Here is a 230,686-nt window from a genome sequence, read left to right as displayed (position 1 = left end):
TTTGGCCTCGAAGTCGCACATTGAGTTCAGGTGGTTGATATGAAGTTGCCGCATACTGCCTGTGATTACGGCGCGATATAAAAGCCACGCATATGCGTGGCTTTTAATTTTTTATCGTTCTGACACTCAGTTTGCAGGCTGGGTCAGGTCGATTTGATAGATTGCAAAACCATTTTCTGTGGTTTGATTTAAAGGCGTGATATGGGCAAAGCGCGCACTGAATGCTGTTGCCTTATCCGATGGTGAGCTGTAAAACACGACGTTAGCCCCCGCTACCGGAGCAAATGACCAGTTACCATCTGCGCTTGGGTCCATGCCGGTTTCAGGGGTTTTGTTTGACTGCAATGAAATATAATCAGCGACCACCTGACGGTTTTCGTTTGGTGAGTCTACTGCGATTTTTTCACCAGAGATCCCCGGGAAGTTACCACCACCTGAAGCACGATAGTTATTGGTTGCCACCAGGAATACCTGCTCATCGGTTACCGGCTCGCCCTGATAGGTAAGCGCTTTAATACGGTTTCCGTCAGATACCTTGTTGCCCTTAGTGTCATATCTTGCGGGCTCTGTGACATCAATTTGATAGCTCACACCGTCAAGGACATCAAAGTTGTAAGAAGGGAAGTCCGGATTGACCAGCACCTGAACCGTATCCGTGTTAGGTGTGATCTGATTGAACTGACCCGCTGACATTTCCAACCACTGTTTGACTTCAGCACCATTGAGTTTGAGCACTTTCAGCACGTTAGGATAAATATACAGGTCGGCTACATTACGATAAGCAATGTCACCTTTATCAACCGCTGTAAAGTCATCGGCACCACCACGGCCGGCTCTGAAAGGCGCACCCGCTGATAGTACCGGCAGCTCATCCAGCTCAGTTCCTTTTACAATGGCCTGCGTGTACCAAAGTTGTGCGTCGGTAACTATCTGAATAGACGGGTCGTCGTTAACCAGTGCAAAGTAGCTGTTTACCTCGTCAGAGATTTTGGCAAACGGCTCATTAACCCAGGTTTTGGTTTCATCGTGTGCAGCCATTGCCGCGTTTTCGACCTGTGCATCGTTAATGGCTAAAGACGTGACAGTGCGATCTGGGTTGGTGATAGAAATGGGATCCAGCGTCGACTGAGCGTCTTTTACCTGCCAACCTTCAGCACTGTACTCTAAGGTCATGTCGATGATACCCAGGTTATTACCCCAAAAACCAGGCATCACGGCAGCGACGCCATTGATGGTGCCTTTCTCATTGTCGACACCATGTTCTTCAAGGCCTGCATAGCGTGGACCTGGGAAGTTCGCATGGGCATGACCAAACATAATGGCATCAATGCCGTCGACTTTGGACAGGTAGTAACTGGCGTTTTCAGCCAGAGGTTTTTTCTCTGCCGTTTCCAGTCCAGAGTGCGGAATAGCCACTATGATGTCTGCACCGGCTTCTTTCATTTTAGGCACATAGTGTTTGGCCATTTCGACAATGTCTTTGGCTATGACCTGACCTTCCAGGTTGGCTTTGTCCCACTGCATAATTTGCGGCGGTACAAACCCAATGTAACCAATTTTCAGTGTTTGTGTGTCGCCATTTTTATCAACAACCTGTTTGTCTTTAATAATGTAAGGTGTGAACAGTGGCTCATCGTTGCTTGGATCATCGTCGCCATCATCTTTAAACACATTGGCTGAGATATACGGGAACTTGGCATCGTCTATGGCTTCGTCTAAAAACTCCAGGCCAAAGTTAAATTCATGGTTACCAATGTTGGCGACATCGTAGTCCAGTGTATTCATCGCTCCATAAATCGGGTGGACTTCACCGTCTTTAAGGCCTTTAATTTTCGCCATATAGTCGCCAAGCGGGCTTCCCTGGATAAGGTCACCATTATCAACCAGAACCGAGTTGGTAGCTGCCTCACGTGCCTGACGGATTAAGGTGGCGGTTTTGACCAGGCCGACCTTATTGTCTTCTTTATTCGAAAAGTAGTTAAAGTTCATCAGGTTCGCATGCAGGTCAGTGGTTTCCATAATGCGCAACTCAAGCAAAGTGCCTTCGGCAATCTTAGGCTCTTCAGGATCTTTGTCATCATCCTTAGGCTTATCATCGTCTACTGGCTGCTTATCATCGGTCGGTTGTTGGTCGTCTGTAGGTTGTTTGTCTTCATCTGCCAGCTGTTCTTTAACCGGCGGCTTGATCACAACTTTGTTATCGTTATCCGAACAACCAGTGATTAGTGCGGTTGTGCCGCAAAACATTGCGAGTGTTAGTAATTTTAATTTCATAGTCCTGACTCTGTAATTGTTTCAGGGGCAGTACTATAGAAACCAAAAAAGACAAAGAGGCTAAGAATTAATGGCATCTCTGTGCCAGATATATGGCTAAAAAAAGACTTTCATTCTTCTGTTAACATTTTAAGCTGTGGTCGACTAATTAGTTTAAATACATGATATTTATTAGCTAATTTTAGTTTTTGCGAGGTGAATCATGACTCTTTGTGAAATAACATTATTGATAAGAGTAAAGTGCGGCGGTGGTTGATAATTGCGGAGAATGTTTCGCACTCCAGTGCTGGAGCGCAAAGCAGATGCTTTTCACCAGTGTTCTGCCACTATCATTATTGACAATTTCGTATGAGTAGAAAAGCACCCGTTCTGAGCTATTATTTTGCTTTAGGCTGATAGAGTTGCTCTATTCCGGGAATGTTCAGCTCCCAGCGCGGCTTATGCTCGCCGATATAATGCCGTGCCGCGTCCAGAAATAATCGGGTTCTGACGGGTAAATCCCGGTGCGGGTAAACGGCATACACCGCACTGTAATCGGGCAGATTGACATGGGTCAGCAGGGGGACCAGCTGGTCGGTATCTACTCCGTCGGCAAAGAAGAAGGCCGGTGCAGTAAAAAACGCGGTGTGTGATAGTACTTTGCTCATCAGGGCCTCTGCATCATTGGAGCGAAACACTGGCGTAATGGGCTGCTCCTGTGGCTTGCCATCTTCATCTATGTAGCTGATAGCTTCAAAGCGCAGGTGTGAGCTGCTGTATGAGGCTGCGGGCAAGTCTGCCAGATCGGCCATGGTCTTTGGCTCGCCATAGGTGTCGATAAAGCGTTGGGTTGCCAGGATCAGCATTTTATTGCGGGCAATCTTTCGGGCTACCAGAGAGGAGTCGCGGGGTTCTCCAACCCGAAACGCCAGATCATATCCTTCTGAGATCATATCCACCACCCGGTCATCCATACGTATCTCAACACTGACCTGAGGAAAGCGCTTCTGGAAATCGTTGATGACCGGCATCAGGTAATGTTGACCGATATAGCTCGATGCGGTGATGCGCAATAAGCCCCTAGGCTCCTGGTGATAGTTTTCTGCCAGTTGCACTGTATCCTGTAATAGTAAGCGCAAATCTGCGGCCTTTTTTACCATTTCAGCACCGGCTGCGGTCAGGGAAAATGATCGGGTAGTGCGGTTGAGCAGTCGCACGCCCAGTTCTTCTTCAAGCTTGCCTATCTGTTTGGAGATCACTGAACGGTCTATATTTCTTAGTTCAGCTGCCTTAGAAAATGACCCCTGCTCAACAACTTCGAGCAACATAATCAACCGGCTGGTGGTATCCATAATCTGTCCTTTCAACACAAAGAAAAGTTTATTGGTGCCATTCTGGCACTAATGTTTTTAAAAAACTACCATTTTTCTACACGGTAATTCTTCGTACCATCATAGCAACTCATACTGTCGGAGAATGTCATGAATAAAATTAGCTATACACTCAGTGCGGTCGCACTTGCTTTGGTGCTCAGCGGTTGTAGCCAGCCAAATGCACAGGAAGGGCAGCAGCAGCCACCGCCGCTGACCATAGATGTGGCACAGGTCAAAATGGCCCCGGTGCAGTCATGGCATACCTTTACCACGCGTTTGCAAGCGCCGGAGCGGGTGGTGCTTAAGCCTCGCGTATCTGGTCAGGTAGAGCAGATGACATTCAAAGAAGGTGAAAGAATTGAAAAGGGCCAGACGTTGTTCAGACTTGACCCGCGCCCGTTTGAAGTGCAGGTAGAAACCCTGAACGCACAGCTGGTCAGTGCCGATGCGGCTTTAATGCAGGCTAAAAGCGAAGCACGCCGTGCCAAACAGCTGGTGGCTGAAAAAGCCATGTCAACCGAGCTTGCCGAGCAGCGTGCGGCGACATTGCGCCAGGCACAGGCTAACCGCGATGCTATCGCCGCACAGCTGAAAAAAGCGCGTCTGGATCTGGAGTTCAGCCAGGTTGAAGCGCCGATCAGTGGCGTGATTTCGCGTGCTATCGTGACCAAAGGTAATTATGTGAGCGCCGGTGAAACCACGCTGGCAACCATAGTCTCAGATCAGCAGATCTATGCATACTTTGATGTGGACGAGCGCACCTGGAGTGACAAGTTTGCCGGTGTGGATGCCACCGATGCGGTTACCGTGCAATTACAGCGTATCAACGGTGGCGCATCGGTGCCTGGCGTGGTTGATTTTATCGATAACGAAATTAACCCCAATACTGGCACTTTAGGCGTACGCGCAGTGTTTGATGCGCAGCAACACGGCCTGAAACCAGGTGCCTTTGCGCGCATCTCTTTGGGCTCGGCTGATGCTGCAACCATGCCTTTGGTGCCTGAGCGTGCCATTGGAACGGATCTGAAAAACCGCTTTGTACTGACGGTCGATGCCAATAACACGCTGCAATACCGCCTGGTAGAGCTGGGTGAGCGCTACGGTGCATTCCGTGCGATTAAATCGGGTCTGGAAGCAGGTGATAAAGTCGCTGCCAATGGTCCTGCACGTGTTGGTCCGGGCATGCCTATCACCCCAAACATGGTGACGCTGAACCTGGATGATACCCGTCTTGTGATTGCACAGCGCAATACTCAGCTTAGCGCTGCAAACTAAGAGGCAATTATGAACTTTTCTCACTTTTTTATTAGCAGGCCGATTTTTGCGGCCATGCTCTCGCTGGTGTTTGTGATCACCGGCGCTATCTCGCTGTTTCAGTTGCCGGTCAGCGAATACCCGGAAGTTGTCCCACCAACCGTGGTGGTTAACGCCAGCTATCCGGGTGCCAACCCCAAAGTGATTGGTCAGACCGTCGCAACGCCGCTTGAGCAGGAGCTCAATGGCCTGGAAAACATGCTGTACCATTCGTCTCAGGCAACCAGCGATGGCCGTCTTACCCTGACTGTGACCTTTGCTTTGGGCACAGATTTGGACCAGGCACAGGTTCAGGTGCAAAACCGGGTGAACAATGCCTTGCCACGCCTTCCTCAGGAAGTACAACGCTTAGGTGTAACAGCGCAAAAGTCGTCACCTAACCTGGCGCTGGTGGTGCATTTAGTGTCTCCGGATGGTCAGCAGGATACCTCTTACATGGCTAACTATGCCGACATCTATATCAAAGATGAGCTGAAGCGTTTGCCGGAAGTGGGCGATTTGCAACTATTCGGTGGTGCTAAATACTCTATGCGTGTGTGGCTAAATCCCGATGCACTGGCAGCGCGTAACCTCACTGCGGGTGATGTGATCAATGCGTTACGTGCACAAAACCAGCAGGTGGCCGCAGGCTCTTTGGGTGCTCAGCCTTCACCGGATGAGAACCAGTTTCAGGTATTGTTAAATGTAAAAGGGCGCTTAACTCAGATTGATGAATTTGAGCAGGTGATCATCAAAGTGGGCGAGCAGGGCCAGATCACACGTTTGCAGGACATTGCGCGTGTTGAACTGGGTCAGGAAAACTATGCGCTGCGCGCTATGCTGGACAACCAGCCAGCGCTGGCGATGCCGGTATTCCAGCGTCCGGGCTCTAATGCCATTGCCTTGTCTGACAACGTACGTGCGACAATGGCGCGTCTGGCGAAAGACTTCCCAGCGGGCATGACATATGAAATTGCTTATGACCCTACCGTATTCGTACGTGGCTCAATTGACGCCGTTATCCAGACGTTACTGGAAGCCATTTTGCTGGTAGTTGTGGTTGTTGTGGTGTTCCTGCAAACCTGGCGTGCGTCTATCATTCCATTAATTGCCGTGCCTGTGTCATTGATTGGTACTTTTGCCATCATGCAGATGCTGGGTGTGTCGATTAATACGCTGTCTCTGTTTGGTCTGGTGCTGGCCATCGGGATTGTGGTGGACGACGCTATTGTGGTGGTCGAAAACGTTGAGCGTAATATTGCCGACGGTTACAGCCCGTTTGAGGCAACTAAGATTGCCATGACTGAGGTAACCGGGCCGATTATTGCCATCGCCTTTGTATTGTGTGCGGTGTTTATTCCAACGGCCTTTATTACCGGACTGTCGGGCCAGTTTTACAAGCAATTTGCCCTGACGATCACCATTTCAACTTTGATCTCGGCCTTTAACTCGCTGACCTTGTCGCCTGCGCTTTCTGCCTTGCTGTTAAAGTCGCATGATGCGCCTAAAGATGGCCTGACTCGCGTGCTCGACAAACTGTTTGGCACCTGGTTATTCAAACCCTTCAACCGCATGTTCGACAAAGGTGCGCAGGGTTACGAGAAGCTGGTACAAAAACTGATCCGCATGAGTGTGGTCGTGGGTGTGGTGTACTTAGCGCTGGTGGGTTCAACCGTAGGTTTGTTCAACTCAGTGCCGGGTGGCTTTATTCCGCAGCAGGATAAGCAATACCTGGTTGCGGTAGCGCAACTACCGGATGCGGCCAGTCTGGACAGAACCGAAGCCGTGGTCAAACAAATGCAGGCAATTGCGCTGGAAGTACCTGGTGTGGCACATACCGTGGCGTTCCCGGGCTTGTCGGTGAATGGGTTTACCAACAGCACCAACAGCGGCATTGTGTTTACGCCACTGGCTGATTTTTCTGAGCGTCAGGACCCCAGCCTGTCCGCCCATGCGATTGCGATGCAGCTGAACATGCGCTTTGCTGAGATAGATGAGGCTTTTGTTGCGGTGTTCCCGCCGCCGCCAATTCTTGGTCTGGGTACCACAGGTGGCTTTAAATTACAGCTTCAGGACAGAGGAAACAAAGGGTTCGAAGCCTTGTTTGCAGCGCTCCAGAACACCATTGGTCAGGCGCAACAACATCCGGCACTGACGGGTCTGTACTCCAGCTTCCGCATTCAGGTGCCACAAATGGACATTAACGTTGACCGTGAGCAGGCACTATTGCAGGGCATTCCGCTGGATGAAGTGTTCAATGCACTACAGATTTACCTGGGCTCTGTGTATGTGAATGACTTTAACCTGTTTGGCCGTACTTATCAGGTCAAAGCACAGGCTGATGCAGAATTTCGTGCTAAGCAATCGCAGATCAACAACCTGAAAGTGCGTAACGCTGCCGGCAACATGGTACCTCTGGGCTCTGTGGTTACGGTGACACCCACCACAGGTCCGGATCGGGTGATGCACTATAACGGCTATATGACCGCAGAACTGAACGGCAGCCCGGCGCCGGGGTACAGCTCAGATCAGGCCAAAGAAGCGATTGAATCTGTACTGGCCGAGAGTTTACCGGAAGGGATCAGCTATGAATGGACTGAGGTAACGTATCAGCAAATTCTGGCGGGCAATACTATGGTGTATGTGTTCCCTCTGGTGGTAGTACTGGTCTTCATGGTGCTGGCAGCCCAATACGAGAGTCTGCGTTTACCACTGGCCATTATATTGATAGTACCAATGACGATATTCTCTGCGCTGGCGGGTGTGTACATGCTGGGCGGCGACAATAATATCTTCACTCAGATTGCGCTGATAGTACTGGTGGCACTGGCCTCGAAGAATGCGATTCTGATGGTTGAGTTCGCCCGCGATAAGCATAAATCCGGTGCAACGCATCTGGAAGCCATCATGGAAGCGTGTCGTTTACGACTGCGTCCTATCCTGATGACCTCGATTGCGTTCACAGCTGGTGTGGTCCCTCTGGTACTGGCGTCAGGCGCAGGTGCAGAGATGCGTCAGGCAATGGGTAATGCGGTGTTCTTTGGTATGATTGGGGTAACGGTATTTGGCTTGCTATTCACGCCCGTGTTCTATCGCCTGCTTACCTTAAACGACAGGGCAAAGGAAGGTTTGCAAGACAGCGCAAACGAACCTGTGATTGAAAAATAGCCGTTAACAGGATTTAAACACCTGTCACAATATTGAGTTGTTTGACAGAGACCAAGATGGTTTAATAGCAACAATTGCGAAGTTTTGCCCATAATCGGAAAGTTAAAGTTATGGGCAATCCGGCCTCAAAAGGGTCGAAAAGTGGAGAAAACCACCATGTCAGTCGAAAAAACCACCATGCGAGCACTGGAGCTGCGTCAATGTGGCGCTGAGTTTGACTTAGCGATGGCAGAGCACGCTATGCCAGTGCCGGGAGATAACGAGTTACTGGTTGCCATAGATTATGTGGCCCTGAATCACCTGGACGCACGGATGGCGAAAGACGGATTTTGCCAGTGGCAATACCCGCACATTTTGGGACTGGATGCCGTCGGCACTGTGGTCTCAGCTGCTAAAGGGGTATTTCCCCCCAAAGGCAGCCGGGTATTGTTTAATGCCAGTCTGGCAGAGCAGGGGATGCTGAAAGAGTACGCGGTTGTGCCCAGTCACGCGGTGTCGGAAGTACCCGATGGCATGAGTGGCGAAGTGGCGGTGTCATTGCCCAATGCGGGCATGGCGGCACTGCTGGCTTTGGATAAAATGCAGGTGCAGGACGGCGACTCGCTGGCCATCAACAGCGCACAAGGCGCTGTTGCACACTTTGCCGTGCAATACGCCAAGCAGCGCGGTGCTCAGGTGTTCGCCTTTGCACAGAAAGAGCATCACAAAAGACTGAGTAAACTCGGTGCAGACTGGGTGTTCGACTGCGAGTCGGAGTCGGTATGTGAACAGATCAAGCGAGAAATGGGCCCAGGCGGCTTTGACTGTATCCTGAATACACAAGGCGGCGACTCCTTTTTGGATGACCTGCGTCATTTACGGTTTTGCGGCCGCATTGCCTGCCTCAATGGCTTTGGCACTATTCCCGAAGAGCTGCTGTTTGAGAAAGCGCCCAACATCGGCGTGGTCTCGGTCGCCGGCGCCTGGATGGCCAACAGCCTGTGCGCCCAGCAGCACCTGTGTTTTATGGGCCGCCAGTTACTTGATGACGTCAGCAACGGCCGCATCAAAGCCCCCGAGGTGAAACTGCTCGACTTTAGCGTCGATACCGTGCGCGACGCACTAAGCTGCTTGCTTGGGAAAACCTGCCAGCAACGCCCAGTGATCCGCATCACGCACGATTAGACCGACACGATATTTATGAGTTACAAAGCCCGGCTAGGTTAGCCGGGCTTTTATTTTCCCTGACGTTTTCTATTAATTGGCATGAATGCGGCCAAGTCTTCACTGCCAGAGGTAATATTTTTAATCCAGTACAGATAACTTTTCTCTGTTTTGAGGCTGTAGTGTCTTGTCCTAGGCTCATACGGACAGATTCCAAAAAAGTGAATAAGACATCTTCACTCTAGTGCTGTTTATTTATACAGGTGTAAGTGAATGCGGCTAATTACCAAGTCAAATTTCTCGCTTTCTCCGGGCTTGAAGGTCTCGTTTAAGTGAAGCAGCGATTTAAGTTAATCAGATTCAAAAGGTTAGTAGTTTTACATAACGAGACCCCAAGTCTCGCTATGAACAAGGCTCGGTTTCAACAAAGCCGTTTTGGCTTGAGCAATGAAAGCAATGGTGGTAGGTTATTGTAATTATTATAAATAAATTTTATTAGTGGTAGCGTGGTTGGGCTTTGGAGATTGGTTCTAACCGGCATTCACGCTAATAAGCTGTTAGGTTTCTATCGAAAATGAGAGTAGCTATTTTAATTTTGTTAGGTTTAATGATTAGCGGTTGTTCGCTTAGTCGCCCATCAATTACAAAGTTGGAACATTTCACTCCTAGCTCTAATTTTAAAAACCATAAAATTGAGAACTTAGCCAATTTAGTTCTAATAGATCCGCCAACCTTTTATTGGGGGCCCCTAAGGGGAGACTTTAAGAATATTGAGTTTTTAAATAACCTCTATCCTTCGTCAAAGATTAAGTTGTATAAAGCAGACTATGTAACATTTAACCTTTGTCCTGGAGCTTATGATATTCAAGCTCAATTTTATATGGGAGGTCAAAAGACTGGCGATGCTGATAAATGGGGGAGTATTAAAATCGAAAAAGGCATCACGCGATATTTTATTGTTTGGGGTGGCTTAATAGAAATTTCTAAAGCTGAAGCACATTGGTGGCTAGACAAGTTAAACGCTGAGTTAGATGAAATGAGTCACTTAGGCAAAAACGATATATCGGGATATCTCAATATAGATAATCGGTGTATTTGAAACCTAACAAACGCTTAAACCAAAGGACGCAAAACAGCAGGCTTGCGCTCCTTCGTCGCTAATTTTAGCCTGCTACTTTGCGCCGGTTAAGCGAGGCGTTAAGTGAAGAGAGTGCGCACCTTGAACAATACATCCATATTAACCTTGTTATTTTTCCTATGGGCTCCAAATGTATGCTTAGCATTGTCTTGCGCAACAATGAGCGATCGCATCATAGGTGAATGTAATTCGAATGGTTGCAAAGAGATACTTTATATAAATGAGGTTAAGGCGAGTACAGCTTGTTCGCGTCGCCCAACAATCATTACCCCTCCTAGCTGGGCTTTAAAGGTCTTAGAACATGAGGTTTTGAAATATGAATCTATCGAAAGTGGTGTAATATTTGAGCTAACAATTCCAATTAGATACTGGTCTGGAAAAACAACATTTAATAGTTACGACGAGTACTTGTCTTACGTATCAGACGAAGCGAAGCATAGTTATATTGAACCAAAACTGAAAGTTTTAACCGGCAATAGTATGTCTTCCATCGTAGAAGGTTGGGAGGGTGAAGTAAGAGATGCATATTTACGTGATTTAATGTGGCGAACTCTTGATTGGCTAAGCCTAATAGTCTCCTTAGTCTGTCTAGTTGTGTCAGTTATCTGGTTTGGTCGTTGGTTATCTGGTAAAGCAGGTGCTGCAACTTTGGTTTCTGCTCTAACATTTCAGGCCTTAATATTGTATGCAGCGTTTTATAGTATGTCGTCTTGGAGTAACTTTATGGTAGGTTTGGCCGGGGTAGTGGTTCCTGGTATCTGGTTCTATCAGCTAATACAGTGGGTTTTGAAAGTATATGCCAAAAGATCACTTAACAAGTAAAGGCACAGGACACAGCAAAGCTGCGCCTGTGCTTTAGGCGTTAGAAATCACCTGTGAACATTGTACTTAAAATTTTAAAGTGGATATCAATCGGAGTTTTAGCCGTTTTAATTGGTTGGTTTTCTATTAGCTCGATTTTGTACCGTACGAGCTTTTCTGGCCAATTAATTACTACAAGAGGAATTGTTCACTATAAGTTCTTAGAATTGAACTTAAACAACCGGCAGCTATACGAAGAGCTAATGGGAAATAGAGTAGCCAGAATTATTGACCAATCACCTCTATACATTTCGCGGGAAGACCATGCCAAACTCTGGCCCGAAAACCCTCACGATATGCTAAAAAAAGGATATACCTTAGAAGCTGAAATTGTTTCTTACCCTTTATACTTTGGCGGTGTTGGTTATTCGAAGGTTGTATCTACACAAATAGTTAAAGAAAATCCGACATTAAGTAAGTGATGACTAACAAGCCAATGCAGGCAGGGACTTTTAATCGTTGGCTGGGTTCCGCTTCGCTTCACATGATAGCCAACGATTAAAAAAACCTGATTGGGGCGTTAGAAGTTTTAGGAATAAATATGGGACGCAGGAGAAAACTAGGTAGCATTGCAAGCGGTATTATTGGCTCGTTTCGGAGTAGAAACAATGATGTTGAAGGTTATTGGAGTATCGGTAAGCTTTACCTGTCCGTAGACCACCTTCAAAGCAAGTGTGTTTCAATAGACCTTTGCTCCCAACAGATTGTTCCACATTACCCGCACTTTGACCTCATGACTGAACGCTATTCAAAGATGTTTAAAGGGTTGCTTGTAAAACATTCAATTCCGTTTGAATGGGTTCGCTCAGCATACATTTATGTTGAATTTGGAGCAGAATATGAGGATCGTCATCACAATTGGCGGAGTGCATTGGGAAATCCGTGCAATCTCGTTTGTGTAGTCATAGATGACAATGGCAACAGTCATGTCGCTCGTGCGTATACAAACTGTTTCCCACATGACGCGAAAAGGGAAAGTCGGAGCACTAGGTGAGCAAACTTCTAAAGAAAACAAGCGACACCCACCTAAAAATGGCGTACTTTTGTAAAGGTATGTACGCATAGAACACGCTCAAAGGCTCGAGGACAATGGACTATGCCAACAGCAAGGAAAAAGCAGGTTAGCCAACCGATACCAAATATTATTACTGTATTTCCCGTTGTGTTCGTCGCACATCTTTTGCTGTAAATGTTGCTTAACGGATCGCTCATATAAGCAGTGTAACCTCCCCCAACCTAGTACAGCTCAATAGCAGAATTATGCAGCCTCAAGGTAGTCCCTGGCTGTCAGTCGCTTGTAATAATGTGTAATACCTTTTCACTGTTAATTGATTAACCTTTGCTCAGGCCAAATGCCAAAGACAGGGCACATATAAATAACGCGTGGCAAGTGTGGGAAATTTCTTTGCTATCAGATTATTAATGGCCCTGAGCTGTCCATTTAAAAGGAACGTATTTATGTGTACTGATTTCTCAATTAAAGCGCGAACGTTAGATCCAAATAAATTCATCCCCGTTATTGGTCGCTCTATGGAGCTCGGTCCAAACTTAAAGTCTGAACTCTTTTTCAGAGGGAAAGGCTTTTCATACCAGCAGCTGGCGGTGCAAGTAGTGGCTGACTCACTTAAACAACCTGAAAAATGTAAATTGAAAGATGAGGACCCAAAGCCTTTTACTCCTCGTGCCGATTTAAACAGGATTATCCCTAATCTGCTCACTTGGACTGGTAAATTTAACTTTATGGCACTAAATGGTTTTGCCACAGAAATAACTCAGGCCTTGCAGAAAATGACTGAAACAAGCATTGACGATGATTTATACGCAAGTATTGCAACAAATGGCATGAATGACCAAGGACTGACAACGGGCGCGATGGTATTGGCTCAATCGGTGTATCAAGATCCATTTGATGAAGACGCTAAACCGGTCCCTTCAAAAGGTGTCGTGTTTTATCAGAGCATTACAACCTGGATCCTATCCAATTGTGCAACCTGCCAGGATGTGATTGATACACTACAATATGGCTCGCTGATCATAAACGCGAATGGCTCATCGCTGGTTGAGAGTCAGGTTGAGAACAAAGATAAGATCTTGGTTGCTAACCCCTTTGAGCCAGACACAGTGCCCAGTGCAATGAATTTTCATTTTCCCGTACATGATGCACTAGGCAACAGCATTGTACTTGAGTATGTAAAAGGGCAATTGCAGATCACTGATTTGAACCCAATCCGTGCATTGACAAACGATCCCTTGATTGGCTGGCAGCAAGAGAACGTGATCAATAATTATGTGAATGTGGTGCCATTTAACTTTCAGGATGATGAAGGTGTACCCGACACTCCGAGTGTTGAAGTCTATAAGCGAGCAGCCCATAACTTCCAGTGCTTTTCACACGCTCAAGGGACAGGGTTTTCGGGGTTACCGGGCAGTTCTACGCCAGTTGACCGCTTTGTCCGTGCGGCGATGATGGCTAATTTCTCATTTCCGGTCTTCCAATTGTTCACTCAAAAAGAAATTGACGAAGCGAACAAGTTAAAAAGAGGCTGCACATCTTGTGCGCAAATGTACGGGGGGCAAGCGCCGATTGATGCCGATATTGCTGTTGGTAAAGCTGATGCAACCACTTTGGCTTTTCATATCCTCAATACTGTTGATATTCCGCTTGGTACTAGCAGAGATTCAAGAGGAAAGAGTGTCCACGATTATACACAGTGGGTGACAGTATCCGACTTAGTTAATCGCACCTTTGCTGTACGCATGTATCAATCGCCACAAGTGTTTGAGTTTGATTTGAAAAAGATAGACTTTAAAGGGCTTGAATCTTGCCTGTATAAACTTGACGATCGTATTCAATCCGTCAATTTAACTGATGCGGTTAATCAGCTGGCAACTTCGCATAAGCAAATTGAAGCACTTGTTTAGCTTTTAATGATGACAGCAACATTGAACGGTCACTTTTAATTTCAAGCTGCATATGGCACGTTAACAGTCTGAGTTTTAAGTCAATATAAGCCGATAGAGGACAGCCATCAAGAGCTAACGCTTTGTTATTACAACAGTGTTGATAAAGATAAATGGCTGTTCTTGCTCATTCAAATTTAAAAAAGGCTGAGACATGTATACACAAATAGAGAAATCTCATGTGAATAAAGGCGGTACCGTGGCTAATACTGCAACTCAGAAGAAGAGTAGCAAGAAGCAGGGTTTTGGGCTTGTGGATAATCGACCTGAAGCTATCACTCAAAGGAAATCAAAAGAAGCGACAAGCAGTGGCGTTCTCCCCCTACAATTAAGAACGAGTAAAATCGTTGAGACGAGTGCTCGAAAACATTACCACGATGGATGGGGCGCTAAATATAAGATCCAGAATGATACAGCATTAGAAGCCAAGGTACCTGACTCGGTTAAGGGTTCTGGAGAGGTTCCATTGGGTATATACGAGTCTGGACCTAGATGGTTCTATAAGGGAGAGCAATATAAGAAAGGGAAAAAATGTAATATTTTATACAAAGATGTAGAAGAAGGTTGGGGTAAGCATAAGTCAAAAAGCACATCAATATATCATTGTGGACCAACAGGCCCAGCCATCACCAAGAAAGTCTAACAGGATTGAATTCAACTCTGAAGTGCGACACTTTTGCCAAAATTAAGGAGGGTCTTCATAATTTTGCTGAATATCGTATCAGGTTGCTTAACACCCAAACTTTGTTCCGGCTGATTGCTTATCCGTGACATCTTGAATTCGACATAAGCTTCACTTACTTTTCTCAAATCTGTACCGTTTTTTATATTGAACAAACCATGTGCATTATGCATGTCATGGGAGAGTTACAACTACGCCCGGCTAAGCAATGCCGGGCAGCAGCTCAAACTATTTAAAAATACGCCGAATAGGACAGGGATAAGAAATCCAGCCCGGGGTTAGGGCTCTTAAATCCGGCGTTTGAGTAATGCATGTAGCGAATGGCGATATTAGCACCGTCCATCTGATATACCAGCCCGATACGGTCCTCAAACTGATAGTGTGTACTGACATTCTTACCCGCGAATTGTGTGTCATCAAGCAAAGCGAGCCCAATTCCGAACTCCACTGCAATCGGATGATTCTGGTAGGTGGCGAACGGGTATCTGATCACCGGTGATACTGCTAGCACAAAATTACCATCGTGATGATTCTCTTCTCCATAACGCCAAAAGTTGATACTGCTTTCAAAGTGTACATCAAAGTGACGCCAGGCTTGGGGTAAGTCTAGCTCGGGGTGATATTGATAGGCCAGTTTAATGCCGTCGACACTGCCTTCGCCGTGAATGTAGTGGATAGCGTAGCCATGTTGTTGTGCCTGTGCAGGGGCTGTCAGGAAAATAAGACATCCCAGTACGAATAGGGTTGTTCTGATCATAATGAAAACCAATTCAGTATAAGTGAATACAGGTATTGTCGGCATATGTATTGACAATAAACAGCCACTAAATGACAAGATATTGATGCTGAAATGGCACTAAATGGTTAGGTGTTTGATTTTTAATTAAAAAATAATTGGTGCCGTTGTGGCACTAATATGGTGCTAATTTGTGTGTTTTTCATCTGCAAAGTTAGCGTTAAACTTGCTCCATTAACATATACCGGAGCGGATCATGAAAAGACTAATGCAACTTATGCTGGTGGCACTATTGACGTTTAGCAGCTTACACAGCTTTGCTGCGACTGATACACAAAGCAACCCTTATGGCCTGATCAAATCAGTGGGCGATCAGTTGTTTGTAGACATTAGCAAGTTGAATACGCTGGAAGAGGCTCAGAAGAAAGCAGAGCTTAAAAAGTTGGTACGCGCACAACTGATGCCACATATCGACATTAAATACGTGTCTTTTAAATTGCTTGGTAAACATGTCCGTGGGCTCAAGCGTGAGCAGGCAGTGACCTTTATTGATGCGGTAGAGCAGTACCTGGCAAACACTTATGCGAATGCACTGATGAGCTACAAGGGCCAACAGGTTAATTTTATCGAGCCGGTGGTAAGTAGTGACAGCAAATTTGCATCGGTCAAGTCCGAAATCGTTGAACCCAACGCGCCAACTATCGACATCGTGTTTAAGTTCCGTAAAAACAAATCCGGTGAGTGGCAGGTATATGATTTGGTTGCTGAAAGTATTTCTTTACTCAGTGCAAAGCAAAAAGAGATCACAGCGCGGATCAGCGAAGTAGGGATAGATCAGGTAAGCAAAGAGCTGATTGCGAAGAGCTAACTGTTACAGATTTAATTTAAGACACAATTTGCGTCCTTCAGGCGGGTATTCACTCTTACCCATGAGATCCAATCTTCTCCGATTGCCCGCCTTTTTTCTCTCAGCGGTATCCGGTTTATCTAGTATCTTTGGCTTGTCGCTGTCATGTCAGCCATAGTAAGATGGCGACCATTAAACGAATTAGAACAGTGTAATATACGTCGGTCGGTTGCCACCCGTGTACCCAGCTTGCTATATCGATACACTGTCAAAGATTAAGAATGCTTTACTATGCAATTATCACCTTCACTTTCAGCTTTGGTTGAGTCTCTGCGTTGTTTACCTGGCATTGGACCTAAATCGGCTCAGCGAATTGCCTTTCACTTACTCGAAAGAGATCGCAGCGGTGGCACTGCACTTGGGCAGAGTCTGCTGCAGGCGATGGATAAAATTGGCCATTGCGAATCCTGCCGTACGTTTTCAGAAACGCCGGTATGTGATATCTGTAGCAACGTAAAACGTCAGGATACCGGGCTATTGTGTGTGGTCGAGTCTCCAAGTGATGTACTGGCCATTGAGCAAACCGGTCAGTATCAGGGGGTATATTTTGTATTGATGGGCCATTTGTCACCCCTCGATGGTATAGGCCCGAACGAAATCGGTATGGATGTGCTGGAAAGAACCCTGGCCAATGGCAACATTAATGAGGTAATCCTTGCAACGAATCCAACGGTCGAAGGGGAGGCGACAGCACACTTTATTGGTGAGATGTGCCACCAACATAACGTGACCGCTTCGCGGATCGCACATGGAATGCCGGTTGGCGGTGAGCTGGAGCTGGTCGATGGTATGACCCTGATGCATGCCTTTAGTGGCCGAAAGGCGATTTAGTGAAAGCCCGCCAGGGCTTTTTATGTTTTTTGGGTTCGGAAATATACTATCCATAACTTTTTTCATTTCTCCCCCTTGAAAAATTCTTACCCAGCACAATATACCTGAGCATAACGCAAGTTAACTGATTAACTATGTACTACTATTGTGTACCAAATAAGTTAGGGTGTACCAAATGACTACAGAAAATACTAAAGAAAATCATTCATTTAGTGCCAATACGAAGCAGTTGCTTCAACTGATGATCCACAGTTTGTACTCAAACAAAGAGATCTTTTTACGTGAGCTGGTTTCTAATGCGTCGGATGCCGCAGACAAGCTGCGTTTCTTAGCGCTGCAAAACGGCGACCTGTACGAAGGTGACGCTGAGCTGCGCGTACGTATCAGCGCCGACAAAGACGCGAAGACGGTAACCATTTCTGACAATGGTATTGGTATGACTCGTGACGAAGTGATCAGCTCATTAGGGACTATCGCTAAGTCAGGCACAGCAGAATTCTTTAAGAACCTGACAGGTGATGAAGCAAAAGACTCTCAGCTGATTGGTCAGTTTGGGGTAGGTTTTTACTCTGCCTTTATCGTTGCTGACGAGGTAACTGTGCGTACCCGTAAAGCAGGCGAAACTCAGGCGGTTGAGTGGCAGTCAAAAGGCGAAGGCGAATACACACTGGCAGATATTGAAAAAGCAGAGCGTGGTACTGAAATTATTCTTCACTTACGTGAAGAAGAGCTGGAATTTGCCGATGACTTCCGTCTTCGTTCAATCGTGACTAAGTACTCTGATCACATCTCTATCCCGGTAGAAATGTTCAAAGCGCCGGTACCTGAATCAGAAGGTCCGGATGGCGAGAAAATTGAAGCTCAGCCAGGCGAGTGGGAAGGCATCAACCGTGCCACTGCACTGTGGACTCGCGATAAGTCTGAGATCAGCGACGAAGAATATAAAGAGTTCTATAAACATGTGGGCCACGACTGGGAAGAGCCACTGACCTGGGCACACAATAAAGTAGAAGGTAAAACGGAATACACCAGCCTACTGTATATTCCAAAGAAAGCGCCATTCGACATGTGGAACCGTGATCGTCAGACAGGTCTGAAGTTGTACGTACAGCGCGTGTTCATTATGGATGACGCAGAACAGTTTATGCCTAGCTACCTGCGTTTTGTAAAAGGTCTGTTGGATTCAAACGACCTGCCGTTGAACGTATCGCGTGAAATTTTACAAGATAACAAAGTCACTCAGGCGATCCGTAAAGGATGCACGTCTCGTATCCTTAAGATGCTTGATCGCATGGGTAAGAACAAGCCGGAAGACTATCAGACTTTCTGGAACGAGTTTGGTCAGGTTATCAAAGAGGGTCCGGCTGAAGACGCTGCTAATAAAGAAGCGATTGCGAAGTTACTGCGTTTCAGCTCTACCCACACTGACGAGAGCGTCCAAAATGTATCGCTTGAGCAGTATATCGAGCGTATGGCTGAAGGCCAGGACAAGATTTACTACGTGGTTGCTGACAGCTTTGAAGCGGCTAAGAGTTCACCACACCTTGAGATCTTCCGCAAGAAAGGCATCGAAGTACTATTACTGTCAGACCGCGTTGATGAGTGGATGATGAGCCATCTGACAGAATTTGCTGAGAAGCCGTTCCAGTCTATCACCCGTGGTGACCTGGACCTGGGCGATATGGAAGATGAAGAAAGCAAAAAAGCACAGGAAGAGAGCGAGAAGCAGGTTGAAGGTCTGGTAGAGCGCATTAAAGAAGCGCTGGGCGATAAAGTGAAAGAAGTTCGTTTTACGCACCGACTGACGGACTCTCCTGCGTGTGTTGTGGTAGATGACCATGATATGAGTTCACAGATGCAGAAACTGATGGAGTCTATTGGTCAGTCTGCGCCAGAGTCTAAGCCAATTTTTGAGCTGAACCCTGAACATCAGTTGGTTAAACACCTGAATGTTGAACAGGACGAAGACAAATTTGCACAGTGGTCAGAAGTATTACTGGATCAGGCTCTGCTTGCAGAGCGCGGCAGCCTAAAAGACCCAGCCGGCTTTGTGGCTCGTCTGAATAAGCTGATGCTTGATTTGAGCAAATAAGCGAAAAACAGCTCTGTTTAATAACAAGCCCGGTGAGTTATTCAACCGGGCTTTTTTGTTAGATGGCGACCACAGCGCTGTGAGATCATATTATTTATTCCAGACGATTGAGCTTTCGAAGTCGGGGAGTACTTTATATGCTCCTTGTCATCCAAGGGACGGCTTCATCCAAAACAAACCAGAAATGACAGGGACGTGATAATTTTTCAGCTTCTCGATCAGAGTTAAGTATTTGTTTTACAGTATTCAAATGACGCAAAATGTCGAAACTAAAGGGCCCGTCGCGAATTTGTCATACAAATACACTGGACAAACCAATGATGAAAAAGATAAAATGACAGCGTTGTCATTGAGATCTATTATCACCTTGAATACGCTTCTGCCCGAACGTCTATGGAATAATCAGATAGTAAACATCATCCTCATTAGATTAGTTTATTAATTAGGTCCAAATCTTCTACATAACTCATCGCAATCACTGTCAAAAAGCGCATAGCTTGTGATATATTCACCTCGTTTGTAACAAACTATAACCAGATAATTATTTATTCTTTCTATATCAGTGGGTTAGATTTTTGTTGAAAAAATCTTATGTTAGCCACACAAAAAGATGTAGCGAATCTGTAATTTTGGGTGTATGGTTTGTTATTAGATGACAGCGTTGTCATCATCACTGGGCAGAAGTGATTTAAAAACCAACAAAATGATTCAAGGGGAATCCTGTGTTAGCTAATAATTTTAAAAAAAGCTTACTGGCAGCTAAGGTTGGCCTCATCCTGAGTACGGGTGTGACAGGCGTGGCGTATGCTGAAGATAACCAGACTGGCGTTAAAGAAGACGTTGAAGTCATTGAGGTGCGTGGTATCCGCCGCTCATTGGCCGAAGCTGTTAATACTAAACGATTTGCAACCAGCGTTGTGGATGCGGTATCCGCAGAAGATATCGGTAAGTTCCCAGACAGTGATGTGGGTGAAGCCTTAGGTCGTATCCCGGGCGTAGCCGTTAGCCGTCAGTTTGGTCAGGGCCAGCAAGTGTCTATTCGTGGTGCATCGAGTCAGCTAACGTTGACAACTCTGAATGGCCAGAACGTTGCTTCAACAGGTTGGTATACAGAGCAAGCTATTGACCGTAGCTTCAATTACACATTGTTGCCGCCTGAACTTATCTCAGGCATCGATGTATACAAGTCTTCACAAGCAAACATTGTTGAAGGTGGTGTTGGTGGTACTGTTAACGTAAAAACCCGTAAACCACTAGACCTGGATTCCGGAACCGTTTTCGCTTCTGTTAAGAGCGTATATTCAAGCCAGTCTGAGCAGTGGGACCCTGCTTACAGTGGCCTTGCAAGCTACAAAAACGATGACGAAACATTTGGTGTACTTGCAGCTTTGGCTGTACAAGAAACAGATTATGTTCGTCGTGGTAACGAATCATTGGCAGGCTGGAATGGCGCAGTTTCTGCTAACTACTTCCTGCAAGAGCGTGAAAGAACAGCGACTAATGTGGCTTTTCAATACGCGCCAACAGACGAGTTGTCGTTCGATCTGACTTATATGAACCTTGAGCTTGAAGCGAACAACAACAACAGCAGCTTCTGGATCTTCCAGGCCGGTGCCAACTGTTTAGGTGAGAACCCGGATGGCGTATGTATGCTATCTGAAGCTACAGCGGCGACACCAACTGATAATCCGTCTTGGCTACAGGCGTTTGCACGTCGTGCGAAGATGGAGTCTGAAACGGTTGATTTTGGCTTTGAATTCAAACGTGACACGTTTGAAATTTCTGGTCGTATTGGTCGTTCAGAAGCAACTGGTGGTACAGAAGCGCAAACAAACTACGGTGGTTTGATCGGTTCTCATGAAGATCGCTACGGCATGATCGACATGACTGGAAAGCGTATTAAAATCCAGCTAAAAGAAAACGATTATCGCGTTGGTCACTGGAATGAGGGTAGCCCAGGCGTAGCAGCATGGGCTGTACGTAATCAGCCGAATACGGATGAAGAGACGTACGCACAACTTGACACTAAGTTCATGCTTGATCATGACATCATCACTGCCGTTCATGTTGGTGCACGATTCACTAACCACAAGGTTGAAGAAGATAACTTCAAAGGCCTGGCGAACATTCAGCGTGATGCGAATGGCGCGCCGGTACTGAGTGATGAAAATGATCCAACCAGTGTGATTGCTGATATTGCTGATATTGCACCAGCACAACTATATGGCAATGGTGTAAACGAAGCAGGCTTCGAATATATCACTATCCCAGGTCCACACCTGGATGCGATGTTTAACCACACAGCGCAGAACTTCAGCGAATATGTGCGTGACCGCAGTGGTTATGCCGCACTTGAAGAAGAAAACTTTGCGTTTTATGTAATGGCTGATTTCAGTGGTGAAAACTACCGCGGTAACTTTGGTCTGCGTTACATCTCTACAGACGTAAACAGTGACTACTATGGCTCAGACATCACGGTAACAGGTATTACTGATTCGGGTAACTTCTACGGTGGTAATGCACTAAAAGCGAAAACTTTGTCTAACAAAGAAGCGGATTACTCAGATATCCTGCCTAGCTTCAACATCGCATACGACCTGGATGAAGATACTATCCTGAGAGGCTCAATCGCACAGGTTATCAGCCGTCCGAACTATCAGGATGTATTTGCTCGTTCCAGCCTGAGTGGGTATGACAATGAAAACCCGAATGACCAGCAGGAAGTGACCGGTAATCCAGGTCTGGAGCCGTTCAAAGCGACTCAACTTGATGTGTCTTACGAGTATTACTACGGCGACAGTAACTTTGCGAGTGCGACTTTCTTCTACAAAGACATTGAAACTTTCGTGACATCGTCAACAACACCTAATCAGTCAATTGGTATCAAAGATCCTGCGTGTAACTGTGACGTTTGGAACATTGTTAACCGCGTAAATGGCGACGGTGGTGATGTTATTGGTCTTGAGCTTCAACTTCAGCACGCGTTTGACAATGGTTTTGGTGCGATTGTTAACTACACCTATGCAGACAGCTCGTCAGAAGAAACAAACTTCGACGACCGTATCGGCCGCTTCTCAGACAGTTCTGACCATACTGTTAACTTAGTTGGTTACTACGAGAACGATGACTTCGGCGCTCGTCTGGCGTACAACTGGCGTTCTGAATTCATGATCCGTGAAACGGGTTTCTACTCGTCACGTGAGCACATGGACTTCGGTACTTTGGACTTCACAGGTAACTATCAGGTGAACGACAACGTTAGCCTTACGTTTGAAGTTGTAAACATTCTTGAAGAAGACAGCTACCAGATTGGTATCTCAGGTTCTGACGGTCTTCTGAAAGAAGAAACAAAACACAATTTCCCTGCATGGAGCTATGTAGGTGAGCGCAAGATTGCACTGGGTGCAAACTTACGTTTCTAATTTTGTTGTTTGGAAAAGCCCTGCTTAAATAGTGGGGCTTTTTTATGCCTACTTTATGGCAAGATAGCACTGGCATTCGGGTAAAAATAGAAATTGCGTGTTTGTCCAATGTACTCTTTTAAGTGGTTACGGGGTGAGTTGTGCACGGTGAAGAAACCAAGATAAAACACATTGTGATTGTAGGCGGTGGCACGGCGGGTTGGCTGGCTGCGAACCATTTGGCGGTCGATGTAGCTGAAGATGTGACTATTACACTAGTTGAGTCTCCTAACATTCCCACGATCGGTGTGGGTGAAGGGACTGTACCTGTTATAGTCGATAGCCTCAAAAAGTTTGGGATCAGAGAGTCTGATATATTTCGCTTGTGTGATGCTACGTTCAAAAATGGCATTCATTTTGTCGGCTGGAACAAGTCAGTTAATGGGCAGCCCCATCGCTATTTTCATCCTTTTGACGACCCAAATGTCAATGGGGTTAACCTGCTGCCTTACTGGTTGCATCAGTTACCAGAGGCCAGAGCTCGCTTCGATCAAAGCGTTTCTATTCAGACGCATATTGCACTGGAAAATAAAGCACCTAAGTTGATAACCGATGCGGAATATGATCGTATGATCAATTATGCCTTTCACCTCGATGCAGGAAAGTTTTCTGCGTTATTAGCTGAGCATGCGGTCAAAAATCGACGGGTAAATCATATAAAGGACGACGTCGAATCAGTACAGATTGCGCCTGATGGATTTATCTCAGGATTACAACTAAAGCAAGGCGATGTACTTAAAGGCGATCTGTTTATTGATTGCAGTGGCTTCCAGTCGTTATTGCTTGGTAAGGCGCTTAATACGCCGTTTATTGATAAAAGCGACGTGTTATTTGCCAACCACGCTGTGGTTACCCAGGTTCCATATGAACATGCACAAGAAGTTCCTCCTTACACTATTTCAACAGCTCAGCAGGCTGGGTGGATCTGGGATATTGGCTTACAAAGCCGCAAGGGCGTTGGTCATGTCTATAGTGATCAGTTCACAACACATGAGCAGGCTCATCGTGATTTATGTGCTTACCTGGGTAAGTCTGAAAATGCTGTCGAATCTCGGCTTATCAAAATGCAGGTAGGTTTTCGAGCAGAGGCTTGGGTGAAAAATTGTATCGGTATCGGGCTTTCACAAGGCTTTGTTGAACCGCTTGAAGCGACAGGGCTGCTAGTGTTTGATTTAGCGGCCAGAATGTTGTCAAAGCGCCTTCCCACTCAGCGACAGGAAATGCCTGCAATTGCCAAGCAATTTAATCAGCATATGGCGCATGTCTGGCAATCAATAGTCGATTTTATCAAGCTTCATTATTGCATTTCCAATCGTGATGACAGTGAGTTTTGGCGCATGAATCGTGCTGCAGAAACTATCCCCGATTCTCTGCAACAGAAATTAGCATTATGGCGAAATGACATTCCAAACGAGTATGATTTTGTCAGTAGTTTGGACGTATTCAGACTCGAGAATCACCTCTATGTATTATACGGCATGGGCTATCCCAGTCGTTGTAAATATCCTTCGCCACAACAAGTGTCACAACAGGAGGCTATGTTAAAGCTGGTAGCCCAGCGGCAAATTCAGGCTGGGACCATGTTGGATACACATAGCAACCTGGTTGCAAAAGCATCAAGATATGGCTTTCAAAGAATTTAACGACAATATTTCTTTTCTTTTACCTTGAAAAGCTATAGCCTTGGACGCATATAGATAACAACTTTACGATAAAACGGAGCAGTATTATGGCGGAGCAACAAGTGCAGCCTTTACACAACGAAAAACATGCCAACATTAAAGTAAAAAATGGCATTAACGTAGAATTTTTGAAATCTCAGCACTTGATCCCGGTCGTTGCGCACGAGTTTGCACGTGTTGCGACTGAATTCCCGATGGCATTTGTTAAGAACACTGAAAGTGGTCAGTTCCAGGCTGTCGCGCTGTTTGGCCTTGAGCCAGGTGAAAACCTGTTTGTACAAGATGACGAGTGGACTGCGGGTATCGCGCCACTGGCTGCATCTCGTTACCCGTTTGGTCTGGTTAAGCACCCAGAGCAAGACCAATATGGCATCGTGATTGACGAAGCGAGTTCACTGGTTGGTGAAGAAGAAGGTAATGCTTTGTTTGAAGATGGCAAAGAAACAGAATACCTTGAGCGCCGCAAAGAAGCACTGGTTAACTACATTGAGTTTTCTCGTGTTACTGAGGCTTTCACACAGTACCTGGCTGAGAAAGAGCTACTTGTACAACAAACGCTGACAGTTGAAATCGCTGGTGAGAAGAAAGACATCAATGGTATCTACCTGGTAGACGAGCGTAAGCTGAACGAGCTAAGCGATGAAGAGTATCTGGAACTACGTAAGCGTGGTTACCTGGCACCTATCTTCTCTTTCCTGACTTCAACGCATCAGGTTGGCCGTTTGGCACGTCTGAAAGCTAAGCGTCAGGCAAGCTAAGTCACTAGCGACAGCATATTGTAAGAAAGCGCCTTAGGGGCGCTTTTTTTATCGCTTTTTTTTGTATCCGAAATTTAAATCCGGCAACTTGGTTCCACAATAAAATAACAACAGGAACTGTACATGCGCCGTTTACTATTTTCTTCATCCTTATTTGCTGCACTCTGCTTAGCATATCCCACTTGTGCATCTCAACCCGAGACACCCATCGCGATTGCTATCCATGGTGGTGCCGGTACGATTGAAAAATCACGTTTTACACCCGAGCAGGAAAAAGCCTATAGACAGACGCTTAAAGCGGCCATTGAGCAGGGCTATGCCGTGTTAGAGCAAGGTGGTGAAAGCCTGGATGCAATTACTGTGGCAATTAAAATACTGGAAAACTCTCCGTTTTTTAATGCAGGTAAAGGCGCGGTTTATACTTATGAAGGGGCGCATGAGCTGGACGCGTCGATCATGGATGGACGAGACCGTCAGGCCGGCGCGGTTGCCGGTGTTAAACATGTTAAAAATCCCATCGAGCTGGCAAGAGCGGTCATGGAGAAATCGGTGCACGTGATGCTCAGTGGCGAAGGCGCCGAGGAGTTTGCCAAGCGTGAAGGTATGTCGTTTGTTAACAATGACTATTTTGACACGCCGCATCGTTATGAAGCCTGGCAAAAAGCACGCAAGAAACTGGAGCAAGTTGAGCAGAGCAACAAAGACTATCAGGCACAGCATCAACAGTTACCGCAGCAATATAAAATGGGCACAGTGGGCGCCGTTGCGTTGGACAAACAGGGCAACCTGGCCGCAGGCACATCGACCGGCGGTATGACAGCAAAACGATTTGGGCGTGTTGGTGACTCGCCGATTATTGGCGCAGGGACCTTTGCAGACAATGATTCTTGTGCGGTGTCAGCAACTGGGCATGGTGAGTACTTTATTCGCTATAACGTTGCCGCTGATATCTGCGCGCGGGTACAGTATCAGGACAAATCCGTGACGCAAGCCGGGCAGGACGTGATTTTTGGCCCGATGTTACGCGCGGGCGGAACCGGCGGTGTGATTATTTTAGATGCCAAGGGCAACATCAGCATGCCATTTAACACCAAGGGCATGTATCGGGCCAGCAAGTCCAACACTCAGCCTACCTATGTGGGGATTTTTGAGGACAAAGACACCTCTAAATAGTCTGCTTAACGTCTGCAAATTTAGGCAATTTTTGTAACGCCAGCTACTATTTAATATGAAGCTGGTGTTTTCTTAGGGGAATGAAATATGCAATCTGTCAAAGTAGCAGACTATCTTAATCATCGTCCGGTGACCTTTAAAGCGGACATGCGTATTGAGTCGGCAGTAGAAAAATTACTGCAAAGTGGTCAGGCCGGAGGGCCCGTGATCGACGATATGCAGCGTGTAGTGGGCTTTTTATCAGAGCAGGACTGTATCCGAACTATGCTTGAAGCTACTTATCAGAATGAATCTCACAGCATAGTAGCTGACGTGATGAATGCCGAGCCTTTGTGTGTCAGCCCGGACGACAGTATCCTAAAACTGGCAGACAGAATGACCGCCGATAAACCTAAAATCTATCCGGTGTGTGACAGTGACTGCCGACTGGTTGGGGTGATTAGTCGTACCCACGTACTTTATGCCATTGATAAGCACCTCCACGATACCTATGAATCGGGACATCGCTTTGTGTGAGTTCTGATGCACGTTTTCCTGAGGGCATATTTCGATGCCTGATGAAGGTGGTGTCGACGATATTTGGCACCATTCGGTGTGGTAGCTATTCTACAATATCTTTAAGGTAGCAGTCCTTGTCAAAGGGACTGGGCTGACTGCATGCTTTTTGTTAGACTACGCGACGATTTTCTCAGTAACAAGGTGTCGTGTAGTGGATTTGCAGTCGTTGTATTCGAACATAGCGGATTGCCTCAAAAAGGATCAGTTTCTCTTTAAAAAACGTCTTCAGGGCGTCAAAAAAATAAAAGACGAAGCGAAACAACAAAAGGTACTTACTCAGATAACGCGTGACATAGAGCACAGTAAAACGCTTAGAGTGAAGCGCCTGGCTGAACTGCCGGCGGTGCAATATCCTGAGTCGCTGCCGGTTAGCCAGAAAAAAGACGACATTAAAAAAGCCATTGCCGAGAACCAGGTGGTAATAGTCGCGGGTGAAACCGGCTCCGGTAAAACCACTCAGCTACCTAAGATCTGCCTGGAACTGGGCCGTGGTGTTGATGGCTATATTGGTCACACTCAGCCACGACGTCTGGCCGCACGCAGCGTGTCAAACCGGATTGCCGAAGAGCTTAATTGTGAGCTTGGTCAGGAGGTTGGCTTTAAGATCCGTTTTAGCGATCAGGTGTCTGATAAGAGCTATATCAAATTAATGACCGACGGTATCTTGCTGGCAGAGATCCAGCAAGACAGATACCTGAACCAGTACGATACCATCATCATAGATGAAGCCCACGAGCGTAGTCTGAATATCGACTTTATCCTTGGCTATCTTAAAAATTTGTTACCTAAGCGCCCAGATCTCAAAGTGATCATCACCTCAGCGACAATCGATCCGGAACGTTTTTCCAAGCACTTTAATAACGCGCCCATCATTGAGGTATCGGGCCGCACCTATCCGGTAGAAGTGCGCTATCGCCCAGTGATTGATGCCAGTGGGGATGAGAGTGAAGCCGAAAACGACCAGCTACAGGGGATCTTCGATGCCGTAGACGAGCTGTGTGCAGAAGGCCCCGGAGACATCCTGATCTTTATGAATGGCGAGCGGGAAATTCGCGATACGGCGGATGCGCTGAGTAAGCGTAACCTCAAAGGGGTTGAGATCCTGCCTTTGTATGCCCGTTTGTCGAATGCCGAGCAAAATCGCATTTTTGCCGCACACAGCCACCGTCGTATTGTATTGTCAACCAACGTGGCCGAAACCTCACTGACGGTACCTGGGATCCGCTATGTAATTGACCCGGGCACGGCGCGGATCAGCCGCTACAGTTATCGCACTAAGGTGCAGCGATTGCCTATTGAAGCTGTCTCTCAGGCTAGTGCTAACCAGCGTATGGGACGCTGTGGCCGGGTCGCTGCGGGTGTCTGTATCCGCTTGTATTCGGAGGAAGATTTCCTGGGTCGTCCGGAATTTACCGATCCGGAAATTCTGCGTACCAACCTGGCATCGGTTATTTTGCAAATGCTGGCGCTGGGCCTGGGTGATATCAAGCGTTTTCCATTTGTACAAGCTCCCGATAATCGCAATATCACAGATGGTGTCACCTTGCTTGAAGAGCTTGGCGCGGTTAAACCTGCCGCCAGGCGCGAGCAAACGACACTAACCCAGACCGGTCGTAAGCTCAGCCGCTTACCCATAGATCCGCGCCTGGCTCGTATGGTACTGGCCGCAGCGCCTTTGGGGGCATTGCGTGAGGTGATCATTATCGCTGCGGTACTGTCGATTCAGGATCCCAGAGAAAGACCGCAGGAAAAGCGTGGCGCAGCCGACGAAAAGCATGGTCGATTTGAAGATCCGGACTCGGATTTTATGGCGTTTTTAAACCTCTGGCAGTATCTGGAAGAGCAGCAGGAAGCGCTCAGTCGCAGTCAGTTCAGAAAGCAATGTCAGAAAGACTTTTTAGCCTATATGCGGGTCAGAGAGTGGCAGGATATTGTTTATCAGCTCACCACAGTGTGCACCGAAATGGGCCTCAAAGCCTCAGGTAACGACGCCAGCTTCGAAGCCATTCACCAGGCGCTGCTCAGCGGCATGCTGAGCCACATAGGTCAAAAAGACGAGAAAAAATTCTACAAAGGGGCGCGCAACAGCCAGTTCCATATTTTCCCGGGCTCTGGCCTGTTTAAGAAAAGTCCCAAGTGGGTGATGGCGGCCGAACTGGTAGAAACCAGTAAGCTCTATGCCCGCATTAATGCCAGAATTGATGTTAACTGGGTTGCCCCGCTGGCGGAGCATCTGGTTAAGCGCAGCTACAGTGAACCGCATTGGGAAAAGAAGCAGGGCTGTGTCATCGCCTTTGAACAGCAAACCCTGTATGGCCTCATCATAGTTGGCAAAAAGCGTACGGTTTACAGCCAGATTGAACCGGCGCTGTGTCGTGAACTGTTTATTAAAGAAGCGCTGGTTGCCCAGCAACTGGGTCAAAATGAGGCCTTTTTAAAGCATAATCAGGCCCTGATTGAAGATATTCAGGATCTGGAAAACAAAGCGCGTCGCCGGGATATTCTGGTCGATGAGCATATGATGCAGGCGTTTTACGAGCAGCGGATCCCGGCCGATGTCAATAATCGGGCTGCGTTCAACCACTGGTGGAAAGAGAAGAAAAAAACTGACAAACGCTTTTTGCATATGGACAGAGACGCTCTGATGCAGCACGAAGCGTCACACATTACGGCGCTGGATTATCCAGACGTGTGGCAGCAGGGCAATCTGATGTTGCCATTGAGCTATCATTTTGAGCCCGGTCAGCCCGTTGACGGCGTGATGGTGAACATCCCCTTACCACTGCTTAACCAGGTGGCTAATGAGGGGTTTGACTGGCATATTCCGGCACTGCGCCATGAATTGATCTGCTCTTTGATCAAGAGCCTGCCAAAAAGTCTGCGACGCAACTTTGTCCCGGCGCCCAACTATGCCGATGCGGTACTCGCTGCCATAGAGCCGATGCAGGGCGGTTTTCTTGAAGCCCTGGCCAATCGCTTATTACGTATGACGGGCGTTAAAGTTGATGCTGAGGCGTTCGATCTCGGGGCACTGGAATCGCACTTAAAAATGCAGTTTCAGGTACTGGATGAACACAATAAGGTGATTGCGCATGGCTATGACCTGGATGCACTCAAAGCCAAATTACAAGGCAAGGTCACTCAAACGCTATCAAAGGTGGCCGAAGAGGGCATAGAGCAGGACGGGCTGACGCAGTGGTCGTTTGGTGACCTGCCTGAGGAATACACCAAAAAACAGGGCGGTTATGAGATCAAGGCGTTTCCGGCGCTGGTAGACAACAAGCAAAGCACCTCAATCAGTTTATTTGATCATCCGCTCAAGGCACAACAGGCCCACCGCCTCGGTTTACGTCGACTGGTGATGCTGAACGTGCCCTCACCGGTGAAATATTTACAGCAGCATTTGCCGAATAAAGCCAAGCTGGGGCTGTATTTTAATCCGTTTGGTAAAATTAACGACCTGATCGACGATTGTACCGCAGCGGGGATCGATGCCTTACTGGGAGATTACACCGCGATCCGCTCTGAGCAGGATTTTGAAAAAGCCAAAGAATATGTCCGGGCTGAACTGGGAGACAAAGTGGTAGATATTGCGTCGGCGGTTGAGCAGGTGCTAAGTATTGCGCATGGCATTAACAAGCGCATGAAAGGGCGGGTTGATTTAACCATGATCACCGCGCACGGAGATATCAAGTCTCAGTTAGAGAGTCTGATCTTTAAAGGCTTTGTTAGCCAGCATGGTGCACACAAGTTGTCTGATCTATTGCGTTATATGAAAGCGATTGAAAAACGTCTTGAGAAGTTGCCGGTCGATCCAAATCGTGACCGTTTGTGTGTGCTGGAACTCGAAAAAGTAGCAACTGCATACACAGATAAGTGTAATAAGCAGCCAAAAGGGCTGCCAATGCCAGAGGCCCTCGATGAAGTTTTTTGGATGCAGCAGGAACTTCGGGTGTCTTTATTTGCTCAAACACTAGGCACACCTTATCCGATTTCAGCAAAGCGGATCACTAATGCGCTAAATGAGATCGAATAGTGTGTTTTGACTTGCAATTTGCATTAGGGCAATTACCTTATTAAGAGGAAACTATTTTTGGATTGTGAAAAGGAAGCGGCATTGACTATGTCCACACAGGGGAGCAGGATGAAAACGCCGCATGTTTTAGTGGTTGATGATGAGTATTTCAATTTTGAAATGCTCTCTATGGCTTTGTCGGACGCATTTAAATTCAGCTACGCTGAATCTGGTAAGAGCTGTCTGTCTAATGCGATTGCCGATCCACCGGACGTGATATTGCTCGATGTTTGCATGCCTGGGCTGGATGGTTACGATACGTGTCGAATGCTGAAAAACACGCCTGAAACGCGAGACATTCCCGTATTGATGGTATCGGGTTTGGAGTCGGAACAGGAGAAGCAGGCTGGTTTTGATGCGGGCTGCGATGCTTACGTCGTAAAACCCTTTTCAATGCAATCTTTGTCGGAAAAAATAAAGAATATGGTGCAAATTATTCCCAAGTAATTTTTTGCAGGCAAGCAATGATAATAATGAGTGGAGCATGCCATGATACATGAGGATAAACGGCGCTTTATGCGCATGATGGTCAATACCCAGGCACAATTAACTGTCTTGTCTACGGGTCATAAACTGCAAGGTACTTGCCACGACTTGAGTGCTACTGGTTTGTCGGTAATCGTTGAGGAGCCAATTGAAATCAACGAAATGTTAGATGTGTTTATCGATAGTCATGGTGGGTCTATTCCTCCTCTTAATGCCCATGTCAAAGTCATCCGCTGCGGCAGCAACACCGAAGGTGAAGGTTATATGCTTGGTCTCGAGATTGTGCAGTTTAATTAGTTCCCCTGATTTAGTTCAACTATCGGTCCGTGTTGCATGTGACGGACCACTTATACAAAGCAGACGCACAGGCGTGTTCCTGCTTTGGTAAATTTTGTCTCCACTTCCACACTATTTGCACATTGACCTTACATACTGATTAGCATCTGGTCTTACAAGTTTTGAAGTCTGCTCACAGGGGTAATCACACCATGAAATTGACAATACGGCACAAGCTGCTGGCTATTTTGCTGTTGGTCAACACCGTATTGATCATGGCGATTTACTTTGCCAACCAGGCTGCGTTTGAAAGAAGTTTTCGCGACTATATTCAACAAAATAGCCGTGCACGACTGGTTGCGTTGATGCCGACTATTCGAAAAAATTACGACCGTTACGGTGAGGAATGGGTATTTCACCGTCATCCGGCCTGGCATCAGCTGGTACAAGAAGTGCGCGGGAATTCTGTAACCGCGACCTCAGCCAGTGCAACCCCCTCTTATGACAGTTACGACAGCCCTGCTATGCAGCGGCCTCATAGACGACCAGAGCATGCTGACAGAGGCTCGACAGAGGAGAGTATAGGTTTGGAAAGGGGTGATGAGCATCGCCCTCAGACACAGTATCAATCTGACAGACGTCCGCAACCCGGTGCTGAGCGCCCACTAAGAGGGGAGCGAGGGGCGTATCCTCCGAAAAAACGCAGGCCACCCAGAGGGCACGGAGACAATGGTAGTGGCCGTTTGGTATATAAGAATGCGGCCGGTGAGCAGGTAATAGGTTCACTGACGACGACCAGAACGACTTTATGGGTGCCTGTTCATCAGTCCGATTCTCCTTCGTCACCTTTACTTGGGTATGTAGGCCTGGAAGATGGCCTGGTGATGAGTAACCGTTTTGACAGCTTGTTTGCTGAACGACAAAAAAATTGGTTTATGTATATCGCCATCGTGGCACTGATAGCGTCGAGCTTACTGGCGATACCATTTAGTCATTTTCTGGTTGCGCCTGTACTTGCGCTGCGTCGTGCGGCGCAAAGCCTGGCAAGAGGTGACTATCAGAGCAACCTCAATGCTGACAGTAACGACGAATTAGGTATGCTGGCAAGAGACCTCAACACTTTGTCAGAAACCTTGCGAGAAAACCAGCAAGCAAGGCAGCAATGGATTGCCGATATTTCTCACGAGCTGCGTACACCAATTGCTGTGTTTAAAGCTGAACTGGAGGGGATGATTGATGGGGTCATTGAAACTAACCCTGAGCAGCTTCACTCTCTACATGAGGAGATCAGCCGTTTGACTCAGCTGGTTGATGATTTGCATCAGTTATCTATGTCGGACAGAGGATCACTAAGCTATGAGATGTCACCAAATTGTTTGGGTGAAATTGTTGAACAAACATTCGGTAATCATCAGGCTCAGTTGACGAATCAGCACTTTGAGTGGCAGCTGGACGGAGATAAAACTTTGTTGATGGACTGCGATGACAGACGCATGACTCAATTATTCAGTAACTTAATGCAAAATACATTGCGTTACACCGATTCAACGGAACACAGTCCCGGCCAAATCCGGGTGACGATTAAGAAGCTGGGAGATCAAACCGAGATTGTTTGGCAGGACAGCTCGCCGGGAGTAGAACCTGAGTTGTTAGATAAGCTGTTTGACCGTCTCTATCGCGTCAAACAGGCCAGAGATCGTGTTTCTGGTGGCTCGGGCCTTGGGCTGGCGATTTGTACCAGTATAGTTCAGGCTCATAACGGCACTATTTCGGCGCAGCAAAGTCAACTTGGTGGCCTGGCTGTGGTAATGCGCTTTTCCTAAAAGGGTTGTAAATTCAAGCCATTTCACTTAATTTTGGGAAGTAGAAGACCCAAGGTGAAAGTGAACGCTGAAAATGCAAAAAGTATTAATCATTGAAGACGAAATAAAGCTTGCGACCATTTTAGGTAAATATGTCACTCAGGCAGGCTATGAGTTGCAGATGGTTCATGATGGCGCCGAGGCTCTGAACGCCGTTAACACCTTTAACCCAGATATAATTTTACTCGATCTGATGTTACCTAATGTTGATGGTATCGTAATTTGTCGTGAGGTTAGGCGACACTCTATGGTGCCCATTATTATGACGACTGCCAAGGTGGAAGAAATTGACCGGCTACTAGGGTTAGAAGTGGGGGCGGACGATTATGTTTGCAAACCTTACAGCCCTCGTGAAGTGGTGGCGCGGGTAAAAGCTATTTTGCGTCGCGTAGGAGCAACCCCCCTCCAGACAGAGCAACTGGTACTGGATGAAAATACACTCTTTGTCACCTATCAGAACAGCTCTGTAGAACTCACTCAGGTGGAATTTGTTTTACTGAAAACCTTAGTCGCACATCCAGGGCGCATTTACAATCGCTCCAGATTGATGGACTGTATCTATGACGATGATCGGATTGTTAGCGATCGTACGATTGATAGCCATATTAAAAAAATTCGTAAGAAGCTTTCTCAACTTTCACCGGACAGCGAATTCATTCACTCCATATATGGGGCTGGCTATAAGTATGAGCTGAACATCTAGCCCGACCGATATGGCAGAGTCTTTTTTGATGGAACCCTGGCAACGCCAGTTTTGTGAGACGTACAACCTTGATACGCAGTATGTTCAGTTACTTGATCCTGTTACAGCGTGGCTGCAGAAGCAAACGGAGCAAAATTCACCTTTGTGTCTGGGTATAAGCGGCTCACAGGGGAGTGGCAAATCGACACTGGCTGGTTATTTGAAAGCAGCGCTTGTTCAAAAGGGGTTGCGTGTTGATTGTGTGTCACTGGACGATTTCTACCTGAGCCGGGCTGAGCGGGCAAAGCGCGCTCGTGCTATGCACCCATTGTTTCAGACCCGAGGTGTACCGGGTACGCACGATACCACCCTGGCCGCGGAGGTGCTGGCGCGATTTAGGGGTCAGCAGAGTGTGATATTACCTAGATTTGATAAATCTATGGACGAGCCGTTTTCGTCTGCGCAATGGCAACACTGCAATAGCCTGGATGTGCTGATTTTTGAAGGCTGGTGTTTGGGCATAAAAGAGCAGCCGGAACAAAGCCTGACCTGCCCGATTAATCAGTTGGAGCAGGAACAGGATCCTGATGGCAGGTATAGGCATTCAGTGAACCGCTTTCTCAAAGCAGATTACCAGCCCTTGTTTGCACAGCTTGATAAACTCATATTTCTCAATGCCGGGGACTTTTCACATGTTGCTCGCTGGCGCCTTGAGCAAGAACAAAAACTGCGCTTGTCGGGAGCGCAGTCACGGCGTATGTCACAACAGGAAATTACGCATTTTGTACAGTTTTTCCAGCGTCTGACTCAGTGGGGGATCCAGACTTTACCCGCTCAGTGTGACGTTGAACTACGCTTGTCTGCACAGCGTGATATTTTGACGATGACAGGGCTCCACTAATACCAATTTCATTTAATACCTGTTCAATTTGAAGGAGCAAATATGCCGCTAACTGTGTTAGAAATTTATCATTTAGAACAACTAAATAGCAAAATTTCTGCCTTGTTATCGACGATATTTTCTTGCCTCAAAATAGAACACTTAATTAAGCAAATTGGTATAAGTCACATTGTCGTATTAGGATACAAAAAACTTACAAGGATCAACCTATATGCACAGTACCCTTTTTACCTTGCCGGCTTTTTTACTGTTGAGTTTTGCGAGTATCAGTGCAGAAACAGCGCACAGCACCGAGCAGATAAAAGTAGAAACTCTGACAAAACAGCATCAGAGCTGGAACGGCGCAACCCTGCCTGCCTACCCAAAAGGCCAGCCGGAAGTACGGATCATGCGCTTTACCATTCCTGCCGGACAGACTTTGCCTATCCACAAGCACCCTTACATTAATGCTGGTTTGATGATACAAGGTGAGCTAATGGTTGAGACACAAACCGGTGAGACCTTACATATTAAGGCCGGCGACACCATAGTCGAAGTACTCAATACCTGGCACTGGGGCAAAAATATTGGTAAAGAAGCCGCACAGATTGTGGTTTTTTACGCAGGTGTTAAAGATCAGGAAGTCACGCTCAAGCCTGAATAAATTGCTATTTCACCGCGATCAACCTGGATCGCGGTGATCTTTTTTCTAGCTGACACAAATACCATATCTGGGCAGGATATCCAAAATGATGCTCTGACGGTGTTTCTTCGCCGCATCATGAAAATGTTTCCAGTCAGAATTAAGAAAACCTGAATGATACTGGTAACAACGCTCGTCACCTTTTTCCAACGTTGTTCCAAGTGCCAGGTGTTTCCATGAGCCATGACCTTTTGCAATGTAGCTGAGTTGGTGGGCACCCAGACCGAAACGATCGTTTGCAATCGCATCCAGCCACTGTTGATGACGTGTTTCGCCATTATCGCTGACAAACTGGTTAAAACACTGAGCAATCTCTTTGCGTACTTGTGGTGAGAGTCCGGTAATGGGCTTTACCAGATAAGTTTGAAAAACCTTACACAACTCGTCTGCCGCCTGCAAAAAGTCACTGGGGTTGTTGCGCTCAATGCGCTCCCCCAGACCGTTTGTATAAGACCAATGCTGGTGAGGAAGATCTGGGTGAGAGAGCGCCTGACCATGGCCAAGGCTTGGAATATTGTCTTGCAGAATATTGGCGAAATAGTTGGTGACTTTATCAATCAGGCGATGATGTACCTGGCCATTATGATCTGTGATGTCGCGAACATGGTTTACCGGATGATCAACGCCCGCAAAGCCCCTATGTCCCCAGGTATCGATAAACACATGAGCCGTGATCCCCAGTCGGTGTAATGAATATGGGCGGTCTTTATCTGCCAGTACCTCTGCAACCATGTCTTTTGCGACATGTGAATGTGGACGGCACACCAGTTTCTGAATAAAGCTACCGCTCGGGTTTTCGCCTGCCGGTAAGCCGCCGTTGCCCGGCAAAAAATGAAATGGCACCCAGACTTTCATATTTTTGAGGCTATCCAGGTTTCGATACTCAAGCATTTTATGTGCAGTTGCTATCCGCTCATAAGTGGCGCCATTGTCAAACTCAATGTGGCCATAGTTAGTGGCGTCGTCTACATACTGTGCGGCGTGCGCTATGGTGGTGGCCTGAGCTGGAGAGAAGCCAGCATCTCGTGCCACAACCCAGGTCATGGCGTGATGAAGATCAATTTGCATCATTTTTCCTTGCGAAAATCGATTAATGCAGTAAACGGTACACTATTCAACGAATTAATCCTACTGATGATGACGTGAAACGGATATAATGGCGCTCATTTTCAGATAATTGTATTCGGTATTCAGTGGTACCGCAGAGAGTGTGTATGAATAAAGGTTTTATGTTGGTTTGTGATGGCAGTAATGGAGCAGGCAAAACAACCGTGATTCAGGGCATTGCCGATTATCTTGAGCAACAGGGTTTTGACGTTGTACTGACTCGTGAGCCGGGCGGTACGCCAATAGGTGAGAAGATCCGTACTGTTATTTTAGATCCCAGCACGCCCGAAATGGGTTCTGTCACTGAGCTTATGCTGTTTGGTGCGGCACGGGCACAGCATGTCGAAGAAAAGATCCTGCCGGCACTAGCAGCGGGGAAGGTTGTGATCTCCGATCGTTTTGATGCCGCGACATTCAGCTTTCAACATTATGCGCGAGGCATCGACCTTAAGACCATCACGACAATTAATGAATTGGCGCTGGGCGGCTTTAAACCCGATATGAATATCATTTTGGATTTGGACCCAGAACTTGGTTTAACACGCGTGAATCAACGTGGCGAAGGGCTAGATCGTATGGAAGATGAGAAAATGGAGTTTTTGCACCGTGCACGGCAAGGCTATCTGGTCCAGGCACAAGCTGAGCCAGCGCGCTTTAGTGTGATTGATGCATCGCAAGATAAACAGACTGTGCTGAATGCATGTTTAAAAGTCGTTGATTCGTTGGTAGCGGCTAGCCGTCAGCAAGACAACAACAGTTAACTGGTGTGATGATATGTACCCATGGCTAGAACCGGTATTAACTCAACTACAGACGAGCTATCAACAACAGCGATTTCATCATGCTCAGTTGTTTTATGGCATGGTCGGTGTTGGAAAGCTTGAGCTGGCCCAGTCACTTGCAGCAGCGCTGCTGTGCAAACAAGCTGGTACGTCGCTATTTCCTTGTGGACAATGTAAAAGCTGTTTGCTTGTTGAGGCTGACAATCATCCGGACAAACTACTGATAACAGCTGAAACTCAAAGTATTAGTGTTGATGCGATCCGAGGTTTGAATGAGTTTATATTTCACTCGGCTCAGCAAGGAGGAAACAAGGTTGTTGTTATCGACGGCATTGAAAAGCTCACTGAGTCGGCTGCTAATGCGCTATTGAAAACGCTTGAGGAACCCGCCAGTGGGCGCTACCTGTTGCTGCTGTGTAATGACAGTGCACGCGTGGCTGCGACGGTTTTGAGCCGCTGCAACAAGTTGAATGTGGGTGTGTTCGATGGTAACGCGGTAGAAGCGTGGCTTGCACAGCAGGGGATCCTCACCAGTCAATTTCCCTGGGTCAGCAACTTTATGTCGCAGCCGCTATTATTACAAAAGTGGTCACAGACGCAGCAACTCAAGGATATTGATTACTTGTGGCAAACCGCGCAGCGTCTCAGCGAAGGCGTTGATAGCGATACACTGGCAAAAGCACTGCAAACTGACACTAGCCTGGTAAAGGTATTTTGCGGATTTGCTCTGGCGGCCATCAACAATCAGATAGTGGCAAGGCAACTTGATTTTAGCAAAGCGCAGGCAGCCATTGCGATAGTGAGGCGGTTTTCAGTAGACCAGCATACTGTGTTAGGCTTAAACTTGTCCCTGAGTCTGTCACGATTATGCTATCAGTTGCAGCAAACCTTAAGATAGGAGTCAAGGTGCAAGAATTACTAGTCGATTTTGAAGACAACGACGAACTATATCGCAGTTACATGCCATACCAAAAAAGTGGCGGTTTGTTTGTGCAAACCAATAGTCGCTTCGAAATGGGGCAGGCGTTAACGTTACGTATTACTTTGCCCGATGCCCTCGAAGAAGATGTAGTGACCGGTAAGGTTGTTTGGATCACACCACAGGGCGCGCAAAACTCAAACCCGCCGGGAATAGGAGTTGGGTTTGAAGCAGAAGACGAGTTACTGAACGATAAAATAGTAAAAATGCTGGGCACTATGCTGAACTCCGGTAAGCCCACCTACACCATGTAAGAGTAGTTATGATTGTAGATTCTCATTGTCACCTTGACAGACTGGACTTTGATAAACTGGGTAAAGGGTTACCTGAAATCCTCACGGATGCCAGAGCTAAGCAGGTTGAACACTTTTTATGTGTGAGCGTTACCCTGGCTCAATTTCCGGCTATGCTGGAAAAAATTCTCCCCTTTGAGGATGTGTCAGCATCTTGCGGTGTACACCCGTTAAACCAGGACGATGCGCTAGACCCGGCGCTATTGAAAGAGCTTGCTCAGCACCCTAAGGTCGTTGCAATCGGCGAGACAGGGTTGGATTATTATTATTCAAAAGATACGCATCAGGTGCAAAGAGACAGCTTTGCACAGCATATTGATATTGCCAATGAGCTTAACAAGCCACTGATAATTCATACTCGCGATGCCAGACAAGATACCCTGGATATTATGCGTGCACATCAGGCACAGCAATGCGGTGGTGTATTGCACTGCTTTACCGAGAACTGGGATATGGCAAAGCAGGCCATTGATATGGGGTTCTATATTTCGATCTCTGGGATTGTTACTTTTAAAAACGCCACAGAGCTACAAGATGTTGTGAGGCGTTTGCCTTTGGACAGACTGTTAATTGAAACAGACTCTCCTTATCTGGCGCCTGTGCCGCATCGTGGTAAAACCAACCAACCTGCCTATGTGCAGGATGTTGCTTATTTTATCGCAGATTTAAAAGGGATAAGCTACAAGGAGTTAGCTAGCGCCACAACGGAGAATTTCTACCGTTTGTTTGGCCTGGCTCAGCGCGGTAATGCCAGCTAACGATTCTAATTTACCCTATCTATTGCTCGGCCCTATGGTGCGCCGGGCAGAACCTAAACAAATTTGCCTGCAGTTTGTTACCACGGCAACGCCGCAATTCGAGCTCGAAATAGACGGGATTGAGGTGTCAGTTGAGCAAAGCGACATCAGGTTGGGTACCTACTTATATCTGTGCTATTTGCTGATCACCCCGAATCACGGCCATTTTGAATGTGATACCAACCTGAGTTATCGCATCAAAGCGGATGGCAGTTGGCTGGATCTAAGTGCACTCAGCTATACTGATTCACCCAAGATTGTGGTGCCCGAAACCATTCATAGCGTGCTCCACGGTTCGTGCCGCAATCCTCATCATCACAGCCGGGACTCTCTGGCAACTGCGGATGATTATCTGTGTCAGACGTTACATGACAAGGCAAAACGTCCCTCGCTGTTACTGATGTCCGGAGATCAGATTTATGCGGATGATGTGGCGGGTCCGATGCTTATGGCTGCACATAGGTTGATCTCGTTACTCGGCATTTACCCCGAGGACAATGTTTCTCTGACTTTGCCAGAGTCCTTGCAGCAGCAGCTCTATCAGCGCCATCATTGGTTACCGAAAACGCCCTGGCAGGAACGCAGTAAGTGGACGATAGGCCACTGGCTTAAAAAAGATGAGGTACATTTCTCGAGTGTTAAGGCTGGTAATCACCTGATCACGCTTGAGGAGTTTATTGCCTGCTACTTGCTTAACTTTAGTTATCAGGCCTGGCAATTGGTCGATTTATCGCAGCTACATGGACACGATCTTAGCCATGCCCAGGCACTTGAATTTGCCGCGGATAAGCGCGCTTTACAGGGCTTTATTGAAACTTTGCCGGCGGCCCAGCGGCTGTTTGCTAACGTCTCCACATTAATGATGTTTGACGATCATGATGTGACAGACGACTGGAACCTAACTGCGAGATGGGAGCAAAATATTGCCAATTCTCCGGCAAGTAGACGGATCATAGCCAATGGCTTAATTGCATACTGGTTGTTTCAGGGATTAGGTAATGATGCACTGTGCGCGACTGGTAAGTTAATCGATGGGTTTACGCAAAGCCTTACAGCTCACAATAAATGGGCTCTGACCAGCTTTGACAAAGCATTGCACCGGTTTACACAGTGGCATTATTGCCTCGACACTCAACCAAAAGTCGTGGTGTTAGACACGCGTACCCATCGTTGGCGCAATGAGCAGGACTTCAATGAACCCAGTGGTCTGATGGACTGGGAAACCTTGATGGAATTGCAGGAGCAGATGCTGAACCAGGATTCTGTCTTGCTGGTGAGCCCGGCACCGGTATTTGGCGTCAAAGCGATAGAAACAATACAGGCAGTTTTCAACGCATGTGGTCATCCTTTGGTGGTCGATGTTGAAAACTGGATGGCTCATGAGGGCGCAGCGAAAAAACTGATCGATATTTTCAAGCGTGAGGATACACCTTGTGAGACCATTATTCTCTCTGGTGATGTGCACTACTCATTCTGCTTTTCAGTCGCGGCGCGCTTTGGCCGGCACGACAATCGGATCTGGCAGCTTACGTCTTCTGGCATAAAAAATGAATTTCCAAAGCGTCTGTTGCATGTATTGGAAAAACTGGACACCTGGCTTTTTGCTCCCTGGAGTCCGTTTAACCTGTTTACCAAACGCTGGCAATTATCGGTACGAAAGCACCACAGTGATAGTGTTGGTAAACGCTACTTAGTAAGTGCATCTGCAATTAGCCTGGTTGAGTTACAACAAGGCAGACTGAGTCGCTACCGTTTATTACGCGCAGATGGAGAGGTTACAGAATTTGCGTTATCTGAACACGATGACGCGCGCTGTTAACCCAATACTCGACATCTCAGCTGGATTTTAAAGTTTTGCTATAGTTACAACAAAGAGCCTGCGCAAAAGGTGATAGGGTTGTATCAGCAACAACATTTAAAACACACAAAATTAAGCGTGAGTTTCCTGATCCTGATGATGATCTGGTTATATTCAGCTCCTTTAGTGGCCGTGCCCGTATTTTCTGACACGGCGCAGGTGATGCGTCACTATGATTATGAGTCCGGCCTCAGTCAAGTCAGTATAACTGCGATTGAAGAAGATCAACTCGGTTATATCTGGATTGGTACACAAGCGGGCCTCAACCGCTTTGATGGCCATTCATTCAAGCAATTTACGAGTCGCCAGCAGGATCCATTTTCATTGGCGGGGGCCTTTATCACGGCGCTGTGTCATAGCGGCGAGTCATTATGGATAGGTACCAGCACAGGGCTCAGCGTTTATCATACCGTCACGGGCCGTTTCCAGAGCTTTTTAAGTGATTTTAGCCCTTTGATCCCCTCCGATCGGGTTCAGTCTATTGGTTGTCAGGGCAGTGCAATTTCTGTCACTACAGAAGACGGTTTTTACTATGTAATAGATAAAGCAACGCTGTTACCGCAAGAATTGGCACTGAAAGGCGACTTTATTCGATATGTAACGGTATATAAAAATTTGGTTTATTACCTGTCTGATGAGGGGCTGGTGGTTAACAATCGCCAGACAGATATGACGACACTATTGTTGGCGGGTGATTTTAAGTCGCTGATGATCAGCGGAGAGCGGGCATTTTTAATTGGTAAGGATAACAAGCTAACAGTTTATGACACTTTGTTTGAGCGAGCACTGTGGCAAAGTGACATTGCATCGGATTCTAAGCTGGTATTACACTCGGTGTTTGCGTCTGCAGGGGAGTTATTTGTCGCCACGAGCCATGGCGTATATCTGCTTAACATGAAAGGTGAGATTAAAAAGCGCTGGTATAAAAGGGGCAATAATAAGTCAGGGTTACAAGACAGCAGCATCCTCTCGGTTTTCAGAGACAGTAATAGTGACCTGTGGATTGGAACAGAAACCCGAGGTCTGCACTTCATCAGCCAGCTCAGTGAGACTTTTGGTCATGTAGGAGAATATAACTACCCAAATGCACCTCTGGCAAACTCGGATGTTCGTAGCTTTGCTCTGGATGCATCAGATCGCTTGTGGGTTGCGACTTCCAGCGGGGTCTATATTTTCCAACAGCAACAGTTCATTAAGGCAGAGCAGGTCTACCCTCAGCTTGCCACTTTCTCAAATAGCTTTATTACCAAAGTGCAGGTTGTAAATGAGCACGTGTGGTTGACTTCACGCGGTGCAGGTGTGGCCAGGCTAAACCTCTCCAATGGAGAGGTCATGCACTTTACGCCTGATTTCGGTAATGGTCCCGAATTAAGTTTTAACGACATCACCGTGTTTAAGCAGCAAGTTTTATTGAGCTCGCGTACATTAGGATTACTTTATTACGATGAGGCTCAGAAAAAACTTCTGCCATTTTTTGCACCATCGGTTTCAGCACCGAATCATGTGTCGTCAGTTTTGATCGATGGTGATGGCTTTTTCTTTGGCAGTGTGGGTGATGGCCTGTTCCATTATGATGGCCAGACTATTAAATCGCTGACCACAAATAATGGTTTGGCATCAGATATCGTCTTTATGCTTGCACGTGATACACTCGGCGCAGTCTGGGTCGCCAGCGAGTCAGGAGTCAGTATCCTGAACAAACAGTTTGAAGTTGAAAAGGTGTTAAAGATAGCCGACGGGCTCGCCAATGAGGCCATCTGGGCTATGGTATTTGATCAGCAGCAGCACGTCTGGCTTGGTACCAGTGGAGGCCTGAGTCGGGTCAATATACATGACCACAATATTGACAACTTTCTGGTTGTTGACGGCGTGCAGGATAATGAATTCAATTATAATGCCGCCTGGCTGGCACCCGATGGTAGGGTATTTATTGGTGGGGCAAAAGGATTCAATCAATTTTATCCTGAGCAAATCCGCATCGCGTTTGGGATCCGTCCTTTGTTAATCTCAAGTATCGAGTTGCTTGGAGAGGTATTACACCCTGAGGCCAGTAGCGAGCTGACTTTGGCACCAGAACTCACAGAGAAATTATCTCTGAATTATGATCAGGACATCATCTCCTTACACTATTCCAGTCTGGACTATGGCTCTGAGCGCTTAAACTTTTTTTACCGCATCGTTGGGCTGAGCGAGCAGTGGCTAAAGCTGGCTGATGGGGTAAGGCAAATCAATCTGCTAAAACTTGAGCCTGGAAGCTATCAGGTACAAACATACACAGTTAATCGTTTCAATCAAAAGTCGCCTGTTCATAGTTTCACCATACGTATTAAAGCGCCCTGGTGGTGGGACTGGTATTCCAAAACGTTTTATGTTGTTGCACTAACGCTGAGCTTCGCTTTGTGGTTCAGGCAACGGCAGGCGCGCTTCCGCCAGGTGGTGAATGACAACCGAGTGATGAATGAGCTGCAACAGCGTCTTGAGCTGAGCTTGTGGGCCAGTGGTGATGAGTTATGGGACTGGCACCTTGAGGACAAAAAAGTGTATCGCTATTGCGTTAAGCCACGCATCGATTATGGCAGGAATCAGGCAACTATGTCTGTCGAGGACATAGACCAGTTCGTACATCCAAAGGACTGCATTGCCTGGGAGGAGAAAATAGAAGCATGCCTTGAGGGTGAGCAGGACACCTATGAAATTGCGATGCGGGTAAAAACGCTCAAAGACCAGTGGAGCTGGGTATTGGAGCGGGGCAAAGTGGTTAGCCGCGACCATCATGGTAGACCACAACGCATTGTAGGCGCGTTGAAAGACATCGCAGAGTTGAAGGCGCACCAGAATGCATTACAAACGCTCAATGAACAACTGGAAATTAAAGTGGCGATGCGAACAGACGAACTATATAAAAAGAACCAAAAGTTGGAACAGGCTATGATGGAACTTAAGCGTACCCAACAGGAATTGATTGAAAGTGAAAAAATGGCGTCGCTGGGTAATGTGGTAGCTGGGATCGCACATGAGATTAATACCCCGCTGGGCGTGGCAATCACTGCGTTGACTTACAATCAGGAGTGCTTGCATAACATCAATGAAAAGCTTCAACAAAAACAATTACGTCAGGCTGATCTGGAGCGCTCTAATTCAGAACAGGAAGAAGGCTACAGGCTGATCCTGCGTAATCTGGACAGAGCACAAATGTTGATCAGCAACTTTAAACAGGTCGCTGTTGATCAGTCTAGTGAAGTGGAGCGGGATATTAACGTCAAAGATTATATCGAGGATGTTTTTAGCTCTCTTTTACCACTGAGTAAAGGCAAAGAGATCACTTTGTCTATCACGGGAGATGCTGACATGCTGGTCAACACCTATCCGGGCGCCATTTATCAGATAATGACAAACTTATTTAACAACTCCATGATACATGGCTTTGAAGAGCAGAAAAAGGGTAAGGTTGAAGTATCAGTCAGTATGCTTGGTGAGCACTGGTTGATCATATATCGCGATGATGGGGTAGGGATGTCGAAAGCGGGGTTGAAAACCTTGTTCGACCCATTTGTTACAACAAAAAGAAGTCAGGGCGGCTGCGGGCTGGGAATGCATATAGTGTATAACCTAGTAACACAACTGCTTAAAGGTGAAATCGCAGCGAGCTCAACGCCAGGGCAAGGCATTGAAGTCAGCATTAAAGTCCCATACAGCCCCGCCAAAGGCGAAGAAATGGCTGGGTGAGGCGAGACCGAAGCAACGCTTCGCAGCTCGCCGAACGCTTTTCATGGATGAAAAGCCGGGAGCCCTCCATAGGGACATGTGTCCACTCGTACTTTTCTGAGACCGAAGCAACGCTTCGCAGCTCGCCGAACGCTTTTCATGGATGAAAAGCCGGGAGCCCTCCATAGGGACATGTGTCCACTCGTACTTTTCTGAGACCGAAGCAACGCTTCGCAGCTCGCCGAACGCTTTATCGTGTAAAGTCGAGCTTTAGCTCGGTCTTTACGCAAGGTGAAATGAGCCATTTTAGCTGGATATGGCTTGAGCCGCGGCTGCTGATACCGGACCGGGAGCCCTCCATAGGGATATGTATCCACCCGTAATTGTCCCGAGACCGAAGCAACGCTTCGCAGCTCGCCGAACGCTTTATCGTGTAAAGTCGAGCTTTAGCTCGGTCTTTACGCAAGGTGAAATGAGCCATTTTAGCTGGATATGGCTTGAGCCGCGGTTGCTGATACCGGACCGGGAGCCCTCCATAGGGATATGTGTCCACCTGTAATTGTCCCGAGACCGAAGCAACGCTTCGCAGCTCGCCGAACGCTTTATCGTGTAAAGTCGAGCTTCAGCTCGGTCTTTTCGCAAGGTGAACAGTAAAAAGTACACTGGACCAAATTGTTGTACAATGCGCCCGACAAATTGCTAGATCAGGGCTTTGCGGTGCCTTGAGTAATTTCAAACCTTTGTACTATGCGCGCACTCCAACGGAATAAGAAGCGTTGAACGTGCAATGGAATTAAGAACAATAACAATCATCCAGGACAGTTCAAATGAAAGTCTCAGACATAACGAACGACCATTCAGACATTGAGGTCATCGCCAATTGGTATTACCAGCAATGGGACAGTAAAGACCCTCATGCCACAGTACAGAGTGTGGTTGATAAAATATCGTCATCTGATTCGCGTACAGGGTTTGCTGCATATATTGACAATGAGTTGGTTGGTACGGGCGAAATTAAACAGCAAATCGATTCAAATTATTCTGGCAATCTACATTGGCTAGACGGCGTATATGTGCCGACTGAACATCGTGGCAAAGGCATCTCAACGGCTTTGGTTGAGTTTGCGATTGCCAAGGCAACCAAGCTCAAGTTGCCTGCACTGCATCTTCGCTGTGAGGCTCATCTGGTGAAATTATATGAATCTCATGGGTTTAGTGTCGTTGCTATTGGCACACGCATTAACTTAGTGAGTAATCAGGTGAATAGAGGTGGTTAAAGGCCTCCGAGCATTAGTGACGCATATTATACATAGGGAGTCATTGTGGTAATAAGTAGTAACGCGCAATTAATCGAATACATTGCGAAATCAACAAAAACAAACTTTATCTTTTTCTGGGGTCATCAAAAACCTAAGTCAGGCGTCTCTAAGTCCTGTTTCAGTCAATGGTATCCGGCACGTTTTGAGCAGCAAGGGTTAGTATTCAAAACCGCTGAGCATTACATGATGTATCACAAAGCAATGCTGTTTGAGAATGCTGACATAGCTTCACGTATTTTGCACTGTAACCACCCCAGTGAGGTCAAAAAGCTAGGTCGTGAAGTAAGCGGTTTTGATGAAGCCACTTGGAATGCAAAGCGGTTCAACATTGTTATTAGTGCAAATCTGCTGAAGTTTGGTCAAAACCCAGAACTCAAGACGTTCTTGCTCTCAACAAACAAGAGCGTTTTGGTTGAGGCGAGTCCGGTTGATAAGATTTGGGGGATAGGTCTGGCGGAGGACCATGAATTTGCAAGAGTGCCTCAAAAGTGGCAGGGGCTTAATCTGTTGGGATATGCCCTGATGGCAGTACGAGACCAGTTGTTACAGGAGCTGTAAACAGCCGCACCAATAAAAAAACGGGCCTGATGGCCCGTTTGTTCAATCTAGTTTTATAGTAGCACAGATTACATTACACGCATGCCAGGCTGTGAGCCTTCGTCCGGGTTGAGAATGTAAATCTCTTTACCGCCAGGGCCAGCAGCGAGCACCATGCCCTCTGACATACCGAAGCGCATTTTACGAGGCTTCAGGTTGGCGACCATAACGGTTAGTTTGCCGATCAGATCTTCCGGTGCATAGGCTGATTTGATACCAGCAAATACTTGGCGGGTCTCTCCACCTAAGTCCAGCGTCAACTTCAGGAGCTTGTCTGCGCCTTCAACGTGCTCTGCATTGGCAATTTTAGCTACACGCAGGTCTACTTTAGCAAAGTCATCGAACTCGATTTCGTCAGCAATCGGTTCTTTAGCCAGTGGGCTGTCAGCAGCGGGTTTTGCACTCTGGCCGCCAACTTTTTTCTCCAGGCTTTCTTTTGATGCGTCTACCATTGCATTAACTTTGTCCAGCTCAACACGTTGCATCAGGGCTTTAAACTTGTTGATTTCGTGATCAACAAGTGCCGTTTCCAGACCTTCCCAGCTCAATTCAGTGTTCAAGAAGGCTTCTACATTCTTTGCCATGCCAGGCAGGATAGGCTTAAGGTAAGTCAACAACACACGGAACAGGTTCAGACCCATTGAACATACCTGGTGTGCACGTTCCAGTGTGTCTTCATTCTTGGCAAGTACCCAGGGGGCTTCTGCGTCGATGAACTGGTTAGCCTTGTCGGCAAGTGTCATGATCTCACGTACAGCACGGCTGTATTCGCGATTTTCATAGTGACCGGCAATGCTACCTTTGGCTGCCACAAAGCTGCTTAACAGCGCTTCATCCATCACCGTATTGCTTAGCTTACCGCCGAACTTTTTAGTAATGAAGCCCGCACAGCGGCTGGCGATATTGACAACCTTACCGACCAGATCTGAGTTCACTCGCTGCGCGAAATCTTCCAGATTCAGATCCAGGTCTGTTACACCGCTGTTTAGTTTAGCAGCATAGTAGTAACGTAGATATTCTGGGTCTAAATGTTCCAGGTAGGTACGCGCTTTGACGAAAGTCCCCTTAGATTTAGACATTTTCGCGCCGTTTACAGTGACAAAGCCGTGCGCGAATACGTTATTTGGTTTCCTGAAGTTAGCGCCGTCCAGCATGGCTGGCCAGAACAAACTGTGGAAGTAGATGATGTCTTTACCAATGAAATGATACAGCTCGGCATCTGACCCTTCAGCCCAGAACTCGTCAAAGTTCAGACCCTGTTTGTCACAAAGGTTTTTGAAGCTGGCCATGTAACCAATAGGTGCATCCAGCCATACGTAAAAGTATTTCCCGGGGGCGCCTGGGATTTCAAAGCCAAAGTAAGGCGCATCACGGCTGATGTCCCACTGTTGCAGACCATCTGCGAACCACTCATCGAGTTTATTGGCCATCTCAGCTTGCAAACTGCCAGAGTGTAGCCAGGTTTTTAACATGTCTTCAAAAGCAGGCAGATCAAAGAAAAAGTGCTCTGAATCTTTCAGAACAGGTGTTGCTCCCGACATTGCTGATTTTGGTTCAATCAGCTCGGTTGGGCTGTAAGTTGCGCCACAGGCGTCACAGCTGTCTCCGTTTTGCTCTTCGGCCTTACAGTTTGGGCAAGTACCAGTAACGAAACGATCAGGCAGGAAAATACTTTTCTCAGGGTCAAACAGCTGAGAGATAGTACGCTTCTTAATGTGCCCTTTATCGTTCAGGCGAGTATAAATCAACTCACTTAGCTCACGGTTTTCGTCACTGTGAGTGCTGTGATAGTTGTCAAACTCAATATTAAAGTCGGCAAAGTCGCGCTGTCTCTCAATGCTGACTTGCTGAACCATTTCTTCTGGCGTGATGCCCTGCTTTTGGGCGTTCAGCATAATAGGTGTGCCGTGAGCATCATCTGCACAGACATAATAGGCTTCATGTCCTTGCTGCTTCTGGAAACGAGCCCAGATGTCTGTTTGGATGTATTCTAACAGGTGACCAAGGTGAGTCGGTCCGTTGGCATAAGGCAGTGCACTTGTTATGAGAATTTTTCTCTTTGTCATAGTTATTCCGTGAAAATAGAGCGGCTCAGTTTGGCTCTGTAGATTTGGCGCCTGGCATCATGCACGGTGCTTATCGATACAGTGAGCAAAAACTTCGGCCCGGTCAGCCAGTCTGTTGTGATAAAAGACTGACCAGAACGGCTGGGAAAATCCCAGCAGACGCGAATTTGACTGGTTTTAATGAGGTGAATGTTACATAATTCCTGCGCCCATTTCATCACCTCAAGGCGTTTTATTTGTATGTTTGGTATTGAAAAACTATTTACCAGGAAGGACCCCATAAAAGAACAGATTAAAACTCATCTGCAACACTACCGCAGCGCGATTTTTCCTATGGGCATTGATATGCAGTGGATTGCGGATATTTCACCCGATAAAGCAGAGAAAGTGTCCTGGAAAGTTACACTTACATTGCCTTTTGCCGCGTCAGGGCAAGGAGCTGTGCTCTCTACTCACCTGAGTGAGTCTTTGAATGCGGATGTCCGCGTGACATGCCAAAGTGAAATCGCCGGTGTGGCTCAGTTCAAACAAATTAAACACATTGTTTTAGTCGCATCAGGAAAAGGCGGGGTGGGTAAATCGACCACGGCGGTAAATTTGGCTGCCGGACTTGCCTCTCAGGGGGCTCAGGTGGGTATTCTGGATGCCGATATTTATGGTCCCTCTGTCCCTTCTTTATTGGGGCTGAGCGGGCAACAGCCCGAGGCACTGGATGAAAATACGCTAAAACCTTTTGAGAAAGACGGCATAAAAGCCATGTCCATTGGCTTTTTAGTGGCTGAAGACGACGCGACGGTCTGGCGTGGTCCAATGGCATCACAGGCATTAACTCAATTGTTAAATGAAACGGCCTGGGGAGAGTTGGATTATCTGGTTGTCGATATGCCACCTGGCACGGGTGATATCCAACTGACGATGACCCAAAAAGTCCCCGCCAGTGGCGCAATTGTTGTGACAACGCCTCAGGACCTGGCACTGGCTGATGCGCAAAAGGGCATTGCAATGTTCAATAAAGTCAACCTGCCCATTATTGGCCTGATAGAAAACATGAGTTATTTTTCATGCCAGCATTGCGATGGCAAAAACGCCATTTTTGGTAGTGAAGGGGGCGCTAAACTGGCTGCACGTCATGGTGTTCCGCTGCTTGCTGAAATACCATTGGATACCGGGATCCGAGAGAACTCAGAGCTGGGCGCCAATATCACGGCTCAATCACTACCGATTAAAGACCATTATATTTATTGTGCGCAGCTGGTAAGCAGCATGTTGTATTTACAATCACAATCGACTCAAGGGGTCGAAATTCTAATAACGGATGACTAAGTAATGAGACTCTCTGACAGAGATATAAAAGAAGCTATCAAAAACCAACACATTCAAATCGAGCCGGCGCCGGCTGATGAGATGATCTCAGGGGTGACCGTTGATTTACGTCTGGGGAATAAATTTCGTGTGTTTCAGGATCATGCTGCACCCTATGTTGATCTGAGCGGACCTAAAGAGCAGATCAACGCAGCGATGGAATCCATTATGAGTGATGAAATTGTACTCGAAGATGGTCAGGCTTTTTTCCTGCACCCAGGAGAACTGGCTTTGGCTATGACTTATGAATCTGTGACCTTACCTGCTGATCTAGTTGGCTGGCTTGATGGTCGCTCATCTTTAGCTAGACTGGGTTTGATGGTGCACGTAACTGCACATCGTATCGATCCGGGCTGGTCAGGAAACATTGTTCTGGAGTTTTATAACTCTGGTAAATTGCCCCTGGCATTGCGACCTAAGATGAAGATTGGCGCACTGAGTTTTGAAACCCTGAGTAGTCCCGCAGAGGCACCTTACAACATGCGTAAAGATGCCAAATACAAAGGTCAAAATAGCGCGATAGCCAGTCGAATAAGTGACGATAATCGTTGATAACTAAATAGATATTTATCCATATTAGACAGTGTGTGAGTGACTACAGTGCGCGTCACACACTACCTTTCCTGCCTCTATTTGCCGCTTTAGTTGTGTAATTTTTATATTGGCACTGGCAATTCAAACTTCAGCTTCCATACTTAACATTAATGCTACAAGGTAATGTGAAGAGCAGAACGCGCCCGCCGTGGTGATTGCAATTACCTGAAACCAGCTATACTGGGCTTAGCCTTAACAGGCCTGTTTATTGAACGAATTCTGCCACTTGCTCAAGGAGGTTGGGATGTGGTTAAGCGTGATACGCGTAATTGCCGTCTTGCTGACTGCCATAGCTGTTCTGATTTTGGAGAGCGTAGCGCAATCCAATGAACTTTCAGAAGGCCTTCCGGCACAGATGTCAGTTAAAGTATACAATGATGCGACAAATCAACTAGGTCTGGCAGAGATCCGACAAATGAGCGGGAACATGACCTCAGTCGAACAAGCCATTCGGCTTCAGCGAGGTATAGCGACCTGGGTACGTGTTGATATACCTGCAAACCCAAACCATGAACAGGTCATCTATACCCAACCTGTTCAGGGGGTGCTTAAGTTTTACCTGGAGCGCTCAGGTAAGCTTATTCAATATACTTTAATTGCCCCAACAAAAGAGCTGGCATCGTCTGCCCAAGCAGTATTACCGCATGTCAAAGTACCCAGAGGCATTCAGCCCGCACAACTTTATATTCAGGCTCAGGGCGCATACCCACAATGGTTATCACTGGTGGCTGTACACGAAGCCGAGTTTGTTCAGTTGCTTAGTCATAAGGTTTTCTTGTTTGGTGTAGAAACGGGCAGTATCTACTTTGTTGCCTTTTTTCTGACGCTCATGGCAGTGTCTCAATTTCGACCCGGGTTATTGGCCCTGGCGGGGTACGTATTACTGGTCGCGATTATCAGCGGCGCAGAAAGCGGAGTGAATGTACTGTTTTTCCCCAGGCCGCTCAGCGGCGCTATGGCAACTTACAGTAGTCAGCTATTTTTGCTTTCTCTTGCCTGTGTGTTGTGCTTTTTCCATTATTTTGCGGTGGAGAAGCGATTAAATGAACAGCATAGATATTATCTGTGGCGGCTATTATGGAGTTTACTGCTGGTGGTCTGTATCAGTGCGCCATTGCATACAGGTTATCAGCTGCTTTTCCAGGTTATGGCCGGATTGGTTGTCACGGCTTATGTGTCTTACTTACTCTGTATGCAACCCGCTCAGTATCAATATGAAGCGCGCCTGTTGGCTCTCGCTTTTGCACCAGCTCTGACGCTGGTTGTGATATTGATGCTGGGACAACTGGGTGTGATTGAACTTTCTCAATATTTCTTGTTAAATCATGCTCTACTGACCGGACATGTATTGTTGTTGGCGTATTATGTTTATTGGCACGAGCGGCAAAAGAAATTGCTGTTGCTTCAGTATGCAAACCACGACAAAGAAACCGGGCTGCCCAATCGCCACATGCTACAAAAAGCACTCGACGGTCTGCAAAGCACACACCAGCACCACACACTAGTTATGTTTCGACCTAAAGTGCTGAGCGTGATCCGCTTAAACATGGGTTGGGACTATGCTGCTATGCAGTTGAAGTCTTTGTTAAAAAAAGTCCAAACTCAACTCGACACCTATGGCAGAGTAACAGTTGCCGCAGAGCCAAATAGTCGCACTGAGATTTATCGTTTGGATGATTCCCTGTTTGCCATAGTGTTGCGCGGTAAACTGGAATTAAGCCAGGTGGAGCAGTATGCCTGTCTGTTGGCATCAATTTTTGAAGAAGGAATTAGTTTTAAAGGGGAGTTGTTGGTTGACCAGTTAGAAATTGGGGTGGCCAGTAACCCTGTTCATGCACACACAACAGAGGCATTGATGCAACGCGCATTACAGGCGATATCGACACGACCTCTTGGGGCGCAAAAGTGGCAGTTATTTGATCATAACGATTCTTTGTCTCTGGAGCGAAGAATAAAAGTCGCCTCTTCTTTGAAATATGCAGTAGCACAGAACCAGTTTTCACTCTATTTTCAGCCTCAGGTTAAGTTGCAACAGGGAGAAGTGTTTGGCGCTGAGGTCTTGCTGCGTTGGCATCATCCTGAGTTAGGAGTCATTCCGCCAGATGAGTTTATTCCAATCGCTGAATCGTCTGGCATGATCCCCGAAATCACGGACTGGGTTGTTGAGCAGGCGCTATTTGCACAAGCGCAGCTGTGCCGTGTCTATCCGCAGCATGTTCTGTCACTGAATGTTTCCGGGAAAGACATAGGTAGAAAGGAGCTTGCAGTACAATTGATCACGCTGATCAGCCAGCTTAACCTTGCTCCTTCTCAGCTGATGCTCGAAATCACAGAGTCAGTGACCTTGGCGAATGAAGTTGACCTTAACGAAATCATCGATGGTTTCAAAAGGCTGGGAGTTAAAATGGCCATCGACGATTTTGGCACCGGGTATTCATCACTCGCATATTTAAGTCAGCTTGGGGTTGATGAAATCAAAATTGATAAGAGTTTTGTGATGAATATTACCAGCTCGGCAACCAACCAGACGATTTGTAAGGCTACCTGTGATATGGCACATAATCTGGGCTCTCAAGTTGTTGCAGAGGGTGTTGAAAGCGTGCATTGCTATCAAATGTTGCAAGCTTTTGGCTGTGATATAGGTCAGGGGTTTTACATTTCTCGACCACTTCCGTTTGAAGAGTACAGCAGCTGGTTAACTGAATTTATTACATTTGACGATATAACGCAGCACCTAGCATCTGAAAGTAACTAGAAGTGGCACAGCGTGTTTCCGCCGCGATACTTTCGTCTGGAAAGCCACCCTGACGTTCCAGTGCAGAGTCAAGTACGTCGTCTACCAAAAACGCATTGCGGATATGGGCATCGCTGGCGACGACCCATTCGAAAGCACGCGCTGTTAACTCTTGCGGTCTTGCGTAGTACTGAACTCCGCGTGCCTTGTCCAATAACGTGGCATTTTTGAAGTAGTTGCTGGGCTCTAAGCCGCTTTTATCCAGCAGCAGAAGTCGAAACAGGGTATCGAGCTGCTGATTAAGGGGGTGTATCAGGTTCGGCGTCTGAGTAAGCCAAAGTGCTGATGCAAAGTCATGCGCGTGAACTCCTTTGAACATATGCTTGGCAATATAGTGATCAAACGCATGCCACCATTCATGCGCCAGGGCACCGCCGCCTGCATTTTTCGCCAGCGCTAGCGTCCGCTGATTACTATCATAATGCGCCTGAACACCAGCCTGCCCACCGCTTCCAAACGCGAGGTTCAAAGTACCTCGCAGACCGATGGTGACAGGAGGAATTGACAGTATTTGGGTCAAGTCGGCCAACGCATCGTAAAGAAGGTTTGCGGCAATATGTTGTTCTTGTTTATCGACCCAGGCGCCTAACGTAATAGTTTTAAAGCCAAAGGTCGCCTTAATTTCCTCAAAACTGGCTTGATCGCCGAAGCGATAATCTGGGCCATGGCGGTAAAACCGACGTTTCAAACGGTTACGTGAGGTATTCATCGAGCGATTATTCGACCGGTTATTCGTCACGTAAATATCGTTGCTTGACATCAGCTGGCATGAGCCGGGTTTGTTGTTCTATCATCCCAGCCAAAGCGCGATATAAGGGTTCTGGTGAAATTGCTTCATACAGATGCAAGAAATGAGCTGTCGCCTCAAGTGTTGACAGGCTAAACGCTTGCTCGGCTTTGCGAATATGGTACTGATTTTTTGGCAAGTCTGAGAATGAAACATGGGGAAGGCTCATCAGCCAGGGGTTGAGCATCAGCATTTTATGGACTTTTTTCCAGGTTCCATCCAAAACCACCAAGGTTTCTATGGCAGGCTGGTTTACTTCTTCGGACGGAGCTGAGAGGGACATAGCGCTTTCAGAGGGATACAGCAGCGCACATTGAACTGACTGAAGTTGTTCACGCACTTGTGCAAAATCTGTTTCAGTTTCACCTGTAATGACTTCAAGGTTACTAAGCTGCAATGACAATAAGCGAACCGTATTCTTAGCGACTTTGACCTCACTGGGGTGTTGTAACACCAGTATCTTACAGTGATTATTGAGAGGCTTGCCCAGATACGTGCAGACGCAGGTCTGTTCTGGGAAGTGGCAGTGATTGCAAAGTGTTCGTTTCATCGCATTATTTTACTGTTTTTTCTGCTGTAGATCATATCATAGTTTGCAGTTTAGGGCCCTCTTAGCTAGCATTAACCTAAAGAGAGGCTGTTGGTGGGTTTGTTAGCCAGATAGTGAAAGGACTAATATGAATGTAATAATAGATGAAGCTTGCCTGGATACGATGCAGTCCCTGTTAGGTGAGCAATTTTCAGATACTTTAGTGTTTTGCATCAGCGAATTCGAGCGATTAGAGCGCGAAGTCAGAGAGTCATTACCTGTGGATATTGAAGCTGCCACGCGTAACGCGCATAGCTTAAAATCCAATGCAGCACAGTTTGGGGCAATGAGCTTGTCTGACAGTGCCCGAGAGGTAGAAATGCTGCTTTTGCAGGGCGATGTGAACTCGGCTAAAGAGGCGCTTGGGAGTTTGTCACAGCAAGTGATAGGCTCTACTACTAAGCTGCAACAGTGGTTGATGGCCAACGCATAAGCGTAACGGGTATCTGCACCACATAACCTGACGGCTCAGTGGCGTAATTGAGCTGTCTCCTCTTTGTTATTTCCCTTGCACAGTGGTTGCGAACTAGGCCCACAGGTTGTCGGGCTCTCCTTTTAAAACTCTATGTTGAATGTGCTTTTCTTCCAGTGAGCGGGGCGCTATTCTAGTAGCCTGAATGGGGAGAAATAATGATAAAAATTACTAAAAGCAGCAAACTCAACGGGGTATGCTACGACATTCGTGGGCCCGTATTGTCGCAGGCAAAGAAAATGGAAGATGAGGGCACCAAAGTCCTCAAACTTAATATCGGTAATCCGGCTGCATTTGGTTTTGATATGCCTGAAGATATGCACCGTGACATCATTCGCAACCTGTCAGAAGCTCAGGGGTACTGTGATTCAAAAGGGCTGTATTCTGCCCGTGTAGCTGTTTATCAGCACTATCAGCAGAAAAGCTTACCTAATATAAGCGTAGACAACATATTTATCGGTAATGGAGTGAGTGAGCTCATCCAAATGGTGACTCAGGCATTGTTAAACGACGGTGATGAAGTATTGATCCCCGCACCTGATTACCCGTTGTGGACTGCGTCGGTTAAGTTGTCAGGCGGCAAACCCGTGCACTATTTGTGTGACGAGGCTGCCGACTGGTTTCCTGATTTGGCAGATATTCGAGCTAAAATCACACCTAAAACTCGTGCTTTGGTGTTGATCAATCCAAACAACCCAACAGGGGCTGTCTACAGCAAAGCGCTTCTTGAGGGGCTTATTGATATAGCCAGAGAGCACAACCTGTTGCTACTCAGCGATGAAATCTATGAAAAGATCCTTTACGACGGGGCCGTGCACTGGTCAATTGCATCTTTGTGTGATGATTTACCTGTGATCACTTTTAATGGTCTGGCGAAGACATATCGGGCAGCCGGTCTGCGAATGGGCTGGATGGTACTGAGTGGAAAAGTGTCAGCTATGAAGGACTTGATAGATGGTCTTAATATGCTGGCATCGATGCGACTGTGTGCCAATGTGCCCGCGCAATTTGCGATCCAGCAGGCATTGGGTGGGGTACAGTCTATAGACGGATTGATCCAACCCGGCGGACGCCTGTATGAGCAACGTCAGATTGCCTGGCAAGGGTTGAATGATATTCAGGGTGTTTCCTGTGTTAAGCCTATGGGCGCACTGTATGCTTTCGCTAAAATAGACACGCAACATTTCAATGTGAAAAATGATGAAAGAATGATGCTTGATCTGTTACGTGAAGAGAAAATACTGCTGGTACATGGCAGAGCTTTTAACTGGCCTCAGCCAGATCATTTCCGCTTGGTATTCTTACCGCATATGGATGAGCTGGAGCCTGCCATGGCCAGAATGCAGCGATTCTTCGCACATTATCGCCAGCAATAGGGGCGGTGTGGTATAAATTTATTCACAAATGTTGTCGATGTATTGTGTGTACAGCGTCGGCAACATTTCCAAAATAGTGTGTTTGTCTGCAACGTCGTGACTGCGCAGCACTGTTGCCAATGTCTCTACACTTAACGCCTTCATCATACCCGTAGCGCTCAGCCTGTGACTGATATGCCACGGCTCGGCAGCAACGCCACCCTGATAACGCTGATAGGGCCTAAAGAAACCAAATTCAGCCAGATTTTCACTCAGCCAGTCATTAAATTCGGCAAAAGGGCCACCCTGTTCATATTCCCAGGACTCTAACTGCAACTGTTGCTCTGCTGGAAGACAATTGCTGGCATATACATCCAGATCGGTGCCGAAATGGTGGCGGCTGGCACCGGGCAGAGCAGAGTAGAACATAATGGCATGCACACACGCTTGTGGTGTCAACAAAGACAAGTCGACCGGCTCATTTTTACCGTCTAACACTGGTCGCACACCCTCAACCTTGTTGTTCCAGATCAGGCATTGACGGTGAAAGTCGCGGTGAGCCGATGCAATATTGAACGTAAATCCGGCTTGCTTTGCCGCTTCACTCATGGCGCATAGGTCACGACGGATGGCGCTGTGAATGAACACATGGTCATACGAGACCAGATGGCTGGTAGACAGGCCACATGCCTGAGAGGCGAGTGTGCTGAGGTGGATCATGAGAGCAGTTTCTCCAAGATCAACTCATAGATTTCAGCTAGCTGGTCGAGTGATTTTGCATTCACACACTCGTTAACCTGATGAATGGTTGCATTGACTGGACCCAGTTCAATCACCTTGCAGCCGGTTTGTGCGATAAAGCGGCCATCTGAGGTACCACCCGTAGTTTCGGGGTTTGCATCAATGCCTGTCACCGTTTTGATGGCGTCCAGTGTTACATTCAACAGCGGACCGGGTTCGGTTAAAAAGGGCAGGCCATTCAGTGTCCAGTGAAGTTCATAGTCCAGATCATGCTTGTCGAGTATCTCACACACCCGGGCCTTGAGTTGCTCGGCTGTTACTTCGGTACTGAAGCGAAAGTTAAACTGTATGTCCAGGCTGCCGGGGATCACATTACCTGCTCCGGTGCCACCATGAATGTTTGAGATTTGGAAGCTGGTAGCCGGGAAAAACGCATTTCCCTGGTCCCACTGTATTGTGCTGAGCTCGGTTAATGCCGGTGTAGCAAGGTGGATTGGGTTTTTGGCAAGGTGAGGGTAGGCCACATGACCTTGCACGCCCTTGATGGTCAGGTGTCCGGTCAGTGAGCCACGGCGTCCGTTTTTGACTACGTCACCCAGTTGATCTCTGGACGATGGCTCGCCAACCAGACACATGTCTATTTTCTCATTTCTGGCTTCGAGTAAATCAACCACTTTAGTCGTGCCATTAATAAATGGACCTTCCTCATCTGAGGTGATCAAAAAACTGATCGACCCTTTATGATCAGGAAAACGCGCGACAAAACGCTCTGTGGCCACAACCATAGCCGCCAGTGAGCCTTTCATATCGGCGGCACCACGGCCATGTAACATGCCGTCGTGTATCTCTCCTGAAAACGGCGGATAACGCCAGTCTCGCTCATTGCCGACAGGGACAACATCTGTGTGGCCTGCAAAGCAAAAATGTGGCCCCTGTGTGCCTTTGCGTGCCCAGGTATTGAGCGTATCAACAAAAAAGTGCTCTTCAACTTTAAAGCCCAGCCTACTTAAACGTTCATTGAGCATGGCCTGACACCCAGCGTCCTCAGGTGTAACGGAAGGGCGCTGGATTAGGGCTTTCGCAAGCGCGACTACCTCGCTGTGTGTCTCACTCATAGCGAGAAAATATCCTGATATTGTGGTGCTTTAAAGCCAAGGTGATATTGACCTGCGTGGAGTAAAATGGGGCGCTTGATCATAGCAGGTGCTGCCAGCATATGTTTTTGTGCGCTGTCTGCATCAAGGTTTTGTTTATCTTCATCACTCAGGGCACGATAAGTCGTCCCACGTTTGTTGAGTACATTTTCCCAACCTAATGCATCAACAAACTCAGCCAGCATCTGCGCGTCCAGTCCGTCTTTACGATAATCGTGAAAGGTATAGCTGATGTCGTTTTGTTCAAGGAATTTCTTGGCTTTTTTAATGGTATCGCAGTTGCTGATACCGTACATAATAGTGGTCATAAATTACATGCCCTGGCTAATGTGATTAGCGGATCTTTGCCCGCAGTGACTTGATTTAAAGGATAATAACATGGACCCAGCTTGTCTGCATTGAGCAGTATTAAGGTGCCCAGAATGTCGACATCGCTCGGTACATCGAAATAACACAAAATATCGCCCATCGCGACCTGCTTTTTACCATAGCTGTGTTGAATAAGGTGCTCTGTTTTTCGATATTCTGCTGGCAGCAACAGGTGCAGCAATATCAGCAAACCAGACTTTGTCCTAATTACAAACTCACACCCTTGTTGGCTGATTTTTTCAACTTTTGCCGGGCAGGGGGCTAACATCATCGCTGCATTGAGCTTGACACATACGCCAGGACCTAGCATGCCGCTGGCAAACAAAGGCTCGGGATGATGACTGAGTGGATGTACCTTACCGGTAAAGGGGCTGGCAATGTGCATGATCGGATTGGCAATTTGCGCAATCGGCGCGTAATTAATCTGCTGTGATAAGTGCATCAGACAAACAAGTATCCGTCTTTTTTGAGTGCTTTAATGGCATCAGGAAGTTGTGCTTCTTTAACCAAAATGTAGTCGGTGTCATAGGTGGAAATCGAAAAAATTGACACATTCGCTGCGGCCAGCACGCCTGAAATATTGGCCATGATACCGGTTAGGGAAAATCCCAGCGGCCCAATGATTTCCAGTGCACGCCAGTTTGGTTCAGTCGCAAAACTGTCAAATTGGAGTGTACTTGGACAAACTATAGAAAGCTCTTCGGAGGTTTTTGCAATGAAGAATATCTCAGCGGACATCACTTCTGCGGGCACAGCCTGATCACTATCCAGACTATGGATGGTAAAATTGTGCGGCAATACCTGCAATGTTTGCTTCGACATATCCGAGTCCTGACACCTGTGACTCTTTCATAGTATAGCCAAGCATGGCCAAAAGAAACCTTTTTCCGTTGACTGCACACCTTGCCAAGGTGTAATTCGGGAAGCACGTATGCTTCCCGAACAAGGCGATAAATCCAATTGATAGGTTACTGGTCGTTTTGTCCTGCCTGGATAGCTGTAAGTGCGATGGTATAAACAATATCATCAACCAGCGCGCCGCGGCTGAGGTCATTAACAGGCTTACGCATACCTTGTAGCATTGGCCCTATGCTGATCAGGTCAGCACTTCGCTGAACAGCTTTATAGGTAGTATTACCAGTATTGAGGTCCGGAAATACAAATACCGTCGCTTTACCAGCCACTTTGCTGTTTGGCGCTTTCTTACGTGCGACATTTTCCATAATGGCTGCGTCGTACTGCAGTGGCCCGTCAATGTCCAAATCTGGGCGTTTTTGTTGTGCAATACGCGTTGCTTCACGCACTTTGTCGACATCGGCTCCCTGGCCAGATGTGCCGGTACTATAGCTGATCATCGCCACTTTAGGCTCAATGCCAAACGCAGCGGCAGACTCAGCAGATTGAATAGCAATGTCAGCCAGTTGCTCTGCGGTAGGATCCGGGTTAATGGCACAGTCACCATAAACCAGAACCTGATCGGGCAGCAGCATGAAAAACACGGAACTAACCAGGGATGAATCCGGGGCCGTTTTGATTAGCTGAAGTGGTGGCCGAATAGTGTTCGCGGTGGTGTTGACTGCTCCCGATACCAAGCCATCCACTTTGTTTTCTGCCAGCATCATGGTACCCAGCACCACGTTATCCTGCAGTTGCTCTGCCGCTACAACTTCAGTCAGGCCCTTATTTTTGCGTAGCTCAACCATAGGGGCAATGTATTTTTCAACCTCTTCATTGGGGTCGAGAATAGTGACATTATCATTAAGCTCTACCCCTTGCTGCGCGGCAATACGTTCGATTTCTTCTCTGTCACCCAGCAGGACTGTTTTCGCGATGCCTCGTTCACCGCAGATAGCTGCGGCTTTAATAGTGCGAGGCTCGTTGCCCTCTGGTAGTACGATGGTTTTATTCGCTTTACGTGCTGAATCAGTCAACAAGAAGCGAAATGCCGGAGGCGATAATTTTCGGGTTCGAGCCACGCCCTGAGCCAGTGAGTCCAGCCAGTCCGCATCAATATGATCGGCATTATGCTGTTTCACTTTGTCGATACGCTGTTCATCATCAGCAGGGACTTCCATGTTGAAGTTGTGCAATAACAATGAGGTACGCCAGGTATCTGCTGTGGTAGCGAGGATTGGCAGGCCCGTTGCCATAGCCTGCTCGCACAGTTCCATGATCTTGGCTTCGGGTTTGAATCCGCCAGTGAGCAAAATGGCACCCAGCTTGGTGCCGTTCATAGCACTCAAACAGCCCGCAACCAGAATATCTGAGCGGTCACCTGGCGTTACCAACAGGGCGCCAGGCGTAAAGTGATTGAGGATATTTGAGACGGTTCTGGCACAAAACGTAACGCGCCTTAAACGACGGTGCGCCATGTCGCCGGCATTGATCACTTCCGCACCCAGATAATTACTCAGATCAACCACTCGCGGCGCGACCAGATCAAAATCCCATGGGATAGCACCAAGTAACATGAAAGGGTGCTTGCGGAAGATAGGCAAAGAAGCCAGCCTGTTAAGCTCATTTTCTAGTTGCTCCGGCTCGTGCTGGTCAACCAGATCAGCACGTGCTCGGCCGTCTTCATCAAGTGGTGCGTTTACTTTATTGAAGATACAGCCCAATACCCGAGCATGGTCAACGCCACCATAATTACCAGCGGCGATTTCCAGACGGTCTTCGAGTTGGTCATTGCTGTCGTTGCCCGGAGTGAGTACAAATACAATATCTGCACCGAGTGTTTGGGCTATTTCTCGGTTGACACGACCTGCATAAGGCTGGCGGCGTGTTGGCACCATGCCTTCGATAATGGCCACTTCACCTGGGTTAATGGCACTTTCAAAGCGCTCGACTATTTCTTCGAGCAAATCGTCACCTTTGCCGTCGCCTATCATTTGTTCGGCATAGCTCAGCTCAAATGGTTTAGGCGGGGAAATTGATGAACCTTGCTGTACGATTAAAGTTGATTTTTCCGGACCTGTGTCTTCCTTTCGTGGTTGTGCAATGGGCTTAAAAAAATTAACCGCAACGGCTTTTTGTTCCAGCGCGCGCACCAGTCCAACCGACACGGACGTCAAGCCAACACCGGTTGAAATAGGGATCAACATAATACGACGGCTCATGGTTTAATGCTCCTGTGCCAGTTGCGCGGCATCATGGGCAATCACCCACTCTTCATTGGTCGGGATCACCAGTGCTTTGGTAGCAGCACCTGAGCGCGTAATTTCTCCTTGTTTGCCAAAGCGGGCATCCAGGTTTGCCTGCTCATCAATCTGCATACCCAAAAAGCCAAGTTGATCAACTACTTTAGCGCGGATAACATCTGAGTTTTCACCAATACCACCGGTAAAGACCAGCGCATCAACACCACCCAGGGGCACAGCAAAACTGGCAATTTGTTTGGCCAGACGATAACAAAACATTTCCAACGCCAGAGTCGCTTGTCGGTGTCCGTTCGCAGCAGCTTCCTCGATGGTACGGCAGTCATTAGACAATTCACTGATCCCCAGCAGACCACTTTGTTTGTTCAGTAAGGTATCTACCTGTTCAACGCTGTAATCGAGCTGGTTAACCAGGTAGGAGAAAAGCCCTGGGTCTATATCACCGCTGCGAGTGCCCATGATCAGACCCTCCAGAGGTGTCAGCCCCATACTGGTATCCACCGACTTACCGTCTTTTATTGCGCATACAGAGCAGCCATTGCCAAGGTGTGCCGTGATAATGCGAGAACTTTTCTGCTCAAGGCCTAATGCTTTGATGGCTTGAGTCGATACAAAGTAGTGACTAGTTCCATGGAAGCCATAACGACGAATACCATGAGTTTTGTATAGCGCATAGGGTAGTGCGTACAGGTAAGCGGTAGGTGCCATGCTCTGATGGAAAGCTGTGTCGAATACTGCGACCTGGGGCAAGTGGCTAAATGCCTGAGTCGCTGCGTCAATACCTAGCAGGTTAGCCGGGTTATGTAATGGCGCCAGGTCGGCCGTTTTGACAATTGCCTGGAGTACAGTGTCATCTATCAGTGCGGACTGTGTGAAGTGTTCACCACCATGCACAACCCGGTGACCCACGGCAACCAGCTCTTTGTCCAACCCAAGGGACTTGACCAGTTCAACCAGTTTGTCGATAGCAACCTGGTGAGCATCGCCAGCTTTAAGTGCGACAATGTGCTTTTGGCCCTCATGTTTATATTTTATCTGTGGGTCGCTTTCGCCGAGGCGCTCTGCGAGTCCAGAAAGGTGTTCCTGGGCGGTTTTTGGGTCTATGATTGCGAACTTGAGGCTGGAGCTGCCACAATTGAGTACCAGAACATGGGAAGATGACATAATGACTATCCGTTTTGACAATAACTGTTATTGCGTATTAAGCTAAATGAAAAGGCGCATTTAGCTTAATATTAGACTAAGGTATAATTGACGAGTATGAAGTTAATTTTACCCGATTTTTTTAAGAAACGTTAGGCCATCGGTATTGGTTTATCGTGATTTGTTGCTAGTTTTATTGATTGGAAAGTAGACGGCGGTCGATGACAAGTAAGCAAGAGGTTAATCGTGTTGCTGTGCTTCACGAAATTGGCCAAATGTAAGTTGTCAGTTGCCGTTTTAAGTTGATATAACGAGTAAAAATTTGCCCTTGCACCCGGGAGTTATGATGCAGAAAAGTCTTATTTCACAAGTGCAACTTGGACGTCAGTACGCCAAAGAGTGGCCAATGCGCAAGGAATTGACGCTGTTATTCCCGAATTCAGAGTAATTAAGGCGACTGAATTTGCCCTCCAAGTGATGCCGGTGTTGGCGCTTATCTCAGTTTTTATTCAGACTTCGTACCTGGGAATGGCGTATTTACCTCAGGCCATCACGATTGCTCTGTTCTTTTTGTCTTTACCAGTACAGGGTTTGCTGTGGCTTGGTAAGCGGGCAGATACACGCTTGAATCCGGCGTTGAATAGTTGGTACAAAGAGCTTTATCACAAAATGGTGGCCAATGGTTATCAGGCCGATGCCTCTCGGGATCCCAAATACCGGGAGTTGGCTAAACTGCTCAAAGATATGTTTGAGAAAATGGACAAAGCATTTGCAAAAGAAAACCTCTGACAAACCAGAGGTTTTCTTTTATCTTTGATAAGTGCTGCCACCAGCCTGGTCAGGCTTTTTGGTAGCAAGTTACCAAAAAGGAAAAAGTGACCTGGTGATCTGGCGCTTGTTCCAGCGTTTGATAGTGGCTCTCTTTGAACTTCCACGCAAATGGTGTCATCTTGATTAGATGCTTAACAATGTCTGTTGCCACTTGCTGTGTTTGTTCGAGATGAAGCTGTTCGACTTCAACAAATCCTGGCGGACAATCTGGCGCGTCGTGCAGGCGTACGTCATCATAGATATGTTGTTTTAACTCATACAGGTGCTTAGGTCCCGGGCTGACAACCAATAAGTGTCCTTCGGGCTTTAGCAGGCGCGCCATTTCCTCAGCAAACACTGGGGCAAATACACTTAACAACACATCTGCCTGTCCAGCGGTGAATGGCGCATCCTTAATTGAAGCGACACTAAAGTGGACCTGAGGGTAGCGTTTTGCTGCGTACCTGATAGCCGGTTTAGAAATGTCCACGCCAAATACCTGACTGGTCTCAGGTAGCGCGCTGGCAATAGCCTGAGTATAAAAGCCCTCTCCACAGCCCAAGTCTATGACAGATGCGCAGGGCATAGCTGAAATAGTGTGCGCAAGGTGGGTTTGTAAAAACTGATAGTGCTGGGTGGCAAAAAAAGCACGCCGAGCCTGCACCATATCCAGATTATCACCAGGCTGGCGGGAGTTTTTAAACTGGACCGGAAGCAGGTTAACATACCCTTCTTTTGCCACATCAAACTGATGATTGTGATCACAACGAAGCGTTTTGTTTTGCTCTGTCAAAGGTGTTGAGCAAATGGGGCAGCGATAATGCAGCGTCATTTATCTAAGTAGTCCCTATCATAAAAGGTTTTGACCCAGTGTGGTCGGTAGGTGATCAGTAAGGTGATGGCCATTCCGTTAAGCATGGCTTCCGGAAACCACATGATGATCGCGTAAAAAATATAATTGTCGACCAGCACGGGCCAGTCATAAAGTCCGATACTGAGGTAGTAAAGCGCACTTATCGCTATTTTACTGGCAGCTACCAGACCCCCGCACAAAAATGCACAGACAAAGATATATACGAAAAAGTGGCGGCTGAGAAAGTGGTAGCAGAGTAAAAACAGGCTATAGCTCAAATAGACAGGTAGCAGGGCAGTAAACAGCCAAAATGCCCAAAAGTTGTCGATTGGCATAGGGCCAAAGAAGTAACTGAGCAAAGCTGCCAGCGTAGTGCACAGCAGGCCCATATGCCAGCCAAGTGTGAGTGTCGCCGCGGTGATCCCCAAAATATGGATAGACAATTGCGGTAATATACCAGCCTGGATCTGCCACAACAGTGCCATTACCAGCGCACAAGCCAGCACGCCGGTTTGCCGTGCCGGCGTTTGCAACAGTGCCTGATACTGTTTTTTATTAATACTCAGGGCGAATAAGCCCATAGCTACAACAGCGGTGAACATATCAACTATAAATTAAACGTTGCCCATACCGGCGCATGGTCTGAGGGCTTTTCAATGCCTCGCAGTTCATAATCAATGTCGCTTTCGACACATTTTGCCATCAAAGGAGCTGTAGCTAGAACAACGTCGATGCGCAGGCCACGATTGTCATCAAATCCCTTAGAGCGATAGTCAAACCAGGAATATTTATCACAGGCATCCGGTGTTAATTCACGGAAGGTATCTTTGAGACCCCAGTCCAGTAGAGTTTGCAGCCACTCACGCTCAATTGGCTGGAACGAGCATTTGCCGGTTTTCAGCCAGCGCTTGCGATTAGGCTCGCCAATGCCGATATCCAAATCAACAGGGGAAATATTGATATCACCCATGACTATCAGATTTTCGCCGTTATCTGCTGTCGTGTTCAGGTGGGTCATTAAATCAGCATAGAACTGACGTTTGTACGGAAATTTGGTTTCGTGATTAATGTTATCACCCTGCGGGAAGTAACCATTCATCACCGTGACGTCTTCACCATTGTCACTTTCAAAGGTGCCGATGATCATCCGCTTCTGCGACTCTTCGGTATCTGTTGCAAACCCTTTTTGGATCAATTTGGCAGGTTTTTTCGAGAGCAGTGCAACACCATAGTGCGCTTTTTGTCCGTGAAAATAGACATGGTAGCCCATTGCCTCAACATCCGCGACGGGAAAGGCTTCGTCATGTACTTTGATTTCCTGCAGCCCAATTACATCAGGTTGATGTTTGTCGATAAGGGCTTGCAGTTGGTGCAGGCGAGCGCGCAGGCCATTTATATTGAATGAGATAACTTTCATCGTTGTTGTTCTTAATTTGCATATAGTCAGTGACGTTAAGTCTATCATTTTTGTCTGCGTGAATGGAGGGGCAGGTGCGAATTTAGCTGGGTATGTTCGGCCCTTCAGGTGTTCTAAAAATTGGGAATTGCGCCGTCTAAAATTGTTAATGAATGCGAAAATTGTAACGGCTTTAAAGCGCCTGATTAGGGAGATGTGAATAGGCTATTAAATGATCAAGAAAGTTCATTTTTACCATTTACACACTAAAACTTGTATATATAATGCGCACCAATTCGTTCATTTGGGGTAAATTATGTTTAAGTCTCTCTCTCTTGTTACACTGATCTCGATTGCATCTTTTTCTGCTACTGCTGCACCAGTTGTGAGCGGTAACGCATCACCAGAATCTAAAGTATGCGCTATCGCGGCGGAACAAGGTCTGAGTGCTGCACGTGCATATGGAGCGAAGCACGGTGTATTCGTATCACGTTTTTCTAAGACGCTTGAGTGTAACGGTGAAGACATCCGTTCATTTGCCAAACAGGCACAGGCTGAGTCTGCGAATACCGAAGCGAAAGTGAAGCTTGTCGCTAAAAACAGCACGATTGCTACTGAGCTTTGTCTGAAAGCAGCTAAAGAGGGACTTTCCAGTCTGGGTAAACTTCGCCATCAGACACGTAACCTGAAGTGCAATGATGTACCGGTTAAGCAGTTTATTAAAAACATCAATAATACTGCTATCTAAATATCCGCGATAAATGCAATAAAAAGCCCGCAGTGCGGGCTTTTTTGATCTCGCTGTAAATGCATCTTCCAGAGCATCACCGGTCGAGTTTTCATGTAATCTACATGCTAAAATGTAACCTCTGCATTAATTTGTTTCTCTTTTGTATTACATATATGTTCTTAATGTGTTTTTCATATGTTATAAAATGTTTGGTTATTACAAATATAATTAACACTATGGAGAAGAGGAAGAATGAAAAAGGGGATTACACTTACTGCACTGGCGGTCTCAACAGTACTTTCAGGTAGTTTACAGGTTGCCATGGCGGAAGAAGGTGAAGTTGAACGCATTGAGGTGACGGGATCACACATCAAACGCTCTGACATGGAAGGACCTTCACCGGTTCAAACTATTTCAGCATCTGATCTCGCTGCCACAGGGTCAACTGATCTGATTGGTGCTTTACAAAAGCTACCGGTTGCTGGCACGGGTACTTTTAGTACTCAGGGTAACTCCAGTGATGACACCGCTAACGGTGGTTCCAGCGTCGCGTTACGTGGCCTTGGTGCATCATCGACTCTGGTATTGATTAATGGTCGACGGGTGGCTGTAAGCCCATTTGCAAAAGACATAGAAACGTCTTTCGTTGACTTAAATACCATCCCGGTTTCTGCGGTAAAGCGCATTGATGTACTTAAAGATGGCGCATCGGCTACCTATGGATCAGATGCGGTGGCAGGTGTTATTAACATCATCTTACGTAACGACATCGATGGCTTTGAAGTCGCGGCTAAAGTCTCTGATACAGCCGATGGTGGCGGCGAAGAGCAAAACTTTACTTTACTTTGGGGTAACTCTACCAGCAAAGGACATCACAACTTTACGCTTGATTACTTCAAACGTGGTGATGTTTTTTACTCCGATCGGGATTATACAGCAACGGCTGACCAACGTTTTCGTGGCGGTAATAACTCGCTAAGTTCATCTGGTTTCCCTGGTAGCGTAGAAGTGGTTCGTAACATGTTAACGGACGAACAGTGGGCGCGCTTACCCGTTGTACGTGTAGAGGACGATGGCACCCAAGTTCGCCAAACTCTGTTCGCTGATGTATGGGGTAATGATGTCTGTCCTGCGGACATGATTATCGGGGATGTATGTCGTTATGACTATGCGCCGCATATGAGCCTGGTGCCCTCAACCGAGCGAGTGACTTTTAACTACAATGGTGTCCAGGAGATCATGGACGGTATTGAAGGCTTCGCTGAGTTTTCGGCGCAGCATGCCTCGACCTTTATTCAGGGTGCCGGAAGCCCGAGTTTTACTGAACTGACAATGGCGGGTGACAACCCCAACCATCCCCTGGCTGATCAGCCCGATCACTTCCTTCATGGTGTAGACATCTCAATGCGACGCCGGACCGTCGACATTGGCAACCGTAAAAAAGACGTTGACTCGGAATACTATCGTGCTGTGATGGGGATGCGTGGTCAATGGCAGGATTGGGAATGGGAGTTTGCTTACTCAGCTATCCGCTCTAGCGCCGTTGAAAAAGGCTTCGATGGCTTCCCCAATAAATTACGCGCTCAGCAAGCAATAGATACGGGCCTGTGGAACCCGTTTGAGCCAAGTTCAAATACTCAGGCCGGATTGGACTTTTTTGAGACAACGACCACCCGATATGGCTCTTCGACCATGCAATCACTTGATGGCACCATTTCCGGTGAGCTATTTGAATTTGGGGATGGTTATGTCTCTGCGGCGTTCGGTTTTGAGCACCGCTACGAGAAAATTGAAGACAATCCGGATAGTCAGTATATCCGCGGTGAAATTTTTGGCACCGAAGCGACACAAGCCAATGGTGATCGGGACAATACCGCGGTCTTTGCGGAATTTAGCGCGCCATTACTGGATAACCTTGAACTTCAGTTAGCACTGCGCCACGAGGATTACAGTGATTTTGGTAATACCACGGATCCTAAAGTCGCCTTTCGCTGGACACCCATAGATTCTGTTGTGGTGCGCGGCTCCTGGGGCACGGCATTCCGCGCACCTTCGCTCGTTCAGTTGCATCTGGGGCGCACCGACGAATCACCGAGTGTGATTGACAAAGAGCGTTGTAAGCAAACAGGTGCTGATGTGGATTGTTCACCTACCGAATATACCGCCATCGTTGCAGGTAACAAGCAATTGCAACCGGAAGAGTCGGAGAACTTCAACCTGGGCGTGATCTGGCAGGCAACGGACACCTTTAGTATTGGGGTAGACTACTGGAATTATGATCAGGAAGACTTGATCAAGAAAATTGGTGCGCAAAAGCTGGTCGACTGTTGTGGTACCGATCCTAATCTGGTTGTGCGCGCTCCCAGCCAGGGCAGCACTTTAGGCCGTATCCTGACAATCAATGATACCTTCGTGAACATTGGTGGTCGTGAAACGGACGGTCTGGACTTAGACATCGAATATTTGCTTAACACTTCTGAGATGGGTGAATTCCGTTTTAATTACAACCTCACTTATACACTGAACTTTGAAGAGCAATCGTTTGAAAGTGATGATGACGGAAATACTACGACGGTTGTTGAAGACCTCAATGGTGAGTACCAGCACCCTAAATACCGTTGGACAGCCGGGGTTGACTGGTCGATGGATGACTTTGTCGCTAACCTGAGTTTTAACTATGTTGATAAGAACCTGGACCTGGCAGACAGCAACGGGGATAAATATGAAATCGACTCCTGGACGACGGTTGATACCAGCGTAAGCTATGTCGGCTACGAAAAACTAACCGTGACTTTAGGTGCATCAAACCTGTTTAATGAAGAGGCGCCCCTGGCTCCGTCTGAATCTATGGGTATTGATAACAAGACCCACAGCGCTTTGGGTCGCCAGGTATATCTGAAGTTTGGCTATCAGTTTTAATTAACGGTGTAAGAATGCAAAAAGCCAGTGTTATCGAAAGACACACTGGCTTTTTTGTGGTTGTTTAATGTTGAACTTTAGGCGGGAAGTTTGCCAGGATCTCAGCAATGGTTTTATTTATAGATTCGGTACGTTGCTCTGGTGTTTGTTTTGCGCGCAAACGGCTTTCTTTGGCACCGCGCCAGACTAATTGGTTAGAAGTACGGTCGATAATATCGACCACCAGTGTACCCACTTTATATTCTCTTGCTGTGGTGTGATGGTCGACGCCCCAGCCCCAGTAGCTCCAGCGTGCACCATAACTGACCTTGAAGGTATCCACCTCAAGCTTTTTGTCGACGGCAACGTGGTAGTTGATCAATATATCTGCCTGAGCCGGGTCTGCCAATTTGAACCCCTGGCTGGCCATTTGCTCGGTAATGGCGTTACGAATGCGTTTTTCCATTAGTCCGTTGACTTGATAGTTTTGCGGACGTGCTTGCAAGCTGGCTTCAGCTGACCAGGCATAGGTTTTGTAATTGGCAAACTCTACAGACTTGTCGTAGTCCCAATCTGGTGTGGTGCCACAGGCACTGAGCATCAGTAAACTTGCCACAACGGCAAAGGTCCGGGTGCTGACAAGGTGTTTTTTCAGTTGGTTCAGCATGGCTTACTCCTTAAAAACATAAAATCTAACGCGTACCTTAGTATACGACAGTTAAAGTGGGAAGATCATCACAAAAAAGGGCACTCAATTGTGCCCTTTTGATATTAATTGTGTTCGACTTCGATCCAGTCTTTTTCGTCAACCCAGTTCTGGCTGCCCTGATTGACGCTGCGGATTGGCACCAGATAATCACAACTTATTTGCGGTTTAACCGACGCGCACAAAAAAGGGCACTCAATTGTGCCCTTTTGATATTAACTGTGTTCGACTTCGATCCAGTCTTTTTCGTCAACCCAGTTCTGGCTGCCCTGGTTGACGCTGCGGATTGGCACCAGGTAGTCACAACTGATCTGAGGTTTTACTGACGCGAAAATCGGTACGAAACCAAAGCTGAGGGCGGTTTCGATGATCGCCTTCTGGTTTTGCGGGTCGATGTCGGCCGCTTCATCAATGTAAATCGGAATACGATACATCGCTTGTTCCTGATCGGAAAGCAGGTAGCGAATAAACAACATACCACACAACAACTTAATGGTGATCCGTGTACCATTCGAACCGGCAGAGTCAATTTTATCAAAGTGCTCGGTATCGCCTGCGCGATTGACTACCTCAAAGCGGATATCAAACAGATCGGTCAGTGTCAGGCCAGCTTTGTCACTGGCCAATTTGATAATGTGATCTTTCGCCTCGTTAACGGCATTACTGTCGGCTGGCTGTTCGCTTAACAAATCAAAGCTCTCACCTTGCTCATACAAGTCAGAGGTTGCGATAATGGTATCGATACTCTCTACCAGCATTTTTCTTGGGATCACATTGATCTTAAAGGCTTTAAGGTTAGAGATGCGGTGCTGACTAATGCCCTTATTAAAGCTGTTCATTTCCCGACGCAGGCGGTCTAAGTCTTCACGCAGGCCTTTAATGGTCGCCGCAACTTCAGTCAGAGCAACCCGTGCCTGGCGCTCCACCGCATCACGCTCATTGTCTATGTTGTGATAGGCGCTGATCAGCTTGGCGTATTTTGTCGCGTCGTCTGTTTCATTATCGAACTTGGTAATACCGGCATTGTAAATGTGCAAATAAGTATTGCGCACATTGACATCCAGGTTGCGCAGTTCCTGACAGTCTTTGTTGAACTGATGAATCACTTCCGCCAGGTTGTCAAAGTCCAGATTGATCTCAACCGGGTAGGGGGTTTGCTTACCACTATACAAATCCAGCGTGTGGTCGATGCGCTCCGATTTCACTTGCTTAAGGCGATCTGCCTGGCGCAGGACCAAATCTTGTTTGCTCTTGATAATAGAGCGGCGATCGGAAATGGAGCCAGCATTACGCTGAACATCCTGCAGGTAGTCATCGACCTGTTCACGTTCGGCCTGCAGCTGATCCTGCAATGCCTGTTGTGCTTCCGCCGACTGCGCCATGGTCTGGAATTGCTCAAAGCGCTTCAGTGCCGCTTCGGTGGCCATTAGTTCATCGTACAGGGCATCACGCTCTTGCTGTTTTTCGGCCACATTGGCAGACACTTCGCGCTGTTGCTTCAGCTCCAGTAACGATTGCTGTAATGCGTCTAACTTTGCTTGCAACTGGGCTTTGTTTTCGCCGCTTTGCATTTGTACCGGCGCCAGCTTTTTCAGCTTAATGGTGGCGCCGGGCAGTTTAAGTTCGCCGCCTTTGACTGCCGTAGACAGCTGGGCCAGGAAATCACCGAAGGCATCGTCGTCACTGATCTCGACTTCGCCCTTACCTGTGGTAGCAAAAGACAAAATATCCGGGTTCAGAATACGAGAGATCTCTTCGACTTCTTTGAGTGACAGGTCTTCACGCATTCGGGTAAAGAGGTTGAACTCCAGGTTTTTCATCTGCAGTTTCAGGCTCTTAACCTGCTTTTGTGTTTCGCCAATCCGGTAGTCCAGGGTATGCAGACTCTGGCCCTGCGCACTGTTAATCGAGAACGACAGCTGTTCGTACTCTTTTTTCAGTAGCGTCAGGTTGGTTTTCAGCGTGGCATGATTGGTCAGCTCAAATTCGGATTTGAGTGCGTGATAGTCGGTAAACCATTGCTCAATCTGAGTTTGCTTACGTTCAATATCACGAGACTGCTGCACATACAGCTGTTGCTTTTCTTCAAAGTCGCGCTTTTCCTGCTCGATGTTTTCAAGCTGATCATTAAGCTCGCCAATTTGGCTCTGCTGATACTCATCAAACTCCACAATGGCTTTGTCGAGCTTAGGTGCATAAGCGGCAAGCTTGCCCTTGAGCGTTGCTTCGCCTTCGATCATTTGCTCCAGCGCAGCAATAGGTTCTTGCATAGACTCCAGTGCGTTCAGCTCACGGCGAGAGCGGTTTACTTTATCAAACGCACGACGCCAGACTTCATAGAAGTCGACTTTAGAGTTAGACATATGCCGTTCAAACACCTTGAGCATAAAGCGTTTTACGTCGTGGGCGCCTAGTTTGTGCAGGTTCAGGATACGACGGAAGATCTCTTTATATACTGCGGCATCTTGAACATTATTCAGTGGGATCATCTTGAGGTTGATGTCACCATCGTATGGCGTTGCACCGCCAGTCAATAATGCATTCAGCTCCGCGGCCTTTAACTCAACCGGGCTAAAGCCTTTTTCCTGCAAGTGATTGAACAGTTTGGTGTATTTGATGATGCTTTTACCATGGGTAAAGTCATCCAGGTTGAGTTTGCCGTTGTAGCAAAAGAACTGGTGGGCATAGCCGGCAATTTTACCTAAACCCGCAACGCCTATCACCACGTCGCCATGGGGCAGGTTGGCTTCAAGCAAGATATAAGACTGATCGCTCGAAAAGTAGAACTTTCGCGTTTCTTCCAGATCGTGACCATCCCACTCGGTCAGGCGTAAATCATTAATAAGCGGGAATTGAAGCGCATTGATCACCGAACTTTTACCTGTGTTGTTAGGCGCACAGATAGAGGCACTTTTATCGAGTGGGATCACACACTTGGCATAACCGGCGGTGTTGAGCAGGGCCAGTTTACTGAGACCATACAGCTTGTTCATACTTCATCCTCAAGTGTGTCGTAATTGTCTTCGTTTACTTCCATCAGTGCATCGATATAACGATAAACCGGCGCCAGCAGCGAAAAGCCTTGCTCTACTTCACGCGCCAGACCCAGGCGAACCATACGCAGACACACGTCTTTACGCAGATCTGAGCCTGAGAAAATCTCCAGCTGATCAAACAGGTGCTTGTTAAGCTGCACCAGAGTCTGCATCAGCTCCAGGTCTAATACTTCGTCAAACAGGGCGCGCAAAGGATCTTTACCCTGGTTGGCAAAATGCTCGATCAGGATAAATACGGTCAGTGCGATGGCCCGGGAGATCTTACCCATGTTGGGGGTGCTTTCGTCGCTGGCCAGATAATAAAAGCCGCGGCTGTCGTGTTGCAGGTCGTGGCCAAGGGCGCTGAACAGTGCCTGGTAAGATTCGATATGCTGATCCAGCTCCTGCCACTGTGTGGTGTCCTGTTCGCTGATATGGTAGCCACTGACCAATTTCTTATTGATCGCCTGTAACTGGCTGAGTTCGTCTAGATTAATCTGTGTCATGGTGATTACTAATTGTGGTTATCTGGTTGCTTATCCGCTGCACTGAACGGATAAAGTCGAATGCGGGTGTTAGCGATTTGCATCGTTTGCTGTTGCTCATCCTGGGCGATGTCCAGTTCAGGATCGCTGATTAGTTTTTGGTACAGGAACAGCATTTCATCGGCTTCCAGTGCTGGGTATTGCTCGCTCAGGAAGCCAAGCAGGGCGGTGCGCTTTTTGCCCGACCCTTTAAACGATTTACGCACATCCGAATAATCGGGAATGTTGGGGCTCTGATAAGCGGGCACATCCTGTTGATCGGGTAGCTGATATTCTTCGTGTTCAAACTCGCTGAGGCTGGCCATATAAGCCACCATATGGCGCTGCTGGCCGAGGCTGAAACGCTGAATGTCTGAGACAAAATGCGGCTGTACCGGCGCAAGCATACGATCAACGCCATTTTTACGGATCAGGCCCAGCACTTTGGCCGCCTGACGTGTAATAAGCGTGTTGCGTCTGAGCTCTTCACGCAGTGGCATCAACATATCGGCGCTTTTACCTAAACTTTCGCGGCCGATTAAGTGCATATCGAGGATCCGAGTACGCAGTTGCTCAAGCATACGTTTGTCCTGAGCGCCCCGGCCCAGTTGCTCAATTTGCGCAATTTGTTCACTGATCTGATGCTCAATGGTGGTGAAGCAGGCCTGAAAGGGGCCATGAATATCCACCATTTCCAGCATAGGTTCGATGTATTCGTCAAATGCCTCAATCACGGCCCGGTAGCGTTTTTGCAAAGACAAGTTGCCCTGATCGGACTTTGCCTGCTCGACCAGGTTCATGATGGCGCTTTCATTATGATGATAGAGCTTGACGATTTTACGCACCCGCTCATCCATAATGCGACTGAAGCGGCGCAGCTCACTGTGGTCGCCCTCATCACCTGCCTGAGCTAAGCGTTCACCCAGACGTTGCAGATCTTTGACTAATACTGTGATTTCTTCTGCTAGCCCAAGATGCTCTTCTTGTAACAAAAAGCTGGCAAAGTCGGCCACTGCACGGTTAATCTCGAGCTGTGACGATTTGGCCAGAGGAATAATAACTTCCTGGTTGAGCAAGCGATTGGTTTCTTTATAGATACGCTCACTTGACCAGTTGGGATTTTTTAGTTTGATGATGTTTTGCACATCTTTGAGGCTGAAATCGGCCATCTTAAAGCGTTTAAAAAGCAGCTCCAGGACGCCCCAGTGTTCATTCAGCGTATTTAATACTTTTTTGGCTGGGATCATAGCTTTCCAGTGTGTATCAATTTTGTGACGGTATCAGGTAAGAAAATTGTCATAATGTGTAACTACTCGTGGCACAGAATGCGGCTAAGTGATAGACTCCGCGCCGATTACGTTACCCTTCACAATTTTTACTTTTAATTACAGGTTGTTTACGCATATGGTCACGCCCATTATCCTAACCCTGATAGCGGTCGCATTTGTGCTTATCGTTATAGAGGATATTATCCATGTAAACAAGGCCAAAACGACCCTTTTTTTTGGCACTTTATGTTGGATTATCCTATTTATCTCCCCACTTCATGGCGAAAGCTCAGAAACTATACAACATCAACTCGATCACAACATTCTTGAAATCGCCACCTTATGGTTATTCCTGATGGCTGCGATGACCTTTGTTGCCTATCTGAACTCCAAAGGTTTTATTCAAAACATTGTCCATCGGGTGATGCCAACGCAGATCAGTGAACGCAAAATGATGTTTCTGGTGGGTGGCTTCGCTTTCTTGTTTTCTTCGATTTCTGACAATATTACTGCAACACTTATCTCGCTGGCGGTGGTGATGTCGTTGAAACTCGATCCGAAGAAGCTTATCAAGTATGCCACATTGATCATCTTTAGTGTTAACTCGGGCGGCGTGTCTTTGATCACCGGTGATGTGACCACACTGATGATATTCCTCGCTGGTAAGGTAACGATCCCTGACTTGTTATTGCTGGTGGCGCCTTCCATTGTCAGCGTACTCTTGCTGGCAACCATGCTGTCTATGGGAATGAAAGATCAGCTGGTATTCGAAAAGCAAGCACTACGCAGAATAGAGAAAACAGACATCACGATCGCGGTGATCTTTATGACGACCGTACTCACCACGCTGTATCTGAGCGTGCAATATCAGGTCCCGCCGATGCTGACTTTCTTGTGTGGCTTGTCTGTGATGTTTTTGATGGCGCAGTTCTTGATGCGCAAGAAAGACGTCAATAAAAAGATCATCGATTATATTCGTGAAATTGAGTACGACACCTTGCTGTTTTTTGTGGGTGTACTTCTGCTGGTTGGGGCGCTAAAAGAGGTGGGTGTCCTGAATATGTTTACTCAATTATATGAATTCATAGACCCTCAGTACGCTAGCTATCTGGTCGGCCTGATGAGTGCCGCGGTTGATAACGTGCCGCTGACGGCCGCTTTGCTCAAAGCTGACATCGTAATGAGTCCACAGCAATGGCTGACCTTTACCTATGCGACGGGTGTGGGCGGCTCTATGCTGATCATCGGCTCGGCGGCAGGGATCATAGCAATGAGTAAAGTAAAAGCTTTAACCTTTACGAGTTACTTAAGAATGAGCCTGTATTTGTTAATTGCCTACACGGCAGGTTATGCCGGTGCTTTCTTTATGGGACAATTTATTTAATCTTTGATGACAGAGTCAATTTTATACTTGACACCTAGACGTCTAAAAGATACCTTTTTCAAGCCCGCTCAAAATGCGGGCTTTTATTTTGCCTGGATTCAGTTAATTCCCGGCAAGATAAGCAGAAGAGGCGCGATGCTTAGGTAGCTGATGTGAGGTGACGATAACCCGTGACCATCAGTGAGGGAGGTACTCGCCGAGGAAAACCATGCTACGTCGGCATGATTTTTCGGTCCTGGAGGTTGAATCCTCGGGACTGTCACCGTTTTCAGGTGGAGAGCTTCTGGCAGAGGTCATTTCTTTATGGTTAGTCCATCCTATTGCCAAGTTCTCCTTATTGATGTTGATCGCCGCGTGTGATCCCAAGGAGATAAAATGAATTCCCAGTATGTCGTTGCTAAATTTGGCGGCACCAGTGTTGCAAACTTCGAAGCCATGCAGCGATGCGCCGCAATTATCCATGACAACCCCGATGTCCGTGTGGTCGTCGTCAGTGCCAGCGCTGGTGTGACGAATCACCTGGTGACTCTGACGCATCAAAAAGTCGATGCGGCTGAGCGCGAGTCGCTGTTTCAGTCTGTGATGGAGATCCAGCAGGACATACTGGCATGTCTGACACTCGATCCAGATCTGGAAGTGGGTTTTAACGAGACAAAAGACGCTTTTTATGCGCTGGCTCAATTACCCGCACTGGACGCGCAACAATGTGACGAGATGCTGAGCTTCGGAGAGCGATTTTCTTCTTACCTATTCACTCAGGTACTCAGAAATTTAGGCGTTGCCAGTAGCCGTTTTGATGTACGTCAGGTGCTGAAAACCGACCGCCAGTTTGGTAAAGCTGTACCCGATGTGGCTGCAACGCGTGACGCAGCCTCGGCCCATCTGACGCCGCTACTGGCAGAGCAGGTGGTGGTGACTCAGGGCTTTATTGGTAGTGACAATCAGGGCCAAACTACCACATTAGGGCGGGGCGGCTCAGATTATAGTGCGGCGCTACTTGCCGAGGCTATTGCTGCGCAAAGCGTGCATATCTGGACTGATGTTGTGGGTATCTTCAGCACAGATCCGCGTCTTTGCCATAAAGCACGGCCGATTGCCCGGCTGAGTTTCGATGAAGCTGCTGAAATGGCGACCTTTGGTGCTAAAGTGCTGCACCCCGCGACTATCTTGCCAGCCAGTCGCAGTGGTATTTCGGTATTTGTTGGCTCGAGCAGAGATCCCCATGCCGGTGGCACCTGGATTGAAAAGAATAACCGTTCTGAGCCGGGTATTCGCGCGGTAACTCAGCGTAAAAATCAAATCTTACTAACCCTGAAAAGCCCCGAAATGCTGTTAGCCAGTGGTTTTCTGGCACGCATCTTCACTATTTTAAGTGCACACAATATCTCGGTTGACCTGGTTACTACCTCGGAGATCAGCGTTGCGTTGACGCTCGACAATGCACCCAACGCTACTCGTCCGGAATTGGCTCAGGCTTGTCTGGATGAGCTGGGTGAGTTCTGTCAGGTCAGCGTTGAGAACAATCTTACCCTGGTAGCCATGATTGGTTCTGAAATTCAGTTGCGCCATGGTGAAGCGAGCCTGATGCAGGTGCTGGCTGATTTTAATATTCGCTTGATCTGCCATGGGGCGAGTCGCCATAACCTGTGCTTTTTGGTTGAACAAACCGAATCGGACGCGGTGGTTCAGGCTATTCACAGCCGGTTACTTGAAGCCGCATAAATCAGGCGTATGCTAAGTCTGACTGGACACATCATCCGGAGCGGGTAATACTCGCTCTGAAAGCAAAATTACTTACTCACAGGTGTGTCCATGGAATATCAGGAAATTTATCAGTTCTGGTTTGTCGAATGTCAGGAGCAGGACTGGTGGCAAAAATCGGCCCAGTTTGATAACAAAATTACAGCGAGATTTGCACAGTTACACCAGCAGGCCATGGCAGGTGAGTTGGCAGATTGGCGCAAAACTGCGGTCGGGTCGCTGTGCGAGATCATTGTGCTGGATCAGTTTTCCCGCAATATGTTCCGTGATACACCCGCCGCCTTTGCGAGCGACCCACTGGCATTGTGCCTGGCACAACATGCCATTGAAAAAGGCTTTGATCAACAGTTGGAGAAAACCCAGCGTACTTTTATGTATTTACCTTATATGCACAGCGAGAGCCTTAAAGTACATCAGCAGGCGGATGCCTTGTTTAAGTCCTTACCCAATTACGAGTTTGAGCTCGCGCACAAAAAAATCATTGAGCAATTCGGACGCTACCCCCACCGAAACGCCATTTTAGGCAGGGAGTCGAGTCCTGAAGAATTGGCTTTTTTGCAAACGCCTGGTTCGAGTTTTTAAGTCAAGCTCTGAGGTGTTTCCCGGTTCTCTACATCATGTCAGTAAGCACAATACCGTCCTGATTTGAGCGCGCAAATGCTTACCACTTCTGGCTGTTCCGATTTGCTCTAACTGACACTCGCAATTTGTTTACAAGTGCGTATAATCGCCAGTCTACAACAATAATTAACTTGGCATTCGATTATGGCTCAAGTGCGTGAAGGTTTTCAAAGCCGTCTGGGCTTTGTATTAGCGGCAGCCGGTGCGGCAGTCGGACTTGGTAATATTTGGGGATTTCCCACTCAGGCAGCGAACCACGGTGGTGGGGCGTTTTTGCTGGTCTATTTTATCGTTATTTTCTTACTGGCATTACCGGCTTTGTACACCGAGTTGTATTTGGGCCATCAGGCACAGGCCAACCCGGTTAAAGCATTGAAACAAGCCTGGCAGGAAAAGCAGCCTAAAATTGGTACATCTGCGGGTTACATCGGCCTTGCCGGTGCCATTGTGATGCTCAGTTTCTATTCTATTGTAGCCGGCTGGATGTTGGCACATTCGCTCGAGCCGCTTGCACGTTTAGTTGGCTGGGATGAAGCCAGCGCTTTTCTGTCCGGTGATTCGACTTTACGGAACTTTATCTTTACCCCACTGATGCTGCTGTTGACGGCTGGCATTATATTACAGGGGGTGAAGTCGGGAATTGAAACCTGGTCACGTCGACTCATGCCAGTGCTACTTATGCTGTTGATAGCGTTAATCGCTTATATGGGCACGCTGGAAGGCGCAGCAGCTGGGTTTAAAGCTTACCTTGTGCCCGATTTTAGTAAAATTGGCGATCCCGAATTGATCATTGCAGCCATGGGGCAGGCGTTTTTCTCTTTATCTTTGGGGGTTGGCTGTATGATGATTTATGGCTCTTACCTGAGACCAAATGAAAACCTGCCAAAACTGACTTTTAGCGTGGCAATGCTGGATACCGGCGTGGCTTTTCTGGCAGGGCTTTTGATCATTCCGGCTTTGTTTATTGCCCAGAATAATGGTGTGGAAGTTTTCCAAAATGGCAAACTGGTCGGTGAGGGCAGGCTTATCTTTGCCATTTTGCCTGAGCTGTTTGCAACCATGGGCGAAATTGGCCTGTTCGTTGGACTGACTTTCTTTATATTAATGTCGATAGCCTCACTGACATCCACGATTTCTTCAACCGAAATCCCGGTGTCGTTCCTGGTTGAAAATCATGGCTTTAAGCGTGGTCAGGCAACCTGGCTGGTGACCTTTGTGCTGTTGATAAGCTCAGGCGCTATTATCCTCAATTTCGACTGGCTGTTTGGCCTGGTGATCCAGATTTTAACTCATTATCAGTTGCCACTGATGGGCTTGTTCTACTTTATCACGGTAGGCTGGGTATGGCGTCGAGGTAATCAGCTGGCACTGGAATGCAGTGGTAAGATGTACTGGTTTGCTCAGTATGTACGATTTGTCTGCCCGGTGCTGATGACAGCCGTTTTTGCTAATGTGGCTTTCTTTAAGTAACAGCAGTTGTTTGAATACAAAAACGCCTGGCGATGCCAGGCTTTTTTGTAGGTATAAATCAAACCTGATTTTCCAGCGCCTGCCCCGTGCGAATGGCGTTGAGGTTAGTCACTGTGGTGTGGGCGATTTCGGTTAAGGCTTCTTTGGTGAAAAAGCCCTGGTGTCCTGTGATAAGCACGTTCTGAAAGCTTGCCAGACGCATAAAGACATCGTCCTGTATGACCTCATCGCTGCGGTTTTTAAAGAACAGTTCCGATTCTTGTTCATACACGTCCAGGCCAAGGTAGCCGAGCTTTCTTGATTTCAAGGCGCGAATACAGGCCTTGCTGTCTACCAGCGCGCCGCGGCTGGTGTTGATCAGCATCACGCCTTGCTTCATTTTTTCAAATGCCGCGTCGTCAATCATGTGGTGGGTGGCTTCGGTCAGCGGGCAGTGCAGGGTAACGATGTCGCTTTGCTCAAGCAGCATATCCAGAGAAACCTGGGTGTAAGAGCCTTCTCCTATATTCGGGTCGTAAACCAGCACGTGGGCGCCAAAGCCATTGAGAATAGCGACCAGTGCCTGGCCTATTTTTCCGCACCCAATGATACCGACCGTTTTGTTGTGCAGATTAAAACCCAGTAAACCGTTGAGATCAAAGTTATCTTCGCGGACCCGGTTATAGGCTTTATGGGTTTTGCGACTCAATGTCAGCATCAGGGCAATACAATGCTCTGCCACGGCTTCTGGACTATATGCCGGTACACGTACGACTTTAATACCCAAGGCATGGGCCGCTTCGATGTCAACATTATTAAAGCCTGCACAGCGCAGTGCGATGCTCTGGACGCCCAGCTCAGCCAGTTCAGCCAGCACATTGGCATCAACCTGGTCGTTCACAAACACGCAAATGGCATCAAACCCTTGCGCCAGTGCAACGGTTTTATCGTTCAGTGCTTGCTCAAAAAACTCAAACTCAATATCAGGAAACTGGGTAAGTGCATGCTCAAAAAACGGCAGCTCATACTTTTGCGAACTGAATAGGGCGACTCTCATTGGACACTTGACTCTCTATAATCGATTTTAAGGTTTCGGGTTTTGTCCTTGGTGCATAGCGGGACAGTAAAACGCCCTCTGAGTTTACTAAAAACTTAGTAAAATTCCATTTAATCGCGCGGTTTTGCGCTATTCCCCTCGTGTTAACCTTGAGGTAATTAAAGAGCGGGTGGGCATCTGGGCCGTTGACCAGTACTTTTTCCGAAATATGGAAGCTCAGATTAAAATGCGACTGATAAAACTCTCTGAGCATTTCGTTTTCAAGAGGTTCATTGCGGCCAAACTGGTGACAGGGAAAGGCAATGATCTCGAGTCCCATTGGATGGTACTTTTTATAGAGCTTTTCCAGCGCACTGAGTTGGGGGGCAAAGCTGCACTTGCTGGCAATATTGGCAATCAATACTGGTCTGCCTTGTAAGGATCTGAGTGCCAGCGTCTCGCCGTTTAGTAGTTTCACGCTGAAACGATAAATGTTCTCCATCCTGTCAGGCTCCTTGATGTTTTTTCTTTTTAATCAATTGATTCATAGCTGATATTTTTCATTTGCCATGCTTAGATGGCTCAGGTATAACAACTCCATCTTTCTAGCTTAACAGCCAAATAGGACAAATTTATGTCAGTCAAAGTTGCATTCATCGGATTGGGGGTAATGGGATATCCCATGGCCGGTCACTTACAGCAGGCCGGTCATCAGGTCACTGTGTACAACCGTACGACCGCTAAAGCACAGCGCTGGGCCGAGCAGTATGAGGGGGCATTCGCCCCGACACCCAAAGAGGCCGTAGCTGGTGCTGAATTGGTTTTCATGTGTGTGGGTAATGACGACGATCTCAGATCTGTGGTGTACGGTGAAGAGGGGGTTCTAGCGGGGATGGCTGCAAATACTGTATTGATTGACCATACGACTACGTCTGCAAAAGTAGCGCGTGAGGTTGCCGAGCGTGCAGCTGCTCAAAACGTGGCGTTCCTGGATGCGCCTGTATCTGGTGGTCAGGCTGGTGCAGAAAATGGCGTACTGACTGTGATGGTGGGTGGTGAACCAGAAGTCTTTGAACGTGTGCAGCCTGTGATGGGCGCATTTAGCCGTTTTAGCCAGTTATTGGGTGAAGTAGGTTCTGGTCAGCTGTGTAAAATGGTTAACCAAATCTGTATTGCAGGTGTGGTACAGGGGCTCGCTGAAGGCCTGCACTTTGCCAAACAGGCAGGACTTGATGGTGAAAAAGTGGTAGAGACCATTGCCAAAGGAGCTGCAGGGTCATGGCAGATGGAAAACCGCTATAAAACCATGCTCGCTGGTGAGTATGATTTTGGCTTTGCCGTCGACTGGATGCGTAAGGATTTAGGCATTGCGTTGGATGAAGCTCGCAGCAATGGTGCATCACTGTCACTGACCGCGATGGTTGATCAGTATTATGCGGATGTTCAGGCGCTGGGTGGAGGGCGATTTGATACTTCCAGTCTGTTGGCTCGTCTGGATGCAATTCACGACAAAAAATAGTTTATTTATTGGACATTAAAAAAGGCAGGGCGCTCAGGCGACCTGCCTTTTTTGTTTATGTGTTCAGTTAAGCTTTTTTAGACAGCTTTTCCAAATCCATGTTTTCTTCCAGGTCTTTGGCGGCATCGGCGTCGTTAAACACATCAATATCCAGCTCACCTTCGGATTTTGCAACCACACAGGTGACCATACAGTCGCCGGTCACATTCACAGCGGTACGGGTCATATCCAGCAGACGGTCTACGCCCATAATGATGGCAATCCCTTCTACCGGCAGGCCAACCTGGTTCAGAACCATGGCTAACATAATCAGACCTACGCCAGGCACGCCCGCTGTACCAACGGAGGCAAGCGTGGCAGTCAGAATAACCATCAAATAGTCGCTCAGAGTTAGATCAACAGCAAAGACTTGGGCAATAAACACGGTTGCCACACCCTGCATAATGGCAGTGCCATCCATGTTGATAGTTGCGCCCAGTGGGACTGTAAAAGAGGCTACAGAGTTATGTGCACCAAGCTTTTTCGTCGCGGTTTCTAACGTTACTGGCATTGTGGCACTTGAGCTTGAAGTACTGAATGCAAACATACACGCATCTTTCATCTTGGCCAGGAAAGTAAGCGGGCTCAGACCTGTCAGCACTTTAAGCAAAATACTGTAGTTAACAAAGGCGTGGATCAGCAAGGCAGCAACCACCACCAGGAAGTACTTACCGAGTTCTACAATCAGGTCCATTTCAATGGTGGTGAACAACTTGGCCATCAGACAGAATACACCGTAAGGGGCCAGGTTCATCAGCAAGGTAACCAGCTTAAGTACCACAGTATTCAAATCTTCAAACACCTTGGCACAACGTTTACCCGCATCGCCACTGAGCGCCATGGCAATACCAAACAGCAGAGCAAAGACAATCACCTGGAGCATCTTACCGCTGGCCATTGCATTGATGGGGTTAGTCGGGAACATGCTAATAATGACCTGTGCCAGCGTTGGTGCTTGCTGTGCATCGAAGGTCGCCGTAGTCGGAATTGCGACGCCTCCACCCGGGCTAACCAGCAGGGCAAGAGAAATAGCTACAGTAATAGCGATGGCAGTGGTAGAGAGGTAAAGCAAAATGGATTTGCCACCCAGACGACCCAGCTTCTTAGGATCGCTCAGGCTACAGGTACCGACCACCAGAGAAATAAAGACCAAAGGAACAACCAGCATTTTCAAACTGGCAGATAAAAATCTGCCCACCGATGTGGAACAGTCCGTCTACGAAAAAGCCTTTGATTGGCAAATCGAACAGGCCCAGAGGAATCGCAACTTCGGGCTTATCGCCCAGAATGGTTTGTATCAACAGACCCAGAATAACACCCAAAACCATGCCCAGCATGATACGGGTAGTTAGGCTCATTTTTTTGTTTTGTGACATAGCCTTTGACATCGTCCTAACACTTACATTTTACAAAATCGCTATAGCCTAACAGGATAGTTGAATATGAACAGAAAAAATCGATGACAGCCGCTAAAAATTTGTGATTTTACATCCACAATTGGGTTAACATGGTGAAAATAACTCAAAATTATTAGATTGCTAGGGAGAATCGAAAATGTCTCTGATGCGCTGGTTTAGTATTACTTTGCTCAGTTTGCTGATGATCGCCTGTGGTGGCGGTGGTTCGATTGAAAAAGACACCTCGGGAGGTGGCGGTACAAATACAGATTATGAACTGGTACTGAGTACAAGTTCTGCAAGTGGTGGTAGCCTCAGTATCAGTAACCCGATCACAATCACAGCAAAACTCACCAATGATGGGGCACCCGTTGCCAATAATCTGGTTAAATTTACTAATGACGAGTTTTCTGACTTTGCCTCTGTGAGTTCACAACTTACCGACAGCAATGGTGTAGCTAAAGTGACTATTATCGCCAATCGGTTAGGTGGGGCGGGTACCATTTCGGCCACTGCGGACGTGGGTGAAAATACCGTTAGTGGTTCAGTGCCTTATGCCGCAACTGGTGATGGTGGTATTCAAATCGCGATGACGATTACGGGCTCAGATGGTCAGCCGATCAATGCGACTAACCCAATTAGTGGTTCAGAGATTGCGACAGTTACCGCAATACTAACCGACAATGGCACACCTTTGAATGGACAGGTACTTGAGTTTTCTAAAGAGGCCGACAGCGAAGATCTACTTGTTACGAACGGCAACTCAAATGTTCAGACAGACGCCAACGGTGCGGCACGTTTACTTGTCCTGGCAACGGACAAAGTGGGAGCGGGCTATGTTCAGGTCACCTATAACGAAGACATCAACGCCCGTATAGGATTCGAGTCAGCAGGTAACCCCTTTTACGATAAAGAGGTTTATGACCTGAGCGTGCAATTGGTTAACGCCGCAGAGCAAGCTTCCAGTGATCTCTCACTGGCTAATCCACTGACTGCAAAGATTCAGCTCACTTTGAATGAACAGCCTGTAGCAAACGCTGAAATTGCGGTTGCTGTTGAAGCCAGCGCGCGCTTTGCAAAGCCAACCGAGTCAGTCAGAACAGATGCGAATGGCCAGGCAGAGATTCAGATTTTCGCCACAGAGACCGCGACGATTGATCAACAACTTGATGCGTTTACAGCAACTTACTCAGTGTCCGGTGATGAAGCAGCCAGAAGCGTTGCCAGCTACGTTGGCGCGGGAGATGGTGGCTTACAGATGGTTGTTGAAGTCCTAGACAGAGGGCCGGGTAATGAAATAGATGAAAGCAACCCGCTAAGTGCATCCAATAAAGGCAAAATTGTAGTTACACTTACTCGAGATGGCGTTGCCTTCCAGGGACAAGTGGTTTCTGTAAATGATCTGGTACTAGCGGAGTTGGATGACGGAGGTAATGGTAAGGCGTTGACAGACGACAGTGGTCGTGCTTCGTTCGATATAAGGGCCTCAGACAACGGAGGTTTAGGCACATTTAATGTATCGTTACCTGAGATTCCAAGTTTTTCGCCCAAAAATGGTCGCTTCTATTCTGATGGGATCATCGCGGTTGAAAAAGGCATTGCTATTCAAATTATAAGCATTAAGGATAGCGTCGGAAATAACATCGATAAAGATAACCAACTTGACGACAACACCAAAGGCACTGTTATTGCCAGAGTCCTTAAAAATGATAAACCGCTGGAAAAAGTATTAGTTGAATTCACTGTAGAGCCTATTGCGACGCTCAGCCCCAGTGATGGTCGGGCACAAACTAATGAGGATGGCGACGCCGAAATAAGCCTTAATCCCACCAATGAAAAAGGCATCGGTATAATCAAGGCTAAATATACTTCCGAGGCGGGTGAAGTATTTGAAAGTGCAGGTGTTCTGTTCCACTCTGACGGTATCGAGAACGATGAGGGTGAGTATCGAATCAATGCCAGAGTTTTAACCGGCTGTTTACCTGGCTGGGACAGTGAGCGCGATAGCATTGAACTTAACCCGAGTTTGCCGTCGACAAATTGTACTGATACTAACCAGTTAGAGTCATCAGATACGGTTGATGTGTTTATCAAGGTCACAGATAAAGATGAAGAGGATATTGAAAATGACATTATCGAGGTTACCTCTGATATTGGTCAGCTACTACCTGCTCAGGGGCGTGTTTTAACAGACCGTTTTGGCGTCGCTTTGCTTAAATTCCAGCCAGGAGATTCCGGTGGAGCAGGCACTATCACCGCGCAATATAAAGGGGAAGAAGGAAAAGTAAATTTCTCCGTCGGTCTGCAAAGCTTATTTATAGAGTTGTCGGCAACAGCGTCAGAAGAAAATCCATTGAAAGCTGGCGGAAGTATGGTGATTTCCGCAAATGTGTATGTAGATGAGTTTAAATCAGCGCTCTACCTCAATCCTATCGATGTCGAATTTACGTCTAACTGCGTAGATGAAGGACTGGCTACTATTGACCAGTCTGTCAGCTCAGAAGAAGGTCAGGCAAATACGACGTATAGAGCCAATGGTTGTCGCGGTTTAGATACTGTGACTGCAACTGTGGTTTCGGGTGGTGGTGTTAATCAGCCTGCCAACATAACTTTTGCGGTGTCAGAGGCTGAAGCTCAGGCAATTCAGTTTTTGGATGCTAGTCAAAGCTTCATAGGTCTTCCTCCTGGCATCGGAGGGGTGCCTACAACGTCTACAGTCAGATTTAAGCTGATAGATAGTGACAGTCGTCCTCTCAACCAGAAAAGAATTGACTTCAAAATATCGGATCTCACTGGTGACGCATTGCTAACTGCTTATACAGGCAGTACAGATAATGAAGGTGTTGCGCAAACTACGATCCGATCGGGTATTGTTCCGGGAGACATCGTCGTAGAAGCGTGTTACATCTCCAATGAGGAATTAGCAAGCTTACCTGATGGAGAGGACTACACCTGTTGGCAATCGCGTATTGATGTATGTACTGCGGATCCAACGAAAGAACAATGTCCAGATGGCAAGACACTTCGTTTACTGTCAGCTGATAAGCAGATCAATGCTGTTTCGTCGGGCATCGTCTTGTCTTCTGGTGTACCAGATCAGAATAGTTTCGATGCCGGTGCTGCCACCTATTATATGAATGCACTCAATACATTGGGTTTTACCAATGACATTAGCATCTTTTTTGGTGATCAGTTCAACCAGCTAACTGGTGACAATATCGTTGCAAATGTGCAGGTAGAGGCGGGAATTGTCGGTAATATAGATGGTGCTGGTGGTACAAACACTTATGAGTGCTCGGCTGTGGACGGACGGTGCACCGTTCAGTGGCGTAGTCAGGGAGAAATGCCGTTTACAGATCCTAAGTGGGGTAATACGTTAGACCGCGTTTGTGATCTGTATAATGGCCAGCCTGCGCCATGTCGTACCTGGCCGGAAACAAATAAAGATGGAAACATACTGATCCGAGGCGGTAGAATATCCGTTCTGGTGACTGCGAAAGGACAAGAAACGTTTATTGACCGGCCCAGTACCCTTGATGATGATGGTAATGTATTAATAGAGCGACGTAATGGTCGTTTTGATCAGGGAGAATTTTACAGCGCCTTCGACTTACCAGAAGCCTTTGTAGACCATAACGAAGACGGTAAATTTTTATGTGACGTCGATGGTAATAACTGTGGAGAGCCCATAGTGTGTGATGGTGATGCCTGTGAACCAAATAACACCAGAGGTGGCCACAACGAAACATTCAATGACGCCAATAATAATGGCATCTATGATAACGGGGATGGCATCTATAACGGTCTACTTTGCTCTGAAGAAGCGATGAACGCTGAAGGTGGCCCCTATTGTTCGCGTGAGCTGGTTGAGGTGAGAAAACAGTTTGAAATCATCGCTTCTGGTAGTACTCCTTATGTGAGGTTTACGGTGAGCAGATCTGATGTGACTTATCAATTCAGAACCGGGGAGAACTGTAAATTTTTCAGAGGGATGCCGACATTGGATGGTGATGGCAATATCTTGTTAGATGACGCTAATTGCCCCACTTTTCCGACGCAAGACACAGTACTTGGCGTAGAGAACTTGGGTAAAGAGTGTTTGCTTAATACAGGAGCACCAACCATGGTGACAGACGCGGGTGGCGACTACCTTGCGTTGGATAGCAATAATTGCCCAACATTTGTGTCGGAGATCGCCTTTGAAGTATCGAGTTGTGAAAACGCAAAAGATACAAACGGGCGCGATATACCAAGATTAGGTGTGACGGGTTTAGAGGTATCAGATGATGACGCATATTGTGATTTTACTGGCATTGATTTAACTGACCCCACTTTGCCAAGCGAAGATGGTGTTCCTATCCAGATTTTATTCTCAGATATTTATGGTAATTCCCTGCCAGAAGGTACTGAAATACAGGTTAGTGCTGACAACGGTGTTGCAACCGTTAGTGGTCTGCAAAGCACTATCTCGAATGCTTCAGCCGATGGGGTTCAGAGCGCATGGGTTACAGTATCCAGAGAGCAAGCAGCGAACAGTCTTAAGTTTGGTAATCTAACCATTCAATTCACTATTCCAAGTGGTTTAGGCAATGGTGAAACTGTTATCACTACCGCCGAGGTGAGCGTAAAAGATTCCGGCTAAAGACGATATTATTGCAGACCAAAGCTTAGCTTTGGTCTGCAAACGAACGCTTGGTTGTCAGAAAACATGATTTTGTATAAATCTCTTATTTACTTATCACTTTTCCTTTAACCCTTGAAATTCCTTTCATATCCGCTATATTCGCCCTTTCCATCAAGCAATCTATACGCCTGGGTAAATTAGCAACAACAATTGTTCATAAAATCACTGCTTGGCGAAAAGATCGAACGAAAAGCTTGTAACAATAGGTATTTGTGGATATACCTATATTTAATCGCGCCCAATGAAGGGCAACAACCAGACAGAAGTCAAATAGGCAGCTATGGGCAAATCGCTAGTAATCGTAGAGTCTCCCGCAAAGGCAAAAACTATTAATAAGTACCTGGGTAAAGACTACATTGTGAAATCCAGTGTTGGTCATATCCGTGATCTTCCTACCTCAGGCGCAGGTAAAACTAAAGGCCTGGCAACGAAATCTCCCGCAGAAGTGAGAAAGATGTCGCCAGAGGAAAAGGCTGAGTATAGAAAGAAGAAAGATTACGCGAACCTGGTTGCCCGGATGGGAATAGACCCGGAAAAAGGCTGGGAGCCGCACTATGAAGTGCTACCTGGCAAAGAAAAAGTCGTACAAGAACTGGCTAAGCTCGCAGAAAATGCAGATACCATCTATCTCGCAACCGATTTGGATAGAGAGGGAGAGGCAATCGCGTGGCACCTTGAAGAAGTGATAGGTGCTGATGCAAGTAAATACAAACGTGTTGTATTTAACGAAATCACCAAAAATGCCATCACACAGGCGTTTGAGGCACCTGGACAGTTAAACACCGACATGGTGTATGCGCAACAGGCACGACGTTTCCTCGACCGCGTTGTCGGTTTTATGGTATCTCCTTTGTTGTGGCAAAAAGTCGCGCGTGGATTATCAGCCGGTCGTGTTCAGTCTGTGGCCGTTCGCTTACTGGTAGAACGTGAGCGTGAAATTAAAGCGTTTATTCCGGAAGAGTTTTGGGATATTCATGCGGACACAGCGTTAGCTGAACAAGACGTCCGCTTTGCCGTGACTAAGTATCAGGGTGAAGCTTTTAAACCACTGAACGAAACGCAAGCTAACAAAGCCGTTGCAGAGTTGCAAAAAGCACAGTATCAGGTTGTTAAGGTTGAAGAGAAACCAAGTAAGAGCCGCCCGAGTGCACCTTTTATTACTTCAACCATGCAGCAGGCGGCGAGCACCCGTCTGGGTTACGGTGTCAAAAAGACCATGATGCTGGCACAACGTTTGTACGAAGCGGGTTACATTACCTATATGCGTACAGACTCAACCAACCTGTCCAATGATGCCGTTGAAATGGCCCGTGGTTATATTTTGGATAACTTTGGTGATAAGTACTTGCCGGGTGCTCCCATTAAATACAGTGCAAAAGACAATGCTCAGGAAGCGCACGAGGCAATCCGTCCTTCTGATGTAAAAATCCTTTCCGGGCATGTTGAAGGCGTTGATGCCGATGCCAAGAAGCTCTATGAGCTTATCTGGCGTCAGTTTGTCGCTTGTCAGATGACACCAGCAGAATACGACCTGACTAATATCACTGTAGGTGCAGGCGATTACACGCTTAAAGCACGCGGCCGTGTGTTGCGTTTTGACGGTTGGACACGTGTGCAGCCAGCAGTACGTAAGAAAAACGAAGAGGAACAGGCACTGCCAGCCGTTGCGGTAGGAGACACCGTACAGTTGCAGGCGCTGGATCCAAAGCAACACTTTACTAAACCGCCGGCACGCTTTAGTGAGGCGAGCTTGGTTAAAGAACTTGAAAAACGAGGCATTGGCCGACCATCTACTTATGCGTCAATTATCTCGACCATTCAGGATCGTGGTTACGTGCGAGTGGAAAACCGCCGTTTCTATGCTGAGAAAATGGGTGAAATTGTCACCGACCGGTTGATCGAAAACTTCGATGAGCTGATGGATTTTGATTTTACCGCCAAAATGGAAAATCGCCTGGACGAAATCGCCGAAGGTGATCGTGTCTGGACTCAGGTACTGGACAAATTTTACGCCGATTTCTCTAACCAGCTTGAACTGGCTGGTAAAGATGAAGCCGAAGGCGGCATGCGTCAGAATGTTATGGTTGAGACCGATATCGATTGTCCAACCTGTGGTCGTAAGATGGGGATCCGCACTGCTTCTACCGGGGTATTCCTGGGTTGTACTGGCTACAACTTACCGCCAAAAGAGCGCTGTACGACGACCATGAACCTGATCCCTGGTGATGAAGCGGTTGATGCCGATGTGGAAGACGCAGAAACCGAAAGCCTGAGACAGATGAAGCGTTGCCCTAAGTGTGAAACCGCGATGGACTCTTATCTGATTGACGAAAAGCGTAAGCTACACGTCTGTGGTAATAACCCGGGTTGTAGTGGCTATGTGATTGAGGAAGGCAGCTTCAAGATTAAAGGCTATGACGGGCCGGTCATTGAGTGCGACAAGTGTGGTTCAGACATGCAGCTTAAGTCTGGTCGTTTCGGTAAGTACTTTGACTGTACCAGTGAAGACTGCAAGAACACGCGTAAGCTGCTGAAAAGCGGTGAGCCCGCGCCACCTAAAGAAGATCCGGTACACTTGCCTGAGCTACCGTGTGAGAAGTCCGATGCCTATTTTGTGCTACGTGACGGCGCGTCTGGTATTTTCCTGGCAGCGCATACTTTCCCTAAATCCAGGGAAACACGTGCACCTAAGGTTGCCGAACTTAAACGCTTCAGAGATCGCATTTCGCCTAAGTTCTATTATCTGGCAGATGCACCAGAGCAGGATGGCGATGGCAACCTGGCAGTAGTAAGGTACTCTCGTAAAACCAAATCGCAATATGTGATGACGGAAGTCGAAGGAAAAGCTACTGGCTGGAAAGCAACCTACGAAAACGGTAAGTGGGTTGAGGAAGAGAAAAAGCGTAAGAGCGCGAAGTCCTAGGTAATCAGTCAGATTAGACTATGAGAGAAAACAAAAAGGCCAGCAAAAACTGGCCTTTTTTGATCTTTGAGTATTAGATATCGACTTCTGTCACGGCTACATAACCGCTGGCAGATAGCTCCTCGTTAACACACTGCAAAACGTACTGACGTAGTGCATCGGTTGCAACTTCGTCATCCTGAGCCCATTCAACACACATTTGTGTCAGCTCAGCAACTAGGCTAGCTGGTGCACTTTGTAGTTGCGAGTCATCTGCGGCAACTGAGGTTGAAGTTAAAGTAGCGGCTAAAACGCAGCTCGCCAGGGCTGAAAATAGTTTCATTGATGTTTCCTTTTGTATTTAGTGTAACGTTTCGTCACAGTGAATTTTTAAACTAAAACACAAAAAAAGAACAACGAAATAAATCACTCTTAAAGATAAGTGAATGTGATTAGGGGATTAATTGAATGTTTTTGATTAGGGAACTGTCAACATAACAATGATATACTCGAGCCAATCTGACTTATAGACGACCCGCCCGGGCACTGAAAAGGACGGTATAATGAAAAATAAGAGCGGACGGTTGCGCACACTATTCAGACATAGCTTGGTTGCTGTTGGCCTGCTCAGTGGCACAGTCAGCCATGCTACATCAGCTGATGTAACGAGCCTCACTTCTTGCTATGCTAAAGGGCTTGCCGATCAACTGTTGTGTGGCAGTGTAGAGCAGCCCTTGTCGGCAAGTAGCAGTGAAAAAATCAGCATACATTATGCGGTTATCCCAGCCATCAAACAGGTCCATCCAACAGAAGCCATTTTGGCATTCGCTGGCGGACCGGGACAATCAGCCATTGATGTTGCGGCCGTATTTGCACGTGTCTTGCGTTATGCCCGCGAAGAGCGGGATATCATTTTGGTTGATCAACGCGGAACTGGTAAATCTAGTTTACTTCAGTGTGATATGGACCCTCTTGAGGCGCAGTTTGCCTTTAATGACGATGCGCTGCCCATTTTTGAATACAGTCGCGAAGAGACTCAAAAGTGTAAAACCAAGCTTAATACTGATCTCAGCCACTTTACCACGGCTGCGGCAGTCAAGGATTTTGAAGCGGTTCGCCTGGAGCTGGGATACAAAAAGCTTCATCTCTTTGGGGCGTCTTATGGTACGCGTATCGCACAAGAGTATATGCGTCGCTATCCTGATGCTGTGGCGAGTGCGACACTCGATGGGGTGGTACCTATGCAGCAAAGTCTGATTGCGATAGGCGAGGCCATAGATGATTCGTTACAGGCAATATTCTCAGAATGTACAGATAGTGCTGAATGTAACCGTCAGTATCCACAACTGGCACAACAGTATCAGACGCTGCTTGACACACTGATAGCGCAACCCGTGACGGTACAGGTGCCACACCCCAGAATGCACAACCTCATTACGCTGGTGTTGACACAAAATAAGGTACGTTCAGCCATTCGGATGGCGCTGTATAGTCATACAACACGTGCCTTGGTGCCGCTGGCTATCAGTGAGGCGGTAAAAGGTAACTATTTACCTTTAGTTGGTTTGATGGGCAGTGATTCTACGTTTGGCTCGCTGGCGATGGGGATGCACAGTGCAATTGTATGCGGCGAAGATTGGCCCGCACTTACTTCGCAATCCCGCTCCCGTTTTTCCCGCAGCTACTTTGGACGCCTGATGATGGAATCTCTCGATGCCAGTTGTCCGATATGGCAGGTCAGCGCGGTCACAAAAGATTTTTATCAGCCGCTTAATACAGATATTCCAACCTTGCTGTTGTCTGGCGGACTCGATCCTGCAACGCCTCCAAGCTGGGCCGAGCTGGCCATGGTTAATATGACTAATGCACGCCACCTGATTGCTGATGAAGCAACGCATGGTGTGGCAGGGCAAAGTTGTGCCGACAAACTCGTAGCTAAATTTATCAATCGGCGTGACCCCGGTGAACTGGATGACAGCTGTTTAAAGAAAGCAGCTGTCAGACGCTATTTTATGAACCCCAATGGCCCCGCAGTGGCAAGCCAGGAGCCGTAACATGATCAAAGTATACAATCTTAAGAAACAAATCGCCTCAGTGAACGCGATGGATGGCCTGAGCTTTAGTGCCGAAAACGGCCATATCACCGGATTGCTGGGTCCAAACGGGGCAGGTAAAACAACCTGTCTGAGAACCGTGTTTGGTTTGCTGCAAGCTGACGACGGGTACGCTGAGATCGATGGAATAAAGGTTCACGAAGATCCGATGGCTGCAAAACAGCAGTTGGGTTTGTTTCCGGACCCATGCGGTCTTTATGAACGCCTGACACCCAGAGAATATATTGAGTTTTATGCGCAGCTGAGTGGCATGACGAAAACCACGTCAAAAGCGGCGACTCAACGCGTTATTGAACAGCTGAAAATGACCGACATTGCCGACAGGCGCTGCCAGGGATTTTCTCAGGGTCAGCGAATGAAAACAGCACTGGCTCAGGCAATCGTGCATCAGCCACGCAACATCATTCTTGATGAGCCTACTCGCGGTCTGGACGTAATGAGTACCCGCGTACTCAGGGAGCTGTTACTGATGCTTAAGGAACAGGGCCATTGTGTGCTGTTTTCAAGCCATGTAATGCAGGAAGTAGCCGCATTGTGCGACCATGTAGTGGTGATGGCTAAAGGTAAAGTGGTTGCTCAGGGCACACCGGACCAGCTTTGTGAGCAGACAGGTAAGGCGAGCCTGGAAGAGGCGTTTATCGTACTGATAGGCAGCGATGAGGGGATTGCGGCATGATGAGACAGGTAAATATTCTCTTCAAAAAAGAGCTGCTAGATGCGTATCGTGACAAACGTTCGGTGATGGCTGGCTTGTATTATGCGTTTGGTGCACCTATCGTAATGTGCCTGCTGTTCTCAATCTTGTTGCAACAAATGGCGTCGCCTGAAGCACTAAAAATTACCATTGAAGGTGCTGATCGTGCTCCGAATCTGGTTCAGTATCTGGATAGCGCTGAAATTAGTCACAGTGACGAGGACGATGTTAAACCCATTCGCCTGCAAATAAGTGAGGACTATCAGCAGGACATGGCTAATGGCCGTAGTGCAACTGTGGTGATTGTTGCTGATAAGTCAGACAGTAAGCTGATCAAATCCGTGCGCAGACTGGAAACCGCGTTATTGAGATATAACAGCGAAGTTGCGGGACTGCGCCTGGTCGCTCGCGGTATCGATCCTGGCCTGATGCGCGCACTGGATGTACAGACACACGACCAGGCTACTCCGGATGCTAAAGGAGGATTGTTTCTTGGCATCGTGACCTTGTCCATCATTATTGCCGTGTTTTACTCCGCAATGAATTTAGGCATAGACACCAGCGCGGGCGAGCGGGAACGTAATTCACTGGCGTTGCTGCTGAGTCATCCGTTAAGCAGTATGCAGATTGTATTGGCTAAAGTTGCCGCGATTGCTGCTTTCTCCATCCTGGGGTTAGCGCTGGTACTGGTGGTGTCTAAGTTCGCATACGCCATGGTGGCCTGGGAGCAGCTGGGCTTTAGCATTACTCTGGATGTTCGTTTTATTCTGGTGAGCTTGATCATCGGAATACCAATTGCTCTCATGTCGGCCAGTATGCTGATTTTTGTTTCCTTCATGGCCAAGTCTTTTAAAGAGGCGCAGTCATACGTCACTATGGTTCTCATGGTTCCGGTTGGTCTGAGCATGATGACCAGTTACGATATCGCGACAGAAACTATCCAGTGGTTGCCGATTGCTGCGCAACAATACGCCATGATTGAGCTTATCAAAGGCAATACGCTGCCATACGCGCCATTGGGCGTGGCGTCGGTTTTTACACTGGCATTGTTTGCGCTGTTTACTTACCTGAGTAGCAGAATGCTGAAAAGTGAAAAAGTGGTGTTTGGTTTATAACTCGCCCGGGCTGTTTGGTAATGATATCAAGCCGGCTAACATTAACCGGCTTGATATATAAGATAAAACGCTGGCAGGCAGACCACTAACCCGACAAAAAATATTTTGAAAAAGCCGTCTCGATTTTCAGTCAGGTGGGCAAGGCCAATGCTGTCTTGATCAGCCTGTTCGAACGGCTTGAAGTATCTGTATATCTTCATGATCAACAAACCAACAATAAACGGCACCACCACGACAGTAACCACCAACAACACTAAATACCAAGCTTCCGGTACTGTATTTCTCATGTTATGTGCACCTTTACTATAAAAAAGGTACGTTAGCAAAGATACACCTCTGTCTCAATCTACTTCAGGTAATAAGCCGTAATGGCAAAAACGGCATTTTTAGACTCTACTGACCAAGGGGGGCAATCAAGCGTCCGCATGCGCAGAGCAAATCAAGTTAAGGAGCAAGCAAATGTCACACGTCACACTAAAAAGAGTCAGGGGTTTAGGGGGAGAAACACTGTCTGAATATCGTACACGCCAGATGGAGGAGCAGCGCTGGAAATTTGTCAGGCAAGGTGTATCTGACGCAGATCTGAATAACAATTTTGAGTTTCTCAATGGGGCGGTACTTAATCGTGAGGCTGATGAGCAACTACTGCAGACGACTACCGGGCTGTTTGGCCCAATTCGTACTGGTACCATTGTGCATTTAGACCCAAATGCCGATAACCTGGTGGTACCCAGTGAGCGGGCACCATTGAATCCTGACGGCGACTTGATCACCCGACTGAACCAATATCATCATGACCGCACGGGTAAACCACCTGAGGCTGAAAACGCGCTTGCTGTCAGTGGCTTTTGGACAGCGGCAACTGATGGAGCAGGTATTGCTGGACTGGATGGCGCCTCTAACGTATTCGGCAGTACGGGGCAACTTATTCTCAACCCAACCTGTGCCGGAGAGTTGGTAGAACTCAAGTTTCCACTCTTACAGTTTGGTTCAGCAGAACAGGAGCGCAACACATATCTCGAAACGTTAGCGTATTATGGTGGAACCTTGCTTGAGCCGGGTGAAATGTTTGATTTGGGTTTTACCCAGGATTTATGGGGTATTCAGTACGATCAAAAACTCCCGGAGTACGTCACGGAATATGAATTCAGCCCAATTAAAGGGGGGGGATTGTTTGTCGAACATCACCCTTTTCCACATATCTGGTTACCAGCAACAGGGGTCGATCCCGCGTTCAAAGAGCCGACAGTGTCCAGAATATTACTTGGCCGCCGACTTGATAATACTCGCGAGGATGGATACTACCGTACAGTAACCACGGAGCAGTTCCATTTTACGGTATTTGAAGTACCGAATGATGGCAGTGCATTGGCAATCCGGCCTCAGTGTATTCACAATGATAGTTTTACGAAAGGCGCGCAGACAGTGTTTCTGGGTAATACCGCGGCAAATACTGTTGCGCTGCGCCAAAGTGCGCCGGTAACGCAGATGGTTGTTGGTGATACTCCGGTCGGCAAACTGTCAGACTAGGCATATTTAACTGTCCATGGTCCTTATACTGCGGTGTTCAGCAGAAACGGCTCACATATGCGGGCCGTTTTTCACTGGAGCTTGCATTGGACTGTTGCTGAACAGACGCTGGTAACAGCGCCGTGCATATTCGTCTGTCATGCCCGACAGATAGTCTGCCAGTACGCGCATTTGTGCCGTCTCATCCTGTGCCTGCGCGTATTGAGCCTGTGTGGTATGAGGCAGTAAACGCAGGGGATCGCTCTGAAACGCCCCGAACAGGTCAATCAGCATATTTTGACCGCTGAATTCGATTTGCTGCATTTTCGGGTCGCGGATAAGCCTTGCAAAAACAAAGTGCTTGAGCACACCTAAAATGGCCTCAAACTCATCAGACAACTTGACGGTGTGGTGCAGTAACGGGTCGTTGAAATTGCTGTCCTGAATACTGAGTTCACAGTTGACGATAAACAGGTTTACCAGCTCGCCAATTACGTCTTTACGCAGAGACTCATCGTGCGAGAACAAGCGTTCACTGATACTATCAAGGTGTTTGTCCAGCCAAGGAGAGGAGATTTTTCGCAATTCGGGAGGGCATAACGCTGCCATTCTCGTTCACTCAGAGTCTCCGTGGCAATGGCATCTTCCAGGTCGTGTACGGCATAGGCAAAGTCATCTGCATATTCCATGATGGCACTGTCCAGTGACTTGAAGCGGGTTTTCGCTTTAAATTCGTTGACTGGTACATGGCTTTGCAGCAAGTTCTTGTCATCCTGGTTAAACGGCGCCAGGACCCAGTCCAGGACATCTTTGTCACAATGATAGATCCCTTTGGCAGGCAGCCATTGCTGGGTGTAAATAAAGCGCTGATTGGGGTCGGTGTGTGGAATGGCCAGCATTAACTCATCGATGATTGCCGGGTACTTAATAAAGCCGAGTAAAGTTCGGCGAGTGAGGTTCATACCGTACCCTTTGGAGTAGGGTTCCAATTTGGTAACTATCCGCAGTGTTTGTGCGTTGCCCTCAAAGCCGCCATGATCGCGTAGTAAGTAGTTGAGGGCGATTTCGCCGCCATGACCAAAGGGAGGATGACCAATATCATGTGCCAGACAAATGGTTTCCATCAGACTTGAAGACGGAAACCAGGCAAAGTCAGGATGTTGCGCTTTAAGGTGTCGCAGTAAACCAGTTCCTATTTGTGATACTTCAAGTGAGTGCGTTAAGCGAGTGCGGTAGAAATCGTTGACGCCTATACTCATGATCTGTGTTTTTGACTGCAGGCGTCGAAAAGCCGCGGCATGAATGATCCTGGAACGGTCAATTTGCCAGGCTGAGCGATTGTCGTTAGGGCGGTACTTATTTTGGTCCAGCTGTCGTTGCTGCCATGGTGACTGGCTCATAGGTGTCCTTCAATTACGCTAAGCTATACTCAGTATATCTTTGCTGTGTCTGGGGATAAACGAAAAAACCAAATTAAAGTTCTGAACGAAATTGGAATGAGGAAAGCCCCATCGTTACGATGAAATGCAGAAATTCGCGTTTAGTGGTAAGTTTTGTTATCATTATCCGCTAATTTGAAAATGAAAGAGCAAAGTACAGCAGGGTCATTCTGTTAGGGATTTTCAGAAAACCTGCGTAGTTACGCCAATTTAAGGGTGTTTTCAGCACTTTGATTTGGTAGTTGGTACTAGTGTGAGGAGAATCATGCGTTTACTAGTGAAAGTTATTATTGCCGCGATTTCAATATTCGCGATCCTGTATCCATTTATCGTCAAGCCCCCAGTTTCTCCAGAACCCTCACCCGAGCCAAAAGTCGTTGTGACGAAACCTCAGGTTAAGGAAGTGGAAAAACCTTTACACAAGGTGAAGCTGCCGGAGTTTGGCAAAATACGTGATATTGCAACTAAGAAAAAACGTTTCTTTGATTTTATTAAGCCCCATGTTGAGGCGGAAAACGAGCTGATCTTACAGCAACGTGCCAGTATAGAAATTGCCCTGATGATGCTGCAGTTTGAAGAGCCTCTCAGTGATATTCAGCAACAAAGGATCGAGCAGGTGTTTAAGCTCTACAGGATAGAGGATGACACCATTTCCATTGAGAACCTAAAACGGGCACTGCGTAGGGTAGATATTATCCCTAAAGAATTGGCGTTAATGCAGGCGGCCAATGAGTCGGCCTGGGGCACCTCGCGGTTTGCGCGTATTGGCCTGAACTTTTTTGGTCAGTGGTGCTATCGCAAAGGCTGTGGGGTGATCCCAAAACGCCGTAACGATGAAGCGGTGCATGAAGTAGCAGCCTTCCAGTCGGTGCGGGCGTCGGTCAAATCGTATTTTAGAAACATCAATACACATGATGCGTATAAAGAGCTTAGGGCCAAGCGTGCGCAGTTGCGCGCGCAGAAAAAGCCTATTGAAGCCACGGCGTTGACCGCAGGACTCTTGTCATACTCGGAGCGGGGCGTGCATTATATTGAAGAACTTAACGATATGATCAGACACAACAAGGCTTATTTTGATGAAGAGTAGGATGTTAGCGCTTTTGCTGGGTATGGCAGGGGTTGTAACTGGCGCACAGGCTCAAGAAGAGTTTGTGGTTTCGTACGATGGCTTTTATGACCGTCTTAAGGTAGTTGAAAAGGGTGAGTTTGAATTTGCCCGGGTAAATTTTTATCTGGTAGACATTGCATCACTGGCACCTTGTCAGCTCAAGTCAGGTAAAATTGTCACCGAAACCAGTGAGCAGCCACTCAATTATACCCAAGAGGCTCAGCTGTTACTGCCGTTTAGTGAAAAGCTCGACAAAGACAAAGCTGTGATTGTTGCAAAGCCGCTCAACGCTCAGCATGATTGTCAGATCAAATTTCAGATTGAATCTGAGTACTTTACTACTGCGCACCTGACCAGGCAGCGTTTGTATCAGCTGCATCATGAGTTTGACGAGCTGTTGTCGGATTTGTCCGGCTTCTTTGTCAGCAAACTGATGGGTTTTTTACTGCCACAGCAAAAGGGAGTAAAAGTGACGTTTGCCAGTGAGCCTAATCTGTCATCACCCGGGGTCAGCTGTGATAAGCAGGTCTGTCATTTTGAAGTGATGGATGACTGGGAGAATGATGCCGCACGCTTTAATACGCTGAGTGAAGTCGTCTCGGTGACGCCCTGGATAGAAAAGTAATTAGCTGACCAGTTATCTGATAGGCAGCTTAATCAATAAAAAAAGGCTTCGCATTGCGAAGCCTTTTTTCTCGTTATATTTAACGTAGCGCCTGAATACGTTGCTCCAGTGGGGGGTGAGAAGCGAACATCTCCGACAAACTCTTGCCCGATGCGATACCAAAGGCCATCATAGACCCTTCGAGCTGGGACTCGTGGTTGTGGCGCAGACGTTCCAACGCTGCGCGCATTTTATGTGCGCCTACCAACTCGGCTGCGCCTTTGTCGGCAGCAAACTCACGTTGACGGCTGAAGTAGGCAACAATCACCGAGGCCAGGATGCCAAACAGGATCTGGAAAATCATATCGAAAATGATATAAGTCCAGCTCACACCGTTGTTTTCTTCGTCACCGTTAAGAAAGCCGTCAACCAGATTCGCCAATACTTTAGCGATAAAGATCACAAAGGTATTCACTACGCCCTGAATGAGCGTAAGCGTGACCATATCGCCGTTGGCAACGTGAGAAACCTCGTGTGCCAGCACAGCTTCAGCTTCATCCTGAGTCATATTGTGTAGTAACCCGGTACTGACCGCAACCAGGCTGTTGTTTTTGCTGGGGCCTGTTGCAAAGGCATTGATTTCAGGACTGTCGTAAATGGCCACTTCGGGCATTTCAATACCCACTTGTTTGGCCTGATTAGCAACGGTTTGTACCAGCCAGTGCTCACTTTCATTGCGGGGTTGCTCAATGACATAGGCCCCGGTAGATTTCTTAGCGATCCATTTCGACATAAACAGCGAAATAAACGCACCACCAAAGCCGAACACTCCGGCAATGAGTAGCATGCCGCCATAACTGCGGTTTGACAGACCCAACACAGACATGACGATTGACAGAACAATCCCCAGCACCAGCATGACTGCCAGGTTGGTGATCAAAAATAGCACGATTCGTTTCATTTTAACCTCAAGCTTATACTCAACTTATTGTTTGCAGCCCACAAACTGGGATCAGCTTGTACAAAGTGGGCTATGTTACTTGCATACGTTTGCCTACACGCGCCAGGTGGGATCCATTTCCTTCAGCAAGGCGTGTTACCATAGGTTTAGTTGCAGTATTTTTAGCTTCCAAAGCACGCTTTGTATATGAAGGTAAATCACCATAATTACAAGTCACAGAGTAAAAAATTAGTGTGACAAAATATGCACAGGGTACCGTGAGTGGGTGCCTTCCTTGCGTTCATCTGCGCAATTACCCACAATAGTAATTATCAGGGTCATATAACGGTCATTATGCAAATAGAACATTTTGAGATCATGCAGTTTTTGTCTGCACATCCCCCATTTAATGATTTACCCGAGCACGCACTTAAGCAGCTTGCTTCTGAGGTTGAGGTTGGCTACTACCGTGCTCGTAGCGAAATACTGCACTACGGGGAGTCAATCTCAAACTTGTATGTGGTACGGGCCGGATCCGTGGAGGTTTACCGCAGAAATGGTGAGCTGTATAACCGAATTTCAGAAGGCGGGCTGTTTGGTCAGCGTGGTCTGTTGATGAACCGCAAGGTGCGCTTTCCGGTAATGGCCCTGGAAGACACCTTAGTGTACTGCATTCCCGTGACCCTGTTTGAAGCATTTTGTGACGAGCATGAGGCATTTGCCGACTTTTTTGAGGCCGACGACAGCGGTGGACTGCTCCAGGCCGTGTCAGATCAGGCAGACAACAACGACCTGACCACGGCCAAAGTCAAAACGTTGTTGCTCAGAGAGCTGGTGTCGGTTGAGCTGACCTGTACCATCCGTGATGCCGCGAGACTGATGACCGAAGAACAAGTTTCAGCCTTGTTGATTTACGATCCGAGTAAACCGGTCAACGATGATCCCGAAGATGATGACGGTCAAATTGTGGGGATCCTGAGCGATAAAGACTTGCGCATTAAAGTCGTGGCGCAAGGTTTAAACACAAATCAACCTGTCGCCAATATCATGACCCGGGAGCTCACCATAGTCGATTCTAATGCGTATGTCTTTGAGGCCATGATGATGATGCTCAGAGACAACCTGCATCATCTGCCTGTGGTTCATAAACGTCGGCCTATCGGTGTGATTGCCTTGTCGGACATCTTACGTTACGAGTCGCAGAGCAGCTTATTGTTTGTCAAAGGGATCATGGAGCAACAAAGTGTGGAGGACGTAGCGCACTATGCTCAGTCGTTGTCGAGTGTGTTTGTGCGTTTGGTTAATGAAGACGCTAATTCACACATGGTGGGCACGGCGATGTCTGTGATTGGCCGCACTATTAAACAGCGGTTACTGGAACTGGCCGAGGACAAATTGGGTGAGCCCCCCGTGCCTTATTGCTTTATTGCATTGGGCTCGATGGCACGGGATGAGCAGCTTATCGTGACCGATCAGGACAATGCGCTGATCCTGGATGATACGTATGAGGCGGATAAACATGACAGCTACTTTGCAGCGCTGGCCAAGTTTGTCTGCGACGCTCTGGCACAATGTGGTTACAAGTTATGTGATGGTGGCATTATGGCAACCAATCCGCAGTGGCGCTTGAGTGCGAGTGACTGGCAGGCTCAGTTTGAAGACTGGATGGATAACCCCAAGCCCGAAGCCCTGCTGCATAGCTCAATCTTTTTTGACCTGGACGGGGTGTATGGTCGCACCCAACTTGCCAGTCGCCTGAGTGAATTGGTGGCAAAAAAAGCAAAGAACACGCCGCGTTTTTTAGCTGCTATGGCCAGCAACTCATTGCGCAGAACACCGCCGCTGGGCTTTTTTAAGGATTTTGTGCTCGAGCAGGATGGTGAACACAAGCACTCGCTGAATATTAAGCGTCGTGGTACCGCGCCGCTGTCCGATTTGGTGCGTGTGCATGCCCTGGCTATCGGCTCGCGTAAGCAAAATTCGTTTGAGCGGCTGGAAGACATAAAAGACGCCCAGTTGTTGCCGCCGGGAAAAGTCGAAGATCTTGAAGCCGCGCTTGAATACATTGCGATGATCCGGATCCGCCACCAGGCACGGCAAATAGAGCAGGGAAAGCAGCCGGATAATAATATTTTACCTAAGCGGCTGTCAGAGTTTGAACAGCGAAACCTGAAAGAAGCATTTGCGGTACTGGACAAAGCGCAGAGCTATCTTAAGATCCGCTACCAGAATAAAGCGATGCTAAAATAATGGCAGTACAAGGTGACATTTTATCCTGGCCAAACCGCTTCGCACATTTGGCCCGCCAGTGTAATGATGAGCGCCTCAGAGCGTTTTACAACGCAGGCGTGCAGGCACCTGAAACACCGGTGTCACAAGCGCACTTTGTGGCACTGGATTTTGAGACCACCGGATTGGATCATGAAACGGATGATATTGTCAGTGTCGGCCTGGTGCCATTCGATGCGCGAAGAATTTATTGTCGTGATGCAAAACACTGGATCATAAAACCTGCTACGCCACTGCATAGTGAATCTGTAGTGGTACATCAAATCACCCACTCGCAGGTCAGTGATGCTCCTGATCTTGAAGACATCCTTGAAGAGCTGCTTGCTTGCCTTGCTGGTAGAGTGATTGTGGTACATTATCGCCATATTGAACGGCTGTTTTTTAATCAGACTTTGATACAACGACTGGGAGAAGGGATAGAGTTTCCATTGATTGACACCATGATGATCGAACACCAGGTTGAAACTGCCCGGCAAACGTTCTGGCAACGCTTCACGCGCCAGCCTATTTCTTCTATTCGTCTGGCTGATAGCCGAAAACGATATGGTTTGCCATATTATATTGCCCACCATGCGCTGAGTGATGCACTGGCGACTGCTGAGCTATTACAGGTTCAGCTGCAACATCATTACACACAAAACACAGAAATAAAATCGCTGTGGGTATAGTTATCCCCCGGGGTTGAGTCTGTGACCACAACAAAGAAAAATGGCATGTTATTAAACATGCCATTTTAGGATGTACTCTGTACAGCTGGTCACTCAACTGTTTACGTGCTGGCTTTTTCTGTACGCAAACCCAGGATAAGACTCAGGCACATCAGCAGGAGTACCACAGTAAATGGCAGACCAGTTGAAATAGCGCCGGCCTGAAGTGCTTGTATTGCTTCTGTACCGCCGATCCATAATAGCGCCGCAGCGATAGCGCCCTCTACCGTGGCCCAGAACACCCGTTGTGGGATAGGGGCATCAATTTTACCGCCGGCCGTAATACTGTCTATCACTAAAGAGCCTGAGTCCGACGAGGTGATAAAGAACACCAGTACCAAAACAATAGCGACAAATGATAACAGATCGCCCAATGGCAGCTGCTCAAACATTTCAAACATGGCCAGCGGCACCTGAGTCAGGCCATTCTCACCGAGTGCCCCAACACCAGCTTTCACCTGGTCAATGGCGATACCGCCGTATACCGACATCCACAAGGTAGTGACTAAAGTGGGGATCAGCAGCACAGCAATGATAAACTCACGAATGGTACGGCCTTCAGAGACTCGGGCAATGAACATACCGACAAACGGTGACCAGGAGATCCACCAGGCCCAGTAAAATACAGTCCAGCCCTGGAACCAGGCTTCATCGTCACGCCCGTGCGGGTTACTCAGTGGAATGATGTTCTCCACATAGGCCATTATGGTGGTGGGAACATTGCCGAGCGCGACCGCAAAGCCGGCCAACATGACAAACAATAGCAAGGCAAAGGCGATCAACATATTGGTGTTACTGAGCACCTTAACACCGCCCTCAATGCCCCGCACCACAGAAATAATGGCCAGCAAAGTAACACCCGCTATCACCATAATCTGCAGCCCGAGACCTGCTTCAATACCAAACACATGTTGGATCCCGGCACTGGCTTGCTGTGCGCCAAGGCCTAGCGAAGTGGCAAGACCAAACAAGGTGGCCAGCACTGCCAGAATATCGATAACGTGCCCGGGCCAGCCCCAGGCTCTGTCACCTAATAGCGGATAGAAAATAGAACGGATAGACAGCGGTAGCCCTTTATTATAAGCAAAGAAAGCCAGAGAGAGCGCGACAACGGCGTAAATCGCCCAGGGGTGCAAGCCCCAATGGTACATAGTGGCGCCCATGGCCATTTCCGCAGCTTCAGGCGTATTGGGTACGACATTCAGCGGGGTTTTGAACCAGCCAGTGTAGTAGGCTACCGGTTCGGCAACGCCCCAAAACATCAGCCCTATACCCATACCTGCGGCGAACAGCATGGCCAGCCAGGAGAGGGTGGTGTACTGAGGTTTGGCCGCGTCGCCACCAAGGCGGATTTTGCCATAGGGAGAGAGCACCAGCGCCAGGCAAAACAGCACAAAGAAGTTACCCGACCACATAAAGACGGCATCGAATGCGCCGATGATTTTCCACTTCAGGCCATCCAGTGTTGCCTTTGCTGACTCTGCATCGCTTACTAAGATTGCAATAAGAAATAATAAGATCAGGCCTGCACTCACGCCAAAAACCGGGTTGTGAACATCAAACCCCCATTTTTGTACGTTGTCCTGGCCCACGGTATAGTCAGTATTATCGATACTATACTTATCGTGATTGTCTGCCATTGTTACCTCATAGTTGAGAAATGAAATGGCAAATTGGTATTACACCCGGCTTTGATGCAAACTGCATGCGATGGGTTTATGTTAGTTACAGCGGTAATGGACCCACTTATGTCAGGCCATTACGATCGTCTCTGTGGTTAAAAGACGTTTCGATGTAATTAAGATAAACCAACCAAAACGGGGTATTTTTACCACCTTGCCGTAAAAGTCTTAGTTTATAAGTGTAAGCGCTAGAATATAAAAGTAAATGAATGGGCTATTAACTGAATAAAATCACACCAGTTAGGAACAAACAGGCAAAAAAAATCCCTCTTGCGAGGGATTTTGGGTAACTCAGCGCCTTTGGCACTGGGAATGAGGTCGGTACATAGTTGGTATTATAGTGTCAGACCGTGCTTGTTTAGCTGGCAAACTGCATTTCAGGAATGTCGCCATTTACAATAAGCTTACCTGCAGTTTTGCTGATAATTTCGTCTACACTAACACCCGGTGCGCGCTCTAGCAAATGGAACGCGCCATCTTTTACTTCAAGCACCGCTAAATCTGTGACGATTTTTTTCACACAGTTCACGCCGGTGAGCGGCAGAGTACAAGACTCCAGTAACTTTGAATCGCCGTGCTTGCTGGCATGGGTCATGGTTACCACGATATTCTGTGCGCCAGCAACCAAGTCCATTGCACCACCCATGCCTTTGATTAACTTCTTCGGGATCATCCACGAGGCAATATTACCGTTTTGATCCACTTCAAATGCACCTAATACCGTCAAGTCTACATGACCACCCCGGATCATGGCAAAGCTTTCGGCACTATTAAAAATAGCCGCACCTGTGGCTGCTGTCACGGTTTCTTTACCCGCATTGATCATATCTGCGTCGACCTGGTCTTCCGTTGGGTATGGACCCATGCCAAGCAGACCGTTTTCGGACTGCAGCATGACTTCGATACCCTGAGGCACGTAGTTGGCGACCAGAGTTGGAATACCGATACCCAGGTTTACGTAATAACCATCCTGAAGTTCTTGCGCCACGCGCATTGCAATTTGTTCACGAGTTAAAGCCATGGTGATCTCCTTACTTACGAGTTGTGACACGTTCGATGCGTTTTTCAAAGTTGCCCTGAATAACGCGATTAACATAGATCCCCGGAGTGTGGATCTCACTTGGCTCCAGTTCGCCTGGCTCTACGATTTCTTCTACCTCAGCAACGGTAATTTTACCTGCCGTTGCAGCCATTGGGTTAAAGTTCATCGCGGTGTGGCGAAATACCAGATTGCCATAGCGGTCAGCTTTCCAGGCTTTAACGATGGCGAATTCGCCAGTAATAGACTCTTCTAGAATGTAAGGGCGACCATCGAATTCTTTGACTTCTTTGCCCTCGGCAATCGGAGTGCCATAGCCGGTCGCGGTATAAAAACCCGGGATACCTGCACCGCCTGCGCGCATTTTCTCTGCCAAAGTACCCTGAGGGGTCAATTCAACGTCGATAATACCGTCTAACAACTGTTGCTCGAACAGGGCATTTTCACCCACGTAAGAAGCAATAATCTTTTTGATTTGACGATCATGGAGCAAAATACCCAGACCAAAGTCGTCGACACCACAGTTGTTCGACACCACAGTCAGCTCTTTGGTTTGTTTGCGCTTGATTTCTGCAATTAACCCTTCTGGAATTCCACATAATCCAAAGCCACCTGCAATAATGGTATCGCCATCTTTCAGGCCCTCCATTGCTGCTTCATAGCTTGAAACTACTTTATCGAAACCGGCCATTAGCCCACTCCTAGTTGTTCGTTGTTGTTCAGTTGTTATGACTGACAGCTGTTTTTCAGCGCCAGAGACACCTTGCTTACTGGTGCCTTATCCAGCGCCTCACAAATCTGCCAGCCCGCTTTTGCAAGCCTTTCTAAATCAATTCCACTATCGATGCCAAGCCCTTGCAGCAAGTAAACAACATCCTCAGTGGCAACATTTCCTGACGCGCCCTTAGCATAGGGACAACCACCCAGTCCGGCAACGGCTGAATCTATGGTGGCAATGCCCATTTCCAGTGCGGTATGTATGTTTGTCAAAGCTTGGCCATAGGTATCATGAAAGTGCACGGCAAGGCGCTCGGCAGGGATATGTGACAGTAATAACGTTAGCAGCTGCCTGACCTGATTGGCTGTGCCCACACCTATGGTATCGCCAAGACTGATCTCGTAGCAGCCCAATGCCAATAATTGTTTACACACCGCCAGAACCTGCTCTGGTTCGACCTCTCCCTGATACGGGCAGCCAACCACACAGCTTACGTAGCCCCTGACTTTGATGTTGTTTTTTTGTGCAAGCTCAACCACCGGGCGGAAGCGTTCAATACTCTCTTCAATGGAGCAGTTGATGTTCTTTTGTGTAAAGGCTTCACTCGCAGCGGTAAAAATCGCAAACTCGTCGACCTCGTTGGTCAGCGCCAGCTCGGCACCTTTGAGGTTTGGCGTAAGAGCGCTGATCTCTACACCATCACGACGCACAAAGCCCTGAATGACGTCACTGGAGTCGGCCATTTGCGGCACCCATTTTGGCGAGACAAATGCCCCGGCCTCAATGTGTTTCAAACCGGCGTCAGCCAGTGCATTGACCAGCGCAATTTTCGCGCCGGTCGATACACTGGACTCATTTTGCAGGCCATCACGTGCACCAACTTCAACTATTTTGACCTGTGCTGGGTAGTTTGCCATTTCAGGCCTCCTCAACAATCGCAAGCATTGCGCCGTGGCTGACTAGCTCGCCTTCGTCGAAACAATAGCTGGTGAGCGTGCCATCAAACGGTGCATTCAGCGTGTATTCCATTTTCATGGCCTCGATGACAACCACAGGATCGCCTTTGTTCAACTGAGCGCCAACGCTTTGCAGGTGTTTCACAACCGTGCCGTTCAGTGGCGCAGCCAATGGTGCTTCCTGATGTTCGTGCTCGCTGACATAGTGCTTAGATTTAAGCGCCACATCAAACTGATAAGGGCCAAACATAACTGTGATTTGCTCTTCGGTGATCACCACATCTGCCAGCAAACGCTTGCCATCCAGGTTGGCGACCAGGCTGTGACCATCCAGACGTACATCCATCGTATGGTCGAGGTCCTGATAAAATACCTGCCACTGATTGCCACTGGCTTCGGCTATCACCAGGTGGTCGGCAAATGGCAGTACCTGACGACGCGGCTGATTGAGCTTAAAGCCCGACAGCTGCCACGGCGAGGTGACTTTCTCTGCCTGCTGATGCGCCAGATAGGCCGCACTGGCCAGACAAACCAACAGATCGTCTGGTGCTTGCGAGGCTGTCAGCGTCTCTGTTTGTGTGTCAATAAAGTGGGTATCGGGTGCTGTGGTACTGAATGCAGGATGGCCTGCCAGATGATGCAAGAAAGCGATATTACTCTTCAGACCAGCCAGATGCACTTCAGCCAGCGCGCTGCGCAATTTTAAGAGTGCAGTACGACGGTCGCGACCGTGCACAATCAGCTTAGCGATCATCGGGTCATAAAACGGGCTAATCTCGTCACCTTGCTGTACGCCAGTGTCAATGCGCACACCGTCTTTCGCTGCGGGGAAACCCAGGTGCGACAAGACGCCCGAGCAGGGCATAAAGTTTTCCTGCGGATCTTCGGCATATATGCGTGCTTCGAAGCTGTGGCCGCTGAGACGGATCTCATCCTGGGTCAGTGGAAGCACTTCATTATTGGCGACGCGAATTTGCCATTCAACTAAGTCCTGATCGGTAACCATTTCTGTCACCGGGTGTTCTACCTGTAAACGCGTGTTCATTTCCATGAAGAAGAACTCGTCACCACACAGCAAGAACTCAACGGTACCGGCACCGCGGTAGTTGATAGCCTGAGCGCAGCGTACGGCGGCTTCACCCATTTCGCGACGCAGCTCTGCACTGAGATCCGGGGCAGGGGCTTCTTCAATGACTTTTTGATGGCGACGCTGTAATGAGCAATCGCGGTCGCCCAGATAAACACAGTTACCATGGCTGTCGGCAAACACTTGTACTTCAACATGGCGCGGCTTATCGACAAAACGCTCCAGCAGCACCAGGTCGTTACCGAAGCTGGCTGCGGCCTCACGCTTAGCGCCTTCAAGGGCGCTGATGAATTCGCTCGCTTCGCGCACTACGCGCATGCCTTTACCGCCACCACCGTAAGCGGCTTTAATCAGTACCGGGTAGCCCACTTTCTCGGCTTCCTGAGCCAGAAAATCAGTATCCTGTTGCTTGCCGTAATAGCCGGGCACTAAAGGCACATTGGCCTCGGCCATGATCTCTTTGGCGCGGGTTTTAGACCCCATGGCTTCAATCGAGCTGGCCAGCGGACCAATAAAGGCAATATTGGCCTGCTCACAGGCGTGGGCAAAGTCTTCGTTTTCGGACAAGAATCCATAGCCCGGATGGATACAATCCGCACCGGCACGCTTAGCAACGTCCAGAATGCGTTCAGCAACCAGGTAGGAATCTTTACTTGGTGCCGGACCTATGTGATAGGCTTCATCCGCCTGTTGTACGTGCATGGCATTGGCGTCAGCATCGGAGTAAACCGCCACAGTGCTCAGGCCCAGGCGCTTGGCGCTGCGCATGACGCGACAGGCGATTTCGCCACGGTTGGCTATCAGAATTTTCTTTAACATAGTGTACTCCTTACTTGCTGGCCGCGTTTTGCCAGCCGGGGGCACGTTTGTCGAAAAAGGCGCTCAGGCCTTCCTGTCCTTCTTCGCTAACGCGGATCTCTGCGATCCGTTTTGCGGTGTGTGCAATCAGTGTGTCATCAATGGCATGGCCAGCCACTTCGTCTATCAGCGCCTTGGCACTTTTGACCGCCACCGGACCATTGTTCAGCAGGGTTTCAATAAAGTGAGATTCGGCACCGGCTAAGTCTTCGGCGATTTCGTGAATAAGGCCCATGCTCAGTGCTTTGTCTGCAGTAAAGATCTCAGCACTGAGGAAATAGCGACGCGCCTGGCGCTCGCCAATGGCGCGGATCACATAGGGGCTGATCACAGCGGGGATAAGCCCCAGCTTGACTTCGCTCAGACAGAATTTGGCATCCGGGGTCGCAACTGCGATGTCACAGCAGGCGATGAGGCCCAGTGCACCACCAAATGCAGCGCCTTGAACCAGACAAACCGTTGGGTGCGGGCTACTTGCCAGCACTTTCATTAGTTTGGCCAGCTCCATAGAATCAGCCACATTTTCGTCGTAGTTATTGCCGGCCATGGATTTCATCCACGCCAGGTCTGCGCCTGCAGAGAAGTGCTTGCCATTGGTTTTTAAAACCAGCGCACGAATGTCCAGCTCGTTTGCGTATTCAATACTTTTTATCAGTTCGGCAATGACTTCTGCATTGAAGGCATTGTGTTTTTCCGGGCGGCTAAGCTCCAAAATGGCGACTTTGCTCTTGGTGATATTTAAGGTTACTGACATCGGGCCTCCTTACATCCGGAAAATGCCGAATTTTGAATCCTGCTCAGGTGCATTGGCAGCCGCTTCAAGCGCCAGGCCAAGCACTGTTCGTGTATCGGCAGGATCGATAATGCCATCGTCCCACAAGCGCGCACTGGCGTAGTAGGGGTGGCCTTGTTTTTCGTATTGCTCGACAATGGGCTTTTTAAACTCAGCCACTTCTTCGTCGCTCATCGACTGGCCTTTACGCGCCAGACCGTCCTGACGAACTTGTGTCAGAACACCGGCAGCCTGCTCGCCACCCATGACCGAGATACGGGCATTGGGCCACATCCACATCATGGTCGGTTCATACGCTCGGCCACACATACCATAGTTACCGGCGCCATAAGAGCCACCGATCAGCACGGTGAATTTCGGCACGTCTGCACAAGACACAGCGGTAACCATTTTTGCGCCGTGTTTGGCAATGCCTTCAGCTTCGTATTTTTGACCTACCATAAAGCCGGTGATGTTCTGCAAGAACAGCAGCGGAATGTTGCGTTGGGCACAGAGCTGAATAAAGTGCGCGCCTTTTTGCGCCGACTCAGAGAATAAAATCCCGTTATTGGCGACGATACCGACCGGATGGCCATAAATTTCTGCAAAGCCGGTAACCAGAGTTTCACCAAAGTAGCGTTTAAACTCGTCAAACTGTGAATCGTCCACGATACGGGCAATGACTTCGCGTACGTCAAACGGCTTTTTCAGGTCCGTCCCGACGATGCCGTAGATCTCACGAATATCGTATCGAGGTGCTTTGAAGTCTTTCAGAACAGGGCGAACAGGGCGTTGGTGGTTGAGGCGGGAAACACATTGACGGGCAATAGACAGCGCATGCTCGTCGTTTTCCGCATAATGATCTGCAACACCCGATACTTTACAGTGTACATCGGCACCACCGAGGTCCTCGGCGCTGACTTCCTCACCGGTTGCTGCTTTTACCAGTGGTGGGCCCGCGAGGAAAATCGTACCTTGTTCTTTCACAATGATACTTTCATCGGCCATCGCTGGCACGTACGCACCACCGGCTGTACATAAACCCATGACCACGGCAATTTGTGGAATGCCTTTGGCAGACATACGCGCCTGATTATAGAAAATTCGGCCAAAGTGCAGTTTATCTGGGAATACTTCATCCTGCTCCGGCAGGTTTGCACCGCCCGAGTCAACTAAATAGATGCAGGGCAGGTGGCAACGTTCAGCAATCTCTTGCGCGCGCAGATGCTTTTTCACTGTTAGCGGGAAATAGGTCCCCCTTTCACTGTGGCGTCGTTCGCTACTATCATGCACTCCACGCCTTTCACCCGGCCAATACCCGCTACCACACCGGCGCAGGGAATATCCTGTTCATACACACCGAAGGCGGCGAACTGAGAGATCTCTAAAAAGGGAGAGCCCTCGTCAAGCAGGTGCTCTATGCGGTCACGGACAAATAACTTGCCGCGACTCTGGTGGCGAGCGATCAGTGCCTCACCGCCGCCCATAGACAATGTAGCGACCTTATCATTAAGGTCGGCAACCAGAGACGCCATAGCGTCCTGATTTGCCTTAAACTGTGGGTCATGACTATTAACATTCGAGTTTAGTACTGTCATGTTGCCTCCTTAGCGGCTTTCGGTGAACAGCTCACGACCGATCAGCATACGGCGGATCTCAGAGGTGCCGGCGCCAATTTCATACAGTTTGGCATCACGCAGCAGACGTCCGGTAGGATATTCATTGATATAACCGTTACCGCCCAGCAACTGGATTGCATCCAATGCCATTTTCGTTGCCAGCTCGGCGGCATACAGAATTGCACCTGCGGCATCTTTACGCGTGGTTTCGCCACGGTCGCAGGCTTTGGCAACGGTATACACATAAGAACGTGCTGCATTCATTTGCGTATACATGTCGGCGATTTTGCCCTGCACAAGTTGGAATTCACCAATAGACTGGTTGAACTGCTTACGTTCGTGGATATAAGGCACGACTACATCCATACAAGCCTGCATGATTCCAAGTGGGCCGCCAGCCAATACCACGCGTTCATAATCCAGACCACTCATCAGGACCTTAACGCCTTCATTATAGTTACCCAGAATATTCTCTTCAGGTACTTCACAGTTTTCAAAAACCAGCTCACAAGTGTTGGAGCCACGCATGCCCAGTTTGTCCAGCTTCTGTGCAGTAGAGAAGCCCGGGAAGTTTTTCTCAACGATGAATGCCGTGATACCACGCGGACCGGCTTCTAAATCGGTTTTTGCGTAGATCACAAAGACATCGGCATCAGGACCATTGGTGATCCACATTTTATTGCCGTTAAGGATAAATTTATCGCCTTTTTTCTCGGCTTTAAGTTTCATAGATACTACATCTGAGCCTGAGTTCGGTTCACTCATTGCCAGTGCGCCAATGTGCTCGCCAGAGACCAGTTTAGGCAGGTACTTTTCTTTTTTGCGCCTGGTTACCGTTACGGTTGATCTGGTTGACACATAAGTTTGAGTGCGCACCGTAACTCAAGCCGATAGAGGCGCTGGCGCGGCTGATCTCTTCCATCGCAATAACATGCTCGAGATAGCCCATGTTTGCACCGCCAAATTCTTCAGGTACTGTGATGCCCAGCAGGCCCATGTCACCAAATTTTGGCCACATTTCATTCGGGAAGGCGTTTTCCTCGTCGGTTTTTTCTGCCAGTGGTGCTATTTCGCTGCTGGCAAAGCTGTTGACGTGGTCACGGATCATGTCCGCGGTTTCGCCCAGGCCAAAGTTAAGTTCTTTATAAAGTGATACTGTGCTCATCTGTAGTTATCCTGTGTGAGAGTTATTCTTGATTAAGCACTCGCCGCGACTCGCTTTAAGTGCTACATTGCTCAATCACTATTCATCTAAATTCTTTAATGTATCCAGACAGCGACGTTCCGCTGTTACCAGCTCCATCAGGACCACTTTAATGTCGTCCATTTGCTGACTCAGATCGGCCTTTTTTTCTTCGATCAGTTGCAGCATAGTATGAAGCTGTTTAGCGCTTGATTTATCGGCGTCGTAAAGCTCGAACAAACGACCGGTTTCTGCCAGGGTGAAGCCTAATCGCTTACCACGCAAAATAAGTTTCAGGCGAACTTTATCGCGCTTAGAATAAATGCGTGTCTGGCCATGGCGTTCAGGTGAAAGTAATCCCTGATCTTCATAAAACCGAATACTTCGGGTGGTAATATCAAACTCCTTGGCGAGTTCGCTGATTGAATAAGTTGGTTCTTTGTTGTCTTGCATCGTTTACGCACTTACATCAAAACTGATTTGTCCAATATAAGTGAAGTTTACGTAAAGGTAAAGTATGGCGTTTGTTTCATCCTATAGTCGCATATCGCAACCGCTCATACTGGTCTACTTTAGGTATTCGTTTTGCTTACAGAAGACCCGCTGAGGCACTCCAGATGGTACGTCACAATGCAGTATAGTCGCGTTATCCGAGACTGACTGGCGAGGAGGACGACACATCGGAAGTCACGCCAGTGGCAACCTCGATGTGCAACTTAACTTTACACTTTCAGAGATCGCAATTTGCTTGATTTTAGATTTACGTTGGCGTAAACGTAAATATTAGGTATGCTCGACGTAAGAGATTACTAAAAGCAAGCAACTTGCTTGTAAACAGGAGTTTTTTTAATGAGTAACGAAGCTGTTGTCATTGTAGCTGCCAAACGTACCCCTATGGGTGGATTTATGGGCAGTCTTTCTGGTGCCAGTGCAACTGACTTGGGTGCCACTGCAATTAAAGCTGTGATGGCTGATACTGGACTGTCAGATGCCAGTATTGATGAAGTGATCATGGGCTGTGTGCTGCCTGCCGGTTTAGGTCAGGCGCCAGCGCGTCAGGCGATGTTGCATGCAGGTCTGGCTCGCTCAACGGGTGCCACCACAATCAATAAAGTCTGTGGCTCTGGCTTGAAAGCAGCGATGTTCGCGCATGACTTAATTAAAGCGGGCAGTATTAAAAATGCCATCGCCGGTGGTATGGAGAGCATGACTAATGCGCCATACTTCATTCCGAAAGCGCGTGGTGGTATGCGTATGGGTCATGGTGAAATTAAAGATCACATGATGGCAGATGGCCTGGAAGATGCTTACGATAACAAAGCCATGGGCTGCTTCGCACAAGATACGGCCGATGAGTACGGCATTACTCGTGACAATATGGACGAGTTTGCGCTGAGCTCACTGAGCAAAGCCAATGCGGCCATTGAAAACGGCAGCTTTAATAATGAGATTGCTGCACATACCATTTCTACCCGTAAAGGTGATGTGGAAGTAGCGATTGATGAGCAGCCTGGTAACGCGCGCCCGGACAAGATCCCATCACTGCGCCCGGCATTCAAAAAGGATGGCACCATCACCGCGGCCAACTCGTCTTCAATTTCTGACGGTGCTGCGGCACTTGTACTAATGAGTGAGTCAGAAGCGAAGCGCCACGGTTTAACACCACTGTGTAAGATTGCAGGTCACACCACACACTCTCAGGCTCCTGCTGAGTTTACCGTGGCACCTGTTGGTGCAATGAACAAGTTGCTTGAGCAAACTGGCTGGTCTAAAGACGACGTTGATTTGTGGGAGATCAACGAAGCATTCGCTATGGTGACTATGCTGGCAATCAGTGAGCTTGGTCTGGATCAGAGCAAAGTGAACGTGAATGGTGGTGCGTGTGCACTGGGTCACCCAATCGGTGCCAGCGGCGCACGTATTTTGGTAACGCTTATTCATGCACTACGCAATCGCGGTTTATCAAAAGGCATTGCCTCACTGTGTATCGGTGGTGGTGAAGCGGTGGCATTAGCCGTCGAAGTTTAAGTTAAGTATAGCGCCGCAACGACAATAATTAAGCGGCGCTTTTTCGTTTTAATTGGGGAGGAGTGCACATGCACCAGGTACCATTATACATCAACGGTGAATTTACCCAGTCTCAGTCTGACAAGTGGCTAGATGTCGTCAATCCGGCGAATCAGGAAGTTTTAGCGCAGGTGCCATGCGCGACACATGATGAAGTACAAGCAGCTATTTCGTCTGCACAAGAAGCATTTAAAACCTGGCGTAATGTGCCAGTAACGGAGCGTGCGCGCATTATGATGCGTTATGCTGCATTGCTGAAAGAGCATCAGGAAGAAATTGCGACTATCATCTGTCATGAACTTGGTAAGACCTTTGAAGATGCCAAAGGCGATGTATGGCGTGGTATTGAAGTCGTTGAGCAGGCAGCAAATGCACCGGCGCTGATGATGGGTGAAACGGTTGAAAATGTTGCCCGTAATATCGACACCTATTCTTATATTCAACCGCTGGGTGTATGTGCGGGTATCACCCCGTTTAACTTCCCGGCGATGATCCCATTGTGGATGTTCCCTATGGCGATCGTCTGTGGTAACACTTTCGTACTTAAACCCTCTGAGCAAGATCCATTAACACCGATGCGTTTGGTAGAGCTGTTCGAAGAAGCTGGTGCTCCAAAAGGTGTTCTGCAAGTTGTGCACGGTGCTAAAGAGCAGGTAGATCAAATCCTTACTGCCCCAGAAGTGCGCGCGATTTCTTTCGTGGGTTCTTGTGGTGTCGGCTCTTACATCTACAGCAAAGGCACAGAGAATCTAAAACGTGTTCAGGCGTGTGTAGGCGCGAAGAACCACATGGTGATCATGCCAGATGCCAGCCGTGAGCAGACCATCAATAATCTGGTTGGTGCATCTGTGGGTGCAGCAGGTCAGCGTTGTATGGGTATCTCGGTTGCGGTGTTTGTTGGCAAATCTAAAGAGTGGATCGACGATTTAAAAGCGGGTCTTGAAAAAGTACGTCCGGGTGTGTGGAACGACCCAGAAGCAGCTTATGGCCCGCAAACCTCGGCTCAGGCAAAGGCACGTATTCTGTCGCTGATAGAAAGTGGTAAACAGCAAGGTGCAACTTGTCTGCTGGACGGCTCAGACTTTACGGTTGAAGGCTACGAAAATGGCAACTGGGTAGGTCCAACGCTGTTTACAGACGTTACACCAGACATGGATATCTATAAGCAGGAGATCTTTGGCCCCGTACTGAACTGCGTCTGTGTTGATACCCTGGAAGAAGCCATTGAACTGGTTAATAACAGTCCTTACGGTAACGGTACGTCTTTGTTCACGGCAAGCGGTGCGGCAGCACGTAAATTCCAGAATGAAATCGAAGTAGGTCAGGTGGGCATCAATATTCCGATTCCTGTGCCACTGCCGTTCTTCTCATTCACCGGCTGGAAAAACTCTTTCTATGGCGACCAACACACCTATGGTAAACAGGGTGTGCGTTTCTACACAGAAACCAAGACCATTACTTCACGCTGGTTTGCCGATGAGGCCGTAACGGGCCCGAATATGAGCATTAACTTGCGATAACGCCAGTCAGTTAACCTATCCGGCCCGGCATTTGCCCGGGCCGCTCGCAGTAATACCTGAGGCTCAGGTACATAAGAATAACGCCGGGCAGAATCATCACTTCGCCCGCTATGACAACAAGTGAGGTCTTTTATGGACTTTAATCTCAACGAAGATCAACAGGCTTTTGCCGAAACCGCCTATCAGTTTGCTATGAGCGAGCTGGCACCCCATGCCGCCGAATGGGATCAAAAACATATTTTCCCTAAAGACGTAATTAAAAAAGCCGGTGAACTGGGCTTTTGTGGCCTATACACACCGGAAGAAGCGGGCGGTCTGGGCCTGTCGCGTCTTGATTCAAGCATTATCTTTGAACAATTGTCGATGGGCTGTACGGCCACAACGGCAATGCTAACCATACACAATATGGCCACCTGGATGATTGCCAGTTTTGCCACTCAGGTGGTAAAAGATCAGTACATGGATCAATTGGTGATGGGTGAACTGCTGGCTTCATACTGCCTGACCGAACCAGGCTCTGGCTCTGATGCCGCTTCACTGAAAACCAAAGCGGTACTGGAAGGGGACGAGTATGTTCTGAACGGCTCGAAAATGTTTATCTCTGGTGCCGGTGAAACCGATGTGCTGGTGGTGATGGCACGTACTGGTGAAGACGGCCCGAAAGGCATTTCTGCCTTTGTTGTTCCGGCAGATGCCGAGGGCGTTATCTATGGTAAAGCTGAAGAGAAAATGGGCTGGAATGCCCAGCCAACCCGTCTGGTAACATTTGAAAATGTTCGTATTCCGGCGGCTAACCTAATGGGCAAAGAAGGCGAAGGCTTTAAATTTGCCATGCAGGGTCTGGATGGCGGACGTATTAATATTGCAACCTGTTCAATCGGTACTGCACAACAGGCACTGAACACAGCCAAAGAATACATGCAGGAGCGCCAGCAGTTTGGTAAGCCTCTGGCGGCATTCCAGGCACTTCAGTTTAAGATTGCCGATATGAATACTGAACTGGTTGCAGCGCGTCAGATGGTCCGTCTGGCTGCGTTCAAACTGGACAGCAACGACAGCGAAAAAACCACTTACTGTGCCATGGCTAAACGCTTTGCGACCGACGTTGGTACTAAGGTTTGTGATGATGCATTACAGATCCACGGTGGTTATGGCTACATCAAAGAATACCCACTTGAGCGCCACCTGCGTGATGTACGCGTTCACCAAATCCTGGAAGGCACCAATGAGATCATGCGGGTGATCATTGCACGCCGAATTCTAGCCGAAGGCGCTGCAAGCGTACTGTAAAGGAGCATCATTATGTCAGCACAATTGAAACTCGAAAAACAAGGTCATATTGCGGTTGTGACTATGTCCAACCCACCAGCAAACACCTGGACTCGCGATACCTTGGTTGGTCTGAAGGAGCTGGTAACAGAGCTTAATGCCGATAAAAACATTTACTCTTTGGTGATCACAGGTGAAGGCGAAAAGTTCTTCTCTGCGGGCGCCGATCTAAATGTGTTTGCTGACGGCGACAAAGGCGTTGCGGCGGACATGTCGCGCGTATTTGGTGAAGCGTTCGAAACTCTGAGTGATTTCCGCGGTGTGTCTATTGCAGCCATTAATGGCTTTGCGATGGGCGGTGGTCTGGAAGTCGCGCTGGCCTGTGATATTCGTATTGCAGAAGCACAGGCGCAAATGGCACTGCCAGAGGCCAAAGTGGGCTTGCTGCCTTGCGCAGGTGGTACACAAAATCTGTCTTGGCTGGTCGGTGAAGGCTGGGCGAAGCGCATGATCTTATGTGGCGAGCGCCTCAAAGCCGACAAAGCTCAGCAGATTGGACTGGTAGAAGAAGTGGTTGAACAGGGCAAAGCGCTGGAAGCAGCCCTTGAGCTGGCTAAGAAAGTCGAAGATCAAAGCCCGGTGGCTGTGACAGCCTGTAAGGCCCTGATTCAAAAAGGGCGTACCGGCACCATCAACAGTGCATTGCCGCTTGAGCGTGAACTGTTCGTTACTTTGTTCGACACGCAAGACCAAAAAGAGGGCGTCAATGCCTTCTTGGAAAAACGTAAAGCAAACTGGGTGAATGGCTAATGGTAGAATTACAGTTACTGAACCAGGCAGATGCCCCTGTGGTATTTGAGTTGGCGCACTGTAATAACGGCATGAAGGTGGCGGTTGCCACCCTCAATGCGCCAAAAGCACTCAATGCACTGAACCTGGAAATGATCCGCTTATTGGATCCACAGCTTAAGGCCTGGGCTGAAGATGAACAGGTCGCTATGGTCCTGCTCAAAGGCGCCGGCGAAAAAGCCTTTTGTGCCGGTGGCGATGTGGTTAGCCTTTACAATGCAATGGCTGCGGAAGATGGCAATAATCATCTGGAAGTTTTCTTTGCTGAGGAATATCGCCTCGATTACCACATCCACAATTATGATAAACCGATCCTGCTTTGGGGCAATGGCATCATCATGGGTGGCGGTCTTGGTTTGATGGCCGGTGCCAGCCACCGGGTGGTAACAGAATCATCCCGCATCGCGATGCCGGAAATCACCATTGGCTTGTATCCGGATGTTGGCGGTAGCTACTTCCTGAACAAGATGCCAGAGGGGGTTGGTTTATTCCTGGGTCTGACTGGTGCTTCCATTAATGCCACCGATGCGAAATTTGTTGGCCTGGCTGATCATTATATGGATGGTGAGCGTCTGGATATGCTGTTGCATAACCTCAGTGAAGTAAACTGGGGAAAAACCAACGTACTCAATCATGAAAAACTGACCCAGTTACTCATCTCCCTTGATGAAGCATCGCACATTCCACCGCGCAGTGAAATTAAGCCACTGGCTGAGTCTTTTGCTCAACTCGCTGAATTTGACTCCCTGGAAGCACAGGTTGAGCATATTCTGGCGCTCGACAGCACAGAGAACAAATGGCTAAGCAAAGCACAAAAAGCCCTCAAGCATGGCTCTCCTTTGAGTGCAGTGTTAATTCAGGCGCAGCTAAAGCGTGCCGAAGGCCTGTCACTGAAGGACTGCTTCTTGCGTGAACTGGCGATGTCGGTTCGCTGTGGTGAAGTGGGTGAGTTCCGTGAAGGTGTACGTGCACTGCTGATTGACAAAGACGGACAGCCTCAGTGGCAATTTAAGACCATTGCTGACGTAGACAGCAAAGTGATTGACAGCTTTTTTGCGCCACGCTGGGAAGAGAGTGAACATCCCCTGGCTGATCTATAAGGAATAAACACATGGCAAAGATTGGATTTATAGGTTTAGGAAACATGGGCGGCCCGATGGCAGCCAATTTGGTAAAAGCCGGTCACCAGGTCACGGTATTTGATCTCAGTGCTGAGGCGCTAAAGCAACTTGAAGCGCACGGCGCTGTGGCTGCGAACAATGTGTCAGATGTCTGCGCAGGTGCAGACTTTGTGATCAGTATGCTGCCAGCCAGTAAACATGTTCGTATGATTTATACTGGCGAAGATGGGTTAATCAACTATCTTGAAAAGTCGACGCTGGTGATTGACTGCTCGACAATCGATGCAGAATCAGCGCAGTTTGTTGGGAATGCGCTGGCTGACGCAGGTATCGCGTTTGTTGATGCGCCTGTTTCTGGTGGTGTTGCAGGGGCTGCGGCAGGCACTTTAACCTTTATCGTGGGCGGCAGCGACGCTGATTTCAATAAAGCACAGACTGTCCTAAACGATATGGGTAAGAATATTTTCCATGCCGGGGCGGTGGGTGCAGGGCAGGTCGCTAAGATCTGTAATAATATGCTGCTATCAATACTCATGGCAGGCACCAGTGAAGCACTGCAAATGGGCGTTGACCACGGCCTTGATCCAAAAGTATTGAGTGAAATCATGCTCAATAGCTCGGGTCGCAACTGGACATTGGAGTTATATAACCCGTGTCCGGACGTATTAGAGAATGTGCCTTCTTCAAATGGGTACAAACCCGGTTTTATGGTTGATCTGATGGCCAAAGACTTAGGGTTGGCGATGCAGGCGGCACAGCAAACAAACTCGGCTACGCCGATGGGGGCACTGGCAAAAAATCTCTACAACCTGATGCAGAATCAGGGCAGTGGCAGTGAAGATTTTAGTGCTATTTTTAAACTCTATTCACAAAAGCAGTAACAGAAGCAGGGTTGAAATATCATGGATATAAAGAACAAAACGGTGGTGATCACCGGTGGTGCGCAGGGCCTGGGCTTTGCGATGGCAACGGAAATGGCCAAAATGGGTGCCAAGCTGGCACTGATAGATATGCAGGAAGAGCAGTTGCAAACGGCAGCCGCTGAGCTCAGAACACTGGATGTTGAAGTAAAAACCTATGTGGCAAATGTGAGCCTGGAGAGCGATGTTGAACAGGTATTCAGCGACATAGTGGCAGACTTGGGTAATATTGCGGTATTGGTCAATAATGCGGGTATTTTACGTGATGGCCTGTTGTTAAAAGCCAAAGATGGTGAAGTGACGGATAAGATGTCACTGCAGCAGTTCCAGTCAGTGCTGGATGTGAACCTGACCGGGGTGTTCCTGTGTGGTCGTGAAGCGGCAACTAAAATGGTTGAAGGTCAGGAAGGTGGCGTGATCATTAACATGTCGAGTGTTGCGCGAGCGGGCAATATGGGCCAGACCAACTACTCGGCGGCCAAAGCTGGTGTTGTCGCAATGACAACCTCCTGGGCGAAAGAACTGGGCCGCTACGGTATTCGTGTTGGTGCAATTGCGCCGGGTGTGATCCGTACACAAATGACTGACGCAATGAAGCCAGAAGCCAAAGAACGCCTGCTGAAGATGAAACCCGTTGGACGTCTGGGTGAAGCTGGCGAGATTGCGCATACGGCAAAGTATATTATCGAGAACGATTTCTTCACCGGTCGTGTAGTAGAAATTGACGGCGGGATCAGACTCTGATAAATTAATACTTAAGTATCGGTTATATTTTATTTTTGCCCTAAAACCAATACAAAAGAATTCGCATACTTATGTTCCTTTATCTTCGAAAGAAGAAAGTGTGTTGAATCAAGCGGCAGGCCACGCATACCTGCCGCTTTTTAGTTTCATGCTCAAATTTGTGCGTTTGGCACGATTCCTAATTCTCATCTGCACCTACCCGTTGGCTCTCAAATCGAGATTTAAAAATAACATACTCTTTTAGTCAGTAGACTGCTAGAGTTGTTCCTTATTGAATATTTTACCTTTATTAATAAGGAACTTCTTTGATAGATTTTGTTGCTACGTTTATCTTCTTTTTTGCTGTCATTGATCCGATAGGCACAGTACCCGTCTTTATTGCGGTTACGCGTGGCTATGACGCAGCGGCGAAACGAAAAATTGCGTTGATCGCCAGTTTAGTCGCGGCCTGCATCTTACTTTTTTTTGCTGTTGTAGGAGAGATGCTGTTAAGCGCTATGGGGATCCCACTACCTGCTTTCCAGATTGCCGGTGGCATTGTGCTGTTTTTATTTGCGCTGTCGATGATCTTTGGTGAAAGTAAGCCGGAAGAAGAAGTGCGGCTGATCAAAGACCATCGCGAAACTGCAATTTTTCCGTTAGCAGTGCCGTCTATTGCAGGCCCTGGGGCTATGCTGGCATGTGTTTTAATGACCGAAAATGCACGTTTTAGTTTGTTTGAGCAGATGCAAACTGTGGCGATGATGCTGTTCGTGTTGTTACTTAACTTGTTGCTCATGCTGATGGCAAGCAGCGTTCATAAGGTCATCGGTAATGCCGGTGCCAGTGTAATAAGTCGTGTGATGGGGCTGATATTGGCATCCGTGGCGGTGACCAATGCACTCGCGGGCTTTGTGAATTACTTCGATAAATAAGTATGAGGTGGAAAAGCAGCCGGTGGGCTGCTAAACCAATAATGAGTGGTGTGTCAGCTGGATTGCTGATTACGTTCAGCCCAGGCTTTATTAACAGAGCGACGCCACAGGAAGTCGATTACGAAAAAGCCCAGAATCGCGGCCATACAGGCACAGATCAGTGAGCCGAGCATAAAAGCCGGGCCGATAGTCGATAGGCTCTCGACCAGCCAGCTCCAGCTGGCTTCAAAATGAAATGGTTGCTCCTCCTGACCCAATGCGAATGCACCCACCTGGTATGATGCATAGAAGATGGGAGGCATAGTAAGTGGGTTAGTGATCCACACCAACGCAATTGACAAGGGCAGATTAACGCGAAAAGGAATGGCCAGGGCGGCTGCAAGAACCATTTGAAAAGGAACAGGGATGAACGCAAAGAACAGGCCTACGGAAAAGGCCCCACGCGCCGAGCGGCGATTTAAATGCCAAAGATTTGCATCATGTAACAAACTACCGAATATTTTCAGCGATTTTTGCTGTTTGATCTTATTGTGATCGGGTAGAAACCTTTGGATCGTCTTCTTTGGCATGTTAGGCAACCATTTACATCGATATTGATCTGCTGCGGCCTGATCAGCGGGTGCCTGATCTCAGTATTTTATCTGGGTCAGTGGCAGTGGTTTGTCTGCTCAGGCGTGCTCCTTTTTCTCTGCGGGTATTTTAAGACTTTTTCGAGTGTTTTGGCAGGTTTTATTTTAGGTATTTTTGTGACGATTTGTCACTATTGGTTGGTTTATGCCCCTCCGGTTGCTGAAAAAGTCTTAGAGCAGGAAGTCGCAGTGGTCGGTATAGTGAGCAAAGTCATTGGTACAGGCGCCAACCCTTATGTCACGCTTGAGCTGGCAAGCATAGGTCACTATACGGTGCCCTGGTACCGTAATGTTCGCATCAATGCATCTCTAAGCGGTGAGGTTCCAGCCGAGCTACAAGGCACAATACTGACAGGCATGGCGACACTCAAACCGTTTCGCAGTCGAAAGAACTTTTCGGTGTTTGACGCCGAGCTTTTTGCTTTTCGTAACCAGGTTTTTTACAAAGGCCGAGTGGCTGTAACTGATGTGATGCTGAAAAAGGAAAAATCCTGGCGCGATGTATATCGAAAATGGGTCGCAGAGGCGCTCGTTGGCTTGCATTTCGAGTGGTTTTATTACGTCTTGCTTACGGGAGATAAAAGTACCATTACGCAAGCTGATAAAGCCTTTTTTAAGTCAATGGGACTAAGCCATTTGCTGGCGATTTCCGGCTTACATGTGGCCATTGTATTTGCACTGAGTTTTAGCCTCTGTAAGTTTGGCTTGCTGATAGCGTGGTCCCGGTTGTCTCAGTGGCGCAACTATCAGTTAGGCTATTTTATTTTCGCGTTGGGATTAAGTGGTGGGTATGTGTGGTTAAGTGGGTTGCAAGTGTCGGCGCAGCGTGCCTGGTTAATGGCTTTGCTGGGGGCATGTTGCTTTTTATTTGCCAGACAGCTGAGCACCGCAAGAGTATTGCTATACGCGTTGGTCGTGATCCTGACTGCAAACCCCTTTGCAGCGCTTAACTTTGGATTATATTTTTCCTTTCTGGCAGTGGTGACTATATTCTTCGTTTTGCGAAATGTGATACAGCATTCAAAACGGGCCCCCAAAGTCAAACTCCTATGTTATTTACAGTGTGGTTTATTTGTCACATTGTTACCTCTCACGCTTTTTTCCTATCACGGATTTAGTGTGAGTAGTATCGTGGTTAACCTGCTGGTTGTTCCGTTACTGACAGTGGTCATTTTCCCATTGTTGTTGTTGCACATAACCGCCATGCAGTTCACAGACTGGGCTGTGTTAGGCCCATTTGATGCACTTTTGAATTCTGTTTATCAGTGGGCAACCACGTTTCCCTACCACTGGTGGCCTACAGGCACTGTGAGTATTGAGCTGGTGATCCTGAGTTATCTGACACTGTTACTCAGCACCTGTGTTATGACCCGGGCTTTTGCCTGGATCCCACTATCAGCTGCGGTGATGCTAAGCGTGCTTGAGCGTCCTCCTGAGTGGCAGATAGATGTTTTTGATGTAGGGCATGGTACAGCGGTATTAGTAACAACTCAGGATAAAGGCATTCTGATAGACTTAGGTGCCAGTTACTTTTCCCGTTATTCGCTGTTTGATAATGTGATTAAGCCTTACCTAGAGGCTCATCGCATTAAGTTACTCCATACAGTGATAAGCCATGATGACAGTGATCATAATGGCGGATTAGCTGATTTATACCGCTACGATAGTGGCCGCTCCCTGGAACAGTTTCACCAAGGGGATGGTAAGGCGCTGTGCAGTTTAAAAACTGTCAGTATGGAGAATCTAACCATAGAGTCGCTCTGGCCGGCAGAGCCGATGAACAGCGACAATAATAACTCATGTGTGGTCAGGATAAGTGATGGCACGACCCATCTGTTATTGCCCGGAGACATAGAGCAAGTTGCTGAACACGCGCTGGTGGCATTACAAAAGGAGAAGATATCAGCCGATATACTGATTGCGCCGCACCACGGCAGTAATACGTCTTCGAGTATGGCGTTTGTCTCTGCCGTTGCTCCGAAATGGGTTGTGTTTTCAAGAGGGTACCACTCGCCATGGCGTTTACCGCACAAACAGGTCGTTGCCCGCTATCAGTCAATAAGTAGTAGCATGCTGGATACGGCCGAAGAAGGCCAGATCCGATTTAAAATAAGGGAGGGAAAGATCCTGCCAGAAACCGCCCGCAACAGGAAAAGTTTTTGGTTCTTAAGATAATGCATTCAGTTTTGCCATGAGTACAGCTACAATACGCGGGTTATGACGTACCAGAGAGACACTATGCAACAATCCGCCAAGCAGATCTACAAGCGGCTTCTGAGTTACACCTTCGATTTTAAAGTGCCGGCCCTGTTTGCCATTATTGGTATGCTCGGTTACGCCGCCATGGATGCGCTATTTGTTCAGTTAATGCAACCGTTTATTGATGATGGTCTGACAGAGCGCAACGCCGAAGTGTTAAAAATGGCGCCCATCGTGGTGGTGTTGCTGGTTATTGGGCGTGGTATTTTCAACTATATGGCATCGTATTGTCTGAGCTATGTGGGCTCTCAGGTAGTAAGGAAACTGCGTCAGTCTTTGTTTGAACACATGTTGTTCTTGCCGGTCAGTTTCCACGACCAGCATTCTAACGGTGAAATGATCTCAAAAATCACCTTTGATACTGAGCAAGTACAACAAGCCGTGACCCGAGCTTTGCAGGTCATGATCCGCGAAGGGGCCTTTGTGCTGTTTTTGCTGGTGGTGATGTTCAACGCCAGCTGGCAGTTGTCTTTGATATTCTTAGTCGTTATTCCCATCGTCGGCGTGATAGTGAACCTGGTCTCCAAGCGCTTTCGTAAAATTTCAAAGAATATTCAGGATGCCATGGGCGAAGTCACTCGCAGCTCAGAGCAAATGCTGGCCGGGCACAAGGTGATCCATGGTTTCGGTGGTCAGGACAAAGAGATAAGTCATTTTGCCGATGTGAATAACCGCAATCGTCAGCAGCGTGTAAAGATGGATGCAACGCGCGCACTGAGTGTGTCTGTGATCCAGATTATTGCTGCCAGTGCTATGGCACTGATCCTGGCTATTATCGCAATGCCAGAAATGATAGATACCATCTCCTCGGGTACCTTTGTGTCACTGACCACGTCAATGATGATGATGCTCAGGCCGCTTAAGCAGCTGGCGAATGTGAACAGTGATTTGCAGCGTGGCATTGCCGCAGCAACCAGTATTTTTGAAATTCTAGATAAAGAGCAGGAAAAGAACACCGGCAAACGTGAGGCGAACAGCGTTAAAGGCGAAATTGCAGTCTCAGGGGTGACATTCCGTTACCCGGGCAAAGACGAAGCTGTCATTAAATCCTTGTCGTTACAAATTCCTGCTGGTCAAAGTATCGCGCTGGTGGGCCGCAGTGGGTCGGGTAAATCGACTTTATCAAACCTGCTGCCGCGTTTTTACGACTGGGATGAAGGGGAGATCACCCTGGATGGGGTGAAACTTCAGGACTACACGCTGTCGTCGCTGCGCAAACAGTTTGCACTGGTGTCACAACAGGTGGTGCTGTTTAACGACACCATAGCCAATAATATCATGTATGGACTGGAGCGCCCCTATACTCAGGAAGAGTTGGAGCAGGTCGCAAAGCAGGCCCATGTCTGGGAGTTTGTTAAAGACTTGCCTGAGGGGTTGAACACTATGGTGGGTGAAAACGGTGTCATGCTTTCTGGCGGTCAGCGTCAGCGTATTGCCATCGCCCGTGCAATTGTTAAAAACGCGCCCATTCTGATTTTGGATGAAGCCACATCGGCATTGGATACGGAGTCAGAGCGTTTGATCCAGCTGGCACTGGATAACCTGATGAAAGATAAGACGTCTATCGTCATTGCGCACCGTTTGTCTACCATAGAGCAATCTGATTGCATTTATGTGCTTGATCAGGGGCGTATTGTCGAGCAGGGCAAACACCAGGCACTGCTTGAGCAAAAGGGCATTTATGCAGCGCTTTGCCAGATGCAATATGGTGAGCAGGCATGAATCGCTTAGAGCGCAGCTGGTATCAGCCATTAGGGCTGTTAAATATCGTACTGCTGCCTTTGTCGGGCCTGTTTTGGTTACTGAGCTCATTGCGCAGGGGGTTGTTTAAGCTGGGTCTTATACCTGTCTTTACAGCACCCGTACCGGTGATCATTGTTGGCAACATTGGCATAGGCGGCAATGGTAAAACGCCGTTCGTGTTATGGCTGGTACCCTACCTTGAGTCGTTGGGCCTGAAAGTAGCTGTGATCAGCCGGGGATATGGCGCCAAGCCTCCCAGCCTGCCATACCGGGTGACAGACAACAGCAGTGCCGCAGAAGCGGGCGATGAGCCTTTATTGATATACAAACGTTTGGGTTGCCCGGTGATGATAGGTGGCGACCGTCAGGCCAGCATCGAAATGCTGATGCAAGAAGATAAGCCAGATATTATCGTCAGTGACGATGGCCTGCAACACTACCAGCTGGCCCGAAATATCGAGATTTGTATTGTCGATGCACAGCGCCGTTTTGGTAATGCTCTGCTGCTACCGGCAGGCCCGCTGCGCGAAACACCCGGGCGTCTCAAGCACACAGATCTGGTTGTCTATAATGGAGAGTCAGACGGGGTTGGTTATGAGCTGGTTCGCAGTGGCTATTTCAGTGTGAAAGACAATCAGGCGGTTGCACAAACTGCCAGGCAGGGCGTTGCCGTGAGCGCTATTGGTAACCCGCAGCGATTTGAACAATCCTTGCGCTCAGATGGCATTGAACTGACCAATACACTGCATTTTGCCGACCACCACGCCTACAGCGCAGCCGACTTTGCCACGTGCGAAGAGCAGGCTGTCTTTATGACCGAAAAAGACGCGGTAAAATGCCAGTCATTCAGCAAAGAAAATTGGTATTATTTAAAAGTAGAAGCCCAGCCCAGTGCTGCGCTGACACAACAACTGAATTCGTTATTAAAACAAAAAGGGATAGTCAACCATGGCCTTTGACACTAAATTACTCGAGATTATTGCTTGTCCGGTTTGCAAAGGAAAACTGAGATTTGACAAAGACAATCAGGAGCTGATCAGCACGGCCGCTAAACTGGCTTACCCTGTCAGAAACGACATTCCAGTACTACTGGAAAACGAAGCGCGCGAATTATCCCTTGAAGAGGTCGAAAAGTGGAATTCATAGTCGTTATTCCGGCGCGTTACGCTTCAACCCGCCTGCCTGGCAAACCGCTGGCTGATATTTGTGGTAAACCCATGATCCAGCATGTGTTCGAGCAGGCGCAAAAATCTGGCGCCAAAGCCGTTTATATCGCCACCGACAATGCTCAGGTGTTTGAGCGTGCTAAAGCCTTTACAGAGAACGTACTGATGACCCGAGAAGATCATCAGTCGGGCACTGAGCGCCTTGCTGAGGTGGTTGAACAGCTGGGCCTGGCCGACGATACCTTAGTGGTTAATGTGCAGGGCGATGAGCCCTTACTTGCCCCGGAAAACATCACCCAAGTGGCGACATTACTGCATGAAGCTCAGGAAGCGCCAATGGCTACGCTGAGTGTAGATGTGACGGATGTGCTGGAAGTATTGAATCCTAATGCCGTTAAAGTGGTTCAGGATGCCCATCACAATGCGCTGTACTTTTCCCGCGCTTCCATTCCGTTTCAGCGTGACAGCATGATGGAATTGGATGAGAGTAAAATTCCACTGGCACATTTTCAGCGCCATGTGGGTATTTATGCCTATCGTGCCGGTTTTATTAAAACCTATCTGGCCTTACCGGTTTCTCCGCTGGAAGGGCAGGAATCGCTTGAGCAGTTGCGGGTGTTATACCACGGTTATCGCATTAAAATAGCCAAGGCGTGCCGCCCGGTTTATGCCGGGGTTGATACACCGGAAGATTTAAAAAGAGTCGTAGAGTACCTCAATGGCGCCCTTTGAGGTGATAGCCAGCCACCCGGACTTTGTGGTGGCACATAAACCCGCAGGGGTGAGTTTTCACAGTGAACAGGAAAGCGGCTTTGTTGCCTTATTAGCAGAGCAGTTGGGTGAGCAGCTTTACCCAGTTCACCGACTCGATAAGGTAACATCCGGCTTGCTGGTACTGGCTCGCTCCAGTCATGCCGCAGCCAGGCTGACTGAGCTTTTTACCAGTCGGGCCGTAGATAAGTTTTATCTGGCACTCATCGATAGTAAACCTAAAAAGAAGCAAGGCTGGGTTAAAGGCGATATGGCTAGGTCCCGGCGTGGGACTTATAAGTTGTTAACCAGTCAGGACAAGCCGGCCATCACGCGCTTTTACAGTGCCAGCATAGCGCCTGGCCTGAGAGCCTGTTTACTCAAACCTTACAGCGGCAAAACCCATCAGCTACGGGTTGCGCTAAAAAGCTTGTCAGCGCCCATCCTCGGCGATGTCAGCTATGGTGGCAGTGAAGCCGACAGAGTTTATCTGCACGCCTACTGTTTGAGCTTTGAGTGGGACAACGAAAGAATGACATTTTATGCTTTGCCACAGAGCGGAGCACGGTTTGTAGAGCTGGCAGACACTGAAGTAATGCAAAGCTGGGCAAAGCCCAGAGAGTTAGAGTGGTAATATGACGCAAGATACATCCTTAAGATTTGGTGGCATCGGCCGCTTGTATGGTGATACAGAGCTTGCCTGGCTTGGCGAAGCCAGTTTCTGTGTCATAGGCATTGGCGGCGTAGGTAGCTGGGTAGCAGAAGCTCTGGCGCGCACCGGCATAGGTAAAATTACCCTGATTGATCTGGATGATATTTGTGTCACAAATATCAATCGCCAGCTGCATGCAAAAACTGAGACCATAGGCCAGCCTAAAGTCGAAGCCATGCAGGCGCGTTGTCAGTCCATCAATCCGGATTGTCAGGTTGAGGTGATAGATGACTTTATCACCCTGGATAATATCAAAGAGCATATTCAGGGTTTTGATTATGTCATCGACTGTATTGATGCGGTCAAAGAAAAAGCGGCATTGATCGCTCACTGTAAAAGGCAAAAAATTCCGGTGATCACCACCGGTGGTGCAGGTGGTCAGACAGATCCAAGTCAGATCTGTTATGGGGATGTGGCCAAAACCACTCATGACCCTTTACTTGCAAAAGTCCGATACCTGCTGCGTAAGCAGTATAACTTCACCACCAATCCGAAGCGTAAGTTTGCTGTAGACTGTGTGTATTCAACCGAGCAACTGGTTTATCCAACGGGAGATGGTAGTGTCTGTAAGGCCAAACAAATGGCCGATGGCAGTAAGAATATGGACTGTGCGACCGGATTTGGCTCTGCCACTATGGTGACGGGCAGCTTTGGCTTTTTTGCTGCGGCAAAGGCGATCCGCAAGTACTTAGACAAGCGCGCACGCGAAGCGGGCTAGTTCGCTACGGTTATTTCAGGTGCTATTGCAGCACCTGAAGTTGTTGATGGATTCGTTCTACGATTGCACGTACTCCATTGCCGCGAGACGGGCTCAGGTGCTTGATCAGTCCCAGCTTGTCAAACAGTTCATAGCCATCAAGTTTACCTGCTTCTTCCGGTAACTGGTTGTTATAGCATGCAAGTATAATTACCAGTAAACCTTTGACTATGCGGGTGTCTGAGTCTGCTATCAGTACCAGGCGTTGCTGTTGCTCATCCAGGTCAAGGTGTAACCAGACTTTACTCTCACACCCTTTCACCAGCGCGTCATCCGTTTTTAGTGCATCCGGCATGGCCGGTAGTGCCTTGCCCAGTAGCATGATTTCGCGATACTTGCCCTGCCAGGTGCCGTGCTGAGCCAGGGTGTGCTCTATGTGTGATAAGTCCATAATTACTCTTCTAATAAACTGATGGTGTCTTTCAGTGCTGCGATAAACCGACTGATGTCTTGCTGGTTGTTGTAAAACGCCAGGCTGGCACGAATGGTGCCTTCGATGCCAAGATGCGCCATTAGCGGTTGTGTGCAGTGGTGGCCGCTTCTGACAGCAATACCATGGGTATTGAGTAAGGTTGCCAGATCGTAATGGTGCTCGCTTTTGTAGCTAAAACTGACCGTACCGACATTATTAGCCGTATCGCCCCAAATCCGGATCCCGTCAATTTCGCCCAGTTGCTGAAGCAGGCTCTGATACAGTGATTGCTCATACTGGAACAGGGTTTCATGATCTTGTGCTGTGATGTAATCAAGCGCTGCGCCAAAGCCAATCACACCGGCAATATTAGGTGTGCCTGGCTCAAATTTTTCAGGTGCTGGACGAAAGGTGGTGCCACTAAAACTGACTGTGTCTATCATTTCGCCGCCGCTTTGATAAACGGGCAGGGCATTGAGCAACTCATAGCGACCGTAGAGGCCACCAAGCCCGGTTGGCCCCAGTGCTTTGTGTGCAGAAAACACATAAAAATCGCAATCCAGCTGCTGTAAATCAGGGCGCAAATGCAAAAAAGATTGAGCACCATCTACCACTGTAACCGTGCCTGAGCTTTTACTGCTTGCTATCAATGCAGCTACATCATTGATATTGCCCAGCGCATTAGAGGCATGACAAATACTCAGTACTTTGGGTTTTAAGTTCTCTATCAGCGCTTTAGCCTGTTCAAGCTGGAGAATGCCTTGTGCATCGACGGGCAGCAATTCAATGCGTGCACCTGTGCGCTGCACGGCAAGTTGCCAGGGCACAATATTGGCGTGATGCTCCAAAGGAGACAACAAAATGACATCGTCTTTTTTTAAGCTGTCGCTCAGGCCATGAGCAATTAAATTCAAAGAGGCGGTAGCGCCACTGGTCCAGACAATTTCCCGGCTTTGCACATTAAGAAATTGCGCTAATTTGCCCCGTACAGCCTCATAGGCCGTAGTTGCCTGCTCACTCAATGTGTGTAAACCTCGGTGTACGTTGGCGTTCTGAGACTGGTAAAAATCCTTTACAGCCTGGATCACCTGATTGGGTTTCTGGGTGGTGGCAGCCGAGTCCAGATAACACAAAGGCTGGTCGTCAACCGAGACCTCAAAGATGGGGAAATCACGCCGAAGTTGTATGCAAGGGTTATCGTTCAAAAGGGTCTCCTACTGCGCCTGAGCAGGCGGATTTTACCGGATTTATATGGGCTTGCAAGTCTGCCTGAAGACCTGGCACAAAAAAGGGCTGCCAATGGCAACCCTTTTCAAAGTGTCAGTTAAGCGATGCTTATCTGTCACCTTCTTTTTTGTAGTCACGTGCCGTGTAGCCAGTGTACAACTGACGTGGACGACCAATCTTGTGACCAGGCTGAGACAGCATTTCGTTCCAGTGTGAGATCCAGCCAACAGTACGAGACATAGCGAAAATTACAGTGAACATGCTGGTCGGAATACCGATAGCCTTCAGGATGATACCTGAGTAGAAATCAACATTCGGGTAAAGCTTCTTCTCAACGAAGTACGGGTCTTCCAGTGCAATTTGCTCAAGTTTCATTGCAACGTCAAGCAATGGATCCTGAATGTTCAGCTCTTTCAGAACTTCGTGACAAGTTTGACGCATTACGGTCGCACGCGGGTCGAAGTTTTTGTATACGCGGTGACCAAAGCCCATCAGACGGAACGGGTCGTTCTTGTCTTTTGCTTTTGCAACGTATTCGTCGATACGGTCAACAGTACCAATTTCTTCCAGCATGTTCAGACACGCTTCGTTTGCACCACCGTGCGCAGGGCCCCACAGTGACGCGATACCCGCTGCGATACATGCATAAGGGTTAGCGCCTGAAGAACCAGCAAGACGTACCGTTGAAGTAGACGCGTTTTGCTCGTGGTCTGCGTGTAGCATGAAGATACGGTCCATTGCTTTAGCCAGTACAGGGTTAACCTTGTACTCTTCAGCAGGGACTGAGAACATCATGTGCAGGAAGTTTTCTGCGTAGCTCAGGTCGTTACGTGGGTAAACGAACGGCTGGCCTGTGTTGTACTTGTACGCCATCGCAGCAATAGTAGGCAGTTTAGCAACCAGTTTGATTGCACAACGCATACGCTGATCTGCGTCTGAGATGTCCAGGTCGTCGTGATAGAACGAAGACAATGCACCAACCACACCACACAGCATCGCCATTGGGTGAGAATCAACGCGGAAACCCTGGAAGAAAGACGCAATTTTCTCATGCAGCATAGTGTTGTGCGTGATGTTCTTTGCAAATTCTTCAAGTTGCGCATTGTCTGGTAATTCACCGTTCAGAAGCAGGTAGCACAGCTCAATGTAGTTAGATTGCTCTGCTAATTGCTCGATTGGGTAACCACGGTGTAGTAGTACACCCTTTGCACCATCGATATAAGTAATAGATGATTCGCAAGAGCCAGTCGACATAAAACCAGGGTCGTATGTGAAGAAGCCGTGAGCGCCAAGTGTGCGGACGTCGACTACGTCCTGGCCAGCAGTGCCAGAGTAGATCGGGAGTTCGATCGGATCATGACCATCGATATGGACTGTGGCTTTCTTATCTGCCATCTATTTATCTCCTATGAAATAACAATATTCTGATTGTTATGTTGTGATACTAATGTTAAGCAAATTCAGATCATTCTAACTTAAAATAGGGGTGGAAAGTCAATTTTTCTGAGAATTATGCACAAATGTATGATAAATATTCTACGCCGTTTAAATATTATACCATCGGCTAATTCGCAAGCGTCTCAATCTAAACAAGAATTGTAAAAGGCCGCTCGGCCTTATATACTATCTACGGTTTTATACCGTGTCGTCTGTGGGTAAACCTATTTTTACATTGGCATTTTCACAAAGTGAACCGCTCAGTGTTTAAACAGGTATATCTAGAGTGTGCCATTTGTGCGACCAGCGCAAGTGGTTTTATAAAAACAAGTAGATGAGCTCCTTTGTGAGCAAGATGGGCAAGTAACTGTGAAAAAGCAAAGACCTGTAAATCTAGATCTTACGACTATATCTATGCCACCTACGGCAAAAGCGTCGATTTTGCACCGTATCACCGGTGTTGCGTTATTCTTCGCATTGACCTTTGTCATTTGGGCGTGGTCTGAGTCTCTTTCTTCTCCTGAAGGGTTTGAATTTGTTAAAGAGCTAATGACTGGCTTTATTGCAAAATTCATTGCGTGGGGCACCCTGACTGTATTGTCTTACCACATCGTTGGTGGCGTACGTCACATGATCCAAGACATGGGTCACTGGGAAGAATTAGAATCGGGCAACACCAGTGCAAAAATCGCATTGGCGCTGTGGGTAATCGTAGCCATCCTGGCAGGAGTGTGGATATGGTCTTAAATCAAGCAACTCTGAAGCGCGACGGTGTGCAAGACTATGTGTCATTGCGCGCGACTGCACTAATCATCCTGGCTTATTCGGTATTTATCGTTGGCTACTTTCTGCTAACGCCCGAAATCAGCTATGAAGCCTGGACAGGTTTGTTCTCAAATCTGGCCGTTAAAGCGGCAACTTTCATCACACTGGTATGCATCATGGTCCACACTCGCATTGGTTTGTGGCAGGTTCTGACGGACTACGTTAAGTGTTCAACGATGCGTTCTGTGCTGGGCTTTGTACTTAATCTGATGGCACTGGCGTATGTTGCTGTTGGCCTGTTTGTATTGTGGGGTGTTTAAGTGAAATATAATGTTCGTGAATTTGACGCTGTTGTAGTTGGCGCCGGTGGTGCTGGCATGCGTGCAGCGCTTGCGATTTCTGAGTCAGGCAAAACTTGTGCATTGATCTCTAAAGTATTCCCGACACGTTCTCATACGGTATCTGCACAGGGTGGTATCACAGTTGCGCTGGGTAACTCCCACGAAGACAACTGGGAATGGCACATGTACGACACGGTAAAGGGTTCTGATTACATTGGTGATCAGGATGCCATTGAGTACATGACCAAAACCGGTCCTGAGGCAATCACTGAACTTGAAAACATGGGTCTGCCTTTCTCTCGTTTCGAGAACGGCCGTGTTTATCAGCGCCCTTTCGGTGGTCAGTCTAAGAATTTTGGTGGTGAGCAGGCTGCACGTACGGCAGCTGCGGCAGACCGTACAGGTCACGCATTGCTACACTGCTTGTACCAACAAAACGTTAAGAACAAAACTAACGTTTTCTCTGAGTGGTACGCACTTGATCTGGTTAAAAACGACAAAGGCGACGTAGTCGGTGTTACAGCAATCGACATCGAAAGCGGCGAAGTTGTTTACTTCAAGTCTAAAGCGGTTGTATTGGCAACCGGTGGTGCAGGTCGTATCTACGCATCTACTACTAACGCGCACATTAACACTGGTGACGGTGTTGGTATGGCGGTTCGTGCTGGCATCTCTATGCAGGACATGGAAATGTGGCAGTTCCACCCAACCGGTATCGCGGGTGCGGGTACGCTGGTAACGGAAGGTTGTCGTGGTGAAGGTGGTTACCTTCTAAATAAAGACGGCGAGCGTTTCATGGAACGTTATGCGCCTAACGCAAAAGACCTTGCCGGTCGTGACGTTGTTGCGCGTGCAATGATGACCGAGATCCGTGAAGGCCGTGGTTGTGAAGGCCCTTGGGGTACTCACATTAAGCTTAAGCTTGACCACCTTGGTGAAGAAATGCTTAATCTGCGCCTACCAGGCGTCTGTGACCTGTCTAAGACATTTGCACACGTTGATCCAGCTAAAGAGCCTATTCCGGTTATCCCAACCTGTCACTACATGATGGGTGGTGTACCGACCAACGTAAATGGTCAGGTACTGAACGTGAATGAAAACGGTGAAGAGCGCATCATTGAAGGCCTGTTCGCGGTAGGTGAAATTGCGTGTGTATCTGTACACGGTGCAAACCGTCTGGGTGGTAACTCACTGCTTGACCTGGTGGTATTCGGTCGTGCAGCAGGTAACTTCCTTGGTACTTACCTGCAAGGCTTCGAGTCTACAGGTGATGCATCTTCTGACGACGTTGAGCAGGCATTTGCACGCTTCAACCGTTGGGAGTCTTCTGAGAAAGGCAAAGGCGAAGATCCAGTTCAGATCAAGAAAGATCTACAAGAATGTATGCAGCTTAACTTCTCGGTATTCCGTGAAGGTGATGCGATGGCAGACGGCCTTAAAGAACTTAAAGAGATCCGTGAGCGTCTTAAGTTTGCACGTCTTGACGACAAGTCTACTGAGTTCAACACCCAGCGTATCGAGTGTTTAGAGCTTGATAACCTGATGGAAACAGCTTATTCAACAGCCGTTGCAGCTAACTTCCGTACAGAAAGCCGTGGTGCGCACTCGCGCTTTGACTTCCCTGAGCGTGACGATGAGAACTGGCTGTGCCACTCTCTGCATCACCCAGAGTCAGACACGATGACTAAGCGTGAAGTAAACTTTGCGCCTAAGACTCGTGAAGCATTCCCACCGAAAGCACGTACATACTAGGAGCTAAGCGATGGCAACTTTAGAATTATCTGTTTATCGTTACAACCCTGACGTAGATTCAGCACCTCGTATGCAAGATTACAAGCTGGAGGTTGAAGAAGGTCGTGACATGATGGTGCTAGATGCACTGTTAATGTTGAAAGAACAAGATCCAACACTGTCTTTCCGTCGTTCATGCCGTGAAGGTGTGTGTGGTTCAGACGGTGTAAACATGAATGGTAAGAACGGTCTGGCTTGTATTACACCTTTATCTGCATTGCAAAAAGGTGGTAAAGGCAAGATCATCGTTCGTCCATTACCGGGTCTGCCAGTTATCCGTGACCTGGTTATCGACATGAGCCAGTTCTACACACAATACGAGAAGGTAAAACCTTACCTGATCAACGACAAGCCAACCGGCGGTGAAGAGCGTCTTCAAAGCATCGAAGAGCGTGACAAGCTGGATGGCCTGTACGAGTGTATTCTGTGTGCATGTTGTTCAACGTCATGTCCGTCGTTCTGGTGGAACCCAGATAAATTTATCGGTCCTGCGGGCCTTCTTCACGCGTATCGTTTCCTGGCTGACAGCCGTGATACAGCGACAGAAGAGCGTCTGGCTGACCTTGATGACGCGTTCAGCGTCTTCCGCTGTCACAGTATCATGAACTGTGTAAGCGTTTGTCCGAAAGGCTTGAATCCTACTAAGGCGATCGGACACATTAAATCTATGTTGTTAAATCGTTCGGTTTAATACATATTTAAATCTACAGATGGCATGCTCAGCATGCCATCTTGTTTTCGTTTAAGTTTCTGCGCTAGAAAAAGGGCTAATAAATGCACGAAGGTGTGATGAAGGCATGGCTGGAATCTTCGCACTTATACGGCGGCAACGTTGCATATGTTGAAGATTTATATGAGGCGTATCTTGATGATGCGGCTTCAGTGCCAGAAGAATGGCGAGAAGTGTTTGATCAACTGCCAAAGGTAGAAGGCGTTGACGTTGATGTTAAGCATTCAGAGATCAAATCTCAGTTTGCTGACCTTGCTAAAAACAAACACAGAGAAGTAATCGTTTCTGCAGAAGGTGCGGCAGATGCAAAACAGGTTCGTGTTTTGCAGCTTATCAATGCATTCAGATTCAGAGGTCACCAAAACGCAAACCTGGACCCGTTGGGTCTGTGGCAGCGTGATCGAGTTCGCGAACTCGACCTGGCCTATCATGATTTAGACAATGCCGACCTGGAAAAAGAATATAACGTTGGCTCTTTTGCTTCAGGCCAAGAGACAATGAAGTTAAAAGACTTATACAACGCACTGAAAACCACCTATTGTGGTTCTGTTGGTGCTGAGTATATGCACATTACTTCAACAGAAGAAAAACGTTGGTTACAGCAACGCATCGAATCTACCTTCGCACAGCCTAAATTCAACAAAGAGACTAAGCTTCGCATCCTAAAAGGCCTGACCGCTGCTGATGGTCTGGAAAAATACTTAGGTGCTAAATTCCCAGGCGCAAAACGTTTCTCACTGGAAGGCGGTGATGCACTGGTTCCTATGCTGAAAGAGCTGGTACATCGTGCTGGTGAAAGTGGCCAGGAAGAAGTGGTCATTGGTATGGCACACCGTGGTCGTCTGAACGTATTGGTCAACGTACTGGGTAAAAACCCACAAGTATTGTTTGACGAGTTCGCGGGCAAGTACGGCGAATCAGCGGGCTCTGGTGATGTGAAATATCACATGGGCTACTCGTCTGACTTCGCAACTCAAGGCGGCAATGTGCACATGGCACTGGCGTTTAACCCGTCACACCTTGAGATCGTTAACCCGGTGGTTATGGGCTCGGTACGTGCACGTCTTGACCGTCTTAACTGTAAGAGCGGTTCTAAAGCACTTCCTATCACTATTCACGGTGACTCAGCCATCGCCGGCCAGGGCGTAGTACAAGAGACATTCAACATGTCTCAGACTCGTGCTTATGGTGTGGGTGGTTCAATCCGCATCGTGGTGAACAACCAGGTTGGTTTCACTACGTCAAACCAGGAAGATACGCGTTCAACTGAGTACTGTACTGACATCGCTAAGATGGTTCAGGCGCCCATTTTCCACGTTAACGCGGATGACCCGGAAGCGGTTGCGTTTGTGACGCAAGTTGCCCTTGATTTCCGTAACAAGTTCAAACGTGATGTAGTGATCGACCTGGTTTGTTACCGTCGTCATGGCCACAACGAAGCCGATGAGCCGAATGCAACTCAGCCTCTGATGTATCAGAAGATCAAAAAGCACCCAGTACCACGTCAGATTTATGCTGACAGACTGGTATCTGAAGGTGTCCTGAGCGCTGATGAAGCGAAGACGCTGGCTGATGACTACCGCAACGGCCTGGACAAAGGTCAGATCGTGGTTGAAGAAATTCAGCCTGAGACCAAGCACTCATCAGACTGGTCTAAATACGTTGGTCATGACTGGGATACGGCTTACGAGGCAAGTGTTCCGGTTGAGAAGCTTAAAGAGTTAAGCGAAAAAATCTCGACTTACCCGGCTGATCACAAAGCACAGTCGCGCGTTAAGAAAATTTACGACGATCGTAAGACCATGGCCAGTGGCGAGAAGCTACTTGACTGGGGTATGGCAGAAACGCTTGCCTACGCAACCTTGGTTGATCAGGGCACAGACATTCGTCTGACCGGTCAGGATTCAGGCCGTGGTACTTTCTTCCACCGCCATGCGGTTGTTCACAACCAAGTCGATGCATCAACTTACCTGCCGCTGCAAAACGTGCGTGACGGTCAGGGTCTGTTTGAAGTGTATGACTCAGTATTGTCAGAAGAAGCCGTATTGGCGTTTGAATATGGTTACGCAACGGCAGAGCCAACCTCACTGGTACTGTGGGAAGCCCAATTCGGTGACTTCGCGAACGGTGCTCAGGTGGTATTCGACCAATTCCTGAGCTCAGGTGAGCAAAAGTGGGGCCGTCTGTGTGGTCTGACTTTATTACTGCCACACGGCTACGAAGGTCAGGGTCCTGAGCACAGCTCGGCGCGTCTTGAACGTTACCTGCAACTGTGTGCTGACCACAACATGCAAGTGTGTGTACCAAGTACGCCAGCACAGGTTTATGCCATGTTACGTCGTCAGTCAGTACGCCCTCTGCGTCGTCCACTGATTGTAATGACACCTAAATCTTTACTTCGTCATCCTCTGGCTGTCTCTAGCCTGGAAGAGTTGTCTGAAGGTGTTTTCCACAACATGATCGACGAGATTGATGATATCAATCCTGAAAACGTCGAGCGCGTTGTGTTCTGTAGCGGTAAAGTTTACTACGAATTGCTACAGGAGCGTCGCAAGCAAGAGCTGAATAATGTCGCTATCGTTCGTGTGGAGCAGCTATATCCGTTCCCGCACAAAGAGATGGACGAGATCATGGCTCGCTACCAGCACGTTAAAGACTTCGTATGGTGTCAGGAAGAGCCTCAGAACCAAGGTGCCTGGTACTGTTCACAACACCATTTCTGGGAAGCTATCCCAAGTGGTGCGAAGTTGACTTACGCCGGTCGTAAAGCTGCAGCAGCGCCTGCATGTGGCTATATGTCGACCCATACAAAAGAACAAAATGCGTTGATTGCTGACGCTTTAACTATTAAGAAATAAGGAATTAGAGATGACGACCGAAATTAAGGTTCCTGTTCTTCCTGAATCTGTTGCCGATGCAACAGTGGCCACATGGCATGTAAGCGTTGGTGACAAAGTAAGCCGTGACCAAAATCTGGTAGATATTGAAACTGACAAAGTAGTTTTAGAAGTCGTTGCACCTGAAGACGGTGTTATTGTCGCTATCTCTGAAGAAGAGGGCGCAACGGTTCTTGGTGAGCAAGTTATCGCACAGCTGGGCGCGTCAGATGCCGCTCCAGCGCAATCAAATGAACAAACAGCAGCGCCAGCAGCGGCGCCAGCAGCAGAAGGTAAAGAAGTGGACATTAAAGTACCTGTACTTCCTGAATCAGTAGCAGACGCTACAGTTGCAACTTGGCATGTACAACCAGGCGAAGCGGTAAGCCGTGACCAAAACCTGGTAGACATCGAAACAGACAAAGTTGTTCTTGAAGTTGTTGCACCTGAAGACGGTGTGATGGGCGAGCAACTGCACGCAGAAGGTGAAACTGTTCTGGGTGAGCAAGTGATTGGTAAACTGGTTGCCGGTGGCGCACCAGCAGCAGCGCCAGCTGCACAGGCAGAAGCCGCTCCTGCAAGCGATGATAATGCAGACGTACTAACACCGTCTGTACGTCGTCTGATTGCAGAGAAAGGTCTTGATGCATCACAAATCAAAGGCACAGGTAAAGGCGGTCGCATCACTAAAGAAGATGTTGATGCATTCCTGAAAGCGCCAGCGGCAAAACCAGCAGCAGCGCCAGCGGCAGCAGCACCTGCAGCACCAATGGGCGACCGTACTCAGAAGCGCGTTCCTATGACTCGTCTGCGTAAGACAATCGCAAATCGTCTGCTTGAAGCAAAGAACTCAACAGCAATGTTGACGACGTTCAACGAAGTAAACATGAAACCTATCATGGACCTTCGTAAGCAGTACAAAGACGTATTCGAAGAGCGTCACGGCATCCGTCTTGGTTTCATGTCTTTCTACGTGAAAGCGGTTACAGAAGCCCTGAAGCGTTTCCCTGAAGTAAATGCGTCTATCGACGGTGATGACATCGTTTACCACAACTACTTCGACATCAGCATTGCTGTATCTACACCACGTGGTCTGGTAACACCTGTACTACGTGACTGTGACAAGCTGTCTGTTGCTGAAATCGAAAAAGGTATCCGTGAGCTGGCACTTAAAGGTCGCGACGGTAAGCTGACTGTTGACGACATGACTGGTGGTAACTTCACCATCACTAACGGTGGTGTATTTGGTTCACTACTGTCTACGCCTATCATCAACTTGCCACAGTCTTCAATCCTGGGCATGCACAAAATCCAGGACCGTCCAATGGCAGTCAATGGCAAGGTTGAGATCCTGCCTATGATGTACCTGGCGCTGTCTTACGATCACCGTCAAATCGATGGTAAAGAATCGGTTGGCTTCCTGGTTACAATTAAGGAACTTCTGGAAGATCCAACGCGTCTGCTTCTGGACGTTTAATCATCTAGATTAAAGATTAAGCTGTATGTGAGCATAATGTCCGCATACAGCTTTTTTTTTGCGCCATTAGTCTTACTGGGGTTTTCATACAAGGCCTTGAGATCTATACTATGGGCGCAATTTGGGATAGCTGATTATTTGCATAAATATTCAGCTTTTTTAGTATAAAAAATTGGATAAAGCATCATGAATTTGCATGAGTATCAGGCAAAACAACTTTTTGCCGAATATGGTTTACCTGTATCAGATGGTTACGCTTGTGACACGCCTCAAGAGGCAGTTGAAGCTGCTGGTAAAATCGGTGGTGACAAGTGGGTTGTAAAATGTCAAGTACACGCTGGCGGCCGTGGTAAAGCGGGCGGTGTAAAACTGGCAGACAGCAAAGACGAGATCCGCGCATTTGCTGAAAACTGGTTAGGCAAAAACCTGGTAACCTACCAAACTGACGAGAAAGGTCAGCCAGTTGCTAAAATCTTAGTAGAAAGCTGCACTGATATTGCAAATGAGCTATACCTGGGTGCTGTTGTTGACCGTGCTTCACGTAAAATCGTGTTCATGGCATCAACTGAAGGTGGTGTTGAGATCGAAGAAGTTGCTCACAACACACCAGAACTAATTCACAAAGCTGAGATCGATCCACTAGTCGGTCCTCAGGCTTACCAAGGTCGTGAGCTTGCGTTCAAACTAAATCTGAACCCAACTCAAGTTAAACAGTTCACTAAGATCTTCATGGGTCTTGCTGACATGTTCATCAACCACGACTTTGCACTACTAGAGATCAACCCTCTGGTAATCACTGATGAAGGCAACCTGCACTGTCTTGACGGCAAGATCGGTGTAGACGGCAATGCATTGTTCCGTCAGCCTAAGATCCGTGAATTCCACGATCCTTCACAAGAAGACGCGCGTGAAGCTCACGCAGCAAGCTTCGAGCTGAACTATGTTGCGCTAGACGGTAACGTAGGTTGTATGGTTAACGGTGCTGGCCTAGCAATGGGTACTATGGACATCGTAAACCTGCACGGCGGTAAGCCTGCTAACTTCCTTGACGTAGGTGGCGGCGCGACTAAAGAGCGTGTATCTGAAGCGTTCAAGATCATCCTGTCTGATGACAACGTTAAAGCTGTACTTGTTAACATCTTCGGCGGTATCGTTCGTTGTGACATGATCGCAGAAGGTATCATCGGTGCGGTTAAAGAAGTTGGCGTGAACGTACCAGTAGTTGTACGTCTTGAAGGTACTAATGCTGAAGCGGGTCGTGAAGTACTAGCTAACTCTGGCCTTGACATCATTGCAGCTGAGTCTCTAACTGACGCTGCTGAGAAAGTAGTTGCTGCTGCGGAGGGCAAATAATGTCTGTACTAATTAACAAAGATACTAAAGTAATCTGTCAGGGTTTCACTGGTGGTCAGGGTACTTTCCACTCTGAGCAAGCTATCCAGTACGGTACGCAAATGGTTGGTGGTGTTTCTCCTGGTAAAGGCGGCACAACTCACCTGGGTCTGCCAGTATTCAACACTGTACGTGAAGCGGTAGAGTCTACTGGTGCAACTGCATCTGTAATCTACGTACCAGCAGCATTTTGTAAAGACGCTATCCTTGAAGCGATCGACGCAGGTATCGAGCTTATCGTATGTATCACTGAAGGCATCCCTACACTTGATATGGTTGATGTTAAAGTGAAGCTGGAAGAAACTGGCGTTCGCATGATTGGTCCTAACTGTCCTGGTGTTATCACTCCGGGCGAGTGTAAGATCGGTATCATGCCTGGTCACATCCACCTTCCTGGTAAAGTAGGCATTGTATCTCGTTCAGGTACTTTGACTTACGAAGCGGTTAAGCAAACTACTGACGCTGGCTTCGGTCAGTCTACTTGTGTAGGTATCGGTGGTGACCCAATCCCAGGCACTAACTTCATCGACGTACTGGAAATGTTCCAGAACGATCCTAAGACTGAAGCAATCGTAATGATTGGTGAGATCGGTGGTACAGCTGAAGAAGAAGCGGCTGAGTACATCAAGCATAACGTGACTAAACCAGTTGTTTCTTACATTGCAGGTGTTACAGCGCCTCCAGGTAAGCGTATGGGTCACGCTGGTGCAATCATCGCAGGTGGTAAAGGTACAGCTGACGAGAAGTTTGCTGCACTTGAAGCTGCTGGCGTTAAAACCGTTCGCTCACTGGCTGAGATCGGTTCTGCACTAAAAGAAAAAGCAGGCTGGTAATCACGTTACCTGTACTGTAAAAAAGGCGCCTCAGGGCGCCTTTTTTGATCCTGCCATCATATCCTCTAAGCCGTTGACCTTGATGATGAATACATGAGAATCTTGCCAAATTTTGGTGGTATTTTCGGGTTAGCCAGCAGCTATTTTGGCAAGTGTGTAGGTCGTTAGCGGAGAGGTTGCATTCATCAAGAGATAAACACGTGTGGTTTATGGGAATGTGTTGAATGTGAGTGAAGCGGGGGAAACTCCCCCGCGTGATAAGATTAGTCTTGATAGCTAATGTGCTGGAAGAAACGCACAATAACGTCTTGCTTCTCAGGGTTAATAGGCAGCTTGCCGGTTAAACGGCGGATCATGGTTTCGGCGTTGTTCATAAACTTGCCGTAGCCCACGTCTTTTTTATCTTTGTCGCTGGCAACCACCACAAAGTGCATGGTATCGCACAGATGTTCGCCTTCCCAGATAGAGCGTACCTGACCATCCGGCGCAGATGTATCAAAGCTCAGCTTTTGCAACTCGCGATTGGCGTCTGACTTATCAATCTGACTGCTTCTGACCAACGGCTGACGGCCATCGGCCACAAAGCCAACATGGGTCAGTTGCAGCTGATCACACAAAGTTAAAAAGCTGTCCTCAATGCTACGATAAAACTGAGTGTAATCCCCCGGGCGCATCTGACTTTGATACTCGGTTTTGATAGCGCGGGTAATAGGGATAGAGAAAGACACATAGCTCATCTCTGAGTGCTGCTCTGGCAATGTGCAGTTACGCGCCTGGTAGCGTGGATATAAGCTACGCAGTTTATAGCCGTAACTTTCTCTGTGACCTTTTACCTTAGCGAAAATGTCATAGGTCAGATGCTGATGGTCACGCACTTTATAAGACAAGCCTTGCTGTTCATATTGTTCTTTAAGGTCGTCCAGTGCTTTTTTCACTTTGCTGTGGAAACTGGCGGCATTGGCACGCAGCTCATCGCCGGTGGCCAGGAACAATAAGCGAATTTTACGGGCTTTATGGCTCGCCTCATAATGTATCTTGTGACCTTCGTGATACTTTGGATTGTAAAAAAACAGGATCTGCTTATCCGTTTGCAGGCTGTGTGCTTCGTCGTGATAGCGCACGATGGGCAGCTTGTCGTTAGCAATGACGTGAACGTTAAATAATTCGTGCTCGTCGCAGATGGCAAACAACTTTCGGGCCAGGCGTTGGTAGCAGCTTTCCACATCATCAAAGCAATCGAAGAATGCGTCACTGGGTTTGAACTCAGCCAGAATGTAATGGTTGTTACGTGCGTTCGTTGGAATATAAACGCGGTGAAGATTCATTGATGCCATAGGTTTTTCCTTGCGATACCTCTGTTGTTGACGCCTATGATAGAGCGAGCGTGTGACGAATATATTGCGCTAGAACAAAATTTGTCATAAAAATGACGCGTCTTATTGCCTTTGATTTGGCTGTTTTATGCCCAGGTTTACACAATTGCGAGGTAAATCTGTTTTCGCCTTAGTTTTACGCTGTTCGTTGCGCTAACTTTTTGTAATAATGCCTCAGTTAACTGGTACTAAATTTTCAGAGGAATGAGTTCCTATGGCGGAAGCAGAAAATCGCCCAACAAATTTTATAACAAATATCATTGATGCGGATTTGGCCAGCGGTAAGCATGGCGGTACGCACACGCGCTTTCCACCAGAGCCGAACGGCTACTTACATATAGGCCATGCTAAGTCTATTTGTCTGAACTTTGGCATCGCCCGCGACTACCAGGGTCTGTGTAACCTGCGCTTTGACGATACGAACCCGGAAAAAGAAGATCTGGATTACGTAAACTCAATCAAAGAAGACGTGCAGTGGCTGGGTTTTAACTGGGATGGTGAGATCTGCTATTCGTCTAACTATTTCGACAAGCTATACGAATATGCGGTAGAGCTGATCAATAAAGGTCTTGCCTACGTGTGTTTCCTGTCACCGGAGCAGGCGCGTGAATACCGCGGCACCTTGACTGAGGCAGGTAAAAACAGCCCATATCGCGACACCTCACCGGAAGAAAACCTGGCGTTGTTCGAAAAAATGAAGAACGGCGAGTTTAAAGAAGGCGAGTGTGTACTGCGTGCTAAGATAGACATGGCCAGCTCATTCATGGTGCTGCGCGACCCTATCATTTATCGTATTCGTTTTGCTCACCATCACCAGACTGGTGACAAGTGGTGCATTTACCCAATGTACGATTTTACCCACTGTATTTCGGATGCACTGGAAGGGATCACCCATTCACTGTGTACGCTGGAGTTCCAGGACAACCGTCGTTTGTACGACTGGGTACTGGACAACATCAGTATTGAGTGTCATCCACAACAGATCGAATTTTCTCGTCTGAACCTGGAATACACCGTGATGTCAAAGCGTAAGCTAAATGACCTGGTGGTGAACGGTCAGGTAGAAGGCTGGGACGACCCGCGCATGCCAACTATTGCTGGATTGCGTCGTCGTGGTTATACCCCTGCGTCTATCCGTGAATTCTGTAAGCGCATTGGTATTACCAAGCAAGACAATATGGTTGAAATGGGCATGCTGGAAGCCTGTATCCGTGACGACCTGAATGAAAACGCACCGCGTGCAATGGCAGTACTTGATCCGGTTAAAATCGTGATTGAAAACTATGACGCCGAGCAGGTAGAGATGCTTGACGCGCCTAACCATCCGACATTGGAAATGGGCTCACGTCAGTTGCCATTTACTCGCGAAATCTACATTGAGCGTGATGACTTCCGAGTTGAAGCGAACAAGAAGTTTAAGCGTTTGGTACTTGGCAAAGAGGTACGTTTGCGTAATGCCTATGTGATTAAAGCCGAGCGCGTTGAAGAGGATGATGCGGGTAACATCACTACAATTTACTGTACATACGACGCCGATACCTTAGGTAAAAACCCGGCTGATGGTCGTAAAGTGAAAGGCGTTATCCACTGGGTATCAGCAAGCCACTGCATTGACGCAGAAGTACGTCAATACGATCGTCTGTTCAATGTACCAAACCCGGCAGCGGCGGAAGACTTTGCGACTACGCTGAATCCAGATTCACTGGAAATCATCGCCAATGCTAAGCTTGAGCCGTCTCTGGCTGACGCTGCACCTGAGCAAGGCTTTCAGTTTGAGCGTCTGGGCTACTACTGTCGTGATAACAAGCGCGACACATTGACCTTCAACCAAACAGTGGGTCTGCGTGATTCCTGGGCAAAAATCGAAAACGCCTAACACGCACAATAAATAAAAAGGTCGGCTTATGTCGGCCTTTTTTAATTATCATGCCCGATCTTCAGAATTGATTTGATAATTTGCATTAGAAACACTAAATACCCGTAAACGGACAGGCACATGACAGAAAAGTCGATCCATAATTTTTACATCAATGAACAGCAATCGGTGTATTTGCTCTCCCATAAAGATGCAAAAAAACACCGTCAGTGGCTCAACATCTGTCAAAAACAGCTGACTATGCTTGGCTATCATGATGTGGAAGTGATCGGGTCCGGCGCATTCGGGTTTGTATTTGCAGGGATCGATGAGCAGGGCAAAGAGTGGGTGTTTAAGTTTTCCCGCATTACCCTGGCTCAGAGTGTACGTGACCGGCTGGAAGACGAAGCCTATATGCTGTCGCAGATTAAAAATCCCATGGTCCCCGAGTTTTACGCTTTTGAACGGGCAAAAAAGCAGGGGATCCTGATGATGGCCCGTGCCAAAGGCCAGGATCTCGAACAATGGTCGCTTAAACGTGGTCGCTTTAAACCTCATGAGCTGGTGCATCTGGCCAATAAACTCAGAAGTGTACTGGTTGATTTACGTGACCGCAAAAATGGCATGTCTCCTCAGCCTGTGGTACACGGCGATATTAAGCCGTCTAATATTGTTTGGGATGAAGCAACGGACAGCTTTTCGCTGGTTGACTGGGGCAGTTCAGTGTATGCGCAGCTGGATGCCCATGGCGAGCCCGTTGCCAGTAATATTATGGATCTTATGTCATCGGACATCAGCAGTACCAATGCCCGGATGGGCGATGTGTACTTTATTGGCGATGAGCAAATGTCGGGCGCGCGCTCCTCGCCACGCTTTGACGAGCAGGGCGTGGCATCCACCATTTACGCGCTGGCCAGTGCCCAGTCCTGCCGTTTTGGCGCCGCCGTGATCCCCGCAACCAGCTTAGGCTTGCCACAAGCATTTGCCAGAATGATAGATGCAATGCTGAGCAAAGATAAAACCACCCGAGATCAGGCCGGCGACTACTTTATGCGCAATATGCCGGCCATGGCGCGCATGTATCTGCCCGAACTAAAAACACCGCCTCGCAAGGCCAGCATCCCGTTTTGGTTTAATGAGATCGACGAAGAGCCAGATACGGTGGTTTACAGCTCGCGCAAACAATTTCTACGCCGCGCCGATCATAATCAGCAACTGCTGGACGTGAATGATGCTCAGCTGGACCGCTACTATAAAGAGTTTCTGTTCGACACCGGCGACAGTGAGAAAGCGTTTCTGGCGTCCATCAGCCGGCTGGCAAAGTATCCGGTAGTAGGTGGTCTGAGCTTTCACTGGAAAGACGCCTCTTTGTTTGTGGAGTCCAGCCTGGTACTGCACGATGAAGCTTTGCAAAGTGCTTTTACGGATGCCGTAAACGCCACCGTGATGCTGGCGCAGGGGATAGAGCAAAAGGGCCTGTTTAAATGCTGCCTGTTTGATGCCAGACAGACTATACAACTCCAGCGTGACGGCACTGGCGCGTTTATTTTTGACCACGTCCCCGAGTTGCAATACACCGTATCGGACATTGGTACCAGTGAGATCGCGCGGCCACACTCTTACTTTGAAGATGGTAAAGACCCTGACGAGCAACTGCAATTACCACGACAAATAGTGCAGTGCGTGTTTGAGCTTAACCAGATCCACCATACCGGTTGTATCATCTTTGAATCGCTCAACGACCGCCTTAAAATTCACCATTACTACTGCCTGCTAGATGCCAGCAAAGAGCGGGAGTTTAAAACTCTGCTGACCCGCATTATGCAATACGCTATGAGTATTCAGGATTTCGGTGTCGCTGGTTTTATGAAACTGCCTTACAAAAATACCCGTGAATTTGCATTGTGCGCCCGCCAGCCAGACCATTTTTATCCTAAAGATCCGAAAGCTGCAGAAACTCAAAGTGAATCATCTGCGACTAAGATATAACAAAACGCACGTTGCACATTGGCCCGTCCTCCGCCAAGATAAATAGCTTACAACCGGAGGGAAACATGGATCAGGAAACACGCCGAGAGCTGCTCAAACTAAGCTGGAGCATGCACGACGAAGTAGAGCAGGCCATTTTACAAGACAGCGCCAAACAGGGCGACGACAACTGGACAGAAAAGCAGAAGCTGCTACTGGCAGATATGTCGCTGCACCTGCTGCAAACCGCGCTCAAGCCCAATGGCATCAGCCAGGAAAAGCTCAAAAATAACCTCAACGCCATTCTCACGCTCAGCGACGACTTTATCGATGAAGTCGACTTACGCAAAACCGCCGATGCCCTTTATGGGTTGGATAAGTGAACGGACGCTGGTCTTTAAATCAGCATTTAGTCTTTTATCCTGTTTTATACACTTGCATTTGCTTAGTCATCCCGGACGCATGCGAGCCGGGATCTACTTGAACACCATGCAGAGGTTACTCAATGAAGACAAACCCGACAAACAGCTCCGTCATCCCGTCTCGAAATCACAACACCTTGCCAAATAGGAAAAAAGTGGGTCTAATAATAGGCATAAATAACGTTGTTCAGGCAGGGAATGAGTCACGTTGTAACGGTTTAAGTCACAAACGGTTCAGAACAGAAGTTACTCATCAAAAGCAAATTCCCGTAGCATAGACCACACCAGCCGGATACGGCGTGCAGGTAGCGGCCCAGTTCAACAAACGATTATGCGTACTGCGTACGCATGAATACTAAAGCGTTATATGCTCATGAGTAGACTATTAATAACCGTGTTTTTTATCGTTCTCTCGTTTCAAGTTTATTCTGGAGGAAGCTACTTTCCAGTTAAAATTGTCGAAATCGGAAACAATGAGGATGAATTTAAGTTAGTTGCAGAAGTGGTGGGGATTTTCAACTACGACTCTTCTGGCTGTAAGGCAATTACCATCACAGGTAATTATGACGCTGAAAAATGGAAGTCATACGTGAATCTGATTAGCCTAAACATTCACTTAGAATCCTTGCATATTTTGGAACAAACTAGTCAGTCGCAACGCACAATTAATTTTGGTTATATTGGGGCGGGGTTAAAAAAGTACGGTGAATGTGTGTACAAAAGCAAAGGTCTATTTCATAGCGAGCAAGGTGTTTTTTCAATTTACACACGCATATAACAAACAGTTTAAAAGCGGACAAAATTAAGTTGGCTGGTTTCGCTCCGCTTCACATTATAGCCAACCAAATTTTGCCTTTTAACTGAGGCGTTATATTTCACACAGAGTACGGAGGCTCACTTGGACTATCTAGTATATGGAGACGAAAGTGGAACGACAGGAAGTGACCGTTGTTACTCAATTGGTTTGCTTTGTGTCCCAAAATCAAAGGTTGACGAGTTCAATAAATACGTTCTTGATTTAAAGAAAAAACGTGGGATTGTTGGCGAGCTAAAGTGGTCAAAAATTAAGAATAGTGCTGGGCAAGCAAATATCTGTGTAGACCTCCTCTCCATGGTTCTAAGAAGTTCATGCTGCTACCACTCTATCGTTGTTGAAAAATCTATTTATAACAATTGGAAATCAGATAGGGAAAAAGCATTTTATCAAACCTACACGTACTTATTAAAAAACACTGCCAAACAAGTAAAATCAAAACTTATTGTTTTGATAGACCAAAAGTGTGACAAGTATAAAAAGAACGATGAAGTTATTGGTATAGTTGCTAACAATATGTTGGCAAAACTTGGCTCAGATAGAACTATTCAAGAAGTGACAATGAATGATTCAAAAGAGCACCTTGGTCTACAAGTTGTAGATATATTAACTGGTGCAGTAAACTCAGGTTACATGAAATTCCTAAACCCTAAGTTAAGTTTATCTGTAGCAAAAGAAGCCGCATTCATTAAAATGGCAAATATGCTTGGTTGGGACCAACTGGTTTATGATACATACCCTAATAAAGACTTTAACATTTGGCACTTTCCGTCTGAAAATAGGTCAAGACCTGCGACAAAAGCAATTATCCCTAATTTTAGTATCAAGGCAGTAGAGCCAAGTGAAATATAGCAAGCTAATAAATAAGGACAAAAAACAGTTTGCTGTTTTCGTTCCTCACATTTTAGCAAACAATTTTTTGCCCATGATTAGGGCGCTATACAAGGAAAACTTTGCACTCAAATGGATACCTTGCTTACAAATCTTGAACAGATCGCTGCTCAACAGAATTTGATTTCAAATGCGATTGCAGGAGCGAAATTGTGGGTCTCTTCTGAGGACTTTAGTATTGATAACTCAATAACCGATAAATTTAAATTCGAATTTCATTCTCACAAACTTTGTTTTAAACATGAATACATCGAAGTTTCGTATATTGAAACCAATTTAACTATTCTACTCGAAGAGGAAGAAGTTGGTTATTATTATTGGCACACGCTATTCGATGGTGAAGTTATTGATGACATGTTAGTTATTACAGATAACGAGTTAAAGTATAGCTAACAAGTTAATCAAACAGTGGACGCAAAACAGCAGGCTTGCGCTCATTCTTCGCTTAGTTTAGCCTGCTATTTTTCGCCGTTTATTAAGGCGTTAGATAGCACATAAACATTAAAGTTACGTTGTAAAAGGATAGGTACCTAGTTGAAACAAAAAGTACATAACGACGAACCTTCTGAACAAGATTCCCTAAATAGAGAAAAGTACGCTAAAGCTTTTGCGAACTTGACTTTAAATTGTGAGACTCCAATGGTAGTGGGGCTTTATGGCTCTTGGGGCACAGGTAAATCTACACTAATGAAACTAATACAAGGAAGTTTAGATCAAACAAAGACAATACCTATTTGGTTTGATCCTTGGCAACACCAGTTCGATGACAACCCTACATTAGCTTTAGTTCATACAATTATTGAACAGTGTAATCTTAAAGATAGCAAAAAGTTAGCTACAGTTATTGCTTCAGCCTTAGGTTACTCTTTTCTGAAAACAGTTAGTAATATATCTGTAAAAGATATAGAGCACTTTGCAAAGAAATATGAGGAAGACAACTTTTTATTACGTGAGGAAAGAGTAAAACTTAAAGACTATTTTGCAGAGCTAATTACCAATATTGTAAAAGGCACTGACAAAAGAGTAGTATTTTTTATAGATGACCTTGATCGGTGTATGCCTGAACAGGTAATGAAACTACTTGAATCACTTAAATTATTCCTCAACTTACCAAATTGTGTTTATTTCCTAGCTGTTGATCATGATGCAATTGAACAGAGTATTGAATATTACTACAAGTCTATCGATATTAGAGAACGGAACTATTTAGATAAGATAGTTCAGTTACCTTTTAATATCCCTCCTGTGTTTAATGATTCAATTAATGATTATATAACCCCATTGCTTCCAAATGATTTAATAGGCTGTAGAGATATACTTATTGAGGGGCTAAGTGGCAATCCGCGGGAGCTTAAACGTTTTATAAACACTCTTATATTTAACCATGAGTTATCAAAAGAATCCCGTATAGAGGAGTACGATCCTAAAGTTCTATCTGTAATTTTATTAATTCAGAGTAGTGAAAAGGACTTATATAAAATAGTAAGTAACAATCCGAGTACATTGATAGAGTATATTAATCGAGAAGAGGGTGTCTCCCACGGGTTTGATCAAATACTAACTGAAAAGGATAAAATTAAAAGAATACTTGCTTCTTTAAAAATTCCAGATGAAAGAATCCTTGGACAATACTTATATCAAACTAGGTTGTTATCTACGGAATCTGATATAGGCAATGTTCAACTTGAATCTGTTTTATCACGTCATCGTTTATGGTTAGAAAGCAATGGGGATAATGGTGAAATAGCAAATGTTTCAGCTATTAGCATCGTGAATACTAACCTGACAAACATTAATTTTTCTCACGCAATATTCGAGTGGTCTGTTTTAACTGGTACTGATTTCTCATATTCTAATCTGAGTTCTGTAAACTTTAGAAATGTAGATGCATCAAGTTGTAAATTTAAAAAGGTAGACGTAGTAAATGCCGATTTTGAAAACTGTAAATTCAAATCGGCCTCCATAAATTCCTGTAAGTTCTCAAATTCTGTATTTAGTGGCTCAAACTTTAGTGATAGCCAGTTGAATGATACAGTTTTCCTTGATTGTGATTTTCGGAATACAAAGTTTGTAGATGCAAAGATGAAAGAGTGCGAACTCAAAAATAGTAGTTTTGTAGGCGCTAATTTCAATTCTATGAATTTTGATGAAGCTCATCTTGACAGTTGTAATTTTTCACGAGCAAATTTTAGTAACTCAAAACTCTGTGCAAAGGACTTATCAGATACTAATTTTTCTCATGCAATATTATTCAATTGTGACCTAAGCAGAAGTAACCTATCTGGAGCTGATTTTTCACACAGTAATTTGTCGGAGGCAAACTTAACGGGGTGCGATATGTCTGGGACAGTTTTATTTGGTACTGATGTGAGAAATGTTAAAGGCCTTACTATTGAAATGATTGAAAGTGCACTGCATGATGAGTCAACCTTATTCGATCCATATATTCGAGATAAACTTGTTCATGAAAATTGGTAAAAAGCTATCTAACAAGCTGTTTAGCAAGGAAAAAACACAGTTGGCTTTTGCTCCTTCGTCGCTTAATTTTAGCCAACTATATTTTGCCCATTAACAGGGCGCTGGGGGATCCCCTTATAATTGAGGCCTTCCGAGCAGATGTATCAAGCGCACGTATTCACGTATAGCCCAGCGCAGTTGCTTTCCTGTCATAACATAATCGCTTCGCCACCTAACCTCTTTACCAAGCCTAACAGTCGACAGCACAGCACGCTCTCTGATTGTATTTGCCTGGAACTTTCGTTGCCAATTTGAGTGCTGAGCATATAGGCCGATCCACCAGAGAATAATGGTCGCCAGTAAAGAGAGCAATAACAGTATATTGAGCCGGTTGGGGCATCGACTTTTACTATGTCTCAGACCCATCCCGTATTGGGGGCTTTTCAGGTCTCGAAAGCTTTCTTCGATTTGCATGCGCTTGGCGTAAAGTGAGACAACACGTTTGGGTTTGAACAAGTCAGCGGGTAGGTTAGTGGCCAATAGCCAGGGTTCCTTACTGCCAGTTCGATAACTTTTTTGGGCGGTATGATGCCTGCCAGCTTTTGAAGAGCGCCTGTCAGTACGACCTTTTTGTTTGGCTTTATATAAATGCAGGTGGCAGTTGATAGGACTTTTTCGGCCAAGTTTTACCTCTCCAATATAACGTCCACGGGGAGTGGCTGATGGATAAAGCGCCTGATTTACATTCCAATTTTCGCTGTTCTTATGCTGATAAGTGACTTTGCCACGCACCCGTCCCAGCCAGAACCCACCTTTTTTATCGACCTGTCGAAACCAGGTATTTCGATAGCCGGCATCGGTCACGATGGGTGGAATACATTTATCAGGCAGGCCCTCTATGGAAGGGTAATGGCAAGTTCATCAAGAAACAACTGGTGCGGCTTAGGTGAGTTATACTGAGCAAATGTGAAGGTGCGTTCATACACTATCATTGAACGTCCCTGAATGCTGACGGAAGCACGCAAAGTCATCAACCGCAGTTGCTCGCGCACATCGGCCCTGTCGACCAGCAAGATAGGCATGGGATTAGCGCCACACGTCAGGCGAGCATGAAAGCGGTAAATAGCGAGTCGGTCGTTATGCATAGCGGTGTTGCCAAGCAGTCGGTCCATACGTTTAATGTTGTGCTTGGCAGCGACAGGGCCCTTCATATTTCGACCATGTTTGCCAATGGAAAGTCTGTAAGAGATAGTTGGTTGCGATCGAGCAAAGTCTCAGTTGCCAGCATTAATGAATCAAGGCGCCGAGAATGAATTTGGGGGCAGTTTTTTCTGAGCATATCGTGTAGGATGGTGGTATCACGCATGGTGTTGTTATCTGGTTAGTTTTTGGCGAAATAAATTAGATCAAACAATGCCGTGCGTGTCCATCATATTGATTTAAAATATAATTATCTGGGGATTCCTCAGGCAACGGCGTTAGCAGCCACGAGGGATTATGCGTAAGATACTTGTAATGGCATTATTTTTTAGTTCTTCTTGTTTTGCTGATGATATAACTAAAATCTGGACGAAACTTGAAAGTGACTATGTGATTGCTGTTCAGCAGCAAGATTATAAAAAAGCATTAGAATATGCTCTAGAGTTAAACAAAATAGACCCTAATGATACACAAGTTCTTTTGTTTATTGTTTTCGCCTCAGTTAAATCTCAAACTGAATTACCAAGTTGGGTAATGGAAAAACCGTGGAGTTCCGCTTCAACGCTAGATATTTTTAATAAACAGTTAGCAATGCAGCTGTTAAACGGCAGCTAACAAGCCAATTATGGCAAGGACGCAAAACGCATGGCTTGCGCTCCTTCGTCGCTAAGTTTAGCCATGCATTTGTGCGCCCCATATTGGAGCGTTATGTTCTCGGAGAGATATGGAGGATCATCAGATAATCATCTTTGATGGAATATGTAACTTCTGCAATGGTGCGGTAAATTTCATTATTGAAAGAGATTCTAAAGGTGTCTTTAAATTTGCTCCGATGCAAAGTGAAATAGCTCAGGAACTTATAGCAAAGCATCAAATCCAAGAAGTGGGCTATGACACTTTCCTTCTTATAAAGAATGAACAATGCTTTGTGCGCACTAATGCTGCACTAGAAATAACAAAAGACCTCGATGGATTTTGGTTTATGTTTCGAGTTTTTAAAATTGTTCCTTCTGTCATAAGAGATTTCTTCTATAGGCTGTTTGCTCGGAACAGGTACAATTTATTTGGTAAACGATCTGTCTGTATGGTGCCTTCAAAGGAAGTACGTGATAGGTTTTTAACATGAACATAACAAGCGGCTGCAATCTGGCCTCCGGCAGTTGAGCTGGGCGTTAGGGTTTATGGAGAATTTGGTGAAAATTCGGGAAAGGTTTTCTTGTTCATATATGTCTAATGCTAAATGGAGAAAGCTTTTTAGCGTTGTTAATGAAAACAACGTGCAATTTACTCATTGTCAGTGGAAGCTTGTAAACGAAACTGACCCTAAGCTAGGGCACTTACCAGATTTTGACTCACTTGGAGAATATTATGTTGGTGATTGTGGTGCTTTGAATGGTCCTTTCGACTTCGAGTTAATCGAATGGTTATTTATCCCAACATCACTAGGTTATAAACCATATGAAGGCTCTCCAACCATTTACAAGACTCAAAGTGTTCAACATCTGATCGAGCAGTTAAATGTTTTGGGAGAGTTTGAGTTCACAAGTGATGAAGAAGGTTTAAAAATCTTTGGGTATAAACCCTAACAAACGCTTTAACCAAGGGACGCAAAACAGCAGGCTTGCGCTCCTTCGTCGCTAATTTTAGCCTGCTATTTTGCGCCGGTTAAGCGAGGCGCTGGGGGATCCCCTCATAATTGAGGCCTTCCGAGCAGATGTATCAAGCGCACGTATTCACGTATAGCCCAGCGCAGTTGCTTTCCTGTCATAACATAATCGCTTCGCCGCCTAACCTCTTTACCAAGCCTAACAGTCGACAGCACAGCACGCTCTCTGATTGTATTTGCCTGGAACTTTCGTTGCCAATTTGAGTGCTGAGCATATAGGCCGATCCACCAGAGGATAATTGTCGCCAGTAAAGAGAGTAATAACAGTATATCGAGCCGGTTTGGGCATCGACTTTTACTATGTCTCAGACCCATCCCGTATTGGGGGCTTTTCAGGTCTCGAAAGCTTTCTTCGATTTGCATAGCGGTGTTGCCAAGCAGTCGGTCCATACGTTTAATGTTGTGCTTGGCAGCGACAGGGCCCTTCATATTTCGACCCTGTTTGCCAATGGAAAGTCAGAAAGAGAAAGTAGGTTGCTATCGAGCAAAGTTTCAGTTGCCAGCATTAATGAATCAAGGCGCCGAGCATGAATTTGGGGCAGTTTTTTCTGAGCATATCGAGTAGGATAGTGATATCACGCATGGTGTTGTTATCTATTTGGTTTTTGGCGAAATAAATTAGTTCAAACAATGCTGTGCGTGTCCATCACATTGATTTTAAATATGATTATCTGGGGATTCCTCAGACAACGGCGTTAGCTGCAAAAAGGAGAACAATAGTTGGATGCGATAAAAGAAATATTGGCTGTTCTCATATCATGGCCTACAGCAGTCATTGTCACTGTTTTGGTACTTCGCAGCCCAATAAAAATGCTGATTGAAAGATTAATAAATTCTGAATCAGGTAAGGCAAAAGTTGGGCCAGTAGAAGTGGAGCTTGGCAAATTAGCAAAAGAAGGCAAAGAGGCTGTAAATAGCTTAAACAGAATTAATGTATTAATGGCCGAGTCACGTTTGTTGGAGCTTGAGATTACGGAAGGCAATTTTGGCCCCGTGTTTACGCCAGAACAGCGAGAGAAAATGCAAGAGCAAATTAATGAACTTAGGCAGTTGACCAACGAGGCTGCTAACAAGGCAAATTAACTCGGACGCTAAAAAGCGTCGCTCCTCGTCGCTCTGCTTTTTGCCTTCGGTTACAACAGCGTTGAACTAAGCCGCTACGCGGAGATAGCGGACCACACCATCTGAGTCACACTTACCTTGGGAATAATCCCAGACGATGAACCGAGGTGAGTGATGAATACCTTAATTGAACAAGTTCGATTGGAAATCGCCTATCGAGGCTACTCCAGCAAGACTGAAAAGTCCTACTGTGATGCGCTTCAAAAAGTCAGCCGTTTCTTCAGCAAGCCCCTGGATAAAGTATCTACTGATGAGCTAAACCAGTTCTTCACAGACCCTTCAATTCGACGACGGTCCCGCTCCAGCCAAAGTCTGATAATCAACAGCATGGCATTTTTGTATAAGCACATTCTTAAGCGCGCACTGAAACTGGATGTGGCATTACCAAAGGCACCATTTAAAGCACCAGCTTATATAAGCAAAGGTGAGATCCAAACGCTGATCGCAGCTTGCGACCATGTGCGAGTTAAAACCCTGATCATGCTGTGCTACGGGTGTGGTTTGCGAATAAGCGAAGCCTTGCAGTTAAAAGTTGCGGATATAGACAGTGAACGCAATACTTTATACATCGAGCATGGGAAAGGGAAGCGCGCTCGCTATGTGGTGCTCCCCCCGAGCGTGTTGGCGCAGTTGCGAGCCTATTGGCTGGCATACCGGCCGACGGACTGGCTGTTTTACGCGCCTTATTATCCACAACGACCAATATCAGCGTCTGCATTTCGTAAACCACTGCGGTGTGAGTAAAGCGGGGCATCCGCATGCGCTACGTCATGCGTTTGCAACGCATCAGCTTGAGGCAGGTATGCCACTGCATCAGTTACAGCATCAGCTGGGGCATCAGGATATCAGAACAACAGAGGGATATTTATACTGGTGCCGGAGCTGGGCCTGTGATACCTGCGACCAAGTAGAGGGAAATCGGAGTGGTTACCTGGGAAATGAATATAGTGGTTAGACGACTCTGTCAATGCAATATGCAATGGGGAGTAAGCCATGCTGTGCCGAAATCACAACACCTTGCCAAATAGGAAAAAAGTAGGTCTAATGAATCGTATAAATAACGTTGTTCGGGCAGGGAATGAGTCAGGTTGTAACGGTTTAAGTCACAAACGGTTCAGAACAGAAGTTACTCATCAAAAGCAAATCCCCGCAGCATAAACCACACCAGCCGGATATGGCGTGCAGGTAGTGGCCCAGTTCAACAAATGATTATGCGTACTGCGTACGCATGAATAATAAAGCGTCATATGTATAAGATATGCGGTTAGTATTATTTTCACTATTAATATTTCTAGGTAACTCTGCTTTAGCATGTAAGTACAGTGGCTGTTCTGATGAGGAGTTGTTATATCAAGCAGAGGAGGTTTTATTAGTTAAAGTGTTGGCTACAGAATTAATAGATGCAGAAACGAACATAGATGAAAAGGTTAAAATTGGATTCAGAATTGTGGAGGCATTTTAAAAGCCAGCCAACCATCAGGGCTTGATCATAGTCGTTTAACTAACCGTTGTCCAAACGTTATCGCTGGCTACGAATTCGCTCTATATATTTTCAATAAAAAGTTATTCCAAGGCGTGTTGGCGGTTATAATATTTTTACTTGTACCCATCAAATAAAATTAGAGTGAGTTAAGTTGCGAAATAAAAAAACATATAACAAAGCAAATTGTAAATGTGGAAAAATCAGTTAGTGTTGTTCGTTACTTACAGGTTTTAGCTGCTAATTTGCGGAGTTATCCAAAAATTAAATTCAGACTAAGGATTTTTATGAATAAAACATGTTTTGTCATATCCCCAATAGGGGATAAAGGAACTGAGATTAGAACACAAGCAGACGCATTATATGACCTAATTATCGAGCCAGCACTGGAAAAGTATGATTTCCATGTAACTCGTGCCGATAAAAGTGCATCTGTATCTTCAATCACCTCCGAAATTGTGCAGTTAGTACAAGATTCAGGCTTATGTATTATCGATATTACAGGGCATAACCCAAATGTTATGTACGAATGCGGAAGGAGACATGAAACAGCTAAACCTTATATTATGGTCGCAGCTGAGGGAGAAACTCTTCCCTTTGATATAAATACAATACGCACAATATTTTATAATCTTGAAGATCCACGGGAAATCAGAAATACTGTAAAAATAATTCAATCTGTTATTGATAAGATGCTTGAGTCAGGTCTCGAACCGGAGCGCTCTGGTGAGTCATTAGTATCACTGTCTGACACTTTAACCCGCATAGAGAGAAAAATAGACAGAATATCAACAGTTTCAAATGGTGTTAATTCGATTGCTGGAACTGGAACTGGAGCTGGAACTATTGCTTATCAAGAAGTCGTGGAGTCTCTCGGATTAGGTGATGCATTTAATTATGCTCTGTCGCAACGAGATATTGGGTTAGCGGAGTATCTATTACCAAATCTGGAAAAATCTATGCCACATGAAAAGTTTGTAGATTATGTACTTACTCAAGCAGCTGCGATGGGATCTATTGTTGCTCATCAAAGACTTGAGGCTTGTTTCCCTGCCTTAGAATCTTATAATAAAGATTTACAGAAAGACTATATTGGATCACTGGTGGCTGGCTATAACATGCAGGATAGGGAAAATGATGGGCTGGAAATACTGGGAGGGTTTTTTGATAAAGTTATCTCCACAGAAACACCATCTGTTTTATTGTCAAATAAAGATAAGGCTTTCTATCTTAATCAGTATTCTCGCCTCCTCCATGGTTGTGGAGAATATGAAAAAGGTCTAGAGATCGCTCGTGAGATAATTCAATTATCACCGGAAGAACCAAGTTATATCTATAACTTTATTATACTTTGTGAACGGTCAGGACTTTTAGATGAAGCTCTAACAGCAGCAAAAAAACTATATGCACTCATTATCGATACAAACAAAGAGCCTGATGATGACCATCTAGAAAAAGTAGTTAGGATATTTGCTGAAAATAATTCTCCTGAAATAAAGGAGGTTTTCTCTAAGCTTGAAGATGTAAATAATTTAAAAGCTACTATGCTGTTACGCAACTCGACTGTTAAAGCAGCCTTGAATGGTTAGCAATTGCATCAGGGTGAGAGCATACTTCGTTAATTGCCATTAACTGATGGTATGCTCTGCCCTGAATTCATCGCCAAAGCTGGCCCAAACACACTTACCACGTATCGAATCTTTACGGCTTGTGTGCTGTCTTACCAGGTTGCAAACAGTGCCATATTTTCAGCCGAACTGTTAAGAAACAAATATCAGTAAGGGCATGATATTGATTTATAGAAGAATGTTTACCCTCAACAAGCTCAAGATGGCCAAATTACGACCTAGTTAGCAAGTAGGTAGTGATAAAGTAGGTGCTATTAGGTCAGAAAAGAGGCGGGTGTTAAAGCCTTATTACAAAGTACGATCAAGCCGTGGCGATACCAGCGACCAAGTACAGTGAAATCGATGTGGTTGTCTGGAAAATGAATATAGCGGATAGACGACTCTACCAATGTAATATGCAAGGGGGAGTAAGGCATGCTGTGTCGCAATCACAACACCTTGCCAAATAAGAAAAAAGTGGGTCTAATAATGCGCATGAATAATGTTGTTCAGGCGGGGAATGAGTCACGTTGTAACGGTTTAAGTCACAAACGGTTCAGAACAGAAGTTACTCATCAAAAGCAAATTCCCGCAGCGTAAACCACACCAGCCGGATATGGCGTGCAGATAGCGGCCCAGTTCAACAAACGATTATGCGTACTGCGTACGCATGAATACTAAAGCGTTATGTGCTAGTCGAGTATTGTGCACTATGAAGAAGTTAATTTTACTACCAATTTTGCTTTTCACGTTTACCGCCAAAGCAGAAATGCTGTGGAAGCCGGATTCCATTTCTTACGAACTAAAGCAAGCTCACGAACTTCTAGGTATTGGCCTTATGATTGAGCTCAACCAAAGCCTAAGCCCCGGAGAATACGGCTGGAAGCAATCGAGAATTGATGTTCCAGAAAGCTGGGCTAACGCTCAATTAAAAATGAGGAAAGGTACAATCTATATCACCATTGGTACAGAAGAGTATTATCTCAATTCGTCAAATAAGGGTGAACTTAGCTTTGCCATATTAGATGGTGGCAATAAAAGTGATGCTCATTTACTAGAAATATGGGCCAAATATGGAAAAGGCATATAACAAGTGCCTAACCGGCGTGATTTGCAACCTGGCGAGAATAGGCTGAGCATCGCTGATGTGACCTCGCTTGTCGGCACGAATACATCGGCCTGTAAGTTCAAGCAGCTCAATGTAGTAGTTAAGCTCAAAGGTTAATCCTTTGGACATATCCAGCCCTGGGTTACAAGCAAAGTGCACAAGGTTGTTTGCCGTGCCGGGCGAGTTCAATGCGTTAATTTGGCCCCGATAGGATTGAGGTCAGCGTAGGCCAGGGCGGCTTCATCAAGTAACACCTGTGAGTTAAAGCGGCCTTCCCAGAACCCGCCTGTGCAGCCATCTTCTCTGTTGGCGTTAGGCACTATAATCGAACCTTCAGTTCCGAATGTGGCGAGTATAAAAATATAGAGTATCTACAATCATGTTTTTGATTTGACAGTAGGTAATTGACTATGAAGACTGATTTCAAGATTAGTGGGATTGATAAGCACAGTTTTTCCGAACTTTTGAATTTAAATGACCAAGAATTGGAAAGTCACAATGCTAAATGGATAACGGCTGATGCGAACCCAGGTTACCCGTGTAGGGTTTCACTGATAGAAGCAAATATAGGGGAAAGAGTTTTAGTATTGCCTTATTTACATCATAACGCTGATTCACCTTACCGCGCATCTGGACCGATTTTTGTTCGAGAAAATGCTATAGAGGCAAAGCTGGACATTAACGAAATACCTGAAATATTGAGAGAAAGACAGCTTTCCGTAAGAGCCTATAATAAACAGCAAATTATGATTCATGCAGAGATATTGCAAGGCTCTGAATTGGAGCCCGGTATTAGAAAGCAGCTCTCAAACCATGAGGTTGAATACATACATATTCACAATGCTAATCCAGGTTGCTTTAACTGTTGTGTACATCGCGCATAACAAGAGATTATGGCGTCAATAGCTAAAGTTCAGCATTTGGCGCTTCTCACATTGCTCCGTCTCTGTGTATCGGGCTCAAGGTAGCAACCATTTTTATAACACTGGCAATTAGGGCAACTTTATATCAACTTGTCTAAATCTGGTATTTCGATCGCCAGCATAGGTCACTATGAGTGGAATACATTTATCAGGCAGGCCCTCTATGGAAGGGTAATGGCAAGTTCATCAAGGAACAACTGGTGCGGCTTAGGTGAGTTATATTGAGCAAATGTGAAGGTGCGTTCATACACTATCATTGAACGTCCCTGAATGCTGACGGAAGCACGCAAAGTCATCAACCGCAGTTGTCCGCGCACATCGGTCCAGTCGACCAGCAAGATAGGCATAGGATTTCCGCAACACGTCAGGCATGCATGAAAGCGATAAATAGCAAGTCGGTCGTTATGCATCAGTGTTGCCAAGCAGTCGGTCCATACGTTTAATGTTGTGTCTTGCAGCGACAGGGCCCTTCATATTTTGACCCTGTTTGCCAATGGAAAGTCAGTAAGAGAAAGTTGATTGCTACGGAGCAAAGTCTTAGTTGGCAGCATTAATGAATTAAGGCGCCGAGCATGGATTTGGGGGCAGTTTTTTCTGAGCATATTGTGTAGGATAGCGATATCATGCATGGTGTTGTGATCTGGTTAGTTTTTGGCGAAATAAATTAGATTAAACAATGCCGTGCGTGTCCATCACATTGATTTTAATTATGATTATCTGGGGATTTCTCAGATGGCGGCTTTAGGTATCTTTAGGGAAATAAATAAAATGAATCGAGTAATTCTGGCTTTAACGATGCTTACTCTTTCAGGGTGCGCATCACTTCCTGAAAACTATTCACAATTAACAACTGAGCAGTTCTTGCAAGGTGTTGCAAACAATAACAAACCTAAAATAATCCCTGCAAAATACATCAAAGGATCTGAAGCTAGTTTGTCTATGATCGGAGCAAGCTACAATGTTGTTGGTAGTTATGTTTCTGGTATTGTACTAGACGGTATTCGAGAAACAGCGAAACTTTGTTCTGATAAAGGTTTAGTTGTTAAAAATCCTAGTGTTATTAACAGCCGTAAAGTTTTGACTTGCGGTACAAACGATTTGAAAGTTTTAGCTATACATTACGTAAGCCGAGAGAACGCTGGATATGATACAGGTCATACATATGCTTACTTTGATCATCTAGCTTTGTTTGATATTGATAAAAAATTATCTGAAAAAGATATAGATTGGATTGCTAACCAATACATTTCTTTTGAAAATCAAACTGTTGATTTTGAGCATGCGCATAATCACCAAAAATTAGACCCAAAAGAGTTTAGTAATTTCATATCTTTATACATTAATTAGTATCAAGAATACCTAACAAAGCACGGACTAAAAAAGCTTGGCTTGTGCTCCTTCGTCGCTGATTTTAGCCAAGCCTTTTCAGCCGCTTTTTGGGGCGTTAAATGTATGAGCTAGTCGATGAGATTTATACTACTTATTATCTTTATTCTACCTGCCTGTGCGTGGGCAGCTGTTTGTGATAGGGCCAAGCTCTCTTATCTACTTGAAACTGCAGCGGCGCAAGAAAATATCTATGCCGTCCAGTTTGCGCTAGATCTCGGAGCGAACCCAAACGGTGTAACTGAACCAATATCTATTAAATGCTTTTCCGGTATGCCAACGGCATCACCGGTAATGCATGCGGCTTCTCACGAAGATACAGCCATATTAAAGTTATTATTGCAAAGCGGTGCTTCACCCAATACAGGTTGCTGCGACACATCAGCCTTACAAATAGCAAAAGAAAACAAAAACTCAGAAGCAGCCAAGTTACTTAAGCAATATGGCGCAAAAAACTAATATATTTAACAAGGCCATCATGCATCGCCAGCTAAAGCAGGCTGGACAAATTTTCGTTGCTTGATTTTGTGCTTTAATCGATATACTAGCACAAATCAATCAGCTTTTTCGGCCAAGTTTTACCTCTCCAATATAGCGCCCATGGGGAGTAGTAGATGAATAAAGCAACTTTTTTATCGACCTGTCGAAACCAGGTATTTCGATAGCTAGCACAGGTCACGATGAGTGGAATACATTTATCAGGCAGGCTCTCTATAGATGGGTAATGGCAAGTTCATCAAGGAACAACTGGTGCGGCTTAGGTGAGTTATATTGAGCAAATGTGAAGGTGCGTTCATACACTATCATTGAACGTCCCTTAATGCTGACGGAAGCACGCAAAGTCATCAACCGCAGTTGTCCGCGCACATCGGTCCAGTCGACCAGCAAGATAGGCATAGGATTTCCGCAACACGTCAGGCATGCATGAAAGCGGTAAATAGCAAGTCGGTCGTTATGCATCAGTGTTGCCAAGCAGTCGGTCCATACGTTTAATGTTGTGTCTTGCAGCGACAGGGCCCTTCATATTTTGACCCTGTTTGCCAATGGAAAGTCAGTAAGTGAGAGTTTATTGCTATCGAGCAAAGTCCGGTGTTTTTCAAGTTAGTTGCCAGCATTAATGGATCAATACGCCGGGCATGAATCTGGGGCAGTTTTTTCTGAGCATATTGTATAGGATGGTAGTATCACGCATGGTGTTGTTATCTATTTGGTTTTTGGCGAAATAAATTAGTTCAATCAATACTGTGTGTCCATCACATTGATTTTAAATATAATTATCTGGGGATTCCTCAGACTAAAGCGTTATGTACCTAAAGGGAGCCAGTACGTGTCGAAATCTGTTGCGATTACCATTGAAAATGAATTCACTAAAGTAGAATTTTTGAAAAATAGAACACCCGAAACTACAGATGAAGAAGCCAAAAATGCATTTGCACTGTTATCTGAATATAGAGATGGCGGAATATACGTGGCTCACTATTCAGGTTATAGTGAATGGGAAAGGCATGTAAATGGTGACGAATTCGTTCAGGTTTTGGGCGGTGAAACGACATTAATTCTTTTGAGTGGAGAAAAGGAACAACGCAACGAATTATCATCTGGTCAAATGCTGGTTATCCCTAAAGGTGTCTGGCACCGGTTTGAGTCACCTATTGGTGTGAAAGTAATGACAATTACGCCTCAACCAACTGAACACAGCATAGATAGACCAAACGGTGCATAAAAAGTCGTTGCAGGCAGGGACTTTTAACAGTTGGCTTCCTTCACTATATACACATGAGTCTTCTGCCAATGGCTAATGCCGTATCTGATGAAAATTACGTAAAAGAAGCCAAGAGAGCTATTGCTAAGAAGCAATTAGTTGGAGCCCTAAATAATACCAAATGGAATGAGTTAATTTCTGAAGTTCGAGAGTTTTCCGAAAAGCCTTGTTATAGAACCAAAGTAGTTACTGGTTATATTTCTGGCTGGGAAAACGAGTGGCATTATCATCTACCCTTTCCGCTACTTTGTGTAGAGTGGATTGATATTGATTATTCAGAGCAAGTTTTAACGCTTGTTAAAAAGATTGGAATGGAGTTTGAAGCAACGAACTCTGTGATAAGAATTTGGGGTTACTTTCCTAAACGTTATGATAGATTCGGTGAAGAGTTTAACTGATGAGTCGAAGGAACGCATTGTTAAAATGTGAAGAGTCGTTGAATCGTCAGAACAATATCTAGAGTCATTACATAATGGAGTAAAGTTTAAAAACACTCAGTAATGGAAGCAGGCTAATCAAGGTATAGAAACCATTTTCACTCACGAAAATATTTCCAATAAACAAGAACGCAATGCGTTACATCAAGAGAAGCTAAACAACGCAGGTAGATATTGCGAGATGGTAATCAAAAGTGAGTAATAGGGGGCTCCCTATTACTCAAAATGATGTTTACAGTTGTTTCAAGAAACGCTCAGCTGAGGCAAGCTCTCTTTTTTGTAAAGATAAGCAAGAGTTTAATCTGAGTTCTGCTGAGGGTAAGCTTTTGCCTATACCTGGGAATGTCTCTACTTTTGCTTCATAGAACGACTTAATATCTTTTAAGCTTTTCTCGTGGCATTTTGGCATTGAAATATAGGGAAGATAAGAAACCACAAAAGGCGGAACACGTTTTGCGAGTTGCTCGAAGTTGTCAAAAATCCACTGGTTCATTTTTGCTTTTCGCTCTGGACGATAACCTAACCCTATCAGAACTGTGGGTGTATCTGATGCCGTTAATTTATCAGTTAACAGGTAGCTTTGTACCTGAGACTGAAGATCCTGTTGGTTAAAGTAGCCAAGGGCTGACAATAATTTTACACGAATACTGGGAACGGCTGTTTGTTCAATCGTTGATTTAAATTGGTCGAGTAGTGCCTGATCGCCATAGTAAGCCGCAACTTCAAGGTAAGTATTTATTAAATAAGGGTCTACTTTGCTGGGATCTTTAAAGAACTGAGCTGTTTGCTTTTGTGCTTCAGTGATGATGTTAGGATCTTGTACTTCAAAAGCAGCCAGTTTGAATACGATTGCTCTTAACTCAGAAACCGTGTCAGACTCCCCGATTTGTTTCTCAAAGCCATATCGCTCAATTGCATCTGATACTTTTTGAGAGATTAAAGACCGCCACAGAGGTTGATTTTTCTCTGTCTCGAAGGTGTGCATATTGTTTACAATCTCTTTTAACGCACTGGCGGCAACCTTCGGATGGTCATCATTAGTAAATGTGTTGAGAGATGCAAGCAGGGTATAGGCATTAATTTTATCTGCATCCATAAGTTGCTTGGTTGTTTCTATTAAAGAAAGCTTCTCTCGCGTGTTTAATGCTTTATCTGCCCGTGCCAATACAGCTTGATACTGTGTTTCTGGCATGGACCATAAGTAGTAGCCAATGGCATTGTCATTGGGGTACACCCAGGTAGGTTCAAAATCGAGTGTAACCGATTGAGTTTGCTTGGTTAGCAGCACTCTTTTGGTGGCGACATTCCCGTTGTTGTCACCATACTTGATAGAGACCGGAACTTTCCAAAGCTGCTCTTTGGCTTGTTGACCTTTAGGTAAAAATCGAGTCTGACTCAGAGTGATAGTTTTGCCAGACTGAGCAAAATCTATTAAAGGAAAGGAAGACTGAGAGACAAACGAATCTAAGACACCCGGGACATCTTTTTTAGAGACAGCTTCAAGTTCAGACCATAAGTCTTTTGCTTCCGCATTTTTAAAGGCATATTTTTTGATGTAATTCCGCATGCCTTGTTGGAAGACTTCATGGCCAATCCATTCTTCAACCATAGAAAGCACGGCACTGCCTTTAGAGTAAGCAAGGCCTAATCCATCCATAATATCGTCTGAGTTGTTTATAGGCTTACGAATAGGCTTTGTGGTGACCATGGCATCTCTGAGCATGGCATTATGTTGTGGCAGCAATAAATCACGCTCTAGCTCTGGGTACAAATTGGTGATTACTTTCCCACCAATCCACGTTGCGAATGCTTCATTCAGCCACATGTCATTCCACCACTTCAAGGTCACCAGGTTACCGTACCACTGATGCGCAAGTTCATGAGCAATAACGTATAAATGTGTGTCAAACTCGTCGCGAGGTTGCGTAATGGGGTCAACAAGCAGGATTTCTTCGCGGTAGGTAATTAATCCTGCGTTTTCCATTGCGCCATAAGGAAACTCTGGTAGTGCTACTTGATCTAGCTTTTTGTATGCATATGGAATATTAAAGTACTGCTCTAGTGCATGTAGGATTTTGGGCGTTTCTTTAATCGCAGAGTCAGCAATACCAATTTTCCCATGTGGTGTCACAATATTGCCCGGAACCGACATTTTCTCAACGGGCATTTCCTCAAAAGGTCCTACGGCAAGCGCGACTAAGTAAGAAGACAACGGCGGCGTTTTATCAAAATAGTGCGTTGTTTTCCCATCATTTGAACTGGTCTTAATCACAGGGGTGTTGGCATAAACTTTTTGTGAAGAAGGCGCGGTAATGGTGAGCTGAAAAGGGATTTTAAATTCAGGCTCATCAAATACGGGGAAGGCACGCCTTGCGTCACTCATTTGGAATTGTGTAAAGAGGTATGGCACGCCTCTATCTACTGACTTATAAAGGCCAACGCTTTGGCGATTATAAGGCGCATCGAACGCAATTTTTAGGCTATATTGCCCTTTTGGGATAAGTGTGTCGCAAGCGAGTTTTACTTTGCCTGTCTTCAACATTGTATCTTTTAGATCACATTGTTTATCGCCGAGTAGTTTGGCAAATTCAATAGCGTAATCAAGCCCATTTAACTCAATAAAACGGGTCTCTTCTAACACTTGAATATCAATGACGGTTTGCCCTGAAAAACGCTCCTTAGCGGGGTCTACATCTAAACTGACATGTTGTTTTATTGGTTTAGCAACCTTGGCTAAACGGTAGTCTTCGCTCATATTTGCAGAGGCTGCAAGAGAAAGAAAAATGGCAGTAGATAAAAGCGTGCGTTTAAACATGAATTGTCCTTTTTTGTTGTTATTTCCAATTATCTACACAAGCTACGCCATTAAGCAACCACTCAGCTGGTTGTCAGGGGAAAATTTGCCTTTGGTTGATGGTCGTTGACTAAGTATTCTTTCATTCTGCTTTCAATGGGTTATTCCAGTTTTCAAAGATAAGCGACATCCAGAGCTGGCTACACTGGTTTGGAGATCTATCAGCTAGATGGCGCAATTATAGTGCTCCTCAGATGAGGGGACGTATCTATAGTTGGCGCGGATTTTGATACAAACAGGGTGTACCAAGAACCATATAAAGGAAATTGCCATGTTGATGTATAAAGCTGCCGGCTCTGGGCATTTGCCTGTTCAGAATAACGCAGAAACAGGAAATAAACTGCCGGAAAGCGGCAATAATGATACGGGTTTTAGCCAGGATCTGGCGTTAGAAATGCCGCTGTATCAGGCATCTGATATCAGCTTACAGTTTCAGCGAAAAGAATTACAAACAACAATACGAAACGAGAGTTTTCTGGGAGAAATGCAAGAAGCAATGTTAATGCAACGACTGGGCGTCGACATCGAAAAAATAAAACAACTGAAAGAAAAACTTGAAGAACTTGAGGATCAATTTGAAAGTGGTGAAATCTCTGAAAAAGATTTTAACCAGAGAGTTTCAAAGATAGAGGAATTGATCGCACAGGAATATCAAAAAGGCCAAGAGCGAGCACAAAATCAAGCGCAACATAAAGATGCTAAAAAATGACGTTATAATAGATGTCCGCGTTCGATGAATATCCTGCGGCACGGTTTTTTTGGTTCGAGATAAATACAAATGACGCTCTACCGGGCCTTTCGGCTCGGTAATAATTTTCAAATATTGTATGTCATTTCACTAAGTGGCATTTTCTGTAGCTTCATAACCTTATGACGGTCAGCTTGACGAGATAAGCGGGTCGCCGTCTGTACCAACTGCCCATCAAAAAAGAATATGCTTAGCTTTATCAATGGGCTGTGTGTCAGCAGGATTTACGGCTCATAATCACTTTGTAGGGTTAATGCTGGTATGGGAATTGAATTTAATTCCCCCAGCTGAGAGTTATCAATAAATGCGTCGGCTGATCTGCTACCACGCCCCATCCGGCATGTCTTATCGCCCCTGTACCTATAGCTGTAATAAAGTGTAATTGATCTTTATTAGCACCATGTCTACGCTTAATTAACTTTTTGCATGATTTTTTCATAGTGGCAAGGAGTAAGACGTTGTTGGTGATAAGGATTTATATGCCGTGATTGATATAGCACTTCGTTTTGTTGAGCAGCAGCTTAATCAAACATTAAAAACACTGTTTGCCCTGGAAAATGACATTGTCATCATGAACCACCTGGTTGAAGCCAGTGGCGCTCCTGTGCTTGCTAACCAGAACAAAATTGTCATTACGCTTATTAACCTTGAGCACGAAACTAACAAGCAGTTTTATGGTGGTCAGCGTACAACGACAGATAGTCATGTGCAGCAATTCCAGCCCGCAGCTCGGTTTAACCTGGATATACTGATCACCGCACATTTTGACTCCTACAACGAAGCGCTAAAATTTCTCAATGCGGCCGTCGCATTTTTCCAGTCATTCCCGGCGCTAACCAAAAAAGAGTTCCCGAATATGCCCGAGGGCCTGGGCCAGTTACAGTTTGAAATTGAAAACTCGCCTTATACACAGACTCATAATTTATGGAGCGCACTGGGTGCCAAATATCAGCCTTCGATAATCTATAAAGTACGCCATGTGACAGTGCAATCTTTGCAGGTGACGGGCAAGGTCAGTTCGGTCAAAGAGGTTGGCACGGAGGCGTCGGTATAATGTTCAGCGTATTAACCTTGCGACTTGAGCACGACTATTTTGCCGACAAACAATGGCGAAATGCTGAGCTTGAAGCCACAGAAGCAACTCAGTCATGGTTGCAGCGCTATCAGTTGACACTACACCACAATGGCGCATGTTGGCAGCTTTACGCTACGCAGGGGTCTTCAAAACAAGCGTTGTTACATTATCTTCTGCAATCCCAGGGATTACAGACTCTGGAGTTTTGGTTGTTACAGCCCCAGTCTGATTTTGTCACATTTACCGATTTGCCGATGGACTGGCAAGGCCAGCTTGCTTTCAACAGTGCATATTGCAAAAAAAGCACTGAGGGGAGTTTAGAACTTACTGCAAAAAACGTTTCACAATGTGCTTTTAAAGCACAAGCAATCGCTAAGATAACCTTCAATTTGAGTGATTTGTTAGCTTCTGATCATTACCGCATTAGCATGCGAGCACGCACTACCCAGTGGGTCTATCATCTGATTCAAAGAGGGCAAACACGTCTGCATAAGCCGCAATTGCGAGACAAAAAAAACCAAATTATGTTTACCACGCCCATGCATTATCGCAATGAGGAGGGGGAGAATACCTGGCTTTCAGACAGCGGAGAGGTTGACTTACCCATGCAACAAGTGCCAGTACCTCGCTTCGAGTTGGTAGATACGCAAACGCTGGATAGCAAAAGCGAACGTTCAATTAGCAGAACCGTGATCAGTGCATTACCAACCCCAAGAAGCGATCAGATATACCTGGAACAAGAGGGGAGTTTACGGCGAGTGCAATCACATATCTATGTGTATTTTTGACCGCTGATTACTAATTGAAGGTTACTTACCTTGAGATGCAGGTAACAAAAGGTATGTGAAACACCGAAAAGCACCAGGCCGAAACAACGAGTGCACCAATATGTTGTGGCGGCGTAAAGGGTTTTCGCTTCGTTGAATTAGGTCGAAGGAAAACGAAATCAGTCATACAGGAACAAAAGGCAAACGATGTTATGATAACTTCGAATATAAAAACACCCGGCGTGTACATTGATGAAGTCAATGCCTTCCCTAACTCAGTGGTACCCGTTGCAACCGCGGTACCGGCGTTTGTAGGATACACTCCTACCGCAGAGTATCAGGGAAAGTCTTATTTCAATAAAGCGCAAAAAATCACTTCTTTCGCTGAGTTTCAGGCTATCTACATGAAAGGGAATCCGCCGCCGCCGGCAGATCCTGCGGTGCAATATAACCCGGAGTATTACCTGGTCGAATCAAAAGATAAGCCAACATCTGGCGACTACTTAATGATTGCGGGGAGTTATTACTCAATTGTGCCCGACCCCAGCAGTATATATTATCTCTACAATAGCGTGCGTTTGTTCTATCAAAACGGTGGGGGAGATGCATATATTGTGTCGGTTGGCACCTATGGTGAGAGCGCAGGAAAAGCAGGGGATGTCGGTGCGCAGATTGTAAACCCAAATGTTAAGCTCAGTGATCTAAAGGCGGGTTTAGATTTACTGCAGTATGAGCAGGAGCCAACCATTTATATTTGCCCGGAGGCAACACTGTTGTCAGTGGCTGAGAATGGCACGCTAATGCAAGAGATGTTGCTGCAAGCCGGTAGTATGCAAACGGCAGTGTGTATGTTCGACATTATTGGTGGTAACACACCCGATCCAATCACCTACACCAACGATATAGAAACGTTCAGAAACAACACCGGCTCCAACAGTTTGGACTTTGGTGTTGCCTACTATCCCTTTATCGGCACCACGATTATGCAATCGGGTGAAATCAACTATACCAACCTGTTTGGCGGTGATGTCAAAAAGCTCCAGCCTTTGCTTAGCCCGGCTTCCGCACCAAATACGACCGCAGAAAAAATCATTTCTATGATTGAAAACAACGATGGCTCAATGACCACATCGCAGCTTAATGCCGCGTTGCTTAATGCCTCGCAAACCTACTCGCAAATTGTGTCGCATGTCATGAACGACGCTAACTTGTTGCCACCCAGTGGTGGTATGGCAGGGGTTTACACGGTCAATGACAACGTTAAAGGCGTTTGGGGAGCCCCTGCTAATACCGGGATCGTAGGTGCATCTTCGCTTCCAATTCGACTCAATGATAGTCAGCAGGCAGACCTTAACGTCGACGCTTTGTCGGGTAAGTCTATAAACGCCATTCGCTTTTTTAATGGTCAGGGAATTTTGGTATGGGGTGCACGTACTTTGGATGGTAACTCCCAGGATTGGCGCTATGTATCTGTACGCCGCACTATGACCTTCCTGGAGCAGTCTTGTAAATTGGCTGCGCGAGCTTACGTATTTGCCCCTAATGATGTGAATACGTGGAGTGCTGTGAAAAGTCAGATTGGCAGTTTTCTCACCAGCATCTGGAAAGAAGGCGGGTTACAAGGCGCTAAAGCCTCCGATGCATTTCAGGTTGAGTGTGGTCTGGGTACCACAATGACAGGCGATGATTTGCTTAATGGCTTTATGAAAGTGTCAGTCAAAGTAGCCGTGGTTCATCCGGCAGAATTCATCGTGATTTCATTCGAACAGGAAATGGCTAAGTCAGGCTAATAAGCTGCGCTCAGGTCGTTATGTTTAACCATATTATAGAAGATAGATAAGAGGAAATATCATGGCAGATGATGGCAGCAAAGAAGGCAGCACGTGGCCAATGCCCAAGTTCCGTTTCGAGGTTGACCTTGGAACGGAACTACAAAAGGTGGCTTTTCAGGAAGTGTCGGGTATGGATAAAGAAGTACAGGTAATTGAATACCGCCATAGTAACAGCACTTTATTCTCAACAATCAAAATGCCCGGCATTGCTAAGTACGGCAATATCACCATGAAGCGCGGTATTTTCGTGAACGATAACAATTTCTGGAAGTGGATGGATGAAATTGAAATGAACACGATAAAACGCCGTACGGTACTGATCAAGCTTTTGGATCAGGAAGGTAAAACGACCATGCAGTGGCAGCTTAACAATGCCTGGCCGACCAAAATTACCGGAACTGACCTGAAGTCGGATGGTAACGAAGTCGCAGTGGATACCTTAGAAATTGCGCATGAGCAGTTGATTGTGACCAATGGATCATAACTTACAGACTAGCTTCTATTTCAGTGTTTCGATCTCAGGGATGAGCAGCAGTGATGCTGCTTTTCAGGAAGTCCTGGGGTTGAGCAAAGAAATGGGAAGCGAAGACGTGGTATGTGGAGGAGAGAACCGCTTTAAATATCGCTTGCCCACTATCACGACTTTTTCAAATCTGGTGCTTAAGCGAGGCGTGACAACGGGCGAGTCGCCGCTGATCGCCTGGGTTAAAGACACCTTAGATGATGGATTAGCAAATCCTATCCACACCAAAGACATTCGGGTGCGGCTGTTGGATGAGAAGGGCAATGTGAGTATGCAGTGGGATTTTGTGGCTGCCTATCCGGTGAAGTGGTCGGCGAGTGATCTAAAGTCGCAAGATGGTGAAGTATTTATTGAAACGCTAGAGTTTTCATATCGTTACTTCGAGGTTGAGGATAGCCGATCTCCACAACTGGATTTATATGGCGATGCTTGATCAGTAAGCAACTACAGCAAAGGAGCACAATGATGGCCGTTGAAATAAGAGAACTGGTAATAAAAACTGCCGTGCAATCGCACAAAGAGCCAACAAATGCGGTGTTATCGGAGCAACAGTTACAGCAAATGAAACAGCAAATTGTCCAGGAATGTGTCAAACAACTGGGCGCAAAGCAGCGGCAGAATGCGTTTGAGCGATAGCCCAATATAAATGTGGAGAGTGGTGTGGGTAGTCTGAAAAAGATGCGTATCGTCGCATACAGCGATGAAAAATTCAGCTCAAAGGTTGATGACTATGTGGTGATGCTCAATCCGGAACAGATCAAGCTGGATCGCAGTATCAATTACAATGAAGAGCAGGCACCAGATTCTGGTCAGCTATCTTCTAAGTATCGTTCAACGCCAGGGGAAAAGCTCAGCTTTGATCTGGTAGTAGACTGTACCGGTGTGGTTGACTCAACACGCACTGATTTACCCAAAGAGCTCGCTCAACTACAAAAAGTTGTTTACACCTACAACGGCAATATTCATCGCCCTAATTATGTCACTGTGTATTGGGGGGGTTGTCTTTTCAGGGGGTACTGACCGCATTTGATACCAATTATACGTTTTTTAAGCCAGACGGTACGCCATTACGCGCTAAGGTTTCATTGAACTTTACATCGTATCTGGACCCGTCTACCGCAGCAAAAGAAGAAGACAAAAAATCCCCTGATCTGACACACAGAATTGAAGTTGTAGAAGGTGACAGCTTGCCTCAGATAAGCCAGCAAATTTACCGGGATCCCGACTTGTACGTACAACTTGGGGCATTTAACGGCTTGAATAAAATAAGAAACTTAGCAGCAGGCAGTGTATTAACTGCGCCACCTTTGCGTAGTACGGGAGAATCACAGTGAGTAGCAGTAGTAATGGTGGTGTCGCCACACTAGAGATTAAATCCGCGGGCTCTGTAATCCCCGATGTAGTGCAGGTACACAGTGTTGTGGTCAGACAAAACATTAACCGAGTGGCCAGTGCCAGCATTGAAATACTCGATGGTAGCCCCTCGCAAGAAGGGTTTTCAGTCAGCAGTTCAGAGACCTTTGTACCTGGGGCCGAGATCAGCATAGCTATGGGTTACGATGGTAGCAATAGCACGGTATTCACAGGCATAGTGACCAAACAAACAGTGCAGGTTAATCCAGGTGTTGGACCTATGCTTTTGGTTGAGTGCCGGGATAAAGCGATAAAAATGACGGTAGGGCGCAAAAGTGGCGTCTATCAGAAAACCAAAGACAGTGATGTGATGAGCACTTTGATTGGTAATTCAGGGTTAAGTGCAGACGTATCGGCTACATCTGTGGACTTGCCGGAATTGGTGCAGTATTACACCTCAGACTGGGACTTTTTACTCAGTCGCGCAGAAGTAAATAGTATGGTGGTGAGCACACTCAATGGCAAAGTGTCGGTCTTTTCACCAATTGATGACACCAGTTCAGTGTTGACCGCTACTTATGGTGACTCTCTTTACCACATCAATGCGCAGCTCAACAGCGTGACCCAGCTCAGTGAAGTGAAATCGACAGCATGGGATGCAAAAAGCCAGGCAGTGATCAACGCAACAGCCAGCAACTCAGTATCAGGGCCCGGTAATCTGAGTAGTAAAAAGTTATCTCAAGTGGTGGGGTTATCCGAATTTGGATTACAAACAACAGCAGCAGTAGATAACGACAATCTGACTCAATGGGCAAAAGGGCAGATGCTTAAAAGCGAGCTGTCAAAAATTACTGGAGATGCTCGTCTGCAGGGCAATGCCAAAGCGCAGCTTGGCAAATATATAACCATAGCGGGGATGGGGGATCGCTTTAACGGCGATCATTTTATCTCGGGCGTGGAGCATGATTTTTCTGATGGTAATTGGTTTACCACTGTTGAGCTGGGGTTGTCGCCAATATGGTTTGTGCAGGAGCACGAAGTCAGTGCGCCACAAGCTGCTGGGCTGCTGCCCGGTATAGGAGGTTTGTACAATGCGACCGTCAAGCAGATAGACGAAGATCCGGATAACGCCTACAGAGTTTTGGTCGAAATGCCCTTGTATAACGACGAAGGTAAAGGCGTTTGGGCACGGTTATGTAATTTCTATTCAAGCAGCGGCTGTGGCGCGTTTTTTTATCCCGAAATTGGGGATGAGGTGATCGTTGGTTTTTTAAATCAAGATCCCCGATTTGCGATCATAGTGGGCAGCGTATACAGCGAAAACCGTAAACCATACAGCGAGTTGACCCCTGATTCGGACAATAGCAAAAAAGCCATTGTCACCAAAAGTAATATGCGCATCGTTTTCGATGATAAAGAGAGCATTCTTACTATCACCACCGATAGCGATAACACCATAGTCCTTGATGATCAAAACAAGCAGATCAAAATTTCAGATCAAAATGACAACAGTATCTTGCTGAGTGAGTCAGGCATCGATATTAAAAGCCCAAAAAGCATCAACATTCAGGCGGACGAGTCGGTGAATATCAAAGGAGCAACGGGGGTTAATGTACAGGCAGAATCTGGCGATGTAAAACTGGCCGGGCTTAATATCAGCGCCGAGGCAGATGTTCAGTTTAGCGCTAAAGGGTCCGCGACAGCACAAGTTGAAGGTGGTGCCGAGCTCACGCTTAAAGCCGCTATGGTGATGATTAATTAACAGGAGCTAAAGCAATGCCACCAGCAGCCAGATTAACCGATTTTCATGAATGTCCTATGGTAACTCCAGGGTTGCCGCCAATCCCACATGTGGGCGGGCCGATCACGGGCCCGGGTTGTCCAACAGTATTAATTGGCAGTCTACCTGCTGCGCGGGTGGGCGATATGCTGGTATGCGTGGGACCACCTGATAGCATTATCAAAGGTTCAGCCACAGTCCTCATAGGGGGCATGCCAGCTGCCAGAATTGGAGATAATACAGCACATGGCGGGTCGATTATGCTTGGAGATTTTACCGTGATGATCGGAGGGTAAAACATGGCCGGTAAATCTGAGCTGTCTCAGCAAAGTGAGTTCTTGGGGAGTGGATGGCAGTTTCCACCCACATTCTCCAGTGTGTCGCACCAGCTGGCTATGAATCAGTCTGAAGCCAACATTAACCAGTCGATCGATTTGATATTACAGACCCGGCGCGGCGAGCGCTGTTTGCTGCCTGATTTTGGTAGTCAATTGAATACCTTTTTGTTTCGCAGCCAGGATGCGAGTTTGCAAGAAGAAATTGCCAAATCAGTACGCAACACGTTACTGAACGACGAGCCCAGAATTTCAGTTGATGAAGTCTTTGTTTCTTTTACCTCTGAGGAAGCGTCGCAGGTAGTGATCAGTGTGGTTTACACCATTAAACAGACGAATACCCGACATAACCATGTTTTTCCATTTTCTTTGTTGGAAGGCACTAACCTGGCTGTGAAGGTGTAGCGTGAAGAATCGGCTCGACTTTGCAACCCTCCAGGCGCAGCTCAATGCGTGTCTTTGTCCTGATTCAATTGAACTAGATGGACGAGATATTCGAGACCGCCTGGCGTTTGTTGCAGATTTGTCTGAGTTGATTTTATTTTATGATGAGCAAAATCAGCCTTCAGGTGACTGGCGTAAGGTTGTTTTAAAAGATCCGGTTATTCTGCTCGCCGTGATCAGTAAAACTGTCTATCAAAGCGTGTATTTTCGGTTTAATCAGGTTCAGGCCGCCCTGGAACACACCAAAACGAGAGTTCGAGAGCAGATAAAAGACGACGATAATGAGCCCGCTGCTTGCGTGTTACAGGAACAAGATAGCCGATGTATTGCGCAACTGCTACTGCTGGTGGATCAGCTGTTTGACACTATCAATAGCTGGGTGGAGTATCTTGAACTCAGCAGCGTAGAGTTTACGTTGCGTGACTTTATCACCACCCAGGTAGAGGGAGCGATTGGCCGGTTGCTGTGGCAACGATTTGCATTGCAAGATTTTCTGGCAAACAAGTTAACGGCCTCAATACCCCGACCCAGTGAGTCGAGTTATCGACATTTTGCGCCAAGCTGGTTTGAGCACAAACGAATAAAAAATACCACTCGGTTTGACAGCGCTGTGGATGCATTACTGGGCTTAGAGCAAATATATCAGCAGGTCTATCGGTTTTTTGTGCAAGTGATCCAGGATGCGCGACCGGCTTTTTATGACATGGTGGTGAAGCGCAATGATTTTCCTGATACCAGCCTTATCATTGTCGCAAATCAGCTCCTGGCATATTCTCAGCGTGCGCTTAACCAATACGCACAGAAGCATCTTAACTTTTATTACAAAACGATTTTAAAGCAAACGCCCGCGCCGGCGCAGCCCGATCACACTTATTTGTGCCTTACGTTGGATAAGTCGGTGCCATCTTATGAGTTGGCCGCTGGTGTTGCATTCAATGGCGGCAGCTATCCGGACCAGTCACCCGTGTTGTTCGCCACAACCGCAGACAGTGAAGTCAATCACATAGCGTTCATAGCAACTTATGGTATGAGTTACTGTTTAGTACCCGCAGCGGGAGAAAAGCAACAATATTTGCAGACCTTTGCACCAAGTACAGAAGTTCGTAAAGATCAGGTCGGGCGGGTGTTATCAAGTGACTGGTTTGGCGAAGCACAGGGTGATGCTGTGCAACAAGGGTTTGCGCTGGCCAGCGATATGCTATTCCTAAATGCGGGTGAGCGTACAATTACTATTACTCTAAAATTCGCAACCCCAGTGACGGTGGCTGACTTCCAAAGCGCAGGGATCGCACTTACTACAGCGAAGGGTTGGTCAGATACTTTGGTGCGGAATGAAAGCAGCGGTGCTGACGTGTCTAAAAACTATCTGGAGTGGTCGGCTGCGGACAGTCAAACACTGCAGCTGACCGTGCACTTGTCCAGCAGTTTTGCTGCTGTAGATTGCCTTGCAAAAGCGAATGACGATTACCCCTTAGCGATGCCTTATTGCCGCATTATGCTCCCGAATACCGTGGATTTACAGCAACCACTGCGTTTAATCCAAGTGCAATTCAAGGTGGAAGTAAAAGATAGTGATGCGCTTGCACCAAGCAACGACAATGGTCTGCTATTGAACAATAAAGCCATGTATATATTGGGTACCAGAGCGCAGTTAGACAGCCATTTTTACCTGAGTTATCCGCAGGCATTTTCAAAACCCCTGACGTCTTTAACGGTAGAAATCGATTGGGAAAACATTCCCGAGAATTTGGCAACTTACTACAGTGCCTATAACGACTTTTTAAAGAGCAATAGCCATGCTTACCCTCAGTACAGCGCATTTTCTAATAAGGCGTTCACGGTTGAGTGGGAAGCACATCAAGCCAGTGGCTGGCAAAGTATCATAAGCGCACTGACCAAGCCTTCAGAGGTAGACAAGAGCAACCAGTGTGGTTTATTTGCCCAGATAAAACACAATACAAATGCGTCAGCTAGCAGCTTTGTTTTTTCATTTAGTACGCCTTTGCAATGTGCCGGAGTTGATGCCCGTGATGTCGCGAGCAATCATAACCCCAGTTTGCGTATGACGTTAAGTGGGTTACAGCAGGGGTTTGGCAACTCACTCTACGGGCTGGTTGTTAACGACGTCAGTCTTAAAAATGCTAAAACCCTGATGCAAGCAACCGGATTGCTATCGCCTTTTACTAAAGCGATCAATACCATTTCACGCTGGTTTGGCTCAGATGCTGGCAAGTTAAAGTCAATGCCTAACCCACCATTACAGCCCCAAAGTAAGCGTGTGATTATGACCTACGAGGGCGAGCAAACGATAGACTTAACGGTATCGGACGTTATTTTGACGCAGGGGTTTGCGTTGCAGCATTTGGGCATTTGGAAAAACTACCTATACTTTTGTCAGCTTGCCGGGCAAAGCAAACCCGTTGTGGACTTACGCCGAGTTCAGCTGCAACCCCCTGAGCCTGCTCAACCAGAGCAGCCTTCGCACTCGTTGGCAAGCGATCAAGGTCTAGCTTTGTACCAAGGTGTTGGGCAGTCTGCATTGAACTTATATTTTCAGCTAGAGCAAGTGCAACCGCCGTGCCGCTTGAATATTTTTGTGGAACTTGCACAGGATATTAGTGGTGATCAACAGCCAAATCTGGTGGACATATTTTACTGGAGTCACAGTGGCTGGCAATCTGTGACGGTTTTAACGGATGAAACGCATGCGCTGACACGCTCGGGGATTATTCAGCTTGACCTGCCACAGGATATGGCTGTTAACTCACCGGTTTGGCCCATACCCAAAGGTAAAGTCAATACGGGATGGCTGATGTTTGCGCAGCAACAAGCACGAAAAGTGCAATGTGTGTATTGTAATACTCAAGCTGTTAAAGTGCAGCGTCTTGCACCTATTTCTCTCCCGGTTGGGGTTGCTCCAACGCTTGGTGCCCAGCAGATTAAGGCACCGCAAAACAAAATAGCCGCAATCAGTCGTCTGTCTCAGCCCTTTGCCTCAAGCGCCGGATGTGCTGCACAAGATACCCGCCAGTTTGAGCAGGGGGTGAGCCTGCGCTTAAAAAGTAAGCACAGAGCAAGCGATGACTGGGATTACTGCATGCTCGCCCGACAAGCATACCGCGGCGTGTTTTATATCAAACGGTTATCCAGTAAACACGCTGGCACAGTGACGCTCGGTGTAGTGCAACAATACACCTCAACCCAGCAAGTGAATGCCTATAAGCCCGTTATGAGTAAGGTGAACCAATACCAGATAGTAGATTATTTATCTGCACGAGTGTCCCAGATGGTTCAGGTCGTTATTCAAAACTTACGGCATCAGTGTGTGTCAGTCAGTGCCGATTTGATTGTTCGTCAGGACTGCAATATCAACGACCTGAATTTGTTGCTTACCAAAGGGGTGAATACTTATCTGGCTCCCTGGATAGATACAACGCAGCTACAATATTGTCTTAATTCAGGACTAAGTAAAGCAGGACTTGCCGCTTATATTGCCAGTTTCAAAGAGGTTGAAGCGATCCAGAGGCTGTCGGTCAGCGTTGCGGTTGATGACGCAGGCAATCACGCCTCCCACAGTGGCACCGCTGACGGGCCAGCTGCACAACAAGGAGACAGAATATCCCCTGACTCCGAAGATGCCATTCTTATCCGGCAGATACACACACTTTTAATTTTTCCAGAGCCCGTGTGGTATCAGAAGGAAGTTCCAGCGGGCAACCGGTTGATGCTAAGTCAGTGTCTAAAAACACCTTAACGGAGGCCAGTGTATGAGCGCATCAACCACAGCCTCTTTAGATGCCCTGATCAATGAAAATAGTATTTGTGCGGGTCCACTGCCAGAGGCTTTGCAATTTACTTATCTGAAAAATGAAGGGATTGAGCAGCTCAAAGCCCTGGCGGGGGAGGTTTGGAGTAATTACAACGACAGCGACCCAGGGGTGACAATTCTGGAACAGGTTGTCTTTGCGTTGACTGAGCTGGGATATGTGAATACCTTTGATATTGCTGATGTGCTCACCCAGCCCGATGGCAATATCAATTATCAGCATCAGTTTTTTGCCCCCCAGGATATTTTGACAACAGGACCAGTCACTGGCAATGACTATCGTAAACTGGTGGTTGATACCATCGCTGGCATCGACAATATTTATCTGCAGCCACTCATCAGTGATGCACAATCGGCCGGGCTCTATCAGGTTTGGCTTTACTCTCAAGAGTTACTTACTGCAAATCAAACCGGTAGTTCTAACCTACAGGCAGTGTGTAACGAAGTCAGTCAGCTTTTAAATAAAAACCGCAACCTGGGTGAATATTTTTTGCTACCGCAGGTGTTGCAGAGTCAAACGATTGTGCTCAGCGCAAAAGTGCTGCTGGAGCAGGGGGCTGCGCCTGAGCAAGTCTATCTGGACATTCAGCAAGCACTGGCCGATTACATCAGTCCCGATGTGAAACGTCTGGGCTACCAGCAGGCACGCTCGCAAGGCTTTTCGTCAGGGGATATCTTTGATGGCCCCAAGCTAAATAATGGCTGGATCCCAGGTGATAACCCCTTAGGGGCAAAGCGTGATGTGGTGCAGGCCGTCGACTTGATCACGCTGATCAGTCAGGTTAGTGGTGTGGCTGCTGTGGAGTCGTTTAGATTAGACGAGAGTGAAAGTAAAGACTCAGTGGAGATCGCGTCTGATAAAGTTGCTGTGTTGCAATTAGGTGAGGAGTTTTCTTTAGTTCAACATCAGACACCGCTCAATCAGGCGCCCTGGCAGCAAACTCACTTGTTGTCGCAAATAGAGCGAACTTGCCACAACCAAAGTGTTTCGGCGTTAACTGATATGGCACCGCAAATGCCAACTGGGCAGTTCCGAGATATCGAAAGTTACTTTTCTATCCAAAACACGTTTCCAGATATTTATGCAATCGGACATAACTCCCTGGAGTCCGATGCACCGGCATACCGTGTGGCGCAAGCCCGGCAGTTAAAAGGATACCTGTTACTGTTTGATCAGGTACTGGCCAACCAGTTTTCTCAGTTAGCTAATTTGGGCAATTTGTTTTCGTTTAGTTTTGATATCGTACCAACCTCGCAACAGATGTTTTATCAGCAGCGAACAGACAGCACCCCAGAGCATCCCCCTGCAATTCCAAGCCAGCGCTTTATCCGCAGTTATTTTTATCAGCCTTTGTATGACGTGCCAAATGTGCAAGCGCTGTTAAAGGGTCAGCAGCAATATCGTTTTTATAACCCTGATGAACCGAAGGACTCCAATGCGCACGATTTATTGGTTTGGCAACGCTTTATTAATGATCCGTTCAATCAATATAATCATGGCTTAGGTGAGATCATTGAAAGTCAGCAGGACGCCGGGCAACGTCGCGATGAGATGCTAAGTCATCTGTTGGCACGCCATGGTGAGCCCGCGCAACTGTATGATGACATCATAGATGCTTCGCAATGGTACGGCAGCAAACTACAAACACGCATCATCGTAAAAACCATTTGGCTGCAAAACTTGCAGGCATTGAGCTATCAACGCGTTCAGGCGATTAAATTCGCCATGGCGGAACCTTTGCCTACACCGGGTCGTTATCGTATTGGTCAGGCGGATTACAACACGCTAATGAATAGCAAAGGTGAACGCTTTACGAAAGTCGTGCACAGCCTTTATCTGCAAGGTTTTGCGGATCAACGGCAAATAATCAAAGCCATTTCGGCTTCGTTAGTCAAACAACTTGCCAGACACGTCAAATTGCAGGGTAAAAATAGCAAAGTCGATCTGCCTAAAGTGGTGCAACAGAGCCGCACACTGGCTGCTGCAATCCCGATGAAGGACGGCAATGCTATGCTGTTGAACAATTCTCAGCAACGCCTGAAACTGGATGGTGAGTACGATTCTCAAGCCCTGGACACATATGGAAAGTTGTCTGTGCAGGACTTCCGAAATTTCTCAGCTTTTGAGCTTAAGTTTGATTTATTACTGGGCTTTACTGCCCATTTACGTGCTCTGGCGGGTGCGTTAGTGACGTTAATGAATGATGGTGCGTTCGAAACCTGGTTGGGGCAAACAAAAACATCTTCATCTGATCAAGGCTCAGCAACCTGTGTGGTTGATGATATCGTGGCGAGCCAGCATACCAATATGTTAGTGATCAGTATCAGCGGCAAAACGGTGCTTGAGCTGCCAAACCCCAGTGGAGCATGGCAACTCAGTGACCTGCAGGTATACGTTGATCAGATGGCATGGTTATGCGGCTATCGCAAAGGTGCCGTTTTGGTTGAGCATACATTGCTGCAATCCGCGGTTGTGACGCCGTTATCATATACTCCGGACCCGGACTCGTGGTATTTCCTTAAAGCCAGTTTAGTATTGCCAAATTATGTGAGCCTGGTAAATCAGCAACAGTTTGTCTATTTTATCCGCGCGTTACAGCAGATACATTGGCCAAGCCATGTACAGTTGCGCTTACTGGTTGCCGATGTCAACGCGTTCAATGCACTGATCACGGACTACTGTAGTTGGTATAACCAGCAACGGCTGGTGGACCGGGATCCAAAAGAAGCCGCAGATGCTGCGCTGCAAACACAGTTAAAAGAGACACTTTTGACATTGCAGGAGGTGGATTGTGAGCACCTCTAAGCACGTCCTGGGTCAATGCCTGTGGCTCACTGAATTCGATGAACAAGCCGAAGTGAATAACTTGCAGGATGCGCTGAGCCAATGGAGCCGCAAAATTTTGCCCCAGGTGCTCAACCAGGTGCTGGATAGAGTGTGTCCGGGTGGACACATCTGGCGCATTGAGCAACTTAGCATTGATTTAGGCACACTTCAGTTAGATGAGCTGGACCGCCAGTTGCCGCAAAGGGTAGCTGCGGCAGTCGAAGCAGCATTGCTGGATATGCTGCGTCGATATAGTCAAAACAGCCAGACGACACATCGGAGTAAGTTCACAATCGTGGATCCGGATGTATCTCAGCTTACTTTGATCCGCTGGTTCTTACTATATGGTGTGACGCCCTGGTGGGTGACAGGCAATAACAGCCCGTTACATGTAGTCGACCAGCAAATCAGTTTGCAACCGAATGATGTGGCTGCGCTTATCCGTGATGTGGGTAAGTCTGAGGTGGTAAGACGGCGAATTATCTGGCAATGGGGTGAAGAAAGAACCCGCAAAACAGTGCAAATTCTTGAACCCTGGAATGCGCAGTTTATTTGTGGCTATGCAGATAACATGTTGCTTGCACAGCGACAACCAGACAGCAAACTGCCTGCTGATAGCAATTTACAAACACACTTGTGGTACTGGATCCTGACGCACTTGCTGGTCGACAGGGGAACTTTATTTAATACCTTGCAGTTTGTAAGGGCAACGCTTTGGCAGCTGGCCCAGCATTATCAAATTCCTTTCAGTCAGCTCCTGGAGCAAATGAGTGATCTCGCCAGACAGATGCAAGAGGCCGGTTTAGTCGCACCGCAATTTTTACAGGTACTGATCAGTATTCAACAAAATGAGCGTCAGCAAACCAGCATACATAGTAAACCGGAGCAAGCGCTGGATCTGTGGTCACTGTTTTCGTCCTTGTTAAAAACGAGCCAGGTGAGCATCTACCACGATAATCAGTCTTATCATCTGACGGAGCTGTTTACAAGGCTGGCACAGGTTGAGCCCGACACTATGGCTGCCATGTTAAAACAAATAGGCCAATCCGAGTCGGTACGCACTCATATCGTTAAGCAGTTCAGTCAGCAGCAGCTAGAACATGTTGTGGCAGTGGTTGCGCCACATGACCAGCAATTTGTTTTGGCGCATGTAGCCCACACACAAACGTTGCTGCAAGAACAGCATCTTAATCCGGATCTGATTTGGCGTGTGCTGTTGGCTTACTTACTGGTGAATAAAGGCAGTTACTTCAACCGAAAACAGTTTGTTCACAGCACTTTGTTGCAGATGAGTCAGCATTTTGGGGTGGCGTATCACCATATACTCCTGATGTTGGTACAAACGTCAGGTATGCCAACCTCGACAGGGCAACAGTACGAACTGTTTACTATTTTAGCTGAGCTACAGGACAATCAGTCCAAAAAATTGCATGACAATAATGACCTGTGGATTGAGCACTACCACAGCTTGATGACACTGCACACGCAGCATTCAGCTCAATACCTCAAGGCTCGTCCCTTGTGGTTCAATGAAAACACCTGGCAACGTGCTTTACGTGGTCTGGTTATGTTACGGCCCTTGAGTAGTCCGCGTTCATTGTATGCTTTACTGAAGCGTACTCATCTCGGGGCAAAGCAAAGCGAGCAGCTGTCACAAAAGCTTGTCGCGGCCATGGCGGGTTCTGGCTTGCTCACTCACGGTGAAATCGTGCAGTTACTGACGGCAATTTCTCCTCAGCAGGGGATGCGAAGTGCCAGATTGGTCAATGCCATTCGCTATTGGCAAAAGCCGGGAACCTGGGCCTGGGGTCTGGGAAGGGGGTCAATACGTCCGGTACTCGAAAGCGTGGTATTTAGCTTGATCAGCGAGGGCGACACTGCGAGCCCCGAAAAGTGGTTTTCCCGTACTACCCAGTTTATTGCGCAACGATTTGGTTTATCGCATGGGCAGTTAATTGATTTATTAGCCGGACAAGCCGCAACAGCAGAAAGTGACAAGGCAGTGCTGAGTACTGAGTTGACGCAGCTGCTGTTGAACGAAAAGCAAAACATCCAAACCTTTACCAAACCGCTGCCAGGTCGCCCTGAGTTGGTGTGGTATAGCGCGTTAGATTATGCACAAATACGTGCTTTGACAGCATTTGCGCGACGCTTTTCATTGCCCATATCGCAGGTGTTGAGGCTGGCGGCTGAGCGCATTAAAAACACGGTTCATCTTGCGACGTCAGAGCCTGGCCTTACATCTGATGATTTACAAACACACCTGGTACAGTCGCTGGCACACAGTTTGGCTCAGCAGTTTGTTTTGCCTGTGACACAAGTACAACGCTATCTGCAGGTTCAGCTAAAGCGTTTCAGCTCAATGGCTGTGATGATCACTCGCTTTCAGCAGGCTGACATGTCCAAGTTGCGAGCCGGGTGTGTACACAATAGCTGGTATATGCTTGAACAATGGCAGCTTAGTGCTGGAAGTAAACAAAACTTAGAACCGGCAAGGCAATACAGTGTACAGCCCCTTCAGGAAAAGGGGACTTATACGGAGCAGTCAGAGCCAGAACAGGCTGGCTCTGTACCGGTATCAGTGCAGCGGATTTCAAAATTACAGCACCAGGTAAGTCAGCTTAGCGATGTTTCGGTGCCACAGTTGTTGGCAGAACTGATAGCGATGCATGATTTGAGAGGGGATTTTTCTCGCGTAGCCAATCACCCGGTACTGCTGCACTGGTTGTTGAATGGGCTTGACGGGGCGACTCAACAGCGCTGGGTTTTCAGGCTTTACCGGGCTGATAACTCAAAGGGTAGCTGGCCAATGACGTATGAGTCGGTAATGACTGAGGTGGTGTCGCTGTTGCGTCGACATGAGCCACTACTCAGTGGCTTGATAGTGAAAAAGGCGCTCAAGTCACAACTCGCGGCAACGCATTTGCAGCAGCTGTTTCAGAGTCGCCTTGCTAATCGCTGGTTTTCAGCCATGTTACCCGAAATCTGGCAGCAACCGGCGCTTTACAAGCGTTGGTGCCAGCAACTTCAGGCCTGGCTAAGCGATGTGGTGGCAACTTTGGATAATCAAAGTGCATTTAGGTCATCTAGCCAGGTTCATTCCAGCGGGCCTCGTGGCACAGCAGTCGAACGTTTGTTCTGGATGGAACTCACGGCATATCTTGCCTCTCAAGTTAATAGTACTGCTCAGCTCAAATCCCTGACACAACTGCGTGTCTCAGAAGGTATGAGAGCAATATTTGTCGCCCGGATTATGCTCGGCTGGTGTCAGACTAATGCTCTTAATTTATCACTGTGCGTGAGCCAGTTTGAGCGTAACTGGCAAAGCGCACCAGCCGAGTTGCAGTCGATTATCAGCAAAGAAGTGTTAATTAAGGAATTTAAGCGCGTTGGCCGTCCAGCTCATGCCAGCGCCTTTACTTTACCTTTATCAGAGCCTGCAACCCAAAGCGCTGGAGTTACTGAATTTAAGCCTATCTCAGCAGAGCGCAACGCACATACTCCAGCAGCTAGCTCTAATCAGCAGGCAAATCTGCAGACACAGACTCACCTGCGTAACACAATATCGGACGGCGCTGAATCTAAGGCCGTAAAATTGCCAGCGTGGGAGCAAGATCTTGCCTCTGAGTATTTGCAGCGAACAGACATCAAATCAATCTTTGAGCATTGGCTGCGTAGCGGGAGTCGCCCTCATTTCATTGCAGCAGAAGTACCGTTTTGTGGTGTGAGGCTGTTTAACGATCTGCTGTTGTATAAGCCTGAGTTATGGGTTGAATGGGTTCAGCCACTGCTAACAAAGTCGACTGTGCAGGCCCGAGTGGTCGAGCAGCTTGGTTTAGGTGGAATACTGTCTGCACTCAGTCGGGCTGGAAAATTGCGAGACGCACAATTAAACATGGTTGAGGCTGTTTACACATTATTTAAAGCGCTCTCTAAAGCCGGGCTGAAGATAAATGAGGCAGAGTATCAGCAGTATCTGACATTGGCTATTTTGCGTAGTGTTGCTACTAAGCAGCTTGCAGAGCTCGATGGAGAAAAGCTATTTGGTGATATGTGTTGGCAGCTGATCTTCAGGCAAAACTGTCAGGTTGGTGCGTTGCAGGGGGCACTCCAGAGTACTGATTTACCCAGCTCCCCGCATTTGCTCACAGCCACAGAGCAGCTGCGTAAGCAGCTTAGTCAATATCAACGGCACAGGCTTTCGAATGCGGTTGCTAAAGAGCAGAGTGGATCTGTGTTTGATAGTGTCACAGGCAAACAAGCACAAAGTGAACCTGAGCAGCCGAGCGAATTTCCAATCAGCGTACCAAATGCCGGACTCGTGTTGTTGCAAAGCTTTATTCAACCTCTGTTTGCTCGTTTATCACTGACTTGTGACGACAAGTTTGTGAGTGACGAACGCCAGCGTGCGGCTGTGCATTATCTGCAGTTTCTGGTTACAGGCCAAAGTGCCACCGAAGAGCACCATTTGGTGTTAAACAAATTGATTTGTGGTCTGGGTGTAACTCAGCCCGTAGAAGCGGGGATTACACTCTCACAAAGCGATATTGATACCGTGCATAGCTTAATTGACGCGGTTTGTAATTACTGGCCGGCGATAGGAAAGACCTCGATTGATGGATTCAGAGGAAACTGGCTGGTACGCAATGGCACGTTAACCGAAGCACAAGATCATTGGGATTTGATCGTCGAAAAAAGGGTGTATGACATACTGATCAGTCGTTCGCCGTTGTCGTATTCGATTGTCAAGTTACCTTGGATGGAAAAACCGATTTACGTAACTTGGCCAACCTAGTTGGTGATGTAGTCCAAGGATGTAATTCAAATTGATAGATAGCAAAGAAGGAATAAGGTGAAAAGTATGAGTTCATACAATGAAAACCTGCAAAAGACGATCAGTTCCACGCTGAACAGCTTGTACGCCGATCAGCAGAAGATGCAGTCAGAGCAGCGCAGTGCACAATACAATCTGTACTATGCACAAGGCGCACAGATCAACACCGGCGATAGCCTGGCAAATACCAATCAACAACTTGAGGATGCACAGAACATCAATACACAAGCTGTTTTGTGTGATAACGCCGTAATAAACCTGTTGGCAACGTCTACAACGCTACAAGCCAATACGACGACTGCGGTAAGTAATGTGGCTGCAATGGCTGCCAATATAAAGGTTGCGTCGAATTCAATTTCAAAAGTGGCCGCCAATATTGGCAGTGCGTTAAATATTGCACTTGCATCTAGTTATGACACGGACATCTACAAAAGAACGCAACAGGCTAACTACTTTATATCGCAAACGGCCAACGACGCAGAATATACATCACAGTTAGCCATGGAAGCGTCCAGTCAATGTTCTGAATTAATGAGTACGGACGCATTGAACAGTGTCACCGCTTCAAAAACCCAACTGGAGGCGCTGCTGAGTGTAACCAATGCAGATGTCTCGACTTTGAGTGAGCAGTCTGTTGTCGACCAGCAAGCTCTGAATAATGATAAAAAGGCAGAACGAAAAGCCGAAGGAGTGTTGCAGGATGCCAATTGTGAGCTCAAAGGCGTCGATGAGTCAGTAGACAATGCCAATAGTCAGCTAAATCTGGACGTTACAGTGGATTTGGAGCCATCAAGTAACACACTGACAGTATCAAGCCAGATTTACGACAAGCCGTTTCAGGACAACACGCAACTTAATATCACAGTACCATCTGCCTCCGCGACACCGCCAGAGCAATACGTCTTTATAGCTAAGGCCAGCAATCAGTCCAGTGTGACCCTTGAGCAGGTTGAAACGCTGTTTGGCGAATACAAATCGAATGATGCCAGTATCAACAGATTCTATCAAATGACGACAAAGAGTGGGGCCTCTCAGCTTGAGGCATCCTTGTTGTATGGTGGCGCAGAGGCTGTTCTGGATATAGATGGAGATAAAATTGTCGCGGGTGGGGAATATGTCGCATTCGTCTATGTTGAGCTATCGCTGGATTATCAGAGATATATTGGCGTGTATGACAATATGGTATCGAGCGCGTCTGCGTCATTTACCCCCGTTTATTTAATGCCTGCCATTAAAGATATCAGCGTGTCAGGTGAAACAATCACGATCGATGCAGGCGTTGACGGACAGAGCGAATTAAGAGCCGAATTCAGGGTAATGCTGTTGCCGAAGAATAAACCTTCTGAATCTGGCCTAATGACATCCTCTGAGTTTGGTAAGATCCCGTTTTATTTCAATGTGCCGATATCTCAGCAAGTTTCAAGCGCCAACTATATCTCACATAAAGTGCAGTACAAAGGCGCTACAGAACAGCAGTTTACGATAGATATTGGCAGTATCGCCGACGTTACAGACAACTTTGGCAGCCCGTTAGTGATGAATGACGAGTACGTGGTTGCAGTGCTAAGCCTGCCTGAGAGTGCAGCGGACTTGCCGAAGTATCTACCAGAACTCTCGTTGTCAGAAAACAGCTTTACCTATATCAACCCAATCAAGCCAGTCAGTTTAGGCCCAATCTGTTCCTCGGTGCCGGCACAAAGGGCTGTCAAAGAAAATAGTGCCAGCACAGCTGTATCAGATAAAAAAGCGAAGGCGAAAGAGGCTGACGCGACTTCCGAGCCTGAAGAAAAAAAGGCGACCAACAAAAAAGCCGCAGACAAAGATAAAGAATAAGGAGAAGGAATTATGTCATCAGCAAATTCTGGTTATCAGCTTCAGGCAGCTGTGTCACAAAACAAAAACGCCGATATTCAAGCCCTGACCAGCCAGGTTACTCAGGCTCAGTATACGGTCGATGAGCTGAGCAATGTGGTGAGCTCATTAACGGAAAAACAGGCGTATTTTGCCAACTTATTATTGCTGGCCAGCAATAAACAGGCGTCTGCGCTTGCTCACCTGAACCAGGCTAAAACGCTTCAGTCTGACTTAGGTGAAACATCGAGATACATTAATCTGGTGTCTGTCCAGATTGGCACAGACAGCAAGGCCGACTCAGTTAGTTTTAAGCTACAAGAGACATCAACTCATATGTCTAAGCTTATTAATAAGTTGATTTTTTCGGTGGACGTTATCGAAAAGCTCGAAGACTTTGTTAACCGCCGTAAAGCGGTGAACCAAATCATTCCCGATGAGTTAATTACATATCTGAGTAATGCAACCACTGAATCCAACAATGCTATTGCGCTGACTTTGACCGCGCTGCAAAGCTGTTATTCAACCATCACGCCTGTGACTGAAATTTCAGAGGTTTCAGTATTACAAGTTCAGCAGGTCCAGGGGCTGACAGCGGATGTGGATTCATTGAGCCAAATGATGCTGAAAAGTTATCAAAGTGCCGTAAACGGTTATCACAACGCACTAGAAGCCAGTGACATGGCTAATCAGCAGTTAGAGGATGCGAAAACTAACCTTTCTGAAGCCAAGGCTAGCCTGGCTTCATTACAAGCAGGTCTGGATGCGGCCAAAGCGGCTGCATTTGCGGCTTAGATGTGCTTTACATAGCGGGTGTTGAGTGTGAAGTACAACACCCTGGCCTTTTTGAAAGGACTGAACAATGACGTTTAGAAACTTCTACTTTGACAGTTACAACGACACGAAATGGATCCCTATGTATCCTTTTGATACAAGAATTGAACTGGGCGATGTGTTTCAGATCAATCAGGGACGTGTCAGAAGGTTATTGAATACTTGTGTAGACCTGGAGCTGGTGAACCCCATAGAAGCGTACGATTATGCTCCAATCCAAATGGACGACTGGCGAACGTCGCGCGGTTGCATAAAGGTCAGCGATATGCAGACGGTAGAAACTTTAATTGATGAGCAACGCACAAGGCGCCAGCAAGCATTTCGTTTTGAAAATCGGGGCGATTATTTGTTTCATGGTGACGTGGCGCTGGCGACCTTTATGAGTAACTGGTCAAAAGTGTCACCAGAGCTGACAGTTAAGCTGACCCAAAGCAAATTTACTTTTCGTGATGTGTACGTGATTACAGCCGTTGCTGTGGTTGAAAGGTGGGGATTAGCAGTTGCTGCGCAAGAGGGGGCAGAATTAACACTGACCGGAGAGCAGGACAATAGTGCCTACTTGTTAGCACAGAAACAATGCCAGCTGACCAGCAACCATGATTTGGCTTTTTTTGCGCATCAAAATGATGTCCCTATGCACTTTTTCAAAGCAAAGAAGCTCACCCTCAGCGAGCAAATGTATGACGAATATCTGGCGCGGCTGCATTGTTCATCTGAGCGCTCTCCCAGACTGCCGCTGGATAACTGGTTGCATGCTAATTTGCTTAACCTCTCTGCGACAGAGCAGCTCAACATCAATACCTGCCAGGAGTTTTTCCAGTGGCAAGATGCCAATCTTGATGATGTTTTGCGTCTGAGCGAAAATCATTAGGACTGAGATATGACATACTCATCAGAGCAAAACTTAGCAGCGCTATATATGGAAATGGACTGGTTGTTTAACGTGGTAAATCAGGTTATTTGCAACTATTTGAAGCAAGAAGGACATGAACATCATTGGTTTGAGATCACGCCGCCCGAGTTTGAGTATGGCATGAGCGCCTATGGTGATTTGGTCCGTGACTGGGAGCTTAATACCTTTGAGCGATTAGCCTTAGCGGTGGCAATGGCGCCGGCTGTTAAACCCGATGTGCTCGACATTTTGTTTGGTGTAAATCAGTTGATAGACAAAAGCTTCAGTGAATTTGGTGGTGTGAGTGATAAAGCTTTTGGTGGGTTTGTTCCGACCGGACAAACTGTTTGCTTCTTAATTTCGGGGAATGACCCGTTATGGCGCGTACAGGCTGACCTTTTATTGTCGAGTCGACATCGCTTTATGTCTGAGCAGGTGACAGAGCTGTTACCCGCAGATCCGTCTTTACCGCATTGGGCGGGCGTCTATAAAATTACCGAGCATTGGTTTAGTTATTTTCTGACCGGTATACACACAGCACCAGAACTCAGCACTAGTTTTCCAGCGCATGCGATGGAAACCCCTCATCACTGGCATGATTTAGTACTGGATTATGCGGTAATGAAACGAGTTGATGAGATCCGTGCCTGGCTGGAGTACGGAGCCGTGTTGATGAATGAGTGGCAATTAGGGCAAAAAGTAAAACCGGGTTACCGTGCCGTGTTTTTCGGGCCGCCAGGAACCGGTAAAACAATGACCGCTGCATTGCTTGCCAAAACAACCGAGCGCGAAATATACCGCGTTGACCTGTCCATGATTGTCTCTAAATATATTGGCGAGACAGAGAAAAACCTCTCGCGCGTGTTTGACGTAGCCAGTTATAAAGACTGGATTTTATTTTTTGATGAAGCCGATTCGTTGTTTGGTAAAAGAACGGCTACCAGCTCGTCAAATGATCGTCATGCGAACCAGCTGACTGGCTATTTGCTGCAACGTATCGAGGATTTCCCGGGCACTGTGATCCTGGCTACGAATCTTCGCGCCAATATGGATGAAGCCTTTACCCGGCGCTTTCAAAATATGGTGCAATTTACCATCCCGGGCCCACATGAGCGGCTGAAGTTGTGGCAAAACGCCTTCTCGCAGGTGTGTGAGCTCGACGACGACATTGACTTAGAGCGTATCGCCACAGACTTTGAACTGTCGGGCGGGCAAATCATTAACATCCTGCGTCAGTGCGCACTTAATGCTATCAGGCGTGACGAACGTAGAGTGTACCAGGCTGATTTGCTTGAGAGTATTCGACAGGAATTGCAAAAAGACAACAAAACCATTAACAGCAGTATCTTGGAGCGTATGTAATGAAACACATTCAAATTGAGAAGTCAGATACTAAACACAGTGCCGTACAACGCTTATCGAAACCATTGCAGGACAGGCGGGCAATGCAACAGCACACTGCGCAATTAAAAGGAGACCGATATTACTGGGTGAAACCCGCTGACGGATCCTGGGAGTATGTTGGAGCATTTAAAAACCACGCAGAAGCAAATACGTGGTGGGCAAGTAATAAAAGCAGTTATCCGGACGGGCAGTTTAGTCAGGGTAGTACCAAAACCAAGTTCAAGTGATATCGCTGCCACTTTAAGGATAACAATATGAGCCAAAGTACCGGGCAGTATAAGCGCAACACCGCGAAGTCAAGCCAGCAAGCGGCACAAAAAGTGGAGGCCAGCCCACTCGTTGATAATCGTCGTTTATCAACACAGTTGCAAAAGAACAATACCACCGGGCTGCCAGACAACCTTAAGTCGGGCATGGAGTCACTGTCGGGAATGAGCTTAGATCATGTCAAAGTTCATTATAATTCCAGCAAACCAGCCCAGGTTCAGGCACATGCTTATGCCCAGGGAAGTGACATTCATTTAGCGCCGGGTCAGGCTCATCATTTGCCCCACGAGCTCGGCCATATCGTGCAGCAGGCTCAGGGCAGAGTAAAACCGACCACGCGAGTTAATGGCGTAAACGTCAATGATGATGCGGCACTGGAACGTGAAGCGGACATCATGGGGGCAAGGGCACTGCAACGAGCATACGATCACCATAGCCAGAGCCATAACCAAACGCGTACACACTCCACATTACAAGCTCAGCCTCTTAATAAAAATCACACAGCACAGTTCAAACCTGTTCAGGGTATGGAAGATGTGAATTATGCTGTTATGAGTCAGGATAGTTATCAGCTGTGGCAACAATCCAGACAGGGCACGGCTCAGCTACATGGTAAATGTGTAGACGGCAACACTGTTGTGGTTACTCAGTTTCAAGACAAGGCGTTAGGGGTTCAGCAGCAATTTAGCCTGGGTTCAAGAGCCAAAGGACTCCTGCTAATAACTGAAGGGGTGTTAACGGCAATCGCCGGGGGAGTTGTGCTGGCTGCTTCTCATGGGACGTTGGCAATCCCAGGGTTGCTATCGGTCTGTATCGGGGCATCCAAGTTTGCCCGTGGCGTGATTACTATGCTGTTGGGCAACAAAAAGCCAGCGGACAGCAACGGTGCCAAATTTTGGTTTGGTGTGATGGATGCATTGCGCACGCTCGAAGCGGGCACCTCTATTGCCAGCGCTGTGATCGGTGGCGGAAGCCTGGTGAAAGTGACAAGCGCTTGGGTATTTGGCATTGCAAAATCTATCCGCAGTATATGTACCCTGATTGCCAATTATCTAAACGGTGATAAAGAACGTGCTAAAAAGAAAGCGAAGTTACTGAGCTTTGTGAATAAAGTGGCCTCAGTTGCCCATTGGGTCGAAGTGGCAGCAACGACTGTGATCGGGGGCGATGCTTTGGCGACGGGTACCACGAAGGGGGTTATAACGGGAGCTACGGGATTGGGAACCGCGCTATCCAAAGGAGTTAGAGCGAAAGATCAACATGACAAAGCATGGCCCAAGCCGGACAATGAACAAGGGGAAAAGGAGCCGCTTTTGCGGGCTCAACAGCAACCATAAAGTTACATCAGGCAAAGCGTGGTATGGCTAGTCACAGTTTGATTACCCGGGCACTGGTAATGAGAATGTGCCTGACGTCCTGTACGCTCACTACCGAAATTAACGATGGGCTGACTCCCTGAACAGCCTTTATGCAAAGACACTGAAGCCGGGAAATATTCAGCCAGTCTAGGCCTGAGTGCTTCCTGCTTTTCATCTCTTACTGTGTTGTGCGTGCTACATGCCCTTAACCTGTATTCTCATAAAATTACCACCGTGTAAGTTTCAAGAAAGTTTGTTCCTTTAAGTTTTACTCAACCCCGGACAAAAGCGTTGTCCGATACAGTAAATTTGATTAACGGAGCATGGTAATGAATAAAACAGTTTCTTTGATTTCTCTGGCATTAATGAGTTTTTCAACCCTGGCTGATGATCAGGAGCAAGGCGTTCAGTGGGGAATTGGCGCGGCGGTTGTATCTCAGGATCAGGGCTACACAGATGTTGGCAATGAGACTATGTTAGTGCCCGCTCTGGCCATCCAGTATGGCAATTTTTCATTACTGGGACCACGTGGCAGCTACAAAGTCTGGCAGCAGGACAATATTGAGTTCTCTGTAGTTGGGCAGCTGAGGCTGGACGGCTACGAGGAAGCCGACGGTGATATTTTCCTGGGGATGGAAGACAGGGATATGAGCTTTGATTTTGGCTTTGAAGGGGAGTTTGATACGGAGTTTGGCGAGTTCGGCTTTTCCTTTATGCATGATGTTACCAGCACCCACAAAGGCTATGAAGCCAGTGTTAGCTATGGTGTGCCGTTTACCGTTGGTGACGGGCGGATAACGCCTTATATCTCTGCAAGTTACCTCAGTGAGGACCTGGTTGATTATTACTATGGAGTATTACCAACAGAGCAGCGCACCGGGCGCATCGCTTATACAGGTGACGCAACCATGAATCTTGAAGTGGGTGTCTCCAGTGATTGGTTTTTTGGTCGTAACCATATGATAAAAGCCGATCTGAGTTACACCGCTTATGGCAGCGAAATTAAAGACTCTCCACTTATCGAGCAATCCGGCGCTGTGCAGTTACTGTTGGGGTATGTGTATGTCTTCTAAAGCGCTTATCCTTTTGAGTCTGGTCGCCATGCTGGGCTGCCAGGATCAGCAAAGAGAAGTCAATACAGAGGCACAAACAAACCATGTCAGGGCGATTCAGTTTGCCACTGCGATGCCAGAGCGGGTAGTCGAGGTGCCACAGAAAGTGTTTTTTGGCCAGATAGAAGGGGCCGAAGACACCCAGCTGGCTGCGTTAAAATCGGGGAGGGTTGAAAAGCTCTGGGTACGTGCCGGGCAATTTGTGACGCGTGGTACGGTACTGATGGAGCTTTATGACCCTGTTGCATATGCCTTGCTTGAACAAGCGCGGGCAGAGCTTCAGCGCACACAGGCAGAGTTGACCAACAGTCAGGCTGAGTTCGAACGCGCCGAGGCACTGGTTAAACGCAATTTGCAAACCCAGTCGCAGCTAGATCAACGCCGACGTAATCTGGATATGGCTTATCAGCAAGTGAATAAAGCACAGGCTGAGGTAAATGCCGCTCGCAATCAGCTTGCGGAGCTCACCATCAGTGCCCCGTTCGACGGGGTAGTGAGCGATCTGCTGGTAAGGCGCAAGGAGTTTGCTGAGGCAGGCCAAACGGTACTGAACTTTCAGGCTGCATCCGCTTTACATGCCCGTTTTGCGATACCTGAGGAAGTAGCACTGACAATCAATGAGCAGGAGTATGTGGAGGTTTTTGTGCCGGCGCTGAACGAGTCGGTAACAGGCCTGATAGTGGAGCGTACCTTACCGCTGGGGTCACGCGCTCCCTTCTTTTTTTTGAAAGTCCGGCTGGAAGAACATAATCAGACCTGGATGGGCCTGAATGCGCAATTAAACATTCCGCTTTCAGATCAGCCTTTGTATCGCCTGCCCGGTGGTGCGTTACATTATGACGATGCCAGTCAGCCCTATGTGGTACTGCAATCAGAGCCTGAACAGCGCCGTTATGTTCAGGTAATCACTGGGCGTGCCCACCATATTCTTGTCAGCAGCCCTGAGCCACTTGAATCGCCCGCACTGATATTTGCTGATAGCCGCATGTTGCTAAGCCACTCGTTTAATAAGGAGTAAGTTGTGATTCGACCTCCCTGGTTTGTTAACCCTCGCCTTATTTTGGGCCTGGTATGTATTTTGTGTCTTGCCGGTTTGGGTGGCTGGTACAGCGCCCCGGAGCAAGAAGATCCCAGCTTCCCGTATCGCAATGGCATGATTGTACTCAATGCCAATGGTCTGGAAGCTGAATCTCTGGCACAGCGCTACATTCGACCTCTGGAGCGTGTTTTAGCGCAAATAGATGAAATTCAGACCTACAGCGCTCAGGTGAAACACGGCTCCGCGTCGCTGGATATTGAACTGAAAGAAACCGTGTATAACACCGACCAGGTTTGGCAGCGGATCAAAGAAGGGGTTGCCCCCATACGCCAGAGTAATCCGGCGCTGTCTATGACTATCTTAGATCGCGTGCAGGACACCCAGGGTATTTTATTGTCTGTTGGCAGTCGGGGCGACCTGCTACAGGAGCGCCAACTGGCCATTGAATTGCGAGATCAGATATTGGCGCTCAGTACAGTGCGCAATGCTCAGCTGGTGGGCGACCCGGGCAGCCAGATAGCGGTGGCCTATTCGCAGCAAACTATGTTGCAAACGGGTGTCACGCCCTTGCAGATTGTCCAGCGTATCGCCGGTGCCAATCAGATTGACTCGGTTGCCAGTATCACCGACGACCGGGCTAACCTTATTCTGTCGCCTGTGGCTCAACTGGATTCTCTGGCTGAGCTCAAGGATAAACTTGTGGCAACCGGTCAGGGCCAGCAACTGCCTTTATCTACGCTGGCCGATATCCATTATCGTCCCGATCCAAAAGCCAGTGAATCTTTTTGGATCAACGGTCAGCAACGCGTTGGTGTGGCGGTGACTCTGGTGCCCAACCGGATCCGTATTGCACAGGCGGGTGAGCAGGTTACCGGGCTGGTTGAGCAATTCAATGAGGTTTATGGGGCAGACGCTGTCACGATAGAACTGTTTCAGCCCAGGTGGGCCAAAAAGCGCAAAGACGGGCTAATGCAATCTTTAATGCTGAGCCTGGTTGCCATTGCTGTTATTTTGTTTATTTTCCTCTCTGCCAGTGGTGCTGCGAGTGTATGTATTGCCGTTATGGTTATCACATTGTCGGCCATTGCCGCTTTTAGTGCGATGGATGGTGTATTGCACCAGATGACCATTGCCGGGCTGATTTTATCTTTAGGCCTGATGGTCGATAACTGCATTGTGGTTGCAGAGCGATTTAACCGGCATATGTCTGCGGGCAGCGAACCATTACACAGTGCCATCCAAAGTATTACCGAGTTGTGGCGTCCACTGTGTGCAGCAACCGTGACAACCATTGCAGCGTTTTTGCCAATGCTGATGGCCAAAGGTAGTGTGGCCGATTTTATCGCCAGTATTCCGGTCATGGTGATTTTGTGTATTGTGGCCAGTTACGCCATTGCGTTAACGCTGGTGCCTTTGCTGAACCGTTACTTGCCTGTACGTAAAAGTCCGGTTTCTCGCTGGCAGCAGCAACTGCAACATATTTTAGAGCAGGGCGCACTGGCTTTATCTAAGTTTACCCTGCAGCACAAAACCCTGACGTTAGTTGCTGTATTTGGGCTATGCGCCGGGTTGATGTCGCTGCCGCAGGCCGATGGTGAGTTTTTTCCAAAAACCAACCGTAATCAGGCCATTGTGGATGTGGAGCTGCCCATGGGCACGCACAAACAGCTCACAGCAAGTACATTAAACCGGATAGCAGAAGACATCAGTGCACATGCCGATGTGCGGCGTACCCTAGTATTTAATGGTTTCTCCGGCCCGCGCTTTTACTACAACCTGGCGCAAAAACCGGATGAAAGCCATATTGGCCGGGTGGTACTGACCGCCCAAGCGCATACCGATATGGCGTTGCTGGTTGAACAGCTGAACGACCAGTTGCAAAGCGACTACCCGGAAGTCATTCTGCGAGCCCGGGAGCTCGGGCAAGGGCCGCCACTGGAAAGTACGGTGGTAATGTGGTTAAGCGGTGAAGACTACAAAGTCTTACGTCGGGCGGGCGAAGAGGTATTTGCCTTGCTAAGCTCAGATGGACGTTTTGATACTCCCGGCAAAGCCTACTCGGGGGCGGTGCCTCAACTGACCATGACTTTTGATCAGCAACGGCTGAGTCAGCTTGGCCTCACTGAAAGCCAGCTTAATGATTATCTGGCATGGCGCAGTGCAGGACTAACCATGACTCAGGTGAGCTTTAATGATGAGCCGACATCCGTTGTGCTGTATGACCCGGATTCAAGTCATGACAGTATTGATCTGATGAACACCGGCGTACTGACCTCACTGACCGAAAAACCGGTGCCGGTTCATGTGCTTGCTGATACTAAGATAGTCGGCCAGCCAGCCATTTTGGCGCGCAGAAACGGTGTACCCGTGGTTAAACTGATCAGCGAAGTTGCACCCGGCGTGGATGAGGCTGCGCTGCTTACTGAGCTGATGCCAGAGCTGACAGCTATTGCCGAGCGATACGGATTACAGTTAACGTTTGGCGGGGAAATGGCTGAGTCTGGCGAGGCAAACAATGCCCTGTTTAAAACCCTGCCAGCTGGTGCGCTGTTGCTCTTTATTGCATTGGTGCTGCAGTTTAATTCGTTACGTTTAACTTTGCTGGTGATGCTGAGCATTCCCTTTGCCGTCATTGGTGCGCCGGCTATGCTGAGCCTGGCTCAGGTGCCGTTCGGGTTTATGTCGGTGTTAGGGATCCTGGCGCTGGCAGGAATAGTCGTGAACAATGCTATCTTATTGATCGACGGTACTTTGTTGTATGTACAAGCGGGGAAGAATACGCAGGCAGCTATCATGTTATCGGTACAAAACAGGGTGCGTCCTGTTATAGTCACTTCGGTCACAACCATAGTGGGTATGCTACCTTTAACCTCGGCCAGCAGTCCTCTGTGGCCGCCACTGGCATGGGCTGTGATAGGCGGATTGATCACTTCAACCATTCTGGTGCTGGTGGTGATCCCTGTTCTGCTGCAATGGTTGCTACCCAAGCGCAACAGGTCAATGCCAATTGAATTACCGGAGCTGACGTAAAACCTGTCTGGAATAAAGTGGAACAAGTAGAGTAAGGCAAAAATGGAGGAAGTAGTATGCGCATATTGATCACCGAAGATAACCTGCAACTGGCGAGCTTTATTCAGCAGGCCATGACTAAAGAAGGCTACGCAGCTGACATAGCCACCAGTGCGGGCGCATTGCACGATCAAATGGCATTATGGCACTACGACGCTATTATTCTGGATCTCGGGCTGCCCGACAAAGACGGACTCGATGTGATTGCCGCCTTACGGGGTGCCGACAACCCGGTTCCGGTGCTGATCTTAACCGCGCGGGGCAGTGTGGATGATCGCATAGCCGGCTTGGATCTGGGTGCAGATGACTATATCAACAAGCCGTTTGATATCGGCGAGCTACTGGCGAGAATGCGTGCTTTGCTTCGTCGTCCCAGTCAGTACACTGGCACTTTATTGTCTCATGGTAACCTGGCGCTTGACCCGAAATCTCGCCGCGTAACGGTAGGCGGCGAGAACCTCTCAATGGGTAAGACAGAAGTGGCTATCCTGGAATATCTGCTGCGCCATGTTGGCTTAACCGTGGGCAAAGATGCATTATACGACGCCATTTATGCCATGGGGTTTGAAGTAACCGACAACGCTTTGCAGGTAGCGGTACATCGAATTCGCAAGAAGCTTGATGGTACTGAGGCGGGCGTCACCATTAAAACGCTCCGCGGCATAGGATATATACTGGCATGAAAATCATAAAAAACTCCCTCGCCCGCAAGATCTACCTGCATTTTATTCTGATAGGCTCGGTGGTGTTCACCGGAATAGGTGTGATCTTGCACCTGTTTTCGATGAACTATGCCAATCTGGCGCTCGAAGTCAGTATGAAAGGCATGATTGAGGACGTAGGGGATGCACTGCATTTTGAGCAACAGCAACTTGTGTATACCCCTGATAATGTGATTGAAAAGTGGGGCTATGACGCCCTGTACAATAACTTTGCGTTTCGTGTTCTGCGCGCCGAGGATGGTCAGGTATTGCTCCAGTCTGTAAACAGTGAGCAGGGCTCTGAAGCACTGGCAGCGCTGACCGACACCATTGCGCTTGGGTATTCGCATCTTGATGGCGTTGATCGTTTTCGTACCGAACTCACACTGGACGGACAGGCGCTGTTGCTGGACATGGCACGCAACGACCTGATCACAGAACTGGCGAACGAAGCCGTGATCCCGGCATTAAACCGAGTGACGGCCATCACCATTTTTGCCGCATTTGGGGTGTTTATGGTGGTGGGGTACTTATCGGTGCGCTCTGTGGTGCGGCCCGTTAAAGCCGTAGCTGGCCAGTTAAAGCAGATCAAACCGGAGCAGCTTAGTTTCAGGCTCAGTAACGAGGGGTTGCCTTATGAGATTCAGCCGATTGTGGATTCACTGAACCAGGCCATGGAGCGGGTAGAGGGAGGCTTTGATGAACAAAAGCGCTTTGTGGCCAACGCCGCCCACGAGCTTAAAACCCCACTGGCTGTACTTAATACCCGCGTTCAGCTGGCCGATATTGCCCCCCAGATCCGCGAAGAAATCGTCAACGATGTCGCCTATATGAGCCGGGTGGTGCAGCAACTCTTAGATCTCTCTCGCGCGCAAAACTTTGTGGTGTACAACAAGGTACCGGTAAGCCTGTCAGCGCTGGCACAGGAAGTTTGCATGATGCTGGCACCGCTGGCAGTACAGTTTGATAAGGAGTTAAGCCTGGATACGGAACCAGGCACCGCTCAGATCCTGGCAGACAAAGCTGCCGTGCATATTATGATTAAAAACCTGGTCGAAAACGCCCTGAAACACTCACAAGACAATGCCAAGATTCAGGTCAGAGTGAGTGCCACTGAACTGGAAGTGAGCGACAACGGCCCCGGTATCCAGTCGCAATTCTACGACCGCCTGTTTGAGCGCTTCTGGAGACAGGAGCAATCTACCCTGAGCGGCAGTGGACTGGGCCTGTCTATCGTCAAAGAAGTCGTCGACTTTCACAACGCCAAACTCACGGTTACCTGCAAAAACGAGCAAGGCGGCGCAAGCTTTAAAGTAGTGTTTGGGGAGCGAGAAGCTTAACCCGAACGGTTGTGAGATGAATCTGAATTGTAACAGGGCGGTTTTCTGCTCAGTCACCTCGCTATACAAACGACTCCGTCATCCCGGACGCTTGCGAGCCGGGAACTACTCAAACACCGCGCAGCAGTGTCAGGTTTCAGGCGCACCTCACCAACAATACCGTCACTTCCAAACGACTCCGTCACCTCACAAACAACTCCGTCATCCCGGACGCGTGCGAGCCGGGATCTACTCAAACACCGCGCATTAGTGCCAGGTTCCAGGCGTACCTCATAAACAACGCCGTCACTTCCAAACAACGTCGTCATCCCGGACGCGTGCGAGCCGGGATCTACTCAAACACCGCGCAGTAGTGCCAAGTTCCAGGCGTACCTCACCAACATCACCTACTAACAACTCCGTCATCCGGACGCGTGCGAGCCGGGACCTACTTAAAAACCGCGCAGCAGTGCCAGATTCCAGACGCACCTCATAAACAACTCCGTCATTCCGGACGCTTGCGAGCCGGGATCTACTCAAACACCGCGCAGCAGTGTCAGGTTCCAAACGCACCTCACAAACAACTCTGTCATCTCAGACGCACTTGAAAAATAACCCAGCCATCATAAAACAACCCCGTTACTGCCAAACAACGTTGTCATCCCGAATGCGTGCGAGCCTGGATAAACTTAACTAGATGATTATTTCAAACGTTATAGATCATCCAACCATAAATGCTGATTATTTATACAGGTATAAGCAAATGTAGTCAGTTTCCATGTCAAATTTCTCGTTTTCTCGCGCTTGGAGGTCTCGTTTAAGTGAAGAACTGATTTAATTTACATAGATTCAATAAGTTAGTAGCTTTACATAACGAGACCCCAAGTCTCGCTATGAACAAGGCTCGGTTTCAACAAAGCCATTTTGGCTTGAGTGACTAGTACAATAGTGGTAGGTTATTGTTCTTATTATGAATAAAATAATTTAGCTGTGGATCTGTACGGTTTTAGGAACTGGATCTAACCGGTATTCACGCTAATATGCTGTTAGGGCTGCCAAATTTAAAGAATGGCAGTAAATTCATTCGGAGGAAATTATCATGATAAATATAGATGGATACGATGAAACTCCCATGCAAACTGGTGAAACAAGAAAAATTGTGATTACCGGAGATGGTCCTTTTGAAATAATTAACAGCTGCTTTGTAGATAGTCCACCTCCTCCAGGGTTTAAACCCTGTTCTGCATGCAGGAGCGCTATTATTCAATCTGGCGAAGTTTATAGAATATCTACTGACCCAAAGTTTTGGCTAAAGAAGGAAGGATATATATCCATAGAAGTAACAGATTCTTTAGGCAACTCGAAATCAATTAAAATTTTGGTTCTTTCAGATCAGAACAATAACTATAGTCAAATGACTATGGGCGGATAAAAATAAATGGAGAGTTGCGAGTTATGAGCCATAGTAATCTGTTAGAAAAAGAATTAGATGAGCTCTATAAAGAGGCAGATAGAGGGAGGACAGAAGGAGAGAGAGCAGGGAATGTTCGAAGATTGGTAGCCTATATCCTTAAAGTTATCGCTGCAGGAGGGAGTCTTGTGGTTGCAACAGGTCTATTTTCTGACTGGCACCAACAGCTTGGCATCGCCGTTTTAGTTGCAATATTTTTCGATACCGTTTCTTCAAACCATAAAAAACTACTTGCCACCGTCGAAGCCGGATATGCATTTAGAGCTCTAAAAAGCAAAGTAAAAAGAGAGTTTAATCGTGAAGCAAGTACGTTATATACAAGAAAAAATAAAGGCGAAGATGTAGATGATCAAATTGACATTTTGATGAAAGAGGCACATGTGGCGTTATCAGAAGGCATTGAGCTAATACAGCGTAAAAAAGAGGCATCAGATATTGATGCACTTAAGGCATTATCTTTGGATCAGGAACGGGCGGGAATGTCGCCTAATTAAACACAAATAACCTCATCGCATGAATCAAAATAGCAGGAGCGCCTATGAAAAATGTAATTCTCATACTTATAACTTTATGTGCTTTCATTAGTGGATGTAGCAGCATTCCTCAAGCTGCTATTGATGTAAATAAAGAGGTTTCCAAAGGGATAGAGTCCTTGGGAGAGAATGGTCTTGAAATGATTAATGCTTGGGAGCAGTCAGCGTACAATATGTTGGATGAGCGATGGTCAAAAATTTATGAGAAAGCGGACTCGACCTATAGATCACAAAAAGGAATAGCCGCTGGTGCATCTTTGTCACCTAAACAGATGGAAGATGTCGCTGGACTGTCTAGTTTAGTTCGAGACGAGGTTCGTGAAAAAATTCGGTCAGAGGCAAATTTAATGAGAGATACGATCAAGTCGAATATGAAAAATATTTTAGATGCCAACGAGAGTATTACGAATATATTGGTTAGCGCTAATGGGGTCGCTAAATTCCAGCAAACTGCAATTAAAAAAGTAGGCGAGTTAGTTCCTATTCCGCCTGCTATTTCTACCTTCATTACTGATTCCCTTCAAACTGCTGGATTATAGAAATAGGAGTTAATTATGAGCTTAAATGATATTAGAAATGAGTTTAGTGCAGAGATATCTCAAATGGCGGACGAGCTAAATAATTCTCTCCCTATGTCGAAACCTCAACTTAGAAGTTCATTTAATGACCAGGAGTTAAAGGAGCTTCACGTACTTATAAAAGAAGTAAATCAAGCTACGAACGACAATGAAAAGATTATAAAAGTTGCCAACAATGCGAAAGCTGCTTTTGCCTTGCTTAGAAAGTTAGGTGTTGGCATATAGTACGCCCTAACACATATGAACCTTCTCTGGTCAAATAAACATAACGATTCTTTTTAGCTGCTTTTAAGCAGCTAATTTGTAATGGCAATTCTTAAATCTATTCAACTTCGCTATGTCGGTTAGCCGTTAAAATCGTTTACGACAAACACATATTGAGGGTCTCTAATTGCGATCTCGTCGCTGCCTAAATCAGTCGATACAGCTTATCGTTTAGGGCCACTAGACACTCATCGGTTAACCTTAATCTGGCGCTACTAGAAATGGTCCCAAGATGGCCTTGTTGATCAAATCCAGATAGCTTAGGCAACAATGCGATTTCAGCTGTTTCCCTGATATTCAGGCATACCTAGCCCAGCCATTCTATTGAGCACTTTCACTTTGATCATCGCTTCAGTGTGCTGCTGATTGAATCCACGACTGACCAGCTTGTCACCCATCAGCTGTTTATATCGGTACATTGCTGTTTCCGCCAGTGAACGTTGATGGTAGTTCACACACTTTTCCACTCACTGCTACCTATATGCTTTGTTAAAATAACCGCGCTGTTGCGAGCATGTCCATCTTCCCACAACTGCGCATTACACCTCGGTGGGATCACTGCGTCGGCCTTTTTGGCTGCCACTTCGGCATAACAGCCTCTAGTATCATATGCGCCATCCGCTTTTACCGAGCTGACCTTCCTGCGCAATGGTCTGAGTAAGTCGCCCAGAACTTCTGAATCAGCTACGGAGATTGTAGATAGCTCCGCACCCACGATTTGGTGCGTATTTGCATCAATGGCCAGATGTAACTTTCGCCAGGTCCGGCGTTTATTCGCACCATGTTTTCTTGCATGCCATTCACCATTTCCATATACCTTCAAACTAGTGCTATCAACCACGATATCAATGCCTGCGGATGCACTAGAATTTGGCCTGTAACGAACTGCCAGCTCTGCACTACGCTTGCACAAACAGCTGTAAGTTGGTGTATCCAAATCAAGCTTCATCATTGATATCAGAGAAGAAACAAAGCCCTGCGCAGCTCGAAGAGACAAGCGAAATACAGCCCGCAAAGTTAGACAGGTCTCAATCGCCAACTCGGAGAAATGATTCGCTCGCCCTTTACCGCCGTGATGTTGCGTGTTGTTCCACTGTTCAATCGCATCCTCGGAAAACCAAAGTTGGATGTTGCCTCTGGCGGTGAGGGCTTTGTTGTAATCGCGCCAGTTGGTGATACGCTTAGCTTTCGAAGTTCAGTCTCAGTGTTTGCTTTTGAGATCTGATCACACGAGACTAAATTAGTTCAATGATTTAGGAAACAACGCCGTGAAACTCAATTTAAGTTCTTTATATTCATAGTGTTAGTAGTTTTACATAACGAGACCCCAAGTCTCGCTATGAACAAGGCTCGGTTTCAACAAAGCCAATTTGGCTTGAGCAATGAGAGCAATGGTGGTAGGTTATTGTTCTTATTATGAATAAAATAATTTAGCTGTGGATCTGTACGGTTTCATGAACTGGATCTAACCGGTATTCACGCTAATAAGCGTTATACACAAAGGAAAGTTATGAGAATTATTCTTGTTCTGTGCTTTTTATGGGCTAATTCATTATTAGCTTGTGGAAAAGATGAAACAGCTAAAATAGAACCATTCGCTAAAATGGAGCAAGATTATAATTTCGAAAACCTAATAGGTTATGAGGTGTTTGTTCCTGAAATGTCTAAAGGGTACTATTTAACGTCGTTCTATTTAGGAATTAAAGACTCTGTAGCTGCAAGTTTAGATTTCTCAGAAGCTTTTGGGTACAAAGGATACTACTCAGTTATTTTTCAAGTTAAGCCTGAAAAACTAGACGCTCTCAGTTTAACCCTTAGTTACTCCACGACAAAAGATAAAAAAGGAATGGTTTTGTGTGGAGAGCAGGTACAATTGAATTTAAAAGAGTTGTTGAATGCAAAACAACCAAAAATGGTTGTACCTCCACCGCCACCTCCGAGAGAAGTTAACAACGGAGTGTAGTTTGTGTATGACAAGCTATTAAATCGGGACAAAATTCAGTTGGCTGTTTGCTCCTTCGTCGCTAATTTTAGCTAACCAAATTTTGCCCATTAATGAGGGCTTTAGTTGGCTGGGAGTTGGTAAATGCTATTGAATTTAAAGAAGAATTTCTTCAATTATATAAGTCTATTGGTAGGAATACTGGGTATAGTATCCTCCTATTATTTCTATGTTCAGTCAATAAAATCAAAAGAGCCCACATATTGGGTAGAAGACAGCGTTCAAGTTTTTAAGCCAGACGTGTTTGGGAAGAATCAAAGGTTTTCACTAGTAGATAATGAGTCTGGTAAGACTCTGGGTGAGTCAGTGTATCTTCAAGAGCTGGCTTTTTGGAACCGTGGAAAAGATCCTATAGTGTCAAGCGATATACTTACGCCGTTAACATTTGAATATCCAGAGCACGTATTTATCGTAGACGTTTCTTTAAATGCTGCATCAAGGTTGTCGGTAGTAAACCCAGTTTTTGAAGTTTCTGATAGTCAGATTCATTTGAACTTCAACTTACTGGAAGAAAACGACGGCTTCAAGTTGATGGTTGTATATGCAGCTAAAGACAAGCAAGAGCCAGTGTTTTCAGGGATATACTAAGTGTATCTAAGATCTTAGCCTTAGATGGTGTCGAAGGACAAAATATATTTACAGCTATTGTAAGTTTAGCTGTTTTTGTGTTTGTTATTTTTGCAGGTATTATGATACTAGGTTATGTCGGTGAATTTGTTATTTGGGTTATAAAGCGCTTTTTGCCGACGCTTTACAGCCTGCTACAAACTTTTTTTGAAAAGCATGGTGGAAAAGTCGGTACTGCTGTTGTTTTATTGTTTTCCGGCTCTATTGTCTATTTTTTAGTTATGGGGCTAGCGATGAAAGATGTGAAAAATGGTGTGCCAGATATGAACCTGGTTGAGCTATCATCAGAACAGCCAACGAACAAGAGACTATGGCTTCAATAACTAAATTTCAGCAATTGGCGCTTCCCACATTGTTCCGTCTCTGAGCATCGAGTTCAAGGTAACGACCATCTTTCGAACACAGGCAATTAAGGCCACTTTTTCGGTTTTCCTGATGTGACCAGCTTTTGATATTGCGCCTTGAAAACAGGGTTGGATTGGATGGCTGACATCATAGCCATATATAAAACAGTCCTAACCTGGTGGCGGCCACCTTGTATTTTTCGCATCCCTTTAAAGTGGCCGCTTTCGCAATTAACAGGCGCGACACCAACTAGTGCAGAGGCTTGTCTGTTGGTCATGTAACCGAGTTTAGACAAAAAACTGATGGTAGGAGAAAAAAACAGGGGACACCCACGTAAAAGTGGTGCACTTCAAATTAGAACATAGCAGGTGCAAAGGGCGCGAAGATAACTGGCGAGAGGAAGAAGCAGAGCGAACGAGATAGCGACCCGACGTGGTTGCCTGATAAATGAATATAGCGGTAAAGCGACTCTGCCAATGCAACATGCAAGGGGGAGTAAGGCATGCTGTGTCGAAATCACAACACCTTGCCAAATAGGAAAAAGTAGGTCTAATAATACGCATAAATAACGTTGTTCAGGCAGGGAATGAGTCACGTTGTAACGGTTTAAGTCACAAACGGTTCAGAACAGAAGTTACTCATCAAAAACAAATCCCCATAGCATAAACCACACCAGCCGGATACGGCGTGCAGGTAGCGGCCCAGTTCAACAAACGATTATGCGTACTGCGTACGCATGAATACTAAAGCGTTAAATTCTTTACGTTACAGTTGACATCAGAGTCAGTAAAATATAATTTTCTCATCGGTGCTGTAGTCGAGTTGGTTAAGACGCCTGCTTATTATCTTTGATTTTATCGCAGGAGAGCTTGGGTTCGAGTCCCAACAGCACCACCACATTTTTGAGGTTTATTTGTGGAAAGCGAAGGATTAAAACAATTCTTAAAATCCGTAGGCAATTCAGTATTTCTTCTTAATACAATTTGTGTTGGATTAGACGGTGTTGCAAGTGGGGCAATAAAAAAATCGGACGACCTCACTATTTCATGGGATCCAAGAGATCCTAAAGCCACAGCCTTGAGCGCAAGGGCACATGCAATAAAATCATCACTTGTTTTTGTTGAAGAGGCTCTTTTAAACTATATCTCCTTTCTTGGTAATTGCGCTAGCCAAAGTGCATCCATTCAATCGGTAAGTAATGCTGATGGTGCAGCTGAAAAAGTCACCAAACTATCTAAGCAAATTAATGGAGCTTTGCCTTATTGGGAACCTATGGTTGTCCTTCTTGTACGCTGGAGAAACAAGATAGTACACGATAGTAGTACCGACTTATCTAGCCACTATCGCTCAATCTTAATCAAGCACGAAGCTACAATTAGGGAAAATCACGCAGCCATCTCAATTAGAGAAACATTAGATAACTTCGACGCTGGCCGTATTACACTTAAAGATTTCTCTACACTTATAGCTATCACTATAAGGTTTATTCGCCATGTAGATGAAAAGTTGATTCCAAGCATCTCAGACATAGAATCGTTTGCGGCTATTATTAATGAAAAAGAGCTTGGCGTCATCTATAAAAACATTCTTGGCGTAAATGGAAAAGAAAAGCAAGAACGTAAATTTTATAAGTTTATCGAAAATTGCTTCACAAGCATTTCACAAGCAGAAAAAGAATTTCTCTTTAAACACCGGTTTGCAGTAAAGGAACGAATTTAACAAGTAAATCCAGGTGACGCCTACGGCGCACCTGATTTAGGCGTTGGTATGACTCCCACTGTCAAGTTAAACGCACAGATCCCTGCTTAACCCTTTTAAGCCATAATTTGGAACTCGAATTAAAGCGAGTTAATGCATAGATGAAGCAAGTAGTTTCGTCGGTTATCTTGCTGGTATTCGTTGGTTACTTATTTTCATAAGCAGAGCAGACTTTACTTGATTCGACGTGACACCTGTCTTCAGTCTATGTTCGTGGGTCAATCAGTTTTCACTAGTTGCCATCCTAACGCCGTCGGTGGTTGTGCCACACCCGATGCTTGATCCAATGCATTAACTCTAATTCGAACATTTATGCGGGTACTCTTGCTAGCCTTAGCCCGGGATTGACGGGGCTGAGTATCACTTCTTTAGCGATAGCCCAAATATAGGCTATCATCTCTCTGGCGATAGCAGTGACGACAAGATTGTAATGTTTGCCTTTAGCGAGCAATTTTCTATAGCGTTTACATAGCCGCAGTTGTGCCTTCCAAGCAATATCAATAATGGCTTTTGGCAAGCCTTCTTGTCGTTTTTGCAGTTCGGTTGAGATGTTAGCGTTGTAGCGATAACTATGTGCGCCTTCAACTAATAACCGCCTAGCGCGACCATTCCCACATTTAGTAATTGCACCAATGTTTCGTTTCCCTCCGCTGGAATGCTCGCTAGGTACTAGTCCAAGGTAACTCATGAGTTTGCGAGGGTGGTCGAAGCGAGATAAATCACCGAGTTCAGCAATCACACCTGCGGCGACAAGCAAGCGTACGCCTCGCATAGCCTGTATGGCTTTTACGACGGGATAATAGCGCCATTGATGAATATGGTGCGTAAGTTCATTATCCAAACGTTCAAGGCGAGCTATGCGTTCGTTAATGGTTTGAATAAATTCCTGTAATACAATTTGCTGGGCAGGATGAGGCAGAACTAATTCTGTGAGCCAACGTAAATGTTTGAGTGACCAATTGGCGGTTCCTTCATAATTAATGTTGTTGCGCAGCAGAAGTGCTTTTAGCTGATATTTAGCATCTTTTAAATCGAGCATGGCAATTTCACGGGCTCTCGATAAGTCACGGACGGCTTCATCTTCAGGCTCAGGCACATAAATTGGTGTAAGGTCTTCTGTTTTAAGCAGCTTAGTCAGTTTTAGCGCATCGCGCTTATCCGTTTTCACTCGTTCGCCTGGCTTTTTAGGGATAAGGGATGGGGCAACGACGTAACAGCAATGACCAAGGCTGGTAATTAAGCGATAAATCCAGTAGCCGCAAGGGCCAGCTTCATAAACGAAGTGCAAAGTAGCATCGGGGTATTTGGATTCAAAGTGACGAAGCAATTTAGTAATCGACATTTTGGCGGAAGAAATTCGGCCAAAATGAATGGGTTGGGCACCTCGTTGTTCTTCACAATAAGCGACTTCAACAAACTCTTTATGAGTATCTAAGCCAATGAAAAGTATGTTATGTTTGTTCATGCTAGCCTCTGCTGTTTAGTTATTTGACAAACTAATTATGGCTCTGGCTTTTAGCTAACCCACGAAGATGCGGAGGCTAGCACCGTGTGGGAGTCATTATGTCTATGTGAATCAGAATAAATCGAACGAGGTCAAATATGGATACGACAAGGAAATATCAGTCAAGAAACTCCCAATACTGGTTTCCCATTTTAATACCTCTACTTATAGGGCTGCTACTTCCTTTATTACAGCTTGGTTCTAATTTTCAACAAACTGAAACTACAACGGGTATTGCCGAGCAACTAGTCGAATGGATAGAAGAGTCAGGTGAAGAACTTAGCTTGGAAGATCGAGATGAGTTGCAATCCACTATCTCAGAGCAAAAGGCTAAAGTATTTTGGGATGTGATGACAAATTTCTATTCAGAAGTTGTCAAGAGTATCGTCGTTGCGTTGATATCTGTTGATGTTTGGGCTCTGTCTGTTTTATTTACTATTAAAGTTCATACAAAAAAATCAAATATGGCGTATGCACCCGCTGTTATCGTTTTATTTTTCATATGTGCCTGACTATAGGGTCAACATCAATACCGGACAGTGTTTCTATTAAGCCATACATAGAGTCTGGAATACTCATGGTTTCTTTTTTTACTGCTCTTTGGGTTAGAGAGGCGATATGGAGGGCGGTTGATGGAGTGCCAGAACCAGATGTTGAAATCGAAGAATCACATAACAATTCAAGTAACGCGGACGCTGCAAGCAGCGCCGGTTCTTGAGGCGTTAGCTCACACGTATGGTTTGGGTGCTTAAGGAAACTTTAATGAAAAGAGTTGTAATCGATACAAACATTTTATACTCGTATGTTGGCATATCAGAGAATGAAAGAGTCTGCAAAACAGCGCTTTCAAACTTTAGGTTGGCAATCACCACTGCGTCGTTGATCGAAGTGATTGTAAAGTATAGAAATGACCTTGATAAGATAAAATTCTGCTTGACTCCTGTTGTTAAAAATGAAATCGAGCTGATAAATATAGGTCACACACCGATTAGCAACGATAAAATTTATGGAATATTTAATGCTGAATCAATAAGCGATATTTCAGAAGTCGTTGAAGAACTCTTCAATCTCAAAGTTTCAACTGAAGCTGAGTTCCTTAGATTTATTATGTTCATCCTTTTTCCTGGGGTTGTTGAATGCTTAAAAAGGGATGGATATGGATTCTCTGATGTTCAGAAGGATAACCAACAAAAAGTTCTGGTTAGGTGCCTTCTTCAAGCTTATGAAGAAAGTATGCTTTCGAAATTTAAAAAGCAGATTATTTTGGGTTATAAAGAGGGGGACGAACAAAGAATCGTATTTGAAGCTTTTCGTGAACAGTTTTTGTCCCTTTTGAATATCTTTCACTTTAACTACCATCAAATTAGTGTTGGCGCGTTGCCTGAAGGCGACCAAAGTTTAGATAGCGAAAAAGAGGCCGCTTTAGTTGAAAGCATTTCAAGTGACAGGTTGGGGAAGAAGTTAGAAAGATATATTGCAAACCCAGTTGAAATGGTTACCAAGAAGAGCAATCACGCACTCTTTGATGAGTATTTAGCAGTAATGAATGATGGTCTTTCTGACTTGAACTCTCTTAATAGAAGTTCTTTGGAATATCTCATTTACACAATTGAATCAGCGTTTAAAAATAAGTCGAAAATAAAAAAGAATGATATCTTTGATCTACTCATATCTTGTTCGCTTGGACTTGAGGAAACTCGAATAGTCACTTTAGATAAAGGTTTTTTGAGAATGCTGAATAAGATTGACACAGATAGTTACAATCTATGCAAATCTTTAGGTTACATGAGCTAACAAAACCATCAACCCGACAGCCAACCGTCGCGATTTTTGGGCTGGCGCGAGCGCCATTTTAGCCCAAAATTCGCGCCAATTGTCTGCGGGTTATGGCAGCGCTGGGGGATCCCCTCATAATTGAGGCCTTCCGAGCAGATGTATCAAGCGCACGTATTCACGTATAGCCCAGCGCAGTTGCTTTCCTGTCATAACATAATCGCTTCGCCGCCTAACCTCTTTACCAAGCCTAACAGTCGACAGCACAGCACGCTCTCTGATTGTATTTGCCTGGAACTTTCGTTGCCAATTTGAGTGCTGAGCATATAGGCCGATCCACCAGAGGATAATTGTCGCCAGTAAAGAGAGCAATAACAGTATATCGAGCCGGTTGGGGCATCGACTTTTACTATGTCTCTGACCCATCCCGTATTGGGGGCTTTTCAGGTCTCGAAAGCTTTCTTCGATTTGCATGCGCTTGGCGTAAAGTGAGACAACACGTTTGGGTTTGAACAAGTCAGCGGGTAGGTTAGTGGCCAATAGCCAGGGTTCCTTACTGCCAGTTCGATAACTTTTTTGGGCGGTATGATGCCTGCCAGCTTTTGAAGAGCGCCTGTCAGTACGACCTTTTTGTTTGGCTTTATATAAATGCAGGTGGCAGTTGATAGGACTTTTTCGGCCAAGTTTTACCTCTCCAATATAACGTCCACGGGGAGTGGCTGATGGATAAAGCGCCTGATTTACATGCCAATTTTCGCTGTTCTTATGCTGATAAGTGACTTTGCCACGCACCCGTCCCAGCCAGAACCAACCTTTTTTATCGACCTGTCGAAACCAGGTATTTCGATAGCCGGCATCGGTCACGATGAGTGGAATACATTTATCAGGCAGGACGCAGGCAAGTTCATCAAGGAACAATTGATGGGACTTAGGTGAGTTGTATTGAGCAAACGTGAAGGTGCGCTCATACACGATCATTGAGCGCCCTTGAATGCTGACGGAAGCACGCAAAGTCATCAGCCGCAGTTGTTCTCGCACATCGGCCCAGTCGACCAGCAAGATAGGCATGGGATTAGCGCCACATATCAGGCGCGCATGGAAGCGGTAAATAGCGAGTCGGTCGTTATGCATAGCGGTGTTGCCAGTCGGTCCATACGTTTAATGTTGTGCTTGGCAGCGACAGGGCCCTTCATATTTCGACCCAGCTCTGTAAGAGATAGTTGGTTGCAATCGAGCAAAGTCTCAGTTGCCAGCATTAATGAATCAAGGCGCCGAGCATGAATTTGGGGGCAGTTTTTTCTGAGCATATCGTGTAGGATGGTGGTATCACGCATGGTGTTGTTATCTGGTTAGTTTTTGGCGAAATAAATTAGTTCAAACAATGTCGTGCGTGTCCATCATATTGATTTAAAATATAATTATCTGGGGATTCCTCAGAATCGGGCGTTAGGGAACTAATGAAAGTACTGCTTATATTTTTTACTTTTCTGCTTTCTTTTGATTGTTTAGCAGACTCTGAAGCAATGCCATATTCCTATATTGAATTAGTAGGCAGAAAAATAAGTTTTTTCACATGGTCCCTGAGAAATTCCATTTTGATGGTCGCGAAAAAATCATAGAGCAAGAAGCGTATGGTATTGCTTATCAAATAGAGCAAGATGGTTCATTCCAACGGCTGTGGTCAGTGCACGGGTGGTATTCCTTTTCAGTTTATTTGACTAGTGATGCTGTTCATATGGTTAGGATGGGTAAATGGCATAGAGGGCATTCACCAAAACCGAGAGATATTGCATTTGAATTTTACGAAAACGGTAAGTTGTTGAAACAATATTTCGTTTTGGACCTTCTCCAAGATCCCGAGAGTGTTAGGCCATCCGTAAGCCATTATCGGTGGCTTGATAGAAGGAATGGAGAGTACCCTAAGCTAGAGTTTCCTTTTTTTGAAATTAAAACAGTAGAAGGCAATATTTTAACCTTTAACGTTCAAAATGGTGAAAAAATTGTTCGTATCGTTCCCTAACAAGCACATTAAAAATCGCTCCACTACGTTACGCTGGACGTCGCTGACACTCCGCCTTTTATGTGGGCGTTAACCTTCTGGGAGAGAAAATGTGAGTTCCAAAGATATAGTTCTTTCAGACTTGAAGTTGGCGATTGAACAGTTATGTCTGCATTTAAAAATAGATAAGAGTTGTATCTGGACTGACCATTTTGAAAGGCAACTCAAACAAATAAATGATTTAATCGAATATGGTTACGTCGAAGAAAACTTGTATGAGCTTTCTAGCTCAGTAAGAGCTGTCTATGGGGGTATGGGAAGCTTCAATGACTACTATTATCCTCATCAATCGAAAGAAAGAAACGAGTTAATTAAAAAGTATGGTTCAAGTAGAGATCTTTCTTCAAAGGTCTATGATCTTGCACTCAAACTAAAACAAAGCGACTAAAAAAGGTTAACAAGGCGCTCAAGCAAGGACAAATTTTCCGTGGCCGATTTTCGTGCTTAATCGCTACGCTAGCACAAAACGTCCACTCCAAATTTGCCGCTTAGCTTGGCGCTGGGGGATCCCCTCATAATTGAGGCCTTCCGAGCAGATGTATCAAGCGCACGTATTCACGTATAGCCCAGCGCAGTTGCTTTCCTGTCATAACATAATCGCTTCGCCGCCTAACCTCTTTACCAAGCCTAACAGTCGACAGCACAGCACGCTCTCTGATTGTATTTGCCTGGAACTTTCGTTGCCAAGTTGAGTGCTGAGCATATAGGCCGATCCACCAGAGGATAATTGTCGCCAGTAAAGAGAGCAATAACAGTATATCGAGCCGGTTGGGGCATCGACTTTTACTATGTCTCAGACCCATCCCGTATTGGGGGCTTTTCAGGTCTCGAAAGCTTTCTTCGATTTGCATGCGCTTGGCGTAAAGTGAGACAACACGTTTGGGTTTGAACAAGTCAGCGGGTAGGTTAGTGGCCAATAGCCAGGGTTCCTTACTGCCAGTTCGATAACTTTTTTGGGCGGTATGATGCCTGCCAGCTTTTGAAGAGCGCCTGTCAGTACGACCTTTTTGTTTGGCTTTATATAAATGAAGATGGCAGTTGATAGGACTTTTCGGCCAAGTTTTACCTCTCCAATATAACGTCCACAGGGAGTGGCTGATGGATAAAGCGCCTGATTTACATGCCAATTTTCGCTGTTCTTATGCTGATAAGTGACTTTGCCACGCACCCGTCCCAGCCAGAACCAACCTTTTTTATCGACCTGTCGAAACCAGGTATTTCGATAGCCGGCATCGGTCACGATGAGTGGAATACATTTATCAGGCAGGACGCAGGCAAGTTCATCAAGGAACAATTGATGGGACTTAGGTGAGTTGTATTGAGCAAACGTGAAGGTGCGCTCATACACGATCATTGAGCGCCCTTGAATGCTGACGGAAGCACGCAAAGTCATCAGCCGCAGTTGTTCTCGCACATCGGCCCAGTCGACCAGCAAGATAGGCATGGGATTAGCGCCACATATCAGGCGCGCATGGAAGCGGTAAATAGCGAGTCGGTCGTTATGCATAGCGGTGTTGCCAGCATTAATGAATCAAGGCGCCGAGCATGAATTTGGGGCAGTTTTTCTGAGCATATCGTGTAGGATGGTGGTATCACGCATGGTGTTGTTATCTGGTTAGTTTTTGGCGAAATAAATTAGATCAAACAATGCCGTGCGTGTCCATCATATTGATTTAAAATATAATTATCTGGGGATTCCTCAGAGCGAAGCGTTATGTTTATCGGGAGCTTTTAGTTGTTCAATTTTAATGAAGCGCTCTTAAAGTCGTTTAAAGTTATTTCGGTCTCTTCTGTCACCTTAATTCTTTCAAATATTCTGTACTTTATTTGGCTTCATTGGGGAGAAAAGCATTGGGTTATCGACAGCCAAGATTTCATTCAAACTTTTATGTTCTCCTCATTACCAACTATTGTTAAATACTTAGCATTAGTATCTGTTATATGTGGTGTGATATTAAGTTTGAGTGGTCAGCGTTCCAAAGAGCAACATTTATTGTTGTTTGGTGCGATAATTTCATATTTATTAGCGCTGTTAATTGAACCTAGATTAATAGCGTAGAATAAACATAACAAAGCAATCAAGTGCGGACTAAATAAGCTTGGCTTAGTTCGTGCCTCACTAATTTTAGCCAAGCCTTTTTTGCCGCTTATTGCGGCGCTGGAGGATCCCCTCATAATTGAGGCCTCCCGAGCAGATGTATCAAGCGCACGTATTCGCGTATAGCCCAGCGTAGTTGCTTCCTCGTCATAACTTAATCGCTTCGTCGTTTAACCTCTTTGCCAAGCCTAACAGTCGACAGCACAGCACGGTCTTTTATTGTATTTGCCTGAAACTTTCGTTGCCAATTTGAGTGTTGGGCATACAGGCCGATCCACCAGAGAATAATGGTCGCCCGCAAAGCGAGTAATAACAGAATATCGAGCCGGTTGGGGCATCGACTTTTACTATGCCGCAGACCCATCCCGTATTGGGGCTTTTCAGGTCTCGAAAGCTTTCTTCGATTTGCATAGCAGTGTTGCCAAGCAGTCGGTCCATACGTTTAATGTTGTGTTTGCAGCGACAGGGCCCTTCATATTTCGACCCTGCTTGCCAATGGAAAGTCAGTAAGAGAAAGTAGGTTGCTATCGAGCAAAGTCTCAGTTGCCAGCATTAGTGGATCAAGGCGCCGAGCATGAATTTGGGGCAGTTTTTTCTGAGCATATCGTGTAGGATAGTGATATCACGCATGGCGTTGTTATCTATTTGGTTTTTGGCGAAATAAATTAGATAAAACAATGCTGTGCGTGTCCATCACATTGATTTTAAATATGATTATCTGGGGATTCCTCAGATTGCGGCGTTACGTGTAAACCATGAATCGTAGAGATATTGAAATTAATCTTAAGAAGCTAGAGTCTTCCTTTGCATTAAATGACGGGCTTTCTGTTGAAGAGCTACATGAAACTGAACGCAACTTGGGTGTAGTGTTTCCACCTCAGGTCGCTAATTTTTATCAGTGTATTAATGGTTTTTCTGTTAAATCTCCTGCGCTGGTAATGCATAGTGCAGGCAATATGGTCAAGCATGGTTCTCTTATAGAGTTTGCTGTATTTAATGGTTCAGTACCTGTGGCGTTCGATGTTTCCCGTGTCAATAGTTCCGGCCAGTGGGATGTGGTTAACCTAAATACCAAATACGTAATCACACTTACTATGGCTAGTTTTTTAACAAGTAGAATATGGGCGTGGCTCAGTCGTGGTCGTGAAGTTTGGGCCGAGGAAGTGTACACGTAACAAGAGTAGGCAGGTCGACCCATTTTTCGTTCCGGGCTCGCCTACACTACAAATGGTCGCCTGCTACAGGAGTTAGGTACAACGGAGAATTTGGTGTTTAAAGAAAAATTAGCTGATCTATTTGAAGAAGTTAAAACATCACTAATTGATGAAGGCGAAAAGAGCTTTGCCAAGCAATTAGATACTTGTGAAATCCAATCTTGTAGTTCATTTGCCTCGGATAACTCTGCATTTACTATTGAATTTGTGGGTTATAATTCCAACGAAATCCAAGATACATTTCCTACAGGCAATGCTGAATATACAATTATGGTAACTTACTCAACTAAAAATAAAGTTATTGGTTTAGAAGTTATTGGTTGTGAAAATACAAAGTTACAACAGCAATTATTGGTAAGTTGTACCTAGAAGAGAAAATTAAAAGTGCGGACAAAAATCAGTTGGCTTTGTTCGTACCTCACAAGTTATAGCCAACTATTTTTAGCCGCTTATTTGCGGCGTTAGGTAGCTAGATGGAATTTGAGAGTTGGCCAACACCTTTAGAAGATGGCAGTTTGTGGTTAGTCGATTTGTCTTGGGGTACCAAAGAGTGGACTCTCGAAAAATCGAATGGTGTTAAGTACCTGATTAAAGGCGACGCAAAACACGAAAGCCATGAGCTTGTTGCTCGTGTATTTCACGAAGAATCACAAGCTATATACGAGCTATTATTTGAATCTGTAAATGGCTTTCGTTGTCTAGACGAACACGGCCTGACAGAAGTTTGGAGCAATAATCGACCAACATTAAATACTTTTAAAATAAAAGGTCATGGTTGGCACAAAGAAAGTCCGCTTACCTTTTTCATGGGAAATGATGGTGAGTGGTCTCACTTAATAGTTACTACTGACGAATGTTTAGAGGTTATTTGTAGCGCAAGCCCAATCGTAAAAGAAATTGGTAAAGCTGAGGCAGTCGCAACCTGACAAACGTTTTAACCAAGGGACGCAAAACGCTTGGCTTGCGCTCATTCTTAGCAAATTTTAGCCAAGCATTCATGCGCCCCATATTGCGGCGTCACATTTACAAATGACCCACTTTCACATAAATCAATGCACCATCCTCTTTCGTAAAAGGCGTATGCCGGCTCATGTGGGGGCTGCGAAGCCAGGTGCCTCTGGGATATTGGCCATGTTCATCATAAAACGTGCCTTCCAAAACAAAGATTTCTTCTCCTCCCCAATGGGTATGCAATTGAAATTGAGTGTGAGGTGACCACTTTACTAAGGCGACCTTCTCACCTTTAAACTCATGCAACGGCATTACCGTCAGCCCATCAACAAGCCCTTGGTGCCAAGGGTGGGTTTGAGTGTCTATCACTTTTTGTTCTGTGTCGTCCTTAGCAAATTGATGTAGCTTTACCAATATAGTTGCACCTTCTTTACCTATTTTTGGTGTGTGAGATGTACCAATTGGGTTGCGCACATAGCACCCCTTTGCGTAGTTTTGATGCTCGTCCGAAAACACACCATCAAGTACTAAGAATTCTTCTCCACCACTATGAGTATGTGACGAGAACGCTGAGTATGGCGCGTAACGAACGATAGAGGTCGCTCGTGCGACTTCATCTCCAACGCGATCAAGCATCATGCGCTCAACGCCAGGCATCGGAGAATCAACCCACTTATAGTCGGCGGGTCGAATTACCACACGTTGCTTGAAATCTGCATTGATTAAAGTAGTCATACTGACCTCCAATAAAGATTGTTACTTAATTTCTGCCAGCAATAACACCGCCGTCAACGTCCCAAATCGCGCCTGTTACCCAGCTTGCACTTTCGTTCAAGAGGAACATGATAGCGTTGGCAACGTCATCTGGTGTGCCAATACGACCAATAGGGTGGAAACTGTCAAAACCTGCCAGGGCATCGTTCACTTCTGCCGGATCGATAAAAGTTTCGTAAATTGGCGTTTTTACTACCGCAGGTGACACAGCATTGACCCTAATGCTATGGTCGGCCAGTTCCATTGCCATATGCTGCGTTAGCGCGTGCAATCCTGCTTTGGCCATGGAATAAGCAGAAGAAGGGGTTGCTTTGATAGCCTGCTTAGCCCACATTGAACCAATATGAACAATGGAGCCACCGCCATTGTTACGCATATTTTGGGATACGGCTTGGCTTATAAAGAAGGTCGCCCGATTCAGTGCAGCATAAGCATCATAATCCTCAAATCCGTGCTCTAAATAAGGCTTCGGATTGAAGTAACCTGCTGAATTAACAAGGTACTGGATATGTCTTTCGTCCGAGTTTATCGCTTGAATGACTCTGTCAACATCTTGTTGCTCATAGAGATTGGCTTGTAATGCCTCAATATGAGTGTCATTACTCGCTATTGCGGTTAACTCAGACCTGGCCGACTCCAGCTTTTCAGCGTTGTTGCCTAAGATAATAACACTGCTCCCTTGCGCGACGAGTTGCTTTGCTGTTGCCAGGCCCATTCCGCTAGAACCACCAATGATTAATGCAATATTTGAAGTTGTCATAGATTTTCTCCGATATATGTTAAGGTACGGAGATAATTTATCGAATCACTATAGCGTTAAAAAGTAAGTACAAATTGGTAAGGTAGGTACTTTTTGGTACATCTTTATGAAAGATAGAGAAAAAAAATATTTGAGAAAAACCGCACCGACTGAAAGTGCAAAGATAGTAGAGACTATTTATGGCTGCAAATGGTCTCTTACGGTTTACCAGCTTTTGGCTGATGGAATCAATCGGCCTGGCGAAATGGTGCGCAGCATTGAAGGTTTAACCACGAAAGTGCTGAACCAGTGCCTGCGTAAAAATACGGAGTTTGGGATCCTGGAGCGAATTTCTTACAATGAGGTGCCACCGAGGGTGGAGTACAAAGTCACTGATTTCGGGGCCAAGTTTATGAAAGTCCTTGATGAGCTTGAAAAACTACAACATGAAATTGAAAATCAGCTATAACAAGCACATCAATTAGGACGCTCTCGAGCTTGCGCCTAATACGCGGGTGTAATATGTCGTTACCAGTACAATAATATGATCGAAGTTGAGCGAATTCTTAGAGTGGACCATGCAGGTGAATTTGGGGCAATTAATATATATCGATCCCAGCTGTTTGTTGCTCGCTATTTATACAAGGATATTGTTCCTAAACTTGAAGAAATGCTGGGCCATGAAAAGAAGCATTTTAATACCTTTGATCGCATCCTTAAAAGCCGAAATATAAGGCACTGTTACGCCTTGTATTTCTGGGCGTTTGGCGGCATAACTCTGGGAATTTTAACGGCTTTGGCAGGTAGAAAAGCGATTTGGGTGTGCACTGATTCAATTGAATCGACAGTAATGCATCATTTAGATTGGCAATTGGACTTTTTATCTCAGCATGACACAGAGGCTTATGATGCGGTCATGAGCATTAAAGCTGATGAAGAAGAGCATCAAGACTTTGGTCAAACTCATGGTTCTAAGTCATTTGTTTATAAACCTATATTCTGGGTGGTTCGACAATCTACCGAGTTTGCAATTTGGATGAGTACTAAGCTATAAACATGCAAAGAAGCAATGAAAGCTCACAGATAATAAATACTGGCTTGACGCCCAATACTCCGGCTGCTTTGTGTTGGGTATTGGGGAAACAATGAACTAGAGTATCATTACACTGGTGTATGTGTTTATAAACAACCACTCAAACAGGGCAAATAAAGTTTGATTTTTGCTCATTCTCCACTTGTTTTAGCCAAACTATTATTTGCCTCTAAACGGGAGGGGCAGGCAATGGTGTTAGGACTTTAGAGGGCTCATGAAATATTTACTGACTTTACTGTTATTACCAACTGTTGCTTTAGCAGAGGACTGCTCTGGAATTAATAGTTGTAATTACACTTCTATGTGGTCACCGTTTTCAAAGTTTGAAGTGACTTATTCAAGAACGAAAGAAGAAACGGGGACTACCTTCGAATACTTTATTGACAACAATCAATCTTTAATGACCTTTGAGACAAAAAATGGACGAGCCCATATCTACACAATTCCCAAAGTAGCAACTCTTTGGAAGGGGATGGGTGAAACAGGTATAAAGAACACAAAGGAATGCCAAGCTGTAGTTAAAGATACGGATGCAATTATTCAAAGTTATGCCGTTAGGCCTTTGTTTTTTCTCGGCTTTGGGACTAAGCTTGGTCCTAAACAGCTTGGGAAAGAAAAAATAATTGAAATCTCAAGCAATGAGGACACAAGAGTTCAAATTAATCCAGGCGATCATATGATCATCGGAGGACCATGGAAACTGGAAGGGATGGTATTAAATGAAGAGGTTATTAAATACAATATTTTCCATGAATACAAAGGGAAAAATGACAAGAAATCAAGTTTATATATAAAAGGTAAATGGGATAACAAACCACACCCTATACCTGTAGATGCAGAAGAATCACTAGATGGATGGCTTGTATGTATTTGGGGGAGCTACACTGACAAAGATGGTAAAAGTATTTTTACTCCTAAATTCAGTGATACTGAAAACTTAACGACTATCTCGGATATACAAGCCCTGGCAAAGCCTTAAAGTCAGACTCGTAACAGTCGACTCGGCTTCGCCGGAGTGTCCATATTGCCTTGTAAAATATTCACACTTCTCATTAGCTGGTAAATGGTATTCTGTCTATGTGTTCAAGTAAGTGCAGGGGAAGAATGGAGCCTGAAAATGAAGAGCATAAAATCGCACTTGTGATCAGCAAGGCTACAGTTTTATGTGTTTTATATTATGCGGTGTATTTCTTTTCAGAGAAAGTTACCGTCTACCTTCACGATAGTTTTAATCATTCTACTTTTTTTATAGTGTGTTTTATTAAGCTAACTTTTTTATACAAGATTATTGCAGCACCTTTATTTTTTAGGAGGAAGAATAAAATCTATTCGCTTGCGTTGTATTTCTACGGAGGGATAGGTTGTGCATTGCTTTATGGTTATTACTTAAGAGAAAACTTGGATGTTTCAACTGAAATGGGAGCGTTTTTTACCATTCAACGTATTTGGCTTTGACATTTCTCATTGAAATAAAAGAAGAAAAATTAACATGAAGAGTTAGTTTGGACTAGCAGGAAATAAGCCTTTTTTGGCTGTGGTACTGTATCTATGTACACGCGGTTTAGCGCGTTGCGCTATTGTGTCACTCAGAGCATGATTCGTCGGGGTAATTGTTGAGAACTAACTTGAAAAACACCGCATCGTCGGAGAGGCTATTCAGGACTGTAAAAACAGAGGTCGTTCCTGCTTTGCTATGATTTCCTCAAGGAAGCAGAAAGAGATACCAGAGTTGCTATTAAATGGGCTACAGCAACTGGCAAAGACCACACAGCAACATTGAAATGATTTGGCCAGTAGTTGCGGAAAAAGGACCTTGTTTACTGCCCGAGCAGAGTGACCATTACATAAACGTTTTTCTATTAATATTTGGACTATAAATAATTAGCTGTGCACATTCAAAACTGCACCTTTGAATAGCAATGAAAGCTTACTCCCAAAGGCGCAGGTGATTAGGCTAAAAGCCTAAGCGTTATTGATAATCTGTGATGATTATCTAGGAACACAACCGTGCCAGGTGCCATCTGTCCAGCAGATAGCAGGATTTGTTGGCATGCATTTTGGGTAAATAGTGACTTCTGCACCACCTGCAACTTGCGGCGTCGCCTGGTTTGCAAGTTGATTGCTTTTGTTCAGTGTTTTTAGATTTTTCTTTTTCAGTTGTACTTTCATTTTATATTTCCTTATTCCGGATACATTATTGGTAATCTGTAAATAGAGCTCTGATCACAGCTCACGCGTTAACATGTGCTTAATAAAAATCAGTGCTTGGCTTTACCCTACCTAATTTGTGCAATAATTTAAAGCGGTTTTTTTGAGCAATCGAGATCACTAGATGTAAGTGCTGATAATATGGAAAACCACAATGATCATAACCCAACTATTGATTTAGACTGGGTGTGAGTGTTTTTGTGCTTGCCTATGTATCCATGGGGATTTTAATGGTAAATGAGCGACTGTATTGACACCTCTGGTTTGTAAAAAACGGCGTTGTTGTGTTTCAGTTCAAGGGTTGTAACTGGTTATTTTTCAAAGTGTTAACATATCAACCGCACACAATTTCGGCCTGCCTTTTTGGCCTGATAGAGTGCCATATCAATGCGTTTTAGCATCTCTGGCAGATCCTGAACACTGCGCAAGCTACCTACGCCAAAACTTGCAGTGATTGTGTGATCACATGATAACTGAATGTGCTCGATAGCCTGACGAATACGCTCGGCAACTACCTCAGCGTCATTTGGGGCTGTATTGGGGCACAGAATAAGAAATTCCTCACCGCCCCAGCGAGACGCGATATCGCTTAATCGCAGGCTGTTTTGAATTGCCTCAGATACACGGACCAGTACTTCGTCACCAATATGATGCCCAAACCGATCATTGACTTGTTTAAAGTTGTCTAAATCCAGCAAGATACTGCTAAGAGGGAGGCCGTTATCCATACAGATGATGGATTCTTCAGTCAGTGCCTGATTCATTTTTCTTCTGTTATACAGGCAGGTAAGATCATCTTTATTTGACAGTATTTCTAACTGTGCAGCTCTTTCTTTGTCCCGTGTTATGTCCTGGACCAGACCAATTGAATTCAGTGGCTGACCTATGCCATTCAGGTGGGTTTCGCAGTGGTGCCGTACGTAAATAAGTGAACCGTCCGAGCGGCTGACGGTGTGTTCAAAATTTATTGTGCCGCCGCCCACAAATACATCTCGTAGTGATTGTTTGAGCTTCAGTTCACCACTTGGATCTAGTGCAGTAATAAACTCGCTCCATTGCATGCTGCTTTTTCCATCTGGTATGTCTAACATAGCGGTGAGTTTTTCGCTCAGCTGGACGTTATAGGTTAAGTGGTTCAGACGCCAGGTTCCCACATTCGCGAGCTTTTGAATATCTGCAAGCGCTTTTCTGTCATATTCGCTGTCGCGCAGAATTTGTTGCAGCCGATTGTTTTCTAACTCCAACGCCAGTATCTCATCTTCGAGCCTGGTGATGAGCTCTTCATCATCTGATGTGGGTGGCGGTACTGAACTCATATCCGAACCATTTATTGGGCTGATTTCTAACTTTTTGTATTGAGATGCTCTTCGGCCTGCTTTGTCCCTACAAGCCGGGACCTTATTTTATTGTAGACTAACTCTCTGGTGGTGGAGCTGTCATCGGCAAATGGCGAAAAGCCACAATCGTCGCAGGTACCAAGCTGCGAAACGGGAATAAACTCAGTGGCCAGTAACACCAAGTCCCTGACCGATTCGGGGCTTTCTAACTCAGTACTATTTGGGTTGATCACGCCAATAAAAACGCGCTGGAAGGGCTTAAGGATACGACTAATGAGCTTAAGCGTTTTCTTGGGGTTTGCTTCACCCCTGAGTGCGACGTAAAAGTTACCAGCATTAATTTCAAACAGAGTAGGTAACAGATACTTATAGTCGATGTCGGCACTGTGTGTTGAGTCAATGTCGGCACCAGGGCAGGTATGAATACCGATACGCTGCCTTTCTTCGTCACTAAAGTGAGACAGGCATTTGTTAATAAGCTCGACAAAAGACTTGAGCGTCTGGCCAGACGGATCCAGCTTTAAGGAAAGCCTCGCTTCGGTGAAGTCGAGCTGCACTTTATGGGCACCCAGATCAAGGCAGCGCCTGACTTCGCCGACGTGCTCGTTGACAAGATCGGCCACAAAGCGTTCATGATCGTAGTCTTCAATCCCCTGAGGTGGATACACCAGGCTCAGCATAGAGGGGGAGATAACTGCCTGTTTGACCGGTACATTGGCATGCTTGAGCGCAAAAGCGAGAAATTCATCAGCGGTGTGTTCATAGCGAAATGGTGCTACCTTAAGGTGCGGTGCAAAAACTCGGGTGTGGCCGTCATTAAAATCAACCAATAGGCCCTGATCAGAATAGCTGGGAGAGTTGTGCAGACAATAATGAGCAAAGCCGTCAAACTTTCGTTGCTCACCATCACTTACTACCTCACAACCCAGGCTTTCTAATTCACAGATCACCTGGCACGTTTCACGTTCTGCAATGTCGTTAAGGTGTGCATAGCTAATTTTTCCCTGTTTGTAGTCTTTATAAGCGTCTATCAAACACCGGTTTCTGGGAATAGAACCAATTTGTTCACTGGGAATGTGTACCCCTGACATAGCAAATTACCTTATTGTGTTGTCTGTTTTAAGCAATACAAACTGAATGAACGCGTGTCATTAAGGCTCGTTCTTGTAGCGTGTTTAAAAAAAGCACTTTGCTGAGTATAGGTCGATATGAATCTAACAGCTGTGTATTTGCAAAGAAAGTTAGTTAATAAATAGTCGATGTGTATTTTAAATGATGGCCCCAGAGTAAGCTGGTAGTGATAGACTTTTGCTGACCCAAACCAGAAAAACGCTTTCAATATGTAATGCACAGGCTTATCAAATGATATGCATTGAGCGTAAGACACACAGTCTGAATGTATTTTTCAATTCTTATTGGGCTGTTTTCAAAGTGCAGGTTATCGCTTATAACCTTCAAACCAGCGCATTAAATTTGTACAAATACCTAAAATAGTGGCACTGTGCCCGCCAATTAATCAATATCAAAAACAAAAATTGGAACGATCCATTTTGGTGGGAATCAGTCATGAATCAAAACAAACCGGCCAGACATCTGGCCCTGGCAGCACTCGCGTCTGCTATCCTGGTGGCGTGTGGTCAAGCAC

At 46.7% G+C, this 230,686-nt stretch carries 187 protein-coding genes, 16 pseudogenes and 1 riboswitch (1 of these 204 running past the window's edge); of the genes and pseudogenes, 144 read left to right on the top strand and 59 right to left on the bottom strand.

Translation table 11 applies throughout. The features are described from left to right. Positions 1 to 126 precede the first annotated feature (126 nt). Positions 127 to 2,274 carry a bifunctional 2',3'-cyclic-nucleotide 2'-phosphodiesterase/3'-nucleotidase gene (locus tag ELR70_RS16765; RefSeq protein ID WP_054016785.1) on the bottom strand — a complete coding sequence of 716 codons (2,148 nt, stop codon included), beginning with the start codon at positions 2,272 to 2,274 and terminating at the stop codon, positions 127 to 129. A gap of 377 nt (positions 2,275 to 2,651) precedes the next feature. Continuing rightward, entirely contained in the window at positions 2,652 to 3,605 is a 954-nt protein-coding gene (locus ELR70_RS16760) for a LysR family transcriptional regulator (RefSeq protein WP_054016786.1), read from the bottom strand. Positions 3,606 to 3,734: 129 nt separating this feature from the next. Here ELR70_RS16760 and ELR70_RS16755 point away from each other — a divergent pair, with 129 nt between their 5' ends. The 8 genes from ELR70_RS16755 (at position 3,735) to ELR70_RS16710 (ending at position 14,833) form a co-directional block, all read left to right on the top strand. Continuing rightward, the gene (locus ELR70_RS16755; protein WP_054016787.1) at positions 3,735 to 4,901 is read left to right on the top strand and encodes an efflux RND transporter periplasmic adaptor subunit; all 1,167 of its coding nucleotides are present in this window, start codon (positions 3,735 to 3,737) and stop codon (positions 4,899 to 4,901) included. 9 nt (positions 4,902 to 4,910) lie between these two features. Beyond that, the gene (locus ELR70_RS16750; RefSeq protein WP_054016788.1) at positions 4,911 to 8,087 is read left to right on the top strand and encodes a multidrug efflux RND transporter permease subunit; all 3,177 of its coding nucleotides are present in this window, start codon (positions 4,911 to 4,913) and stop codon (positions 8,085 to 8,087) included. A gap of 156 nt (positions 8,088 to 8,243) precedes the next feature. Next, on the top strand, positions 8,244 to 9,251 hold the full coding sequence (locus tag ELR70_RS16745) for a zinc-binding dehydrogenase (protein ID WP_054016789.1): 1,008 nt from the start codon (positions 8,244 to 8,246) through the stop codon (positions 9,249 to 9,251). Positions 9,252 to 9,804: 553 nt separating this feature from the next. Beyond that, on the top strand, positions 9,805 to 10,329 hold the full coding sequence (locus ELR70_RS16735) for a hypothetical protein (protein WP_128064643.1): 525 nt from the start codon (positions 9,805 to 9,807) through the stop codon (positions 10,327 to 10,329). Positions 10,330 to 10,527: 198 nt separating this feature from the next. Beyond that, positions 10,528 to 11,190, top strand: coding sequence for a hypothetical protein (locus tag ELR70_RS16730; RefSeq protein ID WP_054016791.1), 663 nt, complete (start codon positions 10,528 to 10,530; stop codon positions 11,188 to 11,190). 53 nt (positions 11,191 to 11,243) lie between these two features. Further along, positions 11,244 to 11,651, top strand: a complete 408-nt coding sequence (locus tag ELR70_RS16725; protein ID WP_054016792.1) for a hypothetical protein — start codon at positions 11,244 to 11,246, stop codon at positions 11,649 to 11,651. Between the two features lie 1,036 nt (positions 11,652 to 12,687). After that, complete coding sequence (locus ELR70_RS16715) at positions 12,688 to 14,151, top strand: linear amide C-N hydrolase (RefSeq protein ID WP_054016794.1); 1,464 nt, start codon at positions 12,688 to 12,690, stop codon at positions 14,149 to 14,151. Positions 14,152 to 14,344: 193 nt separating this feature from the next. Next, on the top strand, positions 14,345 to 14,833 hold the full coding sequence (locus ELR70_RS16710; protein WP_054016795.1) for a hypothetical protein: 489 nt from the start codon (positions 14,345 to 14,347) through the stop codon (positions 14,831 to 14,833). A 271-nt stretch (positions 14,834 to 15,104) separates the two neighbouring features. Here ELR70_RS16710 and ELR70_RS16705 read toward each other — a convergent pair whose 3' ends face one another. Next, the gene (locus ELR70_RS16705) at positions 15,105 to 15,629 is read right to left on the bottom strand and encodes an acyloxyacyl hydrolase (protein ID WP_054016797.1); all 525 of its coding nucleotides are present in this window, start codon (positions 15,627 to 15,629) and stop codon (positions 15,105 to 15,107) included. Between the two features lie 235 nt (positions 15,630 to 15,864). Here ELR70_RS16705 and ELR70_RS16700 point away from each other — a divergent pair, with 235 nt between their 5' ends. From ELR70_RS16700 to ELR70_RS16630, 15 genes are all read left to right on the top strand, one after another. Further along, positions 15,865 to 16,476, top strand: a complete 612-nt coding sequence (locus ELR70_RS16700; RefSeq protein WP_054016798.1) for an ABC transporter substrate-binding protein — start codon at positions 15,865 to 15,867, stop codon at positions 16,474 to 16,476. 270 nt (positions 16,477 to 16,746) lie between these two features. After that, a complete protein-coding gene (gene recR, locus ELR70_RS16695) occupies positions 16,747 to 17,346 on the top strand; it encodes a recombination mediator RecR (protein WP_054016799.1) in 600 nt (199 codons plus the stop codon). A 175-nt stretch (positions 17,347 to 17,521) separates the two neighbouring features. After that, a complete protein-coding gene (htpG, locus tag ELR70_RS16690) occupies positions 17,522 to 19,438 on the top strand; it encodes a molecular chaperone HtpG (RefSeq protein ID WP_054016800.1) in 1,917 nt (638 codons plus the stop codon). Between the two features lie 722 nt (positions 19,439 to 20,160). Continuing rightward, entirely contained in the window at positions 20,161 to 22,860 is a 2,700-nt protein-coding gene (locus ELR70_RS16685) for a TonB-dependent receptor (protein WP_054016801.1), read from the top strand. 140 nt (positions 22,861 to 23,000) lie between these two features. Continuing rightward, positions 23,001 to 24,542 (top strand): tryptophan halogenase family protein, encoded by a 1,542-nt coding sequence (locus tag ELR70_RS16680; RefSeq protein ID WP_054016802.1) that lies wholly within the window; start codon positions 23,001 to 23,003, stop codon positions 24,540 to 24,542. A gap of 86 nt (positions 24,543 to 24,628) precedes the next feature. Next, positions 24,629 to 25,339: a SapC family protein gene (locus ELR70_RS16675; RefSeq protein ID WP_054016803.1), complete on the top strand. Its 711-nt coding sequence runs from the start codon at positions 24,629 to 24,631 to the stop codon at positions 25,337 to 25,339. Positions 25,340 to 25,462: 123 nt separating this feature from the next. Further along, positions 25,463 to 26,512 (top strand): isoaspartyl peptidase/L-asparaginase, encoded by a 1,050-nt coding sequence (locus ELR70_RS16670; RefSeq protein WP_054016804.1) that lies wholly within the window; start codon positions 25,463 to 25,465, stop codon positions 26,510 to 26,512. An 87-nt stretch (positions 26,513 to 26,599) separates the two neighbouring features. Further along, positions 26,600 to 27,028 carry a CBS domain-containing protein gene (locus tag ELR70_RS16665; RefSeq protein WP_054016805.1) on the top strand — a complete coding sequence of 143 codons (429 nt, stop codon included), beginning with the start codon at positions 26,600 to 26,602 and terminating at the stop codon, positions 27,026 to 27,028. Between the two features lie 193 nt (positions 27,029 to 27,221). After that, complete coding sequence (hrpA, locus tag ELR70_RS16660; protein ID WP_054016806.1) at positions 27,222 to 31,106, top strand: ATP-dependent RNA helicase HrpA; 3,885 nt, start codon at positions 27,222 to 27,224, stop codon at positions 31,104 to 31,106. An 87-nt stretch (positions 31,107 to 31,193) separates the two neighbouring features. Beyond that, positions 31,194 to 31,592: a response regulator gene (locus ELR70_RS16655; protein WP_054016807.1), complete on the top strand. Its 399-nt coding sequence runs from the start codon at positions 31,194 to 31,196 to the stop codon at positions 31,590 to 31,592. Positions 31,593 to 31,634: 42 nt separating this feature from the next. After that, complete coding sequence (locus tag ELR70_RS16650; protein ID WP_054016808.1) at positions 31,635 to 31,928, top strand: PilZ domain-containing protein; 294 nt, start codon at positions 31,635 to 31,637, stop codon at positions 31,926 to 31,928. A gap of 191 nt (positions 31,929 to 32,119) precedes the next feature. After that, positions 32,120 to 33,730: an ATP-binding protein gene (locus tag ELR70_RS16645; protein ID WP_054016809.1), complete on the top strand. Its 1,611-nt coding sequence runs from the start codon at positions 32,120 to 32,122 to the stop codon at positions 33,728 to 33,730. A 73-nt stretch (positions 33,731 to 33,803) separates the two neighbouring features. After that, the gene (locus ELR70_RS16640) at positions 33,804 to 34,472 is read left to right on the top strand and encodes a response regulator (RefSeq protein ID WP_054016810.1); all 669 of its coding nucleotides are present in this window, start codon (positions 33,804 to 33,806) and stop codon (positions 34,470 to 34,472) included. 10 nt (positions 34,473 to 34,482) lie between these two features. Continuing rightward, on the top strand, positions 34,483 to 35,352 hold the full coding sequence (locus tag ELR70_RS16635) for a hypothetical protein (protein ID WP_054016811.1): 870 nt from the start codon (positions 34,483 to 34,485) through the stop codon (positions 35,350 to 35,352). A gap of 211 nt (positions 35,353 to 35,563) precedes the next feature. Continuing rightward, positions 35,564 to 35,995: a cupin domain-containing protein gene (locus ELR70_RS16630; RefSeq protein ID WP_054016812.1), complete on the top strand. Its 432-nt coding sequence runs from the start codon at positions 35,564 to 35,566 to the stop codon at positions 35,993 to 35,995. Positions 35,996 to 36,040: 45 nt separating this feature from the next. On the opposite strand, the gene ELR70_RS16625 is transcribed toward ELR70_RS16630, so the two are convergent. Next, positions 36,041 to 37,105 carry a DUF6765 family protein gene (locus ELR70_RS16625; RefSeq protein ID WP_241566314.1) on the bottom strand — a complete coding sequence of 355 codons (1,065 nt, stop codon included), beginning with the start codon at positions 37,103 to 37,105 and terminating at the stop codon, positions 36,041 to 36,043. A 143-nt stretch (positions 37,106 to 37,248) separates the two neighbouring features. Here ELR70_RS16625 and tmk point away from each other — a divergent pair, with 143 nt between their 5' ends. The 8 genes from tmk to ELR70_RS16585 all read left to right on the top strand — a co-directional run bounded on the left by tmk (position 37,249) and on the right by ELR70_RS16585 (position 47,432). Further along, positions 37,249 to 37,902, top strand: a complete 654-nt coding sequence (tmk, locus tag ELR70_RS16620; RefSeq protein ID WP_054016814.1) for a dTMP kinase — start codon at positions 37,249 to 37,251, stop codon at positions 37,900 to 37,902. A 13-nt stretch (positions 37,903 to 37,915) separates the two neighbouring features. Beyond that, a complete protein-coding gene (gene holB / locus ELR70_RS16615) occupies positions 37,916 to 38,821 on the top strand; it encodes a DNA polymerase III subunit delta' (RefSeq protein WP_054016815.1) in 906 nt (301 codons plus the stop codon). A gap of 8 nt (positions 38,822 to 38,829) precedes the next feature. After that, the gene (locus ELR70_RS16610) at positions 38,830 to 39,156 is read left to right on the top strand and encodes a PilZ domain-containing protein (protein ID WP_054016816.1); all 327 of its coding nucleotides are present in this window, start codon (positions 38,830 to 38,832) and stop codon (positions 39,154 to 39,156) included. An 8-nt stretch (positions 39,157 to 39,164) separates the two neighbouring features. Then, positions 39,165 to 39,953 (top strand): YchF/TatD family DNA exonuclease, encoded by a 789-nt coding sequence (locus ELR70_RS16605; protein ID WP_054016817.1) that lies wholly within the window; start codon positions 39,165 to 39,167, stop codon positions 39,951 to 39,953. Then, positions 39,943 to 41,811: an alkaline phosphatase D family protein gene (locus ELR70_RS16600; protein ID WP_054016818.1), complete on the top strand. Its 1,869-nt coding sequence runs from the start codon at positions 39,943 to 39,945 to the stop codon at positions 41,809 to 41,811. Before ELR70_RS16605 ends, ELR70_RS16600 begins: the two co-directional genes overlap by 11 nt. 78 nt (positions 41,812 to 41,889) lie before the next feature. Further along, positions 41,890 to 45,576 (top strand): two-component regulator propeller domain-containing protein, encoded by a 3,687-nt coding sequence (locus tag ELR70_RS16595; protein ID WP_082353293.1) that lies wholly within the window; start codon positions 41,890 to 41,892, stop codon positions 45,574 to 45,576. Between the two features lie 806 nt (positions 45,577 to 46,382). Continuing rightward, positions 46,383 to 46,832: a GNAT family N-acetyltransferase gene (locus ELR70_RS16590; RefSeq protein ID WP_054016819.1), complete on the top strand. Its 450-nt coding sequence runs from the start codon at positions 46,383 to 46,385 to the stop codon at positions 46,830 to 46,832. A 45-nt stretch (positions 46,833 to 46,877) separates the two neighbouring features. After that, complete coding sequence (locus ELR70_RS16585; RefSeq protein WP_054016820.1) at positions 46,878 to 47,432, top strand: NADAR family protein; 555 nt, start codon at positions 46,878 to 46,880, stop codon at positions 47,430 to 47,432. Between the two features lie 68 nt (positions 47,433 to 47,500). On the opposite strand, the gene metG is transcribed toward ELR70_RS16585, so the two are convergent. Next, complete coding sequence (gene metG, locus ELR70_RS16580; RefSeq protein WP_054016821.1) at positions 47,501 to 49,537, bottom strand: methionine--tRNA ligase; 2,037 nt, start codon at positions 49,535 to 49,537, stop codon at positions 47,501 to 47,503. Positions 49,538 to 49,777: 240 nt separating this feature from the next. Between metG and ELR70_RS16575 the strand changes: the two genes are divergently transcribed. The 3 genes from ELR70_RS16575 to ELR70_RS16565 all read left to right on the top strand — a co-directional run bounded on the left by ELR70_RS16575 (position 49,778) and on the right by ELR70_RS16565 (position 54,248). Next, a complete protein-coding gene (locus ELR70_RS16575; protein WP_054016823.1) occupies positions 49,778 to 50,860 on the top strand; it encodes an Mrp/NBP35 family ATP-binding protein in 1,083 nt (360 codons plus the stop codon). 3 nt (positions 50,861 to 50,863) lie between these two features. Next, on the top strand, positions 50,864 to 51,451 hold the full coding sequence (dcd, locus tag ELR70_RS16570) for a dCTP deaminase (RefSeq protein WP_054016824.1): 588 nt from the start codon (positions 50,864 to 50,866) through the stop codon (positions 51,449 to 51,451). 286 nt (positions 51,452 to 51,737) lie between these two features. Further along, positions 51,738 to 54,248 carry a bifunctional diguanylate cyclase/phosphodiesterase gene (locus ELR70_RS16565; protein WP_054016825.1) on the top strand — a complete coding sequence of 837 codons (2,511 nt, stop codon included), beginning with the start codon at positions 51,738 to 51,740 and terminating at the stop codon, positions 54,246 to 54,248. Here ELR70_RS16565 and ELR70_RS16560 read toward each other — a convergent pair. Both ELR70_RS16560 and ELR70_RS16555 read right to left on the bottom strand, forming a co-directional pair. Then, on the bottom strand, positions 54,202 to 55,026 hold the full coding sequence (locus tag ELR70_RS16560; RefSeq protein WP_321170897.1) for a CLCA_X family protein: 825 nt from the start codon (positions 55,024 to 55,026) through the stop codon (positions 54,202 to 54,204). The two genes, ELR70_RS16565 and ELR70_RS16560, sit on opposite strands and share 47 nt — an antisense overlap. Beyond that, complete coding sequence (locus tag ELR70_RS16555) at positions 55,016 to 55,624, bottom strand: tRNA-uridine aminocarboxypropyltransferase (RefSeq protein WP_082353294.1); 609 nt, start codon at positions 55,622 to 55,624, stop codon at positions 55,016 to 55,018. Before ELR70_RS16555 ends, ELR70_RS16560 begins: the two co-directional genes overlap by 11 nt. A gap of 127 nt (positions 55,625 to 55,751) precedes the next feature. Here ELR70_RS16555 and ELR70_RS16550 point away from each other — a divergent pair, with 127 nt between their 5' ends. After that, on the top strand, positions 55,752 to 56,096 hold the full coding sequence (locus ELR70_RS16550) for an Hpt domain-containing protein (protein WP_054016826.1): 345 nt from the start codon (positions 55,752 to 55,754) through the stop codon (positions 56,094 to 56,096). A gap of 197 nt (positions 56,097 to 56,293) precedes the next feature. After that, positions 56,294 to 57,511, top strand: coding sequence for a pyridoxal phosphate-dependent aminotransferase (locus ELR70_RS16545; protein ID WP_054016827.1), 1,218 nt, complete (start codon positions 56,294 to 56,296; stop codon positions 57,509 to 57,511). Positions 57,512 to 57,529: 18 nt separating this feature from the next. Here ELR70_RS16545 and ELR70_RS16540 read toward each other — a convergent pair whose 3' ends face one another. From ELR70_RS16540 to ELR70_RS16510, 7 genes are all read right to left on the bottom strand, one after another. Beyond that, positions 57,530 to 58,210, bottom strand: coding sequence for a M15 family metallopeptidase (locus ELR70_RS16540; protein WP_054016828.1), 681 nt, complete (start codon positions 58,208 to 58,210; stop codon positions 57,530 to 57,532). Then, on the bottom strand, positions 58,207 to 59,346 hold the full coding sequence (gene dapE, locus ELR70_RS16535; protein WP_054016829.1) for a succinyl-diaminopimelate desuccinylase: 1,140 nt from the start codon (positions 59,344 to 59,346) through the stop codon (positions 58,207 to 58,209). Before dapE ends, ELR70_RS16540 begins: the two co-directional genes overlap by 4 nt. Further along, positions 59,343 to 59,693 carry an ArsC family reductase gene (locus ELR70_RS16530; protein WP_054016830.1) on the bottom strand — a complete coding sequence of 117 codons (351 nt, stop codon included), beginning with the start codon at positions 59,691 to 59,693 and terminating at the stop codon, positions 59,343 to 59,345. Before ELR70_RS16530 ends, dapE begins: the two co-directional genes overlap by 4 nt. Next, on the bottom strand, positions 59,690 to 60,196 hold the full coding sequence (locus tag ELR70_RS16525; protein WP_082353296.1) for a PTS glucose transporter subunit IIA: 507 nt from the start codon (positions 60,194 to 60,196) through the stop codon (positions 59,690 to 59,692). Before ELR70_RS16525 ends, ELR70_RS16530 begins: the two co-directional genes overlap by 4 nt. Beyond that, a complete protein-coding gene (locus tag ELR70_RS16520) occupies positions 60,196 to 60,576 on the bottom strand; it encodes an ACT domain-containing protein (protein WP_054016832.1) in 381 nt (126 codons plus the stop codon). Before ELR70_RS16520 ends, ELR70_RS16525 begins: the two co-directional genes overlap by 1 nt. 146 nt (positions 60,577 to 60,722) lie before the next feature. Next, on the bottom strand, positions 60,723 to 62,870 hold the full coding sequence (gene pta / locus ELR70_RS16515) for a phosphate acetyltransferase (protein ID WP_054016833.1): 2,148 nt from the start codon (positions 62,868 to 62,870) through the stop codon (positions 60,723 to 60,725). A gap of 3 nt (positions 62,871 to 62,873) precedes the next feature. Beyond that, complete coding sequence (locus tag ELR70_RS16510; RefSeq protein ID WP_054016834.1) at positions 62,874 to 64,073, bottom strand: acetate kinase; 1,200 nt, start codon at positions 64,071 to 64,073, stop codon at positions 62,874 to 62,876. A 385-nt stretch (positions 64,074 to 64,458) separates the two neighbouring features. Here ELR70_RS16510 and yfbV point away from each other — a divergent pair. Next, positions 64,459 to 64,841: pseudogene (gene yfbV, locus ELR70_RS16505) on the top strand (terminus macrodomain insulation protein YfbV). Positions 64,842 to 64,890: 49 nt separating this feature from the next. On the opposite strand, the gene rlmA reads toward yfbV, so the two are convergent. The 3 genes from rlmA to xthA are packed head-to-tail and all read right to left on the bottom strand — an operon-like array spanning position 64,891 to position 67,132. After that, entirely contained in the window at positions 64,891 to 65,694 is an 804-nt protein-coding gene (gene rlmA / locus ELR70_RS16500) for a 23S rRNA (guanine(745)-N(1))-methyltransferase (RefSeq protein ID WP_054016836.1), read from the bottom strand. Beyond that, positions 65,691 to 66,317, bottom strand: coding sequence for an energy-coupling factor ABC transporter permease (locus tag ELR70_RS16495; RefSeq protein WP_054016837.1), 627 nt, complete (start codon positions 66,315 to 66,317; stop codon positions 65,691 to 65,693). The genes rlmA and ELR70_RS16495 overlap by 4 nt, the downstream gene beginning before the upstream one ends. A gap of 5 nt (positions 66,318 to 66,322) precedes the next feature. Beyond that, entirely contained in the window at positions 66,323 to 67,132 is an 810-nt protein-coding gene (gene xthA, locus ELR70_RS16490; RefSeq protein WP_054016838.1) for an exodeoxyribonuclease III, read from the bottom strand. A gap of 295 nt (positions 67,133 to 67,427) precedes the next feature. On the opposite strand from xthA, the gene ELR70_RS16485 reads away from it, so the two are divergent. Then, positions 67,428 to 67,859 carry a hypothetical protein gene (locus tag ELR70_RS16485; RefSeq protein WP_054016839.1) on the top strand — a complete coding sequence of 144 codons (432 nt, stop codon included), beginning with the start codon at positions 67,428 to 67,430 and terminating at the stop codon, positions 67,857 to 67,859. Between the two features lie 234 nt (positions 67,860 to 68,093). Further along, positions 68,094 to 70,760: a TonB-dependent receptor gene (locus ELR70_RS16480; protein WP_054016840.1), complete on the top strand. Its 2,667-nt coding sequence runs from the start codon at positions 68,094 to 68,096 to the stop codon at positions 70,758 to 70,760. A gap of 64 nt (positions 70,761 to 70,824) precedes the next feature. Here the strand turns inward: ELR70_RS16480 and ELR70_RS16475 are convergent, their stop codons facing one another. The 4 genes from ELR70_RS16475 to ELR70_RS16460 form a co-directional block, all read right to left on the bottom strand. Beyond that, entirely contained in the window at positions 70,825 to 71,406 is a 582-nt protein-coding gene (locus ELR70_RS16475) for a DUF4136 domain-containing protein (protein ID WP_054016841.1), read from the bottom strand. Between the two features lie 254 nt (positions 71,407 to 71,660). Beyond that, complete coding sequence (locus tag ELR70_RS16470; protein ID WP_054016842.1) at positions 71,661 to 74,438, bottom strand: ATPase; 2,778 nt, start codon at positions 74,436 to 74,438, stop codon at positions 71,661 to 71,663. Next, on the bottom strand, positions 74,435 to 74,986 hold the full coding sequence (locus ELR70_RS16465; protein ID WP_054016843.1) for a hypothetical protein: 552 nt from the start codon (positions 74,984 to 74,986) through the stop codon (positions 74,435 to 74,437). The genes ELR70_RS16470 and ELR70_RS16465 overlap by 4 nt, the downstream gene beginning before the upstream one ends. Positions 74,987 to 74,994: 8 nt before the next feature. Continuing rightward, entirely contained in the window at positions 74,995 to 76,251 is a 1,257-nt protein-coding gene (locus ELR70_RS16460; protein WP_054016844.1) for a hypothetical protein, read from the bottom strand. 157 nt (positions 76,252 to 76,408) lie between these two features. Here ELR70_RS16460 and nhaD point away from each other — a divergent pair, with 157 nt between their 5' ends. The 4 genes from nhaD (at position 76,409) to ELR70_RS16440 (ending at position 81,508) form a co-directional block, all read left to right on the top strand. After that, on the top strand, positions 76,409 to 77,656 hold the full coding sequence (gene nhaD / locus ELR70_RS16455; RefSeq protein ID WP_054016845.1) for a sodium:proton antiporter NhaD: 1,248 nt from the start codon (positions 76,409 to 76,411) through the stop codon (positions 77,654 to 77,656). Between the two features lie 117 nt (positions 77,657 to 77,773). Beyond that, a riboswitch (Lysine riboswitch) is annotated at positions 77,774 to 77,947 on the top strand. An 84-nt stretch (positions 77,948 to 78,031) separates the two neighbouring features. Then, positions 78,032 to 79,378 carry a lysine-sensitive aspartokinase 3 gene (gene lysC / locus ELR70_RS16450; protein WP_054016846.1) on the top strand — a complete coding sequence of 449 codons (1,347 nt, stop codon included), beginning with the start codon at positions 78,032 to 78,034 and terminating at the stop codon, positions 79,376 to 79,378. Positions 79,379 to 79,468: 90 nt separating this feature from the next. After that, positions 79,469 to 79,999, top strand: a complete 531-nt coding sequence (locus ELR70_RS16445) for a DUF924 family protein (protein WP_054016847.1) — start codon at positions 79,469 to 79,471, stop codon at positions 79,997 to 79,999. 183 nt (positions 80,000 to 80,182) lie between these two features. After that, the gene (locus ELR70_RS16440; RefSeq protein ID WP_054016848.1) at positions 80,183 to 81,508 is read left to right on the top strand and encodes a sodium-dependent transporter; all 1,326 of its coding nucleotides are present in this window, start codon (positions 80,183 to 80,185) and stop codon (positions 81,506 to 81,508) included. A 58-nt stretch (positions 81,509 to 81,566) separates the two neighbouring features. On the opposite strand, the gene ELR70_RS16435 is transcribed toward ELR70_RS16440, so the two are convergent. Together ELR70_RS16435 and ELR70_RS16430 are read right to left on the bottom strand one after the other, a co-directional pair. Then, positions 81,567 to 82,544 carry a 2-hydroxyacid dehydrogenase gene (locus ELR70_RS16435; RefSeq protein ID WP_054016849.1) on the bottom strand — a complete coding sequence of 326 codons (978 nt, stop codon included), beginning with the start codon at positions 82,542 to 82,544 and terminating at the stop codon, positions 81,567 to 81,569. After that, positions 82,510 to 83,025 carry a glutathione peroxidase gene (locus ELR70_RS16430; protein ID WP_054016850.1) on the bottom strand — a complete coding sequence of 172 codons (516 nt, stop codon included), beginning with the start codon at positions 83,023 to 83,025 and terminating at the stop codon, positions 82,510 to 82,512. Before ELR70_RS16430 ends, ELR70_RS16435 begins: the two co-directional genes overlap by 35 nt. Before the next feature lie 132 nt (positions 83,026 to 83,157). On the opposite strand from ELR70_RS16430, the gene ELR70_RS16425 reads away from it, so the two are divergent. Beyond that, positions 83,158 to 84,042, top strand: coding sequence for an NAD(P)-dependent oxidoreductase (locus ELR70_RS16425; protein WP_054016851.1), 885 nt, complete (start codon positions 83,158 to 83,160; stop codon positions 84,040 to 84,042). Positions 84,043 to 84,109: 67 nt separating this feature from the next. Here the strand turns inward: ELR70_RS16425 and ELR70_RS16420 are convergent. Continuing rightward, a pseudogene (locus ELR70_RS16420) lies at positions 84,110 to 85,457 on the bottom strand (dicarboxylate/amino acid:cation symporter). Between the two features lie 178 nt (positions 85,458 to 85,635). Between ELR70_RS16420 and ELR70_RS16415 the strand changes: the two are divergent. Continuing rightward, positions 85,636 to 90,120 carry a hypothetical protein gene (locus tag ELR70_RS16415; RefSeq protein ID WP_054016852.1) on the top strand — a complete coding sequence of 1,495 codons (4,485 nt, stop codon included), beginning with the start codon at positions 85,636 to 85,638 and terminating at the stop codon, positions 90,118 to 90,120. A 322-nt stretch (positions 90,121 to 90,442) separates the two neighbouring features. Then, a complete protein-coding gene (gene topA, locus ELR70_RS16410) occupies positions 90,443 to 93,085 on the top strand; it encodes a type I DNA topoisomerase (RefSeq protein WP_054016853.1) in 2,643 nt (880 codons plus the stop codon). A 73-nt stretch (positions 93,086 to 93,158) separates the two neighbouring features. On the opposite strand, the gene ELR70_RS16405 is transcribed toward topA, so the two are convergent. Continuing rightward, positions 93,159 to 93,407 carry a hypothetical protein gene (locus tag ELR70_RS16405; protein WP_054016854.1) on the bottom strand — a complete coding sequence of 83 codons (249 nt, stop codon included), beginning with the start codon at positions 93,405 to 93,407 and terminating at the stop codon, positions 93,159 to 93,161. Between the two features lie 220 nt (positions 93,408 to 93,627). Here ELR70_RS16405 and ELR70_RS16400 point away from each other — a divergent pair, with 220 nt between their 5' ends. From ELR70_RS16400 to ELR70_RS16390, 3 genes are read left to right on the top strand one after another with little or no spacing between them, the layout of a single operon-like run. Further along, the gene (locus ELR70_RS16400; protein WP_054016855.1) at positions 93,628 to 95,118 is read left to right on the top strand and encodes an alpha/beta hydrolase; all 1,491 of its coding nucleotides are present in this window, start codon (positions 93,628 to 93,630) and stop codon (positions 95,116 to 95,118) included. A 1-nt stretch (position 95,119) separates the two neighbouring features. After that, on the top strand, positions 95,120 to 95,854 hold the full coding sequence (locus ELR70_RS16395) for an ATP-binding cassette domain-containing protein (protein WP_054016856.1): 735 nt from the start codon (positions 95,120 to 95,122) through the stop codon (positions 95,852 to 95,854). Further along, a complete protein-coding gene (locus ELR70_RS16390; protein ID WP_054016857.1) occupies positions 95,851 to 96,987 on the top strand; it encodes an ABC transporter permease in 1,137 nt (378 codons plus the stop codon). Before ELR70_RS16395 ends, ELR70_RS16390 begins: the two co-directional genes overlap by 4 nt. A 41-nt stretch (positions 96,988 to 97,028) precedes the next feature. Here ELR70_RS16390 and ELR70_RS16385 read toward each other — a convergent pair whose 3' ends face one another. Next, a complete protein-coding gene (locus ELR70_RS16385) occupies positions 97,029 to 97,274 on the bottom strand; it encodes a hypothetical protein (RefSeq protein ID WP_054016858.1) in 246 nt (81 codons plus the stop codon). 172 nt (positions 97,275 to 97,446) lie between these two features. Between ELR70_RS16385 and ELR70_RS16380 the strand changes: the two genes are divergently transcribed. Continuing rightward, complete coding sequence (locus tag ELR70_RS16380; protein WP_054016859.1) at positions 97,447 to 98,517, top strand: hypothetical protein; 1,071 nt, start codon at positions 97,447 to 97,449, stop codon at positions 98,515 to 98,517. A 51-nt stretch (positions 98,518 to 98,568) separates the two neighbouring features. On the opposite strand, the pseudogene ELR70_RS16375 reads toward ELR70_RS16380, so the two are convergent. Next, positions 98,569 to 99,896: pseudogene (locus tag ELR70_RS16375) on the bottom strand (anti-phage deoxyguanosine triphosphatase). Between the two features lie 301 nt (positions 99,897 to 100,197). Between ELR70_RS16375 and ELR70_RS16370 the strand changes: the two are divergent. Further along, positions 100,198 to 101,022, top strand: coding sequence for a glucosaminidase domain-containing protein (locus tag ELR70_RS16370; protein WP_054016905.1), 825 nt, complete (start codon positions 100,198 to 100,200; stop codon positions 101,020 to 101,022). 1 nt (position 101,023) lies between these two features. After that, positions 101,024 to 101,668 (top strand): DUF2987 domain-containing protein, encoded by a 645-nt coding sequence (locus ELR70_RS16365; protein WP_235577134.1) that lies wholly within the window; start codon positions 101,024 to 101,026, stop codon positions 101,666 to 101,668. Positions 101,669 to 101,747: 79 nt separating this feature from the next. Here ELR70_RS16365 and htpX read toward each other — a convergent pair whose 3' ends face one another. Beyond that, positions 101,748 to 102,608, bottom strand: coding sequence for a protease HtpX (gene htpX, locus ELR70_RS16360; protein ID WP_054016861.1), 861 nt, complete (start codon positions 102,606 to 102,608; stop codon positions 101,748 to 101,750). Positions 102,609 to 102,941: 333 nt separating this feature from the next. Between htpX and ELR70_RS16355 the strand changes: the two genes are divergently transcribed. Beyond that, the gene (locus tag ELR70_RS16355) at positions 102,942 to 104,837 is read left to right on the top strand and encodes a DUF294 nucleotidyltransferase-like domain-containing protein (RefSeq protein WP_054016907.1); all 1,896 of its coding nucleotides are present in this window, start codon (positions 102,942 to 102,944) and stop codon (positions 104,835 to 104,837) included. After that, on the top strand, positions 104,837 to 105,544 hold the full coding sequence (locus ELR70_RS16350) for a 3'-5' exonuclease (protein ID WP_054016862.1): 708 nt from the start codon (positions 104,837 to 104,839) through the stop codon (positions 105,542 to 105,544). Before ELR70_RS16355 ends, ELR70_RS16350 begins: the two co-directional genes overlap by 1 nt. A 101-nt stretch (positions 105,545 to 105,645) precedes the next feature. On the opposite strand, the gene ELR70_RS16345 is transcribed toward ELR70_RS16350, so the two are convergent. From ELR70_RS16345 to ELR70_RS16305, 9 genes and pseudogenes are all read right to left on the bottom strand, one after another. Beyond that, positions 105,646 to 107,223, bottom strand: a complete 1,578-nt coding sequence (locus ELR70_RS16345; protein WP_054016863.1) for a BCCT family transporter — start codon at positions 107,221 to 107,223, stop codon at positions 105,646 to 105,648. A gap of 400 nt (positions 107,224 to 107,623) precedes the next feature. Beyond that, positions 107,624 to 108,286 (bottom strand): CoA transferase subunit B, encoded by a 663-nt coding sequence (locus tag ELR70_RS16340; protein ID WP_010381523.1) that lies wholly within the window; start codon positions 108,284 to 108,286, stop codon positions 107,624 to 107,626. Between the two features lie 10 nt (positions 108,287 to 108,296). Then, positions 108,297 to 108,995, bottom strand: coding sequence for a CoA transferase subunit A (locus ELR70_RS16335; protein ID WP_054016864.1), 699 nt, complete (start codon positions 108,993 to 108,995; stop codon positions 108,297 to 108,299). A gap of 35 nt (positions 108,996 to 109,030) precedes the next feature. Next, positions 109,031 to 109,939 (bottom strand): hydroxymethylglutaryl-CoA lyase, encoded by a 909-nt coding sequence (locus ELR70_RS16330; RefSeq protein ID WP_054016865.1) that lies wholly within the window; start codon positions 109,937 to 109,939, stop codon positions 109,031 to 109,033. Position 109,940: 1 nt separating this feature from the next. After that, positions 109,941 to 111,884: an acetyl/propionyl/methylcrotonyl-CoA carboxylase subunit alpha gene (locus ELR70_RS16325; protein ID WP_054016866.1), complete on the bottom strand. Its 1,944-nt coding sequence runs from the start codon at positions 111,882 to 111,884 to the stop codon at positions 109,941 to 109,943. Between the two features lie 10 nt (positions 111,885 to 111,894). Continuing rightward, a complete protein-coding gene (locus ELR70_RS16320) occupies positions 111,895 to 112,677 on the bottom strand; it encodes an enoyl-CoA hydratase/isomerase family protein (RefSeq protein WP_054016867.1) in 783 nt (260 codons plus the stop codon). 9 nt (positions 112,678 to 112,686) lie between these two features. Beyond that, positions 112,687 to 114,293 (bottom strand): annotated as a pseudogene (locus ELR70_RS16315) (carboxyl transferase domain-containing protein). Between the two features lie 9 nt (positions 114,294 to 114,302). Then, a pseudogene (locus ELR70_RS16310) lies at positions 114,303 to 115,479 on the bottom strand (isovaleryl-CoA dehydrogenase). 78 nt (positions 115,480 to 115,557) lie between these two features. Then, positions 115,558 to 115,950, bottom strand: a complete 393-nt coding sequence (locus ELR70_RS16305; protein ID WP_054016870.1) for a MerR family DNA-binding transcriptional regulator — start codon at positions 115,948 to 115,950, stop codon at positions 115,558 to 115,560. 396 nt (positions 115,951 to 116,346) lie between these two features. Between ELR70_RS16305 and ELR70_RS16300 the strand changes: the two genes are divergently transcribed. From ELR70_RS16300 to ELR70_RS16265, 8 genes are all read left to right on the top strand, one after another. Continuing rightward, on the top strand, positions 116,347 to 117,525 hold the full coding sequence (locus ELR70_RS16300) for an acetyl-CoA C-acyltransferase (RefSeq protein ID WP_054016871.1): 1,179 nt from the start codon (positions 116,347 to 116,349) through the stop codon (positions 117,523 to 117,525). Between the two features lie 68 nt (positions 117,526 to 117,593). After that, entirely contained in the window at positions 117,594 to 119,084 is a 1,491-nt protein-coding gene (locus ELR70_RS16295) for a CoA-acylating methylmalonate-semialdehyde dehydrogenase (protein ID WP_054016872.1), read from the top strand. Between the two features lie 132 nt (positions 119,085 to 119,216). Continuing rightward, the gene (locus tag ELR70_RS16290) at positions 119,217 to 120,374 is read left to right on the top strand and encodes an acyl-CoA dehydrogenase family protein (RefSeq protein WP_054016873.1); all 1,158 of its coding nucleotides are present in this window, start codon (positions 119,217 to 119,219) and stop codon (positions 120,372 to 120,374) included. A gap of 12 nt (positions 120,375 to 120,386) precedes the next feature. Then, positions 120,387 to 121,163 (top strand): enoyl-CoA hydratase, encoded by a 777-nt coding sequence (locus ELR70_RS16285; RefSeq protein WP_054016874.1) that lies wholly within the window; start codon positions 120,387 to 120,389, stop codon positions 121,161 to 121,163. Continuing rightward, positions 121,163 to 122,302, top strand: coding sequence for an enoyl-CoA hydratase/isomerase family protein (locus tag ELR70_RS16280; RefSeq protein WP_054016875.1), 1,140 nt, complete (start codon positions 121,163 to 121,165; stop codon positions 122,300 to 122,302). The genes ELR70_RS16285 and ELR70_RS16280 overlap by 1 nt, the downstream gene beginning before the upstream one ends. A gap of 11 nt (positions 122,303 to 122,313) precedes the next feature. Next, the gene (gene mmsB / locus ELR70_RS16275) at positions 122,314 to 123,204 is read left to right on the top strand and encodes a 3-hydroxyisobutyrate dehydrogenase (protein WP_054016876.1); all 891 of its coding nucleotides are present in this window, start codon (positions 122,314 to 122,316) and stop codon (positions 123,202 to 123,204) included. Positions 123,205 to 123,225: 21 nt separating this feature from the next. Further along, positions 123,226 to 123,987 carry an SDR family oxidoreductase gene (locus tag ELR70_RS16270; RefSeq protein WP_054016877.1) on the top strand — a complete coding sequence of 254 codons (762 nt, stop codon included), beginning with the start codon at positions 123,226 to 123,228 and terminating at the stop codon, positions 123,985 to 123,987. Between the two features lie 305 nt (positions 123,988 to 124,292). Further along, a complete protein-coding gene (locus tag ELR70_RS16265) occupies positions 124,293 to 124,901 on the top strand; it encodes a MarC family protein (protein ID WP_054016878.1) in 609 nt (202 codons plus the stop codon). Between the two features lie 53 nt (positions 124,902 to 124,954). On the opposite strand, the gene ELR70_RS16260 is transcribed toward ELR70_RS16265, so the two are convergent. After that, complete coding sequence (locus ELR70_RS16260; protein ID WP_054016879.1) at positions 124,955 to 125,470, bottom strand: DUF2062 domain-containing protein; 516 nt, start codon at positions 125,468 to 125,470, stop codon at positions 124,955 to 124,957. Between the two features lie 177 nt (positions 125,471 to 125,647). Between ELR70_RS16260 and ELR70_RS16255 the strand changes: the two genes are divergently transcribed. The 7 genes from ELR70_RS16255 (at position 125,648) to tcdA (ending at position 132,878) form a co-directional block, all read left to right on the top strand. Then, entirely contained in the window at positions 125,648 to 127,705 is a 2,058-nt protein-coding gene (locus ELR70_RS16255; protein ID WP_160317414.1) for a DNA internalization-related competence protein ComEC/Rec2, read from the top strand. A 63-nt stretch (positions 127,706 to 127,768) separates the two neighbouring features. Further along, positions 127,769 to 129,511, top strand: a complete 1,743-nt coding sequence (gene msbA / locus ELR70_RS16250; protein WP_054016881.1) for a lipid A export permease/ATP-binding protein MsbA — start codon at positions 127,769 to 127,771, stop codon at positions 129,509 to 129,511. Then, on the top strand, positions 129,508 to 130,491 hold the full coding sequence (lpxK, locus tag ELR70_RS16245; protein WP_054016882.1) for a tetraacyldisaccharide 4'-kinase: 984 nt from the start codon (positions 129,508 to 129,510) through the stop codon (positions 130,489 to 130,491). Before msbA ends, lpxK begins: the two co-directional genes overlap by 4 nt. Next, positions 130,481 to 130,678 carry a Trm112 family protein gene (locus tag ELR70_RS16240; RefSeq protein ID WP_010381495.1) on the top strand — a complete coding sequence of 66 codons (198 nt, stop codon included), beginning with the start codon at positions 130,481 to 130,483 and terminating at the stop codon, positions 130,676 to 130,678. Before lpxK ends, ELR70_RS16240 begins: the two co-directional genes overlap by 11 nt. Further along, complete coding sequence (kdsB, locus tag ELR70_RS16235; RefSeq protein WP_054016883.1) at positions 130,666 to 131,430, top strand: 3-deoxy-manno-octulosonate cytidylyltransferase; 765 nt, start codon at positions 130,666 to 130,668, stop codon at positions 131,428 to 131,430. The genes ELR70_RS16240 and kdsB overlap by 13 nt, the downstream gene beginning before the upstream one ends. Continuing rightward, the gene (locus tag ELR70_RS16230) at positions 131,417 to 132,082 is read left to right on the top strand and encodes a TIGR01621 family pseudouridine synthase (protein ID WP_054016884.1); all 666 of its coding nucleotides are present in this window, start codon (positions 131,417 to 131,419) and stop codon (positions 132,080 to 132,082) included. Before kdsB ends, ELR70_RS16230 begins: the two co-directional genes overlap by 14 nt. 1 nt (position 132,083) lies before the next feature. Next, positions 132,084 to 132,878, top strand: a complete 795-nt coding sequence (gene tcdA, locus ELR70_RS16225; RefSeq protein ID WP_054016885.1) for a tRNA cyclic N6-threonylcarbamoyladenosine(37) synthase TcdA — start codon at positions 132,084 to 132,086, stop codon at positions 132,876 to 132,878. Positions 132,879 to 132,900: 22 nt separating this feature from the next. Here the strand turns inward: tcdA and ELR70_RS16220 are convergent, their stop codons facing one another. The 3 genes from ELR70_RS16220 to ELR70_RS16210 form a co-directional block, all read right to left on the bottom strand. After that, positions 132,901 to 133,308 (bottom strand): SufE family protein, encoded by a 408-nt coding sequence (locus tag ELR70_RS16220; RefSeq protein WP_054016886.1) that lies wholly within the window; start codon positions 133,306 to 133,308, stop codon positions 132,901 to 132,903. A 2-nt stretch (positions 133,309 to 133,310) separates the two neighbouring features. Continuing rightward, positions 133,311 to 134,534, bottom strand: a complete 1,224-nt coding sequence (locus ELR70_RS16215; RefSeq protein WP_054016887.1) for a cysteine desulfurase — start codon at positions 134,532 to 134,534, stop codon at positions 133,311 to 133,313. 130 nt (positions 134,535 to 134,664) lie between these two features. Further along, positions 134,665 to 135,951 carry a citrate synthase gene (locus ELR70_RS16210; RefSeq protein WP_054016888.1) on the bottom strand — a complete coding sequence of 429 codons (1,287 nt, stop codon included), beginning with the start codon at positions 135,949 to 135,951 and terminating at the stop codon, positions 134,665 to 134,667. A 411-nt stretch (positions 135,952 to 136,362) separates the two neighbouring features. On the opposite strand from ELR70_RS16210, the gene sdhC reads away from it, so the two are divergent. From sdhC to sucD, 8 genes are all read left to right on the top strand, one after another. Beyond that, positions 136,363 to 136,740, top strand: coding sequence for a succinate dehydrogenase, cytochrome b556 subunit (gene sdhC / locus ELR70_RS16205; RefSeq protein ID WP_082353304.1), 378 nt, complete (start codon positions 136,363 to 136,365; stop codon positions 136,738 to 136,740). Next, positions 136,731 to 137,078: a succinate dehydrogenase, hydrophobic membrane anchor protein gene (gene sdhD / locus ELR70_RS16200; protein WP_046003812.1), complete on the top strand. Its 348-nt coding sequence runs from the start codon at positions 136,731 to 136,733 to the stop codon at positions 137,076 to 137,078. The genes sdhC and sdhD overlap by 10 nt, the downstream gene beginning before the upstream one ends. Beyond that, positions 137,079 to 138,851 carry a succinate dehydrogenase flavoprotein subunit gene (gene sdhA, locus ELR70_RS16195; RefSeq protein ID WP_010381483.1) on the top strand — a complete coding sequence of 591 codons (1,773 nt, stop codon included), beginning with the start codon at positions 137,079 to 137,081 and terminating at the stop codon, positions 138,849 to 138,851. Between the two features lie 10 nt (positions 138,852 to 138,861). Then, positions 138,862 to 139,581: a succinate dehydrogenase iron-sulfur subunit gene (locus ELR70_RS16190; protein ID WP_046003813.1), complete on the top strand. Its 720-nt coding sequence runs from the start codon at positions 138,862 to 138,864 to the stop codon at positions 139,579 to 139,581. Between the two features lie 83 nt (positions 139,582 to 139,664). Next, complete coding sequence (gene sucA / locus ELR70_RS16185; RefSeq protein ID WP_054016890.1) at positions 139,665 to 142,478, top strand: 2-oxoglutarate dehydrogenase E1 component; 2,814 nt, start codon at positions 139,665 to 139,667, stop codon at positions 142,476 to 142,478. A gap of 10 nt (positions 142,479 to 142,488) precedes the next feature. Then, positions 142,489 to 143,973 carry a 2-oxoglutarate dehydrogenase complex dihydrolipoyllysine-residue succinyltransferase gene (odhB, locus tag ELR70_RS16180; protein WP_054016891.1) on the top strand — a complete coding sequence of 495 codons (1,485 nt, stop codon included), beginning with the start codon at positions 142,489 to 142,491 and terminating at the stop codon, positions 143,971 to 143,973. Positions 143,974 to 144,159: 186 nt separating this feature from the next. Next, positions 144,160 to 145,326 (top strand): ADP-forming succinate--CoA ligase subunit beta, encoded by a 1,167-nt coding sequence (sucC, locus tag ELR70_RS16175; protein ID WP_046003816.1) that lies wholly within the window; start codon positions 144,160 to 144,162, stop codon positions 145,324 to 145,326. After that, on the top strand, positions 145,326 to 146,198 hold the full coding sequence (gene sucD / locus ELR70_RS16170) for a succinate--CoA ligase subunit alpha (RefSeq protein ID WP_010381473.1): 873 nt from the start codon (positions 145,326 to 145,328) through the stop codon (positions 146,196 to 146,198). Before sucC ends, sucD begins: the two co-directional genes overlap by 1 nt. A 263-nt stretch (positions 146,199 to 146,461) precedes the next feature. Here sucD and ELR70_RS16165 read toward each other — a convergent pair whose 3' ends face one another. After that, positions 146,462 to 147,532 (bottom strand): DUF3083 family protein, encoded by a 1,071-nt coding sequence (locus tag ELR70_RS16165; protein ID WP_054016892.1) that lies wholly within the window; start codon positions 147,530 to 147,532, stop codon positions 146,462 to 146,464. A gap of 253 nt (positions 147,533 to 147,785) precedes the next feature. On the opposite strand from ELR70_RS16165, the gene glnS reads away from it, so the two are divergent. The 7 genes from glnS to ELR70_RS16130 all read left to right on the top strand — a co-directional run bounded on the left by glnS (position 147,786) and on the right by ELR70_RS16130 (position 155,999). Continuing rightward, positions 147,786 to 149,447, top strand: coding sequence for a glutamine--tRNA ligase (gene glnS, locus ELR70_RS16160; protein ID WP_054016893.1), 1,662 nt, complete (start codon positions 147,786 to 147,788; stop codon positions 149,445 to 149,447). Positions 149,448 to 149,567: 120 nt separating this feature from the next. Next, on the top strand, positions 149,568 to 151,415 hold the full coding sequence (locus ELR70_RS16155) for a protein kinase (protein WP_054016894.1): 1,848 nt from the start codon (positions 149,568 to 149,570) through the stop codon (positions 151,413 to 151,415). Positions 151,416 to 151,480: 65 nt separating this feature from the next. Beyond that, positions 151,481 to 151,777: a hypothetical protein gene (locus tag ELR70_RS16150; RefSeq protein WP_054016895.1), complete on the top strand. Its 297-nt coding sequence runs from the start codon at positions 151,481 to 151,483 to the stop codon at positions 151,775 to 151,777. Between the two features lie 412 nt (positions 151,778 to 152,189). Next, entirely contained in the window at positions 152,190 to 152,594 is a 405-nt protein-coding gene (locus ELR70_RS16145) for a hypothetical protein (protein ID WP_128064642.1), read from the top strand. A gap of 120 nt (positions 152,595 to 152,714) precedes the next feature. Next, positions 152,715 to 153,482, top strand: coding sequence for a DUF3800 domain-containing protein (locus ELR70_RS16140; RefSeq protein ID WP_054016897.1), 768 nt, complete (start codon positions 152,715 to 152,717; stop codon positions 153,480 to 153,482). Between the two features lie 111 nt (positions 153,483 to 153,593). Then, the gene (locus tag ELR70_RS16135; RefSeq protein ID WP_054016898.1) at positions 153,594 to 153,914 is read left to right on the top strand and encodes a hypothetical protein; all 321 of its coding nucleotides are present in this window, start codon (positions 153,594 to 153,596) and stop codon (positions 153,912 to 153,914) included. A gap of 141 nt (positions 153,915 to 154,055) precedes the next feature. Next, positions 154,056 to 155,999, top strand: coding sequence for a P-loop NTPase fold protein (locus tag ELR70_RS16130; protein WP_054016899.1), 1,944 nt, complete (start codon positions 154,056 to 154,058; stop codon positions 155,997 to 155,999). 114 nt (positions 156,000 to 156,113) lie between these two features. Here the strand turns inward: ELR70_RS16130 and ELR70_RS16125 are convergent. Continuing rightward, positions 156,114 to 157,344: pseudogene (locus ELR70_RS16125) on the bottom strand (IS4 family transposase). 131 nt (positions 157,345 to 157,475) lie between these two features. On the opposite strand from ELR70_RS16125, the gene ELR70_RS16120 reads away from it, so the two are divergent. The 3 genes from ELR70_RS16120 (at position 157,476) to ELR70_RS16110 (ending at position 158,764) form a co-directional block, all read left to right on the top strand. Next, the gene (locus ELR70_RS16120; RefSeq protein WP_128064641.1) at positions 157,476 to 157,793 is read left to right on the top strand and encodes a hypothetical protein; all 318 of its coding nucleotides are present in this window, start codon (positions 157,476 to 157,478) and stop codon (positions 157,791 to 157,793) included. Between the two features lie 109 nt (positions 157,794 to 157,902). After that, positions 157,903 to 158,304 carry a DCC1-like thiol-disulfide oxidoreductase family protein gene (locus ELR70_RS16115; RefSeq protein ID WP_054017501.1) on the top strand — a complete coding sequence of 134 codons (402 nt, stop codon included), beginning with the start codon at positions 157,903 to 157,905 and terminating at the stop codon, positions 158,302 to 158,304. Between the two features lie 67 nt (positions 158,305 to 158,371). Continuing rightward, positions 158,372 to 158,764, top strand: a complete 393-nt coding sequence (locus ELR70_RS16110; RefSeq protein ID WP_235577153.1) for a DUF6678 family protein — start codon at positions 158,372 to 158,374, stop codon at positions 158,762 to 158,764. Positions 158,765 to 158,868: 104 nt separating this feature from the next. Here ELR70_RS16110 and ELR70_RS25465 read toward each other — a convergent pair. Continuing rightward, positions 158,869 to 159,207: pseudogene (locus tag ELR70_RS25465) on the bottom strand (IS4 family transposase); the annotation flags it as partial. Between the two features lie 357 nt (positions 159,208 to 159,564). Between ELR70_RS25465 and ELR70_RS16105 the strand changes: the two are divergent. The 5 genes and pseudogenes from ELR70_RS16105 to ELR70_RS16085 all read left to right on the top strand — a co-directional run bounded on the left by ELR70_RS16105 (position 159,565) and on the right by ELR70_RS16085 (position 164,143). Beyond that, positions 159,565 to 159,927, top strand: coding sequence for a hypothetical protein (locus ELR70_RS16105; protein ID WP_054017498.1), 363 nt, complete (start codon positions 159,565 to 159,567; stop codon positions 159,925 to 159,927). Between the two features lie 153 nt (positions 159,928 to 160,080). Continuing rightward, positions 160,081 to 160,921: pseudogene (locus ELR70_RS16100) on the top strand (tyrosine-type recombinase/integrase). A gap of 303 nt (positions 160,922 to 161,224) precedes the next feature. Next, positions 161,225 to 161,428 (top strand): hypothetical protein, encoded by a 204-nt coding sequence (locus tag ELR70_RS16095; protein ID WP_054017497.1) that lies wholly within the window; start codon positions 161,225 to 161,227, stop codon positions 161,426 to 161,428. 212 nt (positions 161,429 to 161,640) lie between these two features. Then, on the top strand, positions 161,641 to 163,035 hold the full coding sequence (locus ELR70_RS16090) for a tetratricopeptide repeat protein (RefSeq protein ID WP_164881457.1): 1,395 nt from the start codon (positions 161,641 to 161,643) through the stop codon (positions 163,033 to 163,035). 730 nt (positions 163,036 to 163,765) lie between these two features. Next, a complete protein-coding gene (locus ELR70_RS16085; protein WP_054017495.1) occupies positions 163,766 to 164,143 on the top strand; it encodes a hypothetical protein in 378 nt (125 codons plus the stop codon). A gap of 12 nt (positions 164,144 to 164,155) precedes the next feature. Here the strand turns inward: ELR70_RS16085 and ELR70_RS25870 are convergent. After that, positions 164,156 to 164,472: pseudogene (locus ELR70_RS25870) on the bottom strand (transposase); the annotation flags it as partial. A 99-nt stretch (positions 164,473 to 164,571) separates the two neighbouring features. On the opposite strand from ELR70_RS25870, the gene ELR70_RS16075 reads away from it, so the two are divergent. Next, positions 164,572 to 165,045 carry a DUF1203 domain-containing protein gene (locus ELR70_RS16075; protein ID WP_054017494.1) on the top strand — a complete coding sequence of 158 codons (474 nt, stop codon included), beginning with the start codon at positions 164,572 to 164,574 and terminating at the stop codon, positions 165,043 to 165,045. Between the two features lie 123 nt (positions 165,046 to 165,168). Here the strand turns inward: ELR70_RS16075 and ELR70_RS25460 are convergent. After that, positions 165,169 to 165,713, bottom strand: a pseudogene (locus ELR70_RS25460) (IS4 family transposase); the annotation flags it as partial. Positions 165,714 to 165,816: 103 nt separating this feature from the next. Between ELR70_RS25460 and ELR70_RS16065 the strand changes: the two are divergent. Both ELR70_RS16065 and ELR70_RS16060 read left to right on the top strand, forming a co-directional pair. Beyond that, positions 165,817 to 166,431, top strand: a complete 615-nt coding sequence (locus tag ELR70_RS16065) for a hypothetical protein (RefSeq protein ID WP_128064639.1) — start codon at positions 165,817 to 165,819, stop codon at positions 166,429 to 166,431. A 117-nt stretch (positions 166,432 to 166,548) separates the two neighbouring features. Further along, entirely contained in the window at positions 166,549 to 166,929 is a 381-nt protein-coding gene (locus tag ELR70_RS16060; RefSeq protein ID WP_054017491.1) for an ankyrin repeat domain-containing protein, read from the top strand. 252 nt (positions 166,930 to 167,181) lie between these two features. Here the strand turns inward: ELR70_RS16060 and ELR70_RS16055 are convergent, their stop codons facing one another. Then, positions 167,182 to 167,442 carry a hypothetical protein gene (locus ELR70_RS16055; protein ID WP_128064638.1) on the bottom strand — a complete coding sequence of 87 codons (261 nt, stop codon included), beginning with the start codon at positions 167,440 to 167,442 and terminating at the stop codon, positions 167,182 to 167,184. 355 nt (positions 167,443 to 167,797) lie between these two features. Here ELR70_RS16055 and ELR70_RS16050 point away from each other — a divergent pair, with 355 nt between their 5' ends. Beyond that, positions 167,798 to 168,193, top strand: coding sequence for a cupin domain-containing protein (locus ELR70_RS16050; RefSeq protein ID WP_054017489.1), 396 nt, complete (start codon positions 167,798 to 167,800; stop codon positions 168,191 to 168,193). Between the two features lie 68 nt (positions 168,194 to 168,261). After that, positions 168,262 to 168,630 (top strand): DUF6678 family protein, encoded by a 369-nt coding sequence (locus ELR70_RS16045; protein ID WP_235577152.1) that lies wholly within the window; start codon positions 168,262 to 168,264, stop codon positions 168,628 to 168,630. 271 nt (positions 168,631 to 168,901) lie between these two features. On the opposite strand, the gene ELR70_RS16040 is transcribed toward ELR70_RS16045, so the two are convergent. After that, entirely contained in the window at positions 168,902 to 171,484 is a 2,583-nt protein-coding gene (locus ELR70_RS16040) for a M1 family metallopeptidase (RefSeq protein WP_054017487.1), read from the bottom strand. Between the two features lie 310 nt (positions 171,485 to 171,794). On the opposite strand from ELR70_RS16040, the gene ELR70_RS16035 reads away from it, so the two are divergent. The 30 genes from ELR70_RS16035 to ELR70_RS15900 all read left to right on the top strand — a co-directional run bounded on the left by ELR70_RS16035 (position 171,795) and on the right by ELR70_RS15900 (position 208,520). Further along, entirely contained in the window at positions 171,795 to 172,232 is a 438-nt protein-coding gene (locus ELR70_RS16035) for a hypothetical protein (RefSeq protein WP_054017486.1), read from the top strand. Between the two features lie 523 nt (positions 172,233 to 172,755). Continuing rightward, the gene (locus tag ELR70_RS16030) at positions 172,756 to 173,325 is read left to right on the top strand and encodes a DUF4255 domain-containing protein (RefSeq protein ID WP_054017485.1); all 570 of its coding nucleotides are present in this window, start codon (positions 172,756 to 172,758) and stop codon (positions 173,323 to 173,325) included. Next, positions 173,325 to 174,134, top strand: coding sequence for a hypothetical protein (locus ELR70_RS16025; protein WP_054017484.1), 810 nt, complete (start codon positions 173,325 to 173,327; stop codon positions 174,132 to 174,134). The genes ELR70_RS16030 and ELR70_RS16025 overlap by 1 nt, the downstream gene beginning before the upstream one ends. A 191-nt stretch (positions 174,135 to 174,325) precedes the next feature. Beyond that, complete coding sequence (locus ELR70_RS16020) at positions 174,326 to 175,903, top strand: phage tail sheath C-terminal domain-containing protein (protein WP_164881456.1); 1,578 nt, start codon at positions 174,326 to 174,328, stop codon at positions 175,901 to 175,903. Between the two features lie 61 nt (positions 175,904 to 175,964). Continuing rightward, a complete protein-coding gene (locus ELR70_RS16015) occupies positions 175,965 to 176,429 on the top strand; it encodes a phage tail protein (RefSeq protein WP_054017483.1) in 465 nt (154 codons plus the stop codon). Further along, positions 176,419 to 176,901: a phage tail protein gene (locus tag ELR70_RS16010; protein WP_054017482.1), complete on the top strand. Its 483-nt coding sequence runs from the start codon at positions 176,419 to 176,421 to the stop codon at positions 176,899 to 176,901. Before ELR70_RS16015 ends, ELR70_RS16010 begins: the two co-directional genes overlap by 11 nt. A 29-nt stretch (positions 176,902 to 176,930) precedes the next feature. Then, positions 176,931 to 177,104: a DUF5908 family protein gene (locus tag ELR70_RS24915; RefSeq protein ID WP_160317426.1), complete on the top strand. Its 174-nt coding sequence runs from the start codon at positions 176,931 to 176,933 to the stop codon at positions 177,102 to 177,104. Positions 177,105 to 177,128: 24 nt separating this feature from the next. Then, a complete protein-coding gene (locus ELR70_RS25100; protein ID WP_206613308.1) occupies positions 177,129 to 177,488 on the top strand; it encodes a hypothetical protein in 360 nt (119 codons plus the stop codon). Then, a complete protein-coding gene (locus ELR70_RS25095) occupies positions 177,467 to 177,802 on the top strand; it encodes a hypothetical protein (protein WP_206613307.1) in 336 nt (111 codons plus the stop codon). The genes ELR70_RS25100 and ELR70_RS25095 overlap by 22 nt, the downstream gene beginning before the upstream one ends. Continuing rightward, entirely contained in the window at positions 177,799 to 179,583 is a 1,785-nt protein-coding gene (vgrG, locus tag ELR70_RS16000; protein WP_054017481.1) for a type VI secretion system tip protein VgrG, read from the top strand. The genes ELR70_RS25095 and vgrG overlap by 4 nt, the downstream gene beginning before the upstream one ends. Positions 179,584 to 179,597: 14 nt before the next feature. Further along, on the top strand, positions 179,598 to 179,897 hold the full coding sequence (locus ELR70_RS15995) for a PAAR domain-containing protein (protein ID WP_054017480.1): 300 nt from the start codon (positions 179,598 to 179,600) through the stop codon (positions 179,895 to 179,897). Positions 179,898 to 179,900: 3 nt separating this feature from the next. After that, positions 179,901 to 180,341, top strand: coding sequence for a GPW/gp25 family protein (locus ELR70_RS15990; protein WP_200908231.1), 441 nt, complete (start codon positions 179,901 to 179,903; stop codon positions 180,339 to 180,341). Position 180,342: 1 nt separating this feature from the next. Continuing rightward, complete coding sequence (locus ELR70_RS15985) at positions 180,343 to 184,134, top strand: hypothetical protein (protein ID WP_128064637.1); 3,792 nt, start codon at positions 180,343 to 180,345, stop codon at positions 184,132 to 184,134. A gap of 13 nt (positions 184,135 to 184,147) precedes the next feature. After that, entirely contained in the window at positions 184,148 to 187,012 is a 2,865-nt protein-coding gene (locus ELR70_RS15980) for a hypothetical protein (RefSeq protein WP_054017478.1), read from the top strand. Then, positions 186,999 to 191,828, top strand: a complete 4,830-nt coding sequence (locus ELR70_RS15975) for a contractile injection system tape measure protein (protein WP_054017477.1) — start codon at positions 186,999 to 187,001, stop codon at positions 191,826 to 191,828. Before ELR70_RS15980 ends, ELR70_RS15975 begins: the two co-directional genes overlap by 14 nt. A gap of 66 nt (positions 191,829 to 191,894) precedes the next feature. Next, positions 191,895 to 193,700, top strand: coding sequence for a hypothetical protein (locus tag ELR70_RS15970; protein WP_054017476.1), 1,806 nt, complete (start codon positions 191,895 to 191,897; stop codon positions 193,698 to 193,700). 12 nt (positions 193,701 to 193,712) lie between these two features. Then, positions 193,713 to 194,513: a hypothetical protein gene (locus ELR70_RS15965; protein WP_054017475.1), complete on the top strand. Its 801-nt coding sequence runs from the start codon at positions 193,713 to 193,715 to the stop codon at positions 194,511 to 194,513. 67 nt (positions 194,514 to 194,580) lie between these two features. Continuing rightward, positions 194,581 to 195,423, top strand: coding sequence for a hypothetical protein (locus tag ELR70_RS15960; protein ID WP_054017474.1), 843 nt, complete (start codon positions 194,581 to 194,583; stop codon positions 195,421 to 195,423). 9 nt (positions 195,424 to 195,432) lie between these two features. Further along, on the top strand, positions 195,433 to 196,806 hold the full coding sequence (locus ELR70_RS15955; protein ID WP_054017473.1) for an ATP-binding protein: 1,374 nt from the start codon (positions 195,433 to 195,435) through the stop codon (positions 196,804 to 196,806). Further along, entirely contained in the window at positions 196,806 to 197,075 is a 270-nt protein-coding gene (locus tag ELR70_RS15950; RefSeq protein WP_054017472.1) for a hypothetical protein, read from the top strand. Before ELR70_RS15955 ends, ELR70_RS15950 begins: the two co-directional genes overlap by 1 nt. A gap of 27 nt (positions 197,076 to 197,102) precedes the next feature. Beyond that, on the top strand, positions 197,103 to 198,452 hold the full coding sequence (locus ELR70_RS15945) for a DUF4157 domain-containing protein (RefSeq protein ID WP_082353378.1): 1,350 nt from the start codon (positions 197,103 to 197,105) through the stop codon (positions 198,450 to 198,452). A 350-nt stretch (positions 198,453 to 198,802) separates the two neighbouring features. Next, positions 198,803 to 199,546: a MipA/OmpV family protein gene (locus ELR70_RS15940; RefSeq protein WP_054017471.1), complete on the top strand. Its 744-nt coding sequence runs from the start codon at positions 198,803 to 198,805 to the stop codon at positions 199,544 to 199,546. Next, positions 199,536 to 200,603, top strand: coding sequence for an efflux RND transporter periplasmic adaptor subunit (locus ELR70_RS15935; protein ID WP_054017470.1), 1,068 nt, complete (start codon positions 199,536 to 199,538; stop codon positions 200,601 to 200,603). The genes ELR70_RS15940 and ELR70_RS15935 overlap by 11 nt, the downstream gene beginning before the upstream one ends. A gap of 3 nt (positions 200,604 to 200,606) precedes the next feature. Further along, a complete protein-coding gene (locus tag ELR70_RS15930) occupies positions 200,607 to 203,654 on the top strand; it encodes an efflux RND transporter permease subunit (RefSeq protein WP_054017469.1) in 3,048 nt (1,015 codons plus the stop codon). A 56-nt stretch (positions 203,655 to 203,710) separates the two neighbouring features. After that, complete coding sequence (locus ELR70_RS15925) at positions 203,711 to 204,376, top strand: response regulator transcription factor (RefSeq protein WP_054017468.1); 666 nt, start codon at positions 203,711 to 203,713, stop codon at positions 204,374 to 204,376. Beyond that, positions 204,373 to 205,734, top strand: a complete 1,362-nt coding sequence (locus tag ELR70_RS15920) for an ATP-binding protein (RefSeq protein WP_054017467.1) — start codon at positions 204,373 to 204,375, stop codon at positions 205,732 to 205,734. The genes ELR70_RS15925 and ELR70_RS15920 overlap by 4 nt, the downstream gene beginning before the upstream one ends. A 1,078-nt stretch (positions 205,735 to 206,812) precedes the next feature. Beyond that, positions 206,813 to 207,145: a hypothetical protein gene (locus ELR70_RS15915; RefSeq protein WP_054017466.1), complete on the top strand. Its 333-nt coding sequence runs from the start codon at positions 206,813 to 206,815 to the stop codon at positions 207,143 to 207,145. Between the two features lie 23 nt (positions 207,146 to 207,168). Next, positions 207,169 to 207,678 carry a hypothetical protein gene (locus ELR70_RS15910; RefSeq protein WP_054017465.1) on the top strand — a complete coding sequence of 170 codons (510 nt, stop codon included), beginning with the start codon at positions 207,169 to 207,171 and terminating at the stop codon, positions 207,676 to 207,678. Positions 207,679 to 207,722: 44 nt separating this feature from the next. After that, positions 207,723 to 208,256, top strand: coding sequence for a hypothetical protein (locus ELR70_RS15905; RefSeq protein WP_054017464.1), 534 nt, complete (start codon positions 207,723 to 207,725; stop codon positions 208,254 to 208,256). Positions 208,257 to 208,271: 15 nt separating this feature from the next. Further along, positions 208,272 to 208,520, top strand: coding sequence for a hypothetical protein (locus ELR70_RS15900; RefSeq protein ID WP_054017463.1), 249 nt, complete (start codon positions 208,272 to 208,274; stop codon positions 208,518 to 208,520). Between the two features lie 317 nt (positions 208,521 to 208,837). Here ELR70_RS15900 and ELR70_RS15895 read toward each other — a convergent pair. Further along, positions 208,838 to 209,736, bottom strand: a pseudogene (locus ELR70_RS15895) (IS5 family transposase). Positions 209,737 to 210,069: 333 nt separating this feature from the next. Here ELR70_RS15895 and ELR70_RS15890 point away from each other — a divergent pair. The 3 genes from ELR70_RS15890 to ELR70_RS15880 all read left to right on the top strand — a co-directional run bounded on the left by ELR70_RS15890 (position 210,070) and on the right by ELR70_RS15880 (position 211,511). Next, positions 210,070 to 210,522 (top strand): hypothetical protein, encoded by a 453-nt coding sequence (locus ELR70_RS15890; RefSeq protein ID WP_054017462.1) that lies wholly within the window; start codon positions 210,070 to 210,072, stop codon positions 210,520 to 210,522. A gap of 123 nt (positions 210,523 to 210,645) precedes the next feature. Beyond that, positions 210,646 to 211,149 (top strand): hypothetical protein, encoded by a 504-nt coding sequence (locus tag ELR70_RS15885; RefSeq protein ID WP_128064636.1) that lies wholly within the window; start codon positions 210,646 to 210,648, stop codon positions 211,147 to 211,149. A 77-nt stretch (positions 211,150 to 211,226) separates the two neighbouring features. After that, entirely contained in the window at positions 211,227 to 211,511 is a 285-nt protein-coding gene (locus tag ELR70_RS15880) for a hypothetical protein (RefSeq protein WP_128064635.1), read from the top strand. On the opposite strand, the pseudogene ELR70_RS15875 reads toward ELR70_RS15880, so the two are convergent. Further along, a pseudogene (locus ELR70_RS15875) lies at positions 211,512 to 211,837 on the bottom strand (transposase); the annotation flags it as partial. 503 nt (positions 211,838 to 212,340) lie between these two features. Between ELR70_RS15875 and ELR70_RS15870 the strand changes: the two are divergent. Then, a pseudogene (locus ELR70_RS15870) lies at positions 212,341 to 212,430 on the top strand. A gap of 18 nt (positions 212,431 to 212,448) precedes the next feature. Continuing rightward, positions 212,449 to 213,252, top strand: coding sequence for a hypothetical protein (locus ELR70_RS15865; protein WP_054017460.1), 804 nt, complete (start codon positions 212,449 to 212,451; stop codon positions 213,250 to 213,252). A 349-nt stretch (positions 213,253 to 213,601) separates the two neighbouring features. On the opposite strand, the gene ELR70_RS15860 is transcribed toward ELR70_RS15865, so the two are convergent. Beyond that, entirely contained in the window at positions 213,602 to 214,756 is a 1,155-nt protein-coding gene (locus ELR70_RS15860) for an IS110 family transposase (RefSeq protein WP_054017459.1), read from the bottom strand. Between the two features lie 137 nt (positions 214,757 to 214,893). Between ELR70_RS15860 and ELR70_RS15855 the strand changes: the two genes are divergently transcribed. Both ELR70_RS15855 and ELR70_RS15850 read left to right on the top strand, forming a co-directional pair. Then, a complete protein-coding gene (locus tag ELR70_RS15855) occupies positions 214,894 to 215,307 on the top strand; it encodes a hypothetical protein (RefSeq protein ID WP_128064634.1) in 414 nt (137 codons plus the stop codon). 250 nt (positions 215,308 to 215,557) lie between these two features. Beyond that, positions 215,558 to 216,589: a hypothetical protein gene (locus tag ELR70_RS15850; protein WP_054017457.1), complete on the top strand. Its 1,032-nt coding sequence runs from the start codon at positions 215,558 to 215,560 to the stop codon at positions 216,587 to 216,589. A gap of 114 nt (positions 216,590 to 216,703) precedes the next feature. Here the strand turns inward: ELR70_RS15850 and ELR70_RS15845 are convergent. Further along, positions 216,704 to 217,902: pseudogene (locus tag ELR70_RS15845) on the bottom strand (IS4 family transposase). Positions 217,903 to 218,141: 239 nt separating this feature from the next. Between ELR70_RS15845 and ELR70_RS15840 the strand changes: the two are divergent. Beyond that, positions 218,142 to 218,588: a hypothetical protein gene (locus ELR70_RS15840; RefSeq protein ID WP_128064633.1), complete on the top strand. Its 447-nt coding sequence runs from the start codon at positions 218,142 to 218,144 to the stop codon at positions 218,586 to 218,588. A gap of 91 nt (positions 218,589 to 218,679) precedes the next feature. After that, a complete protein-coding gene (locus tag ELR70_RS15835) occupies positions 218,680 to 219,015 on the top strand; it encodes a hypothetical protein (RefSeq protein ID WP_054017736.1) in 336 nt (111 codons plus the stop codon). A 124-nt stretch (positions 219,016 to 219,139) separates the two neighbouring features. Here ELR70_RS15835 and ELR70_RS15830 read toward each other — a convergent pair. Continuing rightward, positions 219,140 to 220,227 (bottom strand): annotated as a pseudogene (locus ELR70_RS15830) (IS4 family transposase). Between the two features lie 571 nt (positions 220,228 to 220,798). Further along, positions 220,799 to 221,107, bottom strand: a pseudogene (locus ELR70_RS25455) (IS4 family transposase); the annotation flags it as partial. Positions 221,108 to 221,480: 373 nt separating this feature from the next. On the opposite strand from ELR70_RS25455, the gene ELR70_RS15825 reads away from it, so the two are divergent. The 3 genes from ELR70_RS15825 to ELR70_RS15815 all read left to right on the top strand — a co-directional run bounded on the left by ELR70_RS15825 (position 221,481) and on the right by ELR70_RS15815 (position 222,865). Next, entirely contained in the window at positions 221,481 to 221,900 is a 420-nt protein-coding gene (locus ELR70_RS15825) for an SMI1/KNR4 family protein (RefSeq protein WP_054017565.1), read from the top strand. A 93-nt stretch (positions 221,901 to 221,993) separates the two neighbouring features. Continuing rightward, complete coding sequence (locus ELR70_RS15820) at positions 221,994 to 222,308, top strand: hypothetical protein (RefSeq protein ID WP_054017566.1); 315 nt, start codon at positions 221,994 to 221,996, stop codon at positions 222,306 to 222,308. A gap of 104 nt (positions 222,309 to 222,412) precedes the next feature. Then, the gene (locus ELR70_RS15815; protein WP_054017567.1) at positions 222,413 to 222,865 is read left to right on the top strand and encodes a hypothetical protein; all 453 of its coding nucleotides are present in this window, start codon (positions 222,413 to 222,415) and stop codon (positions 222,863 to 222,865) included. Positions 222,866 to 222,962: 97 nt separating this feature from the next. Here the strand turns inward: ELR70_RS15815 and ELR70_RS15810 are convergent, their stop codons facing one another. Further along, positions 222,963 to 223,625: a cupin domain-containing protein gene (locus ELR70_RS15810; RefSeq protein ID WP_054017568.1), complete on the bottom strand. Its 663-nt coding sequence runs from the start codon at positions 223,623 to 223,625 to the stop codon at positions 222,963 to 222,965. Positions 223,626 to 223,650: 25 nt separating this feature from the next. After that, complete coding sequence (locus ELR70_RS15805; protein WP_054017569.1) at positions 223,651 to 224,424, bottom strand: SDR family oxidoreductase; 774 nt, start codon at positions 224,422 to 224,424, stop codon at positions 223,651 to 223,653. A gap of 106 nt (positions 224,425 to 224,530) precedes the next feature. On the opposite strand from ELR70_RS15805, the gene ELR70_RS15800 reads away from it, so the two are divergent. From ELR70_RS15800 to ELR70_RS15785, 4 genes are all read left to right on the top strand, one after another. Beyond that, a complete protein-coding gene (locus tag ELR70_RS15800) occupies positions 224,531 to 224,872 on the top strand; it encodes a winged helix-turn-helix transcriptional regulator (protein ID WP_054017570.1) in 342 nt (113 codons plus the stop codon). A 75-nt stretch (positions 224,873 to 224,947) separates the two neighbouring features. After that, the gene (locus ELR70_RS15795; RefSeq protein WP_054017571.1) at positions 224,948 to 225,457 is read left to right on the top strand and encodes a demethoxyubiquinone hydroxylase family protein; all 510 of its coding nucleotides are present in this window, start codon (positions 224,948 to 224,950) and stop codon (positions 225,455 to 225,457) included. Positions 225,458 to 225,710: 253 nt separating this feature from the next. After that, positions 225,711 to 226,475: a hypothetical protein gene (locus ELR70_RS15790; protein ID WP_128064632.1), complete on the top strand. Its 765-nt coding sequence runs from the start codon at positions 225,711 to 225,713 to the stop codon at positions 226,473 to 226,475. Positions 226,476 to 226,600: 125 nt separating this feature from the next. Continuing rightward, positions 226,601 to 226,951 (top strand): hypothetical protein, encoded by a 351-nt coding sequence (locus ELR70_RS15785; protein ID WP_128064631.1) that lies wholly within the window; start codon positions 226,601 to 226,603, stop codon positions 226,949 to 226,951. 534 nt (positions 226,952 to 227,485) lie between these two features. Here ELR70_RS15785 and ELR70_RS15780 read toward each other — a convergent pair. From ELR70_RS15780 to ELR70_RS15770, 3 genes are all read right to left on the bottom strand, one after another. Then, positions 227,486 to 227,665, bottom strand: coding sequence for a hypothetical protein (locus ELR70_RS15780; RefSeq protein ID WP_054017574.1), 180 nt, complete (start codon positions 227,663 to 227,665; stop codon positions 227,486 to 227,488). A 365-nt stretch (positions 227,666 to 228,030) separates the two neighbouring features. Continuing rightward, complete coding sequence (locus ELR70_RS15775) at positions 228,031 to 229,020, bottom strand: GGDEF domain-containing protein (protein ID WP_054017575.1); 990 nt, start codon at positions 229,018 to 229,020, stop codon at positions 228,031 to 228,033. A gap of 26 nt (positions 229,021 to 229,046) precedes the next feature. Further along, the gene (locus ELR70_RS15770) at positions 229,047 to 230,132 is read right to left on the bottom strand and encodes a 5-methyltetrahydropteroyltriglutamate--homocysteine methyltransferase (protein ID WP_054017576.1); all 1,086 of its coding nucleotides are present in this window, start codon (positions 230,130 to 230,132) and stop codon (positions 229,047 to 229,049) included. A gap of 475 nt (positions 230,133 to 230,607) precedes the next feature. On the opposite strand from ELR70_RS15770, the gene ELR70_RS15765 reads away from it, so the two are divergent. After that, positions 230,608 to 230,686 carry the 5' portion of a GH92 family glycosyl hydrolase gene (locus ELR70_RS15765; protein ID WP_054017577.1) on the top strand. 2,426 nt of this gene lie beyond the right edge of the window, so the window shows 79 of its 2,505 coding nt (coding positions 1–79); its start codon is at positions 230,608 to 230,610; its stop codon lies beyond the right edge, outside the window.

This window comes from Pseudoalteromonas sp. R3, assembly GCF_004014715.1.
Classification (GTDB): Bacteria; Pseudomonadota; Gammaproteobacteria; order Enterobacterales; family Alteromonadaceae; genus Pseudoalteromonas.
Note: the sequence above shows the minus strand (reverse complement) of the source record. Positions and strands in the feature narration are given on the sequence as shown.

Bases quoted from the DNA above. Each gene is read 5' to 3' on its own strand.
- metG (WP_054016821.1), bottom strand. From the start codon at position 49,537: ATGACAAAGAGAAAAATTCTCATAACAAGTGCACTGCCTTATGCCAAC.
- ELR70_RS15890 (WP_054017462.1), top strand. From the start codon at position 210,070: ATGAGAATTATTCTTGTTCTGTGCTTTTTATGGGCTAATTCATTATTA.
- topA (WP_054016853.1), top strand. From the start codon at position 90,443: ATGGGCAAATCGCTAGTAATCGTAGAGTCTCCCGCAAAGGCAAAAACT.
- ELR70_RS16270 (WP_054016877.1), top strand. From the start codon at position 123,226: ATGGATATAAAGAACAAAACGGTGGTGATCACCGGTGGTGCGCAGGGC.
- ELR70_RS15860 (WP_054017459.1), bottom strand. From the start codon at position 214,756: ATGAACAAACATAACATACTTTTCATTGGCTTAGATACTCATAAAGAG.
- ELR70_RS16590 (WP_054016819.1), top strand. From the start codon at position 46,383: ATGAAAGTCTCAGACATAACGAACGACCATTCAGACATTGAGGTCATC.
- ELR70_RS16440 (WP_054016848.1), top strand. From the start codon at position 80,183: ATGGCTCAAGTGCGTGAAGGTTTTCAAAGCCGTCTGGGCTTTGTATTA.
- ELR70_RS16350 (WP_054016862.1), top strand. From the start codon at position 104,837: ATGGCAGTACAAGGTGACATTTTATCCTGGCCAAACCGCTTCGCACAT.
- nhaD (WP_054016845.1), top strand. From the start codon at position 76,409: ATGGTCACGCCCATTATCCTAACCCTGATAGCGGTCGCATTTGTGCTT.
- ELR70_RS16365 (WP_235577134.1), top strand. From the start codon at position 101,024: ATGTTAGCGCTTTTGCTGGGTATGGCAGGGGTTGTAACTGGCGCACAG.
- sucC (WP_046003816.1), top strand. From the start codon at position 144,160: ATGAATTTGCATGAGTATCAGGCAAAACAACTTTTTGCCGAATATGGT.
- sucA (WP_054016890.1), top strand. From the start codon at position 139,665: ATGCACGAAGGTGTGATGAAGGCATGGCTGGAATCTTCGCACTTATAC.
- htpG (WP_054016800.1), top strand. From the start codon at position 17,522: ATGACTACAGAAAATACTAAAGAAAATCATTCATTTAGTGCCAATACG.
- ELR70_RS15775 (WP_054017575.1), bottom strand. From the start codon at position 229,020: ATGAGTTCAGTACCGCCACCCACATCAGATGATGAAGAGCTCATCACC.
- ELR70_RS15990 (WP_200908231.1), top strand. From the start codon at position 179,901: ATGGCCGGTAAATCTGAGCTGTCTCAGCAAAGTGAGTTCTTGGGGAGT.
- ELR70_RS16405 (WP_054016854.1), bottom strand. From the start codon at position 93,407: ATGAAACTATTTTCAGCCCTGGCGAGCTGCGTTTTAGCCGCTACTTTA.
- ELR70_RS16065 (WP_128064639.1), top strand. From the start codon at position 165,817: ATGGCGGCTTTAGGTATCTTTAGGGAAATAAATAAAATGAATCGAGTA.
- holB (WP_054016815.1), top strand. From the start codon at position 37,916: ATGTACCCATGGCTAGAACCGGTATTAACTCAACTACAGACGAGCTAT.
- ELR70_RS16485 (WP_054016839.1), top strand. From the start codon at position 67,428: ATGTTTAAGTCTCTCTCTCTTGTTACACTGATCTCGATTGCATCTTTT.
- ELR70_RS16470 (WP_054016842.1), bottom strand. From the start codon at position 74,438: ATGAACAAGCTGTATGGTCTCAGTAAACTGGCCCTGCTCAACACCGCC.
- ELR70_RS16525 (WP_082353296.1), bottom strand. From the start codon at position 60,196: ATGCACTTATCACAGCAGATTAATTACGCGCCGATTGCGCAAATTGCC.
- ELR70_RS16640 (WP_054016810.1), top strand. From the start codon at position 33,804: ATGCAAAAAGTATTAATCATTGAAGACGAAATAAAGCTTGCGACCATT.
- ELR70_RS16015 (WP_054017483.1), top strand. From the start codon at position 175,965: ATGGCAGATGATGGCAGCAAAGAAGGCAGCACGTGGCCAATGCCCAAG.
- recR (WP_054016799.1), top strand. From the start codon at position 16,747: ATGCAATTATCACCTTCACTTTCAGCTTTGGTTGAGTCTCTGCGTTGT.
- ELR70_RS16715 (WP_054016794.1), top strand. From the start codon at position 12,688: ATGTGTACTGATTTCTCAATTAAAGCGCGAACGTTAGATCCAAATAAA.
- ELR70_RS16240 (WP_010381495.1), top strand. From the start codon at position 130,481: ATGGCCTTTGACACTAAATTACTCGAGATTATTGCTTGTCCGGTTTGC.
- ELR70_RS15980 (WP_054017478.1), top strand. From the start codon at position 184,148: ATGAGCGCATCAACCACAGCCTCTTTAGATGCCCTGATCAATGAAAAT.
- ELR70_RS16135 (WP_054016898.1), top strand. From the start codon at position 153,594: ATGGATACCTTGCTTACAAATCTTGAACAGATCGCTGCTCAACAGAAT.
- ELR70_RS16700 (WP_054016798.1), top strand. From the start codon at position 15,865: ATGAAAAGACTAATGCAACTTATGCTGGTGGCACTATTGACGTTTAGC.
- ELR70_RS16385 (WP_054016858.1), bottom strand. From the start codon at position 97,274: ATGAGAAATACAGTACCGGAAGCTTGGTATTTAGTGTTGTTGGTGGTT.
- ELR70_RS15960 (WP_054017474.1), top strand. From the start codon at position 194,581: ATGACGTTTAGAAACTTCTACTTTGACAGTTACAACGACACGAAATGG.
- ELR70_RS16165 (WP_054016892.1), bottom strand. From the start codon at position 147,532: ATGGCATCAATGAATCTTCACCGCGTTTATATTCCAACGAACGCACGT.
- ELR70_RS16655 (WP_054016807.1), top strand. From the start codon at position 31,194: ATGTCCACACAGGGGAGCAGGATGAAAACGCCGCATGTTTTAGTGGTT.
- ELR70_RS16260 (WP_054016879.1), bottom strand. From the start codon at position 125,470: ATGCCAAAGAAGACGATCCAAAGGTTTCTACCCGATCACAATAAGATC.
- ELR70_RS16545 (WP_054016827.1), top strand. From the start codon at position 56,294: ATGATAAAAATTACTAAAAGCAGCAAACTCAACGGGGTATGCTACGAC.
- ELR70_RS24915 (WP_160317426.1), top strand. From the start codon at position 176,931: ATGATGGCCGTTGAAATAAGAGAACTGGTAATAAAAACTGCCGTGCAA.
- tcdA (WP_054016885.1), top strand. From the start codon at position 132,084: ATGACGCAAGATACATCCTTAAGATTTGGTGGCATCGGCCGCTTGTAT.
- ELR70_RS16230 (WP_054016884.1), top strand. From the start codon at position 131,417: ATGGCGCCCTTTGAGGTGATAGCCAGCCACCCGGACTTTGTGGTGGCA.
- ELR70_RS15780 (WP_054017574.1), bottom strand. From the start codon at position 227,665: ATGAAAGTACAACTGAAAAAGAAAAATCTAAAAACACTGAACAAAAGC.
- ELR70_RS16635 (WP_054016811.1), top strand. From the start codon at position 34,483: ATGGCAGAGTCTTTTTTGATGGAACCCTGGCAACGCCAGTTTTGTGAG.
- ELR70_RS16475 (WP_054016841.1), bottom strand. From the start codon at position 71,406: ATGCTGAACCAACTGAAAAAACACCTTGTCAGCACCCGGACCTTTGCC.
- ELR70_RS16665 (WP_054016805.1), top strand. From the start codon at position 26,600: ATGCAATCTGTCAAAGTAGCAGACTATCTTAATCATCGTCCGGTGACC.
- ELR70_RS15970 (WP_054017476.1), top strand. From the start codon at position 191,895: ATGAGTTCATACAATGAAAACCTGCAAAAGACGATCAGTTCCACGCTG.
- ELR70_RS16745 (WP_054016789.1), top strand. From the start codon at position 8,244: ATGTCAGTCGAAAAAACCACCATGCGAGCACTGGAGCTGCGTCAATGT.
- ELR70_RS16480 (WP_054016840.1), top strand. From the start codon at position 68,094: ATGAAAAAGGGGATTACACTTACTGCACTGGCGGTCTCAACAGTACTT.
- ELR70_RS16705 (WP_054016797.1), bottom strand. From the start codon at position 15,629: ATGATCAGAACAACCCTATTCGTACTGGGATGTCTTATTTTCCTGACA.
- lpxK (WP_054016882.1), top strand. From the start codon at position 129,508: ATGAATCGCTTAGAGCGCAGCTGGTATCAGCCATTAGGGCTGTTAAAT.
- ELR70_RS16540 (WP_054016828.1), bottom strand. From the start codon at position 58,210: ATGATCCACCTCAGCACACTCGCCTCTCAGGCATGTGGCCTGTCTACC.
- ELR70_RS16340 (WP_010381523.1), bottom strand. From the start codon at position 108,286: ATGGCTTTAACTCGTGAACAAATTGCAATGCGCGTGGCGCAAGAACTT.
- lysC (WP_054016846.1), top strand. From the start codon at position 78,032: ATGAATTCCCAGTATGTCGTTGCTAAATTTGGCGGCACCAGTGTTGCA.
- htpX (WP_054016861.1), bottom strand. From the start codon at position 102,608: ATGAAACGAATCGTGCTATTTTTGATCACCAACCTGGCAGTCATGCTG.
- ELR70_RS15950 (WP_054017472.1), top strand. From the start codon at position 196,806: ATGAAACACATTCAAATTGAGAAGTCAGATACTAAACACAGTGCCGTA.
- ELR70_RS16335 (WP_054016864.1), bottom strand. From the start codon at position 108,995: ATGGCCGGTTTCGATAAAGTAGTTTCAAGCTATGAAGCAGCAATGGAG.
- ELR70_RS16325 (WP_054016866.1), bottom strand. From the start codon at position 111,884: ATGTTAAAGAAAATTCTGATAGCCAACCGTGGCGAAATCGCCTGTCGC.
- ELR70_RS16150 (WP_054016895.1), top strand. From the start codon at position 151,481: ATGGATCAGGAAACACGCCGAGAGCTGCTCAAACTAAGCTGGAGCATG.
- ELR70_RS16435 (WP_054016849.1), bottom strand. From the start codon at position 82,544: ATGAGAGTCGCCCTATTCAGTTCGCAAAAGTATGAGCTGCCGTTTTTT.
- ELR70_RS16075 (WP_054017494.1), top strand. From the start codon at position 164,572: ATGAAGACTGATTTCAAGATTAGTGGGATTGATAAGCACAGTTTTTCC.
- ELR70_RS16650 (WP_054016808.1), top strand. From the start codon at position 31,635: ATGATACATGAGGATAAACGGCGCTTTATGCGCATGATGGTCAATACC.
- xthA (WP_054016838.1), bottom strand. From the start codon at position 67,132: ATGAAAGTTATCTCATTCAATATAAATGGCCTGCGCGCTCGCCTGCAC.
- ELR70_RS16550 (WP_054016826.1), top strand. From the start codon at position 55,752: ATGAATGTAATAATAGATGAAGCTTGCCTGGATACGATGCAGTCCCTG.
- ELR70_RS15825 (WP_054017565.1), top strand. From the start codon at position 221,481: ATGAATCGTAGAGATATTGAAATTAATCTTAAGAAGCTAGAGTCTTCC.
- ELR70_RS16320 (WP_054016867.1), bottom strand. From the start codon at position 112,677: ATGTCAGTAACCTTAAATATCACCAAGAGCAAAGTCGCCATTTTGGAG.
- ELR70_RS16730 (WP_054016791.1), top strand. From the start codon at position 10,528: ATGAGCGATCGCATCATAGGTGAATGTAATTCGAATGGTTGCAAAGAG.
- odhB (WP_054016891.1), top strand. From the start codon at position 142,489: ATGACGACCGAAATTAAGGTTCCTGTTCTTCCTGAATCTGTTGCCGAT.
- ELR70_RS16155 (WP_054016894.1), top strand. From the start codon at position 149,568: ATGACAGAAAAGTCGATCCATAATTTTTACATCAATGAACAGCAATCG.
- ELR70_RS15905 (WP_054017464.1), top strand. From the start codon at position 207,723: ATGAAAAATGTAATTCTCATACTTATAACTTTATGTGCTTTCATTAGT.
- ELR70_RS16555 (WP_082353294.1), bottom strand. From the start codon at position 55,624: ATGAAACGAACACTTTGCAATCACTGCCACTTCCCAGAACAGACCTGC.
- ELR70_RS16750 (WP_054016788.1), top strand. From the start codon at position 4,911: ATGAACTTTTCTCACTTTTTTATTAGCAGGCCGATTTTTGCGGCCATG.
- ELR70_RS16300 (WP_054016871.1), top strand. From the start codon at position 116,347: ATGAGTAACGAAGCTGTTGTCATTGTAGCTGCCAAACGTACCCCTATG.
- ELR70_RS16020 (WP_164881456.1), top strand. From the start codon at position 174,326: ATGATAACTTCGAATATAAAAACACCCGGCGTGTACATTGATGAAGTC.
- ELR70_RS15925 (WP_054017468.1), top strand. From the start codon at position 203,711: ATGCGCATATTGATCACCGAAGATAACCTGCAACTGGCGAGCTTTATT.
- ELR70_RS16190 (WP_046003813.1), top strand. From the start codon at position 138,862: ATGGCAACTTTAGAATTATCTGTTTATCGTTACAACCCTGACGTAGAT.
- ELR70_RS16120 (WP_128064641.1), top strand. From the start codon at position 157,476: ATGCGTAAGATACTTGTAATGGCATTATTTTTTAGTTCTTCTTGTTTT.
- ELR70_RS15795 (WP_054017571.1), top strand. From the start codon at position 224,948: ATGATCGAAGTTGAGCGAATTCTTAGAGTGGACCATGCAGGTGAATTT.
- ELR70_RS15785 (WP_128064631.1), top strand. From the start codon at position 226,601: ATGGAGCCTGAAAATGAAGAGCATAAAATCGCACTTGTGATCAGCAAG.
- ELR70_RS16285 (WP_054016874.1), top strand. From the start codon at position 120,387: ATGTCAGCACAATTGAAACTCGAAAAACAAGGTCATATTGCGGTTGTG.
- ELR70_RS15770 (WP_054017576.1), bottom strand. From the start codon at position 230,132: ATGTCAGGGGTACACATTCCCAGTGAACAAATTGGTTCTATTCCCAGA.
- ELR70_RS16305 (WP_054016870.1), bottom strand. From the start codon at position 115,950: ATGCAAGACAACAAAGAACCAACTTATTCAATCAGCGAACTCGCCAAG.
- ELR70_RS16415 (WP_054016852.1), top strand. From the start codon at position 85,636: ATGTCTCTGATGCGCTGGTTTAGTATTACTTTGCTCAGTTTGCTGATG.
- ELR70_RS16445 (WP_054016847.1), top strand. From the start codon at position 79,469: ATGGAATATCAGGAAATTTATCAGTTCTGGTTTGTCGAATGTCAGGAG.
- ELR70_RS15805 (WP_054017569.1), bottom strand. From the start codon at position 224,424: ATGACAACTTCAAATATTGCATTAATCATTGGTGGTTCTAGCGGAATG.
- ELR70_RS16330 (WP_054016865.1), bottom strand. From the start codon at position 109,939: ATGGCAAACTACCCAGCACAGGTCAAAATAGTTGAAGTTGGTGCACGT.
- ELR70_RS16045 (WP_235577152.1), top strand. From the start codon at position 168,262: ATGGCTAATGCCGTATCTGATGAAAATTACGTAAAAGAAGCCAAGAGA.
- ELR70_RS16290 (WP_054016873.1), top strand. From the start codon at position 119,217: ATGGACTTTAATCTCAACGAAGATCAACAGGCTTTTGCCGAAACCGCC.
- ELR70_RS16220 (WP_054016886.1), bottom strand. From the start codon at position 133,308: ATGGACTTATCACACATAGAGCACACCCTGGCTCAGCACGGCACCTGG.
- ELR70_RS16565 (WP_054016825.1), top strand. From the start codon at position 51,738: ATGTGGTTAAGCGTGATACGCGTAATTGCCGTCTTGCTGACTGCCATA.
- ELR70_RS16460 (WP_054016844.1), bottom strand. From the start codon at position 76,251: ATGATCCCAGCCAAAAAAGTATTAAATACGCTGAATGAACACTGGGGC.
- ELR70_RS16430 (WP_054016850.1), bottom strand. From the start codon at position 83,025: ATGGAGAACATTTATCGTTTCAGCGTGAAACTACTAAACGGCGAGACG.
- ELR70_RS15910 (WP_054017465.1), top strand. From the start codon at position 207,169: ATGAGCCATAGTAATCTGTTAGAAAAAGAATTAGATGAGCTCTATAAA.
- ELR70_RS15955 (WP_054017473.1), top strand. From the start codon at position 195,433: ATGACATACTCATCAGAGCAAAACTTAGCAGCGCTATATATGGAAATG.
- ELR70_RS15945 (WP_082353378.1), top strand. From the start codon at position 197,103: ATGAGCCAAAGTACCGGGCAGTATAAGCGCAACACCGCGAAGTCAAGC.
- ELR70_RS15790 (WP_128064632.1), top strand. From the start codon at position 225,711: ATGAAATATTTACTGACTTTACTGTTATTACCAACTGTTGCTTTAGCA.
- ELR70_RS16345 (WP_054016863.1), bottom strand. From the start codon at position 107,223: ATGGCAGACAATCACGATAAGTATAGTATCGATAATACTGACTATACC.
- ELR70_RS15885 (WP_128064636.1), top strand. From the start codon at position 210,646: ATGCTATTGAATTTAAAGAAGAATTTCTTCAATTATATAAGTCTATTG.
- ELR70_RS16115 (WP_054017501.1), top strand. From the start codon at position 157,903: ATGGAGGATCATCAGATAATCATCTTTGATGGAATATGTAACTTCTGC.
- sucD (WP_010381473.1), top strand. From the start codon at position 145,326: ATGTCTGTACTAATTAACAAAGATACTAAAGTAATCTGTCAGGGTTTC.
- ELR70_RS16465 (WP_054016843.1), bottom strand. From the start codon at position 74,986: ATGACACAGATTAATCTAGACGAACTCAGCCAGTTACAGGCGATCAAT.
- ELR70_RS16085 (WP_054017495.1), top strand. From the start codon at position 163,766: ATGAAGAAGTTAATTTTACTACCAATTTTGCTTTTCACGTTTACCGCC.
- ELR70_RS16095 (WP_054017497.1), top strand. From the start codon at position 161,225: ATGCGGTTAGTATTATTTTCACTATTAATATTTCTAGGTAACTCTGCT.
- ELR70_RS15935 (WP_054017470.1), top strand. From the start codon at position 199,536: ATGTCTTCTAAAGCGCTTATCCTTTTGAGTCTGGTCGCCATGCTGGGC.
- ELR70_RS16735 (WP_128064643.1), top strand. From the start codon at position 9,805: ATGAGAGTAGCTATTTTAATTTTGTTAGGTTTAATGATTAGCGGTTGT.
- ELR70_RS16670 (WP_054016804.1), top strand. From the start codon at position 25,463: ATGCGCCGTTTACTATTTTCTTCATCCTTATTTGCTGCACTCTGCTTA.
- ELR70_RS15920 (WP_054017467.1), top strand. From the start codon at position 204,373: ATGAAAATCATAAAAAACTCCCTCGCCCGCAAGATCTACCTGCATTTT.
- ELR70_RS16295 (WP_054016872.1), top strand. From the start codon at position 117,594: ATGCACCAGGTACCATTATACATCAACGGTGAATTTACCCAGTCTCAG.
- ELR70_RS16765 (WP_054016785.1), bottom strand. From the start codon at position 2,274: ATGAAATTAAAATTACTAACACTCGCAATGTTTTGCGGCACAACCGCA.
- dcd (WP_054016824.1), top strand. From the start codon at position 50,864: ATGAGACTCTCTGACAGAGATATAAAAGAAGCTATCAAAAACCAACAC.
- ELR70_RS16675 (WP_054016803.1), top strand. From the start codon at position 24,629: ATGGCGGAGCAACAAGTGCAGCCTTTACACAACGAAAAACATGCCAAC.
- ELR70_RS16495 (WP_054016837.1), bottom strand. From the start codon at position 66,317: ATGTTCACCGCTGTTGTAGCTATGGGCTTATTCGCCCTGAGTATTAAT.
- ELR70_RS16400 (WP_054016855.1), top strand. From the start codon at position 93,628: ATGAAAAATAAGAGCGGACGGTTGCGCACACTATTCAGACATAGCTTG.
- ELR70_RS16425 (WP_054016851.1), top strand. From the start codon at position 83,158: ATGTCAGTCAAAGTTGCATTCATCGGATTGGGGGTAATGGGATATCCC.
- ELR70_RS15855 (WP_128064634.1), top strand. From the start codon at position 214,894: ATGGATACGACAAGGAAATATCAGTCAAGAAACTCCCAATACTGGTTT.
- pta (WP_054016833.1), bottom strand. From the start codon at position 62,870: ATGAGCCGTCGTATTATGTTGATCCCTATTTCAACCGGTGTTGGCTTG.
- ELR70_RS16760 (WP_054016786.1), bottom strand. From the start codon at position 3,605: ATGGATACCACCAGCCGGTTGATTATGTTGCTCGAAGTTGTTGAGCAG.
- ELR70_RS16575 (WP_054016823.1), top strand. From the start codon at position 49,778: ATGTTTGGTATTGAAAAACTATTTACCAGGAAGGACCCCATAAAAGAA.
- tmk (WP_054016814.1), top strand. From the start codon at position 37,249: ATGAATAAAGGTTTTATGTTGGTTTGTGATGGCAGTAATGGAGCAGGC.
- ELR70_RS15800 (WP_054017570.1), top strand. From the start codon at position 224,531: ATGAAAGATAGAGAAAAAAAATATTTGAGAAAAACCGCACCGACTGAA.
- ELR70_RS16755 (WP_054016787.1), top strand. From the start codon at position 3,735: ATGAATAAAATTAGCTATACACTCAGTGCGGTCGCACTTGCTTTGGTG.
- ELR70_RS16280 (WP_054016875.1), top strand. From the start codon at position 121,163: ATGGTAGAATTACAGTTACTGAACCAGGCAGATGCCCCTGTGGTATTT.
- ELR70_RS16530 (WP_054016830.1), bottom strand. From the start codon at position 59,693: ATGACCACTATTATGTACGGTATCAGCAACTGCGATACCATTAAAAAA.
- ELR70_RS16510 (WP_054016834.1), bottom strand. From the start codon at position 64,073: ATGTCATCTTCCCATGTTCTGGTACTCAATTGTGGCAGCTCCAGCCTC.
- ELR70_RS15850 (WP_054017457.1), top strand. From the start codon at position 215,558: ATGAAAAGAGTTGTAATCGATACAAACATTTTATACTCGTATGTTGGC.
- ELR70_RS16605 (WP_054016817.1), top strand. From the start codon at position 39,165: ATGATTGTAGATTCTCATTGTCACCTTGACAGACTGGACTTTGATAAA.
- mmsB (WP_054016876.1), top strand. From the start codon at position 122,314: ATGGCAAAGATTGGATTTATAGGTTTAGGAAACATGGGCGGCCCGATG.
- ELR70_RS16600 (WP_054016818.1), top strand. From the start codon at position 39,943: ATGCCAGCTAACGATTCTAATTTACCCTATCTATTGCTCGGCCCTATG.
- ELR70_RS16210 (WP_054016888.1), bottom strand. From the start codon at position 135,951: ATGGCAGATAAGAAAGCCACAGTCCATATCGATGGTCATGATCCGATC.
- ELR70_RS16625 (WP_241566314.1), bottom strand. From the start codon at position 37,105: ATGATGCAAATTGATCTTCATCACGCCATGACCTGGGTTGTGGCACGA.
- ELR70_RS16145 (WP_128064642.1), top strand. From the start codon at position 152,190: ATGAGTAGACTATTAATAACCGTGTTTTTTATCGTTCTCTCGTTTCAA.
- ELR70_RS15915 (WP_054017466.1), top strand. From the start codon at position 206,813: ATGATAAATATAGATGGATACGATGAAACTCCCATGCAAACTGGTGAA.
- ELR70_RS16390 (WP_054016857.1), top strand. From the start codon at position 95,851: ATGATGAGACAGGTAAATATTCTCTTCAAAAAAGAGCTGCTAGATGCG.
- ELR70_RS15815 (WP_054017567.1), top strand. From the start codon at position 222,413: ATGGAATTTGAGAGTTGGCCAACACCTTTAGAAGATGGCAGTTTGTGG.
- ELR70_RS16355 (WP_054016907.1), top strand. From the start codon at position 102,942: ATGCAAATAGAACATTTTGAGATCATGCAGTTTTTGTCTGCACATCCC.
- ELR70_RS16710 (WP_054016795.1), top strand. From the start codon at position 14,345: ATGTATACACAAATAGAGAAATCTCATGTGAATAAAGGCGGTACCGTG.
- ELR70_RS15940 (WP_054017471.1), top strand. From the start codon at position 198,803: ATGAATAAAACAGTTTCTTTGATTTCTCTGGCATTAATGAGTTTTTCA.
- sdhD (WP_046003812.1), top strand. From the start codon at position 136,731: ATGGTCTTAAATCAAGCAACTCTGAAGCGCGACGGTGTGCAAGACTAT.
- ELR70_RS16060 (WP_054017491.1), top strand. From the start codon at position 166,549: ATGAGATTTATACTACTTATTATCTTTATTCTACCTGCCTGTGCGTGG.
- ELR70_RS15810 (WP_054017568.1), bottom strand. From the start codon at position 223,625: ATGACTACTTTAATCAATGCAGATTTCAAGCAACGTGTGGTAATTCGA.
- glnS (WP_054016893.1), top strand. From the start codon at position 147,786: ATGGCGGAAGCAGAAAATCGCCCAACAAATTTTATAACAAATATCATT.
- rlmA (WP_054016836.1), bottom strand. From the start codon at position 65,694: ATGACGCTGCATTATCGCTGCCCCATTTGCTCAACACCTTTGACAGAG.
- ELR70_RS16520 (WP_054016832.1), bottom strand. From the start codon at position 60,576: ATGTCGAAGCAAACATTGCAGGTATTGCCGCACAATTTTACCATCCAT.
- ELR70_RS16630 (WP_054016812.1), top strand. From the start codon at position 35,564: ATGCACAGTACCCTTTTTACCTTGCCGGCTTTTTTACTGTTGAGTTTT.
- ELR70_RS15900 (WP_054017463.1), top strand. From the start codon at position 208,272: ATGAGCTTAAATGATATTAGAAATGAGTTTAGTGCAGAGATATCTCAA.
- dapE (WP_054016829.1), bottom strand. From the start codon at position 59,346: ATGAGTGAGACACACAGCGAGGTAGTCGCGCTTGCGAAAGCCCTAATC.
- msbA (WP_054016881.1), top strand. From the start codon at position 127,769: ATGCAACAATCCGCCAAGCAGATCTACAAGCGGCTTCTGAGTTACACC.
- ELR70_RS16380 (WP_054016859.1), top strand. From the start codon at position 97,447: ATGTCACACGTCACACTAAAAAGAGTCAGGGGTTTAGGGGGAGAAACA.
- ELR70_RS16645 (WP_054016809.1), top strand. From the start codon at position 32,120: ATGAAATTGACAATACGGCACAAGCTGCTGGCTATTTTGCTGTTGGTC.
- ELR70_RS15995 (WP_054017480.1), top strand. From the start codon at position 179,598: ATGCCACCAGCAGCCAGATTAACCGATTTTCATGAATGTCCTATGGTA.
- ELR70_RS16010 (WP_054017482.1), top strand. From the start codon at position 176,419: ATGGATCATAACTTACAGACTAGCTTCTATTTCAGTGTTTCGATCTCA.
- ELR70_RS16035 (WP_054017486.1), top strand. From the start codon at position 171,795: ATGTTGATGTATAAAGCTGCCGGCTCTGGGCATTTGCCTGTTCAGAAT.
- ELR70_RS15840 (WP_128064633.1), top strand. From the start codon at position 218,142: ATGGTCCCTGAGAAATTCCATTTTGATGGTCGCGAAAAAATCATAGAG.
- ELR70_RS16025 (WP_054017484.1), top strand. From the start codon at position 173,325: ATGTTCAGCGTATTAACCTTGCGACTTGAGCACGACTATTTTGCCGAC.
- ELR70_RS15965 (WP_054017475.1), top strand. From the start codon at position 193,713: ATGTCATCAGCAAATTCTGGTTATCAGCTTCAGGCAGCTGTGTCACAA.
- ELR70_RS16040 (WP_054017487.1), bottom strand. From the start codon at position 171,484: ATGTTTAAACGCACGCTTTTATCTACTGCCATTTTTCTTTCTCTTGCA.
- ELR70_RS16395 (WP_054016856.1), top strand. From the start codon at position 95,120: ATGATCAAAGTATACAATCTTAAGAAACAAATCGCCTCAGTGAACGCG.